211 protein-coding genes (1 of these 211 cut by a window edge) are annotated in these 230,686 nt (G+C 46.6%); 116 read left to right on the plus strand and 95 right to left on the minus strand.

The window, feature by feature from the left end; all coding sequences use genetic code 11:
• The first annotated feature begins 62 nt into the window (after window positions 1–62).
• The 16 genes from hpaH to INR79_RS18220 all read left to right on the plus strand — a co-directional run bounded on the left by hpaH (window position 63) and on the right by INR79_RS18220 (window position 15,377).
• The gene (hpaH, locus tag INR79_RS18145; RefSeq protein ID WP_004406434.1) at window positions 63–866 is read left to right on the plus strand and encodes a 2-oxo-hept-4-ene-1,7-dioate hydratase; all 804 of its coding nucleotides are present in this window, start codon (window positions 63–65) and stop codon (window positions 864–866) included.
• A gap of 9 nt (window positions 867–875) precedes the next feature.
• Window positions 876–1,667: a 4-hydroxy-2-oxoheptanedioate aldolase gene (gene hpaI, locus INR79_RS18150; protein ID WP_223098390.1), complete on the plus strand. Its 792-nt coding sequence runs from the start codon at window positions 876–878 to the stop codon at window positions 1,665–1,667.
• Between the two features lie 12 nt (window positions 1,668–1,679).
• A complete protein-coding gene (locus INR79_RS18155) occupies window positions 1,680–2,339 on the plus strand; it encodes a fumarylacetoacetate hydrolase family protein (RefSeq protein ID WP_022590392.1) in 660 nt (219 codons plus the stop codon).
• Complete coding sequence (locus INR79_RS18160) at window positions 2,336–3,106, plus strand: fumarylacetoacetate hydrolase family protein (RefSeq protein WP_223098393.1); 771 nt, start codon at window positions 2,336–2,338, stop codon at window positions 3,104–3,106. The genes INR79_RS18155 and INR79_RS18160 overlap by 4 nt, the downstream gene beginning before the upstream one ends.
• A 5-nt stretch (window positions 3,107–3,111) precedes the next feature.
• Window positions 3,112–4,635, plus strand: coding sequence for a 5-carboxymethyl-2-hydroxymuconate semialdehyde dehydrogenase (hpaE, locus tag INR79_RS18165; RefSeq protein ID WP_223098396.1), 1,524 nt, complete (start codon window positions 3,112–3,114; stop codon window positions 4,633–4,635).
• Window positions 4,636–5,019 (plus strand): 5-carboxymethyl-2-hydroxymuconate Delta-isomerase, encoded by a 384-nt coding sequence (locus tag INR79_RS18170; RefSeq protein WP_223098398.1) that lies wholly within the window; start codon window positions 4,636–4,638, stop codon window positions 5,017–5,019.
• 81 nt (window positions 5,020–5,100) lie between these two features.
• The gene (gene hpaD / locus INR79_RS18175) at window positions 5,101–5,952 is read left to right on the plus strand and encodes a 3,4-dihydroxyphenylacetate 2,3-dioxygenase (protein ID WP_004406446.1); all 852 of its coding nucleotides are present in this window, start codon (window positions 5,101–5,103) and stop codon (window positions 5,950–5,952) included.
• Between the two features lie 65 nt (window positions 5,953–6,017).
• Window positions 6,018–7,463 (plus strand): NAD-dependent succinate-semialdehyde dehydrogenase, encoded by a 1,446-nt coding sequence (locus INR79_RS18180; protein ID WP_223098400.1) that lies wholly within the window; start codon window positions 6,018–6,020, stop codon window positions 7,461–7,463.
• A gap of 117 nt (window positions 7,464–7,580) precedes the next feature.
• Window positions 7,581–8,879 (plus strand): NAD(P)/FAD-dependent oxidoreductase, encoded by a 1,299-nt coding sequence (locus INR79_RS18185; protein ID WP_022594083.1) that lies wholly within the window; start codon window positions 7,581–7,583, stop codon window positions 8,877–8,879.
• 55 nt (window positions 8,880–8,934) lie between these two features.
• The gene (locus tag INR79_RS18190) at window positions 8,935–9,297 is read left to right on the plus strand and encodes a cupin domain-containing protein (RefSeq protein WP_022562073.1); all 363 of its coding nucleotides are present in this window, start codon (window positions 8,935–8,937) and stop codon (window positions 9,295–9,297) included.
• A gap of 68 nt (window positions 9,298–9,365) precedes the next feature.
• Window positions 9,366–10,280, plus strand: a complete 915-nt coding sequence (gene hpaA, locus INR79_RS18195; RefSeq protein WP_223098402.1) for a 4-hydroxyphenylacetate catabolism regulatory protein HpaA — start codon at window positions 9,366–9,368, stop codon at window positions 10,278–10,280.
• 35 nt (window positions 10,281–10,315) lie between these two features.
• The gene (locus tag INR79_RS18200; RefSeq protein WP_223098405.1) at window positions 10,316–11,728 is read left to right on the plus strand and encodes an aldehyde dehydrogenase family protein; all 1,413 of its coding nucleotides are present in this window, start codon (window positions 10,316–10,318) and stop codon (window positions 11,726–11,728) included.
• A gap of 90 nt (window positions 11,729–11,818) precedes the next feature.
• The gene (locus INR79_RS18205; protein WP_022594079.1) at window positions 11,819–12,316 is read left to right on the plus strand and encodes a universal stress protein; all 498 of its coding nucleotides are present in this window, start codon (window positions 11,819–11,821) and stop codon (window positions 12,314–12,316) included.
• Between the two features lie 10 nt (window positions 12,317–12,326).
• Window positions 12,327–13,274 carry a tripartite tricarboxylate transporter substrate binding protein gene (locus INR79_RS18210; protein WP_004405575.1) on the plus strand — a complete coding sequence of 316 codons (948 nt, stop codon included), beginning with the start codon at window positions 12,327–12,329 and terminating at the stop codon, window positions 13,272–13,274.
• 39 nt (window positions 13,275–13,313) lie between these two features.
• Window positions 13,314–13,892 carry a hypothetical protein gene (locus tag INR79_RS18215; protein ID WP_223098419.1) on the plus strand — a complete coding sequence of 193 codons (579 nt, stop codon included), beginning with the start codon at window positions 13,314–13,316 and terminating at the stop codon, window positions 13,890–13,892.
• 9 nt (window positions 13,893–13,901) lie between these two features.
• Window positions 13,902–15,377 (plus strand): tripartite tricarboxylate transporter permease, encoded by a 1,476-nt coding sequence (locus INR79_RS18220; protein ID WP_223098436.1) that lies wholly within the window; start codon window positions 13,902–13,904, stop codon window positions 15,375–15,377.
• A 55-nt stretch (window positions 15,378–15,432) separates the two neighbouring features.
• Here the strand turns inward: INR79_RS18220 and INR79_RS18225 are convergent, their stop codons facing one another.
• A complete protein-coding gene (locus INR79_RS18225; RefSeq protein WP_038123113.1) occupies window positions 15,433–16,152 on the minus strand; it encodes a helix-turn-helix transcriptional regulator in 720 nt (239 codons plus the stop codon).
• A gap of 334 nt (window positions 16,153–16,486) precedes the next feature.
• Here INR79_RS18225 and INR79_RS18230 point away from each other — a divergent pair, with 334 nt between their 5' ends.
• The 3 genes from INR79_RS18230 to INR79_RS18240 all read left to right on the plus strand — a co-directional run bounded on the left by INR79_RS18230 (window position 16,487) and on the right by INR79_RS18240 (window position 19,930).
• On the plus strand, window positions 16,487–16,981 hold the full coding sequence (locus tag INR79_RS18230) for a hypothetical protein (protein ID WP_004405580.1): 495 nt from the start codon (window positions 16,487–16,489) through the stop codon (window positions 16,979–16,981).
• Between the two features lie 15 nt (window positions 16,982–16,996).
• Window positions 16,997–18,616 (plus strand): ABC transporter ATP-binding protein, encoded by a 1,620-nt coding sequence (locus tag INR79_RS18235; protein ID WP_004405581.1) that lies wholly within the window; start codon window positions 16,997–16,999, stop codon window positions 18,614–18,616.
• A 150-nt stretch (window positions 18,617–18,766) separates the two neighbouring features.
• Window positions 18,767–19,930, plus strand: a complete 1,164-nt coding sequence (locus tag INR79_RS18240) for a GGDEF domain-containing protein (RefSeq protein ID WP_022605879.1) — start codon at window positions 18,767–18,769, stop codon at window positions 19,928–19,930.
• A 16-nt stretch (window positions 19,931–19,946) separates the two neighbouring features.
• Here INR79_RS18240 and INR79_RS18245 read toward each other — a convergent pair whose 3' ends face one another.
• The 3 genes from INR79_RS18245 to INR79_RS18255 form a co-directional block, all read right to left on the minus strand.
• Window positions 19,947–20,846, minus strand: a complete 900-nt coding sequence (locus tag INR79_RS18245; protein WP_004405583.1) for a LysR family transcriptional regulator — start codon at window positions 20,844–20,846, stop codon at window positions 19,947–19,949.
• 237 nt (window positions 20,847–21,083) lie between these two features.
• Window positions 21,084–22,232, minus strand: a complete 1,149-nt coding sequence (locus tag INR79_RS18250) for an iron-containing alcohol dehydrogenase (protein WP_223098438.1) — start codon at window positions 22,230–22,232, stop codon at window positions 21,084–21,086.
• Between the two features lie 105 nt (window positions 22,233–22,337).
• Entirely contained in the window at window positions 22,338–22,703 is a 366-nt protein-coding gene (locus tag INR79_RS18255) for a hypothetical protein (RefSeq protein ID WP_004405585.1), read from the minus strand.
• A 337-nt stretch (window positions 22,704–23,040) separates the two neighbouring features.
• On the opposite strand from INR79_RS18255, the gene INR79_RS18260 reads away from it, so the two are divergent.
• Both INR79_RS18260 and INR79_RS18265 read left to right on the plus strand, forming a co-directional pair.
• Complete coding sequence (locus tag INR79_RS18260; RefSeq protein ID WP_223098440.1) at window positions 23,041–25,038, plus strand: methyl-accepting chemotaxis protein; 1,998 nt, start codon at window positions 23,041–23,043, stop codon at window positions 25,036–25,038.
• A gap of 378 nt (window positions 25,039–25,416) precedes the next feature.
• Entirely contained in the window at window positions 25,417–28,173 is a 2,757-nt protein-coding gene (locus INR79_RS18265) for an immune inhibitor A domain-containing protein (RefSeq protein WP_223098442.1), read from the plus strand.
• Window positions 28,174–28,930: 757 nt separating this feature from the next.
• Here the strand turns inward: INR79_RS18265 and INR79_RS18270 are convergent.
• From INR79_RS18270 to INR79_RS18315, 10 genes are all read right to left on the minus strand, one after another.
• On the minus strand, window positions 28,931–29,275 hold the full coding sequence (locus tag INR79_RS18270; protein ID WP_022591980.1) for a hypothetical protein: 345 nt from the start codon (window positions 29,273–29,275) through the stop codon (window positions 28,931–28,933).
• Between the two features lie 26 nt (window positions 29,276–29,301).
• Window positions 29,302–29,652 (minus strand): hypothetical protein, encoded by a 351-nt coding sequence (locus INR79_RS18275; RefSeq protein WP_022591979.1) that lies wholly within the window; start codon window positions 29,650–29,652, stop codon window positions 29,302–29,304.
• Between the two features lie 24 nt (window positions 29,653–29,676).
• A complete protein-coding gene (locus tag INR79_RS18280) occupies window positions 29,677–29,820 on the minus strand; it encodes a hypothetical protein (RefSeq protein ID WP_022600605.1) in 144 nt (47 codons plus the stop codon).
• 276 nt (window positions 29,821–30,096) lie between these two features.
• Window positions 30,097–30,441: a hypothetical protein gene (locus tag INR79_RS18285; protein WP_022562091.1), complete on the minus strand. Its 345-nt coding sequence runs from the start codon at window positions 30,439–30,441 to the stop codon at window positions 30,097–30,099.
• A gap of 12 nt (window positions 30,442–30,453) precedes the next feature.
• Window positions 30,454–30,810, minus strand: coding sequence for a hypothetical protein (locus INR79_RS18290; RefSeq protein ID WP_022562092.1), 357 nt, complete (start codon window positions 30,808–30,810; stop codon window positions 30,454–30,456).
• Window positions 30,811–30,845: 35 nt separating this feature from the next.
• Window positions 30,846–31,184, minus strand: coding sequence for a hypothetical protein (locus INR79_RS18295; protein ID WP_045963289.1), 339 nt, complete (start codon window positions 31,182–31,184; stop codon window positions 30,846–30,848).
• Window positions 31,185–31,494: 310 nt separating this feature from the next.
• Window positions 31,495–31,863 carry a hypothetical protein gene (locus INR79_RS18300; protein ID WP_223098444.1) on the minus strand — a complete coding sequence of 123 codons (369 nt, stop codon included), beginning with the start codon at window positions 31,861–31,863 and terminating at the stop codon, window positions 31,495–31,497.
• Window positions 31,864–32,558: 695 nt separating this feature from the next.
• Window positions 32,559–32,990, minus strand: a complete 432-nt coding sequence (locus INR79_RS18305) for a hypothetical protein (protein ID WP_223098446.1) — start codon at window positions 32,988–32,990, stop codon at window positions 32,559–32,561.
• On the minus strand, window positions 32,960–40,183 hold the full coding sequence (locus INR79_RS18310; protein WP_223098461.1) for an RHS repeat-associated core domain-containing protein: 7,224 nt from the start codon (window positions 40,181–40,183) through the stop codon (window positions 32,960–32,962). The genes INR79_RS18305 and INR79_RS18310 overlap by 31 nt, the downstream gene beginning before the upstream one ends.
• A 147-nt stretch (window positions 40,184–40,330) precedes the next feature.
• Window positions 40,331–40,708: a hypothetical protein gene (locus INR79_RS18315; RefSeq protein ID WP_223098464.1), complete on the minus strand. Its 378-nt coding sequence runs from the start codon at window positions 40,706–40,708 to the stop codon at window positions 40,331–40,333.
• Between the two features lie 532 nt (window positions 40,709–41,240).
• On the opposite strand from INR79_RS18315, the gene INR79_RS18320 reads away from it, so the two are divergent.
• Entirely contained in the window at window positions 41,241–44,285 is a 3,045-nt protein-coding gene (locus INR79_RS18320) for a M6 family metalloprotease domain-containing protein (RefSeq protein ID WP_223098467.1), read from the plus strand.
• Window positions 44,286–44,399: 114 nt separating this feature from the next.
• On the opposite strand, the gene INR79_RS18325 is transcribed toward INR79_RS18320, so the two are convergent.
• Together INR79_RS18325 and INR79_RS18330 are read right to left on the minus strand one after the other, a co-directional pair.
• Entirely contained in the window at window positions 44,400–46,523 is a 2,124-nt protein-coding gene (locus INR79_RS18325) for a GGDEF domain-containing protein (protein WP_223098470.1), read from the minus strand.
• Window positions 46,524–46,777: 254 nt separating this feature from the next.
• The gene (locus tag INR79_RS18330; protein WP_022591967.1) at window positions 46,778–47,992 is read right to left on the minus strand and encodes a multidrug effflux MFS transporter; all 1,215 of its coding nucleotides are present in this window, start codon (window positions 47,990–47,992) and stop codon (window positions 46,778–46,780) included.
• A gap of 145 nt (window positions 47,993–48,137) precedes the next feature.
• On the opposite strand from INR79_RS18330, the gene INR79_RS18335 reads away from it, so the two are divergent.
• Both INR79_RS18335 and INR79_RS18340 read left to right on the plus strand, forming a co-directional pair.
• Complete coding sequence (locus INR79_RS18335) at window positions 48,138–49,028, plus strand: LysR family transcriptional regulator (protein ID WP_022562110.1); 891 nt, start codon at window positions 48,138–48,140, stop codon at window positions 49,026–49,028.
• Window positions 49,029–49,305: 277 nt separating this feature from the next.
• Window positions 49,306–51,138, plus strand: coding sequence for a putative bifunctional diguanylate cyclase/phosphodiesterase (locus tag INR79_RS18340; RefSeq protein ID WP_223098473.1), 1,833 nt, complete (start codon window positions 49,306–49,308; stop codon window positions 51,136–51,138).
• Window positions 51,139–51,457: 319 nt separating this feature from the next.
• On the opposite strand, the gene INR79_RS18345 is transcribed toward INR79_RS18340, so the two are convergent.
• Entirely contained in the window at window positions 51,458–51,757 is a 300-nt protein-coding gene (locus INR79_RS18345; RefSeq protein ID WP_022562111.1) for an isoamylase early set domain-containing protein, read from the minus strand.
• Between the two features lie 543 nt (window positions 51,758–52,300).
• Here INR79_RS18345 and INR79_RS18350 point away from each other — a divergent pair.
• Together INR79_RS18350 and INR79_RS18355 are read left to right on the plus strand one after the other, a co-directional pair.
• The gene (locus tag INR79_RS18350; protein ID WP_004404294.1) at window positions 52,301–52,786 is read left to right on the plus strand and encodes a MarR family winged helix-turn-helix transcriptional regulator; all 486 of its coding nucleotides are present in this window, start codon (window positions 52,301–52,303) and stop codon (window positions 52,784–52,786) included.
• Between the two features lie 215 nt (window positions 52,787–53,001).
• Window positions 53,002–53,316: a Rieske 2Fe-2S domain-containing protein gene (locus INR79_RS18355; RefSeq protein WP_004404291.1), complete on the plus strand. Its 315-nt coding sequence runs from the start codon at window positions 53,002–53,004 to the stop codon at window positions 53,314–53,316.
• Between the two features lie 26 nt (window positions 53,317–53,342).
• Here the strand turns inward: INR79_RS18355 and INR79_RS18360 are convergent, their stop codons facing one another.
• From INR79_RS18360 to INR79_RS18415, 12 genes are all read right to left on the minus strand, one after another.
• A complete protein-coding gene (locus tag INR79_RS18360) occupies window positions 53,343–54,554 on the minus strand; it encodes an NAD(P)/FAD-dependent oxidoreductase (RefSeq protein WP_223098475.1) in 1,212 nt (403 codons plus the stop codon).
• A gap of 8 nt (window positions 54,555–54,562) precedes the next feature.
• The gene (locus INR79_RS18365) at window positions 54,563–55,597 is read right to left on the minus strand and encodes a sterol desaturase family protein (RefSeq protein ID WP_223098478.1); all 1,035 of its coding nucleotides are present in this window, start codon (window positions 55,595–55,597) and stop codon (window positions 54,563–54,565) included.
• A 57-nt stretch (window positions 55,598–55,654) separates the two neighbouring features.
• The gene (locus tag INR79_RS18370) at window positions 55,655–57,163 is read right to left on the minus strand and encodes a sugar ABC transporter ATP-binding protein (RefSeq protein WP_223098481.1); all 1,509 of its coding nucleotides are present in this window, start codon (window positions 57,161–57,163) and stop codon (window positions 55,655–55,657) included.
• 13 nt (window positions 57,164–57,176) lie between these two features.
• The gene (locus INR79_RS18375; RefSeq protein WP_223098484.1) at window positions 57,177–58,205 is read right to left on the minus strand and encodes an ABC transporter permease; all 1,029 of its coding nucleotides are present in this window, start codon (window positions 58,203–58,205) and stop codon (window positions 57,177–57,179) included.
• 62 nt (window positions 58,206–58,267) lie between these two features.
• Complete coding sequence (locus INR79_RS18380) at window positions 58,268–59,308, minus strand: sugar ABC transporter substrate-binding protein (protein WP_022562118.1); 1,041 nt, start codon at window positions 59,306–59,308, stop codon at window positions 58,268–58,270.
• Window positions 59,309–59,465: 157 nt separating this feature from the next.
• The gene (locus INR79_RS18385) at window positions 59,466–60,422 is read right to left on the minus strand and encodes an ABC transporter permease (RefSeq protein WP_004404272.1); all 957 of its coding nucleotides are present in this window, start codon (window positions 60,420–60,422) and stop codon (window positions 59,466–59,468) included.
• Between the two features lie 106 nt (window positions 60,423–60,528).
• A complete protein-coding gene (locus tag INR79_RS18390) occupies window positions 60,529–61,515 on the minus strand; it encodes a TRAP transporter substrate-binding protein (protein WP_004404269.1) in 987 nt (328 codons plus the stop codon).
• 13 nt (window positions 61,516–61,528) lie between these two features.
• Window positions 61,529–62,800 carry a TRAP transporter large permease gene (locus INR79_RS18395; protein ID WP_004404266.1) on the minus strand — a complete coding sequence of 424 codons (1,272 nt, stop codon included), beginning with the start codon at window positions 62,798–62,800 and terminating at the stop codon, window positions 61,529–61,531.
• Window positions 62,797–63,267 carry a TRAP transporter small permease gene (locus INR79_RS18400; RefSeq protein WP_004404262.1) on the minus strand — a complete coding sequence of 157 codons (471 nt, stop codon included), beginning with the start codon at window positions 63,265–63,267 and terminating at the stop codon, window positions 62,797–62,799. The genes INR79_RS18395 and INR79_RS18400 overlap by 4 nt, the downstream gene beginning before the upstream one ends.
• Before the next feature lie 15 nt (window positions 63,268–63,282).
• Window positions 63,283–64,296 (minus strand): Ldh family oxidoreductase, encoded by a 1,014-nt coding sequence (locus INR79_RS18405; protein ID WP_200768045.1) that lies wholly within the window; start codon window positions 64,294–64,296, stop codon window positions 63,283–63,285.
• A gap of 27 nt (window positions 64,297–64,323) precedes the next feature.
• Window positions 64,324–65,340: a zinc-binding alcohol dehydrogenase family protein gene (locus tag INR79_RS18410; RefSeq protein WP_022591960.1), complete on the minus strand. Its 1,017-nt coding sequence runs from the start codon at window positions 65,338–65,340 to the stop codon at window positions 64,324–64,326.
• Window positions 65,337–66,800 carry a mannitol dehydrogenase family protein gene (locus INR79_RS18415; RefSeq protein ID WP_223098487.1) on the minus strand — a complete coding sequence of 488 codons (1,464 nt, stop codon included), beginning with the start codon at window positions 66,798–66,800 and terminating at the stop codon, window positions 65,337–65,339. Before INR79_RS18415 ends, INR79_RS18410 begins: the two co-directional genes overlap by 4 nt.
• A 333-nt stretch (window positions 66,801–67,133) precedes the next feature.
• Between INR79_RS18415 and INR79_RS18420 the strand changes: the two genes are divergently transcribed.
• The gene (locus INR79_RS18420) at window positions 67,134–68,222 is read left to right on the plus strand and encodes a mandelate racemase/muconate lactonizing enzyme family protein (RefSeq protein ID WP_223098489.1); all 1,089 of its coding nucleotides are present in this window, start codon (window positions 67,134–67,136) and stop codon (window positions 68,220–68,222) included.
• Window positions 68,223–68,258: 36 nt separating this feature from the next.
• Here the strand turns inward: INR79_RS18420 and INR79_RS18425 are convergent, their stop codons facing one another.
• A complete protein-coding gene (locus INR79_RS18425) occupies window positions 68,259–68,774 on the minus strand; it encodes a hypothetical protein (RefSeq protein WP_223098491.1) in 516 nt (171 codons plus the stop codon).
• A gap of 77 nt (window positions 68,775–68,851) precedes the next feature.
• Window positions 68,852–69,532 (minus strand): FCD domain-containing protein, encoded by a 681-nt coding sequence (locus tag INR79_RS18430; RefSeq protein ID WP_022562125.1) that lies wholly within the window; start codon window positions 69,530–69,532, stop codon window positions 68,852–68,854.
• Between the two features lie 369 nt (window positions 69,533–69,901).
• Between INR79_RS18430 and aldA the strand changes: the two genes are divergently transcribed.
• Together aldA and INR79_RS18440 are read left to right on the plus strand one after the other, a co-directional pair.
• On the plus strand, window positions 69,902–71,371 hold the full coding sequence (aldA, locus tag INR79_RS18435) for an aldehyde dehydrogenase (RefSeq protein ID WP_223098493.1): 1,470 nt from the start codon (window positions 69,902–69,904) through the stop codon (window positions 71,369–71,371).
• Window positions 71,372–71,398: 27 nt separating this feature from the next.
• Entirely contained in the window at window positions 71,399–73,024 is a 1,626-nt protein-coding gene (locus tag INR79_RS18440; RefSeq protein WP_223098495.1) for a GMC family oxidoreductase, read from the plus strand.
• 58 nt (window positions 73,025–73,082) lie between these two features.
• Here INR79_RS18440 and INR79_RS18445 read toward each other — a convergent pair whose 3' ends face one another.
• Window positions 73,083–73,712, minus strand: a complete 630-nt coding sequence (locus INR79_RS18445; protein WP_022591954.1) for a bifunctional 4-hydroxy-2-oxoglutarate aldolase/2-dehydro-3-deoxy-phosphogluconate aldolase — start codon at window positions 73,710–73,712, stop codon at window positions 73,083–73,085.
• 9 nt (window positions 73,713–73,721) lie between these two features.
• Entirely contained in the window at window positions 73,722–74,663 is a 942-nt protein-coding gene (locus INR79_RS18450; protein WP_223098497.1) for a sugar kinase, read from the minus strand.
• Window positions 74,664–75,000: 337 nt separating this feature from the next.
• Between INR79_RS18450 and INR79_RS18455 the strand changes: the two genes are divergently transcribed.
• A complete protein-coding gene (locus INR79_RS18455; protein ID WP_223098512.1) occupies window positions 75,001–75,630 on the plus strand; it encodes a thioredoxin domain-containing protein in 630 nt (209 codons plus the stop codon).
• Window positions 75,631–75,650: 20 nt separating this feature from the next.
• Here INR79_RS18455 and aroG read toward each other — a convergent pair whose 3' ends face one another.
• The 5 genes from aroG to INR79_RS18480 form a co-directional block, all read right to left on the minus strand.
• Entirely contained in the window at window positions 75,651–76,700 is a 1,050-nt protein-coding gene (gene aroG / locus INR79_RS18460; protein ID WP_004404229.1) for a 3-deoxy-7-phosphoheptulonate synthase AroG, read from the minus strand.
• Between the two features lie 243 nt (window positions 76,701–76,943).
• Window positions 76,944–77,966, minus strand: coding sequence for a GGDEF domain-containing protein (locus tag INR79_RS18465; protein ID WP_022562130.1), 1,023 nt, complete (start codon window positions 77,964–77,966; stop codon window positions 76,944–76,946).
• 214 nt (window positions 77,967–78,180) lie between these two features.
• The gene (locus INR79_RS18470) at window positions 78,181–78,576 is read right to left on the minus strand and encodes a DUF3224 domain-containing protein (protein ID WP_004404224.1); all 396 of its coding nucleotides are present in this window, start codon (window positions 78,574–78,576) and stop codon (window positions 78,181–78,183) included.
• A gap of 136 nt (window positions 78,577–78,712) precedes the next feature.
• Entirely contained in the window at window positions 78,713–79,156 is a 444-nt protein-coding gene (locus INR79_RS18475) for a hypothetical protein (RefSeq protein ID WP_022608028.1), read from the minus strand.
• A 9-nt stretch (window positions 79,157–79,165) separates the two neighbouring features.
• Window positions 79,166–79,570: a DUF1801 domain-containing protein gene (locus tag INR79_RS18480; protein WP_223098514.1), complete on the minus strand. Its 405-nt coding sequence runs from the start codon at window positions 79,568–79,570 to the stop codon at window positions 79,166–79,168.
• A 266-nt stretch (window positions 79,571–79,836) separates the two neighbouring features.
• Between INR79_RS18480 and INR79_RS18485 the strand changes: the two genes are divergently transcribed.
• The 4 genes from INR79_RS18485 to INR79_RS18500 all read left to right on the plus strand — a co-directional run bounded on the left by INR79_RS18485 (window position 79,837) and on the right by INR79_RS18500 (window position 82,440).
• Window positions 79,837–80,109, plus strand: coding sequence for a hypothetical protein (locus tag INR79_RS18485; protein ID WP_004404218.1), 273 nt, complete (start codon window positions 79,837–79,839; stop codon window positions 80,107–80,109).
• Window positions 80,109–80,420 carry a hypothetical protein gene (locus tag INR79_RS18490; protein WP_022562134.1) on the plus strand — a complete coding sequence of 104 codons (312 nt, stop codon included), beginning with the start codon at window positions 80,109–80,111 and terminating at the stop codon, window positions 80,418–80,420. Before INR79_RS18485 ends, INR79_RS18490 begins: the two co-directional genes overlap by 1 nt.
• A 206-nt stretch (window positions 80,421–80,626) precedes the next feature.
• Window positions 80,627–81,055 carry an MAPEG family protein gene (locus INR79_RS18495; protein WP_223098517.1) on the plus strand — a complete coding sequence of 143 codons (429 nt, stop codon included), beginning with the start codon at window positions 80,627–80,629 and terminating at the stop codon, window positions 81,053–81,055.
• A gap of 89 nt (window positions 81,056–81,144) precedes the next feature.
• Window positions 81,145–82,440 (plus strand): alpha/beta fold hydrolase, encoded by a 1,296-nt coding sequence (locus INR79_RS18500; protein ID WP_223098518.1) that lies wholly within the window; start codon window positions 81,145–81,147, stop codon window positions 82,438–82,440.
• A gap of 53 nt (window positions 82,441–82,493) precedes the next feature.
• Here INR79_RS18500 and uxaC read toward each other — a convergent pair whose 3' ends face one another.
• Both uxaC and INR79_RS18510 read right to left on the minus strand, forming a co-directional pair.
• Window positions 82,494–83,906 carry a glucuronate isomerase gene (gene uxaC, locus INR79_RS18505; protein ID WP_223098520.1) on the minus strand — a complete coding sequence of 471 codons (1,413 nt, stop codon included), beginning with the start codon at window positions 83,904–83,906 and terminating at the stop codon, window positions 82,494–82,496.
• 12 nt (window positions 83,907–83,918) lie between these two features.
• Window positions 83,919–85,388 carry a mannitol dehydrogenase family protein gene (locus tag INR79_RS18510; protein ID WP_223098522.1) on the minus strand — a complete coding sequence of 490 codons (1,470 nt, stop codon included), beginning with the start codon at window positions 85,386–85,388 and terminating at the stop codon, window positions 83,919–83,921.
• 318 nt (window positions 85,389–85,706) lie between these two features.
• Here INR79_RS18510 and INR79_RS18515 point away from each other — a divergent pair, with 318 nt between their 5' ends.
• Window positions 85,707–86,513: an FCD domain-containing protein gene (locus INR79_RS18515; protein WP_223098524.1), complete on the plus strand. Its 807-nt coding sequence runs from the start codon at window positions 85,707–85,709 to the stop codon at window positions 86,511–86,513.
• 104 nt (window positions 86,514–86,617) lie between these two features.
• Complete coding sequence (gene uxuA / locus INR79_RS18520) at window positions 86,618–87,802, plus strand: mannonate dehydratase (protein ID WP_004404190.1); 1,185 nt, start codon at window positions 86,618–86,620, stop codon at window positions 87,800–87,802.
• 86 nt (window positions 87,803–87,888) lie between these two features.
• Here the strand turns inward: uxuA and INR79_RS18525 are convergent, their stop codons facing one another.
• The 3 genes from INR79_RS18525 to INR79_RS18535 all read right to left on the minus strand — a co-directional run bounded on the left by INR79_RS18525 (window position 87,889) and on the right by INR79_RS18535 (window position 90,398).
• A complete protein-coding gene (locus INR79_RS18525) occupies window positions 87,889–88,533 on the minus strand; it encodes a hypothetical protein (protein WP_223098527.1) in 645 nt (214 codons plus the stop codon).
• Window positions 88,534–88,609: 76 nt separating this feature from the next.
• Window positions 88,610–89,386, minus strand: coding sequence for a class II glutamine amidotransferase (locus INR79_RS18530; protein ID WP_022608040.1), 777 nt, complete (start codon window positions 89,384–89,386; stop codon window positions 88,610–88,612).
• 109 nt (window positions 89,387–89,495) lie between these two features.
• Entirely contained in the window at window positions 89,496–90,398 is a 903-nt protein-coding gene (locus INR79_RS18535) for a LysR family transcriptional regulator (RefSeq protein WP_223098530.1), read from the minus strand.
• Window positions 90,399–90,499: 101 nt separating this feature from the next.
• Between INR79_RS18535 and INR79_RS18540 the strand changes: the two genes are divergently transcribed.
• From INR79_RS18540 to INR79_RS18550, 3 genes are read left to right on the plus strand one after another with little or no spacing between them, the layout of a single operon-like run.
• On the plus strand, window positions 90,500–90,790 hold the full coding sequence (locus INR79_RS18540) for a putative quinol monooxygenase (RefSeq protein WP_223098544.1): 291 nt from the start codon (window positions 90,500–90,502) through the stop codon (window positions 90,788–90,790).
• A 9-nt stretch (window positions 90,791–90,799) separates the two neighbouring features.
• On the plus strand, window positions 90,800–91,036 hold the full coding sequence (locus INR79_RS18545) for a DUF2798 domain-containing protein (protein WP_223098546.1): 237 nt from the start codon (window positions 90,800–90,802) through the stop codon (window positions 91,034–91,036).
• Window positions 91,029–91,415 (plus strand): RidA family protein, encoded by a 387-nt coding sequence (locus INR79_RS18550; RefSeq protein WP_223098549.1) that lies wholly within the window; start codon window positions 91,029–91,031, stop codon window positions 91,413–91,415. Before INR79_RS18545 ends, INR79_RS18550 begins: the two co-directional genes overlap by 8 nt.
• A gap of 61 nt (window positions 91,416–91,476) precedes the next feature.
• Here the strand turns inward: INR79_RS18550 and INR79_RS18555 are convergent, their stop codons facing one another.
• Window positions 91,477–93,324 carry a M3 family metallopeptidase gene (locus INR79_RS18555; protein WP_223098551.1) on the minus strand — a complete coding sequence of 616 codons (1,848 nt, stop codon included), beginning with the start codon at window positions 93,322–93,324 and terminating at the stop codon, window positions 91,477–91,479.
• A 350-nt stretch (window positions 93,325–93,674) separates the two neighbouring features.
• Between INR79_RS18555 and INR79_RS18560 the strand changes: the two genes are divergently transcribed.
• From INR79_RS18560 to INR79_RS18575, 4 genes are all read left to right on the plus strand, one after another.
• Window positions 93,675–94,193: an outer membrane beta-barrel protein gene (locus INR79_RS18560; protein ID WP_223098553.1), complete on the plus strand. Its 519-nt coding sequence runs from the start codon at window positions 93,675–93,677 to the stop codon at window positions 94,191–94,193.
• 100 nt (window positions 94,194–94,293) lie between these two features.
• A complete protein-coding gene (locus INR79_RS18565) occupies window positions 94,294–94,776 on the plus strand; it encodes a GNAT family N-acetyltransferase (RefSeq protein WP_022562149.1) in 483 nt (160 codons plus the stop codon).
• A 160-nt stretch (window positions 94,777–94,936) separates the two neighbouring features.
• On the plus strand, window positions 94,937–96,088 hold the full coding sequence (locus INR79_RS18570) for a DUF418 domain-containing protein (RefSeq protein ID WP_223098554.1): 1,152 nt from the start codon (window positions 94,937–94,939) through the stop codon (window positions 96,086–96,088).
• A 15-nt stretch (window positions 96,089–96,103) separates the two neighbouring features.
• Window positions 96,104–96,547 carry a YtoQ family protein gene (locus tag INR79_RS18575; protein WP_223098565.1) on the plus strand — a complete coding sequence of 148 codons (444 nt, stop codon included), beginning with the start codon at window positions 96,104–96,106 and terminating at the stop codon, window positions 96,545–96,547.
• Between the two features lie 70 nt (window positions 96,548–96,617).
• Here INR79_RS18575 and INR79_RS18580 read toward each other — a convergent pair whose 3' ends face one another.
• Window positions 96,618–98,882 (minus strand): PKD domain-containing protein, encoded by a 2,265-nt coding sequence (locus tag INR79_RS18580; protein WP_223098568.1) that lies wholly within the window; start codon window positions 98,880–98,882, stop codon window positions 96,618–96,620.
• 324 nt (window positions 98,883–99,206) lie between these two features.
• Between INR79_RS18580 and INR79_RS18585 the strand changes: the two genes are divergently transcribed.
• The gene (locus INR79_RS18585; protein WP_223098571.1) at window positions 99,207–99,650 is read left to right on the plus strand and encodes a GNAT family N-acetyltransferase; all 444 of its coding nucleotides are present in this window, start codon (window positions 99,207–99,209) and stop codon (window positions 99,648–99,650) included.
• A gap of 35 nt (window positions 99,651–99,685) precedes the next feature.
• Here INR79_RS18585 and INR79_RS18590 read toward each other — a convergent pair whose 3' ends face one another.
• The 4 genes from INR79_RS18590 to INR79_RS18605 form a co-directional block, all read right to left on the minus strand.
• Window positions 99,686–100,837 carry a hypothetical protein gene (locus INR79_RS18590; protein WP_223098574.1) on the minus strand — a complete coding sequence of 384 codons (1,152 nt, stop codon included), beginning with the start codon at window positions 100,835–100,837 and terminating at the stop codon, window positions 99,686–99,688.
• Window positions 100,838–101,159: 322 nt separating this feature from the next.
• Window positions 101,160–101,939 (minus strand): IclR family transcriptional regulator, encoded by a 780-nt coding sequence (locus tag INR79_RS18595; protein WP_223098577.1) that lies wholly within the window; start codon window positions 101,937–101,939, stop codon window positions 101,160–101,162.
• Window positions 101,940–102,067: 128 nt separating this feature from the next.
• Complete coding sequence (locus INR79_RS18600) at window positions 102,068–103,567, minus strand: CoA-acylating methylmalonate-semialdehyde dehydrogenase (protein ID WP_223098578.1); 1,500 nt, start codon at window positions 103,565–103,567, stop codon at window positions 102,068–102,070.
• A 10-nt stretch (window positions 103,568–103,577) separates the two neighbouring features.
• Window positions 103,578–104,738: an iron-containing alcohol dehydrogenase gene (locus tag INR79_RS18605; protein ID WP_223098580.1), complete on the minus strand. Its 1,161-nt coding sequence runs from the start codon at window positions 104,736–104,738 to the stop codon at window positions 103,578–103,580.
• 532 nt (window positions 104,739–105,270) lie between these two features.
• On the opposite strand from INR79_RS18605, the gene INR79_RS18610 reads away from it, so the two are divergent.
• The 12 genes from INR79_RS18610 to INR79_RS18665 all read left to right on the plus strand — a co-directional run bounded on the left by INR79_RS18610 (window position 105,271) and on the right by INR79_RS18665 (window position 122,633).
• Window positions 105,271–106,323 carry a substrate-binding domain-containing protein gene (locus INR79_RS18610; RefSeq protein WP_022592373.1) on the plus strand — a complete coding sequence of 351 codons (1,053 nt, stop codon included), beginning with the start codon at window positions 105,271–105,273 and terminating at the stop codon, window positions 106,321–106,323.
• Between the two features lie 92 nt (window positions 106,324–106,415).
• On the plus strand, window positions 106,416–107,945 hold the full coding sequence (locus tag INR79_RS18615) for a sugar ABC transporter ATP-binding protein (RefSeq protein ID WP_223098583.1): 1,530 nt from the start codon (window positions 106,416–106,418) through the stop codon (window positions 107,943–107,945).
• 31 nt (window positions 107,946–107,976) lie between these two features.
• Window positions 107,977–108,984, plus strand: coding sequence for an ABC transporter permease (locus tag INR79_RS18620; protein WP_004404130.1), 1,008 nt, complete (start codon window positions 107,977–107,979; stop codon window positions 108,982–108,984).
• A 10-nt stretch (window positions 108,985–108,994) separates the two neighbouring features.
• Window positions 108,995–109,978, plus strand: coding sequence for a sugar-binding transcriptional regulator (locus INR79_RS18625; protein ID WP_004404129.1), 984 nt, complete (start codon window positions 108,995–108,997; stop codon window positions 109,976–109,978).
• Window positions 109,979–109,989: 11 nt separating this feature from the next.
• Complete coding sequence (locus INR79_RS18630) at window positions 109,990–110,979, plus strand: aldo/keto reductase (RefSeq protein ID WP_223098586.1); 990 nt, start codon at window positions 109,990–109,992, stop codon at window positions 110,977–110,979.
• Window positions 110,980–110,987: 8 nt separating this feature from the next.
• Window positions 110,988–112,733, plus strand: a complete 1,746-nt coding sequence (locus INR79_RS18635) for a glycerol-3-phosphate dehydrogenase/oxidase (RefSeq protein ID WP_223098589.1) — start codon at window positions 110,988–110,990, stop codon at window positions 112,731–112,733.
• Complete coding sequence (locus tag INR79_RS18640; RefSeq protein WP_004404126.1) at window positions 112,724–113,563, plus strand: class I fructose-bisphosphate aldolase; 840 nt, start codon at window positions 112,724–112,726, stop codon at window positions 113,561–113,563. Before INR79_RS18635 ends, INR79_RS18640 begins: the two co-directional genes overlap by 10 nt.
• Before the next feature lie 12 nt (window positions 113,564–113,575).
• Complete coding sequence (locus INR79_RS18645; protein ID WP_223098592.1) at window positions 113,576–115,093, plus strand: FGGY-family carbohydrate kinase; 1,518 nt, start codon at window positions 113,576–113,578, stop codon at window positions 115,091–115,093.
• Window positions 115,094–115,245: 152 nt separating this feature from the next.
• On the plus strand, window positions 115,246–120,252 hold the full coding sequence (locus INR79_RS18650; protein WP_223098595.1) for an NPCBM/NEW2 domain-containing protein: 5,007 nt from the start codon (window positions 115,246–115,248) through the stop codon (window positions 120,250–120,252).
• Between the two features lie 62 nt (window positions 120,253–120,314).
• On the plus strand, window positions 120,315–121,220 hold the full coding sequence (locus tag INR79_RS18655; RefSeq protein WP_223098598.1) for an SMP-30/gluconolactonase/LRE family protein: 906 nt from the start codon (window positions 120,315–120,317) through the stop codon (window positions 121,218–121,220).
• Between the two features lie 65 nt (window positions 121,221–121,285).
• Window positions 121,286–121,822, plus strand: coding sequence for a GNAT family N-acetyltransferase (locus tag INR79_RS18660; protein WP_223098601.1), 537 nt, complete (start codon window positions 121,286–121,288; stop codon window positions 121,820–121,822).
• 34 nt (window positions 121,823–121,856) lie between these two features.
• On the plus strand, window positions 121,857–122,633 hold the full coding sequence (locus tag INR79_RS18665) for an alpha/beta fold hydrolase (RefSeq protein WP_223098604.1): 777 nt from the start codon (window positions 121,857–121,859) through the stop codon (window positions 122,631–122,633).
• A 53-nt stretch (window positions 122,634–122,686) separates the two neighbouring features.
• Here INR79_RS18665 and msrA read toward each other — a convergent pair whose 3' ends face one another.
• The 10 genes from msrA to INR79_RS18715 all read right to left on the minus strand — a co-directional run bounded on the left by msrA (window position 122,687) and on the right by INR79_RS18715 (window position 130,537).
• Entirely contained in the window at window positions 122,687–123,214 is a 528-nt protein-coding gene (gene msrA / locus INR79_RS18670; protein ID WP_022592363.1) for a peptide-methionine (S)-S-oxide reductase MsrA, read from the minus strand.
• Window positions 123,215–123,223: 9 nt separating this feature from the next.
• Window positions 123,224–123,667, minus strand: coding sequence for a peptide-methionine (R)-S-oxide reductase MsrB (gene msrB / locus INR79_RS18675; RefSeq protein WP_004404117.1), 444 nt, complete (start codon window positions 123,665–123,667; stop codon window positions 123,224–123,226).
• Between the two features lie 170 nt (window positions 123,668–123,837).
• A complete protein-coding gene (sufE, locus tag INR79_RS18680) occupies window positions 123,838–124,242 on the minus strand; it encodes a cysteine desulfuration protein SufE (protein ID WP_004404115.1) in 405 nt (134 codons plus the stop codon).
• Between the two features lie 3 nt (window positions 124,243–124,245).
• On the minus strand, window positions 124,246–125,493 hold the full coding sequence (locus INR79_RS18685) for a cysteine desulfurase (protein WP_200768082.1): 1,248 nt from the start codon (window positions 125,491–125,493) through the stop codon (window positions 124,246–124,248).
• The gene (gene sufD / locus INR79_RS18690) at window positions 125,493–126,749 is read right to left on the minus strand and encodes a Fe-S cluster assembly protein SufD (RefSeq protein WP_223098616.1); all 1,257 of its coding nucleotides are present in this window, start codon (window positions 126,747–126,749) and stop codon (window positions 125,493–125,495) included. Before sufD ends, INR79_RS18685 begins: the two co-directional genes overlap by 1 nt.
• Entirely contained in the window at window positions 126,724–127,470 is a 747-nt protein-coding gene (sufC, locus tag INR79_RS18695) for a Fe-S cluster assembly ATPase SufC (protein WP_004404112.1), read from the minus strand. Before sufC ends, sufD begins: the two co-directional genes overlap by 26 nt.
• 6 nt (window positions 127,471–127,476) lie before the next feature.
• Window positions 127,477–128,943, minus strand: coding sequence for a Fe-S cluster assembly protein SufB (gene sufB, locus INR79_RS18700; protein WP_004404111.1), 1,467 nt, complete (start codon window positions 128,941–128,943; stop codon window positions 127,477–127,479).
• Between the two features lie 3 nt (window positions 128,944–128,946).
• Window positions 128,947–129,315 (minus strand): iron-sulfur cluster assembly accessory protein, encoded by a 369-nt coding sequence (locus INR79_RS18705; RefSeq protein WP_004404109.1) that lies wholly within the window; start codon window positions 129,313–129,315, stop codon window positions 128,947–128,949.
• A gap of 113 nt (window positions 129,316–129,428) precedes the next feature.
• Entirely contained in the window at window positions 129,429–129,725 is a 297-nt protein-coding gene (locus INR79_RS18710) for a DUF3088 family protein (RefSeq protein WP_223098619.1), read from the minus strand.
• A complete protein-coding gene (locus INR79_RS18715; RefSeq protein WP_223098621.1) occupies window positions 129,722–130,537 on the minus strand; it encodes an EAL domain-containing protein in 816 nt (271 codons plus the stop codon). The genes INR79_RS18710 and INR79_RS18715 overlap by 4 nt, the downstream gene beginning before the upstream one ends.
• A 700-nt stretch (window positions 130,538–131,237) precedes the next feature.
• Between INR79_RS18715 and INR79_RS18720 the strand changes: the two genes are divergently transcribed.
• The 5 genes from INR79_RS18720 (at window position 131,238) to INR79_RS18740 (ending at window position 136,498) form a co-directional block, all read left to right on the plus strand.
• The gene (locus INR79_RS18720) at window positions 131,238–131,588 is read left to right on the plus strand and encodes a hypothetical protein (RefSeq protein WP_004404106.1); all 351 of its coding nucleotides are present in this window, start codon (window positions 131,238–131,240) and stop codon (window positions 131,586–131,588) included.
• Between the two features lie 144 nt (window positions 131,589–131,732).
• Window positions 131,733–132,167, plus strand: coding sequence for a hypothetical protein (locus INR79_RS18725; protein ID WP_223098623.1), 435 nt, complete (start codon window positions 131,733–131,735; stop codon window positions 132,165–132,167).
• A 248-nt stretch (window positions 132,168–132,415) separates the two neighbouring features.
• Window positions 132,416–133,933 (plus strand): ethylbenzene dehydrogenase-related protein, encoded by a 1,518-nt coding sequence (locus INR79_RS18730; RefSeq protein WP_223098626.1) that lies wholly within the window; start codon window positions 132,416–132,418, stop codon window positions 133,931–133,933.
• Window positions 133,934–134,611 (plus strand): DUF1566 domain-containing protein, encoded by a 678-nt coding sequence (locus tag INR79_RS18735; protein WP_223098629.1) that lies wholly within the window; start codon window positions 133,934–133,936, stop codon window positions 134,609–134,611.
• Between the two features lie 15 nt (window positions 134,612–134,626).
• A complete protein-coding gene (locus tag INR79_RS18740; RefSeq protein ID WP_223098647.1) occupies window positions 134,627–136,498 on the plus strand; it encodes a cellulose-binding domain-containing protein in 1,872 nt (623 codons plus the stop codon).
• A 51-nt stretch (window positions 136,499–136,549) separates the two neighbouring features.
• Here the strand turns inward: INR79_RS18740 and INR79_RS18745 are convergent, their stop codons facing one another.
• Window positions 136,550–137,092, minus strand: coding sequence for a DUF4274 domain-containing protein (locus INR79_RS18745; protein WP_223098649.1), 543 nt, complete (start codon window positions 137,090–137,092; stop codon window positions 136,550–136,552).
• Between the two features lie 254 nt (window positions 137,093–137,346).
• Here INR79_RS18745 and INR79_RS18750 point away from each other — a divergent pair, with 254 nt between their 5' ends.
• The 4 genes from INR79_RS18750 (at window position 137,347) to INR79_RS18765 (ending at window position 140,461) form a co-directional block, all read left to right on the plus strand.
• Window positions 137,347–137,694 (plus strand): hypothetical protein, encoded by a 348-nt coding sequence (locus tag INR79_RS18750; protein ID WP_022562187.1) that lies wholly within the window; start codon window positions 137,347–137,349, stop codon window positions 137,692–137,694.
• A gap of 21 nt (window positions 137,695–137,715) precedes the next feature.
• Complete coding sequence (locus tag INR79_RS18755; protein ID WP_223098651.1) at window positions 137,716–138,045, plus strand: hypothetical protein; 330 nt, start codon at window positions 137,716–137,718, stop codon at window positions 138,043–138,045.
• A 182-nt stretch (window positions 138,046–138,227) separates the two neighbouring features.
• Window positions 138,228–139,007 carry an EAL domain-containing protein gene (locus INR79_RS18760; protein ID WP_262415439.1) on the plus strand — a complete coding sequence of 260 codons (780 nt, stop codon included), beginning with the start codon at window positions 138,228–138,230 and terminating at the stop codon, window positions 139,005–139,007.
• Between the two features lie 422 nt (window positions 139,008–139,429).
• Complete coding sequence (locus tag INR79_RS18765) at window positions 139,430–140,461, plus strand: IS630 family transposase (protein WP_223100227.1); 1,032 nt, start codon at window positions 139,430–139,432, stop codon at window positions 140,459–140,461.
• A gap of 64 nt (window positions 140,462–140,525) precedes the next feature.
• On the opposite strand, the gene INR79_RS18770 is transcribed toward INR79_RS18765, so the two are convergent.
• Window positions 140,526–141,440 carry a LysR family transcriptional regulator gene (locus INR79_RS18770; RefSeq protein WP_223098653.1) on the minus strand — a complete coding sequence of 305 codons (915 nt, stop codon included), beginning with the start codon at window positions 141,438–141,440 and terminating at the stop codon, window positions 140,526–140,528.
• A gap of 141 nt (window positions 141,441–141,581) precedes the next feature.
• On the opposite strand from INR79_RS18770, the gene INR79_RS18775 reads away from it, so the two are divergent.
• The 5 genes from INR79_RS18775 (at window position 141,582) to INR79_RS18795 (ending at window position 147,229) form a co-directional block, all read left to right on the plus strand.
• Window positions 141,582–142,847, plus strand: coding sequence for an ABC transporter substrate-binding protein (locus INR79_RS18775; protein ID WP_223098655.1), 1,266 nt, complete (start codon window positions 141,582–141,584; stop codon window positions 142,845–142,847).
• 80 nt (window positions 142,848–142,927) lie between these two features.
• Window positions 142,928–143,893 (plus strand): carbohydrate ABC transporter permease, encoded by a 966-nt coding sequence (locus tag INR79_RS18780; RefSeq protein WP_223098657.1) that lies wholly within the window; start codon window positions 142,928–142,930, stop codon window positions 143,891–143,893.
• Window positions 143,890–144,723, plus strand: a complete 834-nt coding sequence (locus INR79_RS18785) for a carbohydrate ABC transporter permease (protein ID WP_223098659.1) — start codon at window positions 143,890–143,892, stop codon at window positions 144,721–144,723. The genes INR79_RS18780 and INR79_RS18785 overlap by 4 nt, the downstream gene beginning before the upstream one ends.
• A 12-nt stretch (window positions 144,724–144,735) precedes the next feature.
• Window positions 144,736–145,854 (plus strand): ABC transporter ATP-binding protein, encoded by a 1,119-nt coding sequence (locus tag INR79_RS18790; protein ID WP_223098661.1) that lies wholly within the window; start codon window positions 144,736–144,738, stop codon window positions 145,852–145,854.
• A gap of 10 nt (window positions 145,855–145,864) precedes the next feature.
• On the plus strand, window positions 145,865–147,229 hold the full coding sequence (locus INR79_RS18795; protein ID WP_223098665.1) for a hypothetical protein: 1,365 nt from the start codon (window positions 145,865–145,867) through the stop codon (window positions 147,227–147,229).
• Between the two features lie 129 nt (window positions 147,230–147,358).
• Here the strand turns inward: INR79_RS18795 and INR79_RS18800 are convergent, their stop codons facing one another.
• From INR79_RS18800 to INR79_RS18820, 5 genes are all read right to left on the minus strand, one after another.
• On the minus strand, window positions 147,359–148,210 hold the full coding sequence (locus tag INR79_RS18800; protein ID WP_223098672.1) for a sugar phosphate isomerase/epimerase family protein: 852 nt from the start codon (window positions 148,208–148,210) through the stop codon (window positions 147,359–147,361).
• Between the two features lie 12 nt (window positions 148,211–148,222).
• Entirely contained in the window at window positions 148,223–149,275 is a 1,053-nt protein-coding gene (locus INR79_RS18805) for an ABC transporter permease (RefSeq protein ID WP_022612323.1), read from the minus strand.
• Window positions 149,268–150,317, minus strand: coding sequence for an ABC transporter permease (locus tag INR79_RS18810; RefSeq protein ID WP_223098676.1), 1,050 nt, complete (start codon window positions 150,315–150,317; stop codon window positions 149,268–149,270). The genes INR79_RS18805 and INR79_RS18810 overlap by 8 nt, the downstream gene beginning before the upstream one ends.
• Complete coding sequence (locus INR79_RS18815) at window positions 150,310–151,863, minus strand: sugar ABC transporter ATP-binding protein (protein WP_223098681.1); 1,554 nt, start codon at window positions 151,861–151,863, stop codon at window positions 150,310–150,312. The genes INR79_RS18810 and INR79_RS18815 overlap by 8 nt, the downstream gene beginning before the upstream one ends.
• A gap of 106 nt (window positions 151,864–151,969) precedes the next feature.
• Window positions 151,970–152,959: a substrate-binding domain-containing protein gene (locus tag INR79_RS18820; RefSeq protein WP_004404085.1), complete on the minus strand. Its 990-nt coding sequence runs from the start codon at window positions 152,957–152,959 to the stop codon at window positions 151,970–151,972.
• A 395-nt stretch (window positions 152,960–153,354) separates the two neighbouring features.
• Between INR79_RS18820 and INR79_RS18825 the strand changes: the two genes are divergently transcribed.
• Window positions 153,355–154,359 (plus strand): LacI family DNA-binding transcriptional regulator, encoded by a 1,005-nt coding sequence (locus INR79_RS18825; protein ID WP_223098684.1) that lies wholly within the window; start codon window positions 153,355–153,357, stop codon window positions 154,357–154,359.
• Window positions 154,360–154,571: 212 nt separating this feature from the next.
• Window positions 154,572–155,945: a nicotinate phosphoribosyltransferase gene (locus INR79_RS18830; RefSeq protein ID WP_223098686.1), complete on the plus strand. Its 1,374-nt coding sequence runs from the start codon at window positions 154,572–154,574 to the stop codon at window positions 155,943–155,945.
• An 84-nt stretch (window positions 155,946–156,029) separates the two neighbouring features.
• On the opposite strand, the gene INR79_RS18835 is transcribed toward INR79_RS18830, so the two are convergent.
• From INR79_RS18835 to INR79_RS18845, 3 genes are all read right to left on the minus strand, one after another.
• Complete coding sequence (locus tag INR79_RS18835) at window positions 156,030–156,809, minus strand: SDR family NAD(P)-dependent oxidoreductase (RefSeq protein ID WP_223098688.1); 780 nt, start codon at window positions 156,807–156,809, stop codon at window positions 156,030–156,032.
• Window positions 156,810–157,038: 229 nt separating this feature from the next.
• Window positions 157,039–157,545 (minus strand): GNAT family N-acetyltransferase, encoded by a 507-nt coding sequence (locus INR79_RS18840; RefSeq protein WP_223098701.1) that lies wholly within the window; start codon window positions 157,543–157,545, stop codon window positions 157,039–157,041.
• 12 nt (window positions 157,546–157,557) lie between these two features.
• Window positions 157,558–158,277 carry a class I SAM-dependent methyltransferase gene (locus INR79_RS18845; RefSeq protein ID WP_223098704.1) on the minus strand — a complete coding sequence of 240 codons (720 nt, stop codon included), beginning with the start codon at window positions 158,275–158,277 and terminating at the stop codon, window positions 157,558–157,560.
• Between the two features lie 153 nt (window positions 158,278–158,430).
• Here INR79_RS18845 and INR79_RS18850 point away from each other — a divergent pair, with 153 nt between their 5' ends.
• Genes INR79_RS18850 through INR79_RS18860 form a run of 3 tightly spaced genes read left to right on the plus strand, consistent with a single transcriptional unit; the run spans window position 158,431 to window position 160,476 of the window.
• The gene (locus tag INR79_RS18850; RefSeq protein ID WP_223098706.1) at window positions 158,431–159,339 is read left to right on the plus strand and encodes a DoxX family protein; all 909 of its coding nucleotides are present in this window, start codon (window positions 158,431–158,433) and stop codon (window positions 159,337–159,339) included.
• A 49-nt stretch (window positions 159,340–159,388) separates the two neighbouring features.
• Window positions 159,389–159,913 (plus strand): RNA polymerase sigma factor, encoded by a 525-nt coding sequence (locus INR79_RS18855; protein WP_223098709.1) that lies wholly within the window; start codon window positions 159,389–159,391, stop codon window positions 159,911–159,913.
• Window positions 159,910–160,476 carry a hypothetical protein gene (locus INR79_RS18860; protein WP_223098711.1) on the plus strand — a complete coding sequence of 189 codons (567 nt, stop codon included), beginning with the start codon at window positions 159,910–159,912 and terminating at the stop codon, window positions 160,474–160,476. Before INR79_RS18855 ends, INR79_RS18860 begins: the two co-directional genes overlap by 4 nt.
• A 4-nt stretch (window positions 160,477–160,480) precedes the next feature.
• Here INR79_RS18860 and INR79_RS18865 read toward each other — a convergent pair whose 3' ends face one another.
• Entirely contained in the window at window positions 160,481–160,948 is a 468-nt protein-coding gene (locus INR79_RS18865; protein WP_223098713.1) for an ASCH domain-containing protein, read from the minus strand.
• Between the two features lie 267 nt (window positions 160,949–161,215).
• On the opposite strand from INR79_RS18865, the gene INR79_RS18870 reads away from it, so the two are divergent.
• From INR79_RS18870 to INR79_RS18885, 4 genes are all read left to right on the plus strand, one after another.
• Window positions 161,216–161,920 carry a GntR family transcriptional regulator gene (locus INR79_RS18870; protein ID WP_223098715.1) on the plus strand — a complete coding sequence of 235 codons (705 nt, stop codon included), beginning with the start codon at window positions 161,216–161,218 and terminating at the stop codon, window positions 161,918–161,920.
• Between the two features lie 454 nt (window positions 161,921–162,374).
• Window positions 162,375–163,355 carry a TRAP transporter substrate-binding protein gene (locus INR79_RS18875; RefSeq protein WP_223098717.1) on the plus strand — a complete coding sequence of 327 codons (981 nt, stop codon included), beginning with the start codon at window positions 162,375–162,377 and terminating at the stop codon, window positions 163,353–163,355.
• A 53-nt stretch (window positions 163,356–163,408) separates the two neighbouring features.
• Window positions 163,409–163,897, plus strand: a complete 489-nt coding sequence (locus INR79_RS18880; RefSeq protein ID WP_223098719.1) for a TRAP transporter small permease — start codon at window positions 163,409–163,411, stop codon at window positions 163,895–163,897.
• Between the two features lie 6 nt (window positions 163,898–163,903).
• On the plus strand, window positions 163,904–165,181 hold the full coding sequence (locus INR79_RS18885; RefSeq protein ID WP_223098722.1) for a TRAP transporter large permease: 1,278 nt from the start codon (window positions 163,904–163,906) through the stop codon (window positions 165,179–165,181).
• A 71-nt stretch (window positions 165,182–165,252) separates the two neighbouring features.
• Here the strand turns inward: INR79_RS18885 and INR79_RS18890 are convergent, their stop codons facing one another.
• The 6 genes from INR79_RS18890 to INR79_RS18915 form a co-directional block, all read right to left on the minus strand.
• Window positions 165,253–165,792, minus strand: a complete 540-nt coding sequence (locus INR79_RS18890) for a GrpB family protein (protein WP_223098725.1) — start codon at window positions 165,790–165,792, stop codon at window positions 165,253–165,255.
• 70 nt (window positions 165,793–165,862) lie between these two features.
• Entirely contained in the window at window positions 165,863–166,435 is a 573-nt protein-coding gene (locus INR79_RS18895; protein ID WP_223098728.1) for an NAD(P)H-dependent oxidoreductase, read from the minus strand.
• Between the two features lie 57 nt (window positions 166,436–166,492).
• Complete coding sequence (locus INR79_RS18900; protein ID WP_223098730.1) at window positions 166,493–166,846, minus strand: MerR family transcriptional regulator; 354 nt, start codon at window positions 166,844–166,846, stop codon at window positions 166,493–166,495.
• A 17-nt stretch (window positions 166,847–166,863) separates the two neighbouring features.
• Window positions 166,864–167,262, minus strand: a complete 399-nt coding sequence (locus tag INR79_RS18905) for an NUDIX hydrolase (protein WP_223098733.1) — start codon at window positions 167,260–167,262, stop codon at window positions 166,864–166,866.
• A 3-nt stretch (window positions 167,263–167,265) separates the two neighbouring features.
• Window positions 167,266–167,730 (minus strand): GNAT family N-acetyltransferase, encoded by a 465-nt coding sequence (locus INR79_RS18910; RefSeq protein WP_223098758.1) that lies wholly within the window; start codon window positions 167,728–167,730, stop codon window positions 167,266–167,268.
• Window positions 167,705–167,926, minus strand: coding sequence for a hypothetical protein (locus tag INR79_RS18915; RefSeq protein WP_223098760.1), 222 nt, complete (start codon window positions 167,924–167,926; stop codon window positions 167,705–167,707). The genes INR79_RS18910 and INR79_RS18915 overlap by 26 nt, the downstream gene beginning before the upstream one ends.
• A 171-nt stretch (window positions 167,927–168,097) precedes the next feature.
• On the opposite strand from INR79_RS18915, the gene INR79_RS18920 reads away from it, so the two are divergent.
• The 7 genes from INR79_RS18920 to INR79_RS18950 all read left to right on the plus strand — a co-directional run bounded on the left by INR79_RS18920 (window position 168,098) and on the right by INR79_RS18950 (window position 173,669).
• Complete coding sequence (locus tag INR79_RS18920) at window positions 168,098–168,976, plus strand: Fe(3+) dicitrate ABC transporter substrate-binding protein (RefSeq protein WP_223098762.1); 879 nt, start codon at window positions 168,098–168,100, stop codon at window positions 168,974–168,976.
• A gap of 15 nt (window positions 168,977–168,991) precedes the next feature.
• Complete coding sequence (locus INR79_RS18925) at window positions 168,992–170,026, plus strand: FecCD family ABC transporter permease (protein WP_223098764.1); 1,035 nt, start codon at window positions 168,992–168,994, stop codon at window positions 170,024–170,026.
• Window positions 170,023–171,000 (plus strand): iron chelate uptake ABC transporter family permease subunit, encoded by a 978-nt coding sequence (locus tag INR79_RS18930; RefSeq protein WP_223098766.1) that lies wholly within the window; start codon window positions 170,023–170,025, stop codon window positions 170,998–171,000. Before INR79_RS18925 ends, INR79_RS18930 begins: the two co-directional genes overlap by 4 nt.
• A 4-nt stretch (window positions 171,001–171,004) precedes the next feature.
• The gene (locus INR79_RS18935) at window positions 171,005–171,802 is read left to right on the plus strand and encodes an ATP-binding cassette domain-containing protein (protein WP_080927995.1); all 798 of its coding nucleotides are present in this window, start codon (window positions 171,005–171,007) and stop codon (window positions 171,800–171,802) included.
• Window positions 171,803–172,052: 250 nt separating this feature from the next.
• Complete coding sequence (locus tag INR79_RS18940) at window positions 172,053–172,886, plus strand: inositol monophosphatase family protein (RefSeq protein WP_223098769.1); 834 nt, start codon at window positions 172,053–172,055, stop codon at window positions 172,884–172,886.
• A 223-nt stretch (window positions 172,887–173,109) separates the two neighbouring features.
• On the plus strand, window positions 173,110–173,394 hold the full coding sequence (locus tag INR79_RS18945; protein WP_004404015.1) for a type II toxin-antitoxin system RelB/DinJ family antitoxin: 285 nt from the start codon (window positions 173,110–173,112) through the stop codon (window positions 173,392–173,394).
• Window positions 173,391–173,669 (plus strand): type II toxin-antitoxin system mRNA interferase toxin, RelE/StbE family, encoded by a 279-nt coding sequence (locus tag INR79_RS18950; RefSeq protein ID WP_004404011.1) that lies wholly within the window; start codon window positions 173,391–173,393, stop codon window positions 173,667–173,669. The genes INR79_RS18945 and INR79_RS18950 overlap by 4 nt, the downstream gene beginning before the upstream one ends.
• 17 nt (window positions 173,670–173,686) lie before the next feature.
• Here the strand turns inward: INR79_RS18950 and INR79_RS18955 are convergent, their stop codons facing one another.
• From INR79_RS18955 to INR79_RS18985, 7 genes are all read right to left on the minus strand, one after another.
• A complete protein-coding gene (locus tag INR79_RS18955) occupies window positions 173,687–173,995 on the minus strand; it encodes a type II toxin-antitoxin system Phd/YefM family antitoxin (RefSeq protein WP_223098773.1) in 309 nt (102 codons plus the stop codon).
• An 80-nt stretch (window positions 173,996–174,075) separates the two neighbouring features.
• Window positions 174,076–174,720 (minus strand): DUF998 domain-containing protein, encoded by a 645-nt coding sequence (locus INR79_RS18960; protein WP_223098776.1) that lies wholly within the window; start codon window positions 174,718–174,720, stop codon window positions 174,076–174,078.
• Between the two features lie 152 nt (window positions 174,721–174,872).
• Entirely contained in the window at window positions 174,873–175,628 is a 756-nt protein-coding gene (gene cobA / locus INR79_RS18965; RefSeq protein ID WP_004404003.1) for a uroporphyrinogen-III C-methyltransferase, read from the minus strand.
• Between the two features lie 52 nt (window positions 175,629–175,680).
• Entirely contained in the window at window positions 175,681–176,490 is an 810-nt protein-coding gene (locus INR79_RS18970) for a formate/nitrite transporter family protein (RefSeq protein ID WP_004403999.1), read from the minus strand.
• Between the two features lie 111 nt (window positions 176,491–176,601).
• On the minus strand, window positions 176,602–176,934 hold the full coding sequence (nirD, locus tag INR79_RS18975; RefSeq protein WP_004403996.1) for a nitrite reductase small subunit NirD: 333 nt from the start codon (window positions 176,932–176,934) through the stop codon (window positions 176,602–176,604).
• A gap of 3 nt (window positions 176,935–176,937) precedes the next feature.
• Complete coding sequence (gene nirB / locus INR79_RS18980) at window positions 176,938–179,496, minus strand: nitrite reductase large subunit NirB (protein ID WP_223098778.1); 2,559 nt, start codon at window positions 179,494–179,496, stop codon at window positions 176,938–176,940.
• A 243-nt stretch (window positions 179,497–179,739) separates the two neighbouring features.
• Window positions 179,740–180,519 (minus strand): GNAT family N-acetyltransferase, encoded by a 780-nt coding sequence (locus INR79_RS18985; protein ID WP_223098781.1) that lies wholly within the window; start codon window positions 180,517–180,519, stop codon window positions 179,740–179,742.
• Window positions 180,520–180,940: 421 nt separating this feature from the next.
• On the opposite strand from INR79_RS18985, the gene INR79_RS18990 reads away from it, so the two are divergent.
• On the plus strand, window positions 180,941–181,489 hold the full coding sequence (locus tag INR79_RS18990; protein ID WP_223098784.1) for a hypothetical protein: 549 nt from the start codon (window positions 180,941–180,943) through the stop codon (window positions 181,487–181,489).
• Window positions 181,490–181,510: 21 nt separating this feature from the next.
• Here INR79_RS18990 and INR79_RS18995 read toward each other — a convergent pair whose 3' ends face one another.
• Window positions 181,511–183,208, minus strand: coding sequence for an ABC transporter substrate-binding protein (locus INR79_RS18995; RefSeq protein ID WP_223098787.1), 1,698 nt, complete (start codon window positions 183,206–183,208; stop codon window positions 181,511–181,513).
• Window positions 183,209–183,331: 123 nt separating this feature from the next.
• On the opposite strand from INR79_RS18995, the gene INR79_RS19000 reads away from it, so the two are divergent.
• Window positions 183,332–183,586, plus strand: a complete 255-nt coding sequence (locus tag INR79_RS19000) for a hypothetical protein (protein WP_223098799.1) — start codon at window positions 183,332–183,334, stop codon at window positions 183,584–183,586.
• 181 nt (window positions 183,587–183,767) lie between these two features.
• Here the strand turns inward: INR79_RS19000 and INR79_RS19005 are convergent, their stop codons facing one another.
• Entirely contained in the window at window positions 183,768–183,965 is a 198-nt protein-coding gene (locus INR79_RS19005) for a PA3496 family putative envelope integrity protein (protein WP_004403984.1), read from the minus strand.
• Between the two features lie 435 nt (window positions 183,966–184,400).
• Between INR79_RS19005 and INR79_RS19010 the strand changes: the two genes are divergently transcribed.
• The 3 genes from INR79_RS19010 to INR79_RS19020 are packed head-to-tail and all read left to right on the plus strand — an operon-like array spanning window position 184,401 to window position 186,627.
• The gene (locus tag INR79_RS19010) at window positions 184,401–185,252 is read left to right on the plus strand and encodes an ABC transporter ATP-binding protein (RefSeq protein WP_022562216.1); all 852 of its coding nucleotides are present in this window, start codon (window positions 184,401–184,403) and stop codon (window positions 185,250–185,252) included.
• Window positions 185,249–186,181 carry an ATP-binding cassette domain-containing protein gene (locus tag INR79_RS19015; RefSeq protein WP_004403975.1) on the plus strand — a complete coding sequence of 311 codons (933 nt, stop codon included), beginning with the start codon at window positions 185,249–185,251 and terminating at the stop codon, window positions 186,179–186,181. The genes INR79_RS19010 and INR79_RS19015 overlap by 4 nt, the downstream gene beginning before the upstream one ends.
• Window positions 186,178–186,627: a transcriptional regulator gene (locus INR79_RS19020; protein ID WP_200768115.1), complete on the plus strand. Its 450-nt coding sequence runs from the start codon at window positions 186,178–186,180 to the stop codon at window positions 186,625–186,627. The genes INR79_RS19015 and INR79_RS19020 overlap by 4 nt, the downstream gene beginning before the upstream one ends.
• Window positions 186,628–187,060: 433 nt before the next feature.
• On the opposite strand, the gene INR79_RS19025 is transcribed toward INR79_RS19020, so the two are convergent.
• The gene (locus INR79_RS19025) at window positions 187,061–189,037 is read right to left on the minus strand and encodes a replication initiator protein RctB domain-containing protein (RefSeq protein WP_004403969.1); all 1,977 of its coding nucleotides are present in this window, start codon (window positions 189,035–189,037) and stop codon (window positions 187,061–187,063) included.
• A 1,444-nt stretch (window positions 189,038–190,481) separates the two neighbouring features.
• Here INR79_RS19025 and INR79_RS19030 point away from each other — a divergent pair.
• The 18 genes from INR79_RS19030 (at window position 190,482) to INR79_RS19115 (ending at window position 211,150) form a co-directional block, all read left to right on the plus strand.
• Window positions 190,482–191,702 (plus strand): ParA family protein, encoded by a 1,221-nt coding sequence (locus INR79_RS19030; protein WP_004403967.1) that lies wholly within the window; start codon window positions 190,482–190,484, stop codon window positions 191,700–191,702.
• 3 nt (window positions 191,703–191,705) lie between these two features.
• Window positions 191,706–192,680 carry a ParB/RepB/Spo0J family partition protein gene (locus INR79_RS19035; protein ID WP_022596283.1) on the plus strand — a complete coding sequence of 325 codons (975 nt, stop codon included), beginning with the start codon at window positions 191,706–191,708 and terminating at the stop codon, window positions 192,678–192,680.
• 128 nt (window positions 192,681–192,808) lie between these two features.
• Window positions 192,809–194,839: a tRNA(Met) cytidine acetyltransferase TmcA gene (locus INR79_RS19040; RefSeq protein ID WP_223098815.1), complete on the plus strand. Its 2,031-nt coding sequence runs from the start codon at window positions 192,809–192,811 to the stop codon at window positions 194,837–194,839.
• 419 nt (window positions 194,840–195,258) lie between these two features.
• Window positions 195,259–195,522 carry a lipid asymmetry maintenance protein MlaB gene (locus INR79_RS19045; protein ID WP_004403962.1) on the plus strand — a complete coding sequence of 88 codons (264 nt, stop codon included), beginning with the start codon at window positions 195,259–195,261 and terminating at the stop codon, window positions 195,520–195,522.
• A gap of 18 nt (window positions 195,523–195,540) precedes the next feature.
• Complete coding sequence (locus INR79_RS19050) at window positions 195,541–195,900, plus strand: response regulator (protein ID WP_004403961.1); 360 nt, start codon at window positions 195,541–195,543, stop codon at window positions 195,898–195,900.
• 47 nt (window positions 195,901–195,947) lie between these two features.
• Window positions 195,948–198,053, plus strand: a complete 2,106-nt coding sequence (locus tag INR79_RS19055) for a chemotaxis protein CheA (protein WP_223098818.1) — start codon at window positions 195,948–195,950, stop codon at window positions 198,051–198,053.
• A gap of 9 nt (window positions 198,054–198,062) precedes the next feature.
• Entirely contained in the window at window positions 198,063–198,566 is a 504-nt protein-coding gene (locus INR79_RS19060) for a chemotaxis protein CheW (RefSeq protein WP_004403959.1), read from the plus strand.
• A 3-nt stretch (window positions 198,567–198,569) separates the two neighbouring features.
• Complete coding sequence (locus INR79_RS19065; protein WP_004403958.1) at window positions 198,570–199,034, plus strand: chemotaxis protein CheW; 465 nt, start codon at window positions 198,570–198,572, stop codon at window positions 199,032–199,034.
• 11 nt (window positions 199,035–199,045) lie between these two features.
• Complete coding sequence (gene aer2 / locus INR79_RS19070; RefSeq protein ID WP_262415440.1) at window positions 199,046–201,850, plus strand: aerotaxis transducer Aer2; 2,805 nt, start codon at window positions 199,046–199,048, stop codon at window positions 201,848–201,850.
• Window positions 201,835–202,695 (plus strand): CheR family methyltransferase, encoded by an 861-nt coding sequence (locus INR79_RS19075; protein WP_022560542.1) that lies wholly within the window; start codon window positions 201,835–201,837, stop codon window positions 202,693–202,695. The genes aer2 and INR79_RS19075 overlap by 16 nt, the downstream gene beginning before the upstream one ends.
• A 7-nt stretch (window positions 202,696–202,702) precedes the next feature.
• Complete coding sequence (locus INR79_RS19080; protein WP_004403955.1) at window positions 202,703–203,347, plus strand: chemotaxis protein CheD; 645 nt, start codon at window positions 202,703–202,705, stop codon at window positions 203,345–203,347.
• The gene (locus INR79_RS19085) at window positions 203,347–204,390 is read left to right on the plus strand and encodes a chemotaxis response regulator protein-glutamate methylesterase (RefSeq protein ID WP_223098824.1); all 1,044 of its coding nucleotides are present in this window, start codon (window positions 203,347–203,349) and stop codon (window positions 204,388–204,390) included. Before INR79_RS19080 ends, INR79_RS19085 begins: the two co-directional genes overlap by 1 nt.
• A gap of 29 nt (window positions 204,391–204,419) precedes the next feature.
• Window positions 204,420–205,589 carry a methyl-accepting chemotaxis protein gene (locus INR79_RS19090; protein ID WP_022560544.1) on the plus strand — a complete coding sequence of 390 codons (1,170 nt, stop codon included), beginning with the start codon at window positions 204,420–204,422 and terminating at the stop codon, window positions 205,587–205,589.
• 11 nt (window positions 205,590–205,600) lie between these two features.
• Window positions 205,601–205,900, plus strand: coding sequence for an STAS domain-containing protein (locus INR79_RS19095; RefSeq protein ID WP_004403952.1), 300 nt, complete (start codon window positions 205,601–205,603; stop codon window positions 205,898–205,900).
• 21 nt (window positions 205,901–205,921) lie between these two features.
• Window positions 205,922–207,592, plus strand: a complete 1,671-nt coding sequence (locus tag INR79_RS19100) for a SpoIIE family protein phosphatase (protein WP_022560545.1) — start codon at window positions 205,922–205,924, stop codon at window positions 207,590–207,592.
• A gap of 278 nt (window positions 207,593–207,870) precedes the next feature.
• Complete coding sequence (locus tag INR79_RS19105) at window positions 207,871–209,535, plus strand: DUF342 domain-containing protein (RefSeq protein WP_022591990.1); 1,665 nt, start codon at window positions 207,871–207,873, stop codon at window positions 209,533–209,535.
• Window positions 209,536–209,588: 53 nt separating this feature from the next.
• Complete coding sequence (locus tag INR79_RS19110; protein ID WP_223098827.1) at window positions 209,589–209,933, plus strand: DUF1294 domain-containing protein; 345 nt, start codon at window positions 209,589–209,591, stop codon at window positions 209,931–209,933.
• Window positions 209,934–210,139: 206 nt separating this feature from the next.
• Window positions 210,140–211,150 carry a porin gene (locus tag INR79_RS19115; RefSeq protein WP_162198409.1) on the plus strand — a complete coding sequence of 337 codons (1,011 nt, stop codon included), beginning with the start codon at window positions 210,140–210,142 and terminating at the stop codon, window positions 211,148–211,150.
• A 59-nt stretch (window positions 211,151–211,209) separates the two neighbouring features.
• On the opposite strand, the gene INR79_RS19120 is transcribed toward INR79_RS19115, so the two are convergent.
• Window positions 211,210–212,103 carry an AraC family transcriptional regulator gene (locus INR79_RS19120; RefSeq protein WP_223098841.1) on the minus strand — a complete coding sequence of 298 codons (894 nt, stop codon included), beginning with the start codon at window positions 212,101–212,103 and terminating at the stop codon, window positions 211,210–211,212.
• 146 nt (window positions 212,104–212,249) lie between these two features.
• Here INR79_RS19120 and INR79_RS19125 point away from each other — a divergent pair, with 146 nt between their 5' ends.
• Window positions 212,250–213,209, plus strand: a complete 960-nt coding sequence (locus INR79_RS19125) for an NAD(P)-dependent alcohol dehydrogenase (protein ID WP_223098844.1) — start codon at window positions 212,250–212,252, stop codon at window positions 213,207–213,209.
• A gap of 60 nt (window positions 213,210–213,269) precedes the next feature.
• Here the strand turns inward: INR79_RS19125 and INR79_RS19130 are convergent, their stop codons facing one another.
• The 4 genes from INR79_RS19130 to INR79_RS19145 form a co-directional block, all read right to left on the minus strand.
• Window positions 213,270–215,381 (minus strand): type I secretion system permease/ATPase, encoded by a 2,112-nt coding sequence (locus INR79_RS19130; protein WP_022560551.1) that lies wholly within the window; start codon window positions 215,379–215,381, stop codon window positions 213,270–213,272.
• Window positions 215,382–215,399: 18 nt separating this feature from the next.
• Window positions 215,400–217,310 (minus strand): EAL domain-containing protein, encoded by a 1,911-nt coding sequence (locus tag INR79_RS19135; protein ID WP_223098847.1) that lies wholly within the window; start codon window positions 217,308–217,310, stop codon window positions 215,400–215,402.
• 5 nt (window positions 217,311–217,315) lie between these two features.
• Window positions 217,316–217,969, minus strand: coding sequence for a transglutaminase-like cysteine peptidase (locus tag INR79_RS19140; RefSeq protein ID WP_375342714.1), 654 nt, complete (start codon window positions 217,967–217,969; stop codon window positions 217,316–217,318).
• Window positions 217,970–218,081: 112 nt separating this feature from the next.
• Window positions 218,082–219,473: an HlyD family type I secretion periplasmic adaptor subunit gene (locus INR79_RS19145; protein WP_004404631.1), complete on the minus strand. Its 1,392-nt coding sequence runs from the start codon at window positions 219,471–219,473 to the stop codon at window positions 218,082–218,084.
• Between the two features lie 346 nt (window positions 219,474–219,819).
• On the opposite strand from INR79_RS19145, the gene pdxH reads away from it, so the two are divergent.
• The gene (gene pdxH, locus INR79_RS19150) at window positions 219,820–220,458 is read left to right on the plus strand and encodes a pyridoxamine 5'-phosphate oxidase (RefSeq protein ID WP_022591996.1); all 639 of its coding nucleotides are present in this window, start codon (window positions 219,820–219,822) and stop codon (window positions 220,456–220,458) included.
• Window positions 220,459–220,533: 75 nt separating this feature from the next.
• Here pdxH and INR79_RS19155 read toward each other — a convergent pair whose 3' ends face one another.
• Both INR79_RS19155 and INR79_RS19160 read right to left on the minus strand, forming a co-directional pair.
• Window positions 220,534–221,295, minus strand: coding sequence for a heparin lyase I family protein (locus tag INR79_RS19155; RefSeq protein WP_004404626.1), 762 nt, complete (start codon window positions 221,293–221,295; stop codon window positions 220,534–220,536).
• 1,074 nt (window positions 221,296–222,369) lie between these two features.
• On the minus strand, window positions 222,370–223,074 hold the full coding sequence (locus INR79_RS19160; RefSeq protein ID WP_022560554.1) for a PAS domain-containing protein: 705 nt from the start codon (window positions 223,072–223,074) through the stop codon (window positions 222,370–222,372).
• 458 nt (window positions 223,075–223,532) lie between these two features.
• Between INR79_RS19160 and INR79_RS19165 the strand changes: the two genes are divergently transcribed.
• From INR79_RS19165 to INR79_RS19180, 4 genes are read left to right on the plus strand one after another with little or no spacing between them, the layout of a single operon-like run.
• Entirely contained in the window at window positions 223,533–224,414 is an 882-nt protein-coding gene (locus INR79_RS19165; protein ID WP_004404621.1) for a metal ABC transporter substrate-binding protein, read from the plus strand.
• Complete coding sequence (locus tag INR79_RS19170) at window positions 224,411–225,295, plus strand: metal ABC transporter ATP-binding protein (protein WP_004404620.1); 885 nt, start codon at window positions 224,411–224,413, stop codon at window positions 225,293–225,295. The genes INR79_RS19165 and INR79_RS19170 overlap by 4 nt, the downstream gene beginning before the upstream one ends.
• A 2-nt stretch (window positions 225,296–225,297) precedes the next feature.
• On the plus strand, window positions 225,298–226,173 hold the full coding sequence (locus tag INR79_RS19175) for a metal ABC transporter permease (RefSeq protein ID WP_269190034.1): 876 nt from the start codon (window positions 225,298–225,300) through the stop codon (window positions 226,171–226,173).
• Window positions 226,173–227,045, plus strand: a complete 873-nt coding sequence (locus tag INR79_RS19180) for a metal ABC transporter permease (RefSeq protein WP_223098850.1) — start codon at window positions 226,173–226,175, stop codon at window positions 227,043–227,045. Before INR79_RS19175 ends, INR79_RS19180 begins: the two co-directional genes overlap by 1 nt.
• Window positions 227,046–227,144: 99 nt before the next feature.
• Here INR79_RS19180 and INR79_RS19185 read toward each other — a convergent pair whose 3' ends face one another.
• Window positions 227,145–228,968: an SUMF1/EgtB/PvdO family nonheme iron enzyme gene (locus INR79_RS19185; protein WP_223098873.1), complete on the minus strand. Its 1,824-nt coding sequence runs from the start codon at window positions 228,966–228,968 to the stop codon at window positions 227,145–227,147.
• 130 nt (window positions 228,969–229,098) lie between these two features.
• The gene (locus INR79_RS19190) at window positions 229,099–230,202 is read right to left on the minus strand and encodes a PEGA domain-containing protein (protein WP_223098876.1); all 1,104 of its coding nucleotides are present in this window, start codon (window positions 230,200–230,202) and stop codon (window positions 229,099–229,101) included.
• Window positions 230,203–230,621: 419 nt separating this feature from the next.
• Here INR79_RS19190 and INR79_RS19195 point away from each other — a divergent pair, with 419 nt between their 5' ends.
• Window positions 230,622–230,686, plus strand: the start of a protein-coding gene (locus INR79_RS19195) for an AraC family transcriptional regulator (protein ID WP_223098879.1). 730 nt of this gene lie beyond the right edge of the window; only the first 65 of its 795 coding nucleotides appear in the window; its start codon is at window positions 230,622–230,624; the stop codon falls past the right edge of the window.

Consider the following 230,686-nt stretch of genomic DNA (forward strand, 5'->3'; position numbering starts at 1 on the left):
GATAAATACAACTTAGCCAAAATTAAAATCACCCAATTGAATAATTAAAATAAGGAAGTCGTATGCTCACTAAGGAAGAAATACAGAGCGCAGCTCAAAAACTGTATCAAGCGGAAATCAATCGGAAACAAATCCCAGCATTAACCTTGTCTCACCCAGAAATGACCATAGATGACGCTTACGCCATACAGAAAAACTGGGTAGACCAAAAGATCGAAAACGGCGCTCAGGTGAAAGGCTACAAGATAGGGCTCACCTCTCGTGCAATGCAGATGGCTGTCAACATTGACCAGCCCGATTTCGGCGTGCTTCTGGATGACATGTTCTTTCCAGATGGCGCACAAATTCCGGCGGGAGATTTCCTCGACCCCCGCATTGAAGTCGAACTTGCCTTTGTGTTGAAAGCCCCTCTCAAAGGCGAAAACGTTACCATCTTTGATGTGCTCAATGCCACCGATTACGTGGTACCGGCCATTGAGTTGATTGCCGCACGATGCCACCGAACCGACCCTGAAACTGGGTACACCCGCAAGGTGTACGACACCATCGCAGACAACGCAGCCAATGGTGGAATCATTATTGGCGGACGCCCGATTCGCCCCGACGAAATGGACATTCGCTGGGCAGGTGCCGCTCTGTACCTCAATGGTCAAATCGAAGAAACCGGATTGGCGTCTGGCGTGCTCGGGCACCCTGCCAACGGCATCTGCTGGGTATGCAAACGCTTTGCGCCACATGGGATTGGCTTAGAGCCTGGGCAGGTGATTTTGTCTGGCTCTTTCACCCGCCCCGTCGCCGTGAAAGCAGGCGACACGGTGCATGCCGATTACGGTCCGTTAGGCGGAATTTCCGTGTCTTTCGTGTAAGGAGCCGTCATGAAGAATACATTTAAGAACAAATTGATTCATCACGAATTGCAATGGGGTTTGTGGCAAGGGTTGCCAGATCCTACCTGCGCAGAAATTTGTGCCGGTGCAGGCTTCGACTGGCTGCTTCTGGACGGGGAGCACGCCCCTTTTGAATTAGGCGATCTTCTTGCCAGCCTACGTGCGATTGCCCCCTACTCCGTTGCCCCGATTGTTCGCCCTGCTGAAGGCAACACCACGGTCATCAAACGGTTACTCGATATCGGCGCACAAACGCTTCTAATACCGATGGTTGATACAGCAGAACAAGCGCAATCGCTAGTGTTGGACTGTCGCTACCCACCAGCAGGTCGCCGCGGCATGGGCAGTTCACTGGCTCGCGCTGCACATTGGAATCAAATTCCGAACTATGTTCATCAGGCCAACGACAACGTGTGCTTGCTGGTTCAGGCAGAAACGCAAACGGCTCTCGACAACCTCGAAGCCATTGTTTCGGTCGACGGTGTGGATGGCGTGTTTATCGGTCCGACGGATTTGTCTGCCTCCATGGGGCATGTGGGCAATCCAGACCACCCTGATGTAGTGGCAGCGATTGAACAAGCGATTCGCACCATCAGAGAAGCAGGAAAAGCCGCAGGGATCTTATGCCTGAACCCTGAAAAAGCGCAGCACTACGCAGATTGTGGCGCCAGCTTTATAGGCATTGGGGTCGACACATTGCTGCTTTCCAACGGTGCGAAAGCCCTCGTTTCTCGCTTTAAAGGACAACAAGATACCGCGCCAACAGGCAGCGGATACTAAATAAGGATTCACATGACGATTCTACCTGACAGCAGCTCAAAACTCGTTTGTGTCGCACTCAATGACGTACGTCACCGCGAAATCTGGAGCGATAAGTTTCAACAGCCCCCTTACAAAGCGCTGCCGACTGAACCCGTTTTGTATTTTAAGCCTCGAAACACCTGGAACAAAGACAACTCACTGATCCCAATGGATGCTCCCAACGCGCCGCTTGTGGTCGGCGCGAGCCTTGCGTTACTGGTTGGAAAGCGTTGCCAGCGTGTCAGCCGAGAGGACGCATTGCAATACATCAGTGGCATCAGTGTGGTGCATGACATTTCGTCTCCAGAAGAAAGCTACTACCGACCAGATATTTTGGGTAAAGGCATCGACAAATCAGCAGCCATGAATGGCAACTGGCAGCCTGTCAGCTTGCTCGACTCGCCAACGAAAGCCGTGGTCTCGACCAAAATCAACGGCAAGTGGCGAGGCGATATCTCTACAGATCAATTTGAGATGAGCATTCCCGAATTGATCGAACGTATTTCTCGCATCATGACGCTAGAGCCAGGGGACATCATCGCCCCTTGTTTCCACGGCGAACGTATTCCGGTTCGCGCCGGAGACAAAATCGAATCCAGCATCAATGGGCATCACCATCTAACCAGCCGTTTAGGGGAGTCACACGCATGAAAACCGCACGCATTTTGAAAAACGGCAAAACGCTCAACGTCACCATTGATGCCGAAGGTCATTTGATTGGTCCCGATGGTCATGTTGTTCCCCAAAACGACATCACATGGCTTTGCCCGATTGAAAACCCGGGCACTATTTTCGCTCTCGGGCTCAACTACGCGGATCATGCCTCAGAACTGGCTTTTTCAGCACCTGAAGTCCCATTGGTATTCATCAAAGGGGCGAATACCTTGACCGGGCACCGTTGCAACACCTACCGACCTGACAATGTGGACTTTATGCATCACGAGTGTGAGCTGGTCGCAGTCATCGGGAAAAAAGGCAAGAACATCGCCAAAGAAGATGCGATGGATTATGTCGTTGGATACACCATCTGCAACGACTTCGCGATACGTGATTACCTGGAAAATTATTATCGCCCGAACCTGAAAGTAAAAAGCCGCGATTCACTCTGCCCGATTGGTCCATGGCTAATCAGTAAAGATCAATTACCCGATATCGATAACCTCGCACTGGAAACGCGAGTGAATGGTGAAGTCGTCCAGACGGGCAACACCAATGACATGATTTTCAGCGTGCCAGAGTTGATTGCCTACCTCAGCCAAACCCTGACATTACAGCCGGGTGACATGATTGCAACGGGAACGCCAAAAGGACTGAAAGACACCCAACCCGGTGATGTTGTGGACTGCTCCATTGAAGGGCTGGGTACGCTCACCACCTACATGGTCAGTGAAACGGAATATTTTAAACGCAAGGATTAAGCAAAATGACAACTTTAGACTCTCAAATCACCAAAGCCCGAGAATATCTGGCGAGATTCAAAACCGATACTCTAGGTCACTTCATCAATGGCGAGTGGACGCTGGGCAGCGGTGAAGACACCTTTGAAAACCAAAGCCCAATTAACAACAAACGCTTGGGTACTGTAGTCAAAGGCAGTGCAGAAGATGTGAATCAAGCCTGCCTTGCTGCTCAGAACGCTTTCGAGGAATGGGCAAACTTCTCCGGAGCCAAACGACGTCAAATCTTGCATAAGCTGGCAGATGAAATTGAACGCCGCGCAGAAGAAATCGCACTGGTTGAATCGGTAGACTGCGGGCAAGCATTTCGCTTCATGAAACAGGCAGCCGTTCGCGGCGCAGCAAACTTCCGTTTCTTTGCAGATAAAGCACCAGAAGCCAAAAACGGCGACTCACTGTTTCAGGAATCCCACACCAACTTCACGGTGAGAACGCCAATAGGTCCCGTAGGTGTCATCACCCCCTGGAATACACCGTTCATGCTCTCCACGTGGAAAATTGCGCCAGCACTTGCCGCCGGTTGTACCGTTGTTCACAAACCCGCAGAATTCAGCCCTCTCAGTGCGGCGATTTTGGCGGAGTGTGCGCAAGCAGCCGGATTGCCAAATGGTGTGTGGAACATGGTGAACGGGTTTGGTGAAGTCGCAGGCAAAGCGCTGACTGAACACCCAGCCATCAAAGCCGTTGCGTTTGTGGGCGAAACCACCACAGGTTCTATGATTCAGGCACAAGGCGCGCCAACGTTAAAACGCGTCCATTTCGAATTAGGCGGCAAAAACCCCGTCTTAGTGTTTGACGATGCCGACATAGACCGCGCATTGGATGCTGTGGTCTTTATGATTTACAGCCTGAACGGTCAACGCTGTACCAGTTCTAGCCGACTGCTGCTTCACTCGTCCATCAAAGACACCTTCATTGCTAAGTTGAAAGAGCGGGTCCGTCTTCTGAAAGTCGGTCACCCGCTGGATGTGAACACCGAAGTCGGTCCACTGATTCACCCAACTCACCTCGATAAAGTGCTGAGCTATCTGGATTCCGCCGAGCAAGAAGGTGCCAGCGTCTTACGTGGCAGTATTTCCTCGGATGCCCCTGAAGATGGCTATTACTTTGCGCCCGCGCTCATCATTGATGTCGACAACAAAATGAAAGTCGCGTGTGAGGAAATCTTTGGCCCTGTGCTTTCTGTCATCACCTTCGATAACGAAGAACAGGCAATCCAGATCGCCAACGATACCCCTTATGGGTTGGCTGCGTATATCTGGACAGGCGACACCGGTCGTTCTTTGCGCTGTGCTCACAAAATCGAGGCAGGCATGGTCTGGGTCAACTCCGAAAACAACCGTAACCTTCCCTCCCCGTTTGGTGGCATGAAGATGTCAGGAGTAGGGCGAGACGGAGGTGACTGGAGTTTCGATTTCTACATGGAAACCAAAAACATCTGTATTGCTCACGACCTGCACACCGTACCGAAACTGGGTAAGGAGGGCTAAATGCCTCATTTCGTGATGGAGTATTCCGCCAATCTCGATTCGGATATCGACTTCCCAGATTTATTCGAAAAATTGGCGGGCGTCGCTCAAACAACCGGCGTTTTTCCTCTCGGTGGAATTCGAATTCGAGCGCATCGCTGTGAACAGTTTCGGGTCGCTGAGGGCGATCCGGAAAACCGCTTTTTGCAGCTTTCCATCAAGGTAGGCAGTGGGCGAACAGAAGACACACTCAAAGACGTTGGTGACACCATACACGCCTTTATGACGGATTATCTCGCCTCTGTTTTTGAACGCCACTATCTGAGTTTTGGGCTGGAGATTACGGAGCTCCACCCAACCCTGAATTACAAGAAGAACAACATTCATCAAAAGCTGGCGAAGTGAGCATCGCGCTGATCCGTTCAGCGCGAACCAAATGATCCAATGAATGGAAAGAATCCAACGTGAAACACAAGGAGAATGATTATGGGTGAACTGGTCATTGCAGCCAAAATCACACACGTTCCAACCATGCTAATGTCGGAACAACCCGGTCGACTGTTCGGTTGTCGCCAGCAGGCTATCGACGGTCACAAGCATCTCGCGGCACTGGCGAAAGAGAACAACGTCGATACCATTGTGGTGCTCGACACACATTGGCTGGTGAACGCGGGTTATCACGTCAACGCTAATAAAAGCTTTGATGGCATCTACACCAGCCACGAGTTTCCGCACTTTATTCAAAACCTCGCTTACCACTACGACGGCAACCCGGACTTGGGCGATGCCATTGCAGAGAAAGCCATGGCAAAAGGCGTGCATACCCTTTCTCATCAGGTTGAAACGCTTGACCTGGAATACGGCACCTTAGTGCCAATGCGCTATATGAACGACGACGCCCACTTCAAAGTCGTGTCCATTGGTGGCTGGTGCGCGGTACACAGCATCGAATCTTCTCGCCAGGTCGGTGAAGCGATCCGAGAAGCCATAGAGGAGAGCGACAGCCGAGTCATGCTTCTGGCTTCAGGGTCTCTGTCTCACCGAATCTGGGATAACGACGACTACGAAGCCAACAACGGCACCTTCACCATTTCTCGTGAGTTTAACCGCCAAATGGATTTGCGTGTGTTGGAGCTTTGGGAGAAAGGGGAGATCAAAACCTTTTTGGAAATGTTACCTGACTACGCTGAGCTGTGTTCTGGCGAAGGTGGCATGCACGATACCGCCATGCTGTTCGGCGCACTGGGCTGGGACAGCTATCAAGGGAAAGGCACCTTAATTGGCGAATATTTTCCCAGCTCTGGAACGGGTCAAGCCAACGTTCTGTTTACGGTATAACCACCAACCTTAATCATTGCGCCCTTCCCCCTTCCTGAGGGCGCTTTTTTGCAAAGGAGCGCACGATGAAATTAAACGATCCAACTTTGTTTCGGCAACGATGCCTGATCAACGGTGAATGGGTGGGCGACGGTGCCCAGTTTGATCAAATTTACAACCCCGCTGATAACAGCGTAGTGGGGTTTGTTCCCCGTTTAGGCAGCGAAGAAACACAGGCAAGCATAAACGCAGCAGAGCGGGCACAAAAAGGCTGGAAAGCTCAAACCGCCAAAACGCGTTCGCAAATCCTGCGTCGCTGGTATGAATTGATGATCGAACATCAGGACGATCTCGCCACCATCCTGACGACAGAACAGGGCAAGCCGTTTGTCGAAGCAAAAGGCGAAATAGCCTATGCCGCCAGCTTTATCGAATGGTTTGCGGAAGAAGCAAAGCGCACTTACGGAGAAACCGTTCCAAGCCACAAAGCCGATGCGCGGATTGTGGTCACCAAAGAACCCATTGGCGTTGTAGGCGCGATCACCCCTTGGAATTTCCCAGCTGCCATGATCACACGAAAATGCGGTCCAGCTCTGGCAGCGGGCTGTGCGGTCGTATTAAAACCCGCCCCCGAAACCCCTTTTACTGCGCTCGCACTGGGTGAACTTGCGATTCGGGCAGGCATACCTGCTGGCGTATTAAACATCATCACCGGAGACGCCGTTCAAATCGGAGAAGCACTCACGCAAAGCCCTATCGTCCGAAAAATCAGTTTCACGGGTTCGACGCACGTGGGCAAGATTCTGATGAATCAATCGTCGGATACGGTGAAAAAGTTGTCTTTGGAACTGGGCGGAAACGCGCCGTTCATTGTGTTCGATGACGCCGATCTGGACTCAGCGGTTCAGGGCTTGATGGTCGCCAAATACCGTAATGCTGGGCAAACCTGCGTGTGTGCCAATCGCATTTTTGTGCACCGCAAGGTTCACGAGGTCTTCATTGCTAAGTTCAAAACGGCGGTGGAAGCCTTACAAGTCGGGGACGGATTTCGTGCCGATGTTCAGATAGGGGCGATGATCAACCAAGCGGCTGTCACCAAAGTATGCGAACACGTCCAAAATGCCCTGGAGCAAGGCGCAACGCTGATTTCTGGTGATCCTAATCCCCCCAAAGACCTTTTCCTTAATCCGTTAATCGTCACCGACATGAACGACGACATGCATGCGGCGAATGAAGAAACCTTTGGTCCACTCGCGGCGATTTTCCCCTTCGATTCAGAGCAGGAAGTGATTGAACGCGCCAACGATTCCGATTCTGGCTTGGCGGCGTATTTCTACACCCAATCCCTTGCCCGAGCATGGCGAGTCGGAGAAGCACTCGAAGCGGGCATGGTTGGCATCAATGAAGGTCTGATTTCGACTGAAGTCGCGCCATTTGGCGGTATCAAATCATCAGGATTAGGGCGCGAAGGCGCTCGTCAGGGCATCGAGGATTATCTGGAAACCAAGTACATGTTAATGGGCGGATTATAAAATTTTCCTTTTAAGTTAATGAGTTAACCAACCTCATCCCGATGGTTGATATAGCCCCAAAGCAAAACTTGGCTAAATGGGAGCCATACCTCAAATGGAAATCAGAAGAATAAGATTATGGAACACTTAAATTCTCTTACCTACTACGCAGCAACGAAGAAATACGATTTATCGTTCCCTTCTTTGGAACAGGATATTGATGTCGATGTGGTGATCATTGGCGGTGGTTTCACAGGCATTAACACTGCGCTTGAACTCGCAGAAAAAGGCATCACAGACATTGCGGTACTGGAAGCCAAGCACCTGGGTTATGGGGGTACTGGTCGTAATGGTGGTCAAATCATGGCTGGGCTTGGGCACGACATTGACACGGTGAAAAAACACGTGGGCAAAGACGGACTGGAAGAGCTCTTCAAGCTTGGCAATATCGGCGCAAGCATCATCCGCGAACGTGTTGAGAAGTACAACATCGACGCCGATTTCTGTCAGGGTTACGCTTACCTGGGTTTTAACCGTCGCCAGGAAAAAACCCTTCGAGCCTGGCAAGAAGAGTTTAAAAAAGCCACGCCGGATGAAGAGATCACCCTGCACACCGGTTCGGAAGTGCAAGAAGTCATTGGATCCCCTGCCTATTCCTGTGCACTAAAACACATGGGTGCGGGTCATATTCACTCACTGAACTTGCTGCTCGGCGAAGCCAAAGCGGCGTCAGAGCTGGGCGTATCCATCTACGAGAATACTCAAGCTCTTGACGTTCAATATGGCGAACGTATCAAAGTGCGCACTGCCCGAGGAACCGTGACGGCGAATAAGTTGCTTTGGGCGTGTAATGGCTTCTTACAGGGGATGGAATCACACCTTCACAAGCACACCATCAATACTTATGCATTTCAAATGGCAACCGAGCCCCTGTCTGATGAAATGATCGAACGCATCAGCCCGATTCGCGGCGCTTATAGCGACATTCGTCCGGTGATCGACTACTACCGTGTCACCAAAGAAAACCGCTTGCTGTTTGGCAGTGCCACTCGTTGGGTGGAATACATGCCACAAGATCTAAAAGCATGGAACCGTAAACACATGCTCACCATTTTCCCATACCTCAAAGACGTAAAAATCGACATGGCTTGGGGCGGTCCTTTGTGCTGCAGCGCCAACCTGTTTCCTCAGGTGGGAACACTTCCTGATCACGACAATGTGTTTTATGTGCAGGGCTATTCCGGTTTTGGCGTCACCCCGAGCCACATTGTCTGCAAGGTACTGGCAGAAGGTATGAGTGAGAAAACCGATCGCTACAACCTTGTCAGCTCTGTTCCTCTGACTCGCGTGATTGGCAAAGACGTCGCACGCCCGTTGCTGGTAACCAGTGGCAAGCTGTTCCACCAAATCTCGGGATACTGGTTGGGCAGACGATAGCTATCCCCCAAGACAATCACTATTCGAAGTAAAGAAATCAACAAAAGGAAATCTCATGAAACCGATCCTATTAAACCAGCCTCTTCCGGAAATGATGTCTGTAGGCAGCATTGAAAACTTAGGCTCTGAAGTTATCTCTGGCGATCCTCAAGCCGAAGTGGCGATGATTTCAGGCGCCCCTGAAGACGCCGTGAGCTGCGGCTTGTTCGGCTGTTCAAAAGGCGAGTTCCGCATGCAATACCCGTTTACTGAGCACGCAACCGTGCTGGAAGGTGAAGTGGAGCTGACGAATGAAGAAACAGGAATCTCTCACACCTACGTGAAGGGTGACTCTTGGTTTGTAGAACAAGGCACCAAAGTTCGCTGGAACATCGTGTCTCCTAAATTCGTGAAGCATTATCTGGCGGTCGCACAGTAATCACGGTTTGACGCTTCTTCGCTGATGACCCCTTAACCGTAAGCGAAGAAGCATTTTTAGGGAGGAGCATGAACATGAAAAACGCTGCCAGCAAGCACATTCCCAATATCGATATTGGTCAGGCTTACGATCGTCGTTACATCGACAGCGAAGTTCACTTCGAACAGATTCAAAACCTCGCACAATTTTTCGGTCACGACATGCCTGTGCATTATCACGACCGTTTTTACCAAATTCATGTGGTGATGTCGGGAGAGATTCGGTTGCAACTGGACAACCGCACCTACCAGTGTGAAGGTCCGGTTCTGTTTTTCACTCCGCCAACCGTGCCTCACGGCTTCTCTATTTCCACCGAAACAGAAGGGTATGTGCTGACCATTCGTCAGCAATTCGTCTGGCAAATACTCAGCCAGTGCATGGCGCTCAACGATAAAGGGCTGTTCGCCACCAAAGGCATATGCATTCCATTTAAAAAACACAGCAACGCATTAAAGCGTACTCTGGCGTACCTCACTCTGCTTGAAGATGAACACGAACAGGAACGCACAGAAAAAGCCAAAGCCATGTATGCCTTGGTGCGCTTGATACTGATTGAGATCATTCGCATGTCTGGCGAGTCGGATTCGCCTTCTTCTATACGCGATATAGATGCCCAGATATTTCATCAGTTCCACCAGCTTATCGAAGCCAATTTTGTTAAACACTGGACCTTATCTCGCTACGCCACCGAGCTGTGTGTGACCGAGTCTCGGCTCAACAGCATATGCCAGCGAGTGAGCAGTAAATCCGCCAAGCGCCTAGTCAATGAGCGCGTACTGCAAGAGTCCAAACGTCTGATTGGGCTAACTCAAAAACCCATTACGCAGATTGGTTACGAACTCGGGTTTCAAGACCCCGCCTACTTCGCTCGCTTTTTCCGCCGCATGTCGGGGGTGACAGCCAGCAACTATCGAGAAAGTCAGCAAAGGCAAGCGGTCAATTGACCCGCCCCTTCGCATTATCATCAGGAGAATTTGTTATGGATAACCGCTTTGGATTGATCATAAACGGGCAAAAACGCGACGGCGACCTGCCGCCCCGACCCGTAATAAATCCTGCCACCGGAGAGGTACTACGTAACGCCCCAGAAGCGTCAGTCAAACTGCTTAACCTCGCGGTGGAATCGGCGCAAGTCGCGTTCAAAAGCTGGAAAAATGTCAGCCATATCACTCGAAAAGCCATGCTGACCGAGATTGCCGATAAAATCGAAGGCGCTACAGAAGAACTGGCAAAACTGATTGTGGAAGAGCAGGGAAAGCCGCTTGATCTGGCGATGATGGAAGTGGGTGGAGCCGTAGCGTGGACTCGCTACGCCGCCGATGCCGACGTGCCTGTTAAAGTCATTCAGGATGACGCCAACAAACGCATTGAACTTCACCACAAGCCCATTGGCGTTGTCGCTTCCATCACGCCTTGGAACTGGCCAATGATGATTGCCGTCTGGCATGTTATGCCAGCGTTGCGTACAGGCAACTGCGTCATCATCAAACCATCTGAATTAACACCATTCAGCACCTTAAAGATGATTGAGATAATGGCTGACGTGTTGCCCGACGGCGTCATCAATGTGCTGTCTGGTGGTGGCGAGCTGGGTCAGGCGATCAGCGAACATAAAGACATTAACAAGATTGTGTTCACAGGCTCCACAGCGACGGGGCAGCGCATCATGAGTGCCGCGTCGACCAACCTGAAACGCTTAACCTTAGAGCTGGGTGGCAATGACGCAGCCATTGTCCTCCCGGGCAGCAGCATCAACGACATTGTTCAGCCACTGTTCCAGACCTCTTTCATCAATATGGGGCAGACCTGCGCTGCTCTGAAGCGCCTGTATGTCCATGAAAGCCAGTACGACGAAGTATGCCAGGCGCTGGCAGACATTGCTTCTGCACAAACCGTCGGTAACGGCCTGGATGAAGGCGTCACCTTTGGTCCTGTCCAGAACCATAACCAATTCCAAAAAGTACAAGAGCTGATTGAAGATGCCGTCGCACAAGGTGCAAAAGTGCTTTCCGGAGGCAAGCCTCTGGATGAATCTGGCTACCTTTTCCCACCGACTATTGTCACCAATGTCTCCAACGGAGTTCGCATTGTGGATGAAGAGCAATTTGGTCCGGTTCTTCCCGTCATTCCTTATCAAACCGTTGAACAAGCCATCCAGTTGGCCAACGACAGCGATTTGGGGCTGGGTGGCTCAGTTTGGGGCAGTGATGTTGATCAGGCTCAATTGGTCGCAGCACAGCTGGAATGCGGCACCGTGTGGGTAAACGGACACGCCGAAGTTCTGCCTCACGCGCCATTTGGCGGCAACAAGATGTCGGGTTTTGGCGTGGAGTTTGGCGAAGAAGGACTCCTAGAAAATACCCAACCGCAACTGATTAATATCAACCGCTAGAAAGGGTTAGCACAGCCTCATCCCAATGGTTGATACCTGAGATCCCTGGGATGAATTTGAATGGTTCAATACACAAAGAATGTGGAGGCAATGGACATGCTTACGGAAGTGAACACCATTATTTATGCGTCGGATATGCAAAAAGGCAGTCGCCCTGCGTTTCGTAACGCGGTTCAGCAAGCCATCAAGCACGATGCCAAAATCGTGTTTCTGCATGCCATTCCTCCCATTGGTGAACTCACTCAACAAGTCATGGTGAGTTATCTGCCAAAGAAAGCGAACCAAAAGCATACCGAACAAATTCTGGCGGAAGCGCACAACCATATTCAGGCACGTATCCAAAACTTTCTGGACAGCGAACTGGATAACCTCAGCGCCTTAAAACAGCCACCAGATATCGAATCGCAAATAGGTGAACCTCACGAGGTGATCCTCTCTGCAGCAAAGCAACACAATGCGCAACTTATTGTGATGGGAGACAGGGAAGCAAACGCCATTTCGCGTCTGTTTCTGGGCTCAACTGCCCTCAAAGTCATCAGTCAGAGTGACATCCCTGTCCTTATCGTCCCTCTCAGTCAAACACAATAAAGGGAAGTTTATGAAACGTGTAACTAAAGCCATGAAGGCTGCTCTTATCGCTGCCGGTCTGATGACCACCTTTGCAGCCACATCCGCCAATTACCCTAACCGTCCGGTGAAATTCGTGGTGCCCTGGCCACCAGGGGATCTGGAAGATATCCTGACTCGCGTTATCGCAGAAGAGATGTCGAAAGAAACGGGCAAACCCGCATCTGTCGTCAACAAACCCGGAGGTGGGGGTGTAGTCGGGGCAACCGACGTCTCTCGCTCTCGCCCAGACGGCTTAGTGATCGGCTCTTTTGTGGCCGACATACTGACAACACAGGTACTGTTTGGCACGGCACCTTTTGACCAAAACAGCTTTGAACCTGTCGGGATTTTCCTCGACTACCCATTCGCTATTGCGGTTAAGTCCGATGCACCCTACAACAACCTCGAAGAACTGGCCGCATACTCTAAAAGTAACAAAGTCACGTTAGGTCACTTCGGTTATCAGGCTCTGCCAACGGCAATTACCTTTAAAGCGGCTGATCAGATTGGGATTAAGTTCTCCTCTGATGCTCCATTCGATGTGCTGGATTGTTCAACCTTGGCAAATGGCGATGCCGATGTCATCAACACCACCACACAGCTGATTTTGGCGTGTCTGAACTCGGGTGATGTAAAGCTTCTGACGTCTATTAGCCGCGACCGTTTATCCATAACACCAGACGTGGCGACGTTAGCGGAACAAACGGGTATCACCCAAACTACGTGGAACGGCTTGTTTGTGAAGAAGGGCACCCCTCAAAACATCAAAGACAAGATTGCAGGTATCGCTGAAAAAGCGTTGCAGGCAGACCGTGTTAAAGAGATCAGCATGAACACCGGTGCTGGCGTGTACTGGTTGGGTGGCAAAGATGCCGAAGCCTTGCTGGCAAAAGATTTTGAACAAGCGAAATCGCTGCTCAACTTCATGAACCAGTAAGACCAGAGGGGGCATTGCCCCCTTTGTAAGGAGTGCCGTATGATCTCTGAATCCCAATCTATAGAACAACCTTCCACCTCGCCTGAGTCCAGCCCTACATGGGCTCGGGCGACCGGTGGTATTTTTGTTTTGTTCGCCATCGCTGGCGTGCTATTGCTTTGGCAGCTTCCAAACGAAGCCGCTTGGGTGAAAACCAAGCGAGGCTGGTATACCCAACCTATGATGGGACCTGCGTTGGGTTTGGGTGTGTTTGTTCTGTTTGCTGTGTTGAAAGTGTTTCAGCACCTTCGGCAATTTCACCTTCATCCACTCAAAGCCCTCGATTCCGGTGCTGACGCTGTCGCCAGCTATCGAGTTGCCATCATCGCCAGCGCATTATTCGCGCTCTATATCCATTCTTTGTCGATCATGGGCTTTGCCCCTGCCACCTGGCTGTTTGTACTGACTCTGTTATGGGTGAGCCGACTTTTGAATGGATTCTGGATACTCACCAGCTTAGTTAGCGTGGCTGCTGTGGTGTTGATTTTCAGAGTCATGCTCAACCTTTGGTTACCGGATGTCTGGCTGTACGGGTTACTGCCAGAGGAATGGTCACTGTTTGCTAACCAGTATCTGTAAGGAGACGACATGGAAGCATTAATGTTAGGGCTTGCGGAAGTCGGCACGGTTAGCGTAATTACCGCCATATTGCTGGGCGCGCTGATCGGCGTAACCATTGGATCGATTCCGGGGTTAGAGCCCGCTGGCGTTATGGCGATTTTACTGCCCATCAGTTTTTCTATGGAGCCTTTAGCGGGCGTCAGCCTTCTGGTCGGGGTATACGGCGGCGCATGGTATGGCGGTGCTATTCCGGCTATTTTGATGAATACCCCGGGTACTCCGGTGGCGGTGCTTACCACGTACGATGGCTACCCAATGACCAAGCGGGGCGAAGGCAAGAAAGCCTTATCCATCGCTTATTCCGCATCTTTTGTAGGCGGTTTGGTCAGCATTATGTCTCTGGTGTTTTTAGCGCCTGTCTTGTCTCAGATCGCCGCCAATTTTGGTTCGGCTGAGTTTGCCATGCTGGCATTACTGGGCATGGTGTTTGTGGTGCTGGCGCACCGTAACCAAGTACTGGACGCCGCCATGATGCTGGGGCTTGGGATCTTCTTTGGCTCTATTGGTGTGGATCGCTCCTACAACACTCTTACCTATACCTTTGGTCAAGAATGGTTGCTCGGCGGTATTCCTCTTGTACCCGCGGTGATCGGCTTGTTTGCTATGTCGCAAGCGTTTGTGCTGCTCTCCCAAAAAGGTGGAGACTCTAAAGCCACCAAACTTGAAGACGAGGGGTACTTTTCGGGGCTGATTACGCTGGCTAAACACAAGGTAACCGTTGCGCGCTCCGCCATTCTTGGGGTCGTAATGGGTCTTCTACCTGGCGTTGGTGAGTTTGGTTCTCAGTTTTTCTCTTATACCCTTGCGCAGAAGTTTTCAAAAACGCCTGAAAAATTCGGAGAAGGCGCAGAAGAGGGGCTGATTGCCTCAGAAACGTCCAACAATGCGGTGACTGCGTCGGTGATGATTCCCCTGCTCGCGTTTGGCATTCCAGCCGATGCACTAATGGCGATGTTGCTGGCAGTATTTATGGTGCACAACTACATTCCCGGTCCTACGCTGTTTGTGGAGCGCCCAGAGTTTATCTCTGGCTTGTACTTGTCTCTATTGCTGATCAATATCGTGGTATTTGTTTACCTCACCTTTGCCACCAAATGGATCGTCAACTTAACCCGAATTCGCGGTCGCTTTATTGGTGCTTTTATCTTGGTGCTGGGTTTTATTGGCAGTTACAGCCAAAACTACCAATTTTCCGATGCCATGATCGCGCTCGGCTTTGCAGGATTGGGTTACGTTTTACGTAAGAAAAACATCCCTGCAGTCCCTATTGTGCTGGGATTGGTGTTGGGTCCTGTCTTTCTGGTACGGATGCGTCAGGCATTAGGGGTAGCAGATGGCGATTTAAGTATTCTGGTCACTCGTCCTATCAGCGCTACGTTACTGGGGCTGACCGTATTGTCGATCGTCGTTTACGCTCTATCACTGAAGAAAAAGGCTTCCTAAACAAAAAAATCCCGCAACCCAATGGCTGCGGGATTGTTACAAATATTGAGGAACACTAAACTTCGCAATTGTTACGGTATACCAAGCTGGTCAGCTCGACTTTACTGTTGATTTCCATCTTAGCGAAAATATGTTGTAAGTGGGTTTTTACCGTTGGCAGGCTACAACAAAGCTCGTTGGCAATGGCTTTATTCGGCATGCCCTGCAAAGCGAATTGTGCCACCAAGCGCTCTTTTTCCGTTAGAGAATACTGGTCGCAGAAGGCTTGGTAACTCATGGATTCCGGCGTGGACATACTCTGGTTGAGAGAAAACTCGATGTAACGATGCATATGATGCAGCTTCATTACATCGTCTGCCCCCATGGTGTTCTGGTTATTGCCAACAAACATGGCAGCACCGGCCACCAGCTTACCGTCTACATGGAAGAACAGCTCAATGATGTCGTTGATTTTCCAAGGGCGAATAAAATCTTTGAAGTAGGTGTGTGACTCCCGGTTATGCGCGGGAACCAAATCGCTCATCTTCACGACCTTTGCTTCTGAGAAACGAAAGTTAGTAGGATGAAGCGGATCGGTTTTGTAGAAATGTTCGAGATACTCCCGATGCATGGTAGGTTGAATCTTGACAGACTTGTAGCACATAGGTTTAGCTTGATCGTCCACCAAATAACTTGCCATTTTGGCGAAACTAAACATGCCAGAAAACAAACCCAGTAGCTCATCCTGAAACTGGTTTAATTTCTCTAACTGAGATCCTTGTGCGTGATAAGTCATGAGTATCCAGCCTCCATAAACACTGCTGTTAAGCCCCATACTATCGGCTTTTCCAGAGATACCACGTTATTACGATCACACAAATTAAACAATTATTTAAACTATCAATAACATTCTTATTTTTAAGAAAAGAGACCTGCATTCAACACTGGATGAGCCATGTAGAAAATATGGTTTTAGAAGTGGAAAATTCATGAAAAAACCAGCTTCTCTCTAACATCAGCAACCTGGGCTGGAACAAAAGGCTAATAATCACGCAAGAAGTAGAATTATTTGCATTTGATAATGGTTTTCATTTAAATTATCCCCCACTTTGTGCAAACAGGATCGAGATATGGATTTAGAGCAGTGTTGGGCGCGCTTCATGAAAGCAGAAGAATTGCTAGAGCAAGGACACTGGCCTGAAGCACGATACCTCTTTGAAGATGTACTGGACCATCTTCCCTCTCATATCTCTGAAGCGGTCGAGAGTGATGACATCAAACCATGCCAAATGTCATGCCTGCTAGCAGGCTTCAAAGACGCGGCGATCAGTCAATCTGAAATCCTCAACCGTATGGGTCAACAACAGGAAGCGTTTGATTTACTGAATCAAGCCTACGCGCACATGCAGTTTCTTGCGTTGGAACAGCAAGACATCGTTCGCGCCGTTGAGCCAAACCTAATCCAGCACAGCGAAACCATTTTCCGACATATTGCCGCCTTCTGCGCCGCTCAGCGCAACTCAGAGTGGCAACTGGAATTGGATGCGCTGCAGAAAGCACACCATCACTTCAACCAATTAAAGCTGTATTCAGAGCGAACCAGCGCCGTTTACACTCTGAATTAATAATAAGGAAGTTCAATGTCACAGTCCCCAATTCTTACAGTTCGCGACCTGTCGGTAACCTTTACCACTAATGACGGTCCTGTTCATGCAGTAAAAAACGTAAACTTTGACCTGAAAAAAGGTGAAACACTGGCCATTGTTGGTGAATCAGGTTCAGGTAAATCGGTTTCTACTAACGCCGTGATGCGTTTGCTGCCAGATAACTCCATCATTCCACCTAGCGCCAATATTCAGTTTGAAGGCAAATCCATTCTGGAATTGTCTGAAAAAGAGATGCAAGCCATTCGTGGTGACCGTATCGGCATGATTTTCCAGGAGCCGATGACCTCTCTGAACCCTTACATGCGCGTTGGTATTCAGGTAGCGGAAGCCTTGATGTGTCACCGCAAAGTGACCCGTTCTCAGGCAAAAGAAAGGGTACTGGAACTGTTCAACCTAGTTCATCTGCCAAACCCAGAAACGGCTTACACCAAGTACCCGCATGAATTCTCGGGTGGTCAGTTGCAACGTATCATGATTGCGATGGCGCTGATGAACGAACCAGACATTCTGATTGCAGATGAACCCACAACTGCACTGGACGTAACCGTTCAGGCTGAAGTACTGAACCTGATTAAAGAAATTCAGGAAAAGATGGGCATGGCTATCCTGTTCATCACCCACGATTTGGGTGTGGTAAAACACTTTGCCGACCGCGTAATCGTAATGTGCAAAGGTGACGTCGTTGAAGAAGGTCAAACAGCAGAGCTGTTCAAGAACCCGACGGAAGACTACACCAAAATGCTGATCAACTCGATTCCGCACGGCAGCAAAGACCCTGTTGCTGATGACGCAGTTAACCTGCTGAAAGCGGATGATATTCGCGTGAAGTTCCTGATCAAGTCTCACTTCATCCAAAGCCGCAACCAGTACTTTGAAGCAGTAAAAGGCATTTCGCTTGAACTGAAACAAGGTGAAACGCTGGGTATCGTAGGTGAGTCTGGTTCAGGTAAATCGACATTAGGTCGCGCTCTGATCGGTCTTCTTCCATCTGAAGGTAAGATTGCCTACCGTGGTCGTGACCTGAGCACGTTGACTGAGAAAGAGAAATTTGAACTGAAGAAAGACGTTCAGATGGTGTTCCAGGACCCATACGGTTCTCTTTCTCCACGTATGACCGTTGGCGATATCATCACCGAAGCACTGACCGTTCACCAACCGCAGCTTTCGCGTGCTGAGCGTATGGAGCGTGCTCGTAAAGCGCTGGAAGAAGTGCGTCTGGATCCACACTCAATCAACCGTTACCCACACGAGTTCTCTGGTGGTCAGCGTCAGCGCATCGCGATTGCACGTGCGTTGATTCTTGAGCCTTCATTCATTCTTCTGGATGAACCAACATCGGCTCTAGACCGTTCTGTTCAGCTGACGGTTATCGACCTTCTGAAAGATCTTCAGAAGAAGCACAACATTGGCTTCCTTTTCATCAGCCACGACTTGAGTGTGGTGAAAGCCCTGTCTGACCGTGTAATGGTGATGCAGAAAGGCGTCGTGATGGAAGAAGGTACGGCAGAAGAGATCTTCAACAATCCGAAGAACGAATACACGCAGAAACTGATTGACGCGTCGTTCGATCTGGATGAAGAGCTGGTTGCATAACCTTTACTTTTCAAACAGTTAGAATTCTGAAATGCCTCTTACTGATAAGAGGCATTTTTTTATGCAAAAAAACCACACATTGAATAAGCAAATATGAATGTATGTACTATGCTTTTAGCCACATAACTAGAAAAAGGCTAGGCTCGACTCATGTACAACATGGCAGGTCGAAAGCTGGAAGAAATGGCTGATGTCCGTTTGCTCCGACGCAAACGAACCATTGTGGTACTGTCGGTTATTGTTTTTATCCTGCTTTCTGTATTTGGATTTCTCAGCATCAGTCACGGAGACCATTTTCAAGGCTCTGTGAACTACATCAGCGCATTAGTCATCTTCTCGAATCTGGCTCTGTTCCTGAGCCGCGGTCATTACACCCACGCAGCTCATGTGCTCACCATTGTGCTTATTACGCATGCCATTGTTCTGATATTAACGGGCGGGCTGTCTAAATCTTCGGTTTACTGGATCTACCCGATTCTTGCCACCATCATTTTCGTCAATTCGGTACGCAGCGCTCTGATTGCCACCGTAAGCTTCTACATATTCTGCATTGTGGCGTTCACCTCTCCCAACTTCCCGTATCTGTCTGCGGATTACTCCGAGTTTTCGGTCGGGCGTTTTCTTACCAGTATGATGGCTTTTTTAGCGATTTGTCATTACTTCGCTTACCAGTACTGCAGAACCAATCATTACGTGCTGTCGCTTTATCAGGAAGGCATAGAAGATCTGGCTTATCGCGATGCATTGACCGGGCTTGCTAACCGCTGGAGCTTTGAAAAATGGGCTGAACCCAAGCTGAAAGAACTCAGAAACAGTAACAAGCTCACTGCATTGGTGTTTGTCGACATCGACAACTTTAAAGAGATTAACGACAACTACGGGCATGCCATTGGCGATAAGGTTTTACAAAGTTTTGGGCAGAGGCTGGCAAACAATCTTCGGACTAAGAATCGTAAAGATCAGAAGGACGAATTTTCTATCGCACGCTACGCTGGCGATGAGTTTGTCATCCTGCTCTATGACGTGCCTGATTCAAGGGCGCTGGACAGTATTCTTCACCGGATTATGTCTCTGTTTAACGACGGTTATCAGGTGAACAATCAGGTGAATTACGTCACCTTAAGCGTGGGCGTTTCGATTTATGGTCAGGATGCCATGGAGTTGCCCGAACTTCTCCGATGCGCAGACAAAGCCATGTATGCCGCCAAATGTGTGGGCAAAAATGGCTACGAGTACTACCACAATGTTCACAATGCGCAGAATACGTCCAGCAATGTGAAACCATTTAAACGTAACCGTTCTAAAGAGTGTTGAAACACCCACTTATGATCTAAAAGTAATGAGAAATCGCAAGATAACGAGCACGGATGTGCTCAATCAGCAGGCTCACTTTTTTCGGCGGCTGACGGGTGAATGGATACACGGCGTAGATGCCCAGTTTCTTGCCAACCAGCTCAGGGAAGATATCCACCAGCTCACCACTTCGAATGTCGTGATATACCAAACACCTTGGTACATAAGCAATGCCGTGGCCGCCTAGTGCCGCTTTTCGAAGTGCCGTTGCGTTGTCGGTAGAGAAAGAGCCTGACACCTTCACAATGTAGTTACCTTTGGAGGATTTAAACTCCCAATCTGATGCGCCGGTGGTTTGGTAAGCGTATTGGAGGCAGTTGTGGTTAATCAGATCTTCCGGTTTGAGGGGTTTGCCGTTTTTTGCGATATAAGAAGGAGAAGCACAGACTAACCACTGAGAATCCAGAATGTGGCGTGCAATCAGGCTAGAGTCTTCCAGGTATCCCGTACGAATTACCAGGTCAAACCCACCTTCAACCAGATCCACAAATCGATTATCCAAAGACATATCAACCGTTAAGCCCGGATGCATATTACAAAACTCGGCAACCGCATCCGCCAGAATCAGATCTCCGGAAATCGTAGGCACCGACATTTTCACGTGACCACTCACCTTTTCCCCGAATCCGACAATCACGTCCATGGCTTCATTGACTGCCTGATTGACGTTTTTCGCCCCTTGATACAGCGCTTTACCTGCCTCGGTAAGAGTCAGTTTTCGGGTGGTTCGATACAACAACTGCACGCCCAGCTCTTCTTCCAAGCGGGCTATTCGCTTACTCACCACTGAATTAGTCAGGTCGTTCTGTTCAGCGACCTTACTGAAGGTGCCTAACGCAACCACCTGATAGAAAAGGATTAAGTCATCACTGCGCATGAATTATGTCACTTTTGGAAAAAATTAAAGACATTATTTCCTGCATTGACTAAAAATGATAGGAGACCAATCACGTTTATGCCCCGATATTCCTTAAAGAAAGGGGGGATCTGACCGCATTCCACGCTTCTATCTGGAGCTCATTTACTTTTCAATAGGTTTGCGGAATTTGACGACGATATCATCGTCAAATTCCTTGAAAATCAGAGGTGAATTTCGACTAGCAAGAATGTGTTTTTATGCAATGGCATCTTCCAGAATGGCTTTCGACTCTGTCAGTGTAATGGAGCCATTCTCACTGAGTTTGACCTGACCATGGGATTCCAGCTTATCCAAAACATCCTGCACCGCTTTTGCCTTGTCGCCACCGTGCTCGGTGAGTTTGGTCTGCATTCCCAAGCTCTGATAAAACGCTTCCATTGCGGCAATGGTCTCAATCGCCAGATCTGGGGAGTCAGCCAACCCAAACACATTACGCCCAAGTTGTTCCAATTTGGCTTGCTTGTATTTCAGTTGGTTACGAAGCAGCGAGGGTTGAATAATGGCAAGAGAATGGGCGTGATCCACACCGTAAAGCGCCGTCAGTTCATGCCCAATGGCGTGCGTCGACCAGTCATGCGGAACGCCTGAACCAATCAAACCGTTAAGCGCCTGATTGGCCGCCCACATCAGATTGGCGCGCCATTCATCGTTGTCGCGTTGCTCAAATCGCTCACCAAGATCTTTTAGGATTTTCAGCAAAGATTCCGCATAACCATCCTGAACCATGGTGCCATTTGGCTTGGTCAGGTACTGTTCACACACATGTACCCACGCATCGACAATCCCATTGATCAACTGACGTTCTGGCAATGTTTTCATCACATCAGGATCCAACACGGCGAATTTTGGCTGTACGGCTGGGTGGTAAAAAGACAGTTTGTCTTGCGTTTCGGCTTTGGTAATCACCGCTGCCGCATTGGATTCAGACCCTGTTGCAGGCAAGGTCAACACAGCACCCAGAGCCACCGCACTTTCTACGCGGTGTTTACCTTCAAGGATATCCCAACCGTCCCCTTCATAATGCGCCGCCGCAGCGATGTATTTCACACCATCAATTACGGAACCGCCGCCAACTCCGAGAATAAATTCCACGTTCTCGCTTTTAACAATGGCAACAGCTTTGTCGAGTGTCTCTTTGGTCGGGTTTGGCTCCACGCCAGAAAACTCCTGCCATTCGTAGCGTTCCAACGCACTGGTAACCTGTTCGTAAACACCGTTTTTCTTGATGGAACCGCCACCATAGACCACCAAAACCTTGGCGTCGGCAGGGACAGATTGAGCGGTTGCTGCGATCTGACCTTGACCGAAATGGATCAGAGTTGGATTAACATAGGAAAACTTCATAGCAAAGCCTCATAGATAGAAAATGCAAAAAACCCTAACTGACGATGTCAATCAGGGCTAATCTTATACTCATTTTACTCGCGAAAGATCGCTGACGCCTATATTTTATGCCGCCGCTATCGGGCGCTGCTTGGCAAAGAATGTTGGGTATTTTTTTCTGATATGGCGTTGTTCTTCAACCATGTTTTTCAGGCTTGGACCTTTAGAGAGCTGAAAAATGACTTCGTTCTTGTCAAATCGCAGCAGTGAACCTTCTACCGGAATGTGTGTATTGGCATTCAGTCGCAAAGTACCCGCCATGCTCAGCCCTCGGTATAACGACGCTACGTTCGCCATTAGCACACGGATACCTTTTTCAGAGACTTCGCAAATGTGGTAGTACTGATCTTTTACGCGCAAAACAGGTCTTTCCTGCTTTGGGTAACGCAATCGATAGTATTTTCGCTTTTGTTCAAAATCTGTCTGGCTCATGATGGTGAATACTCCGTTTTTCACTCAGCACCAGAAAATCAAGTTGGTGCTGTCACGATATACTCCAACTTATCACAGTTAACGCCTTCTTCATCGGCTCAGAGTCTATCAAATGATTCTTGTCTCAATAATAAGCATCGGCTGATCGCAAATTTTCTTTAACAAATTCTTCTCAACATTTTTCGAGCTAATTAGAAAACAATCTGGATTCTTTACTATTCTTTAGTATGTACTAATAAAACGGCTGACTCAGGTTAGCGGTGATGCTTTTGGATTCTTTAGCCACAACAATAACTAAGGCGAATCCCAAGCACAGGAGACAGTGTCAGAGGTAAACATGAAAAGGCTTTTATCGAACATTCCACTTGCGATCACCATCCTGGTTTGCGCAGGTATACCCTTACTCCTTACCCTTGCTTTAAGTGGCACACAAATTGCTCACTTTAATGCTAATCAAGCTGGTTCAAATAAAGATCAGGAATCCGTCAGGCTCATTCTGCTATACGATAATCTTGCTCACAATCTCGCCGTAGAACGGGGTTTGTCTGCAGGGGTACTAGGTAGTAAAGGGAACCCAAAAAACGTCGCTAGCCTGAAGGCACATCGACAAAAAGCAGACACACACGTTAGAGCCTTTCTTGCGTTTAAACCTGAAAACTTAGACTCAAACTTCGTCATGTCACTAAAGCGTGATATTGAAGCGCAGCTAAACAGGCTCTCAAACATTCGTTCACAGGTTGATTCTCTGACACCAAAAGATTCCCCTTTTGCTTATTACTCCAACATAAATCAACTGACCATCGATAATGCGCGCTTAATTATGGCTGAACTGAGCAATCACGATTTGATCGCCAAAGGTGAGTCTTTACTCGGCATAATCGAGATGAAAGAGCGTGCTGGGCAAGTTCGCGGCGCGTTGAATGGTGCGTTTGCCAGAGGAAACTCCTCTGCCGGTCAATACACAGCAGTCTCGAATTACATTGCATCAGGAAAGTATGCTGAACGAGTGGCTTTACTCACGATGCCATCACAATTCGCTAATGAACTCAGTGAAATAAAAACCACACCAATCTGGAAAAATGTTGAAAAGATCCAGAAGCAGTATCTGGATCAAAAAAGCAATCTCAGTGATCTGAAAGGTCCAGCTTCTTCTGACTGGTTTGGAGCTGCTACCGAAAGAATCAAATTGATCAACGGCATCCGAAACAAACTTCAGGCGGCGATGCTAGAAACCGCTTCTATACAAGCGAAAAGATCGGCCAACTATACGATGATGTATCTGATAGGTACTGCAATTACATTTGTATTAATTGCAGCCTTGATACTGTTCACTATCTCCGGAGTGAAGCATCGTGTGAGTCGCTTAATGGCGCAGCTATCGACCATAGCGACAGAACGCAATCTTTCGATACAAGTCGATGAATCGGGTAAAGATGAATTTGCTCAGATTGGAAGCAGTATCAATCACATGACTTCCAGCTTCAAAACAACTCTTTCCCATGTAACGGAAACCAACCAACATAGCTTCAGCCGACTACAGACCATTATCGACTCTGCCAGCTCACTGGATAATGGCAGCAAAGAAACGGTGGCAAAATGTTCCAGCATCGCAAGTGCCACAACTGAGCTTTCCCAATCATCGGTTGAAATCGCAACGACATCTGATAATGCCTTATCCGAAACAAATCAAATGACAGAAAAAGTTTCCAATTGTTTGTCTTTGAGTAAAGGAGCTTTTTCTGCTGTGGAAACACTCATCAACCAAATAGAACAGACCCAACAGTGCATCACAGAACTGGAGAGTGATGCCCAAAGCGTTAGCCAATTCGTTTCAACCATCAATGACATTTCTGAACAGACAAACTTACTGGCACTGAATGCTGCCATTGAAGCTGCACGCGCTGGTGAGCAAGGTCGGGGCTTCGCAGTCGTTGCGGATGAAGTTCGGACATTGGCGCAAAGAAGTAAAGAGTCCACCGAAGAAATCAGCGCTTTACTGGCTAAAATCTCCAGTAACACCAGTAACGCTTCCTCCAGTATGGTAAGCAGTTCAAAAGCAACAGACAGCACTCATAACAGTGTATCTAAGGTCAATGAAAGTGTATTCGAGTTGCAAGATGTTATCGCTCGAATGGGTGACCACATTGCTCAAATAACCAGTGCGACATCTGAACAGTCTCAGGCAAGCAGCGCGATTGATGTAGATATTGATGTTCTCAATGATATCGCCGCGCAAACAGGCAACATGGCAGATAGTTTGATGAAGACTGTTTATGCCTACCAAGATGAAGTTGACCAGGTCAATAAGGAACTTAAGCAATTTAAGTTCGTTTGAACACAGAAAAAGGTTTTAAATATTAGGCGACTTTCAGGGTCGCCTAATATTTAAAATGATGTCCGTTCAATAGTTAACGTGACTTGTGTAATAAGTCCCAACTCCTAAACAAGCAAAATTAAACCTACCTTTGTTTCTAATTTATTTATGAGAATTAGAACCATATCCAAAATTTTCAAAATCCACTTCAACTAACCTTCCAAAGTTATTTTCATTGCAACCTGACTATTTATTCACTCAATTAACAATAAATAGTCAACAACGATAAAACCACCTAATTTTCTTAGCGAAAAACTTAAAGAAACCAGATAAAAAAAGGAGGCAATACATTGAAATAAAAGGGAACTAAAACCAATAACAATCACTAAGGAACATCAAATGGCAAACTTTAAACACACCGTATTGCTAGCTTCATCGCTCGCAATATTCAGTGGAATTTCTTACGCCCATGCTCCGGCAGATATGGGCGTTGTTAATGAGGAAAGAATAGCAAATATGCTCATTCGCTCCGGAAAATTAAGCAAAGATGCAACACAAAGTGAAAAAGAAGCCGCAGTACACGCTTATTTAAAAAATAAGAACAACTACGGTTTAAATGGAAATGCCCAATTCGGTAAAAAGGCAATAGAGAAACGAAATAAGATATTAAAATCCCTCGCGCAGAAAAAAGGACAAAAACTGGATGCGAGTGCATTGGGGTCGCGTTCAGTTATTGTAAAAAGAACTGACAGAGTCATCGCTCTGATGATTGATTTCCCAGATCTTCCCTGGGATGACAATGGTATTACGGCAGAACATACGGACATGCTCTATGACAGCTACCCCACCTCTCATTACGCCGACCTGTTGTTTGCCCCTTCAGGTTACGAAGGTCCAAATGGTGAGAACCTCACTTCAATGAGGCAGTTTTATGAACAGGAGTCTGGCGGAAGCTATTCAGTAGCTGGTGATGGGTTTGGCTGGTATCGAGCGGCAAACAATGCGGCTTATTATGGAGGGAACTCCGCAGATTCGGGGAATGACCTCAACCCTCGAGAACTGGTTCGCGAAGCACTTAACCAGCTTGCCATAGATCCAAGCGTTAACCTTGCCGATTACGATATCGAAGATCGATATGATTACGATAACGATGGAAACTATCGCGAACCTGACGGGCTTATTGACCACCTGATGATCTTTCATTCGTCCGTGGGTGAAGAAGCAGGTGGCGGTGCGATTGGAGAGGATGCTATCTGGTCACACCGTTGGGATCTGGGCAGTGTTCATTTACTGCCAGGTACCACAAGCTCTTTACCCGACCGCTTCAATGGGCAATATGCCGCTTTTGATTACACTATTCAGCCCATTGATGCCGCTGTTGGGGTAGCTGCCCACGAATATGCCCACGACCTCGGTTTACCAGACGAATACGACACACGAGGTACGGGAAACGGCGAGCCAGTGGCTTATTGGTCCATGATGTCCTCTGGGAGTTGGGCGGGCAGCCTTGCGGGTACTCAGCCCACCGCATTTAGCTCCTACGCAAAAGAGTTTTTGCAGGAGTCGTTAGGGGGAAACTGGATAAACTCGACTCAGCTTTCGCTTGCGGATCTGAGTCAGCCTCGATATCTGAGCCTGTTTGAAACCACTGATAACCTTCGACCTAATATGGTGAGAATCGACCTTTCAGCCAAGAAAGTGGACAACACCAGTCCATTTGAAGGGAAATTCGCGTTTTACAGCCAGAAGGGAGACGATCTCAACAACTCTATGAGCCGAAAAATTCGGGTACCTGAAGGAAGCTCCGTCTCGCTCAAATTCAAAGCCTGGTATGAGATAGAAAAAGACTACGACTTTGCTCGTGTGTTGGTTAACGGAACTCAAATTCCCGGAAACATCACAACCATGCAGGACCCGTACAACACTGGGCTTGTACCTGCCATTACAGGCGAATCTGGTGGTTGGGTAGATGCGGTGTTCAACGTATCCGAATGGGCGGGAGCTGATATCACCCTCACATTCGATTATGTCACTGACGGCGGTCTGGCAATGGAAGGGTTGTATATCGATAACATCGTATTCGATGCAGACGGTGTAATTGAGAACGTAGATGACGCGGAAGGGGACGAAAGCAGCTTTAGGTTTAATGGGTTTGAGAGAAATGCGGGATATCATTTCGCCGATCATTACTATTTGCTGCAATGGCGCAGCTACGATGGCGTGGATCAGGGCTTAGCCAATATTCGTCGTAGCGGGCAGTTGATCTCTTATGACCCGGGATTGATTGTGTGGTACGTCGACAATTCGTTCACAGACAATTGGGTCGGCTTACACCCGGGTGAAGGCTGGCTTGGGGTGGTCGATGCGGATCAAACTCCGTTTATCTGGTCGAATGGCGATGTTGCTATTTCACGGTATCAAGTCCGTGATGCTGCATTCTCGTTAGAAAACAACTCACCGCTGGTTCTTGTCGATGACCAGGGTAACTTGCTGCAAGACACCAACTTAACACCAGTCAGTTTGTTCGATGACAGTATAGATTACTCTTCGCCAACTGCTCCTCATTCGGGTCGTAAACTGGCAGAAGTAGGATTATCTATTGAAGTGATTCATCAGGCGCAAGACAACAGCTACGGGGTAGTGCAGATTTCTTATCAGAAACCGAATGAAGCACCTTCCGCTGCATTTACGTTGGAAGTTAATGGTATGTCGGTAACGGCAACCAACTCCAGCAGTGATCCAGATGGCGAAATTGCCAGCTATCTTTGGGACTTTGGTAACGGGCAAACCAGCACCGACGTTAACCCTACATGGCAATACGTTGAAGCGGGTGAATACACCGTAAGTTTAACCGTGACTGATAATGATGGCGCGACTGCGTCCTATTCTGAACAGGTCGAAATTGTTACTGATGTGAATGAAGCACCAGTTGCACAGGGCGATTACTTCCCGCTATTTGGGCGATTTGTCCTGCTGTATTCCACCAGCTACGACCCGGATGGTCACATAGTCAAAACGCGTTGGAAACTGGGTAAAAACCGCGTTCGATTTGGCAGTGTGATATTCACACGCTTACCTGCCAATAAGAAAGCAGTAAGGCTGACAGTAACAGACAACGAAGGCGCAAAGGATTCCACCAAAATAAGGTTGGATTGATCTCGATAAAAATAAAGCCAGCGATTGCTGGCTTTATTTTTGGTTTCGTATTGTGCGTCTACTTCGGATAGTTAACTACATAGATAATTTCATCGCCTTCACTGGTACATTTATTCGTACCAAGTAGCTTAATAGACTTATTAGACGCCCACGCTGTCAGCAACATCGAATACTTATACTTAAACACATCACCTGATATGTCCATCTCTTGAAGTCTCAATAACTGTCGCTTGGCACACGCTGGGACATCTGATTTCACTACTGACACAGGCTTAATATATAAGCTTCCGCCATACCAATAAGGGTGAAATGTCCCTGTGTAATTTCCTGCTACTGCGTTCGTTCCAATTAACGACGCTGCTATGAAAAACAAAGCGCGCACAACATTTCGATTAATCCATCTTTTTGGCATATATTTCTCTTCTTATCTATCTGAAACTACATAAACTACTTTGCATGCACTCGAATCCGAATTTGTGCGAATCCAAATTGGGTGACCCTGTGTATGAGCAGTAAGCAGCAATGAATATACAGCGTTGTAATTTTTACTTGCGGGATCCAAATGGATATAGCCATTCTTACCCGCTTCACACGTCAAGTTTGCTTCATTACCAGAAGTCCCAATAACTGAAGTGCCGTCGGTATTCACATATAGGCGACTCACTTTAACCCCAGTACAACTGTGACCCGAGCAGTCAGCAAATGCCTGAAAAGAGAGAAGACCAAGAGCTAAAGAAACAATGAGTTTTTTCATCTTTTAGCCCACTCGGTGAACTCGTAAACGGTCACCACCAGTACAAGAGTCAGAATGACTCTCTCTGTCATAGCCTATGTTGACTGTTTCCTTGGTTGTATAAGCTGTAAGAATACGTGACATAACCAATTGACGAGATTCAGATGAAATCGCGGGGTCAATTGCCATGTAGTCAAAAAGCGTACATTTCGGATGACTTTTTGGCATATTGGTCACTTGAATTAAAATTAAAGTGCTGCCCGGATATGTCAGAACATTTGTTATCACTCCAGTAAAGTTCGCAGTGTATTTCGCATGCGCAGAGGTAGATGCCATTATCAACATCAATAAAGCCAATATTTTTTTCATTTATCTTTTCCAACTGAGGTTAAAAATTAGTGCATATAGATATCGTAAATGGCGGGTCTGGTTTGACCCCAATATTTCTGTTTAGTACAACCTGATATCCAGAAATTTACCGTCTGTTTCGACGTATAAGCTGCCAGGAGTGCTGAATAAAAGCGGTTGCTCCCTGCAGAGTCATTAAGCTCAGCAACATAGAAGCTCGTCCCTTCGCAGTTGCCTGGGTTTTTAATAGGCTGAGAAAAATCGACTCGAACGAAATTCCCCTCTCTTTGCATATTGATTAGCTTAATCTGCCCCTTCTCTGAGCTAACGCCTGAAGCCAATACCAGATTCGGTAGCAAGAATAGCGTACTAAATAAAATGGTTTTGATTACTTTCATTTGGTCACTTTTACAGTAATGAGGTTATTGGATGTGAAGCCCGGTAGCTGTGCAAAGCTCGCCCGATTTTGTGTAGTCTATTCTGACCACTTTGAAGCCCGCTGACTTTGCCGTTAGCACTTGGGAGAACATTGCTTTTCCAGCTTCTGTAGAGAGATCGATATACATGATTCCCCATTTACATTGAAGCAAACCTTCAGAAGTATAAAACCCAGCCTTAGATGAGCCTTCAGAAAAGGTTCGAACAATAGTTTTGGGTTCGAGAATTTGACTGGCGACCGAATAGAATGGGAACAATATAATTAGCGAAATCAAAAAGTATCTTATATTCAAAGCATACACCGATAAAATAAATCTCTTACGAGGTTTTTACCTAAGAAGAAATATTAACAGACCTATATCTTCACTGATATAGTTCCAACAAAAATTAATTTTCAAACCAGATTAATAATAAATTCTTGCATAGGAAACCTGACAACCTTTAGAACCATTTTTGATTCTTACCATCAAGTTATTTCCAGCCGCCATAGCTGTCAATATTGTAGAATACACTTCATCAAAATATGGATGATTCTTATTCAACGTCATGCTAGTTCCATCTAGCTGACAGTCCAGATTATTTCGCGAGCTTTCTGGTGGAATAATATATACACCACCTTCATGAACCATCATAGAAGAAACAACCTGCGCGCCTTTTCCGTAGCATTCATCCCTATTACAAGCCGCATTAGCAATACTACTGATTAAAGATAAACCAACAATAGAAGCCAGTAATGTTATTTTTTTCATTTTAATACCTATCTAATTAACAAGTTTTGGACCAAAATACCAACCAGTGATCCATTGCCAAGGTTTTGCCGTTGTCTCGCAGGATTTCCCATCGTTAAACCACATAACAACTTCTTTATTTGTTGTTTGAGCAGTCAATAATGTCGAATAGACGGTTTTACATGCATCGGCACTTATACCATGCACTTCGTTGTCAACTTTACACAACCTTGGCCAAATTAAGGGGCCTATTCTCTCGACAATTACGTCACCTGTTTTTGCTTCAATACTTACTCCAGTTACTTTGCCTGAGCAGGTGTAATTGGCAGCAATTGCATTAAACGAAATAGATGAAAGCAATAAAACAGTGGCTGTACATAAATAGTTCACTTTGACATTCCTTCTTGAAGATATCTTCAGGTTATTTACTTAAGTGGTCCACGACAATAAGACACCCAAACTTCAGAGCTGCCGCACCCTGAGTCGACCACACAGTCGATAGGTTTTGATTGAGTACTCATCATCAACAGCCATGAATACGTTTTCTCGAAATGCGGCTTATTCATGTCCATACGAAAGTAGGTAGGACGCTTGTTGGCGCAACTGCCTTGACTAGTTCCATTTAAGAAAAATTGCCCATCGGTACCAATATGGACATAAGAAGGAACACCTAAGCTGATCCATTCCCCATCTGAATTCGCATTGATTGCACTTGCGTTAAAGCTCATCACTATGCTGGCGACAAGTAATATTTTCTTAATCATTTTAATGCCTTGCAGACTTTAGATAATCGGCACAAATGCTAGCGAATTGATAATTCACCATCAATGAAAGGCAATTTTTTTAGGTAAAAAACGAGAGCGACACTACAAATATCAAATCACAAAATATTGATAATATTAATAAAAGTCATCCTACGTATAAATGAATAAAAAGAGAGAAATCCATCAATATTCAATTCTACCTGTCCATTTGATTGGGAGCCAACAGATGAACAAGATGGATAGGAATGGTGGAAGAGATCGCGATTAAATCTTTTCTTAAGATTTCTACTCTTTGAGTTTGTAGCATTATTTAGTTCAATGGTGGAGGATCGCCTGCAGTAATGTATTTTGCGATACAAAAATTAGATGCATTTTTGATTGAATCATCAAAACTTAAAGCAATCTCTTTTCCAGAAGAATACGTAGCTAAAACCATGGAATAGGCAAAATCACTAGTGCCTACAAACAGGACATTTTGATTTCTCCATTTAGGACAATTACCTGCGGATGTTACACCATTTAAGGTAAACCAAAAAACTGGGGGCTTCCATTGATGGCCGGAATAATCATCATGTACCCGGATAAACTCTACTGTACCCTTAACATACCCTTTTTCCGCATACGCATTTGAAGAAATGAGAAAGAAAAGAATGACAAGAAATCGTGAGTATTTTTTCATATTTTCTCCTATGGAAAACAAACCTAGTAGTAATAGCTTACTCCAATTTAAAAACTACCAAAAAACTTGAAATATATAAATCAAAGAGATATTTAAATTAGTATGATTGATTTAGAATGCTAACCCGTGAAGACAGATAAAGACAATTCGATACACATCTTCCAATCTAAACCGATTGGATATCGACCAAGTGACTTAGATGAACACTTGCAATCAACTGAAAAAGGTTCGGTCGTTGGTAGCGAAACCACTATTAAACACGTTATGTCGAAGTTAAACCGAAAGCGAATATCTGGCTTTCGGTTACCGGATAGCTGACATTCCTTATGCTAAACCACACACCTCGAACTTTTAAGCCAACAGCCACATTGGCGTTTTCACATACCCAAAATTTAAAGAGATAGGGATATTTGCCACTTTTAAGGCAAACTCCCAAAATATTGAACTCAATTTCGAAAATACGAGTAGTGTTTGGTATAAGTGGCAAGACGATACTTCAAGGCATTTCTAAAAGTGCCTGCCCCACTTATTATTTACCTAAAATTCAAAGAGATAAGGGACATTCACCCGCTTTCTCAGCAGATACCCCACATATTGTACTCAATTTCATCGATATAAGTAGAGATTGGGATGAGTGACAAGAAGACACTCCAAGATTTTTCTATAAGTGCCTGTATCATTTAATTACCACTAATTCATTCCATATTATATGAGAGGAGGTTAATTCCTGGGATCTCATGCTCAAAATCATTTAAAAATACCTTAGCGGCTTTTATGAAATCAATCTTACCTACTTCTACCGGAAACTTCACAGTCTCAACTCCCCAAGGAGAAGATAGGAGTGCTTTTTTTTCTCCATGTATAACCACTTCAATTATCGGTGACTCCTCGTAGTCCATAGAATCATATTGAAACATCTCTTCACGACATTCTCGATACATCCAAGAGTATAGCTGTGAATAAAATTCAGCTAAGAGTATATCCTCTTCATCAAAAATTATTACCCCGTCAACTGATATAAACAATCTGCCCTCAATCTCAGAAAAAATTTGGCTTATCATTTTTCTGTTTATCGATTGTTTTCTAATCTCAAAACCTATTTTGCATTTACCGGAAAAGCATTCCATATTTTACCATCATTACCTATTATCACTCTAACTGAAGTTTGACCCTTGGAGCCAATTTCTCTCCCAAGATCGGCAACTACTCTAAAGGAGTCATCTGCATTATTTTTCATAAAACGCGCACTTGATGATCGCAATGCCTCTGCAACAACTCGTTGTACATCACTAATACTATTAGAATTGAACTTAGCTGCTCGTTTTGCTGTTGAGCCTAGTAAATGTTTATCTTTTGGTGTCCATCTATGAACATTACTTGCAGCTTTGTAGGCCATATTCGACGCACTGTTAAGCGCACCTAGCCTTCCAGCTCCCCATGCGGCTAAAGATCTAACTCCATGAACAATCCCAACACCAACGCTATACACTCCCAAAACTATATCCGCTGGCCCTATTGAAGAGTATACACAACCATTACAATCACCCTCAGCAGAAAGAGTATCCTGATGAGTAAAAGAAGGGTCATTAAAGTTACTAAGATATTCGTAAACTCCTGGGGCAACTTCGCTGCTAATCCCTTGATTAATAAGTCTATCAAGGATTTCGAGTTGCTCTCTGGCATTAGGTTCCTTCAACGAACCTCTTGCCTCTTCAACATTCTGCCTCTTACTTGGTTCGCTATCCGTATCGGAGTAACTTCTAGACTCACTGCCCGTATTACGCCCATTTCGATCAAAATGTGTCTTCTTACCAGAATCGCTTGTATGAACAGATCGTCCTGTCCCCTCAGAGCCTCCACCAAATTCAACTAACCTAAACCCAGTCGGATCAATATACTTCATCGGGTTGTTCCACACATACGCATAACGGTTAAAGCTGTTCGTTACAAACGGCGCTTGAATGATCGGATCTGCACTCACAAACCGCCCTAGGGTTTGGTCGTACACCCGCCCATTCATATGGATCAGCCCGACTTCTTCTATCTCCTCGTGCCCGGTGTAGCCTCGGTTGGTTAGAACCATTTGCTCGACGTAGCTGTACTTGGTGTTTGCCTCTCCCTGCGGTGTGATATCACGCTGCTTACCGAATGCATCGTAACTGCGGCGCTCGACCACGTAACCGTACAAGTCGGTGATCATATCCACGGAGTTCAGCGCGTCGTAGTGTAAGAAGCGCACTTGCTTGTTGGTAATGGAGCCATCCGCGTTTTCAGATTGGCTGTTTAGAGCAATCAGCTTACCTTCGGCGTACACGAAGTGTTGGTGCTGAACCTCACCTGTGGCGACATCGGTTACCCGCTCGTAGGTTTTGTCGATGTAAACCGTGGTTTGAGAACCAGATACCTTCTTATAGCGGTTGTGGTTGGCATCGTAACTGAACGAAACGGTTTTGCCGTTACGAGTGATTTCGCTTGGCTTGTTGAATGCCGTCCAGCTTAGTGTGCGCTCGGTGGTGCTGTTGCTGCGTTTGGCGCTCACCATGTTACCCACAGCGTCGTATTGGTACGTTAGCCCGTTTGCTTTGGTTACGGCGTGTGCCCCTGCCCCAATGCTGCTGTATTCATAGGTACCCGATACCCCAGTCTTACTTAGGATATTACCAATGGAATCGTAGCTGAAGGCGCTGTTTTTGGTGACGTTTGCTTGGCTGCTGCCGTTATCAAAGACGATGTTGTTGGTTTTAACGCGATCTAACCCATCGTAGGTGTAGAAGTCGCGAATACCTAACGATTGGTCGTAACGCTGAGTTACGTTGTTGTGGTCGTCGTATTGATATTCTAACCATCGGGTTGCATCGGATGAACCCACAAAGGCATTTTGCTTGCCGGTGATCTCCTTATAGCGATGGCTGAGCACCTGACCCGTTTTATGGGTAGTGATCATCATAGGTTTGCCCGTGGATGCGCTGTGGTAGTAAGTGTTGACTAACCCGTTACCCAACGTTTCCGACAGCGTATGACCGTAGGCATCAGTTTCGCGGCGTTGCCAGTAAATTTGGTATGCACCGGACTGGCTGGCTTCCGCCAGTTTTGAATTGGTTTTTAAGGCGTTGAGATAATCTATCTGATTGGGTCTATTTTCAATATTACCCTTGTCGTCTCGACATTGTGAAGCGATGGACACATCATTATGGTTGGCTCCCACCATGCGGTTTGCAGCATCGCAATACACTTCTTTAAGCGCCAGAACTTTTTTAGCTAATGCCAAAAGATCCCGAGCTAAATCGGTGTAGTAAAGATAGTGTCGATTCGATATATCCGCAGCTTGCTGCAGTTCCTCTGCACTGAACACCAGTTCTTGCTGAGTGGAAGAGTCTGCACGAGCACCATAAGCATCATTCGCTGCCATAAGGTTAAGCGTGCCATTTTTGTCATAATCGACCACACGGAAGTCACCAGCAGGGCTTAGCCCCATTTGTTTAAAGGCACTGTCGGTGAGACCGGTATTAATTAGACTCGAATGATAGTTACGGACACCATTGCTTGTATCTCCCAATCTCTGTTGTAGCTCATAAATAGCACCATCAAGAGTAATATCAATTGGAATAGACACATCATCGTGCAGTATTACCCAACTTCCCGGGCGTAGGTAACACTTGCCATTGGCGTCACACCAGCGTTTGAGGCGAAAGATATTTTCTGAACCTAAAATTTGCAGAGAGGCGGAATCTAAGTGGTGTAAGCCTATGGTTTTCGAGTTGTATTCATTGACTTTACCCTGGAAGAAATCTTTCTGTTGTGCGTAGCGCTCTGCTTTGTTCAGATATTGCCTAGCAACGTTGAGCGTTTCCTTAATCAGCAAGTCAATTTCATCACGGAAGCTTTGCTCAACAAATGCGACATCGGCATAGGTATAAGGGCTGCGAATTTGAGCCAAATAGCCTTCTTGATTATACAGGTACTCTAGTGCTAGTCGGTTTTTGGGGTTTGTGCCTTTGGCAAGCTTCACTGCAACGTTTGCTAATGAGGTGTCTGTACCATTTGGACGAACTTCTCGGGCTAAGCGCTCATACTCATCATAGACATAAAGGGTGCTAAATTTTTCATTATCTATAAAGGTGGCTCTTTCTTCTAATAAACCTGAGGCATTGTAGTAATAACTACTACTGCTACCATGCCCAGACATTGACGTCAGCGCACCGAGTGACACTTTGCCTCGCTCATCATATACCCATGTTGAAGCGGCGTTGCTGCCGTCTTTTTGGTATACCTTACGCCCTAGAGAATCGTAGCGATAGGTGGTCGTTACACTGTTCCCATCGGTCTTTTCCAGTAATTCACCAGCGGCGTTGTATTTGTATGCCCAAACGCCTAAATCTGGGTCATCCAGTTTTGAACGGTAGCCTAGGTTATCGTACTCAACATGGGTTGAGTTCCCTTTACTGTCGACCGAAGACTTGAGCTTTCCATCTGGGAAATAGGTGTACGTCTGATAGCTGTAATCGGGTTTCCCGAACGCTTCCTCTTTCTTAAGGATATGCCCAAGCACGTTGGTGGTGGTTTTATGATCGAAGCCACGTGCATCCGTTAACGTTGTGGTAAAAGCGTTGTAGTTCGTTCGCCATAAAGTTTGACCACCTGTCGCGCTTGGTTCTTTTTTGAGAATCTCGCGGTTTAAGGTGTCGTATTCAAACTCAACATGGTAGACCGGATCGTATTTGAAGTATGGGCGCGAAACGCTGGTCTTTCTGCCGTTTCGGTCCCAATGCGTATCCGTATAAGCGATTCTGCCATCAAAGCTCTTGACGCCGCTGCGTACTTCACGCCCCGCGAAGTCCAGCTGTACCCAACTCTCGCCTCCGTGATTTGGTATGGTTTTCACACAGCGAAGAGTTTCTGTATCGGAGTCCCCACATTCTTCTGCGCCTGCACTTAGGTATCCGTAGGCTACGAAGTTATTGGTACCTGGATGCGTTTCTTTGATAAGCCGCCCAAAGCTGTCGTACTGATAGGTCACCTTTCGCCCATTTGGTGCAATTTCTTCAGTTAATCGACCGGATACATCGTAGGTGTAGTCGGTCACGTGACCTTTAGCATTGGTCACTTTGTCGATATATAACTGGTTGCTGTCGTAAGCGGTACTTGTTGTACGGATATCAAGATCAGAACCCGAAACACTTTGAGAGGTGATATTACCGAAGTCATCATAGCCGTAACGGGTGATAAGGTTTCGCCCAGAAACACCACCAGACTGGTAAGCCGTCGGAGTAATGGTTTGTTTGCTTAGCAGACCTTTAGCGGTGTATTCAAAGTCCGATACCGTAGTTTTTACGTCGCCACTGGTGTTGTCTGTGATGCTCTGGGTGGATTTTTTAATGGCTCCGACTTGCCAGAATTCACTACCCGACTTGGTGACTAACTGCGTTACATTTAAGTGGCTGCTGGTGAGTTCTTTACGACCATCTCCATCAAAATCCTGGTACGCCAAAGCGCCACAAGATCTTGGTTTGGCAGCATTAAACGTAGCTTCAGACACGTTAACTAAAGAGCCCTGTTGATCAGACCAATTCTGTGAGTTTGAATTGGTTGACACATCAAAACGATAGAAATACTTCATTCGTTTGAGAATCAACGGCACGTCTATATCACCATGAATCAGAACGAACTGATCATTCGGTTTTACGTATACCTTACCGTCTGTGCCACAATACTTCGTAATTCCATAAATAAACTGATTAAACACGGTATCGATATTGGGAACATTAGTGCTAGTAATAGACAGCACCTGAAATGTTTGAGTTGTGCCATTAGAAACGTAATCGAATATATCTTTTGTTGTGAATGAACCTGAATTGGCCGTAGCACCTACTACATTGGTCGTTTTTTCAACCACATTACCAAAACCGTTTTTGTCCTTTTCCGTGGTAGTAGTAGTGGTTTTAAGGTGAGTACCTTGATTGTCATAGTGTTTAACTTCAACACTGCTGGCATAGACCTCATGATATTTAACGCCGTTAACACCATCTTTGCTTTTTGCACTGTAGCTGTAGGTTGTTTCCTTAGCTATATGAAATGTATCCGATGCTATTTTCTTTTTCTGTATCAGTACTTTTGAAGGCTTACCCGATTGTCTCAAGTCAAAATTAGTAGCATCTTCTCGCCCTGCCTTAAACTCTGAAGTCGTCTTAGTGACCACCTCTCCTGTTTCAGTGACCGTAATCTTATCAAAGCCTAAAAAGCCTAATCCTTTACGATGAGACTTGGCTCCCTCATACAGGTAGTCGTAGGTGGTTGCACTATAGCCGTCTGGCTTTTTATTCACATGTGAGACGAGATATCGAGTTGGTGTTGAATTAACAACAGGGTATTTAAAATAGCGTTTTTGCGTGTGAACGTTTGTGTCTGAGGCAGGTTTATAGCTTATTGAGTAAACCAGCCCTTCTTCGGTAATTTTATGGATTTTATCTTGGGCATAGGGCTTGGAGACATGAACAGACTTTACTTTGTTCGATTCTCCAAGAACCAAATCAGTTCTCCCATCAGAGTTTAAGTCGGTAACACCAGAGAAGTTTTGAATGCCTGTTCGTAGGTGGGAACCCCAACTAATTCGACCAAAATTATTTTTGTGAATGTTCTTATTGGTGTAGAGATCAGGATATCCGTCTGCATTGTAATCAAAAAACTGCACATCAGAAATATCGTGGTGCGCGACTATTTCTGTATCGTAAGAAAAAGTACTGCCATTAAATAGGTAGAATATTATCCATGCACCATTGGACTTATGCCGCTCAACCGTCACTAAGTCCTTGTAACCATCATTGTTTATGTCAGTGACCCGGACAGATTCAGTGTTAGGCATTAATTGGTAATAGCGCTTCCCTTGTGAATTTGAAGATAAGTAATAATTGAAGCGCTTCTCTGTATTCGAATAATAGTAAGTGTCATCTTTGCCATCATTATCGATATCAATAACTTGTCGCGAGCTGTCAGTTAGTGTTTGTTTTCCATTACCATCGAAATCTGCATTAATCTTACCTTCTGGATAACTGCTTAAATTACCACTATCATTTTTGTCGTATGACCCCACAACCTCTCCTCTAGACAACTTAATATAATAGTTCCATTTCTTATCTCTAGAGGATGAATAGGAGCAACGTTCAGAAGACAAACGATTTATTGTAGAGGAAAACCCCAAAGTCGGTGAATCCAGCGAGCCAATCAGTGCAAATCTGTTAGAAACATTAGAATGAACCACACCATTTACATCTTTTACTTTCCATCCGTCGGCATACGAAGAATATCGACTGCAGCTCTTAGTAGAATTATTCATGACACCGTAAATCTCTTGGTGTCCATCACGCTGCAAATCAAAATATCTAGGTCCCAGAATTCCCGTATTTGATACACTCTGGATTTCTTGATTATGTGCATCTTGCCATTCAAATTTTATTGGTGAAGAACATTTAGCTGTACCTCCTCCACTACATAGCTTGATTGACTCTAGTAGACTGCGACCAGTCGCAGCTGAGTTATTTTCACGGTAAGTTAAACTGTAATTTCTGACCGTTTGTGCGGACTGGTTTTTGACATAGATTTTGGATAGTCGCTGAGGTCTTGTTAGCTTTGAACCCATTAATAACTGGGAAGTACTGTCTGATCTAGCCTCATAGCCAAATTCAACCGAACCACCCATGTAGTGAATTGAGCTAATGCGATGGCGTCCTGCACCGTTATATTCATAGTACTTAAACTCAATATGATTACTCTTTGTATGATCCGTGATCTTATTTAGCGCCCACTTATAGATATGAGATTGACCTGGCAGGTTCACCTGCGCCGTATCTTCCATTCCATATTCATATACTGAGCCGTCCTTTTTCCAAACCTTAAAATGGGAAGGTCCATGACCGTTGTAATGGTTTTTAAACGACACAATCTTTGAGTAGCCGTTATTTTCTAAGCGATATTCGGTTAGATGCCCACCATCTTGACCCGTAATCGCCACCAAACGTTGACCATCTAAGCAATAGCGATCGTCATCGTTTAAACGAACGCCACCCCAGCGACCATCTTTGGCTAAGTTTTTTCCACATCGAGTAATGGACGAGAGTCCAGAGAGATTCCACCCCATACCAAGATAACCATTTGGGGAGTCACTGGCGTAGCTGATCGCAAGTGCTGGCTGATGACCATTTCGACCCGGAACTACTTCAATTGGTAGTGAATATGTTGCCTGTCCCCCAGACACATTAAAATCGCCTCGAATAATCGGTGCCGCCGCGTAAGCTAGTACGCTGAACAGCGACAAAAGACTGATCAATGTAAGCCTTAAATAATTGTGTAACTTAGATTGTTTAGCCATCGGATTTTTTAAACAGAATAAGGTAGGCATTTTTGTATTCATTGAGTTCGTTATCCGTTACGAAAGGTGAAAATAAATTGTGTATAGAGAACAAATAAAAGCTGACTAGTTTGTGGAACTTTCCATCAAAGATTCAAGACGCTCAAGCTCTTGATTTAGCTTTTGTAGTTCTTCTGGGGGTGGAATATCATCAGGCATATTCTTTTCCGAAAAATCTCTCAGATCGCCCTGAACAAGCGGCAGTTCAGGAGCATCCAGATTTTGAATACCATGCGCTAATGTTTGTTGGAGTTCGATAACAGGAGAAGGATAAGAAATATCGTCACTGAATAGGTCATCAGTTTCGTTAATTGCAGATTCCGTCAAATCTAATTCGACAGTCTGACTTTGATGTGTTTCAGGATCGGAGTGATCTTGAGAAGTGAAAAAATAAATCGCCAGTCCCCCAAAAATGAGAACTGACAAAAATGCCACTGATTTCATAATTTATTTCTTATATTAATTAGGAGTATTTTCTCAGAGTCGGAAACGTCAAAGCCAAAAATTCATACGCTACCGCCCTTCCCATTTAAGAGACGCTGGTAAAATACCTTTAAATTATTGCAAGTGCATTTACCTAAATTTACAAATGTGAACATCATCAACAAATCTCATAAATAAAACTCCTTGATATCCTTAAATTATTTTCCCCTGAAATAATATTAAAAATCTTTGCAACAAGAGTATTTGGAAAGCCATTCGGTGATATAAAAACCGGTCAAGTCTGAACAGAAAAAAGAAGGTTGGTTATTAAGCACTTCAATCTGTCGCTACTCTCGGTTAGCTCTATAACAGCCTCTCAATATAAAACTAACCACTCCATTTATAAGTCAGCCCTTACATTCTGATACATGTATCAAATATCAGATTGTGATGAAAACGTCTCAAAAACTGACACTTTAATCACCGTGCACTTTCAGATGCTTTTTTATACGAAAATAAGCATCGCTAGGTATATGATTAAATGGAAGTTTTTATGAAAATGTTTACACGTAAAGCTTTGGCAGGCTTACTGGGGCTTTGTTCCTTTGCGTCTTTCGCGACAGTGTTGCCTTCCCCTCACCCTCATCAAATAACATTGTCAGATGGGAGCTCGATCGAAGTTAGATTGAAAGGAACGAAACAATTCCACTGGTATGAAACCTCTGACGGTCACGCTTTAATTAAGCAAAATAATAATTGGCACTTTGCGAAGCTCAGTCAAACCAGTGGAGAACTTATCTCGGCGGGCGAAATATTCTCTTCTACAACGCCACCACCTCCAGCTTCACTCATTGACTCCTCAACCGCATTTAAAATGCAGGTGAAAGCACAAAAATTATCAATGACACAAGATAGCGGGCTTTACACAACTCTATCGAGCCATGTTCCTTCAATACAGCAAGGCGCTTACCGCAATCAGGAAGCAAATGGGGTAGTCGAGCAGCCATTGCTAGTGGTACAAGTCTCTTTCAGCGATGTGACTATGAATCACGACTTTACTGACCTTGTATTTTCCACGACGGAACAAAGCGTAAAAGATTATTTTCGCAAGAATTCCTCGAACAGCTACGAGGTAATCCCCGCTAAAGAAACTGATGGTACCGTCAATGACGGCGTAGTGAGTATTACCCTTGCTCAAAATCATCCAAACTGTATCAATCAATGCTGGGATACATTCGCGCCTGTGTTCGAAGAGATTTACAGTAAGCTTGATCCACTGGTCAATTTTGCAGAGTTTGACAAAAACCTCGATGGCAGTATCACCCCTTCAGAGCTTTCTGTTATGTTCGTATTTGCAGGATATGACCGAGCAGTAGGTTCTGAAAATCCAGCTATCTGGCCACATAAATGGAACCACGCCCCAATCACCGTAGATGGCGTTAAAATTAACTCATATTGCTTGTTTGCAGATTATCAGAGCGACCACCAATCAACATTAGGCGTTATTGTGCATGAACTCGGTCACCTAATGCTTGCTCTACCTGATTTATACCCGGGAACAGACAACCCAGACAGAGGGTCAGTTGGAAAATGGGGTCTTATGAGTGGTGGTTCCTGGTCGATGAAGCCGGGTGACTTGTACGCAGGGCAAACACCTTCGAATATGCTGGCTTGGACTAAAGAAGCTGCTGGGTTTGTTACGCCTCAAGTATTGACATCCTCTGGTCGAAAAGAAATTCAAACAACGAATGACTCTGCCGTCATTTACATCGATCCGTACCTTAAAGAAAAAGGAAGCCGAGTTTACTTAGAAAATCGACAAGCTCAAGATTACGATGCTGGTGTACCTGGTGAAGGTCTGCTTGTTACCTCGGTCAACATTAATAACCAGGCGCGTAATAACGGTCCGATGCAGGTTCAGATTTTACAGGCTGATGGATTAGATGAACTTGGAAGAGGCTGGAGAGCAGACAATGGAGATGTCTTCCCCGGTAGTACAAACCAAAACAGCTTGTCTGATTCCACAAGGCCATCACTGTCTGATTTTGTTGGAATCAATTCCGAAGTCGAATTCAACAATATCGCAAGCGATTTAAATGCGGCAAGTTTTGACTTAAACATGATTGATGAGCCAAATAAATATTCTTGGGCAACCTCTTTCCAACGCTCATATTTGCAACTTTATACAAATGTCAATGTTGCCGCGTTTGCCATCAATACTCGCGATTCCTTGAGTGTGTTAGATGGGCTGCATATCAATACGCACTCTACAGGTATTGAAGACACCCAATACAAACTTTGGTTGTTTCCTTACCAACCTGCCGAGCATGTTCTTTCAGTAACACCAGCAGAAGGTCAACTTCTGGCTCAAGGCTACATTCCGGCAAACAATAGAATACTATTGGACAGCAGCATCTCTCTACCTAATGGCAAAAGTACTCTGATATTGGAACTCACCGATGGAGTAATCGAAATAGAGCAAAAACGTGTTGAGACGTACATTAACTACAGCGAGGTAGAATCTTGGTGGGCAAGTAACACAGACTTCAGCGATCATAATCAGCTTATTGCTATGCACCCTTGGCATCAATATAACTTTGGCGCACTTCTGCGCTCCGACACGAGCTCTGTGATCACAGCGAGAAACGATGCATTCTCTGTAGATGAAGATTCGTTTGCTTCCTACAATCTGCGAGATAACGACATCGTTGATTTTTCCCAACAAATCGAAGGGGTTGAAATCATCACACCGCCGTCTAACGGGCAACTTTCTGGGATGGACTATACGCCGAATGCCAATTTCCATGGTAACGATTCATTTAAGTACCGCTTGAAAACAACGGAGGGATTGACCTCGAATGTCGCGACTGTTGATATCACGGTAAACTCGATAAATGATCTGCCAACCGCTGTTATTTCCGACCGTTCGATAACCATCAGTGCTGGTCAGCATTTCACGGTTTCTGGTCTGGAAAGTACCGATGTAGAATCGTCGAATCTTGCGTATCTGTGGAGCACATCAGAGGATTACGTTTTATTTGGTAAACGCTCGTCCCAGCTAACGGTTAGCCTACCTCATCTAACTGTAAATAAGACCCTAGACGTAACGCTTACCGTAACCGATGAATCGGGAGCGCAATCTTCAGATACAGTCACTTTCAACATTCTTGCGAGTAATAATGTTCCCGTGACTCAAAATGATTCTGTAACGGTGACTTACGGCGATTCAGTCTCAATTAAACCGCTTGAAAATGACACAGATGCCGATGGTGATAACTTGTCTCTGATACTGACGTCACTGCCTTCAAAGGGGAACACCTCAATTCAAGGAAACGAGATCATTTACACCGCAACAGGCGCACACGGGCAAGCCCAATGGGTTGAAACCTTCTCTTATGAAGCTGTGGATGAAAAAGGCGGCAGAGCATCTGGTGAAATAACCGTCACTGTACAACCTAAAACCAAGACGACAACTACTATCACTTCAACTAGCTCATCATCAGGAGGTTCGATGAGTTTGTATGGGATGCTTGTATTGTTAGCATTAGGGGCTTTTAGAGGGGTACGGACACGCCGTAAGAGCTCAACTATTCACTAAAGCCTGATTAGAACTGAATTACCTGACTCTAAATCACTAAAAGCCCCAGTATCTCGCGATACTGGGGCTTTTTTAAACTATATAGGTAAACGCCTTGGAACCACAGGTTCGAATCTAAGCCACGACAGCAATATCCGATGCATTTACAATGCGATTTCTGCCATGATCTTTCGCCTGATACAACGCTTTATCAGCTTTCTGATACATAGAATCAAAGTCGAATTTGGATGGAAGAACGGATTCTGTTAAATAGCCGATGGATACCGTGAGTACTGACGAGCTGTCGTTCAAAGCATGGGGGATGGCGTCGGTTTCAATACACTGACGAATGTTTTCTGCCAGCTTTCTGGTTTTGTCTTCCGTGGTGTCGGAAAGCAGTAATGCAAATTCTTCACCGCCGATACGGCAAAAAGTTTCATCATTGCTGTCGCAGAAGTTGCTCAAAATGTTACCCAACCGAATCAAAGCGATGTCACCTTCTAAATGCCCATACTCCTGATTGAACAATCCAAAATGGTCAATATCCAGCAATATCAATCCAATATTCTGAGGCGCAGACTCCTGACGGTTTCGGATTTCATCCATATGTTTTACTAACTGACGACGATTTCCTAAACGGGTAAGCGGGTCGATACTCGACAGAGCTTCAAGCTGCTGGTTGGCTAATTCTAGCTCCAGAGTGCGGTTGCGCACTTCCTGTTCCAGATTTTCGTTAAGGGTACGGATGGCTTCCTGTGCTTTTGTACGTTGCAAAACTTCTGTTAAGTTGGATGCAAACAGTAGCATCATTTCCTGAAGCTGGCTGGTAAGAGGGCGGCGAGTTAAAAGGTTATCAGCTGCTAAAAATGCAATAGGTCCATCGGTGCTGCTTTTCAGCATGGTCATGGCTGTCCAGCCAAACCCAACAATGCGCTTGTCGTGATAAATGGGTACCGACTCTTCAACTGATAACGTATTCGGATTGTGAATGGCACTGGCGACGAGTGGTCGGTCTATCTGCATTTCGGTTTCATAGTAACTTTCATTCACCACATTCCCTTGAATGTCAGTGCCCCATGTCCCATACAAACGTGTCAGATCCGGATCGGTCAGGAACACCGCCATACGATCTAAGCCCAAATTATTGATGGCAAAATCTACTGCGGACTTACACACGTCATTCACCGTTGTACAACGGGAAAGCGCGACCATGCTGGAATGGAGCCAACGTACGTTTTGCTCCTGTTTCTTGCGGATATAGATTTGAGCAAGGAGTGAACCAAAAGACTTCAGCATCTCACGCTGGTAATCGGTAATCGGTTCCCGATGTATAAAGTTGTCCAGCGCCAGCCACCCGATAGGCTCATTCTCATGGCGTAATATGAGCATGCCGTTCCAGCCCTGCCCCACCACATTACCCGTGGTGTACAAGGGCGCGTTTTCTATAATCACCAACGACTCGTCGTTGGTGTGAAGCGCCTCAATATATTCTTCTTCAAGCTGGTGAAGATCATAAATGGTATGGTGCTCTGCCACTGTTTTTCCGTACTCGTCTGTACCATAGGTTCCGGTAAAACAGCGTTTCTTCATGTCCAGCAGCATAAATACGCTGCGGTCAAAACCCAGACGATCTCGGACCGCTTCCACTGCACCTTTATACAAATCATCCAGTGTTGCAGGGTTCGAAAGCTCCAACGCTACCTGCTGGACTAGCTTCATTTTATCAATAAACGTTTCACGCTGGCGGATCTCATCCAGATACTTCGCTTCCCGTATATCACGGTTTTTAAACTCCAGAGAAGCGTTGCGCTCTGCCCTCAAACATTGCCATCTGGCAGAGGCAATGTTCAGGATATCGATAAAAGATTCCGCCGAATTGACCTGATATTTCTCGAGTTCTACTTTCTCAATAAACAGGTATGTGCGCCATTCTGGGTGGTTGTCGACCATCATGATCAGGCACTCACCACCCAATGCATCGAGATAGTTCCAGGAACAGGTGTTGATTTCTAAAGGGATAAGACCATCGGAGGTATCAAACTGAGCTGCCCATGTCCAGAATGAGCCGGGAAAGCAATGTGGGGAAGTAAAAGAACCTTTTGAATAGCTGGGAGATAACTGCTTACCAAGAGAAGGATCCCGGACAAAATACATAGCCTTGGGAGAAAAGCTCTCAGACAGAAACTGGAACATTCCGTCGGCGATCACTTTGTGATCTCGAGCTGATGACACAACTCGTAGTAATGCATGTCTATCCAAAATTTCACCCAGCTAACGGTATTTTTATGTTTATGGCTCAACGTTAGCGAGAGCGAAATTTGTATGCAACAGAACGGACATTCAGTTGTTACAAATTCCGCATTTTTAAGCGGTCATTTTGACTAATTCGCGATTCAAAGCAAATTTTTGGCACAACATCACACATAGCGTTACATCACATTATTGTCTTTACATCCTCACAATGCGACATAACTTATAAAATAATACAAATTAAAAGCCAGTTATATAAATAACTACATATTGGGCAACGCCTTATCAACTGGCGCTTCTAAATCCAACTGCTTGCCTTTTCGCTGAAATGAATAAAGTGCAATTAAACTTAGTGTTCCAACCAGTAAAAATGCGCCAAGCAGAGCCTTAGTTGTAATAAATGAAGCAATTAGTCCGCCAAACACGCCTGTGACTAACATTTGTAACGATCCTGACAAGGCTGTGACGGTTCCCGCACGTTCTTTGTGTGGCTCAAGAAGCATTCGTCCAATGACAGGGAACATCAACCCCTGAGCAATAGCAATCCCCGTTAGTGCCCCGATTAGGTTGAAAACACTCACCGAACCGATAAGCATCCATACACCCGAAAGGAAAGCGATGCCTAACCCAACACCTAAAATCGACTTGGGCAACAATCGACGATTTAAAAAGTTTTGCAGCACGCTGCCAATCATCAGCCCGAAAGATGGCAGTATCATCACCAAGCCATAATGCGCGGCACTCATTTCTAACTGCTCCTGGACCAGATACGGCATCACCGACAATGAAAGCATGATCATCAAAAAATTTACCCAGCCATAAGTTGTCGTTGCTATCACTTGTGGCGTTTTAATCAGATCTGCATAGGCTCTGAAAGATTCGAATAGCTGCGGTGCTTTAGCTGGATAGGGCAGTGTTTCCGGTAAAATCAGCAATCCGGTCACGTAAATCAGCGCAACGTAAGCAAAGACAAAAACAAACACCGATTCCCATCCAAATTGCCACGTTAGCCAACCACCAAGCACTGGCGCAACCATCGGCATCACCGATGCCATGATCGACACGTAAGACAGGGCTTTAGCAAGTGTGTTGCCATCGTAACTGTCGCGCAAAATACTGTTAGCAATGACCGCGGTACTTCCTGCTCCTAAACCCTGAAGCAAGCGACCAAAAATAATCCAGTTCAGGTCGTGCTGAAGGAACACACAGATGCTGGTTCCAACAAGGTAAAGCCCCTGCCCAAAGATAAAGACGGGTTTTCTGCCCAAGGAATCCGCAACAGGTCCGTAAATAAGCTGCGCCGCTCCCAACCCAACCATATAAATGGTGACCAGCCATTGGATATCCAGAGTCGCATCAGAAAACTGCCTGCTCATTTCTGGCAGGCCGGGTAAGTAAATGCTTACCCCGACCTGTCCGGTAGCGATAACCATCATCGCAAGCATTAAAGGCAATTTACTGAAGTTTTCTCTTTTCATAAATATACAGGCACTCGGTTAGAAAATTAGGCAAGTTCACACATAAGGGTATGCTTACAAATCAGTTTACTTTGTTATCAATGAATGATAATCACGTAATTGGGAAACGGATTACATCCTGACAGGAACTAATAGAGGAGCAGTAATGGACTGGATGCAGAGCGTAAAAAGTTACATCAGAGTGGTTGAAGAAGGGAGTTTTAATGGCGCTGCCAGGCGCTTGAATACCACAAGCTCAGCCATCAGTAAGCGCATACTCTGGTTAGAAGGAGTAGTGGGCGCACAGCTGCTAAAAAGAACCACACGCTCGATCAGCCTGACTGAAGCTGGTGCCTTGTTTTTTGAACGCTCTGTATCTCAAATGGAGCAATGGCAGTCTATTGTAGATGAAACCCGATCTGTTACCCAAGCGCCAGTCGGTCGGTTAAAAATCGGCGCTACCGTCGCAGTAGGCTCTCGATTTATTGTCCGATATCTGGATGATTTTCTTTCTCAGTATCCAGACATCAAAGTCCAGCTAGTGACGACCGTGCCAGGTCAGTTGCCGGAGTTGGATTTGGATGTGTATATCAGTCGGGAGCTGGAACAAATGAACTCCCTCAGTTTTATCGCTACCCCACTGTTCGAGTATCCGTTTGAATTTTTTGCCTCACCTCAATACCTTGAACAGCATGGCATACCCGAACAACTCGATGATCTCTCCAAACACAATATGTTGATTTGGGGCGAGCAGCTTGAACGGGAATTCTTTTTCGAAAACAAAAAGAGAGTCGTTTTTAAAGGCAATTTCGCCACGACCAATCCAGAAGCGCTGTATCACGCGGTAAAAGCAGGAATGGGAATACTAATTTCCAGTAAGATGATGATCCGCGACATGCTTGATTCCGGAGAAGTTGTACAAGTGCTTCCTGGGCTGAAAACTGAGACGACCACCATTTATGCCTATTACCCAAAGCTGGATTATGAGCACACTCGTACCCGCCTTTTCATCGAACATTTGAAAAATCGGCTGGCTCAGGAAATTCCTTCAAAGTGACCCATTCTGCACTCAAAGCGCAACTTGAGCCCGACTGTAAAGCCACTTGGCTGAAAGATGAATTTTTCTAGTGAATGATGGTCATTGCTTATGACTAAGTGCGCACATCATTCTCAATAAAGAGTCAGATCGGGATATTTCTTACTCGCACGTATTTTTAGATCTTATACTTCTGTTCTATAAGAAATTTATATCTATATTTTATAAAATAACATACGGTATGTGTGTTTGTATCTGATGATTGAGAAATCAGGTCGGCGCTGGGTTTTGGTAGGTCATGGAAAGAAAGGACTTCAATGATACAACCATCAGTATAAGTGACATCAACAGGATACTTTTACTGGATGGAAATGAGCTTCTGGAGCAAACCTGTATGTTGCTTCATGAAAAGCTTCATTCGTTCTGTACCTGCATAGTGGAACTGAACGAAACAAATCACGTTGCATCTACGCTGGCGTATGTGCAGGAAAATACCGTAATGGATGACCTGCAATACGACATCAACAACACCCCTTGTGAACAGGCTTCTAACTCAGATACCGAGTTCTGCATATACGCAGAGAAAGCTTACCAACATTTTCCCAAAGACCCGTTTTTGGTCGATCTTCAACTCGAATCGTATTTGGGTTATCCGCTGAAAAACGCTCAAGGGCAAACCTTGGGGATATTAATTTCAACATTTAAAACCCCCATCAGTAATCCAGATCCCATTCTTCACTACCACAAACTCTTTTCAAAAATCATCATCCACCAGCTCCGGGCAAAATGGCTGGTTGAAAAAACCGATACATTGCTAAGCCAGCTCAGTGAACAGACCAAGCGAGACAATCTCACTAATCTGTACAATCGATTTTCCCTTGCCAACCATCTGAAACATTTGATGGAAGTGAAAGGGAAGAAATCGAGTCTGGTTCTGATCGACATTGATGGTTTTAAAGAGTTTAACGACTTGTACGGCACCCATATCGCCGATCGCGTGTTACTGCATTCTGCCAGTGCCATCAGAAGTGCTTTCGACAATGTGGATACTATCTATCGCATTGGTGGAGACGAATTTGCCGCCATATGTGAAGGCGACGTAGTCGAACAACGGGCAGATGCTTTGTTTGAGCAGCTTCATTCTGGCTTTCAGTATGAAGACTTGCAGCTTAACTTCAGTGTCAGCCTGGGGATCGTCAGCTTTTCAGATGCTGAAAGCGGTGACGACTTGTTGCTTAAAGCTAACCTTGCATTAAAACTGTGTAAGCAGAGTCAGAACTGCCATATCCAATACTATGACAGCCGACTAAGTGCGATGCATTTACGCCGCTCGCAAGTCATCGAGGCACTGAAGCTAGATTTAGCTGCCACCGTTGAAAAAAGCGCACTCAGTGTCGCTCTGCAACCTATCGTGCTTCTAAATGGTGACAACTGGAGTCGGTTTGAAGTTTTGGCTAGGTGGAACGACCCTAAACTGGGTGTTGTCACGCCCGACGAATTTATTGAAGCGGCTGAACATACCGGGCTTATCAATCGTTTGGGCGAACGTGTTTTCGAACTGGCCTGCGAAGCCAAACGCTTCCTGGAACAGACATTGGGCTACTCCGTTGAACTGAGTGTGAACTGTTCGGCAAAAGAGCTGGCGCAGCCAAGGCAGTACTTGTCCCAACTGACTCAAAAGCTTGAGCGTTATGGGTTTGCCGCAGATGAGTTCACGATAGAGCTTACCGAAACCGTCCTCATGACTCAGTCTGGTGATATTCGTCAGGCCCTGCGAGGATTGCACGAAAAAGGATTCAAGATCGCGCTTGACGATTTTGGAACTGGTTACTCCAGTCTGAATTACATTCACCGCTACGACATCGACTGCATCAAGATCGATAAAACCTTTGTTCAGAACATGCTGACCAATTTGAAGTCTGAACGAATCGTAAAATTGATTGTTGAACTGGCGAAACAGCTTCAGGTAAGTATCGTGGCCGAGGGAGTAGAAACGGAGCTGGAACTGAACAAGCTGGTTGGAATGGGTTGTACCTCTATTCAGGGCTATCTCTATTCCTGCCCGCTTTCACCGCCTCAGCTCATTCAAAAAATTGAGAATCTACCTCCGCAAAGCAGTTCTTCAAAATAAAATCAGCTTCCAGATAGGAAGCTGATTATTGCCATTGAGTTCTTAGGGTCTGTTGGCCTTTCGAGATGATTTTTGCAGCAATTTGTGGGTTCTTTATACAAGGCAGCGCTTATTCGGTGTAGTCGCTCTACATCAATAAGCGGTAACACAGTAGAAAGGAGCCACAAATGCTGCCCGAAGGGTTCGGTTCTATGCGCTTTACTCTTTGTTGCAAGGTATTTACTTAGAATGACTAAGCGAAAGACCTTGCGCCGCGATTAAACCACATAGAACCCGAACAAAATTTAACCGCGAAAGGTCAACAGACCCTAGAAACCGCTCACACTTCACGAGTCGAAACTAGGCAGTTGTCCTGACCAAACGAGTTCGGTACATATCTGTCGGCATTGGAGTCGTTGACCCAATTCGAATCATTCACCAGATAGCGGAACTCAAATTCCTGATCTTTGGGTAAACGGGTTTTAAACTTAAACGTTTTGTCTTTTTTATTGCGCTTCATTGGCGTTGCTTTCCAATCCAGAAAATCCGCCACAATCGCTACTGAGCTGGCTTCTTTCTCATCCAACTCAAAGGTAACTTCCACTTCGTTCTTAGTCTTAAAAAATTTTTTGTTAATCACAACCAACTCCATCATTTATCGCAGTTTTCGTTTTTAATAATACAACCAGTTTCATACATCAAGACAACATACCATTCGATTTCTTACTTGGTCAAAGAAGCTGGCATTTACTGGTATTCGCTTAAGTATCATGAGACGACTTAAATAGCGCCATATATGAGTGTAGAAGTGCTTATCGAGTTCGGAAATATTCAGGACAAAAAAGAAGCACGTAAATATTCAACTTAGCTCGTAAAGAAAATTAAGCTCGAAGTGGAATCTATTCAATATATGAAGGATAGATAAAAAAAATACAAATCATTTGCATAATTATCCAACGTAAAACCTTGTCTCATACCTTAGTTTACTTTCAAAATTAGGATCATTATCAAATAATTTAATCTTGTAAAATCATAAGGATAATGAGCAATAAATTGCCCAGCTATGAAATAGAAAAGTATTTTACATAGAATCATAAAGTGACTGATCGCAAAAAAATGTATTTACTCATTAAATACCTTTTACTTCGAACCTTGATATGCTTAAGATATGGTTATAGATCATATGAATAAGTCGAGGGCCAATAACGTGGCAGACAAAAAACACCCAAAACCTTACGAAACAACGGCTGGAATCAGTTGGATCGCGACTCGTCAGATGCAGAACAGAATCCAGCTGGAAATCCAAAAACTTTACAAAGAGATCAATGTAGAACAGCTGCTTGTTTTGATGGAGCTGGACTATGAAGACGGTCTTCGTCCAAGTGTGTTAGCTGAGCGTCTGCAACGTAGTAAAGGCACTATGACCAGCCTTATTCGTCACGCAGAAAAGAATGAATACATCGCCTCGACTCCAGATCCAACGCATAAGAACGCGAAAAAGATCTTCCTGACGTTGAAAGGTAAAAAAGTGCACGACGAGCTGTCGCAAATCATCAATAAAGAACTGCAAGATGCCATGGCTCACGTTAACGAAGAGCATCAGGCAATCATTCATGAAGCCATGAAAGGCATGGTGATGCGCTATAACCCAAGCATTTTCGAATACTGATCAACCCCAAATACTCACCATTAACGCCAGCCTACGCTGGCGTTTTTTTATGTTCAATGAATCTATTTAGCGTTCGACATATTCGCTGTTCATATTGCCACATTTCAACCCGTCCTAATCTTGCAACATTGCGCCTTAAAATCTTCAACCTGATGGATCTTTAACCAATTATGGTATTACCATAAATGATATTTTTGGTAGTACAAGGAAGCACTATGGAAAATCAACATTACGTATGTGAAGAGCAGGAAATGGAATTGGAGAGCGTAAAAAGGTTCGATTTAGGCAATCATACTTACGCTATTTATCGCAGCCCAGATGGGGAGTTTTACGCCACCGCAGGGTACTGTACACACGAAGAGGCGCATTTATCTGAAGGATTAGTCGATGAGTACGAAATAGAGTGCCCGCGGCATTTTGGTGCGTTTGATTACAGAAATGGTATGGCAACGGTTGCCCCTGCCTGTATCGACTTAAAAACATACCCAGTCACTCTCAAAGAGGGCAAGGTTTACATAGAATTAGGGTAGCTTAGCTACCCTTTTAATCTTGAGATTTAAACAAGATCCCTTATCAAATGAGAGGGATCTTTTAGTTTATCGGAATCGACCACTTTGCCTTTCGCAATCGCTTTCTGAATGGCTCGAACGTCTCTTGCCAGCGCATTTCCCTCAGACACCGCAGCCACACACATCACTCGCTCGAATTCATCCAACTGAAAATGCATCAGCTTATCGTCGGCGAGCTTTCTGGTAACGTTTTTCGTTCCCAAATTTGGGTAGCCAGCAACTTGCAAGGTCATAGTCATTTGATCAGACCAAAAATAAGGAACATCCGAATACACGCTGTTTTCACCTGCGGCGTTTTTTCCTGCGACTGTGCCTTGTTGCCCTGCCGTTAACCAGGACTCCAACCGCAGCGAACAACCCACAGGTGTTTGATAGCGACAACAATCGCCCGCCGCATAAATATGAGGGTTGGAAGTACGCAGCGTCTCATCCACCAGAATACCGTTTTCAACCAACAACCCTGCTTGTTCGGCAAGTTGGGTATTGGGTACCGACCCGATTCCGACAACCACGCAATCCGCTTCAACCGACTCGCCACTTTCTAACTGCACAACAACACCTTGTTCTGATTGCAGCATAGATTGGCAAACTTCACCCAGTTTGAATTCGACGCCATTTTCAACATGTTTGCCATGCAGAATGTTTGCGATTTCGGTGGGAACAGCCCGACTCAGTATCTGCGAAGCCTGTTCAATAACTGTCACTTCTATGCCCATTGCACGTATTGAGGCAGCAAGCTCTAACCCGATAAACCCAGCACCAATCAGAACCACTTTCTTTGCACCCGTGCAGTTACGTTGGATTTTTTGAGCATCCTGCAACGTCCTAAGGTAATGCACTCGTTCGGATCTTTCGAACCCTGGCAATGTGCGAGCCGAGGCACCAGTTGCCATTATCAGCTTGTCATAAGTCAGGCTTAGCCCTTTGCGGGTAACTGCCTGCTTAGTATCGATATTTATGGATTCAACGCGTTCCCCTGAATGCACCGAGATACCTGAGTCACCATAAAAGCTTTCAGGAAAAACGGGCTTATTCTGAACGCTTTCTCCTTGCCATTTCGACAATGGAGGGCGCTCGTACGCCAGTCCGTCTTCTTCGCCGATGAGATGAATACTCCCTTCAAAGCCCACTTTTCTGGCAGAGATTGCCGCTGATGCCCCTGCGTATCCGCCTCCAACAATCACAATGTGTTTGCTCATCTGCTCCCTCACGTCGCTGATTTTTCATTGGACTCACGCGCTTTTCGCTTGGACTGGCGAAACGCTTCTTCAGCTTCCGGCGAGCCGTTGTGAAAACTGCCAAACCACTTGTCCAGCGGGATAATGCTTTCACCAAAATTCACTGTGTGATAGCGGTGATGCATGTAATGCATGATTTGCGCATTCTTCACACTCATCTCATCACCCAGAACAATTTCATCAAAACCAGAATGCCCTTGCGCTGGGGTGACGCCAGTATGAATACCATTGAACAACATGTGGAATGGGTGACTCGGCACAATAAGGTGGATCAGCATGCAGCTGAAATAGAGAATATGCTCGACGGGGTGCATCGCCATACCCGACCAGGGACCGATATTCACGTTCTTGTGATGCAGATAATGCACGCGCTGGTAAAGCGGCTCCCAATGGATCAGCCGATGAATCCAGTAGAAATGGAACAGTCGCCAGACTGGCATCAATACCAGCCACAACACAAACCAGACCGGGTTTGACTGGAAGTCGATATAAGGCAGCAGGCTGTTGGCGTACATCCACCAGAGCACGACTTCATAAGCGGTCCAAATGGTGCAGCCAGACACAATGCTCCAGAACATGTTGTCGAAAACCTGATCCTTGAACAGAAACAGAGAGTCGTTCTTCGCCATCCATCGACCGTTGTATTTGAATTTTCTGCCCTGCTTTTTGTAGCTATAGAGCCAGAGGTGCAGCGACCCAGCCACAATAAACAGCAAGACAATGTTACGTATCAGGATTTCCACCACCCAATCCGTTGCAAATGTCTCCATTCGGCTGAGTTCTGGGGTGAAATACATCATCACAATCACGGTCATGATGAGGTAACCCAAATTCCACGGAAACAGGTACCCCGGCATTCCAAAAAACCACTTCAGGAAAGCTTTGGGGTTTGGCGGCCAGACAAACACCGGCTCCTCAAACACGGGGTTACCTGAACGCCACTCCCCTCTTCTGTCGCGGACTTGCCCATGCTCGTCCACTACTTCTTTTGTTCGTTTTGTCATCACATCCTCCGAGTTGAGCGACGTTTCGTCTCTCAGTTCGTTATGCGAAAATTTGCATTAGCTGGCAGACTTTACGCCCGCCATATCTGCCAACATCTGCTCTTTATCCATATCCTGCAGACCATAATCGGCAACAATTTTGCCTTCGTACATGGTCAGCACCCGGTCTGCCAGCATGATCACTTCATCAATTTCATAAGACAGCACCAGCACCGCAACACCCCGGCTGGCAAGCTCTTCGATGATTCGGTAGATATCGGCTTTGGCATGTACATCGATGCCCCGAGTGGGTTCTAGCAAAATCAGCAGTTTCAGATCTTTATCCAGCCAGCGGGAGAAACAGATTTTCTGCTTGTTACCGCCACTGAGAAAACGGATTTCCTGTTCGGGAGATTCCGTTTTGGTGCTGGTTTCTCTGATGGCGTTTGCCACCACTTCCTGCACATCGCTTTGCTGAATCAACCCACCTTTGGTTCGTTTGTGAATGAAGGGCAGCACGATATTACTTTCGACCGAAAGCGAAGGAAGAATGCCGTTTTTGTCGCGGTTTTCCGACACAAACCCCATACCCATATTGACTGCAGAATCGGGCCCCTGACCCGGCTTTAAGGTTGTCCCTTCATACACCACGTTTCCGGTGTAATGCTTGTCTAAACCGAATATCGCTTTAGCAATTTCAGGTGCGCCGCAGCCCCTCAGCCCTGTCATCACCACAATTTCACCGCAGCGAATATCGAATGAAATGTTTTCGAAATCACCCGGTTTGGAAAGGCTTCTGAGTGAAAGCAGAACCTCTTCGCTCACCTGCTTTTCAGGTTTCACAAAGTCATCCAGATCGTCACCTGTCATAGCTCGAATCACGTCATTTTCTGAGGTATCCGAGACCTTGTCGCTGAGCACAATTTTGCCATCGCGCATCACTGTTACCCGATCGGCAATACCGAAGATTTCCGGCATATGGTGAGAGATATAGATGATGCTGATGTTCTGCTGCGTCATTTTTTCTACAAACTCAAACAGCTTGAGTTTGTCTTCTTCAGAAAGGGCAGAAGTCGGTTCATCCATCACGATCAACCAACTGTCGGTCATGATGGAACGGATGATTTCCACAATCTGCTTTTCACCCGAATTCAGGGTGTGAACCGGAGCCGCTGGATCGATGCTTAAACCAAAGAGATCCAACTGTTCCTGCACTCGTCGAATCATTTCTTTTTTATTCAGAAAAGGCGTGCCCGAATAGTGTATTTCTCGCCCTAAAAATATGTTGCCAAACACCGTCAGTTCATTAATAAGGGAATATTCTTGGTGAATGGTGCTAATGCCATGGTCGTTAGAATCGGAAGGTTTATCGATCTGAATCGGAGAACCATTGAGTAATATTTCCCCTTCATCGGCAGAATATACGCCCCCTAATACCTTGGTCAGGGTCGATTTACCCGCGCCATTTAACCCCACCAGCGCATGCACCTCGCCAGACTGGCAGGTAAAATCCACCGCATCCAACGCTTTGGTTTCAAAGAAGCGCTTGCAGATGTTGTTCATTTCAAGCCGTTTTTCGCTTTTCATTCTGAGCACTCCTTTATCCGTTAGCGTTATGGCGACGTTGACTCAAGGTGTCGATCAGAACAACGCCTAGCAGAATCGAGCCCTTGATAACGCTCTGTAGATACGGATTGGTGTTGGTCAGAATCAGACCATTCACGATGATGCCGTAAAGCAAAACCCCTAAAATGGTGCCGAATAAACGCCCTCTTCCACCGAACAGACTGGTTCCGCCCAGAACCACCGCCGTGATGGCGTCGAATTCAAGGTATAACCCTGCCCATGGCTGACCAGACGAGACACGCCCGACTGTCACAATCGCTGCCAACCCTGCCATTAACCCCGCCAGCATGTACACCGACATGATTGTGCGCTGAGGTCTGCGTCCGTTGACGTACGCAGTGTCTTCATTGCTGCCAACTGCGTAAACATCACGCCCGTAAGCGGTGCGATAAAGCAGAGTCGCCAGTACCAGATAAACCAACGCAACAAAAACAATCACCACAGGGAACGAGCCGTAGGACGTGCCCCCAAGCCATAGAAAAACTGGGTCGGTCACGTCAATCGAGTCGGCATCATAAATGACCAGTGCCAGCCCCCGTGCCAGTGCCATGGTAGCGAGCGTGATCATAAAGGCGCTGAGTTTGAGTTTTCCAACAAAGAATCCGTTGATAAAACCGATTGCAACCCCTGCCACCAGCGCAGCAGCAAAACCCAGAACCGGAATGCCTGTGGTAGTCAGGACGATGACCCCAACCCCGCCTGAAAAGGCGACATTAGAGCCCACCGACAAGTCGATGCCTGCGGTCAGCATAATGTAGGTCATTGCCATACTGAGCAGGAAAAGCACGGCGATACTTCTGAGGAGAATCCCGATGTTCGCCAGAGAATAAAAGTTTTCGTTCGCAATACTAAAGCCAACTGCTGTAATCACAATCAGCCCAATCAGCAACATATAACGGGTTCGAAACGCGTTCCCATTGCTGTTTGTTGGCTTAGTGCTGTTTGTCGGCTTGGTGTTGGCTGTTGCTGATTCGGTGCCCATTTTCGTTACCGTTCTGTCCATCCTTCATCACCTAATTCAATCGTTTGATCCTGGCTGCCAGCGCATGCTGACAGCCACCCAGCTTATTTCACTGAGTCAGGACCAAACTCCAGATAGCCGTACTGAGCCACTTCCAGCGCCTTGTCTACGTCATACACCACAATGTCTTTGGGGAAGCCGTTTTTCAGTGCTTTGTCGTGGTTCTCCTTGGTCATCACCAAAGGCGTGTAGAAGTCGTATACCTTGTCGACTGTCTCACCCTTATGGATGCGATACGCCATTTGGACGAAGTTCCACCCTTCGCGTGTACCACTCAAAAGAATGTCCGCTTTCACAGGAGAATTGTTCGCCTTCATTTGCTGGAGAATAGGAATGTCGCCGTCGTAACCCCAGAAGGTAATATTGTCGATACCTCGGTTTTGGGCGATGGCAAGAGAGGGATACAGATAGCCGTCCGTCACTACGGAGATCGCATCCAGTTTAGGGAACTTGGTGTACCAGTTTTCGGCAATGCTCTGCGCTTTGATGGTATCCCAGTCGGCAGGCTGCTCGGCAACCACCTTAACATTCGGGTAGTGACTCAATCCTTTGAGAATGCCTTCACGACGCGCTTCGCCTGAAGGGTTACCCGCCTGTCCAAGCATGATCGCAACCGTCACGTCACCTTCCAGCAACGCACCAAGTGCGCGCCCCTGATTGTAGCCATTGGTCACATCACCCAGCGTAAAACTGTAGTCTGCGGATTCCATCGGGCTATGAACCGCAACCCAGGTAATACCGGCATCCTGTGCCTTCTTCACCAAAGGTTCAAAGGCGTCTACGTTGATGGCGTTGACGAACATTACATCCGGTTTTTCGTTGATCGTGGTTTCCACCTGAAGCAGCATTTTTTCCAGGCTGCCTTCTGCGCTTAACCAGCGACCAGAAACGTTTCCGAACTCTTTGTCGTATGCCTTAATGGCGTCTTCAAACCCAGACAGCCACGCTACGTGATACGGTGCGACGTGACCGTCATTGATGAATACAATGTCCAAACCTTCGTCGGCCAGAGTTGGCGAAGCCAATCCTAGTGACACCAGTGCAGCCATTGCCACACGTTTAATCTTCTTCACAGTGTTGAGCATGACAATCTCCTTATTGTCGTTAGCGATCTGCCGGCGAGATTGGCTTAGCCTGTAATAGAGGTCGCCTGACGGATCTGGAAAGGGTCACACTGCGCCCTTTCCGGGTATCAATGATGTTGATATTGATGCAACTTTGGGCTCCTGATGAGTTATACACTCAGTAACTTGTGGATTGACGCGACTGCCAAAGCAGCCAGTTCAGTGCTAAAGCGGCAATGATCACCGAGCCTTTAAACACCAAATGCCAGACGTCTTCCACGTTCAAAAGATTTAAACTGTTGTTGATGACACCGATAAAAAGCACGCCCCAGAAAGCGCCGCCTATGGTGCCTTTGCCCCCCAGAATCAGGGTGCCTCCGATGATGATGGCAGCAATGCCATCCATTAAAATTCCGTTACCGTCCAGTCCCGGTTGCACAAACCCCATTCGGGTCGACAACACCAGTCCAGCGAAGCCGCTGCATAGACCAGCAAAGGTAAACACGCCCACTTTAACCGCATCCACATTGATGCCGGAAAGCTTGGCGTTTTCTTCGTTATTACCAATGGCAATGATGTACGCGCCAATGCGGGTGTGGTTGTAAACCACGTAGGCCAGGGCATACAGCAATACAAGAAACAGGAAAGAGATATAAAAACCGGCGAACTTCTCCGCCCCTACAAAGCGGAAGAAGTCGCCTACCAAAAAGATCATCTGACCTTTGGGAATGATTAATCCCGACAAACCTGTCGCGATAAAGAGGGTAGACAGGGTAACGATGAAAGCTGGCAATTTAAGACGAGACACTAACAACCCATTTGCCAATCCCATCGCCACAGAGCATACGACCACCGCCACAATGCCCCATTCCACGCCACCCGTTAATCCAAAAAGCACTCCTAAGACAATGGAAAACAGGACGGATCCCATACCTAAAGACAAATCGATATTGCCTGAAACAACGACAAAGAATTGCCCTAATGCAATTAGCCCAATCGGCACTATCTGCCGGGAAATTGCAGACATGTTGTCGATGCTCATAAACCGCGGGCTGATCAGATAAAACACAATGCAGCACGCGATAGTGACAAATATGATGTTCTTTTCCATTACAGTTCGTACAACGGCGTTCATTCCATTCTCCTTGCCATTTCGCGGAGCCAGTTCAGGCTCCGCTATCCCAATCCTCGGGGTACAAATTACTTATCTCGGAATACCAGTTTTTCTGAATACAAAAGGTCTATTGAGCGCGGACGCGATTAGTCATGTCTTCAGCCCATGGATGACGCTTAAACATGTTCTGATACAGAGGTTTCATCGCATCCTGATTCCACTTCACCAACTCATCACTTGGGGTGATCACTTCCACACCCTGCTCAACAAAGAAGGCTTTCGTTGCGTCGTTGTCTTTCACCACTGCCTGCCAGGAATTGGTGCTGTACTTAGCTGCCGCTTCCGTCACTACTTTCTGCTGTTCGGCAGTCAGACCTTCGAAAAACGCTTTGTTGATACCAAGGTTAAGCGAGGTAAACATGTGATTGGTTTCAATGATGTACTTCTGCACTTCGTAGAAGCCCTGAGCTTTAATCAGACTCATTGGGTTTTCCTGCGCATCGACCACACCCTGTTCCAGCGCGGTAAATACCTCGGTAAACGCCATTGCCTGACCGTTCACGCCAAGAAGCCCTGCCATTTCAAGGAACATGGCAACGTTAGGCACACGCATACGCAAGCCGCCGTAGTCTTCTGGTTTCTCGATTTTCTTGTTGGAAGAAATCACACGGAAACCTGATACCGAATACGCCAGGTGCTTCACACCAAACTCTTCAAATACACCAGCGATTTCTGTACCCACATCAGAATCCAGCACTTTACGGGCATGGTCGTAGTTACGGATAAGGAAAGGGGTTTCGGTAAACCCAAGGCGCGGATCCAGGCTTTGCATCAGTGAACCAAACAGTGCCACTTCGATGGTGCCATTTCGCATACCGTTGATAAGCTGCTCTTCTGAACCCAGTTGAGCGTTAGGGAAGATCTTCACATCAATGTCGCCATTGGTTTTCTCTTCCACTTCTTTTTCAAATTGTTGGAGGGCTATATGCTGAGGATGAGATTCAGCAAAATAATGACCAATCTTGATGGTTTTGTCGGAGCCAAACAGCCCCGCATGCGACACAGCACTTACCAGCAACAAAGGTGAAATCATTAGTGTTTTCAGTTGTTTCATTATAATTTCCTTATCAACCAATCCATTGGATAGGGAGAGTTATTATTTCTGGGACAAACACCAGCAGGAACAAGATGGCAATGTGAACCGCAAGGAATGGCCATATCCCTCGGGTAAGTTCACCCATTTTGATCTTGGAAATGCTTGAACCCACGTAGAGCACCGTTCCAATCGGTGGGGTAATCAAACCAATACTCAGGTTGATCACCATAAGCACCCCGAAATACACCGGATCAATCCCGAAGGACTTCACCACTGGCAGCAAAACAGGGGCAAAAATTAAGATGGCTGGCACGAGATCCATCACGCAACCCACCACCAGCAAGAACAACATAATGGTCAGAAGCACGACGGTGCCGTTATCTGAAATACTCTTCAGCAGTTGAATCAGTTCCGCTGGAATCTGAGCGACGGTAATCGCGTAACCCGACACCATAGCCGCAGAAGCGACGAACATGACAATGCCGGTGGTTTTCACGGTTGAACGGAAGATATCCAACAGCTTATTGAGCTTTAATTCTCGATAGAAAAGAGAAATCAAAGCGGCATAAATAGCGGCGATTACCCCCGCCTCTGTTGGTGTGAAGATACCGCCACGTAAACCCACAATAATGATTACGGGTAGCAACAATGCCCAGAAAGCATCTTTGAATTTTTTCCAACGTTCGGACCAGGGTTCGCGATCAAACACCAGGCTGTCTGAGCCACGGTAGAGATACGCCCACATGGCAGACAAACCAATGGCCATTAAAATCCCGACAGGCGCGCCGCCAATGAACATCTTGGTAATTGACACACCACCAATCACCCCGAAAATGATCATCGGAATCGAAGGCGGAATCGCCAGCGCGACAATCCCGACTGCACACACAATCCCGGTCGCGGATTTCGCTGAATACCCTTTCGACATCATCATAGGAATCAGAATCGCGCCAAGTGCCGCCGTGTCTGCAACCGCAGAACCCGACAGACCCGCAAAGATGAGACCAGAGATGATCACCACATAGCCAAGACCACCTTTGATGTGTCCGACCAGCGAAATCGCAAAATCCACGATGCGCTGCGATACCCCGCCCTGCTTCATGATTTCCCCGGTTAGGATGAAGAAGGGGATCGCCATCAAGGCAAAGTTGTTGGCACCATTGATGAAGTATTCAGCCATGGTTTGGTGATCATAAAGCCCGACCACAAACAGCAGCGCGGCGGCAGAACCCAAAAGAGCAATCGCAACAGGCACACCACTGAACAACAACCCAAACAGAGAGACAAGAAATAGCCAGATCATGCTTCTTCCTCCCCTTTATTTTGGCGACGGAAGAACAGCAGAATCACGCAGCAGGCTAAGCAGGACAAGACGCCAGCCAGGTAAATAATGCCTGTAGGTAACCCCGTTGACGGCAGCCCCTGCCCCTGAGTCAGCAGCATAAGTTTGTAGCCACCAATGACACAGGCAAGCAATACCAGTACGGAGATAATGGTGCGAATCACGCCCATCACTTTGGCAGTTTTTCCTTTCAGACGAGAAACCACAATATCGACTGCCAGATGCTCGTTTTCCTGATACGCAATCACGATCCCCAGAAACACCACCCAGACAAATGCGATGCGGGATACTTCTTCCGACCAGGCAAGCCCAGAGTCGAAGACATAGCGCAGCACGACATTCGCAAAGACCAGCCCCACCATGGCAACCAGTGTTGCAGCCGACAGTAAGTCGACACTAAAACGGAATAATTTACGGCTCCATTCCATTGTTATGCACCCTGCTTACTTAGACTGACTCAGGAAGTCATAAACGCCGGAGGGCACAGGTATGCCTTCTCGTTCGCACTGCTTCTGATACGCGACTTGGGGTTCGTTAGGAGCGAGTACTTTATCCACTCCGGGTGCGGTCGGGGCTTCGTGAAGCTCCTGCACCATGGCTGCCATCATGCCCGCAAAAGAGTGACCACCAAACTTGGCAGGATCTACCACAATCACCAGACTCGCTAGCTTGCGCATCTTGTCGTAGTCGTCGTACATGCGCACGATATGGTTGCTGTAGTTAGCCCCCATTAACACACCGGTAAGCGCATCAATGGCCAGTGCGATACCGAAACCTTTGTGACCACCGAAGGGCAGCAGTGTTTTGGCTTTGTGCGGATCAGTGGTTTCGTTGCCATCTTCGTCAATCGCCAGACCTAAGCCGATGGCATTTCCCGTTTCTTTAGCATGGAGCAATTTGCCGTAAGCCGTGGCACTGGTCGCCATATCGACAATAACCGGATCGCCATTTTCAACCGGAAAACCAAAAGCAATCGGGTTCGTGCCGAAAAACGGCTTGGCACCACCATAAGGGGCAACACAGGTATCGGTTTGAGTCATACAGATGCAGATCTTGCCTGCGTCAGTGACTTGTTTAGCAAAGTAGGAAAGCGCGCCGCAGTGACTGGTATTTTTAACCGGTACAAAACCAATGCCTGTTTCGCCAGCAAGCGAAATAGCCAGCTCAGTGGCTTCAATCAGCGCGGTATGTCCCATACCATCGTCTGAATCCAGCACCGCAACAGAAGGGGAAACCTCTTCAATTTTGTATTGAGGGCGAACATTCATGCCCCCCTCGGCAATGCGTTTGCAATAGTGTTCAACTCGCATCACGCCATGAGAGTGAACGCCGCGAATATCGGCATGCACTAAAACATCGGCGACCTGGCTGGCTTCTTTTTCTGTCAGACCCGCTTCAGCCAGTCTTTGTTGCGCCAGTTGGTGTAGGGTATCTGGGCTTACTTTTATTGTTGTCATCTTTCGTCCTTGTATTAAACAGACGGCTTAATATTTCACTACGCCTTTAATCAGAGTCTGGTTGCTCGCAACCACCGAGGCGTAATCTTCACCAAAGGTATGGAAATCGAATTCTTGGTTGACCATCATGTCTTCCGAAAGCGCGCCGCTTTCAAAAAATGCCAGTACCGTTTCGAAATCTTCTCTTGTCGCATTACGGCTACTAATCAGTGTGGTCTCTTTTTTGTGGAAAGTCGGATCATCAATCTGCAAATCACCAATGTATAAGCCAATGAAGACCATCTTTCCGCCGTGTCGGATGAAGTTCACCGCGTTGGTCATGGAGGCTTTGTTACCCGTCGCATCCATTAACGTATCGGCTAATTCACCGGAAAATTGGGCTCTCAGATCTGCTTCAAATGAGTCCGAAAGTGGATTGACGGCTTTGACGTTCAATGTTGATTCCACATGAGCCTGTCGAGACGGGTTCACATCTGCGACCACAACATTGGCACCACGCGCTTTAGCGATCGCCGCCGCTCCAATGCCTATAGGACCGGCACCAATCACCAGAACATTCTCGCCATCGGCAACCTGACCACGACGGACAGCATGAGCACCAATGGCAAAGCATTCGGTTAACGCGACCGTTGAATCGGAGAGATTAGAATTCACCTTAACCAGATTGCTTTCCAGAACCGCCAGATATTCACAGAACCCACCGTCCTGATGAACCCCATAAAGAGAGACGTTTTCACAGCAGTTGGTTTTGCCTTCAGCGCACGCTACGCAGTCGCCACAAGCCACACATGGAATCACAGAGACTCGGTCACCTACCTGAATGTCCGAGCAGCTTTCGCCACATTCCACTACCTCTCCACACAATTCATGTCCCAACACTCTTGGGTAGGAAAAGAAGGGTTGATTCCCCGTGTAAGCATGAATATCGGTGCCGCAGATTCCCGCCGCTTTCAGTTTGATGAGTGCCTCATTGGCTTGGTACGTTGGCTTTTCGCGCTCAATGTATTCCATGTCATGAGGGGCATTACAGATTAACGTTTTCATTGCATTCCTTTGGTGTGTAAAGACTTGCTGCTTAAGCTGTTCAGTGCGGTGCTCACGCCGCGTTCTTGTATTTGGTCATACCAATACTCAATTGATGGCAACAAATCTGAAAAAATAGGGTCTTCAAGTTCAAAGAAACCAGATGTCACCAAAACTCTTTGGCAAATGGATTCGTTTGCTTGTAGAGAAGGCACCAGTTCAGACAGGACATCAGACTTTGGATCCGCCAATCCTTCATTGGCATAGCGCTCAACAAACGTCACCCATGCCGCCAGCAGAAACAGCTGCGGTTCGATGCTTTGATTCATTTCGCGCAATTTCTTCATTGGTGCGATCAGTCGCACCGGAATTTTCTGGCTGCTGTCTGTGGCAATTTGCTTAAGCAAATGCTCGATATTGGGATTTTCAAAGCGGGTAATCAGCGCACTGACATAAGAATCAATATCGATATTGAGTTTGGGATTGAGCGAACGCTTCTGGGTATGCATTAAGGTAAGTAATGCAGGTTTTAATTCGGGATGAACCACAGCCTGACTGACCGACTGGAGCCCCATCAATGAGCCAACAATAGCCAGGAAAGTGTGACTGCCATTGAGCAGACGAAGCTTCATCTCTTCATAAGGCACTACATCGGAAACCAGACTTGCGCCAGCCAGTTGCCAGTTTGGTCGCCCGGCAACAAAGTTGTCTTCAATCACCCACTGTTTGAATGACTCACCCACCACACCGCATTTGTCATCAGCACCGACTAACGCTTTTAATTGCTGATGAGAATGCTCTGTCATTGCTGGGACAATGCGATCCACCATGGTAGATGGGAAGCTAACATTGCTTTTTGCCCAGTTGGCCACTTCCGGATTCACTTTCAGTAAGAGTCCCATCACCGCGGCTTTCAGCACGTCACCATTCTCAGGCATGTTGTCACAAGAAAGCACGCTAATTCCGGTAAGAGCAAGGTCGTAGCGTGTGCAGATGGCTTTAGCAATCAGCCCGATTGCCGACTTGGGTTGCTGTGGATTCAACAAGTCGTGAGTTATGTCTGGATGATCCAGATTCAGCTCGCCTGTTGAAGGGTGAACGCAGTAGCCTTTTTCGGTAACGGTAAGAGAAATAATGCTAAGTTCAGGTTGGGCGAACCACTCTTCAACTCTGCCATATCCTTCGTGAGCAATGTCTGTCGCTCCAGTGACGGTTCTGATTAATCGGGTCTCACTACCATGAGCACTGGTCTCCAGCACACAAAACGCCATCTCTTGATCACGCAAGTCCTGTGCAATGCTAGTACTGCCTCTCAGGCTGATTTCTGCAATCCCCCAAAGATCTTCGGGTTCAAGGTCATTACAAATGTCGTTGTAAACCGCCTGATGCCCACGATGGAAAGCACCACATCCGATATGAACAATACGCGTACGCAGCTCATCTCGGGAATACGTGGTTTGGTGATCACAGTCGAACGTCATGTTCTGGTATCTCCGTTGTTATCAATTTGTGTCAACTGGTTACAAAGTACACGTTTGGACTAACCATAAAAAGAGATGAAAATCACAAAAATGCATTTACAACGATCCAAAACCAACCAAAAACAGATCTCAATCACGATTATTGAACCAAATTGTAATTTTTCGGAGCAAAAATAGCTTTAACATGCCTATCATGCGACTAAACAAACAGTTTGGTCTGTCAATTTGCTTAATTTTAGCAACTTTGGTTTTACCAAAAGTAAAAAGTAACTAAGAAGCCTCCCTGCAGAAAGGAATCTGGGTTTTGTCAGGGAAAAACACCGAGGAGCAAAAATGAAAATCGCATCTGTCCATAACCAGCTGTTCAACGTTCCGCTGTCGGAACCACTGGCTGACGCGATGCATGGAGTTCATACACATTTTCAGTTGATCACCTCTACCATCACCTTAGAGGACGGAAGTGAAGGCACGGGTTACACCTATACAGGCGGTGTAGGCGGACATGCTGTTCTTTCTATGTTGGATAAAGACTTAACGCCCTTTCTGGTAGGGCGTGATGCTCGTGAGATCGACTCGCTTTATGACGAAATGCAGTGGCACCTTCATTACGTGGGTCGAGGCGGAATTGCATCTTTTGCGATTTCTGCTGCCGACATCGCCCTGTGGGATTTAAAAGGAAAACGAGAAAATCAGCCCCTCTGGAAACTGGCAGGGGGAAGCAGCGATCGTTGTCAGGCTTATTGTGGTGGCATCGATTTGCTGTTCAGCCAGGAAAAGCTTCTGGACAACATTCGTGGTTATCTCGAAAAAGGGTTTAACGCCGTAAAAATCAAGGTAGGGAAACCGGATTTGTCTGAGGACGTTGCACGAGTCAAAGCGGTTCGGGAGTTAATTGGACCTGATGTCCGATTTATGGTCGACGCCAATTACAGCCTGTCGCTAGACAACGCCATTGCCTTTGCGAAACAAATCAAACCCTACAACATTACCTGGTTTGAAGAGCCGATTATCCCAGATTATTACAGCGGGTATGCGGCTATCTTCGAGCAAACAGGTGTACCCGTTGCTATGGGTGAAAACCTCCACATTATTCATGAATTTGAACATGCTATGGCGCAGTCAAAACTCTCCTATGTTCAGCCTGATGCGTCTAACTGTGGCGGGATCACCGGCTGGCTGAGAGCGGCGAAACTGGCGAAGGAACATGATGTTGTGGTGTGCTCGCACGGCATGCAGGAGTTACATGTAAGCTTGGTATCGTCTCAAAGCCAGTTTGGCTGGCTGGAAGTGCACAGTTTCCCGATTGATCAATACACGACAAGACCACTGGTTGTCGAAGACCACCTCGCCGTTGCGCCCAACACCGCGGGAACTGGGGTGATCTTTGACTGGGAAAAACTCAAGCCTTATTTGCAGGTGTAAGTCTTTCGGAAAAAAGACTCAGGAGCAGAGTCATGTCTAAATGTTCTGCTCTTCTTCAGGCTTTATGCAAAGCATCTTTTTATTACCATACAGATTCATAACCATTGAGGATTTACTGTCTGGCTCTATAGTGATTCGCGCTCTGGAGCCAAAAAAAAGTCTTTGCTTTTCTATCTCTTTTTCATATTTTTCGCGATTAGCAAAGACATCAACTTGGCTTGGGTATTCAGTTAACCGACCTTTTTCTACATTGTATTTCCAATGTCCCGTCTGTTTTATGGTGGCTTCTATAGGAGCATCATGACCCGGAGATTCAACTTTAAAGCTCAATTCCATTGTGTAATTACTGCCAGAATCGTATTCACGATGAATTTTTACATCAGAAATTCGGTCATCAGGATCGTCTATTGAAAACAAGTGCGGTACACATTCCCAGTGCCCAATAAAATAGTTTTGATCAACAGTGACCAAAGTATCTCCATCTTTATACTGAGGAGTAGAACTGCAACCAACCAACAAACTCATCGGAAGCGCCAATAATAGTTTTTTCATCTAATACCCTATCCATAAGAAAATACCGCTACGCAAAACGCAGCGATATCATTTTAATTTCAATATTATTGTTTTTTCTAAGCAGACTCTTGAAGCATCACACTGCGAACATAGTCCCAGGCGATTTGAAGGTGGCGCTCTAGTGCTTTTTCTGCCCCTTCCGGATCTCTGTCCACAATGGCTTCAAATATGGCTTCATGCCCTGCGTACATGACGCGGTTAATGTCGGCTCCACGCTCCTGACGACGCCAGTTTCCGGTGAGCCAAGATACGAACGTATTATGAATCATCGGATAAATTGGGTTGCCCGGGATGCCATATAACACTCGGTGAAAATCTATATCTGTTGCATGGAACTGTTCAGTATGACCAATGGCATTTTTGTTGGCATTCAGCGCTTGACGTAAGTTGTCGATGTCTGCTTTTTTGGCATTAAGGGCAGCATGCCGAACTAGGGCAGATTCAAAGAATACGCGGCTCTCATACAGGCTTTTTAAGCCATCATCGTCGGTAAGCAGGTTATCCAGAGTGTTTCGGAATGACTCGATAGAGTTTCCATAGTTCTGTCGTCGGATGATTGGGCGGTGTCGTGGTTTGGTTTCTAGTAAACCTTTACCAGCAAGTTCGGCAATCGCCTCTCGGATAGCAGTGCGAGAAACGCCAAACTCTTCCATCAATTGTCTTTCAGGTGGTAAACGGTCACCTTCATTGAATGCGTTGCTTAAGACTTTCTCTTCTAATCTTTTCGAAACCGACACTATCTAAACCCCGAGGTCATTTTGGTTATTCCAAACTCCCCTAAGCCTACACCCAGAGCCGATTTTGAGTCAATTTTATACCCTAAATTTGCCGGGCTATTGCAGAGTATTTTGAGCCAGCATTGAAAATTTTCATTTCTCACAAACAAGTAACCTCATGTTTTAAATAAAAATTAATTCCATCTCTTCTATTTAGAACCCTAAGATTGCATCCAAATCTTACCAATAAAACTGTGACACCAAACCAATTATTTTGGTTGTTTTTTGGTCTTTTCTTGGTAGGATCAAACAGATTAAAGGTCATTTTTATAGCAAAAACCGAGAATCAACACCATAAAATTAAGTTTATGGTCATACCAAGGAGAGGTTATGAAGTCGGTCAGTGATACTTTAAATGCCATTGCAACGCCAAAGATGTACGTGAATGGCGAATGGACCACTCAGCATACAACCCAATGGATGGATGTAGAAAACCCAGCCAACGAGCTGATTATCGCGTCTATTCCATCCGGCGATACTGACACCGCAGCCTATGCCATTCAGAGCGCCAAAACAGCGCAGTCAGCCTGGAGCCGCTTGCCTCCGGTCAAGCGAGCAGAATTGATCGACAACTTGGCAAAGCTGGTAATGGAAAACCAGCATCACCTCGCCATGGTAATCACGTTAGAACAAGGTAAGCCACTCAACCAGGCCATGGGCGAAGTCGCCGCTTCTGCTAATTTTCTCAGCTATGCGGCTTCAAGTGCCCGCAGAACCGAAGGACATATTTTCCCGTCCGATATGGAAAATGAAGAAGTCTGGATTCGCCGGGCACCGTTTGGTGTAGTGGTTGCCTTAACGGCGTGGAATTACCCTTTGGCCTTGGCTGCACGCAAGCTTGGTCCTGCACTGGTTGCCGGGAATACCGTCGTCTTAAAACCTCACGAGGTCACACCGTTGGCAACAGTCGAACTGTTTAAGCTTATCGACCAAGCTGGTTTCCCAGCCGGAGTAGCCAATCTGGTATTGGGAGGAGGCAGAGATCTGGGCGAGGCACTAGTCACCAATAAGAATACGCAGCTTGTCACCATGACGGGCAGTGTGCGTGCGGGGAGGGAAATTTATCGCGCGGGAGCAGACGACATCAAAGTCCTGCGGCTGGAACTCGGTGGAAAAGCCCCATTTATCGTCATGGACGATGCAGATATTGATGCCGCCGTCGAAAGTGCCAAGACCGCACGATTCACCAATTGTGGTCAAATCTGTACCTGTAATGAGCGAATGTACGTCCACGCTGCTGTGTATGATCAGGTGGTCGAAAAGATGCTCACCGCAACTCGCCGATTAACACTGGATAACCCCGTTAATAACCCTGATATGGGTCCTAAAGTCAGCAAACCAGAATTGGAGAAGGTGGCTGATCAGCTCGGGAGAGCCAAGCAAGAGGGGGCAGAAGTGTTAATTGGTGGGAATAGACCGGAAACGACTCAGTTTGAAAAAGGACATTGGATCGAACCAACGGTGGTCGCAGGTTTAAAAAACGATTCGGTACTGGTTAAAGAGGAGATCTTTGGACCCGTGCTTCCAATCATCAAGGTCGACAGTTATGAGGAAGCCATAGAGAAAGCTAACGCTTCAGATTATGGGCTTTCTGCCTATCTCTATACCCAGAATTTCAAACGCATCATGAACGCCCATAATGAATTCCAGTTTGGAGAACTTTACATCAACCGAACCTGCGGCGAACTGGTTCAGGGTTTTCATACTGGCTGGGGGCTGTCTGGTCTGGGAGGCGAAGATGGCGTCTTTGGTCTGGACAACTACTATCGTAAGCAGACGTCTTACGTGAACTGGCAATAACGCAGCTGGTGTATTGGAGTACGGCGAATGGATTCAACATACGATTACATCATAGTGGGTGGCGGCGCAGCAGGTTGTGTGGTTGCCGCCAGACTGGCAAAAGAAAGCAACGCTAAAGTGTTGTTGCTTGAAGCAGGGCACTCCCATCATCACCCGTTGCTCGATATGCCACCGGGCATATTCAAGATGATCAACGGCAGTAAGTTTATGTCTTATCACCACACGACACCCCAAGATCATTTGGGCGGTCGGGTACACGACATCCCACAGGGCAATGTGCTGGGAGGTGGATCATCGGTGAATGCTCAGGTGTATATGCGCGGGCGACCTGCCGACTATGACGAGTGGCATGAGATTCTGAAAAACAATCAGAAGAAAGCCAGTTGGAGCTGGGAAGACATACTGCCAATTTTTAAAACCATGGAAGGCAATAACCGCCTTAACGATGACTACCACGGGGCAAAAGGTCCGCTTTTGGTGTCAGACCCAGGCTATATCACGCCTATGTCACGCTGGTTTGTGCAAAGTATGCAGGAAATTGGGGAACCCTATAATCACGATTTCAACGGTGAATCTCAGCGTGGTGCGGGGTTCTATCAGTTCATGAACCGGGATGGACGCCGTAGCAGTTCGGCTTACGCCTATATTGAACCACTACAAAAGCTCGCAAACCTGACAGTGGTTTTGAATGCCAAAGTCGAAAAAGTAGTGATTGAAGAAGGCATCGCCAAATCGGTGCTCTTCAAAAATGCCGCAGGTCAAAGTATAGAGACCTACGCAAACGAAGAAATTATCTTGTCGGCAGGTTCTTTGATTACGCCTAAATTGCTGATGCTATCCGGAGTCGGAGAAAAGGAAGAGCTGGAAACCCAAGGGATTGAGTGCAACGCAGACCTACCCGGCGTAGGCAAAAACTTGATCGACCATCCGGAAGTGCCCGTAGTCGGCATCGCCAATGGACCGTATGGGTACGCAAGACAGGGAAAAGGCTGGCGTATGATGCGTAACGGCATCCAGTTCAAACTGTTTGGTTCCGGTCCAATTTTGTCTGCCGGCGTGGAAGCCGGGGCTTTTGTAAATCCAAATGATCGTACGGAAACCCCTACCATTCAGGCATTTTGTGTTCCGGCGGTTTATCTGGATCGCGATATTCTTGATACCGTCGATATTGATACTTACGGTTTAACCGTCACCACCGTGGTGATCAAACCCAAATCTCGTGGCTGGGTGAAATTAGCCTCGTCCAATCCGGAGGATATGCCGCTGGTATCCCCTAACCTTCTGAGTGAAAAGGAAGACATGGATGAGATGATCGCCGCACAACGTTTTTTTGTGCGCGCATTCCAGGAGGGTCCTCTTTCACAGAGAATCAAACAGGTTGCCGTTCCCGATCCAAATGATTTGACTGATGAAGCCATCGCGCTGCACTGCCAGAAGACCGTAAAAACCAATTATCATCCGAGCGGCACATGCAAAATGGGAGCAGATGACGATCCACTTGCCGTACTGGATGCGAAATTATGTGTTCGAGGCGTTGAAAAATTAAGAGTATGCGATTTATCTGCCATGCCAAATATAAACGCGGGAAATACAAATGCGCCAGCAATGATGATCGGTTATCGATGCGCGGAGTTTATTTTAAATAATGATTAATACTTTATAAAAATAAAGGGAAGACAAATCTTCCCTTTATTTTAGATTATTTTTCGGCTTATTTATTGACTAGCTCAACTGCTTCACGGGTCAGCTTCGCCAGCTCGTCCCATTTGCCTTCTTCTATCAGCTTTTTATCTACCATCCATGTACCACCACAAGCGATGACTCTTGGAATCGCTAGATAGTCGTTCACGTTTTTCGGGCTAACACCGCCTGTTGGCATCAATTCGATATCCGTGTACGGCGCTAACAAAGACTTCACCATGTTGATGCCACCTGATGCTTCTGCAGGGAAAAACTTCAACGTCTTCAGACCCAGCTCCAGCGCGGCTTCAATAGCACTTGGGTTATTCACACCAGGAACAATATCAATACCTTCTGCCTGACACGCTTTTACGGTATTAGGGTTCAGACCCGGCGACACAATAAAGGTAGCACCCGCTTCTTTTGCCGCTTTCACTTGTTCCGCATTAAGCACAGTTCCGGCACCAATCAGCATGTCTGGCTGAGATTCTCTTAATAGTCGAATTGCTTCCACTGCCGCATCTGAGCGAAAAGTAATTTCGGCTACTGGCAAGCCATTTTCTACAAGCACTTTTCCAAGCTCGATGATGTCTTCTGCTTTATCGAGTGCAATCACGGGCACAACTTTCAGTGCTTTTAGCTGCTCGCTTATATTACTCACAGTATCTCCTTAAATGTTTGTAAGATCAGTTGTTCTAGGCACTATCGCCCCTTTGTGTTGGATGACCTTGCCTGCGAGCTGATTGCCCCGTTTGCAGCACTCATCCAATGTCTGATTGTTTAAGTAGGCCGCGAAGAATGCCCCATTAAAGGAATCTCCGGCGGACGTCGTATCTACAACATGTTTAACTGGTTCGGTAGGTACAGGAATAAAACCGTTGCTGGCAGAAAAATCCTGCACCAGACAGCCTTCTTCACCCAGCCTGATCACGACTATTCGCACACCCAGCTCATTTAAGCGAGAGAAGGTGTCCTGTGGTGAAACGTCTCCCCACAATGCCTGTTCATCATCAAAAGTAACCAGTGTGATGTCGGTGTTTTTATAGACGTTTAAATACGCCTCTTTTACGCTGTCTATGTCTTCCCAAAGCGCGGGGCGGAAGTTGCTGTCAAACGCGATTTCAGTTCCTGACTGGCGCAATTCACCCAGCCACTCGTACAACGTCGCTTTGTCTTCATCAGGCAAAATTGCCAGGCTAATGCCACTTAAAAAGGCAACGTCTGAGCCAGAGGTCGATGCTCTTAGCGTTGGAAAATCAGGGTGTTGCAGCAAGTATCTGGCAGCGGATTCGCTTCGCCAGTATAGGAAAGTACGTTCGCCCTGCTGATCCAGCTGTATAAGGTAGGCACCGGGTACACGCTTTTCATCTTTTAGAACAGACTGAGTGTTGATTCCCTCATCCTGCCAGCGAGATTCAATACCCCGACTCAACGCGTCGGTCCCCAGAGCAGTGACATACTGAACATCAGCGGAATTTGGATAATTTTCAAGCTCTCGGCACAGGTAAACGGCAGCGTTTAGCGTATCTCCGCCATAAGTTTGCCACATTGAGCCAAAGGGTTCTCCATTTAGCTCAATCATACATTCACCGATAATTGAAATCCGTTTCATTGAAATACATTTCCTTTTAGAAAAATAATAAAAACGTTTTTAAACCGTTATTTCATTTTATTATTAATCACTATTTCAATAAATGGGAATTCTTGTTTTGTGTGCGCTGGTTTTAACTTTGATACAAGATCTTTCCAGATAATGTGACATAACTCATTAAGAAAAATCGGCGAGAAAAGTCACTCGCTCGTGCCCAGGCAACCTCAGTACGTTTTCACAAGGCTGAAAGCGAGGCATCACGGAAGCATACTAAATAACATCAAACACATAAGATTTGACATAAAACCAAAATAAAAAATATACTCGCTTCATCTGTTTTATGATGTGGATATCGAGTATGAACAATAGAATGAAATCGCTTTTACTTACGTTGCTCATCCTGTGCGGAGCAAACACTGTTGCTGCGTATGAGCTTAAAGAGGGGTTAGATTATGATGTAGTTCCACAGCAAATCATGGTCGATGATACCGTTAAAGTGTATTTCAGTTTTCGCTGCGGTCACTGCGCAGCCTTTGACTCCGTCTATTATCAGGTTTCACAACACCTACCTGACCAGGTGTGTTTAACCAAAATCCCTCTTTTTAACCTTCACGATGAGTTGGATCTGCTTTACGCCAAAAGCTTCGCAGTTGCGCAGCAGAACGGTGTCGAATTTCAATACACACGAGAAATGTTTGAAGCGCTCAAAAATCGACAGGCACCGAAATGTGTAAAAACCATGACAAAGTTTTTCGCCAAATCATTGAACATAAAACCAAGTCTGTTTAAAACACATTTTGAGGCTAGGGAAACGGAAAACAAACTGGCGGGCTATCTTTTGGATGCTGAACGATTAGAGGTAAAAGCAGTTCCAACCGTTATTGTGGGGAACACTTATCACGTTACACCAAAGCGGGTAACGTCGTTTGAGGAATATAAGGTGTTGATTCAAAAAGTTGTAGGTAAGCATATAAGAAGACCAGCTTAACGCTGGTCTCCTTTGAGTTTTTACTTACGGCGGGCTTCTACTGCATCTGCAAGCTGGCGAAGGACTTTCTCTGTATCTTCCCAGCCGATACAGGCATCGGTAATCGACTGACCGTAAGTGGCGGCTTTACCATCCACCAGATCCTGACGACCTTCAACCAAGTGCGATTCAATCATCACACCAAAGATAGCCTGCTCACCACCAGAGATCTGTTCACACACATCATCAGCAACGTTCATTTGGCGCTGGTATTGCTTAGAGCTGTTCGCGTGACTGAAATCGATCATCACTTTTTGTGGAAGACCAGAAGCAGAAAGCTCTTCTTTAATTCGAGCGACATGCTCAGCGCTGTAGTTTGGCTCTTTACCACCACGCAAAATGATGTGGCAATCTGGGTTGCCCGCTGTTTCTACAATTGCCGAGTGACCGTACTTGGTTACGGATAGAAAATGGTGCGAGGAGCTTGCACTGCGAATCGCATCAGAAGCAATCTTGATGTTGCCATCCGTACCATTTTTGAATCCGACCGGACACGACAACCCTGAAGAAAGCTCACGGTGAACCTGTGATTCTGTGGTACGCGCTCCAATAGCACCCCAACTGATTAAGTCGGCAACGTACTGTGGCGTAATCATATCCAGAAATTCGCTCGCAGTTGGCATGCCCATATCTGTCAGATCAAGCAGAAGCTTGCGCCCCATGCGAAGACCATCGTTCAGTTTAAAGGTGTCGTTCAGGTATGGGTCGTTAATCAGACCTTTCCAGCCAACGGTTGTACGCGGTTTTTCGAAGTAAACACGCATCACAATTTCAAGGCGGTCTTTCAGCTCTTCACGCAACCCTTTCAGGCGCTGACCATACTCAATTGCTGCTTCTGTATCGTGGATAGAACAAGGACCAATGATCACCAAAAGTCTGTCATCTTTATCTTCTAAAATGTTGTGAATCGCCTGGCGCGCTTCAAAAGTGGTTGAAGATGCAACTTCTGTGGTCGGATACTTCTCTAACACCGCTACGGGGGGCAGCAGTTCTTTGACTTTATTAATTCGAACGTCGTCGGTTTGGTACATACTACATCTTCCTGTTTTTCTTATTTGCACTGCTGAACGGTGCAGTGGTTAAGCTTTAACTTATCTGTTAAAAATACGAACTTCAACGATTAATTTCACTCAAGCGAGATTTTTTATCACTTTCTTCTTTTCAATATCTGAGTGACATACTTTTGATATGTTTAAGCTTTAGAATGAATAGACTGAACCAAAACAAAAACACCCGCATGTATGCGGGTGTTTACGTGAGTACATTTAATTTTACTATTTTGGAATGGGCATAACTCGGTTTCGACCCAGCCGCTTGGCTTCGTAAAGCTGGGTGTCAGCACGTTCAATTAAACCATCAGGTGACTCACCTGGCTGATATTCTGCCACGCCAAACGAAGACGTAATACTGTCGACTTGCTTGCCGCTGCGCTTGTCTTTTACGCTGATTTTTTCAAAACCAGTGCGTACAGATTCAGCAAAACGGATCGCTAAGCGCAATTGCTTGTCTGGCACTATCATTGCAAATTCTTCACCACCATAGCGATAAGCTGTAATTCCCTCGCGGCAGGCACCACTTAGTCGCTTGGCAATAGAACGGATGACGGCATCCCCGAAAATATGCCCGTACTGGTCGTTAAACGATTTAAAGTGGTCTATGTCCAGAATAATCAAGCTAAATGCGCTTTCATTGCGACAAAACGTCGCTAAATCTTTATCAAATGCTCGACGATTCAAAAGGTTGGTTAAGCCATCGTACAAGGCATCTTTCTGGAATTCCGCCAGTTGAGATTTCAACTCTTCGATTTCCTGGCTGGCCACATTCAGCTGGCTATTCAGGAACTGGGTGGTAGTACGAATATCTTTGGATTCGGTAATCAGGTTTCTCACCAATCCCATCACTTCTTCAAAAGACAAACCTTCATCTTCAACACGCGAAAGGCTGTCGAAGCTTTTGTCCATCTGCTGTTGAAATGTGCTGGTATTCGCCAGAGTGTCGTTCATAGAGTGGGACACTTCCGTTATCAGCTTTTCTAAGCTAGTACGGAGTTGCTGAACGTCAGTTTCCTGTTTGCTGGCCACATAGTTTCTGTACAGCGCTTCTCCAGTCGCTGGCGGGCACAACCCACAGTCAGAAACCACTTTGTCCATTTCTTTATTGAGTTCCGGCAAGCTGTTGTCAACGTACGTATACCAAAGGGCGTAGTTGGTTGGTGTCGTTGGTACCTGGTTTTTGATCATCAGAGGAACCGCTTTTCGCAGGTTTTCTGATGCCTTTTGGATATCATCTTTACTCATGCTTGATCACTATATGTGTCGTTCTTCTTATGGTCGATCATCCTGATCCAGTATAGGATCGATTCATTGATCATCCAATAAGCAACCTCAAACGATTTTGACAATAAACACAAGAAAAAGAAGTGAAAAACATGCGATAAGCAGCGAAGCTTTGTAAAAACGAAGCTTAAATCGACTATCAACTCAGCAGGAAAAAGAAGATATATTCTGTTGCTCAGGTAAACTTTAACGTGAACTGATACAGCGCTCTTCCAGACTCTTCAGCATGAAAATGCCCGCTGCCTTCAACTCCTTGCAGCTCACCAGTACCGGAATCGCGAACCACCACCATCTGGCTGCTCGCCACGCCTTTCTCGAATTTACCATTGTGCTGAACTACCAGGCAGCCAGCTTTGCCATCGATGGTCGCCGTAATGATCTCGTAGCCAACAAAAACGGCATGGTCAGCCGCTTGATGGCACATCAGATACTGGATTTCACCTGCCCCTTCAATGCCACCGCGATAATTTTGCGTGACGGTCGCCAACGATTGTTTAAACCCGCCTTCTCGTTCTACATAGGTGCTCTCATCCCATGCGGTTATGGTAAATTCACCCGAAAATGACTTCATATGACTCTCCGTGTCACATCGATATAACGATTCCAATTTATCCCTGCCTGATTTCACTGGCGAGTGCATCTATAAGAAATACCTAAAAAAGACACACATTCTCAAAAATGGGACAACTCCTTCTTCAAGCTGCCCACTAATTTAGTTTTGACCATACCTGATAAAGCCCGACGGCATGGGTGATGCCTATAACGGTGCAAATCACCGAACTCACCCACATGAACGTTTGTTGTGCTCGAAGCTCAATAAGGTACGGATGGTCGATGAAGTTCACCGCGACAATACCCAGTACTCCACGAGCCAAATACACTAAGGTGATACCCAAAAGCACCCATTTTGTCCATGGAAGTGGGAACACCAGACCCGCGCCAGAAAGCGCGAATACTCCCCAAGTTGCCAGCACTGTCCCTATCGCTGCGGTAACCAGAAGCGGATACCAACGCCCCTCTTCCGCCATTTGCGCCATGGCTTCACCGGCACCAAAAAACCGATACCAGTCAGGACCACCCAACACAATGCAACCATGCAGAAAAGCAGCCGTAAAGCTCATGAAGGCGGCAGAAATGAGTACAGTATTCATAGGGTTGGTTTAAGCTCCCAGTAGTGGTAGGTGTTTGAGTTTATGGTAATTTAGAGCGAGATAGAGGCAATGTCTGAGCTGAGGTTCTGCGAGTGGTTTATCAATACGAAAGACAATCGCACGATTTCCCTGATACTCCATTTCATCTCCGTACAGCTCTCTGAATGTTTCCACTAGTGTTGTCTGGCAATGAAAATAGACGCAATAGGTTTGTGGGTCATTTGCATCAAAACCAAGGCGAACAGTACTGCCAGTTTTGACCATGTAGCTAGGCTGCCCCCACTTTAATGTTTCTTCCACACTGCCAAGCTGATGTTCCTCTGCCACGCTAAAAATCAGAGTTCGAGCCTGAAGCAAATGTTCTTTTACAGATTTTGGAAACTGGTCAAACACACCTTGTATTTGTTCATCCATGAATCAATTCCTCTTGGCTTACATTCTCAAGTTACGCCTAGGCTACGCTAAAAAGTTGCCAATTTTTGTCAGGAGCTGGCAGCACAATTGAGTATCAAATCAGTTTTGCAAACATAACCTTAAGATCGCGTTAAGTGCTTTTACCATTTTCTGCTTACAAACCCTTACACAGCTCACATTTTCTGCGTGCTAGCATTCACCCCGCAAATGACCCAAGCCATCCAATCAGGATGCTGGAATGAACAGACAAGGTAACCATAACCGCAATGCTATCCAACGCTTCAAACGAGACACGTACAGATCTTCAACGTTCTGAAACTCTTCTTCAGGAACTAGTGACTGGTCAGTCTAGCCCTCAGGAGCTGCAAGCACTGTTAGGTATGGCGCAAACCATCATTCATCATAAGGAAGACTTGGTGTCACATGTCTACGAATACCCTGCTCGCAAACTGGTGTTTTCGTTTTCCAAAAACATTCTGGTGCTAAAGGAACGCGGCACAGAAAAAGACAACAAATATTATTTTGAGGATATCGAGTAATGAAAAAGTTCTTTTCCGCAGTGCTTCTTGCAATGACCGCAACTGGCTGTGTTTCAACCGATCCAAATGATTCCATTATTCCTACGATGGACAGCATCGCAGGCATTCCATTCGCAGAAGAAAACAAATGCGAAACTGCACTGGATGAAATGTACCTACACGTTTACGAAAACAGACCATCAACCGTGTTCCGCGTTGGTCAGGCTCAAGGTTTCACCAATGACCAAATTAACGACGCGATTGAAGTAGCAAACAACAACGAAGACAAAGAAATCTACATGCAAGTCATGACAAAGAAACTTTGCAAGTAACACCACTCTCTACTTCTCTCTGGCCGCTCCTGTAGCGGCTTTTTTTTGTCCTTAATACACTGAACCAATGCGCTGCGAAACTCGTAGCTAGGGTCAGCTCAAGTAGCAACACAAAAAACCAATTAAATTGCGCGCAATCTATTTACATTTAAGTTGTGCGCAATTAATATTGCGCACAACTTAAATTCAATACCACAGAGGTTTGTATGTTTGCTGAATTATTCTCTCAATACGCGCTATCCCTTTGGGGATTATGGTTGATCTTGTTCACCGTTCTGGTTCAGGCGATCATTGCCTCTGTTGCTCACCGCAAACAGAGCCACTATGTTCCGGGTATCGTCGACAACAAACTCAGTCACGAATCCTTCGTATTCCGCAGTCACCGTACGCATCAAAATTCACTCGACAATGTAGTGGTGTTTGTTGTCCCAGCCATACTTGGCATTTTTGCAGGCATGTCTCCTACCACATTGGCCGTCTTTGTCTGGATTTATGCCATTGCACGTTTGATTCACATGGCGCTGTACTACGTAATTGCAACAGAACGTAACCCTAGCCCACGCAGCTATTTCTATATCATTGGTTTTATTGCCAATCTTGGATTGTTTATCGCATTAGGAATTAATGGGTTCTAACGCCAAATTCTGATACTTTACGCACCAATAGCCTCAAGATGTTACTCATCTTGGGGTGGAGAGTCGCTTTCATATGGAAGGAGAAGAAAGTGCGATCAGAATTTATTGAAGGACAAGTGCGATTTCGTCCTCACACCTTTGAATTGCCATTGAACTATCAAAACCCGAATGGCGACACCATTTCCGTTTTTGCCAGAGAGCTGGTCGACATCAATGCCGATGAAGCGTCTTTACCATGGCTGGTTTACTTTCAAGGCGGTCCAGGGTTCCCCTCTCCTCGTGTCGATGGTGCTTCTGGCTGGGTGAAACGTGCCCTGAAACAGTTCCGTATTTTACTGCTTGATCAGCGTGGCACAGGCAACAGCAGTGTCATCACTTTCCAAACGCTGCAAGGAAAAAACCCACAGAAGCAAGCCGAATACTTAAGCCACTTTCGTGCAGACAACATCGTTCGTGATGCTGAAGCCATCAGGGAAAAGCTTGGTGTCGGGAAATGGAGTATCCTCGGGCAAAGCTTTGGCGGGTTCTGCTCTTTAACTTACTTATCGATGTTCCCTGAAAAACTGGAACGCTCGCTTATTACAGGTGGCGTTCCGTCTTTGGTTCGCCATGCAGACGACGTGTACCGCGCAACCTACAAGCGAGTAACCGATAAGAACAATGCGTTTTTTGCTCAGTTCCCTTCTGCACAAACGCAATGCCAGAAGATTGCCGATTTTATTTTGGGTAATGAAGTCATCCTGCCGAATGGTCAGCCGTTTACGGTGGAACAATTCCAGTTAATCGGTGCGAATCTAGGGCGAAGTGGTGCTAACGTACCTATGTACTACTTACTGGAAAATGCTTTTGTCACCTTGGATGGCAAGGAAACCCTAAGCTTTGGTTTCTTGAATGCCATGCTTCAGGAGCAAGTCTTTCACACCAATCCGATTTACGCCCTGTTGCATGAATCGATATATAACCAGGCTGAGGCTTCTTCTTGGTCGGCACATCGAGTTCGTGATGAATACCCGGAGTTTCATTACCAACCTGGTCAACCTTTCCTGTTTACCGGAGAAATGGTTTATCCGTGGATGTTCGACCAGTTCAAGGGTTTGCAGCCGCTTAAACAAGCGGCAGATTTGTTGGCAGAGAAAACGGACTGGGGCAGCCTGTATGACGTAGAAAAACTGGCAAGCAATACAGTACCAGTAGCATGCGCTGTGTACGCTGACGACATGTACGTTGAAATGGACTACAGCCGAGAAACTCTGACCGGCATTCCAAACAGCAAAGCGTGGATCACCAACGAATACGAGCACAACGGTATCGGTGTCGACGGCGAACGCATTCTGGACAAACTCCTTGAGATGACAGACGCGATCGCTAATTTACCAAAACGCTAAGATAGCCCCTGCTTTGGAATGCAAAACGTCGGAGTGTTTAGGGTTTGTAGACCCTATTCACGATACTCAAAAAAGCGTTTTGCGTTGCCAAAACAGATATCCTCGACCATAGCACCTAGCAGTGAAGTATCGTTTGGTACTTCACCGTTTTCTGCCCATCGCCCTATCATGTCGCACAGAATGCGTCGGAAATATTCATGACGAGTGTAAGACAGAAAGCTGCGTGAATCGGTCAGCATACCCACAAACTGACTGAGCAACCCGAGTTGAGATAGCTGTTCAAGTTGGCGCTGCATACCGTCTTTCTGGTCGTTGAACCACCAGCCCGATCCAAACTGCACTTTTCCCGCGATGCCTCCCCCTTGAAAGTTGCCAATCATGGTCGCCACCATTTCATTGTCCCTCGGGTTCAAACAATAAAGAATGGTTCGGGGAAGCTGGTCAGATTTATCCATTTCATCCAACAGGCGAGCTAATTCAAATGCGTACGGGCGATCCCCAATGGAGTCAAACCCTGCATCTGCTCCCAGCAATTGAAACATTCGGGTATTGTTGTTTCGCTGAGCCCCAATGTGCATCTGCATTACCCAACCTAACTCGGCATAGCGTTTACCAAGCCAGACCTGAACCGCGGTAGAAAACTGAGCACTCTCTAACTCGGTGGGGACATCGCCATTCAGACGACGAGCCAGCAACGCATCCAAGTCGGACTCCGAAGGAATATGCGCAAACCGAACCACTTCAATGCCATGATCCGCGGCTCGGCAACCGTGCCGGTCAAAGTGTGCCAGACGTATATCAAGTGCTTTCAGCAAGTCATCAAAACGGTGAATTTCAATATCGGATGCTTCTCCCAATGCTTGCAGATAATCAGAAAACCCTTCCTGTTCTAGTTTAAACGCCCTGTCTGGTCGCCAGCTTGGTAACACCTTAATATCGAATGTGTCGTCCTTAGCAATCGCCAAATGGTGCTCCAGAGAATCAACGGGGTCGTCTGTCGTCCCCACCATTTCTACCTTCATTTGCTGCATAATGCCCCGAGCCGAAAATTCTGGCGTGCTTAGCAGCGAATTACCCTGATGCCAGATCTCATCCGCACTTTCTGGGCTAAGCAGCACGTCAGTTATCCCAAATGGGCGGCGCAATTCTAAGTGAGTCCTGTGATACAAGGGGTTACCCAGCGTCTTAGGAACGGTTTTTGCCCACGCCAGAAACTTGTCGTAATCACTGGCTTTACCCGTAATAAAATGCTCTTCAATACCCGCGGTGCGCATGGCACGCCATTTATAATGGTCGCCTTCCAGCCAAATTTGGGAAAGGTTGCCAAACTGCCGGTTTCCGGAAATATCCGCTGGGTTTAGGTGGCAGTGATAATCGTAGATAGGCTGATGAGAAGCGTAATCATGATACAACCGACGCGCCGTTTCATTCGAAAGTAAAAAGTCTTCACACAGAAAATTTTTCATATTGGCTTCCTTTTATCTCACCAATGCCTGAACCGTCATACGAGCACCGTTATCCAGCAAAGATTGATAGGCAGAACTGACTGCATCAATCAGCTTCGGATTTTTCCCAATGTCAGGAGAGAAAATCGTGTCGATGTCGAGCAGTGCAGGCACCACTGACGGATTCAGGCCATGATGATCACAGATCTGCCTGAGGGTATCTGCCATCGGGTCCTTCACATCAATCAAACGTCCCTGCTCATCCACACCAGACACATATCGCATCCAGCCTGCAATTGCGGTTGCCAGCCAGGAAAAGTCCGATCCTTGATTTAGATGAAACTGCAAACTGCCACCCCAACGCTGCGGAATTTTCTGACTTCCATCCATCGCGATTTGCCAGGTCTGGTGTTTGAGATTTGGATTGGAAAAACGGTCAATCAGACGATTAGCGTAACCCTCTATATCTGTGCCTTCCGGCATGTTCAAAGAAGGGGACTGCGAGAGCATCATTAAGTCGAACACCACCTGCCGGAAATTTGAATCTGCTATCGCATCCGAGATGTACTTACAACCGGACAGATACCCCAAATACGCCAGAAACGAATGGCTGCCGTTGAGCATGCGTAGTTTCATTTCTTCGTAAGGCAATACATCTTCAACAAACTCTGCGCCAGCTAGATCCCAGTCTGGTCTTCCAGCCACGAAATCATCTTCAATCACCCACTGCCGGAAAGGTTCACAGGCAATGGCACAGGAGTCATTGCAACCCAACTGTTCGGTTATTTCTGCCAGAGTATCTTCTGTCGCAGCAGGAACTATCCGATCGACCATGGTACAGGGGAACGAGACATTCTCTCGGATCCAGTCACTCAGCTCCGGATCGAGTAACCGGGCAAATTCAAGAATTGCCGCCTTGGCGACCCGACCATTTTCCTGCATGTTGTCGCAAGACAACACAGTAAACGGTCCCTGCCCTTTTTCGCGTCGGATACTCAATGCCTGAACAATGTAGCCAATCGCCGATTTGGGGGTTGATGGGCTGGCGAGATCTTCCAACACCGCACGGTTGTTTCTGTCCAGAGTGCCTGTTGCCGGGTCCACACAATACCCCTTCTCTGTAATGGTCAATGAAACGATCGCCACTTGGGGTTCACACATTTTGTCTATGACCGCCTGAATACCATCCAGCTTGGGATGAAGAGATTCCGTCACAGACTGAATGACTTTCACTTCTGTCGTCTGTGCCCCTTTTTCCTGTACGGTGAATAGGTGGTCCTGCTCGCGCAACGCTTGCGTAAACTCTGCGCCGCTAAAGAGCTTAACGGCACAAATGCCCCAATCCGAACCCGATTTACTGAGCATTTCGTCGGTATAAAGTGCCTGATGCGCTCGATGAAACGCACCGAAACCAATATGAACGATACGGCTTTGGAGAGCAGAGCGGTCATAATCTGGCACCTGAACGTGCTCTTTGAGAGTTGAATTGGAAATCGTCTTCATTGATGTATTCCTTCTCCTTTAAAACATCTATAACAACTTAAAATTGGTTTACCAAAATATATATCCATAAGGTACAGATTTGAACATTGAGAGGAAAGAGTATAAATAGACAGAGCTCATTATCATGAGATCTTCTTCTCAGCTGAGCTGGTCAACCAAAAAAATGAATCAAAGTGTGATTTTGGTCGACCAATTTATTTGACGACTCTGTCAAATATCACCAATAATACTCAAAAGATAGAAATTAAGTGTATTACAAAGTACAAAACAACTTCAGGTCAGCACTATTGGGCGACCAATTTTAAATTTAACGATTGTATGAATAAGTATCAAACGAGAACACAAGACGAAGCTATTGTGATGACCTTCCAACCTAAGCGCCCTTATCAGGAAATAGGTATTTTACTCCGAAGGGAGCTTTCTGAAGGCATTTACAAAGTAGGCGAGAGACTTCCACCTGAACGCGATATTGCAGAACGTCTCGACGTCAGCCGTACAGTTGTACGTGAAGCAATCATCATGCTCGAGCTGGAAAACCTGGTTGAGGTGAAAAAAGGCTCTGGTGTATACGTTATCGATATTCCATCTCAGCCAAGCTCCCGAGAGAATGCGATCAGCGATGACGCTGGTCCATTCGAAATGCTCCAGGCTCGTCAATTGCTGGAAAGTAATATTGCCGAGTTTGCAGCAACACAAGTCACCCCTAATGACATCGTAAAAATGCGAGCCGCTCTCGAACTGGAACGAGAGGAGCTGGCAGCTGGTGCGAAGGAACACAGTGGTGATGAAAAGTTTCATATGTGCATAGCAGAAGCCACTCAAAACTCAGTGTTGGTGGATATGCTGAAACAATCTTGGGAACGACGCGAAAACAGCCCGATGTGGAAGAAACTTCATTCTCACATCGTAGGTCAAGACTACCGACAAGAGTGGTTAGACGATCACGCCAAAATCCTCGCTACATTACAGCGTAAAGATCCTATCGCTGCCAAAAGTGCCATGTGGCAACACCTTGAAAATGTCAAACATCGCCTGTTAGAGCTGTCCGACATTGATGACCCTGATTTTGATGGCTACTTGTTCAGTTCCAATCCGGTTATATCACTGAACACAAAGAAAGATTGAGGGGAAGCCCAAGATCCCAATCAAAACGATAACGCGTTGTAAAACGCATTTTTTCACCAGGTAGAAAAGGATTAAAAGCTACGTGAGCATAAGAGGTTAATTCCATGGAACAAACTTGGCGGTGGTACGGGCCTAACGATCCTGTGTCACTGGACGATATTCGTCAGGCGGGAGCGACGGGGATAGTGAATGCCCTGCACCACATCCCGAATGGAGAAATATGGTCCAAAGAGGAGATATTAAAACGTAAAGCGATCATCGAAGAAAAAGGTCTTACCTGGTCAGTGGTTGAAAGCGTGCCCGTCCACGAAGAAATCAAAACTCAGACCGGAGACTTCCAGCTGTGGATTGATAACTACAAACAAACGTTACGCAATCTTGTGGAGTGTGGCATCGACACCGTCTGCTACAACTTTATGCCAGTACTAGACTGGACTAGGACCGATCTTGAATATGAAATGCCTGATGGTTCAAAAGCTCTGCGCTTCGACCAGATAGCATTTGCCGCTTTCGAGCTTCACATCCTCAAGCGTTCAGGCGCTGCAGAAGAATACACCAGCAATGAACAGGCGCAGGCACTCGATTATTTTAATCAAATGACTGAAGCTGAGATTCAGAAGCTAACCAACAACATCATTGCAGGGTTACCCGGAACAGAAGAAGGGTACACACTTACTGACTTGCAGGCTAAGTTAGACCGTTATGAGGGAATCAGCAAAGACAAGTTGCGCGAGCACTTGGCTTACTTCCTCTCACAGGTGATCCCTGTGTGTGAGACTCACGGCTTGAAGCTGGCGATTCACCCTGATGATCCCCCGCGCCCCATTCTTGGTTTACCAAGAATCGTGTCCACTCTGGAGGACATCGACTGGCTGGTGAATGAAATTCCAAGCAAGATGAACGGGTTGACCATGTGCACCGGATCTTATGGTGTGCGAGGTGATAATGATTTGGTGAAGATGATAAAAAAGCACGGTAGCCGAATCTTCTTTACTCATTTGCGCTCAACGCAGCGAGAGGAAAGTAACCCACAAACGTTTCATGAGTCAGCACATCTCGGTGGTGACGTGGACATGTACAACGTGGTGAAGGCCATTCTGGGAGAAGAACATCGCCGAGCCCAACAAGGTGATCACCGTTTAATTCCGATGCGCCCGGATCACGGTCATCAAATGTTAGACGATCTCAAAAAGAAGGTTAATCCCGGTTATTCTGCCATTGGTCGCTTAAAAGGACTGGCAGAAGTAAGGGGCTTAGAAATGGGCCTGAAACGGGCATTCTTTGAATAGTGAGACAAGCAGAAGTATCGACGCATTGTTAGCCGAATAGAAAAAGAAAAAACCTCCCAACCGGGAGGTTTTTTTCAACTAAAAATCTACTCTTTCACGAAGCTAGTGGGTTTTACTTTTATTTGCTTTTCGACAACTTCGGAATTCGCGTCACCCGCTATGTATTTTGCCAGCACAGCTTCGCTGACATCGAATGGATGATCCACCTCTGCCTTCAGTTCTTTAAGATTATCTCCGATGAACACATAGTCGAGATGTTCTACTTTCTTTTCTTTATGGAGCAATCTAAATAGCCCCAAATAATGCAGACTATTCCCACCTTGCTTATTGATGGCGTAAGGAACTACAAACACCATTTCCGACTCGGGATCAACCAAATTCAGAGGCTGGATACCGATGTAGTCCAGAACCACTTCTCCGCGCTGACCATCAACCGTGTAAAACCCTTTTACCTGCTGATAAGGTGCTTCACCGATGAATTGGCTGAGCTGAGCATTAGAAATACTGTTAGGTACCTGCACTCGCCAAGGCTGCGCATCGTGAAGTGCAAACAACTTAAGCATGACAGGGTCATCACCTGCTACTTGTTCCTTTTTATGAGAGAACCCCTGCTTGGCATGGATTTCTTCATCCGTCATGTTAAATCGATAAACCGCAGCGACAATCACAACAACCAGCAAAAGAATCGGAATCAGTAAAATCAGAGGGATAGGAAGTAACTTTTTTGACATGGTAGAGCTCACTAGAAATTTGGCTGCCAGTGTACCTTAAAATTGTCATGCGTTATTGACCTGCTCCCAAATAACCTCAAGATGCCGGATTCAGATCTTCAATATCAACTTTTTGTGCGCTTACCGTCATCAGACAGGATTGCTCTACGGCGTGCCAGGCTTTTCGTTCACTGTCCAGAGGTTCGGACGCCACCACAATGCCATCATCCATGTGTTTATAAAACAAGGTGGGTGCATGATCGTCGGATGCGTAACGAAATGCCCAGATGGTATCACCGTCCGACCAACTAGCGCTGATTCGAAGCGGTTCATCCACCTCTTCTTCTTTCATTAATGACTCGATCGACGCCAGAGTTTTTCTGATGGCTGATTGTATTTCGCCTTCCATTAGTCCATTGGCAATCAGCAGCAGGAAAAGCAGTTCACTGTCGGTTTGTCCTAAACGGCAACCGTAAAGAGATTTAGGGATCAAGCGTTCTATATGCCAGCGCAGTTCTGCGTACCCGCCGATTTGACCGTTGTGCATAAACAACCAGTTTTTATAGCGAAACGGATGACAATTGGTGCGAGCGGTCTGAGTGCCCGTTGAAGCTCGAACATGCGCAAAAAACAGAGGAGAAACAATGTGCTCAGACAAGCTTTTTAAGTTGCAGTCACTCCAGGCTGGCAGGACTTCCCGATACAGACCGGGATCGTCTTTTACCCCATACCATCCCACTCCGAATCCGTCAGCATTGATGGCAGTCACCGATTTTCTGGCACTCATACTTTGCTGAACCAGCGAATATTCCGGTGCGAAAATTAAGTCAGACAGATACGTTTCTTTTCCCTGATAGGCGAGCCATCGGCACATATTTACTCCTGAAATGAATTCCGTTAATAAATTTATTCTCCTCAGAATCATTATAGTAGTCAGAGACATCTTTCGTCTCTGCGCAATGGAGCAAAAATTAACTTTTGTATTACTTAAAAGACCCTAATCTTTCTAAGGCATTTTCCAGATATTGCTGCGCGTGCTCTTTAAATACCCGGGCTTTAGCACCAAGTAGCCGACCACTTGGCCAAATCAGGTACAGATCCCGTTGCGGACCAAACCAGTCGTCCAGCGGGGTCACCAGCTCTCCCGACTTCAACTGTTCATAAACTTCCGTCGCGGGTAATAAAGCCAGCCCTAAACCGTCTCTTGCAAACTGGCTGGCAATATTGATGTCATCGACTTTCAGAGCACTTCGCTGTCGGATGGTCGCCTTATCGCCCGTTCTCCGGTTCTGAAATTTCCACACAGGCAAATGTGCGACAGTGATGCAGCGATGATGATACAGATCTTCTAAGTCATGAAGAGAAGAGGATTGAGCCAAGTAATCTGGCGATGCCACCAAGAAGGTAGAAACAGAGCCAACCTTGAGTTGATACAAACGGGAGTCTTTTTGAGGTCCGGCTCGAAGCGCAATATCCGCCTGTTCTTCAATGATGTCTTTGTTTTCGTTATTAAGCTTTAAGCTGAGCTGAATGTCAGGATATTGCCTGATGAACTCTGTCCACATTGGCTGGGCAAACCCAATCGATATATTGGTCGGAGCCAGAACCGTCAGCGAACCGTTAAGGGTTTCCATCTCGTGGCTTAGTCCGCGAGTTTTGGCTTCAAATTCTGTCACTAAGTCGGAGAACGACTGGTAATACACTTCCCCTTCTGCCGTCAGGCGGAACTGACGTGCCGAGCGATGAATGAGCTGACACCCCAACTTTTCTTCCAGTTTCTTTAGCCGTCTGGTTACTGTAGCAGGGGGAATGTTCAGTACTTTAGACGCTCTGGCGAGCCCCTGAGCCTGCACAATATGAATAAATAAGGCGATATCATCAAACATGATTTCATAATTGGAATTAGCAATTCATTTTTTAACCATATTCTTCTTTTTTGGAATTATCTACTCTTTTATTCGTGTTCAAAACCAGCAAGGGAAACAGCATGAAAACACTATGCATCAGTGCAGGGTTATCGCTTTCCAGCGATGCACCCAGAGAATACGTTTTAGAGGAAGCGCACAAACTTGTGGCAGAAACCGTGAAAGAACCGGGGTGTCAGCACTTTGAGCTACTGGAACGCCAGGATGACCCGACAAAATTCACATTATGGGAGCGCTGGGACAGTGAAGAAGATTTGAACAATCACTTTGAACAGCCCCACACCAAGGCGTTCCTTGCGCAAAACCTGACTAAAGTGGAATACATCGAGAAGCTGTACTCACTGTCGGATTGAGGAGGCAGTATGAAGCACAGAATTATTTTTGGGTTGCTTATGTCACTGGTGCTTTCGAGCATGATGACGTTATGGGTGACCTGGTTAAACCTAGGGTTTAGCGATGTTTTTTTCTCGTCCTGGATCAAAGCTTTTTTGCTGGCATGGCCTGCTGCCGCTGCCATTTCAATCGCTTTGGGTCCTCGCGTACAAAAGCTGACTGCCCAGTTGGTCGCGCTCAAACTTCATGGAGGGCACCATGCCTGACTCAGAACTGAAAAGACATCACTACCCCAGCTTAGGCGATGCCGTAGGACCTTATGTTCATGCGACTGAACATAACGGAACGCTTTACACTTCCGGGTTTACCGCTTTTGGTACCGATGCTCAACATCTTGGGATAGGGCCGCAGCTCAAAGCCATTTACAGCCAGTTATCTGCAATTGCGGAGCATCACCAGACAACGCTCGACTCAATCATCAAGGTGACTGTCTACATTACCGATGTGGCAGATATCCCCGAGGCTCGGGATGCGTTGTTTGAGGTTTACGGTGAAAAGTACCCAGCCAGTGCCATGGTTCAGGTCGCGGGGCTGTTTCATCCAGATCTGAAAGCCGAAGTGGAAGCCGTCGTTTCACTAACCTGATATCAAAGCAAAAGAAAGAGCCAGCTGTTTAGGCTGGCTCTTAAGTTTATTGGTCGAAGGTTTATCGACCGTAGGTTTCGATAATGAAGCGTTCGAAGTTATCGCACATGTCGGAGTCTGACGCAGAGTTAGTAGCCAGTTCTTTATCGCCATCCACCACTTTGATAGTGGCATTCAGTGACACTATTTCCGCTCTCTGACGTGTCGCTAAGCCCTCAATTTTCTTCACCTCTTCATCCCAAGCCTGCTCGATAGACAGGTTACACATGTCAGCCAGATACTTAGCGTTGAACCCTTCGCCTGTGAGGCTAACGATGGTGTCGTTGTGCGAAGTACTGTTACCACCGAACCAGTAATGCTTCGCCATTAACGGACCAATTTCCGGGTTATCCGTCAGGTAACCAAACTTCTCGGTAAAGTAAGCGCGCGTCTGGTACACCGCCATGTGAGCCAGCAGGTAACCCTGATAAGCACAGGCAGATTCATCCGAAAGCAAATGAGGAATAGCGATCAGCGGACGTGGGCTGCACTCTAGCCCCAGAATTTGCTTTTCAGTATCACGTGCCAGTTTGGTGATGTTCTCAATGGTGAGTTCATCGTCACTCAGTTCATAAAGTGCGCGTTCAAAGTAAGGCACAACCAAAATGCTGCGTTCTTCATAGGCTTTGAAAGGCTGACGGCTATCGATCATCGCTTTGATGATTTCATCCGTAACTGGGTTTCCGTTATCGTCCAACGCGTATTGCTTCAGCCAGTCGGCATCCGTTAGCAGGCTATCGCAGAACATCGACTGAGTTTCAGCATAAGCCATAGAAGTAGGCGCAAATTCCTGTGAGAAACAAGGCGCGTTCAGTTTTACGTTCGCGAAATGAGCCGCATGCCCGCCTTCGTGGAACAGGGTGTTGATGCCATCGTATCCGCTGCCGACCTGATCGGGTTTGGCATTACTGGTGAAGTTAACCTGCGCTGGCACCCATGTACCCTGATCGTAAAACGAAGGAACCGGACCATGGCAGAAACCGTTCGGATACTTACCTTTGCGATCCAGCAAATCTAGTGTCAGCTCGGCACCAGAAAAATCAATGTTCAGTCGACCAAACGATTCCACCCAGCGGCGTAGCGATTTGGAAAACGGCACATATGGGTCTAGCTCACGCATGACATCGCCAGCAAACGAGTAAACAAAGTTGTGACCGCTCAGCGCCTGTTCACCTTTCTCCTTAGCTAATGCCTTCAGGCTGTTGAGATGACTGTCGCGAGTACGCACTTCGAAGTCATCCAGAATGTTGAAAAGTTCCTGAGTGGTCATTTTCTCCATTTTAACGATGGAGTAATCGAAAAACGTCTTGTAACCCAGAGAACGTGCAAACGCGTTGCGGCGTTTAACCAGTTCAATAAAGCCATTTTGCAGCAGCCACTGCTCCAGACCGAGCAAAGCTTCGTGAGCGGATTGTCGTACTTCTTCTTTTTCGTTAGTACGAATGGCAGCGCCAACGACAGGCAGAGATCCCTCAACGGTTTCGCCATTTTCATTCACATACGTCATGGCGTGGTTCTGGTTGCGCTCAAACAGATCAAACTCGAATTTGATCAAGTCGGCTTTCAGCTTCTGGCTGTCTTCGCCTTCAATCGCATGTGCTTTAAACGTCGCCAGCCAGCCGCTCAGCCCCTTAATCGTGCTTTGCTTTTCCTGCTCGTCTGTGATGTTTTCAGCCGATTCAAGCTGCTGATTGATGGCTTCTATTTGAGAAGCCTGGCTTAGAAATTGAGTCCACTCGGTTTGAGCTTTCGACGACCCTTCATGATCATCGCTGGTTCCCATGTAGGTTTCCCAGAAGAAATCTTCTTTGGTGCGGTGAATAGCCAGATAACGTTGGTTCAAATCGTTAAGATATGAGGTTGCAGACATTTCTTATCCTTAAAATTGTCGCCTGAATAGACGTCGATTATCGCATGTATGAGATGCCCAAACTACCTCCAGATACGGTATTCGAAACTCTATACTTTGTTGTTGCAATAGGAAAAAACACCGTGGAATAAGTGCCCAATTCAGTTTATTTGGCAATGTATTGAAGCAAACAAAGAAGCCTTAAACACTCGTTTTACAGTGTAAATCCGGTGTACTGACACCATATGCATTTCAAGTATTCCCCGTTAATACCTCACTTTCACAGGCTTACATACCCTTACAATCACTAATGATAATGGGTGCTACCATCACTGGCATAAATGCTATTTTCGACCTGTCGGATACCTTCAATGACCAAAAAACTTCTGGCTCTCACTCTCTTATTCGCGTCCCAATCAATGGCTGCCCACAACCTGAGTGTTCGAGTCGGGCTCCCCTCTTATTCCGATGCGGTCACATCTGACGAAATGTCTGGTTCATCCATCGGCATTGATTTAGTCGATACGTCAGAAATTTACGGTGCACTGAGCGGCGGCGGACATCTGGGTGCTAACTTTATCGAGCACAAAGGGCAAACCTACGAATTAAAAACCGGTGAATACTATTTGGGTCCGTTGGCTGAAATTAACTTCAATGACAACTTTTCCATGCAAGCACGGTTAACGCTGTCTTACATTGAGGCAAAGTGGAATAAAAGACCAAACCAATACAACTGGGGAGCTGGCTACGGAGTCGGGTTTAAATACGCGTTGTACAACTTCACGCTTGGTGTGGATTATCAGCCCTTCATTTCTTTTGCCAAAATCGACGATATAAACCGTGGAGCAACTTATAATCACTTCTTACTGAGTGCGGGCTACCGATTCTAACTTTAGCTAAGAAAATTCGCTCTCTCCCTTGAAATGGTTAGGCCTGGACACTATTTAAGATATTCAATCCACTGCTTATTTTCTCAAGGAATGAAAAACAATGAGTGAATTATCCATTCGTAAAGCCGTCGAAAGCGATTCCGCTCTGATTCTCAGATTCATTACTGAACTGGCGACCTATGAAAAAGCTGAACATGAGGTCTTAGCCACCGAAAGCAGTATCCGAACAACCATCTTCGGAGAAGACGCGACTGCCTACGCGATCATTTGTGAAAAAGCAGGTGAGCCTGTTGGTTTTGCCGTTTACTTTTTCAACTACTCCACCTGGGTTGGCAAGTACGGGCTTTATCTCGAAGATTTGTACGTGACACCTGATGCAAGAGGCACTGGCGCAGGTAAGTTGTTGTTGAAACACCTGGCACAAATTGCGGTTGCAAAAGATTGTGGTCGCTTCGAGTGGAATGTACTCGACTGGAACCAGCCAGCTATCGACTTTTATCAATCGCTCGGAGCCAAGCCGCTCGATGAGTGGGTCGGTTACCGCTTAACCGGGCAGGAACTGCTCGATCTTGCAGAGTCTTAATACCGCTTAATACCAGTTTTAGGGCACATTAACCTTCCCCTTGCTACGTTGATACCCACATCGATGTAAGAGCAGAATTATGATTATTGTCGCTCTGCGACCGCGGATTCATCTGCTTTTGCATCGCTTGCCTCAGAACAGTTAGCAAGGGGTTATTACAGTGCGTATTCAGTCCATCGATATATTGCGTGGGATCGCCATACTGGGGATCCTGTTCATGAATGTTTATTACCACGGCTTCTTTGCTGTGGGGTATGTCTCTCCTGCTTTAGCCCCTCTCAGTGACACGCTAGTCGATCTCTTTAACGGTGTGTTTGTTGATGGCCGCTTCCGAAGCTTATTTTGCCTTCTTTTTGGTGTCGGGCTGGCTATTCAGTATCAGTCTTACAAGAAAAAAGACATCTCTCCACGAGACGCCATTAAACCTCGTCTAAAATGGCTAATGCTGTTTGGGGTTTTACACGGAGTATTCATCTTTGGTGGCGATGTATTGCTGCTTTACAGTGTGACCGCGTGGTTTGTCCTTAAATCCCTTAACCTTCCACAAGATCAGTTGAGAAAGAAAGCCATTCGCTATCTGGTGATTGGCGCAGTGTTGAACCTGAGCTGGAGCGCATTAATTCTGTATTTTTCAGAGCCTCCATTGGTTCAGGGGTCAGCTGCATTTATGGAACTGTACAACGAGTGGTTCAGCTCTTACGGCATTCAGATGATCATTCAAAGTGCCGTTGCCATGATCATCGTCGTCTCATCCCCTCTCTGGGTATTCTGGCAGGTTGCAGGGTTGATGATGCTAGGGGCGTATCTGTATCGCAATGAGTTCTTCACAAAAGGTTTCGAACAGAATGCTCTGATTAAAGTTATCATTGGAGCAGTGATCTTTACTGGCTTGGATGTGGTGCTCAGGCTTCAATTAGCGGCAGCTTCGACAGAAGTCAGCGCACTTTTTGCCAGTGTGTCTGCGGTCTTCGTAGCGCTCATTTACGCGCATATTGTGGTTAAACTGGTTGCCAATGGCAGTCGCATCATTAATCTGTTTGCAGCCCCCGGGAAACTGGCGTTCAGCCTCTACATCTCCCAATCGATTATTGGTGCCATTGTACTGAGGTGGATGTTCCCGGAATTCCACTTAACCTCAACTCAAATCGATTATGTTTATATCGCCCTTGCCTATTCTGCGATTCAGATTGTGCTGGCTCACGTGTATTTAAGGTTCTTTAAGCAAGGTCCTTTGGAATACATTTGGAGAAAAGCGTACACTCGAACCCAACATAAGAAGCAATTACTGACTCCCGCCTCTCAGGTGGAGTAAACACAGGGGTGAAAAATGAGTTTTAACGTTTATCTTTCAGGTGAAATTCACACCGACTGGCGCGACCAGATTATTGAGCAAAGTAAGGCTGCTGGGTTGGATATCACCTTCACATCTGCGGTGACGAATCACGAAGCCAGTGATGCAGCAGGCGATGTTCTGGGTCAGGAAGAAAACGGGTTCTGGCGAGATCATAAGTCTGCAAAAGTGAATGCCATCCGAACCCAAACGCACATTGAGAACTGCGATTTGGCGGTGATACGTTTTGGCGACAAATATCGCCAGTGGAATGCGGCATTTGATGCCGGTTACTGCGCCGCACATGGCAAGCCGTACATTACCTTGCATGATGAAGCGCTGATTCATCCGCTAAAAGAAGTCGATGCATCGGCGCAAGCTTGGGCGACATCACCCAGTCAGGTGGTCGAGATTCTGACTTATCTGCTCAAGCAGGATTGACGTAATTCAAATAGAAAAGGGAGCGAATCACGCTCCCTTTGTTTTTTAGTTAAGTTCTATAAGCAGAAACTTATACCTTTTTCCAAGCACCATCGACTCCCGGAACATTTTCATGGTTGGCGTACCATTTCGCTTCCCATGTTGCTCCGTTATAAAGCACTCGGTCTCCTTTGCCATAGATGCGTTTCGGATCCCACTCGGTAATTTCAGGACCGTAGGTCTGCAACCACACTTCTGCAACACCCGGCTCTTCGTTCTCTGTATGCCACTGAGCCGTGTATTCTTTATTGCGGTGACGAACCACATCGCCTTTCTGATAAATCTTGTTTGGATCCCAGGTCGAACCTGCATCCACCAATTCAACAAGCACAGGTATCGTCGCTACTGCCGTATTGCTGAAGGAGTCACTTGCAGCCAACTCAATGTTGTAAGTGGTCGCAGCAGGTACTTTAAAGCTGATGGTTGGCGTGGTGGTGTTGACAACCGAACCGTCTGGCAGCCCAGACCAGCGATAGCTGACCACATCGCCATCTGGGTCGAGGGTTTTGCTCGCATCAATCGTCACAGTATCACCGACAAATATATCGGTCACTGGTTTATAGCTGATGACTGGTGCCTGATTCGGACGCAGAGTCACGATAACGTTATCCGTACCCGTTTTGCCATTTGCCGTCACAGCAAGTTGGAATGTGTGAACACTTTCTGCACTCACTAATGGCGCATCAAAACTCGCTTGAGAACCCTGCGTAGTCAGAGCGATTGGCGTTCCGCTAACTTGCTTCCATGCATAGGTGATCGCGTCTCCGTCTGGGTCAAACGAGCGGCTTCCGTCCAGTGTGACCGTTTTAACGTGGCTGACCACCTGGTCTTCCCCTGCTCTCGCTACTGGTGCTCTGTCGCCAACACGCGTACCCAAAATCAGAGGCTTACTGATGTGTTCAGGCTTGCATCGGTAGCTGTGCTCTACGCCTTTGAAGGTTCCGTCACGGTTAAACGCATCGTAAGCACCGCCGTCGGCTTTACATAGCTGAGTCCATGGAGTATCAACGGGTAGCGACAGCAGAATCGCATCGAGAACCGCGCCAAACTGGTTGGCAAAATCTATGCTGCCTTGCTTCGCAATAGCATCAAATGCGGTTTTAGCCGACGCTTTAGCCGCAGTAATTTCTTCCGGTGTGTATAGCGGAGCAAGCGCATCTAAATATGTGCTGACCGTTGGCCAGTCAATCTGGCTGGTGTAGTAACCGGGGTAACCGGGACCATTGTTTTCCGCTACGTCATTCAGCTCAGCTGTTTTGTAAGGCACCTGATAGAGGTAGCTGGTACCAAATCCACCTTGGTTTTCCGGATCGAAACACTCATCAATGACGTCCAGAGAAGCACAGTAGGCTCTTACCTCGGGCTTAAGCGGGTTGAGCGCCATGCTGTTTGGACTTAATCCACGGTTGTAACCCACAGAGATCAGCTTAGTCAGCGCCAGTGGATCTTTAGATTCGACTACAAAATTGCCAAAGTCATCAGAAGATCGCGCCAGAATGTAGTAAGCGAAAATGTTGTAGTAAGACGCACCAATGGCACTCGGAACAAAGCTATTTTTGCCTGGCTCAGGTTTGAACACAGCGTTGTAAATAGGCGATGTCATCTCATAAGGTGCGACCGCTTTGTAGACGGAGTCTGGCTTTATACCTTTGTAGAATCGATTCGGGAACATGCGCATCATTTCGCCATACGCGGAATACATATGCCCCTCTAACTGGAAGAAACCGTCGTGTTTGGTTCTGCCATTGTGCAAGGTACTCCAGATGCCGTAATTCGAGTGGTTTGGATCCTGATCTTTGTATTTAGGTGGTGTTGGGTAAGTGAAGGTTTTCGCATCGTAGTCGGCACCAACTGCGCTTTCCTGAAGCGTTTTGGCGGCGTACAAGTTGGCGCTGTGGAACGGGTCATCAATTCCAGTCACGTTCTTGAACAGTTGGGCTGCGTGTGCCATCGCCATCGCCCAATGGGGTCGTTCATTTGGAATCACAAAGGAATACGGCGCGCGCCATACCTTTCTCTTCAGTATCGCTATCTCAACCCATTTATCCGCTGTTGCTTGATCAGGGGCACTTGCCCGAATTTGATCAAGTTCTGCTTCGGAGATATTGAAGTCCATTTGCCCAAGGCGAATCGGACCCGTTTTAATGAGTTTATCCGCGCTCAGTTGGTAGGTGAGTACGCCTACTTCCTGACCGGGCCACGTCGTTGACGCCGAGTTCGCCGCATGTGCTGTAGAGATCGTCATTGTTGCCAGCAAGGTGGAAACAAACAAAGGTCTTAATTTGAAACTTTGCATAGGTTTTGTACCTCTAAATTGACTGGAATTGATTACTTCTTTCCTCAAGCTATCAACCTGTCAAAGAGGTCACAATCTCGCCGACCCGCATTTTATAAATGACTCGCAAACTTACGTAATTAATTGATGAGTCAGTAATTATTAAAGTGACCCTGATTCGATTTGCCATCCTTTTTGCATTTTTCAGTCATGATACTTAATCATGTTATCCATATTTATGCTCTCGATTCGGCATCCATAAGCTTGAGCCAGAAAGAAAATAATTTAACTACTTGATTCGACGACTGATTTGTAGTTTTCTTGAATGGAGCAAAGGAGGGCTTTATGGATATTTCACCCGTTGAACCAGCGGATTTTCAAGACATCGTAAATTTAGTGGCGGAAGTGACGAGGGTAGACATTCTTCCTCACTTTGATGAACAAGGTAAAACAACCTTCACTGCCAGCGTGATTCCCGATGTTGAAAAGACCATGACTAATGATCAGTACCTTTGTTTAAAGTTGACAATAGATGGGGAAATTGTGGGTTATGGCGCGATGAGAGATAAGAATTACATCACCCATATTTTCGTGAGTAAGAAAAAGCAGTCTAAGGGATTAGGAAAACAATTGCTTGAGGCGCTGCTCTCTTCAACGGATAAGAATGAAGTGCGCTTACGCTCATCAGTTAATGCTGCCCCTTTTTATGAAAAATTCGGCTTTGTCGCCACGGATCCAGAGCAACAGGTCAATGGCATTCGATTTGTACCAATGACCTGTTATCGATAAAACACCATAGATTTGAGAGTCTGTTGATCTAATATCTAATAAGCCCAAAAATCATCAAATGTGACATCAGCAGTTAGAATGACATAATCGGCGTCGTCAGTATGAAGTTCTATTGCTGAAATGTCGGACGCAGAAAACTCCGTCTCTGCTTCAACTTTTGCAAGAATACCAGGGTCGATTTCCCAGTCATCATCATCACCGTCAGTATCTTGATGAGTAAAAGCGTCAAGCCAGACTAGATTCACTTTATGGAAAAGCATTGTGTATACTTTCCCATCTGCGCCTACCCCCCAGCCGCTTTTGTTGGCTTCCAATATATCCTCATCTAGCTTCAGAAAAGTGGCATTTGGTCTGTAATGATGATAGCTAAAATGGTTGGTACCAACGACGACTTCAAAACCTGAAAACTGCGTTTTAGGGAAAGTATCATAGGGGTTACCACTGCCACCTGATATTGGAATAGCTGAGGGACCTCCCGGTAAATGGATAACATCAATACCCTCGCCACCTTCAAATTGCCTTTTCAGTCCGGTTCTTATCGGGTCCACAATACCACTGGCGTCAACAGTATCATTACCCGTCCCCATATCGACCTCCCATTCTGTAAACACAGAGTGAGGTCCCCGGTCCCTCCCGTTATCACCATCTCTAGAGGTAATTTCAAGAAAGTCGTTACCACCATTTAGGTCGACTTTGAACTCGTTGCTCCATTGTGAGCTATTAGACTTAGGGTAAATGAAAACCGTATCATCTCCCTCGCCCGTAGTTATTGTCCCTCGTTTGGCATGTTCAACTTTCACGGAAACACCCTCATCCGACAGCATTTGTACATTCACATCTACAATGTTTTTCACGTTGGCGATGTCTGCTTCGGTAATGAGTAGTGCCTCCTTCACACCAAATGCATTCCATTTGAAGGCACTTACGTCGACAACCGTTTTTTCTATTGGTTGTTGGTTTTCATCGAAAAAATACTCGTTAGAGGTCTTCATAGAGTAAAAACCTTTGTTGATCTCACCAAATCCACTCAATACTTCATAGGTTTCAAGTTCATCTGATGAGTAATCGTCCAGATATTCGGCAAAGGAGTGAATCTCGGTGGTATAAGGATTGATACCCAAATCTTTGATAAGGGTTTCAGCCAGTCCACCTAGGTACAACTGTGAGTTAATGGTTTGGTTGGGCATAATTTCCAGCTCCTGTTAGCAGAGTAACCGAGCATCAGGAAAAGAAGAATAGGAGCCCGGCTACAAGGAATAGTAGGCTGCTACAGCATGCTTGACGAAAGGCGCGATCAGCAAAATATGATCGATTTTCAAGCAAAAGAAAGCCGGAATCATTATATTGCATCGGATGCTATGAAAATGTTACACCTGCACCTTTTGGCACTAAATTAATAAAAGAATCAATTAAAACAACACTTTTCTCATCGGTCAGACTCATCACTCACCTCAAGAAAAACAGCGAAATACCCTATCGATTCTTTTCTATGCCAACTCTTAACTGAATCTACTCTTCTTCCAACGCGGCGAGTACGGATTCGATTTCCTGAGCAGCCTGGCGAAGTTTATCCACCGAAGACACAAGATGGTCGATGGTTTTCCTTGCGATTGGAGCATGGCAGAACAGGCAGGCAATCAGTCGACCATCTGGTCTTTTGATAGGCACGGAAATGGCGTTCATTCCGTCCATAAATTCTTCATTGTCGACGCCAATCTGGGTTTGCCGTATGCCTAAAAGAGACTGTTCTAAAGCCTGAGGTCCAACAATGGAGTTTTTGCCCATAGGCTTCAGATCAAACTGCTTAAACATGGCGCGACGTCGGGAGTCCGGCAAACTACTCAGATACAGCTTGCCGCTAGAAGAACACCAAGCGGGAACGCGAGTGCCTACTGGAATATGTACCCTAAGAGGGTATTCGCATTCCACCCGGTCGAAATAAATCATCTCGGTGCCATCCGGAATGGCAATACCGCAGGTTTCGTCCATCTCTTTGGCCACCCGTTCAAGGATGGCCCGCCAATGGGTTTTATGAATGCTGGTGTGAAGCACATTCAGGGCAATATTATGGAAATGGTCACCGGGAACCAGCTGACCTTTAAGGTCGGTATACAGCCAGCCTTCTTTGAGCAATGTGTTGACAATACGGTGAGAGGTTGGCTTGGGAATGTCTAACCTGACTCCGACTTCCGTGGGTGAGAGCGGTTGCTCGCTGGAAGCCACTTCTTGCAATATTTCTAGCACTCTAAGGATCGTGGAACCTTTTTCACGTTTACTGCTGGCTGTCATAATGTCCTGTTATGTCTTTCGCTTATGTTGGCAGTATATACCCATGGTGCCGATGTACCTACCGACGTGGCCTCATTTCCACATCAGAATGTGCCTCAGGTCCACGACTCCGAGGCACATAAGTCCCGTTATTTCATAGTCGGCATGGAAAACTCGGCTCGCATCCCTTCCGATTCAGGCCATCGGGTGGTGACGGTTTTCATTCGAGTGAAGAAGCGCACGCCATCAGGACCATGCATATTGAGTGGTCCGAATATCGAACGTTTCCAGCCACCAAAACAGTGAAATGCCATTGGAACCGGAATAGGCACATTCACGCCAATCATCCCTACCAACACGTTTTCCTGGAATAAACGTGCTGCTCTTCCACTTTCGGTAAAGATAGATGTGCCGTTTCCGTACTCATGGTCATTGATGAGTTGAATCGCTTCTTCAAGTGTCTCAACATGCACCACGGAAAGCACAGGGCCGAATATCTCCTCCTGATAGATGGTCATCTCTTTAGTGACCTTATCGAACAGAGTCGGTCCTACAAAGAAGCCATTTTCAGCTCCCGGAACCTGATAGTTTCTGCCATCGACCAAGAGCTTCGCGCCTTCCTCGATTCCCTGATTAATGTACCCCAGTACTTTGTCGCGATGAGCGGCACTGATCAGCGGTCCCATATCCGGCTCGTCTTTGTCATTACCAGCGCCCACTTTCAATTTGGATATCGCCAACAACAGAGATTCCACCGTATTTTTTGCAGCTTCTTCACCCACACAAACCGCAACGGAAATCGCCATACAACGCTCCCCAGCCGAGCCATACGCCGCTCCCATTAGCGCGTTGGTAACTTGAGAGGTGTCGGCATCTGGCATCACCACCATGTGGTTTTTAGCGCCGCCCAATGCCTGACAACGTTTGCCGTGGGCAGAAGCCGTGGAGTAAATGTATTCCGCAATGGGGGTCGAACCAACAAAACTAACCGCCTGAACTGCCGGATGCGTCAGCAGCACATCCACCGCCGTTTTATCACCATTCACCACATTAAACACGCCATCTGGCAATCCGGCCTGTTTAAGCAGCTCTGCAAGAAACATTGATGGCGTCGGGTTCTTTTCAGACGGTTTCAGAACAAAAGTATTCCCGCACGCAATGGCGATGGGGAACATCCACATTGGAACCATAACCGGGAAGTTGAATGGTGTGATCCCTGCACAGACGCCTAATGGCTGCATCATAGAATGTGAATCGACCTGTCTTCCCACATTGAGTGAATGCTCACCTTTCTGCGCATGGGGAATACCGCAAGCAAATTCCACCACCTCCAAACCTCGGGTGATCTCGCCCTGAGCGTCGCTCAATACTTTTCCGTGCTGTTCTGTGATGATCTCCGCCAGTTCATCACGGTATTTCTCTACTAGTGCTTTGAACTTAAACAGCACTCGGGCACGCACCACTGAAGGGGTTTTCGACCAGCCAGGAAAGGCAGCCTCAGCGGCTTCAACGGCTTGCTCCGTCGTTTTGGCAGAAGCCAGCGCCACATTGAGAATCTTCTCGCCAGTTGCCGGGTTGTAGACATCGGCAAAATCTGAATCCTGGGTTCCAGTAATAGTGTTATTGATAAAGTGTCCTACACGTTCCATTGGGGTCTCCTTATGCCCATAGTTGGTGGTAAAGCTCAACGATTTCTTGTTTTACTGGCACTCGTGGGTTGTTTCCGGGTGAGCCGGATGCCAACGCCTGTTCTGCCATGGTTTCGCTGAGTGAAAAATATTCGTCTTTGTTGATACCAAATTCCGACATGGTAGGAACAGAAAGCTCTTTGTTGATATCAACTAATTCCTGAACCAATGCATTGCATGCGGCATCATCGCTGCTCTCTTCCGATGCAATACCCATAAATCGCGCGCAGTCGGCGTAACGCTCTTTGGCGGACGGTATGGAGAATTGAGTAAGAGTAGGAAGCAACATGGCGTTAGATAAGCCATGCGGAACATGGAAAAATGCGCCGATTGGGCGGCTCATGCCGTGAACAAGCGCGACTGACGCGGCAGAAAACGCCATTCCGGCCAGTGTGGAACCCAGCATCATGGCTTCTCTCGCCTGAGCATTATCTGGCTGGTGATAAGCCTTACGCAGATTTGGTGCTATCAGCTTCATCGCGGCAGTCGCCTGAGCATCGCTGAACATGTTGGCTTTCTGGCTTACATAGGCTTCGATAGCGTGAGTCAGGGCATCAATTCCGGTGTCTGCGGTAACCCGAGGCGGTACAGACTCCGTGAGTTTATAATCCACCAGCGCCGCATCAGGCATGAAACCCAGCCCCACGCACAGCATTTTTTCATCCACTTCATCGTCCGTAATGATGGTAAAACGCGTGACTTCAGACCCGGTTCCCGCGGTTGTAGGAATAGCGATTAGCGGGACACCCGATTCGGTGACAATCCTCGGAAACTTGTAATCGCGCATTCGGCCGCCATGCGTTCCAAGAATATTGATCGCTTTGGCTGAATCGATGGGGCTGCCGCCGCCCAACGCGATGATCGCATCAAAATCGCCACTTCGAAAAACCTCGACACCCTGTTCGATAGAGGACACCGTTGGCTCAGGCACCGTATCGGCAAAAACGGTGCATGAGATCCCTGCTTCTTTGAGTATCTCTTTTATTTGATTGGGGTATCCCAGCGAAACCATCACTTTGTCGGTAATAAGCAGCGGCGAGCGACATCCAAGATCGTTAAGCAATGTCGCTGTCTGTTGGGTTGCCCCAGCTCCTATTTTCAAAATCCTTGGCAGTTGAACTTCATTAACCATTCCAAAAGTCCTTTTTTCTACTTTAAACATGCCGGAGCCCGATACTAAACGGGTCATACAGTGCAAACAGACCGCAAAACAACCAGCAAACAAAAACGAAACATAATGTATCGTTTTCAATACTAATCTCTACTTGATGTAATTGTAAATATAATAATGAGACTTTTTGTATCGTTATAATAAAATAATAAGTGATAAATGACTTAATAATTAGAAATCGATCACACTTCAGACGATTCGTTAATACCCTGTAAAATTCACTTGATGCTTCCCCTTTCACCATTCAAAAACCTTTAAATTTACAAGGTATTACCCTTTCCAACTTGTTTTATTTTTGTTAAAAAACACCACCAAAAACAACATTAAATGAGATTTTTAGTATCAAAATAGCTTTGACACTCTTCAGGCAGGGTGATTATTCTTGACGCAGTTGAAAGATATTTCACTTTTCTGAAATTTCGTTCAGCCAAAAATTTTATCCCCATGACCTTATCGATGATGGGCATCCATTGCCCAAAACAAGGAGTGTTAAATGAAAAGGTTCAACCCATTCTCTTTAAACATGAAGAAGTTACTTGGTGTAGCGACAGTCTCAATTGTCGCCATGACAGGAATGAGCACTCAGGCTGTTGCTTCTGAACCATTCAGATGTAAGCCCGGAGAAACGTACTACATGAACGTTATGGTTAGCGGTGTTGAGTATTGGTTCCCCGTGTACGAGATGATGAAACAAGCGGCTAAGTCGATGGGATGCAAAACTGTCTATACAGGCACACCGGAATACGATGTGAACAAACAGTTAGCTTCATTTGAGCAGGTTTTAGCTAAAAAGCCCGCGGGAATTTTGTTGCACCCAATGAATCCTGATCCGTTTATTGAACCCATCAATCGCGCAAAAGAGATGGGAATTCCGGTTGTGACGTTCGCCGCTGACTCACCAAACAGTGAACGAGTCTCCTTTATTACGTCCGACAACTATGCAGAAGGTCGCCACGCAGCCGACACCATTGCGGAGTCTATGGGTGGAAAAGGTGAATACGCGGTATTAGAAAACCCGGGGCAGGATAACCACGACCGCCGTATCGCTGCTTTTATCGCCCGTATGGAAGAAAAATGGCCAGACATGAAGCTGGTATCCCGCGCCGCCAGTAACACCGACGTCACCAAGGCATACAACGCCGTAATGACGATGGCACAGGCAAACCCTAACTTGGGTGCGGTATTCATGCCAGAAGCCACCTCTGCATTGGGCGCTGCGCAAGCTGCAAAAGAACTGGGCGGAAAAATCCGAGTTATGAATGCGGATGTGAATGCCAAAATTCTGGACATGATCAAATCGGGTGAAGTCTTCGGGGCGGTCAACCCTAATCAGGGTATGCAGGGTTACATGGGCATGATGCTGCTCTATCTTGCGGCGCACTCGAACCTCATCGACCCGATGAACGACTACCAACGCTCTGGTTACAACCCAATGGGAGTACCGTTTGTCGACAATGGTTTCGCCATTGTGACCAAAGAGAACGCAGACGATTTCTACTGGGATAAGTATCTACAAAAACGCGGTACAAAAGGCATCAACGAATAACAGCATAAGTCGCCCTCCCGAACAGGTCAGCAAAAGGAGTCGTGATCTGTTCGGGCAAAAACAAAAGTACCCAGCCTACACAGGAGATACCTATGTCAGCTACATCAGTTACACCGGTATTGGAAATCAGAAACGTACGTAAGACCTTCGGGAAAACCGTTGCTCTGGAGGACGTCAGTTTTACCCTGATGCCCGGTCAGATCCACGCCCTGGCGGGAGAAAACGGCGCCGGAAAGTCTACCCTGATGAAGATTATTGACGGGATCTATCAGCCAGATTCAGGCGACATTTATCTGAACGGTAAGAAAACACGCATCGCCGATCCACTGGAAGCGCAGCGCAAAGGCATCGGTTTTGTCCATCAGGAGATTGCCCTTTGCCCGGACGTTTCCGTTGCTGAAAACATCTTAATGGCAAAAACCAGCGCATCGAAAAAGTGGTTTATGGACTACAAAGCGCTGAAAGAGCAGGCAAAAGCGGCAATTTCGCAACTGGCAGATATCGACCCAAATGCGTTGCTGAGCGAGCTCAGTATCTCGAATCAGCAACTGGTCGAAATTGCCAAAGCCCTGACGCTCGACTGCCATATCCTCATCCTGGACGAGCCGACAGCAGCACTGACCGAGAACGAATCGAAGATCCTGTTTGAGATCATGCATCAGCTAAAAGAAAAAGGGATCAGCATTATTTACATCAGCCATCGTATGGCGGAGATCTTTGAACACTGCGATCAGGTCACAGTGTTCCGAGACGGCAATCTGGTGGTGAGCTACCCCACCAGCGACACCACCCCAGAACAGGTGGTCAACGATTTGGTGGGACGCGAGCTAACCAATCTCTACCCCGAAAAATACCCAGAGGATGTTGAATATAACCCCACTCTGCTTTCGGTGAAAAACCTGTCGGACAATCGATATTTCAGAGACATCCACTTTCGCGTGCATCAGGGAGAGATCTTTGGCATCTCAGGGCTGATAGGCTCTGGGCGATCTGAAATGGTCAAAGCCATTTGTGGATTGCAGGCGAAGCAGAGTGGTGATGTAGCTTACAAAGGCAAAACACTGGACATCCGTTGTTATCAGGACGGCATCGAAGCGGGCATTGTCTATCTTTCGGAAGATCGCAAAGAAAACGGCGTCTTTCTGGAGCTTTCAATCGCATCCAACGTTTCCGCCCTTAACCCTGATCAAGTCTCACGACGCGGTTTCATTCAGCATCACCTTGAAGACGAACAGGCCACACGGCTGACCAACGAACTGAATCTCAAATCCAGTGGCATGTCAGCGCCGGTTTCCTCGCTCAGTGGTGGCAACCAGCAAAAAGTCGCGATTGCCAAAAGCCTGTCGGTGAAACCCAAGGTCATCATTATGGATGAACCGACCCGTGGCATCGATGTTGGCGCGAAGTCCGAAATCCACAAGATGATTCGAAGGCTCGCCAATGAAGGGGTCGCCATCATCGTCATCTCTTCAGAACTCCCTGAAGTCATTGGTCTTAGCGACCGCATCATGGTGATGTGCGAATCGCGAAACGCAGGCGTGCTTACCGCCAGTCAAATTTCAGAAGAGAACATCATGCGTCTGGCATCGGGCGTTACTCAACAGCACGTTGCTGCTTGCTAATACGAGGCCCGCTCAAGTGCGGAGAAAAAGTATGGACAACAATTTAACAGCCAATAAAGGCATGGAATCTCAATCAAAAAGCGCGGTCAGAAACCTGTTCTCACGAACAAAGAACATGCGCGAATTTACCTTAATTCTGATCATCGTGGCGCTGTTTGTCACCATGAGCTTTGCGTCACCTTATTTTCTAACTTGGGCCAACATGAAAGCCATGCTGCTGTCGTTCTCAGTTGAGGGCATAGTGGTTGTGGGTATGACCATGTTGATCATTGTCGGAGGCATTGACTTGTCGGTAGGTGCGGTTATGTGCCTGGCAATGGTGTTTGCAGCCAAGCTTTTTATTCTCGGCGTAAACCCTTGGTTAGCCAGCCTGACTTCGATAGTGATGTCGGGGGGAATCGGTTATCTGATGGGGCTATGCGTGACCCGAATCGGGTTACACCACTTTATTGTCACCCTCGCATTTATGGGGCTTGCGCGCGGTGCCAGCATGATCATTACACAGGGCACTCCCATTTCGCTGTTTACCCTTCCCCCTGAGTTTAAATTCATTGGTCAGGGCACGCTGTATGGGGTTCCCTTCTCAATCATTATCTTTTTAGTCGTGGTTGCCATATCCGATTACCTACTCCGTAATGCAACGGCATTTCGCAAAGTCTTCTACACCGGAAGCAATGAAAAAGCGGCAGAATATTCGGGTATTCGAACTAACAAGGTCAAGCTTTGGGTCACCGTGCTCTGCTCTGCGCTTTGCGGGCTTGGAGGCATCATCTACATGTCTAAGTTTGGTGCGGCGACCCCTAACTTCGGCGTCGGGCTGGAACTGAACATCATCGCGGCAGCGGTCATTGGTGGAGCCAGCTTTAACGGCGGTCAGGGTTCCGTACTTGGAGCCATTCTAGGCATTGCACTTCTCAGCGTAGTCTCTAGCTCTCTGATTCTGCTGAATGTTTCTGTCTACTGGCAGGACTTCATCAAAGGCTTGATCCTGCTGTTTGCCGTTGCCGTCGACCACATCCTTAACAAGAAACCGAGCTAAGGAGGAACAGATGGCTAGCGTCTCAAACATCAAATCAGTACAGGCTAAACGCGAAGCGGACTGGCTGGTGCGTAAGGTTTTGATACTCCATTACCTTGAAAACAAAAGTCAGGCAGACATCTCGAAATACCTTTCTCTGTCTGCTGCGAAGGTCAACCGCATTATCCGCAGTGCGCGGGAAGATGGCTTGGTGGAAATCAACCTGAACATCGAACACGCCGATGTCGCAGAATACGAGCGCCAGTTGGTGGAAAAAACCAACCTGCTGGACGCCACACTCAGTGCCTCGGTGAGTACCGACCCAAGTGTGAATTTCAAGTTTGTGGCAGAAACGGCTGCCGAACTTCTGCTCAACCGCCTGCGCGATGGCGACGTGATTTGCGTCAGTGGGGGTAAAGCCATATCCACACTGGTGGAAGTCATTAAGCCAACTCGCAGCTACAAAGTCACGGTTGTGCCCGCTACCGGAGGGGTTCAGGGGAAATACTTTACCGATGTAAATCACCTCGCTTACTCGCTGGCAGAAAAGCTGGGAGGAAAATCTTACCAGCTTCACGCCCCTCTTTTTGCTGATACCAGAGAAGATCGGGATGTACTCATGGGAATGCAAACCTGCAAGGAAGTGCTCGATCTGGCCAGAAACGCCGACATTGCATTGGTTGGCGTAGGTGCACTGGCGACCGGTTCGGAAAGCTACTTCGACCTCAGAAGAAATATGTCGGAAGAGGAGTGCGCCCAGATACGGGCAAACCTATGCGAAGGCGAAATGCTGGCTCACCTTATCAATGTAAAGGGCGCGTCATGCATGGACAGGCTGAACGAAAAGCTGGTTGGGCTCACCCTGGAAGAGCTGAGAAACGTCCCGATGAGGATTGGTATTGCAGCCAGTGAAAGCAAGGTTGTGCCGATTCTCGCTGCACTGAATGGCAATTTCATCAATACATTAATCTCCGATGAAAACACCGCCAAACAAGTGCTGGAACACATGATTTAAAGGATTAAAAAATGCAGACAAGAACACTCGGAACAACCGACATCGACGCATCGGTGATCGGGTTGGGCACCTGGGCCATGGGTGGCTGGATGTGGGGAGGCACCGATGAGAAACAGTCGGTTGATGCTATACGCGCGGCACTGGATGCCGGTGTCACTCTGATTGATACCGCTCCTGCTTATGGATTGGGTCGCTCAGAGGAACTGGTTGGTGAAGCCATCGCAGGCAGGCGCGAAGAAGTGGTGCTCGCCACCAAATGCGGCTTAGTCTGGCACACTCAACAGGGCAACCACTTTTTTGAAGAAGAAGGACAGCAGGTTCACCGTTACTTAGGTGCAGAATCGATTCGCTACGAGCTTGAGCAAAGCCTGCGTCGCCTGAAAACCGATTACATCGACCTCTACATAACCCACTGGCAGGACGATACCACCGCCATTGAGGAAACCATGAGTACACTGCTGGCACTCAAAAAAGAGGGGCGTATTGGCGCTATCGGGATCAGCAATGCTTCTCTTGAACAGCTTCAGGAATACCAGAAATACGGTCCGGTCGACGCCATTCAGGAACGCTATAACATGATTGATCGTTCACTGGAGCAGAGCTTACTGCCACATGCTCGAAACTCTCAGGTTTCCTGCCTTAGCTATTCATCTCTGGCATTAGGGCTGCTTTCTGGAAAAGTCTCTGCTCAGACACAGTTCAGTGGCGATGATCAAAGGATATCAGATCCCTGGTTTTCACAGGAAAACCGCCAGCTTGTTCAAAACTTCTGCCAGCAAATCGGTCCCATTGCCGATGACCATGGCGTTTCTGTTGCTCAGTTGGTGATTGCATGGACTTTGTCCCAGCCCGGAATTACCTACGCCCTCTGCGGCGCACGCAACCCGAAACAAGCGCAGGAAAACGCCAGAGCAGGAGAGCTGACACTCTCTGAAGACGTCATATCGCTGATTTCTTCTGCGGTGAATCGTCACCTGTCTGGCATTCATCAGAGCGCGTAGGGGGGAGCATGAAGGTAAACCGTCGCCCATTGGAATCTATTGAGAACAAAGCGCACTTTGATGCCGTAGTCATAGGCGGCGGTATCAACGGCATCGCTACCTATCGGGATCTTGCTTTGCAGGGGCTCAAGGTTCTGCTGGTCGAAAAAGACGATTTTTGCAGTAAAGCCAGCGCCGCGCCTTCAAGAATGATTCACGGTGGGCTTCGCTATCTGGAAAATGCGGAATTCGATTTGGTCAAAGAGTCTTTGTATGAGCGCAATCGGCTGCTGGAGAACGCTCCGCACTGTGTTCATCCGTTAAGAACTCATATTCCCTTAACCTCCATTTCCAAAGGCATTACTTCGGCGGCGCTGCGATTTTTAGGGTTCGAGCGCCCCACCTCAGAACGTGGAGCATTGATTGTGAAGTTAGGGTTGGGGCTTTATGACCTGTTTACTCGCCACGATCAGGTGCTGCCACCTCATCGCATGTTAAGCCATAAAGCGACAGAAACTCGCTGGCCACAGTTTTCCCAAGACGTGAAATACTGCGCCAACTATTACGATGCCTGGATTAGCGCCCCAGAGCGGCTTGCCATAGAACTGGTCAAAGAAGCCAATGCTCTGCAAGGCAACACCCATGCATTGAATTACGTTCATGCTCAACTTTTGCCAGACGGCGAAATTCAGTTAACGGACACCATCAGCAGTCATCAGACTTGCGTGACCACCACCCAACTTATTAATGCCACTGGGGCATGGATAGACAAGGTGAACCAGCAGGGAGGTCACCCTACCTCCTACCTGAGCAATACCAAAGGGTCACACATTATTGTTGATCATCCGGAGCTATTGGCAGCGCTCAAAGGAGACATGGTCTATTACGAGAATCAGGAAAACCGGGTCTGCATCATGTTTCCGTATCTCGGAAAAGTGTTGATCGGGTCAACCGACATTCCGGTTTCGGAGCCAGACAGCATCTACTGCACGCCAGAGGAAGTGGCTTACATTATCGAGTCGGTCTCTTTTATCTTCCCCAGCATCTCAATTGAGCCTTCGGATATCTTGTATCAGTTCAGCGGCATACGCCCTTTGGGGACCGCAAGCAAGGCAACGGCAGGGCAAATCCCCCGAAGCCATCAGATACGAGAAGACAAACTCGCTGATGGCAAACTCACCGGCTACTCACTGGTGGGAGGGAAGTGGACGACCTTTCGGGCATTTGCAGAACAGGTCACAGATAAGGTGCTAGAAAGCTTAGGAAAGCCGCGCCTTCGCTCCACTCAGTCGCTTCGCATCGGAGGCGGAAAAAACTTTCCTGAAAGTGCGCAGGAATACTCTGATTACCTTGACCGATTAAGCGCGCAGCCTTTTACCTCTCGACCGATGGTGGAGCGTCTTCTTGCACGCTATGGCACAGAATGCGAAGCCATGTTAAGCGCTATGACATCGCCGGAAAAGGCGCTATCGACTCTGCCTCAGTTCACAGAACAAGAGCTGATCTACTTAATAGAGAACGAATACGTTCACCACCCGCTCGATTTAATTCAAAGGCGCACTTCCATCGCTATCGAAGGGCTTATTTCAGATGCCTCTCTCTGCGAGATCATCACCTTGATGGCAGACACGCTGGACTGGGATGACCAGACCAAGATGCAGATGCATCAAGCCACAATAGACAGCCTCAACTTTTACAACGGATTACAGCTAACGCCAGCTGAGGCGTTAACTGACACTTATCCTCAACTTGCAAGGAATGCATTATGTATATGAGCAAAAAAGTAAGACTGAAACGATTGATGAACCACGGTCGATGTCTGGACGTGGCCATCGATCACGGAGTCTGCAATGAACCAACCTTTCTGGACGGTCTTGAAGACATGGCTTCGGTCGTAAAACAGCTCGCCGATGCCAGACCAGACGCCATTCAGATGACTTATGGGCAGTCTGACCTGCTTCAGAACATCGAGGGTAAAGACAAGCCAGCGCTGGTGATGAGGATAGATCTTGGTAACCCTTACAACGCCGAACGTCACCGTGTGATGTGGGCGCTGCTGCAAAACCATCAGGATCCTGTATTGCAGGCCGTTCAGATGGACGCGGCATGTGTCGTCGTGAACTTATTCATGTTGCCAGATGAACCAGACCTGTTTCGCCAGTGCATTGAAAACATCAGTAAGGTCAAGCTCGACTGCGAAAAATACGGCATGCCATTGATGATTGAACCTTTGGTGATGCAGCCTAACTCGGGCAATGGCGGATACATGGTGGACGGCGACTGCGAGAAGATTGTGACTCTGGTTCGAGTAGCAAGAGAGCTGGGCGCAGACATCATCAAAGCCGACCCCACCAGCGATGCGAACGACTTCCACAAAGTGGTCGAGGCAGCCCGCTGTCCGGTTCTGGTTCGCGGCGGTGGCAAAGAAGACATTGAAAGCGTCTTCTCCAAAGCCCGTGCGCTGCTGGATCAGGGAGCGCTTGGCATGGTTTACGGACGCAACATATACCAACACCCCAACCCTGCAAAGGTGGTCGAAGCATTAATGGCGATGATCCACGATAACGCTTCGGTTAATGACGCACTGGGCATTTATCAACGCTAGCAGGAACAAAATATGGGTCGCTACATCCTTGGATTAGATTGCGGAAACACCGCGATAAAAGCCGCACTTCTGGATATAGAAGGGGTTGAGCTGGCTTCACATGCCAGCACTATCGAAACACTTTTCCCTCATCCCGGGCATACCGAGCTGGACATGAACAGGCTATGGCAACAGTGCTGTGAGGTTATAAAGCAGGTGCTCAAAGAAACAGGGATCAGTGGCGACCAAATCATCGCAATAGGCGTCAGCGGTCATGGTAATGGCGCTTATTTACTGGATAAACGCCACCAGCCGTTGCTTGGCATTCAATCCCTCGACAGCCGGGCAACGGATCTGGTGGCAGACATTCAGTCGGGCGACAAAATAGCAGAAATCCGAGAGTTAAACCGGCAAGGTGTGTGGGCATCGCAAACCGCAACGTTGCTGAGCTGGCTCAAGCAAAACCAGCCCGAAACCTATCACCAGATTGGTACTGTGTTTTTCTGCAAAGACTACCTCAACTTCTGCCTGACAGGAGAGATGTACACAGATTACAGCGACCTCAGTGCATCTGGACTGTTTGATTTTCCTCGCCATCAGGTGAGCGAAGAGCTCCTGACGCTCTTGGATATCCAGGAAATCACCGAAGCCATCCCTACATCAGTCCACAGTGACGAGATCATCGGAAAGCTGTCTACTCAGGCGGCAGAACAGTCGGGATTGGATGCTGGAACACCAGTTATTGCAGGCATGATTGATGTTATCGCCAGTGCGCTGGGGGCAGGTGTCTGGGATGAAAATGATGCGTCTATCGTCACCGGCACCTGGAGCATCAATCAGGTTGTCACCAACAAACTCCCGGATAAACGGCTCTTTATGACCTGTCTGTTTCCAGACAACCGATATCTGGCGATTGAGAGCAGTGCCACCTCAGCTTCAAACCTGGAGTGGTTTGTGCAGGAGTTTTTCCAGTTTGAGAAGGCGCAGCTGAGCGCTGGTGAAAACATTTTTGAGCTTTGCAATCAGCTTGTGGAAAACGTCGAAATCAGCGAAATCCTTCCCCTGTTTCACCCCTATCTATACGGTTCTGGCGACAACGGAGCAGCCCGAGGCAATTTCTTTGATCTGGCTGGCTGGCATAAAAAAGCCCACCTGCTCTACGCCATCTATGAAGGCATTGTTTTCGGGCATCTGGAACATGTAAATAAACTCCGCACAGCCAACATAGGGTTTACCAAAGCTCTGCTTTCCGGTGGCGGAGCAAGAAGCCAGTTCTGGTGCCAGCTATTTGCTGATGTACTCAATATCGATATTCACATTACTCAATGCAACGAAGCAGGTGCCAAAGGTGTGGCTATGGCTGCGGCGCATGCTACGGGGCAATTTTTAAGTTTTGAAGAGGCAGTTAAAGCGATGCGAAGCCCGGTGCAGGTGTTTACGCCTGAACCTACTCATCAGGCGACGCTAAAAAAACGTTACGACCGCTATCTGCAAGTGTCGGATTGGATCAACCATTTTGGTACCTCTCCACAAGGCAATAAGGAGCCTTAGCATTACTCAGTAACAGAACCTGCAAAACAATAAAAATCAGAACAACAAAGTGGGTCGTTACACCTTTTTACACTGGCGTGGTTTTTCACTTTAGGTTCTCTATCCGAATTGAAAAGCCACAGAATTCAATACAGGAATGAGGAATTCGAGTTATGAAACCTTCGAGTTCTGGTCGTAGGGAAACACAATCCAGACGGCTTATAACGAAATGTGCCAATGCGCTTTTTGCCGCGTTGAGCCCCTTCTTTCTATTTTCAGAAGGGGCTTTGGCCGCACAGGGACCGGGGCTTGGAAACGTCCAGTTTTCTTCTGGTGAAGTTTTCACCCAGGTATCCACCCCCTCTGTTGACGATACCACCAATATCCTCCCACCCGACTATCCCGGAAGAAAGCACTTTGGTGTGAATGTGATGACCATGCTCAACGGCTATATGGTCGGCATTTTCGCCCCTGATAGTGGTCAGGCTCCGGGGGGATGGATAGCCCTCGATGTATCCAATCCACGCAGCATCAGCTTAGTGAAGCAAATTTACGAACCTGATACCTCCAACGCCAACCGCACCGGAGATGGTCTGAGAACACGTGATTTTCGTGAACCTCACTCTTTTGGATTGAGTGAAAACCACCTTATCGCGATACAAACTGGACGAGGCATTGAAATCTGGGACTGGAGTAATGTAAACAACCCGGTTCAGCGAAGTAAACTTGCGATATCCGGCGTTAACTTTGGCGATTACAACAATGTGTCCTGGCAACTTTTCTGGCAGGCACCTTACCTTTACGTCGCGCGAGGGAACGCAGGGCTAACCATTGTAGATACTTCGGATGTTGATAACCCACACGTGGTGAAAACCGTGCCAACCAATCAACTGGGTGGCTTTACTGTGGGGCCGATATTCGCGCTGGGAAATGAACTCTATTTGTCCAGCATGAATAACCGCAGCGGGTTCTCGATTCTGAATATTGATGATCCGGAAAACCCGGTTCTGACCAAAACCCTTTCTAGCCTTCCAGAAACCTACTACGCCTCTTGCTGGGATGGGAAACGAGCCTTTTTTGGTGCGAGAAGCGCGGGCGACAAGCTCCGAATCTATGACACCACCACCAATCCATTCACGCTGTTGAGCGATTCTGAAAGCGGGTTTGTAAACCTTTACTGTAACCTTCAGGACAACCGCTTAATGCTGGGAAATCAGGACGATATCTCGGTGTTAGACGTCTCTGATATCAATAACATTTCAAGTTTAGGTAAGGGGTCTCTAAATGCGACTGGGTCTGACACAGACCACGGACAAGTGTTCGCTTTCGGGAACATGGTCTGGGTGGGTAACGATCATGGTAGCGGTAGCGGACTTATCGCATGGCAATCCGACAAAGACACCACACCGCCCACGTTAACTCGTGCCCTGCCCGCCAGCGAACAGTCTCATGTACCTGTAACCAGCCGAATCGGAATATCGCTGTCTGACAGCGTTTTGATGGAGTCGGTCAACAGCAACTCATTCAAAGTCACTAAGTTCGGTGACAATACTCCTTTGAGCGGTACATACAGTGTCAATCTGGGTTTTGTTCACTTTAGCCCGAGTCAGAACCTCGATACCAACCAGACGTATGTGGTCACCCTTGACGGTATTGAAGACTTTGCAGGTAACGCGATGCCACAACAGCAGTACCTGTTTTCAACGGGAAATGTTCAGTCGCACAACCTGACCATTTCTGCTCCGTCGTCTACGGAGGTCGGGCAAAGCATTACCCTAAGCGCCAGTGCCAACGCCATAGGAAACGGAACACTGGAGTATTCCTGGGATTTTGGCGACGGCAGTTCACCAACGGCATTTTCTACCCAGTCTGCTGTTAGCCATACCTACACCTCTCCAGGTCACTGGCAACCTGTTGTGACTGTGCGGGAATCCAACTTCAGCTCCTCCAACACCAGGCGTGTCACCGCTTATCATCCACCAACGTCTACACCTCCGGTCACCGCTTCCACGATCAGTCAGTCAGGAAATCAGGTGTATGTGGTTAATGAGGATAACGACACCGTCACCGCCATTTCAGCAAACAGCCCGTTTAGCAAAGTATGGGAAGCCCCTGTCGGTGACAGACCAAGGACGCTGGACATCGCACCTAATGGGCACATCTGGGTGACCAACCAGAGTGACGACTCCATCACTGTGCTCACCGCTCAGGGCAGTAAAGTGCGGGACATTGATCTGCCGCGAGCTTCCCAGCCTTATGGTGTCGCATTTGCGCCTGACGGAAGTGCAGCCTTTGTTACGCTTCTCGCCAGCGGCAAATTGCTCAAACTCAACCCATCCACCGGAGCCGTTCAGGATGAAGTGGTGGTGGGTCACTCTGCCAGAGGCATTGCCATCAACAGCGACTCCGATACGGCTTACATCACGCGCTTTATCTCTCCGCAGAGCCACGCTGAAGTGGTAGAAGTTAACCTCAATGGGATGTCGGTTGGGCAAGTGATTCAGTTGGCAAAAGACACCAGCACCATCGACGGACCAGACCGCAGCCGAGGGATACCGAATTACCTGAATGCCATCACCATTTCTCCAGATGGGGGGAAAGCCTGGATACCGTCAAACAAAGCCAACGTCGATCGAGGAGAGTTCAATGAAGGCAGCGAAGACAAAGCATTGACCTTCGAAACCACGATTCGGGCTATCGTTTCTCAGATCGATTTGAACACCAACCAAGAATTAGCCAGCGCTCAGCTCGATATTGATAACCGAGCGCAGCCTAAAGCGATTCAGTTCAGTAATTTGGGTGACTACGCGTACATCGTCATTGAAGGGCAAAACAGCGTTGAAATACGTGACGCGTACAACCTGAGTCGGGTCAATGAACTGGCAGACAGCGGAAAAGCGCCAGTTGGACTGGTTAAATCTGGCAATCACCTGTTTGTTCATGGGTTCTTGTCTCGTTCGGTGGTGGTTTACGATGTCAGCAACTTTGAAAGTCATCTGGGCGATATCACCCGAGTCGCAGAAACCACGACTGTCGCCAACGAATCTCTGCACCCCAGAGTGCTGGCAGGGAAACAGATCTTCCACAACGCCGCCGACGCCAGAATGACTCAGGATGGTTATCTTTCCTGCGCAAGTTGTCACACCGGTGGTGACTCTGATGCACGAGTGTGGGACTTCACAGATCGCGGAGAGGGGCTGCGCAACACCATTCCGTTGGTTGGGCGAACAGGGCTAGGTCACGGACGGGTTCACTGGACGGCCAACTTCGATGAAATTCATGACTTCGAGAATGACATTCGCTCTGCCTTTGGGGGTCGAGGATTTATTGATGACAGCCTGTTTAGCGACGTCGAAGATCCACTCGGTCAGCCTAAAATGGGTCTGAGCGAAGATCTGGATAACCTGTCCTTCTACGTCACCAGCTTAAATCAATTCCCTAAAAGTCCATATCGACCCGAAAGAGGGGGAATGACGAAAGAAGCGCTAGCGGGTAGAGAGCTTTTCAAAGACAAAGGTTGTGCTTCGTGTCATAGCGGAGGCTACCTCACAGACTTTCAACGTCATGATGTGGGCACCATTCAGGCATCTTCGGGGAAAGGGATTTCCCAGCCACTGGCAGGGGTGGGCTTTGAAACGCCAACTTTGATTGGACTCTGGGATTCTGCTCCGTATTACCACAACGGACAAGCCGCAACGCTGGATGAGGCACTCCAGATTGGAAGCCAGCACACGGTATCCGACTCAGCTGAACGAGCGAAAATCGTCGCTTATCTTCAGCAAATTGAATACGGTGGTCCGCCTATTCTGGTGCCTGAACCACCAGCGGCACCGAAGTACGACTATCTGAGCGATCTTACAGAAACCAGCTCTGATAACGGATGGGGACCTATCGAAAAGGATCAGAGTAATGGTGAGTCCGGTTCGGGAGATGGTTCCCCAATCCGTCTTGCCGGGAAAACCTATCAGAAGGGTTTAGGGGTCCATGCTCATTCCGAAATTACCTATGACCTATCTCAGAAGGACTACGACCAGTTCACAGCCGCAATAGGTGTGGACGACGAAGTGGGTAACCGAGGCTCAGTCACCTTTGAAATTTATCTGGATGACGTGCTGAGTTACCAGAGTGGTGTGCTCACCGGAAGCAGCGCAACTCAAGCTGTCATTTTGCCCATCAATGACAGCCATGGAGAACTGAAACTGGTGGTCAAAGATGGCGGAAACGGAGTGGGTCACGACCATGCTGACTGGGCAGACGCTAAGTTGAGAGAAAAAGTGGAGTCACCTTCAATTTTCGGTCTCTACTACGGCACGGTTTCGGGGAATATCAACGTGAGTGATGTTAACCCGAGAACCAGCGTGACTATCGATTTGAGCGAAACTGAAGACAGCATTGCAGGAAACACAACCGAAATATACACCGGATACATCTACGATGCCGACGGCAATCTCTCTTTCAGAGAACATATCGACGATAAAACCCGTCTCTGGATTGATGGTGTTCTGGTGCTGAGAAGTGAGCACTGGAGAGATGTCGTTTCCACCGAAAACCTAAACCTGAACCCCGGGTGGCATAGCTTCGAGCTGCGCATCAGTAACGGTAAAGGGGGCAGCGGACCAACCTCGGGAATCGGTTTTTCGTATGACCCTGATGGCGGAACTAACTGGCAACATCCGGAAGATCCCGGTGACGGCAGCCTGTTCCGAACTCAAATCGCTCTGACCAATCCTTCCCGCTACGTTTACCTGAGTGATCTGCCAGAATCCTCTTCAACTAACGGGTGGGGGCCGATTGAGAAAAACCGCTCCAATGGAGAACAAGGCAGTGCGGATGGCAACACCATCACCATAGATGGTCAAACCTTCGAAAAAGGACTGGGCGTTCACGCTGAATCTGTGGTGACCTATCAGTTCAGTGCGGGCACCTATAACCAATTCAGTGCCGTCATTGGGGTAGACGATGAAGTTGGTAATCGGGGCTCGGTCATCTTCAAAGTAGAAATCGATGGCACTCAAATGTTCCAAAGCTCGACTCTGACGGGCGGAGGCAGTGCAGACCAGGTAACCATAGCCATTCCTTCAACAGCAACGTCACTCACCTTAAAAGTGACAGGTGCTGGCGATGGGATTGGTCACGACCATGCAGACTGGGCAGCAGCCCGACTGCGCCTTTCTAACTGATCCTCCCCTTCCCTATTAGGCACCAGAGCTCTGGTGCCTTTTTTCTAAAGGTATAATTAACCATGAATTATTCTATTCTGGACGATACCCGTTGCATCATTGGTGAGTCACCGGTGTGCATTGGTCAATGTCTTCTTTGGGTTGATGCGGAATCCGATTCTATTTATCGATTCAATCTAAAGAGTGAACAGACCACACAATTCCACGTAGATCTGCCCGTTACCGCATTAGCAAAACTGAAGCCTTCGGGTTGGCTAGTGGTGACCAAAATCGGCATCTACGCAATGGATGAGGATTTTCAATTCCATCAATTTATCGCCAACCCGGTAGAGCACTTTCCAACTTTGCGACCTACCGATGGCGTTGCCAGCCCAGCGGGCGATCTGTGGGTCGGAACCATGAACAGCGAAGAGCTGGAATCCCCCGACGGAGGGTTATTTATCCTCAGCAGACAGACGCTAAACCTTTCCAAAATAGACACAGGGTTTTCGGTCGCCAATGGTATCGCTTTCGATAAAAAGCGACACCTTGCCTACGTCAGTAATATGTTTAAGCGCGAAGTGTATCAGTACCAAATGGATTCAAGCTGGACACAGGTACTGAACAAAAAAATTATCGTGAAATTACCTGATGAAGACGGCATGCCTGATGGTTTAAAAGTGGATGCCAATGGCACGCTCTATATCTGCCACTGGGACGCGGGTCTTATCTCAACCTATAGCCACACAGGTCAGCCTTTCCAGCGAATCCAACTTCCCGTTAAACACGCAACCCGATGTACTTTTATCGGTAATGACAAGCTCGCCGTCACCACGGCAAGCTACGAAATGGGCGAGTCAGATTTTCAGCAACTCCCTCTTTCAGGTGCGACCTTTCAAGTGGATTTGGAAGGCGCGATTGCTGATACCGAATTCGAATTTGATTCCCCTTTGCTCTCAGAAAAACTCAATAAAATTAATACCACTTGAAGTGCATTGTCTTTCCTATAAAGATTCGATACCTTGTCTGAAAAGAAGGATTTTGAGTTGAGTATATGTTTACAAAAGAGATAGATAAGGACATTCAGCTAGCACTGGTGCAACCCTCGTTTGCGACTGATTATCTCAGGCTACGCAATGAAAACTTGGAGTACCTTTCAAAATGGCTGGCGTGGCCACCACATTGTGACTCAGAAGAAGATTTCCTCAACTTCGTTCGCTCTTCATTAAAGAGCTACGCAGAAGGTGACTCACTGAGCTGTGCCATTCTATTTCGAGGTGAACTGGTCGGAAACGCCTCTGTTTTCAACATAGATAACAACTTGAGTAAAGCCAAACTGGGATACTGGATCGCCGAATCGGCGCAGGGAAATGGCATCGTGACACGAGTATGTCAGACCCTTATCGACATCGCCTTCGACGACTATCAATTAGAAAAGGTTCAGCTACATGCGGCTGAAGAAAACAAACCAAGCCGCGCGGTCGCGGAAAGGCTTGGAATGAAGCTGGAAGGCATAATAAGACGCAATGAAAATCTCAACGGCCGAATTGTTGATCACGCCATTTATGGCTTACTGAAAAGCGAGCGTTGATACCAGCGATTTGGCTCAATAAAGGATTAGGACAATGAGTACTTCACTTTATTGCTACGATGGTCGCCACCACATCGAATATGGCGACTATGGAGACAAATCCCACCCTGTAGTCGTTGCTTTTCATGGATTGTTGGGCGGCGCAAAGCTAGACCAACTGGGGGAGTTTTTTAGCTCTCATAATCGAAGGCTGATCAGCGTTACCCGCCCAGGTTACGGAAATGCTTCCCCCGTTGAATTTGAACACTATCGAGACATCGCAAAACTCTATCAGCAGTTACTGGATCACCTTGAAATAACTCAGTGTGAACTGTTTGGTATTTCTGCGGGCGCTCCCCATGCTTATCAGTTGGCGGCACTGGATAGTCGGATTTCCAAAGTATGGATTTTTAGCGGGCTGCCCTTAGTGTGCGACCCGGACATACTGAAACTTTACCCACCGACTTTGGAAGCGTTATACGAGCTTGCAAGAAACAGCGACCGTATTTCTGTTGGAAACCAACTCCACGACATGCTGTTCCCAGAGGTATCACCGGAATTGCTTGAAAGTGAAATGTATCAATTCACCATGGCTCACGGTGGTTTTGCACTTGGTCAGGAAATCCATTTCCAGGCATCAATGACCTGCGAGGAATTTGAAAACATTACAGCCCCTATTGTGCTTCAACACAGCAAAGTGGATACCATGGTGCCCTTCTCTGCCGCTGAAGAAACTGCCAGAAAGCTGGGCGCGGAGTTTATTCCGGAAGAACAGGGCGAGCATGCCGACTTAGACAATATGCAGAAACTTCTTTCGTTAATGGTTTCGTAAGGTCTAACAATCCACTTTTAAACAAAAAAAGCGCCCGAGGTTGGGCGCTTAGTTCAGGACAGTTTATCGCTATGCGTAACACGAAACTTGTCCAGCTTAGGCGAAATCACCATCTGGCAATATCTGCCTTCCGGATTCGCTCGGTAATAGTTTTGGTGCTTCCCTTCTGCTTTATAGAACACCTCAAAGGGCTTTACTTCGGTCACAATGGGATCGGAAAACTCAGGCTTTAACTTCTCTATCACCTCTTTGGCGACGTTCAATTGAGATTCGTCGTGCCCGAGAATAATGCTCCGATACTGAGTACCACGATCCGCGCCCTGCCTGTCGGGTGTTGTCGGGTTGTGCGTCGTCAGATGAATCTCCACTAAGTCAGCAAAACTTATCTCGCTGTCATCAAATTCAATCTGAACCACTTCTGCATGCCCAGTCGTACCGTTACACACTTCCCGATAGGCTGGATTTTTGGTGTGACCACCACTGTAACCACTGGTCACAGACTTTACACCGCGCACCTGTTGAAAAAGCGCTTCAGTGCACCAGAAACAACCGCCACCTATTGTGGCTAATGATAAAGTCATATTGACCTCCTATTCGGATTTCTTCAGCGCGACAGCGTTCATACAGTAACGAAGCCCGCTAGGGGGTGGACCATCGGGGAATACATGCCCTAAATGCGCCTCACAGGTGTTACAGGTGGTTTCAATCCTGCGCATACCATGAGATTCATCCATATGGTATGCAATCGCATTAGCCCGAACAGGCTGCGTAAACGAAGGCCACCCAGATCCAGATTCAAACTTCACATCCGCATCAAACAGCGGCGTATCACAACATACGCAATGGTAGATACCCGGCTCAAACAAGCTGCACGAGTCACTACTGAATGCCCTTTCAGTGCCTTTCTGGCGAGTAATTCGATATTCCTCGTCACTCAGTTGTGCACGCCATTCAGCTTCAGATTTGTGAATGACGCGATCAGGTTTCAGGTTCCCATTGCTGGCGAACTCAATCACACTTTGCCAATTCAACATGATGTTTACCTCGCTGTCGGTTCTCATCTGATTTGTTTATAGACAGAAAACCCGGAACACGATCAGAGCGTGCTCAGAATTTTGAGGATTACTGTCTTAAAACGGTTTGATGAGAAGAGATAAGAAAATACCCGCCCCAGAAGAAGCGGGTATTTATTAGACCGAGGTAGTTAGGAATAAATTTCCGCGGTTTTCTGAATGCTTGCCACCATGGCTGACAAGCCTTGAGAGCGTGTGGGGGTGATGTGTTTATGCAGCTCTAGCTCTTCGAACCATTGGTTAATATCGAAATCCAGAATCTCTTTGGCTGTTTTCCCTTCAAAGGCAATCACTGTTACTGCGATTAGACCTTTTACAATGGCGGCATCACTGTCACCTGAAAAATGGAAAACACCTTGGTCATCCTGAACCTGATCCAACCAAACCTGGCTCTGACAGCCTTTGATTAGGTAATCATCGATTCGCTTATCATCGGAGATTGGTGCTAAACGCTCACCCAATTCGATGATGTATAAATACTTTTCTTCCCAGTCCTGACAGCGGTTGAAGTTTTTGACCAGTTTTTCTGGTGTCATCTTTTATCCTAACAACATATTGATTCGTTTCAGCCCTGCCACCAAAGCGTCAATGTCTTCACGGGTGGTATAGAGGGCAATAGAAGCACGACAAACTGCCGATTGATCCAACGAGCTAATCAGGGGCATCGCGCAGTGGTGCCCTGTGCGAACCGCAATGCCGTATCGGTCCAGAAACGTCCCAACGTCATACGCATGGTGTTCGCCAAGATTGAATGGTATTACGCCAGCTCGATGGCTTGGTTTGCCATAAACCTCAATATTATCAATAGTTGAGAGTTGAGTCAGTGCATAATCCATCAACTGGTTCTCATATTGAGCAATCGCGTCCAGACCGGCTTCTTGTACGTAATCAATCGCAGCACCCAGTCCAAGAATTCCAGCAATGTTTGGTGTGCCGGCTTCGAATTTCCACGGCGCTTGGTTGAATGTAGTGCCGGTCGGCAAGCAGACCTTGTCGATCATAGCGCCGCCACCTTCCCAAGGGCTCATGGCATCCAGAAGAGACTTCTTACCATACAGAACACCAATCCCTGTTGGGCCGTACAGTTTGTGAGCGGAGAACACGTAAAAATCGCAGTTCAGCGATTTCACATCCACCGTTTCGTGCATCACCGCCTGAGCACCATCCAGCAACACAGGAATACCGCGTTCATTCGCCAGTTGAGTCACGGATTCAATCGGAGTGCGAGCACCCAGTACGTTGGAGATGTGAGCCACCGCCACAAGTACCGTGTTTTCAGACAACAGAGGTTCTAGCGCTTGAATGTCCAGTTCGCCATTTTCGTCGGCTTCCCAGACTTTCACGGTCAGGTTGAACTGCTCCGCCAGCATCTGCCAGGGCACGATGTTAGCGTGATGCTCCAGATTAGAGATCACGATTTCGCTTGGCTTGTCGCCTCGTTCTTGAAGCAGCGGACGCAGGTAACCGTTGGCAACCAGGTTTATGGCTTCCGTGGTGCCTTTGGTAAATACGATTTCATCACGAGTGTCTGCACCCAGAAAGGTGCAAACTTTGTCACGTACCTGCTCCATGTTATCGGTTGCCGCAGCACTTAGCTGGTGAACCCCGCGATGCACCGAAGCGTATTCATCGCGGTAGAAGCTTGTCATGCGGTCGATAACGCTGGTCGGAGTCTGAGCACTGGCAGCTGAATCAAGATACACCAATGGTTTACCGTCGATTTCCTGATTTAGTGTCGGGAAGTCTTTGCGCCATGGGTTGGTATCTTGGTTTATTTCAGTGCTCATTACAGGTCCAGTTTTTGTTCAATACGACGAATGATGTGTTTGCGAACTTCTTCATGTTCAATGGCATCAGTCAGCTCACCTGCAAATGCAAAGGTGATCATTTTTTCTGCCTTAGCTTTCGGAATACCACGAGCCTGCAGGTAGAAAACCTGATTCTGGTCTATTTGACCCGTTGTGGCACCGTGGCTGCATTTTACGTCATCGGCGTAAATTTCCAACTGGGGTTTACTGTTAACCTGTGCTTTTTCGCTCAACAGAAGGTTATGGTTGTCCATTTGACCGTCTGTCTTGATGGCACCTTTGTCAACGTAAATCATGCCGTTGAATACGCCCACACCATTGTCTTTGCCGATCACTTTGTGTGTTTGATGGCTATTGCAGTGTGCGGATTTATGACGAAGGAAAGTACGAGTATCAAACACCTGATCCTGTTTCGGCAGGTTCAGACTGTTCATTTCGATCTCGCCACCTTCGGCTTTCAGTACGCTACTGGTGTTGTGTCGGATCAGCTTGCCTTCCAGAAGGAACGTATGGCTGGTCGCGCGGCTGTCACGGTATAGCGTGATGTCGTTGTGACCGAAATGATGCTGAAGAGAACCTTCTTCGATCAATTTGATGTGTTCAAAGCTTGCAGCGTCACTCACGTTCGCAGTCAGACGCGCACAAGTCACACCACCACCTTGGTTGAGAGACACATGGTGCTCGTAGATGTGGCACTCAGCAAGACGACTCAATTCTACATGGTGGCGGTAGCTCACCAGTTCACCGTCCCCACCAGAATTCAGGTGGAAAAGATAAATAGGCTTATCCAATTGCGTGTTGTTCGCGATGTGGATATAAATTCCAGCAGTCGCTGTAGCGTCCGTCAGAGCGGAGAACGCCTCTTGGCTGATAGTATGCGCCAGTTGCTGCTGTTGAACGTCGTCCAGCGCGTTCAGCTCGGTTACCGTGGTGTTTGGAATGTCATCAGACAGCTCTGGATTGAACTTTCCATCAAAAAACACCAGACGATAGCAATCAAAGCTCATGCTGATGCTTTCGAATGAAATGCTGTCGATGTTGTTTTTTCTGGGCTCGCGGTAATCGAGGCTTAGAAATCCATCCAGTGGCGTGTATTTCCAATCTTCGTGCTTAGCCGTTGGGATTCCCCAAAGAGCCAAAGATTGCCAGCTGTTTTCCTGCCAGCTTGAATGGCCAGCCAGAGAGCGCAGACGCGTCAGTGCGACGTCTCTACTCTTCTCCGATAATCCAACCATAACCTTTGTCCTCTAACTCTTTCGCCAACGTGTGATCGCCCGATTTCACGATCTTGCCTTTGTACAGTACGTGTACAAAATCAGGCTTAATGTAATCCAGAATACGCTGGTAGTGCGTAACTACGATGAATGAACGGTTGCCATCACGAAGAGCATTCACACCGTCAGACACCGCTTTCAGAGCATCGATATCCAGACCTGAATCCGTTTCATCTAGAATGCAAAGTTCCGGCTCCAGAACTGCCATTTGCAGAATGTCGTTACGTTTTTTCTCACCACCAGAGAAACCTTCGTTCACAGAACGATTCAGCAGATCAACGGGCATTTTCAAAAGGTCTGCTTTTTCTTCAAGCAGGTCTTCAAAATCGAAGCGATCCAGTTCTGGCTCGCCGCGGTACTCGCGAATGCCATTCAGCGCGGTTTTCAGAAACAGCTTGTTGCTTACGCCCGGAATTTCTACCGGGTACTGGAATGCTAGGAATACACCTTCGCCCGCTCTTTCATCAGGATCTAGTTCAACAAGGTCTTTGCCTTTGAACAGAACTTCACCGTCGGTCACTTCGTAGTCTTCTTTACCCGCAAGCGTGGCAGAAAGCGTACTTTTTCCTGAACCGTTTGGTCCCATAATGGCGTGAACTTCGCCCGGTTTGATGGAAAGGTTAATACCGTTAAGGATTTGGTTGTCCTCAACACTGGCTTTTAAATCTTTAATTTCTAGCATACTGGGTTAGCCCACGCTGTGTTCTAAACTGATGGAAAGGAGTTTTTGCGCTTCAATCGCAAATTCGAGTGGCAGCTCTGAGAATACGTCTTTACAGAATCCGTTAACAATCATTGAGATAGCATCGTCTTCGCTGATGCCTCGCTGCACACAATAGAAGAGCTGATCTTCACCGATTCGGGAAGTGGTCGCTTCGTGCTCTACCTGAGCTGTAGAGTTTTTCACTTCTACGTACGGGAAAGTGTGCGCGCCACAGTCTGCACCAATCAACATGGAGTCACACTGTGTAAAGTTACGGGCACCTTCGGCACTTGGGAGAACTTTCACTAAGCCACGGTAGCTGTTTTCACTCTTACCTGCTGAGATACCTTTGGAGATGATGGTCGACTTGGTGTTTTTACCGATGTGAATCATCTTGGTACCTGTGTCGGCTTTCTGGTCGCCATTCGTCAGAGCAACCGAGAAGAACTCACCGACAGAGTTATCGCCTTTGAGGATTACACTTGGGTATTTCCAGGTAATCGCAGAGCCTGTTTCAGACTGCGTCCAAGACATTTTGCTGTTTGCACCTTCACAAACGGCACGCTTGGTTACAAAATTCAGGATACCGCCTTTAGATCCTTCTACGCCCGAGAACCAGTTCTGTACTGTTGAGTACTTCACTTCAGCATCTTTGTGAACAATCACTTCAACCACAGCAGCGTGAAGCTGGTAGGTGTCACGCACAGGAGCAGAGCACCCTTCAATATAGCTGACAAACGCACCTTCATCAGCAACCAGAATCGTACGCTCAAACTGACCCGTTTTTGCCTGGTTGATTCGGAAGTAAGTCGATAGTTCGCGCGGACAACGTACGCCCGGAGGCACGTAAACAAATGAACCGTCAGACGCCACTGCGGCATTAAGCGCAGCAAAGAAATTGTCTTTTGGTGGAACCACAGTGCCCAGGTACTTACGTACCAAGTCTGGGTATTCATGAATGGCTTCGCTGAATGAGCAGAAGATAATGCCTTGCTCTTTCAGTTCATCACGATAGGTCGTTGTAACAGAAACCGAGTCGAAAATCGCATCAACCGCGACTTCCGCACCTTCACGAACAGGCACACCCAGTTGGTCAAACGCGTCTTCCACTTCTTTGGTCAGGAATTCATTAGAGCCGTCAGACTCCAGGTCATTGCCTTCACATTTACCGCAACTTGGCGCGGAGTAGTAACTGTAGCCTTGGTAATCCAGAGACGGGTATTCCGCTTTGAGCCAGTGTGGCTCTTCCATCTCTTTCCATAACCGATAAGCTTCAAGCCGGAATTCAAGCATCCATTCCGGTTCATTTCTCTTGGCAGAAATCGCACGTACGACGTCTTCGTTAATGCCTTTTTCTAAGGTGTCGTTGTCAAGCTGGGTGTAGAACCCTTCTTTGTATCCTTCCTTATTCATTGCCTCTTGGACTTCAGGCTGAATTTCAATTGCAGTCATTTGCTAAATACCAAAGCTCTCACCGCAGCCACACTCGGCTTTGACGTTAGGATTTTTATAGGTAAAGGTCTGATTAAGCCCTTCGCGGACATAGTCCACTTCGGTGCCATCAAGGAATGGCATCGCAGAAAGGGCGACGTAGATTGTTGCGCCATTGGATTCGAAAGACAGATCGCCTTCCTCTGGAGCTTCGATTTGATCAAGGACGTAAGCATAACCTGTACAACCCGACGCTTTAACAGACAAATGAATTGCCTTTCCGTCCGTCGAAAGTTGCAGGATTCGCTTAGCCGCAGCGGGAGTAAGAGTGATACCTTGCCATTGCGCGTCCTCTAGCGAGAACTCCATGGTTCCTTCGGTATGAGATGCCATAACCACACCTTATAGTAGTAAAGATGGAGCACATGATAATGATTATCAATTGCAGATCAACCATAAGTCCAAAGTGGTTAAACAGGAAGTGTTACAGAATGAAGATTTTTTGGCTAGGGGTGCACTTTAGCACCACCGAACGCATCTGCCAAATAATTTATAATTTCAACATGATGCGTAAGGGTATTGTTACCTTCCAGAATGAGTACAGGTAGCCACTGATTGTTCTCACCTATTAATTCAATTACTTCATTCCTGGGCTTGGGAAATGCTATTCTGCGAACGTCCGTGTGCTGCTCCCAGTGAGGATTTGCCTGAAGTGCCCCCTCAATCATAGCGCAGTGCGAGCAGACCCAGCTTTGCCCTTCATCCATAAATGGCATTTTCAGTACAAACAAAATCGGCTTCATTCATTATTTCCCTGTTGACTCTGAACACCTAGTATATTTTGTGCAGGAATTGGCTTTCCAAGCAAGTAACCTTGAAAATAGTCCACCCCCCACTCTTTCATGATCGCGAGTTGTTCCTGCGTCTCTATTCCCTCAGCGATGGTCGTGATGTTTCTGGATTGACAGTAATCAAGCACTTCCCATATCTGTGACCGAGTAGACACAAAATTCTGAACCATCGCTTTGTCGATTTTCACGATGTTCACATCATGCCGACGTACTCGCGCCATGTCACACCCCATAGAGCCAAAATCGTCCAGCGCGACACGAATATCGACTTCTTTCAAATTAGCGATGCCCTGTGCCATTAACGACATCTCGGTATTGTTGTCTTCCATGATTTCGTAAACGACGTTTTCCTTGGGTACACCAAGAGCCTGTAAGCGTATCAACAGTTGCTCAATCGCACCCGGAGAATTACCCAACGTGTTGAAAACACAGGGTGGAGCGTTAATAAAAATGGACTGTTCGGGCAGATAAAAACGAGAGAAATTCTGAAAATGAATTTTTCCTGTTATCAGAAAAAAAAGCATCAGCTTTTTCAAATCGCCACGTATGGGTTTCAGGTAGTCGTCGGGGGACACCACATCCCCATTTTGATCGGTAATACGAACCAGACCTTCATAGGCATGTATGTTGTTTTGTCTGTCAAAAATGGGTTGATAAACACCTTTGAAGGTAATGCCATCAAACGAAGAGTAAGACCACCCCTGCTCATCGGTGAAAATAATGTCCTGAACCGGATCTTCCTGAGTGTTGTACACCACTTTCATATTAAGCCTTTATTATTTTTGTAGCTCAACTTACGTTGTTCATGTTTTTTCGAATAGCCAACAGCAAAGCAATCGATTTCTCTCCTCCAGCTATACCCTTAATGGCTTTTCAGAACAACCAGTTAGGTTAAACGAACTCATATATACATTTAGAACGTCTTTTCATTCTTTCGTATTCGGTTCATTACATAAAAATTTCGAGTGATACCAGATTTTGATACTCAAGATTTGCAGGCAGTTCCAGAGAGAAAATTAGTGGCATTTTTTACTGATTACACCGACGAGTCTCACTTTCACAGTGAGATTGGCTAAATTACTTTGATTTTTAGAAATTTATACCCAGAAATCTCTCACTCTTAAGCAACCAATATTTGGAACAAAGGTAGCACTGTCATATTTCTGTAATCACTGGCTAAACTTGGAAAAATGGCTGAATTTTTTCGCCATTTTAGCCGCGTTCAGCAAAAAACACGGTGTTCGAACCATTACTCAGTTTATACACATCAAGTCTCATATTTAATAACTTCATTGTTCACAAAACCGAATGCGATTTAATAACCGTAAAAACGTATAGGTATCAAGTAGCGATAACCTCAGAAAAACATTAAATAATCGCACTTAAAAAATACCCTCTCCTCCATCCAGTTGGCATCAAGATTAACTTGCTGTTATTCGGTCATATGTGCCGTAAGAGGATGCGATGAAACTAAAAGATAAAGCCAGATTAGCCAGAACACCCGGACACATCGTTGGTGTGCGTGAAGGCACCTTTGTGTGGTTTTACAATGAATCTTTATTTGCGTGGCAACAATGGGTAAAGCGTTACCCTTCATTACCAACACTTCGCGTTTCTGCCTGCAAAGTGAAAGCACTAAATAATGCCTGGATGTTTACCGGTGTTGTGCCTTTCAAAACACTGGAAAATGCAGGTCTCGAATTCGACAAAAAAGGACGTGTTTTCATTAAGTTCGAAGCGGACTGGCGACACTGGGAAGACTGGAAACACAAAAGTAAACCTAAGAGGGCTTCTACAGTGAAGATTAGTGACTAGTTGGTTGGCACCTTTCGCAGGTGCCTGTTTAACGTAAAAGTCATGTAATTTGCGACCGAGATATTAAAACGCAACAAAAACATACCCTTACAACAAAAAGCAGAGCAATAATGAGCGCTAATCTCATTCCAACCTGATCATTTTATGTACTTCATTCGTCTCGCTATCACTCTTTTATTGATCGCCTTTCCACTTAGCTCTGCCGCGAACAAAGAAACTTCATATTCGTTGCAGCTCGAACTTGATTCCATCTCTCAACCATACATCCAGAAAATCGAGCAGGCTGATGGATACCGTTCAACTTTACTTGCCTACACCACCTACCACGAATTTCTTCAAGGAGAGATTTCTGATACCTATGAAAAGCTGCAAAGCAAATTAACAGATTCACAAAGAATCGAATTGTCATCCTCACAACAATTGTGGGGACAATATTTAAAGAGCAACTACGATTTGATCCAAGATGTCTGGACAAAACAAGATTTTGGAACGACCTCAGCACATGACCTTGGACAATTAAAGTCGACGATATTGTTGCAACGCTTGAAAATCTTAAAGCACTATTTGTATTCCCTTTAAAACACCCACTTTAAAAATCGCAACAACAAACCGTCACATTGCAGCTGTTATTAACGAGAAAAGAGCATAACCATCTTTTCTCGTTAGCTGTGACATACATTCTTTGTAAAACTCAATTCGTTGCATAAAAAAATAGAACCACTTTTGTAAGTCACAGTTTTTTAACATTGCTTAAATAGCAATTGGTTCAATAGCTTCTACCATCTTTCCTTAATAATTTTATTGGTTAGTTGCTTAGAACAAAAAACATGAACCCTCAGCGTTTCAACTTTGTGTTGCTCCATCTTATCGTTTCGATTTCTGCTCTGGTGAACCTGTTCACCGGGCTTCGCATTCATCTTGTCTCGAATCGCTCCCTTTACTGGTTATCGCCACTGCTCCCTGAAGGGCAAATGCACGATCTTCATTACCTGAGTGGAGTGATCTTATTTGCCGCTGTATTTGGGTATGTGGTGTATCTTGCATTGCGGAAAAAACGGGCAACCAAACCCGCTTCTTCCTACCACTTGTGGGTTCAGTATTTTGGTTATGGGGTGACAACCTCGGCGTTAATAACTGGCGGACTTTACTGGTGGCAATCTGATTGGTTGAACCTACAGGCATGGCACTTTTGGTCAGCGATTGGCATGTTGGTTTTTCTGATATTGCATAGCCTGGTTTATATCATTCAGTATGGTGCGTCTGTTTTAAAACTTGTTCTCCCCTTTCGCACTCTCAAGCAGGCAAGGCTCTCTTTTACTCTGTTACTGACACTGACAACCGCCGGAGCTGGCTGGGCATTTATGACCACCAGCAGCCAGATGCCACTGCAAGTCCACCGCCTTAGCTCCGAGACCTTAATTGAAATCAACGGTAAGCCCGACGAGGTGTTCTGGAGCGACATTCCCTACGTTTCGGTAAAAACCACAGGTGGTGCCAATTTCGAAAATGGCGCAACCACTGTGTCCATCAAAGCCGCCGCAAACGAGTATGAAACTTACTTTCTGTTTCGCTGGAAAGACGAAACTAAGAGCCTCGCTCACCTTCCATTATTTAAGCAAGATGGAAAATGGGTTGTTCGCCAGAACGGTTTTCATGAGTTTGACGAAACCGTCTATTACGAAGATAAGTTTGCGGTGATGATTTCCAGCACATGTGGATTCGGGGCAGACGGAACTGCCTACCTTGGAAGAAAGCCCATTAAAGGAAAACCTGAAAACTGGCATGGCAAGGGTTATCACGCGAGCATAGACAATATGATTCGCGACCTGTGGCACTGGAAGGCAGTCAGAACCAACGACATGTTTCAGGCAGACGATAATTTCTTTGGTGCACCCAGCAACACTCAGTTTGGTCAACGTAGATATACCGCCGGATATTTACCTGATGGCAAAGACAGTGGCGGATACAAGATGAACTGGAAGTGGTATTCCCCCAACCAAATCACGCCAAAGCGATTACCCAAAGCTGAGTCAGACATCACCAAGCCTCTGGCCTGGTTTGGCAGCCAGCCTTACAAATCAAGCCTAGACACTTACTCGGAAGGCACAGAGCTTCCTTCCGTCTTATACCGTTCCAACCAGTTTGAAGGCGACAGAGCCAATGTACGAGCTCGCGGGATATGGAAAGACGGTTACTGGACTCTGGAAGTGTCCCGTCAGCACAACACCGGCTCTCAGCATGACGTGGCGCTGGAAAATGGCACCTGCATCTGGGTATCGGCATTTGACCACTCTCAGGTCGCTCACACGCGCCACCATCGACCTTTTCAGCTGGAGTATCTGTAAATGAAGACTCGTCTGTTTTTCACTCTGCTTATGATCTGTGCTGCCGGGTTTTACAGTTACTTCGCTGTTAATGCACTGCCCGTTCAGCTCGATCATCCCCGATACGTGAAGATCACAAAAGCTGGAGACGCCCTCAAACCATGGCAAGGGCCATGGGCATGTGTAGCCGATACCGATCAAGACCTGTTATGGGAAGTCAAAACGGATGATGAATCCATCCACGATGCTGACTGGACCTATTCCTGGTACAACGGCGAACTTGGAGATGCCAACAAAGGGGACTGCTTTTATCAGAATGGACGTTGTGACACGGATGCCTTGATTACTCGCACCAACAAGGCGGGCTTGTGTGGTATTCACCACTGGCGCTTACCGACAGAGCAAGAGCTTATCGCGTTACTCGAATACAACGATCGCCCTCATCAGGCACAAATCGCAACGGACTTTTTCCCTCGTATTAAGAACAGCGACTACTGGACACAAAACGCACAACAATCGCTGGAACGCCATTTCCGACACCTAAAGCATGGAGCGCTAGCGGTGAATTTATTTGAAGGCAAAGCACAGCCTTTGCCTTATCGCAATGCTGCCTTTGTGGTGCTGGTCGCTGACTGGCACCGCGAGGGGCATACCTCGCAGATGACATTATCGTCAATCACTTCAAGAAATAATGAATAATAAAGGACTATCAAAATGAATTACCTCAGAACGAGTATTCTGATTGGTCTTTCTGCCATGGCTTGTCAAAGCTTCGCAGGTAGCCAATATCACCGTTTGGTGTGGGATGCTTCGCCTTCTTCCAAAGCGACGGTTGGGTTCACCCCCACATCCAGTGCAAACCATCATGTGAAATATGGCTTCACAACCGATGAACAGCAGTGGAAAAAAGCCAATGTCACCTTTAGCCACACGTTTGGTGGCTCACTGAAAAACAGTTTTGTGCAGCTTAGCAGTTTGCCGGCCAATTCCCCTGTTTACTATAGTGTGTGTGACGATGCGGGCTGTGGCGACCGTTTGTGGTTTAGAACTGCGCCAACAGACAATTCACCTTTTGTTGCGATTGCTGGCGGCGATACCCGAACAGGTTGGACAAATCGCCGTGCGGGGAACAAGCTGGTTGCGAAAATCCGCCCGCTTTTCATTATGCATGGCGGCGATTACACCAACCAAAACTCAGTCTCAGAAATGTCTGAATACCTGAAAGACTGGCAGCTGACGTTCTCTAATGACCTGATTGACGGCGTTAGCTACAAGCGTATTTATCCATTTGTGCCGACCCACGGCAACCATGAAGACGACAACTACAGCACCGTCTGTCAGGTGTTTGGGGTCGACTTCGATGGCAACAAAACCTGTAACCCTAAAGACACCTACGGAGCGTTTAACGTTTCGCCTCTGATGCGTGTTTATACCCTGAACAGTCAGTTTAAAGACAGCGGCTGGTCGAGCTACGCCACTGCGATGAATAACTGGTTAAGCCAGGATCTTTCGGCAAGTGCGTCTTCGGCAAAATGGCGAGTCGCGCAATACCACAAACCAATGTATCCGCACTATTCAGGCAAACGTGACAATACCATTCTCGTTACCTGGTGGGCGAACTTGTTCTACCAACACAAAATGAATCTGGTGGTGGAATCGGATACGCATATCAACAAAATAACCGAAGCGCTGAAACCGTCTGGTTCAAACTTCACCGCTACGACATCCGGCGGTACTGTCTATGTGGGTGAAGGAAGCTGGGGTGCGCCAGCCAGAAGCGCTAACGACCCGAAAAGCTGGACCATCGATCTGGCCAGCATTCAGCAATTCAAGGTGCTAAGCGTTAGCCCAGATAAACTTGAAGTACGTACTGCCCAGTTTGGCTCTGGCGCAGAGACACTGAGCCGCGATCAACGTAACGCAAACCCATTGGCACTACCAAGCGGGGTTAACTGGTGGTCGGCGTCTCAAATAGGTGATGTGCTTAAGCTGACTCAGGCATCTAACAAGCTGTCTGTGATCGATAAAGGCACCACAACACCCGACCCTGATCCAAACCCACCTACGGGCAGCAAGCTAAAAAATGGAGTTCCGGTCACTGGTATTTCTGGCTCTAAAGACCAGACTATTACCTACACTCTGGACGTACCTGCGGGTGCAACCAATCTGAATATCGCGACCAGCGGCGGTTCAGGCGATGTCGATCTGTACGTGAAATTCGGCTCGAAACCTACCTCAACAAGCCACGACTGCCGCCCGTACAAGAGTGGAAATAGTGAGTCATGCCCATTTGCTTCCCCGAAAGCGGGCACTTACTACATTAATCTCACGGGATACAGTTCGTTCTCTGGAGTAACACTGACTGCGAGCTTCACCACAGGTGGCTCAGGTGGAGGTGGTGGCAGTTGCAATACCGCTGGTATCAACGAATACCCAAACTGGCCACAGAAGGATTGGGCGGGAAACCCTAGTCATGCTGGCACTGGCGACAAGATGGTCTATCAGGGCAAGATTTATCAAGCCAAATACTGGACAGACTCGATTCCAGGCAGCGATGGCAGTTGGGAACTCGTCTGCGGTCAGTAAGTTTACAGTGTAAATATTCTGAACAAATAAAGGGCATCCGTTGATGCCCTTTTAATCTGTATCAACTTTCATCGTGCTGTATTGGCAGAAAAGATAACCTGGAATCTCATACCCCTGTTCAAGACACTCATCAAGAGATGGAACAAAAAGTTCATCGTAAGGATCGAACGCTATTTGGTACGTTGCAAAGCCTCGTTCTTTAAACTTGGAAAGAAGCTTTTCATAAAAATGCTTCTCTTGACTACTAGAAGAAAACTTAGCGGCATGGAACCCTGAACCTTTCCAGTAAAGCATATTTGCAGTGCCAGCATCACATTTGGGATGATCCAAAAATGCGTTTAAAACATCAAAATTACCATCGTCCCAATTGTAGTTTGCGGCTGCGTAATGAATCTCTTCTTTTGAAGCCAAACCCTCTACCGTTATAGCCTCACCCACCTCAATTCCAAATTGGTCGGTCACGTACTTTAAAATTTCTAGTTCTTCACCTTTTTCAATCAGAATCTCTTCAAGTTTCTTTTTCGTCGGTATACAGCCACATTCAAAACAAACAGACGCTCGATATTTTTCTTCTTTAGAAAGACGCTTTGCCATTCGAACTCACTCTCAATCAAATAGGTATATTTCGATTATGCACTTGGTGGAGAGAATTGGTGGGAAATCAAAAATTATTCTTATTAATTAGACACATAATAATGAGAGAAAAACAAAGTAGTATCTTTCAACCAAAAACTAATATCCCTCAACATCACGCGCACTTCTACTGCCTTCAACTTTACTTGCACTCATGTCGTTATAGACTTTTCCCCTCGTAATTTGGCAAATCAGTTAACTTAATGAGAACAATAATGAAAAGATTCATCGCACTCTCAGCAGCACTGCTTTCTACTTCAGTATATGCAGGAGGTTGGACGTCATTCGCAACACCAACCCGAGTCGATATTGAACGTGGAAATGGCTTTATGGTTTACGGTAACTTTGGAAATCCAGGCAACTGCACGATACAAAACCGTTTTTACGTTCAAAAAACGCACCCTCAATATAAAGAAGTCTATTCCATGGTTTTAGCGGCATTCACTTCAGGGAAAAGAGTACAAGTGTATATACATGCTTGTAATCCTGTCGGATGGTACTCTGTATCCAGTACCACCTACAACACCATGACGCCTTCAGGTGCGATAAACATTTCCAATTAATGAAAACAAGAGATTAAACCAATGAAGTTTTTTATCGCTTTGACTATAGCCGTGTGTTCATTTGCCACACATGCATCGCAGCAAACAACACTCGACCCTCAAACATTGATTAGAGTAGCTTCAGGTTGGAGTGGCGAAGGCATGTATCTTTTTACGCATGAAGGCTATAAATACCCAGGCTGTAACCAATCGAAATTTGTGATCAAGAAACATCACCCACTCTTCTCAGAGCTCGTATCAATGTCACTTTCTGCATATCATGCCAAAAGCAAGGTCGCACTTAGAGTTGACGGATGCGATGGAAACCCAGACCACTCAGTCAATATCGTGGCATTAGATCTGGTTGATTAAGCAAAGCAGATCCCTAACTAGATTTTTTGAAAACCGAACGGTCAATGGCGAGACGTTCGGTTTCTTTGTGTTTTTAAAAATGATGTATTGAATATTTGTCACCATATACCACGCATTTCTTGTCTCTCATTCACTTGGCAACTAGGTTTAACATATACAACAAACTTAATAAGTTGGAGTTTATGGACGAACCCAAAAACAGCTTTAAAGCTTATGGATGCCAGCGATGTGCGAATGCAAGTGACCTTGGTTTTGAACTCACGATGGCTTTTCAACCTATTGTCAGTACCCAGTCCCAAACCATATTTGGATACGAAGCATTGGTGAGGGGGACCAAAAACGAGTCCGCAATTTCCGTCATGTCTCAGGTCACTGAAGAGAAAAAATACGCCTTCGATCAACAATGTAGAGTAAAAGCCATTTCAATGGCTGCGAAGCTAGGCATGACATCGATATTAAGCATCAACTTTCTTCCAAATGCCATATACAGCCCAGAGCGCTGCATTAGCACGACTTTACAAGCCGCCAAAGCATTTAATTTTCCTATTCAGAACATCATGTTTGAATTTACTGAAGTGGAAAGAATGGACGATTTTGAGCACACGAAAAACATCATCAGTCACTACAATAAGCTCGGATTTAAAACTGCTGTGGACGACTTTGGCTCAGGATTTTCAGGTTTAAACAGGCTGGCAAACTTCAAAACGAACATCGTAAAAATAGATATGGATTTGATTAGAAACATCCATCAAGACAAAGTCCGTCAAGTAATCATTAGACGCTGCTTGCAAATGTTTGAGGATTTGGGAGTTACTCCCCTTGTAGAAGGCATTGAAACCCTTGGGGAATACCAGTGGCTACGGGCTCAGGGCGTTGATCTAATGCAGGGATACTTATTTGCGAAACCGGGGTTTGAAAGCTTACCGGATGTGAATTTTTCATCTTTATCAGAATTTGAATAACATCATAATTTACATTGTAAATCTGCTAGATAGCTAAACGACCATTTGGCAGATAACCTGCAACAACTAAAGCAAATGATATTGCTTCGTTTTGTTTTTAAAGAAACTTAAGCGTTCGCAGATAAAGATAACTTAGCCCGTGAAATAATAGATTTAACCCCATGAAGTTCCTTTATCTAAGTATTCAAGCCATCCTTTTTGAACTATTGATTCTGTGGTGTTTATTACACCGCTCACTCCAAGTGAATTATCTTTTTTTCGCGTAGGATGACCGCATCAAGTGGCATTGCCGCAATACCAAATCAAAAGAGAGCGTTCTTAGCACTTACAACGAAACTGAGTGGCAATTATTCTTAACGATATATACCCGTGATCATTGAAGGTGCTTGATTTTCTTCGAATAGAGGATCATGCTAGCAGCTATGAAAATTACTCTGACCAATCAACAGAAGCAAGAACTCAAAAAACAACATAGCACGACTCGTGATGGACGAGTTCGTGACCGTATAAAAGCAGTTATCCACGCGAGTAATGGTTGGAGTCCCGAGGAAATTGCTGATGCACTTCTTATTCATGAATCCACTGTTCGACAACATATCAAAGATTACCTGCAATCGAACAAGCTCAAGCCTGAAAATGGTGGAAGCCAAAGTAAGCTTTCTGCTACTCAAACAATGAACCTAATCGAGCATTTGACTGAGAAAACCTATTCTCACACACATCAAATTGTCGCCTACGTTAAAGAGGCATTTGGGCTTGATTACACGGTTTCGGGTATGAACAAATGGCTTCACCACAATGGTTTTAGCTACAAGCAACCGAAAGGCGTTCCACACAAGTTTGATGAAGCAAAGCAGCTTGCATTCATAGAGGCTTATGAAGCGCTAAAGGCAAGATGTGGCAAGAGTGAATCAATAGTCTTTATCGATGCCGTTCACCCAACACTATCCACAAAAATATCTCATGGCTGGATACGAGCTGGTCAGGATAAAGTGATTGAAACAACGGGTAATCGTAGCCGATTGAACATGATTGGTGCACTGAACCTTTCGGATATTGGGGCAACCATTGTCCACGATTATGAGCGCATTAACAGTGAATCGATTGTTCGTTTTTTCTGTCAGTTAAGAGAGAGCTATCCGTTAACCCATAAGCTTCATATCATCTTAGATGGTGCGGGATATCACCGAAGTGACTTAGTCAAAGATGCGGCGTTTGTCTTGAATATTGAACTGCATTATCTTCCGCCTTACAGTCCAAACCTCAACCCAATAGAGCGGCTATGGAAAGTGATGAATGAGAAGTCGAGGAACAACGTTTACTTCAAACGAAAACGGGACTTCAAGGCGGCGATAGACCAATTTTTTGCAGTGACTCTTCCAGAGATCGCAGGCTCTTTGGCATCTCGAATTAATGACAATTTTCAGGTTCTCAAGCCTGCATCTTCAAGTTGATTCGGTATATCATCAAAGTGCCTTATTTATTCTTCAAATAGCCCCACCATCAATAGTATCGCTCCTATTGACCGTGCAGGGTCTGAATACGGCTCTTAATTTCCAATATAATGGTCTGTAAATTATTATCCTCAATTCTTTCTTTAAGAAGGTATATGCCGATCGTCGAAAGTGGATGTTTTTCTTCAATATCCAAAGGTTTAATATTGTACATTGCAAGATAATTTGACATAGAGCTGGGGTAAGCGAACAATGCGTCGGTTCTAGTCAACCAATCAATCGCAACCATAAGCGAATTTGTCCCGTAAGTGGTAGAACTTTGAAAAAAAGGATCTATTTCAATATCAAAAACCTCTAGACCTTTTAAGTAGCTATACGGCCTATCGCTGAGCCCTATATTAACTTTAGGGTAGTCTTCCAAATCATTGCGGCTCACAGTGCCTTTGGAAAGTGGGTGATACTTTCGCGCAAACACAGAATCTGACTGAACAAATAGAGGTAAAAAATGAACCTGACCAGAACGAGTTAACCCTTCAATCTCGTGTCCAAGGAATATATCGACTTCCTCACTGAGCAACTTGTCCATCAGCAGAAGTTGGCTGCCAATTTCAACATGAATATTGGCTGTGGGATAACGGATGGAATAGGATTCAACCAGATCGTTGACAAACAAAATCCACCATGCATCACCTGTTCCCAGCCTTATTTCGTTCCGGTGATGCTGATTCATATTGTCTAACGTCGCAATCATCCTTTCGTGGATTCTCTTCATTGATTGGGCTTTCTCGTAAACCACTTCACCATACTCAGTTAAAGTAACTCCTCTCGATGTCCGATTGAAAATCTTACATCCCAGTTCGAGCTCCAGTTTTTTCATGTTATGCGTCAAAGTCGGTTGACTAATACACAATTTTTTTGCTGCAACCGTCACAGAACCTTGCGTCGCGACTTCAAGAAATTGAGTCATAAACTTATGCATAACTTCTCCACATTACTAGATATAGATTTTATCTATATTTCCTCTGTTAAAAATGAATTTCAAAATAACACAACACACAGATAACATATTTACATCATATTGGTAAGTTTTTGATAAACAGAAAAGTGACAGGGAGTCCATATGATCAAAAGTAAACCAGCTTGGCTAATGGCCACAATCGCATTAGCGTCATTTCATATCTCAGCACAAACCGTTAAGTTTGAGTGTAAATCTTCAGGGACGAGTAAACCCTACTGTAACTACATAAAAGAACGATTCGAGTCCGAAACCAACCATACACTTAAATTTATGGAACTCCCCAGTTCCTCTACTGAAAAATTAGGAATTCTCCAGCAATCCTTCGCTGCTAAAAGCTCTGACTTTGTCGATGTCCTTCGAATTGATGTGATTTGGTCTGGAATATTAGACCCCCATCTAATGGATATAACTGAACATTTTTCCGATAAAAGAAGTAGTTTCTTTACTGGTGCATGGGACAACAACATCGTAAATGGCAAATTGAAAGCTCTGCCATCTTCTCTAGATGCTGGTTTGTTGTTTTATCGTAAGGATTTGCTTGCCAGATACAATCAACCCCTCCCAAAAACCTGGCAAGAGATGGCGAGTATTGCAAAATATATCCAAACCGAAGAGCGAAAAGCTGGGGCAACCGACTTTTGGGGACTGGTCTTCCAGGGTAAAGCCTATGAGGGATTGACCTGTGACGCCATTGAGTGGGTATCTTCAAACGGGGGAGGTGCCATTGTCGATAAAAAAGGCAATATCACCATCAACAACCCAAAAGCGGCGCAAGCGCTCGACATGGCGGCAAGCTGGATTGGCGATATATCTCCAAAAGGTGTTTTGGCTTATCAGGAAGAGGAGTCTCGAGCAGTATTTCAAAATGGTGATGCTCTGTTTATGAGAAACTGGCCATATGCTTACGTATTGGGACAAGCGGATAAAAGCCCTGTTAAAGGTAAAATTGGAATAATGCCCTTACCAAATGGCGACAGTGGTCATGGTGCGGCGGCTCTGGGTGGCTGGCAATGGGCAGTGAACAATTACTCTAAAAATAAAGAGGCGTCTCTTCAGCTTCTGGAGATTCTGATCAGCCCAGAAGCACAAAAAATGCAATTCATGTTCGAAGGATTAAGCCCAAGCCTCACAGCACTATACGACGACCCTGAAATTTTGAATGCAGCTCCTCACATGAAAGAGTTTGGAGCAATTTTTGCTGATGCCGTGGCACGCCCCTCTTCTCAAACCAAATTGCAATACGCAAAAGTTTCAAGAGCCTTCTTCAATGCTGCATTTCGCACACTTAGCGGTGAGGTTGATGGAGCAACAGCGATAGTGGACTTAGAAAAACGTTTGAAGCGAATTAAAGGTCGCAAGTGGAAGTGATCTTCGCGTCACAGTGAGAGGCAACGTTTTGCTCGTTGCCCACTTTCTATTCCTGAACGCTGACAAGAGAGAATTATTGAATGAGAACTTTCACAATCGCTGGGGTATCGTCCACTAACTCCCGCCAAAGAAAAAAAAGCTTGCAGCAACGCCGCGCTCGGGTCGCTTTGTGGCTGGTAGCACCAGCACTAACCCTACTGTTTGCCGTTGCGGGCTGGCCTTTGATAAGAACTATTTTATATAGTTTTACTGACGCCATTCTAAGTACCCCCGAACATTACGACTGGGTGGGTTTTGACAATTATTACCTTGTATTTGAGGGAAATTCTTATGGGGTTTTAACAGATCCGCTCTGGTGGCAAGCCGTTGGTAATACACTTTGGTTTACAGGATGGTCAGTTTCATTAGAGCTGGTTTTCGGGTTGCTATTTGCTCTCCTGATGAACCAAAAATTTCGTGGGAGAGGGTTCCTAAGAGCAGCAATATTAGTGCCCTGGGCCATACCGACTATTGTCAGTGCCAAAATGTGGGGATGGATGTTCCACGATCAATATGGCGTTGTGAATTCCATTCTCAATGGTCTCGGGATCACAGAGGAAAAACTCGCATGGATAGCGGAACCCAGTTTATCAATGTGGGCGGTAGTAATGGCTGATGTCTGGAAAACCGTCCCATTTATGGCGCTAATGATCCTAGCTGCGCTACAGACTGTTCCAGCTGACCTCTACGAAGCCGCAAAAATTGACGGTGCTAATGCGTGGAAGCGATTTTGGCGCATAACATTACCTTTGATCATGCCAGCCATTTTAGTCGCAACAATATTTCGAATGATGGATGCACTAAGAATCTTTGATTTGATTTATGTATTGACTTCTAACAGTGACTCCACAGTTTCCATCTCTGGATACGCTCGCGACCAATTGATTGAATATCAGGAGATGGGGATGGGATCAGCCGCATCGGTTTTAGTATTTGTGCTCATCGCAAGTATTGCTATTTCGTTCCTATATGTCAGCCGAATATATAAACTTGGAGATGACAAATGAAGCTTACAAATCACTATCATCAAATACTGCTCTACAGCGCCGTATTGCTGGTGACACTTTTCTGTGTTTTCCCTTTTTACAACACTATATTAACGTCATTCCGAACTGGCAATGACTTGTTTCAGGTAAATTTTTTACCCACAACATTCCACTGGAGAAACTACTTGGATGCTCTATTGATAGACGGAGTAGCCAGAAGTTTACTTAATTCAACGATTGTAGCCACCCTGTCGGTTGGGATGAGCCTACTAGTGGCAACCCTAGCCTCTTTTGCACTCGCACGCATTCGATTTCGAGGCAAACAAGGCATTCTATTAACCATTTTATGTGTGTCAATGTTTCCTCAGGTTTCGGTTTTGACTGGTATGTTTGAATTGGTTCGCTTTTTTGGTTTATACGACTCCTTAGGGGCACTCGTCATCTCATACATAACCTTTTCTCTGCCTTTCACAATATGGGTGCTAACGACATTTATCCGTACCTTGCCTGCTGAACTAGAAGAAGCCGCCATTGTCGACGGTGCAAACACTTGGATCATCATTACACGAGTTTTCGCGCCCCTGTTAGCCCCAGCTCTTGTGACAACAGGGCTACTTGCATTCATTGGTGCTTGGAACGAGTTTATGTTCGCTCTTACTTTTACAATATCACCAGAAAACCGCACTGTACCTGTTGCAATTGGGCTCATGGAAGGGTCATCAAGGTACGATTTGCCCTGGGGAAAAATCATGGCGGGATCCGTTATCGTTACACTTCCCATTATCGCACTGGTACTTGCATTTCAAAAACGCGTAGTCAGTGGATTAACCAACGGTGCCGTTAAAGGCTAACAAGAGGTACTTATGTCTGAATTACGTTTAGAAGGCATCAACAAAACTTATGGAAACCACAGTGAAGTCATACCAAAAATTGATTTGGATGTTTCCAGTGGTGAGTTCGTCGTCGTCGTTGGTCCATCAGGATGTGGTAAATCAACTCTTCTCCGGATGATTGCCGGATTAGAAGAGATAACCAAAGGCAGCATGTACATAAATAATAAGTTTGTTAACGATGATACGCCTTCAGAGCGTGGGATTGGTATGGTTTTCCAATCTTACGCTTTGTATCCACATATGACCGTAAGGCAAAACATTTCATTTTCGCTCGAGTTAGCCAAACTCAGCAAACCTGAAATAGAGCTCCGAGTCGATAAATCTGCCAAGATTTTACAACTGGAAGAGTTGCTCGAGCGAAAGCCTAGAGATCTATCCGGAGGACAACGCCAGAGAGTTGCGATCGGGCGAGCCATCGCTAAAGAGCCAACTCTATTTCTATTCGATGAACCATTATCCAATTTGGATGCAGGGCTTCGTGTTCAAATGAGAATGGAGATCGCCAGCCTCCACCAACGGCTGAATTCCACTGTTATTTACGTAACCCACGATCAGGTTGAAGCAATGACCCTTGCCGAGCGCATCGTGGTCCTAAACAAGGGCACCATTGAACAAGTAGGCACACCTCTTGAGCTGTATGATTTACCTAAAAACAAGTTTGTTGCTCAGTTTATCGGCTCACCCAAAATGAATATTTGCAATGCTAACGTTATATCGACTTCATCAGAAGGATGCACGATTCGCACGCTGGGTAATGAAAAGTTAACACTCCCGATAAAGGTCAACAAAGAAATAAATGACTTTGTTCAATTAGGAATTCGTCCAGAACATTTAATCGCTACAGCAGCAAATAATGAAGATGGAGCACTAGTGTTATTTGTTGAGCAAATGGGAAATGAAAGCTACCTGTATGTGCAAGTTGGCGAAAAGGAACCATGGATCATACGTCGCAGCAAGCGAAGTAATTTGGTCGCTGGCGACTATATCAGACTCAATTTACCTCCAGAGCATTGTTATCTTTTCGACAAACAAGGGAACACACTTCCACCAATTTTAAAACCCAGCAGTAATTATTCATTCAATATTTGAGGATCAAAGCATGTCACGAAATATCGTATTAATAGGAGCAGGTAGTATCCAATTTGGTTGCGAAGCGTTAGGTGATATTTTTCAAAGTACCATTTTGCATGGCAGCCATATTGTACTGCATGATATTAATGAAAAAGCACTAGCAAGTACGCATGCAAAAGCAGAACAGTTTATACAAAAACACGACCTTAATTTTACAGTAAGCTCTACGCTGAACCGAAGAGAGGCATTAACACAAGCCGATTTCGTCATTTCATCGATAGAGGTCGGCGATAGATTTGCTTTGTGGGATATGGACTGGTCAATACCACAACAGTATGGAATACGCCAAGTCTATGGTGAAAATGGAGGTCCCGGCGGTTTATTCCACTCACTCCGTATCATTCCACCAATTCTTGATATTTGCAGTGATGTTATGGACATCTGTCCGGATGCATGGGTATTTAACTTCAGCAATCCAATGAGCAGAATCTGTACAACAGTTTATAGAAAATTTCCGGCAATTAAGTTTATCGGTCTATGCCATGAAATTGCCTCACTGAAACGCCACCTCCCTGAAATACTTGGAGTCGACTACGATAAACTAAAAGTTAGAGCAGCAGGACTAAACCATTTCAGTGTAATGCTAGAAGCTGTTTACAAAGAGACAGGGAAAGACGCCTACCCAGATGTAAGAGCCAATTCAGAAAAATATTTTAGAAGCTGTCCAGGGTACAGTGATCTATACCAAAACTTCAAAAATACGGGTGAAGTAGTGCAAACGGAGAGTTCTAGCCCCTATGATTATCCCGATGACATGGTGGCATCTCGTCCCTGGAGCGACCACACCCTGTTTAAGGAAGTATTGGATAAATTCGACTATTTTCCTATTACAACAGACAGCCATTTTGGCGAGTATATTCAATGGGCACATCAGGTTTCAGATCATCGCGGAATAAAAGATTTTTACGACTTTTATCGAGCAGCCCTTGGAAAAGGTCCTTGTGAGATAGAATTGATCGAAAAAGAGCGTGTAGTGTCTATTATTGAGGGAATCTTGACTAATAGCGGTTATGAGGAAGCTGCGGTCAATGTTCCAAATACAGGTCAACTTATTCGCAATTTGCCAGAATGGATGTGCGTCGAAGTACCTGCACTAGTCAATAGTGAAGGGCTGCAAGGTATAGCAGTAGATATGCCCCCGGGAATTGGTGGGCTGCTTACAAACCAAATCGCCGTCCACGATCTGACTGCGCAAGCGGTGCTAGAACAATCTCGTGAGCTGGTGATTCAAGCCTTGCTAGTTGATCCTGTAGTGGATCAATGTAGTCGTATTCCTGAGATGGTTGATGCTTTCATTGAACGCCAGTCACCATGGCTGGATTACTTAAAATAGAGGCGAGTCAGTTTCTATCGATCTAAGCCCGCCTTCGTTATGAAGGTGGGTTTTCTGGTATATACTCATAATTTACATTGTAAATCTGCCAGATAACTAAACGACTATCTGGCAGATAAACCGCGAAAATCAGAGTAAATGATACTGCTTCGCTTTGTTTCTTAGGAAGCTTAAACCGTCGGTCATTACTTCTTCTGGGCTGTTGGCAACAGGTCGCCATACAGAAAGGGCAGAAGCAATCTGAGGAGGGAGGTTAATAAAGCTTTCCATCGCCATACCACCTTTGTAATGAATGGCAGACAGCGCTGCGAAAACCTCATCCCAATCACATGTTCCTGCCCCCGGTACACCGCGATCACTTTCAGAAAGGTGAATGTATTTTAGATGTTCCCGACACGCTAAAATACCGTTGGCTGCGCCTTTTTCTTCAATATTCATATGGTAAGTATCCAGATGAATGAAGATGTTGTCAGAACCAATCTTGTTCAGAAGTTCAACCGCTTGCTCTCCCGTATTGAGCAGGTGATTTTCATATCGGTTGATCACCTCAATCCCCAATTCAATGCCTTGTTTTTTGGCATAATCGGCGGTTTTTCTCATGGTGATAGCCACGTTATCCAACTCTTTCTGCGTAGGCGGTTGACCAGTGCGCTCGCCGATACCGCCATAGGTGACACCCGTTAAACACTGACCACCCAGCGCCGCTGTTTTTTCAATCGCCAGCTTAAGGAAATCGAACGCTTTATCAGGCACCTGCGAAGGCAAACGATCCAGTGGCACACCCAGCGAACACACCGCATTTAGTTCCGCTTTTTCCAGCAAATTTCTGGTGTGGGGCGCATCCACCCCCGGAGGATCTAACATGGTGATTTCCAAAAAATCGATCCCTTTGTATTTGGTCGCTTCAGCGATGGCACGTTCAGCGCCTTCTCTTGTCCACTCCAACGCCCACATACTGGTATGTACTCCAAATCCCTTCATCTCATTTCTCCTTTAAGTTTTTTTTCGTTGAAACCTTACCCAGCCCCAGCGAACCACCATCACAGCGATTAAGAACAGCCCCCATGCTGCGGTGGCAAAATGTTGATTGATTCCGATTAAATTCAGCCCTGAAGAGAGCGCCTGAAGAATAACCAAAGCAAGAAGCACCGAGACCACCCGACCAAAACCGCCGAATGGGTCGACACCACCAAGAAAACACGCCAGTACCGTTATCAGCAGATACGACTCCCCGTGCCCGACACGTACCGAGTTGAAGCGCAGCATCATGACAATACCTGCGACGGCGCAAAGCACGCCTGACAAGGTATACACCCAAGTCAGCGCCCGTTTAGTATGTATGCCGGAATAACGCACCGCTTCGATATTGGAGCCCATCAGATAGGTGATCAGCCCCAATCGGCTTTTCGCCAGAAACACATAACACAACAGAAATACCGAAAGCATGATCAAGAGAGGAACGGGGATTCCCAACACGCTGCCATGCCCTAATGGCTGAATGAATTCGGGGAAGCCAGAAATGTCTTTACCGCGCGTCAAAAATTCCCCCAAACCTCGAAGGAAAATCATCATGGCAAGAGAAACCAGTATCGGGTGAGCGTTGGTGTAAGCAATGACGGCTCCCATGATGTAGCCCGATATAGCCCCAACCAGCAACGCCACCAGACAACCACCAATAAATGCCGCGACAGAGGCATCGGTCCCGCCAAATTGCGTCAGTATCCAGGCTAGCGTTAGCCCACAGAAGTTTGCGCTAAAGGTGATTGCCAGATTGAGTCCACCTGTCAGAATGGGCAGCAACATAGCTAGGGTCAAAATCCCGAGCTCCGGCAATTGAAACGCCATAGACTCAAAATTCGCCGCTGATAAAAAACGAGGGGAAGCCAGACTGAACCCGACAAATACGGCAGCTAGCAGCAGGCTTAACCCAAGGTTTTCAATACCCACGGTTTTGATCAGATGCGACCACACACCGTCTGCCGTCTGATTTTCGGTTTTATCTTTGGTGGACTTATTTTGAATAGAGCCAACAGGTGGATTACTCATGCGCTCCTCCCTTCGCCAGATCTTTGCGGTTTCCAAATGAAATGGAAGACCAGTCGATATTCGACACCGAGATCGCTACCAAAATCACTATCCCGACGACCATCTTGAAAGCGTATGGAGACACCCCAAGCAGGTTCAGCCCGTTTTGGGTCACCGCCACCAGCATCACCCCAAGAATACAGCCAAGCACGGTGCCACGACCGCCGCCTAACCTTGCACCACCCAGTACAACTGCGGCGAGTACATCCAGCTCTCGTCCGTACATGGCGTTGGGCACCACTTCTTGCGCGTAATTCACCTGCATAAGCCCTGCGATGCCTGCCATCATGCCCATCCACCCAAACGCGATGTATTGCATTGCACCGATATTGATGCCGATGCGCCGAGCCCCTTCCGGGTTGTTACCAAACGCATAAAGCTGCCTGCCGATATTGGTATGCCGAACCAGAATCCAGGTAGCGAACACGCATATCGCCATCACCACAACCGGAAGCGTCAGTTCCGCCCAAGAGCCGTTCGGCATTTCGTGTTCAAAAATGATGACCCTGTCCGTCCACCAGTCCGGTAAGTTGTAAATGGACACGCCACGGGTAAAGAACATCAACAGACCAAAGAAGGCGTTAAATGTTGCTATGGTGACCACAATAGAAATGATGCGGAAATGGTGAATCAGCGCAGCATTGATGGCACCAAGTGCGATGCCGACCAGAGCCGACAAAGTCACCCCCATTGCCCAGCTCCCGCCGCCTAAATCGATAATGGTAGTGGCTACCAGGTACTGAACAACTGATGCTCCGACGGCAAAGGAGATGTCGATGCCTCCGGCAATCAACACCACCAATAATCCGACAGCAAAAATCAGGTTGATGGAGCTGGCATTCAACAAATCAAACAGGTTGGTTAACGTGAAGAATTGCTCGGTGGAAAACGATAGCCCCACACACGCCAGCAACAACACAAACCCAAGCCAGACTTCTGTTGCCTGATGGCGATAAACTTCTTTCCACCAAGGCAAGGTGGAATGAGCAGAAACATCAGACATACACCACCTCCTCTAAGGCTTTAAGCTCCAGTTGGCGAGGGTCGTATTCGCCGACAATATGCCCGTCTGCCATATGCAAAACTCGGTCGGCGTTGAAATACACTTCCTGAATTTCATCTGAAATGAGCAATATGCCCAGCCCTTGTTTCGCCAGCTTTCTTACAATTTCAAAAATGCCTGCTCGCGCTCCGACATCAACGCCGACAGTGGGGGAATCCAGAATGAGTAATTTGGGTTCGGTCGCCAGCCATTTGGCGATCGCTATGCGTTGCTGATTGCCCCCCGAAAGCGTGGCTATCGCGTCCTCTGGCTGACCGATTTTGACTGCCAGTTCTTTGATCCAGTGGGTGACTAATTCTGATTTTTTATTAGCTGAAATCAGCCCGGTGGACGCCAGTAACTTGCTGAGAACTGGCAGGGCGATGTTGTCGGCAATAGGTTGTTCCTGAATCAGCCCAAGCGAAAGGCGATCTTCAGACAGGTAGGCGATGCCAGCATCAATCGCATCCCGATTAGAGTGAAATGTGGCAGGCTTTCCGTGCATCCGAATAGCGCCTGAATCCGGTTTCGACATGCCAAATAATGTTTTTCCAAGCTCGGTGCGACCAGCACCGATCAACCCGATTAAGCCTACGACTTCTCCTTCTCTCACCGTTAGGGAGACGCGGTGAAACTCTTTTTTGCGAGTCAGGTTTTCGGTTTGAAGAACAACGGGCAAAGAGTGAGTATCCACCGCAGAGACGGAGGATGTGAATGATTTTCCGGTCATCAGCTCGGTTAAGCGAGACTGGGTCATATTGTCGGTATCATACACACCGACCAGTTTGCCATCGCGCAATACGGTAACTCGATCGGAGATGTCCAGCACTTCAACCAGCCGGTGGCTCACAAACACCACCGAAACACCGCTGGCAGATAACTTGCGAACCACTTCGAGCAGGTAGTCGGTTTCTGCCTGAGTGAGAGACGCCGTCGGCTCATCCATAAACACCACTTTGGCATCGGATATTAACGCTCTGGCAATCGCGACTATCTGCCTTTGCGCTATCGGTAAGGCTTTTACAGGCAGGTTTAAATCCAGTTCGACACCCAGTTTCTGCAACGCTTGGGTGGCAACGTCTGCCAGTTTAGAGTGATTAACCCAACGCGGCGACATGCCAAGGCTGCTCTCGATGGCAATGTTTTCTGCCACCGTCAGCTCTGAAAACAACGCCAGATCCTGCCAGATAACAGCGATGCCCTGCGCCCTTGCAATCTGAGGCGTGATTTTGGTGAACCTTTTGCCAGCAAGCTCCATTACAGTATTACTGTCTGGCTGATAGACGCCTGTAATGACTTTGATGATGGTGCTTTTGCCGCACCCATTTTCACCCGCCAGACAATGTACTTCTCCTGCCCCTACTTCAAAGTCCACCTCATCCAGAGCCTGAACTCCGCCAAAGCGAATCGATACGCCTTTAAATCGCAGTGTGGGCTTTGTTTCTGGAGCACTGTGCCGAGCTGCAGAGCCGTTGGGTTCACCCGTTTTTTCGCTTGATCTTTCCACTCAACAATCCTTGTATCCTTGCTTACTTCTAGGGTCTGTTGACCTAAGATTTTGAGCAGGGTGAAGGTTCACCCTGCTCACACGATGTAAACTGCGAGCGAGTTGCTTATAGCCCCATCGCCGCTAAGTCATCGACCGTGTCTTTGTTGAGTTCGACCAGTTGGTCAACGATCAGGTTAGTGGAACCTGCTTCAGGGTTCACCACACCTAGACCTGGGATTTCTGTACCAGCCTGAATGGTTTCGCCTTTGATCAGCTTGTCCGCCATGGTCACAAACACTTTGCCCGCTTCCATTGGGTTCCACATGAAGCCACCCGTTAGCACACCAGAATGAACCAGCTTACGACCCTGACCCGGTGAAAACGGACCAAGTACCAGAACGTCACCCGTTTTACGGCGCTCCTGAACCGCACGAGCCGCACCAATTGGCCCCTGACTACCGAATGCTAAAAAGCCTTTCAGACCCGGATTTGCCGACATCAGATCCAGCGCAGTCGTACGGCTGTCATCCACACTCTCTGCCACGCCATAGCGATCGCCGATAAGCTTCATATCTGGGTGATTGGCTTTGATGTACTCGATTGCCGCGTCTGCCCATGCGTTGTGCAGGGGTACCGTCAGAGAGCCCACAAATACGGCGTATTCGCCTTTACCGCCCATTTTTTCTGCCAGCAACTTACCGTAGGCATCACCAAAACCTTTCACCGAAGCCAGTTCAAAGTTCCAGTCCACGTTTTTCTGAGCGGGTGACTCATGAGTGATAACCTTGATGCCCTGCTGACGCGCTTTCGCCAGCACCGGCTCCAGCACTTCGGCATCGTTGGGTACAACCCCAATCGCATCGACGCCCTGTGCAATTAAATCCTCGATAGCACGAACCTGCAGAGCAGGGTCAGCGCTTGTAGGACCAATCATAAAAGCATCCATTCCCAAGGCTTTACCCTGTTGCTTAATGCCTTCTTCCATCGCATTAAACCAAGGGATACCACCGATTTTCACCACCACACCCATGGTGGGTTTGTCGGCGGCGACGGCAGACATTGCCGTTACAATAGCGAGAGCAAAAATTGAAATCTGTCTAAGCAAAATATTCATAGCTTTAAAATCCTTCTTCGAAACACCCCATTTGGAGTGCAGCTGAGCGACTTGTAGCAAATCGAATCTGGCAGACCACCTGCCAGTCAGGACGGTCGAACTTTGTGTTCGCCCGAATCCAGTGCTCTCAACCTTGAAAGCACCATCGATTGTGCAAAACAACTTTACTTAGGCACCAAACAAAACAATGAGCTTGTCGCACGTTTTTTTGCTCAATGACTCAGATTTAGCACAATCGATAGTGCAAATAGTAATGTATACTTGAGACAAACGAATGCCTCACTATTGATACGGATATAAAATTTAAGTTATTGATTTGCTAACTTACTAAAAAATAAATGATTATTTTTTGTGCAAATCAGACAAATAATTTGAAAGGCATAAAAGGAAGCGCTATGAGCCGTTCAGAGAAAAAAACCACCATTTATGATATTGCCAAAGAGCTGGAGATTTCCCCCTCCACTGTGAGCTCTGCATTAAATGGCACATGGAAAGCTAGGCGAATATCGGAAAAGAAAGCTTTGCACATCCAGCAAGTCGCCCGAGAAAAAGGGTATTACATTAATATGCAGGCACGTGGGCTAAGAGCGGCAAAGTCAGGGATGGTTGGATTATTGATTCCGCAACACGACAGCCGATTCTTCGCTTCTCTGGCTCAGGAATTTGACCATAGCGCCAAAAGCCGCGGGTTGTGCCCTATTGTTATCGCGACCGAACGGGAATCGTCCGACGAGCTCAAAACCGCTGAAACTTTGATCTCCTTTTCGGTTGACGCACTGTTTATAGCAGGTGCATCAAATCCAGATGCCATCAGCGAGCTATGCCGGCAGGCTGCGGTGCCTCATATCAACCTCGACTTACCGGGTTCAAAAGCCCCATCCATCGTGACAGATAACTTCTCAGGGGCAACGGATCTGGTTTCTGCTTTAAGGGGAAGAATTGGGAATGCATGCCCGCATACTATGGTGTTTATTGGCGGTAACTCGGAAGATTACGCCACCAGTGAACGCATTCGGGGCTTTAACCATGCGACTTCGGATTTACCTGGCAGCCAATGCGCCATCTATGCCGAAGGCTATTTACCAAAACAAGTTCAGGAAACCGCCAGCCGAATCTTTCAGCCTTCAAAACCCGCCCCTGCCGGTGTCTTTGTTAACTCCATTACCGCTTTTGAAGGCATCATTCAGTTTATGCAGGAAAACCACAGACACCCGCTCAGGCGCTCGGTGATCGGCTGTTTTGACTATCACCCGTTTCTCGCTTACGTCCCATACAACGCTTTTATGGTGCGCCAAAATGTGGAAGAGATGATCCATCTGGCATTTGAGTGTTGGGAGCGCGGCGACACTGGCAACCATGTTGTAAAAGTCAAACCCAAGCTGGTTATCAACGGGACATAACCCCTTTATCTATAGGGTGTTGGGTTACAAATAAGCGCATCAACTGCCAAGGGGCATTGTGGAATTGCAATAAAACGGTCACAGTTCAGAGTCTTCTCAACATGACTTGCGATTCATAACCGAGATACACATAATCGAGCTCAACCTATTTGTTTAACTTTTGTTTCTAAGCGGTTAGGGTCTGTTGACCTAGACTGGACAGGTATAGTTTCATGAACATCATTTTGAACACCGATTCGTACAAAGCCTCCCATTACCTTCAATATCCGCCAAAAACAGAATTCGTATCCAGTTATATAGAATCCCGCGGTGGTGAATACCCACAAGGTGTTTATTTCGGTTTGCAGATGTTTCTTGACCAGTATTTGTCGAAGCCTCTTTCTCAGGAAGACATTGATGAAGCGAAAGCCGTATTGACCGCACACGGTGAACCCTTCAATGAAGAAGGCTGGCAATACATTCTGGATACGCACAAAGGATACCTGCCCGTTGAAATTCAGGCACTCCCTGAAGGCAGTGTCGTGCCTGCCCGTACACCGTTGGTGCAGGTTCAGAACACGGACCCAAAATGCGCCTGGTTAACCAGCTACCTTGAAACCGCGTTATTAAGGGCAGTCTGGTACCCGACCACCGTCGCCAGTAAATCTTTCGCTATCAAATCCATCATCCGGCGTTATTTGGAAGAGACAGCCGACAGCCTTGACGGTTTGCCATTCAAACTGCACGACTTTGGCGCTCGTGGTGCTGCAAGCAATGAGGCAGCTTCCATTGGTGGGTTGGCACACCTTCTTAACTTTATGGGCACAGATACCGTCTCTGCTTTGGTTTACGCAAGACGTTACTACAACGAAGACATTGCAGGCTATTCTATCCCGGCGGCAGAGCACAGCACCATAACGGCATGGGGGCAGCAAAACGAAAAGCTAGCCTACCAAAATATGCTTGAGCAGTTCGCCAAACCCGGAAGCCTGGTGGCAGTAGTCAGCGACAGTTATGACCTGTTCCATGCGATAGACCACATCTGGGGCAACGAACTAAAGGAGAAGGTAGAACAAAGTGGCGGAACCTTGGTTGTTCGACCAGATTCGGGGAACCCTGTGGAGATCGTCGCGCAAACCATCGAGCGATTGATGGCGAAATTTGGAGAGAGTCGAAATTCGAAAGGCTTCCGTATGCTGCCAGACTGCGTGCGCGTGATTCAGGGCGATGGTATTTCCAAAACCACCATCGAAAGCATTCTAGCGGAGCTGAAATCCAAAGAGATCAGTGCAGACAACTTGGCATTTGGTATGGGTGCAGAGCTGCTGCAGAAGGTAAACCGAGATACCATGAAGTTTGCCATGAAAGCCTCTGCCATTTGTATTGACGGTAAATGGCACGACGTTTACAAAGACCCAGCGACCGACCCAAACAAAGCGTCCCGAAAAGGTCGTCTGGCCGTAATCGAGGCATCAAACTGGGAAACGGTTCGTGAAGATGAGTTGGACGGTCGTGAAAACGCACTTCAGGTTGTGTTCAAAGACGGTCAGGTGCTCAAGCGCCACACGCTTCAGGACATTCGCGAACGAATTCAAACCTACGTCTGATTGTAATAACATGACTTGGTGTTGCCACAACTAAGTGTGGCAACACCTCTTTACTCCCCCGAGCCTGTGAGCAGACACAGATGATCAGTGGAAAGTAAATCCACCATCCACATTCACCGCCTGACCCGTTACGTGCTCTGCCTGAGCAAAATACACCGCAAGCTTGCCCATATCTTCCGGGGTTTGACCTACGCCTTGAGGGATCAGAATGTCTTGGTGGCGCGCCCAGGATTCTTCCATGGTTTCACCTTCCAGTTTCCAACGCTCAGCTAACCCGTCCGGTCCGTACCACATGGCGGTAGGCACAATACCCGGACAAATCGCATTCACTGTAATACCTGTACGTTGCATCTCTTTTGCCAGCGAATTGGTAAACCCGACCACTGCAAATTTCGATGCGCAATAGTGCGCCAAATCGGGGAAACCTTCTTTTCCCGCAATAGAAGCAACATTAATGATCCGTCCGCTTCTCGCTTTTTTCATGGCGGCAATTTCAGCTTTGCAACACAAGAACACCCCTTTGGCATTCACGTTGTTCACAAAGTCCCAGTCTTCTTCGGTTAATTCTTCAACAGACTTGATACTGAGTACCCCTGCATTATTGACCGCTATATCCAGCGTTCCAAAGCGTTCGACGGCTTTCGATACCATGCTTTGCACATCTTCCCATTTTGAAATATCACTTTGCAGAGCCAGTGTCTCAACGTCATAGCCAGTCAACTCTTTTGCCGTCGTTTGGGCGTTGTCGACATTGATATCGGCGATCACTAAGTTGCAACCGAGTTTGGCAAATTCCGTTGCGATGCCTTTGCCAATCCCTCTCCCCGCACCTGTCACAAGCACTGTTTTTCCTTTCAGAGACATAAGATTTCCTTTCTGTTTATTGGTTTATTCAAAACTCAATAATCAAAAAGTGTTCCGGACAAGATGGTCTAACAACCAATTAATAAATAAAGAGTTAGAAGAAAGTTAAAATCTATGTGGTGTTGCAGGGAGAAGTTAGATGCAACAGGTGTGGCATTGGTGGAATCAAAGGTGAGAAATGGAAAGTAGAAAGAAGGTCATAAGACTTATGACCTTCATAATCAGCTAATTAGAGTGAGAGCGTAAATATTCGATCCGCATACATTTTCCCGCCGATTTCATAGGCGTCGGGAACGGTTTCTTTCAGTTCAAAACCACTCTTTTCAAGGACGCGTTCTGAGGCGATGTTTCCTTCAGACACAATGGCTCTGAACTGAGTAAGTTGGTGCTCACTTTCTGCCCATTTCAGCAATGCTTTGAGAGACTCGGTGCCATATTGCTTTCCGTGAAAGTCCGGCAACAGCAAGTACCCGACTTCTGCAATGCCTTTATCCATAAAGAAACCGGTCACGCCAATAGACTTTCCGGATGCTTTTTCACGAAGTACCAAACAAAGCCAAGCTTCTGATTCAGGCGTCCACTCAGGCAATCGGGATTCAAACTGTCGTCGGATATCGTCTTCCTCTGGTGCATCAAAACACAGTGCGATCACCGAAGGGTTAGTGAGAAGCTCTCTAAACAGCTCCCAATCTGATTCGGTAATAGGTGACATAGAAAGACGAGACGTTTGAATCATAGAATTTCCTTTTTATGATTGAACTAAAGATTGCCTGTGTAGGCACTGAATAAACATAAACTGGGGTTTGGTTTTTAATCGGTGGTATCGGTCTGGTGACATCTCTTTCACCTTTTCTGTTACCTGCCCTTCGGTAAATTGGGAAACCACAAGACCGCTTTGAGTGATGGCGGCAAAGCTCTCGGTTAAAGAACGGCGATAGAAAGAAACTTCAACAGGCTGGCTAAGGGTGTGCCATTCCTCTTCGATCAGTTCGCACTGGAAGTAATCGCCACTTGGTGACTCAGAAAAATCCACCATAGGGTGATGGGTAGAAAACACCAGCATACCCGTTGGTTTGAGTACTCGGGCGCACTCTTTGAAAAACGCCGATAAGTCCTTGAGATAATGAACCATAAGCGGGCATACAATCACATCGGCACTTGCCGCTTTTTCCTGAGGCAAACCCAGAGACAGATCCTGAGCGTAAGCGCGAACCTTTTCATCAAACCGCGACTGGACAAGTTGGATCATCTCGGAAGACAGATCCACGCAAGTGACGTTAGCTGCCCCAGCTTTTAAGAAATGGTCGGCGTATTCACCAGAACCACATCCTAAATCCAATACGACTTTACCCGTCACATCGCCGACCAACGCCAGCGTAGATGGACGCTCGAAATTGGCATTGTAGATGTTGTCTTCCACTGCCTTGGCATACTCTTTTGCATGTTTGGTGTACATATCGAATTTCATAAAACTTCCTATGGGATAAGCACTTAAAGCCGGTGACGAGTAAAGAGTTCAACAAGACTATCGCTTTTTTCAAATTCAGTGCAATCAAAACTTTCGCTGATTCGTCATACTAATGAAGTGCAAAATTTTCACTCATTAAAGAAGAGAATCAATATGGAACAAAAACACTCAGTTTTTGCGCAAGCTGCGCTGTTTCTTCGTTTAGGGTTGGGGACCGTCTTTGTGATTGGCGGGCTGTCTAAGCTCAGCCTTCTGCTCTCCTCATCAAAACAGGCGGGTATGGTTGCCAATTATATGGGGACAACCGGATACATTAATGAACTGTTCCAGGATTATTTGTTCAGCAACGGAGTGTTAACACCTTGGTTCTTTCTAACTTCACTTTCAGCGTTTGAGCTGGCTTCGGGCATTGCTTTGATTATTGGCTTCATGGTTCGCCCGCTTGCCCTTTTTTACGGCTTACTTTTATGGACGTTTGTCTTTTCTCTCCCCGTGGACACGGTGCCCGGAGCATCGGTGGGCGTGAAAACCTATACGTCCCCCGCAATATTCGTTCAAATCCGTGATATTAGCCTTTCCGGCATGATGTTCGTGCTGTTTAACCTCGGAGCAGGAGCGAGGAGCTTTGATTACCGACGAAACTTGGGTAATCACACAACACCAGACTGGGAATCCCTCGGGTTGCTATTGCGATTCTCCCTAGGTTTGACGTTTATTGTGGGCGGCTTTTTTGGCACTTACGCCAAAATCCCTACCTTTGCGACACCGCAGATCATTCTGGCTGTCATCGGGGTGGCTTTGATATTCGGCAGAGATCAGCAAATCAAGGCTGCTGGAATAGCGGTAATCGCGGTCATGCTGTGGTTTATGATGACCAAAATCAGTGTCGACAAAGGCATTATCGCCAACTTAAATGGCTTTAAGCGGGAATTTGCACTCGCCGCGGCGGGTCTTGTTTTAGTAAGGCTTGGTGGGGGTAGCCGTTTTACCTACCGTGATGTATTCCATCGGGCTAAACGCACACTGAAACCCAATAATCTACCTGATTCGCCGATTGTGTAAGGAGCTGCCATCGCCTGCGGGTACACGCCAGCAGGCGAATAAGTTAAATATGTTTGGTTTATTTAAACGCTCGACACATCAGACTTTAGACAAAGCGCTTCTTAACCAGCTCTATCGCTATGCGCTTTCGCTTTGCCACGACGAATCGCAGGCTCATGACTTGGTGCAGTACAGTTGTGAAAAAGTACTCACAGCCAAAGTCGAACCAACGCAAATCAAGCCTTATATGATGAAGGTCATCCGGCACGCATTTATCGACCAATATCGGCGAAAACAATTCGAACTGGTTAAAGGCGACAGTGAAATTTTAGAGACCATTGAAAAAGAGAGCGATGTACTCAAATCACTGGAAGACATCGCCATTGATGAACAACATGTTGACTGGATTTTATCCCGGGTCACACCGCATGAGCGAGAACTGCTCTACCTGTGGGCAGTAGAGGGCATGAGCGTTCAGGAAATCGCAGAGATGACCGACACACCAAAAGGGACTCTGCTTTCAAGACTGAACCGACTCAGGAAAAGAATCACGACAGAATTTAACCACCTCCAAGATCAGGAGGCACAGCAATGAACCAGAAACCATCAGACAAAAAGCTCAAACAGGGCGTTAAGCAGTTTTATAAGAGCCAGCATCTTTCTGAAGATCAGCTGGAGGCGATGCTGCATAAAACATCAACGCCCAAAAGCGCCTTACCGTGGCAGCGAGCCGCCATCGCAGCCATGTTGCTGATCGCAGTCTCGTTATTCTTCCTATTTCCGACCAGAAATCACTATTTGGATATTTCCTCAGAAATTGCCTACAACCATAACAGCCAAATGCAAATGGAAGTGATGACAAGCTCCTTATCGGGTATTCGCACGTATCTGAACCGACTAGATTTTTCGCTGACCTCTTCTCAGCATCTTCCCACCAGCCAGTGGCAAGTGATTGGGGGGCGTTATTGCAGTATTGAAGGTAAGCTCGCAGCACAAATCAAAGTAAAACACCTGGAAACCAACGAAATCTATACCCTGTATCAGGCACGTTTGCCTGATTCGTTAGAATCCGGAGTGAAGCGATACACCACCGATATTGATGGTGTAAACGTCACGCTATGGGAAGAAAACGGATTGCTGATGGGGCTGGCGAACTGAAAAGCTAAACTGGAAACACTTTTTCAAAGCGTTCCAGCACCAATTCTGAATCCTCACTAAATTCAGCGCCGACTTCACTGGCATATTGGGTAAAAAACTCGACATGCACTTTGTGCCAGTAGGCATAGGAACGATCGCCTTCCCCTTCGGAGTAAGCAAACTCTTCCGTCACTTGGTTAAATGGGGAGAAAGACACATCGCTCAATTTCACAATGCATACTGGCTCTTCTTTCCAGTTCAATACAATGGTTAGCCTTCCAACCACCGGCAGCGGCTCATTTTCGATGTCATAGCCTTGCTTCAGGCTGCACGATGCGGTTTTGATACGCTCATTAATCAGCCGAGCGCACTCGTTCGCATTGTATTCATCGGCACAAAAATACTCGGCAGTAATTTGAGGGATGGTCTCTCTTTCATGTTGCGGGAGCGTTTCAAGGTATTGGTTTAGAAAGGCTTGTTGTTCTGGTGTCACTGCTGTCTCTTCCTTATTGACTTTTAAAGTATTATTTTCTGAGATTCTATCACTTGCCATCACACTATTTATAAAAATATGGCGGAAAGTCATTTTTAAATGCTAAAAATCGAACCGTCCGATGCTGTTTTCCATCATCTTGTTTTTTATAGAAAGTTAACTCTTTTCGCCCGCAACTATACCTATCCAAAAGCGCTGTTTCCTCTTCTTCAGAGAACTGGAAATTTAGTCTGTATTCTTGTATACAGGTAAAAAAGGAGTCTATTTTTGTCTATTTTCATGGGGAGCTTACAGGATTGGGAGCTCGATAAATATAAGGCGGTAAGCCCGCAACTTCGCTCGATTTTACGAAGTCGTATTATCAGAAATGACCTGAAACCGCGCGAAAAGGTATCGGAACCGGCCCTCGCTAAACTTTATAATGTTAGCCGTCAGCCAGTACGCGAAGCATTTATCACACTGGTTAATGAAGGATTGCTCGAAATTCTGCCTCAGCGAGGGACGATCGTAAAAGCCATCAGTTCAGAAGCGGTACTCAATGGTCGATTTATTCGTGAAGCCGTCGAGTCAGACATCGTTGCTAAACTTGCAGAAAATCCAGATAAAGAATTCATTGCTCATCTTAGAGAGTTGATTGATGAGCAAAGAGAGGCAGCAATTAAAACACCGGATCTCTTCCACAGCCTGGACGAAAAATTTCATCGGACATTGGCTGAGAAAGCAGGGCTTACTGTTGCGTGGGATTTCTTAGACTCCATTAAAGTCCATATGGACAGAGTAAGATTCATCACCGATGGGAAGGAAGGAGAAGTTCCGGTATCACAGCTGATCGAGCACCATGCAAGCATTGTTGATGGCATTGAATCTGGCAATTCCGGAGCAGCACAGAATGCGATGAGAATTCACCTTCAGACACTCCTTGAATCTCTACCCAAAGTTAAAAGCCTTCATCCAGAATACTTCACAGATTAACGGATTACTCGATTTTGACTGGTTTATCCAGATAAAAACATAACTCCCATTCAACACAACAAATCCCGCGTACTTATTAAACTAGACCAATAAGTACGCTGCACCTTGAACCTTCGTTTCTTATTGCTTAGCCACCAACCTAATTAACCCACAAGGTGGCTGATTTTCTGATCAAATTTTGCCATCTGAAAACTACTTTTGGGTGGATTACGTCCTTCTTTTTATACTGAATCACACACATATCTGTTCGTTTTTAGTTCACATTTAAATAACATTCTGTTGACTTGAATGGAAGTAGACAAGTATAAAATTACTTGAAACAAAGACTATGATCCTTTTAACGGAAAACGGGAACTATCAGGGTTAGAGCACTGCTCAGATCCAATAGATTTTTTCTCATGATTGCCTTAGGGATCTTCACATTTAGCCAATTTAACTCACGGAGGATTTAAAAATGGGGCTATTTCCAAAGCTGTCTAAAGTAGGGTTTGCTGCTGGTTTGAGCGCAATATTGATGACTTCAAGTGCACTGAGTGCAGAAGTCACTCTTAAGCTAGGTCATTTAGCGAATGAGAAAAATGCCTGGCACCTGGCGGCAGTTCGATTTTCTGAAGAACTCAAAACCTTAACAAAAGGGAGGATCGAAGTTCAGGTGTTCCCAAATGAATCATTAGGTAAAGAGATTGATCTGATCAACGGAATGCAGTTGGGCACCGTAGACATGACGATTACTGGGGAAAGTTTACAAAACTGGGCTCCCCTGGCTGCGTTACTCGCTGTCCCCTACGCATACAAATCACTTGAGCACATGGACGAAGTCGCAAGCGGTGAAATAGGAGATAAAATTGAATCTCAAATCATCGATAAAGCCCGAATTCGCCCTCTCGCCTATTTTGCACGAGGACCAAGAAACCTGACCTCTAACAGACCAATCACCTCACCTGCCGAACTCAAAGGGCTTAAGATGCGCGTGCCAAATGTGCCTTTATTTGTTGATGTATGGAAATCACTGGGCGCATCCCCTACACCAATGGCATTTTCTGAAGTGTTCACATCTCTACAAAATGGCGTTATCGGTGCGCAGGAAAATCCACTCGCTCTTATCCGATCCGCCAATTTCAATGAAGTACAGACTCACGTAAACAAAACGGAACATGTTCGCTCCTGGATCTATTTGACCATTTCAGAAATTACCTGGTCGAAGCTATCTGACGCAGACAAAAAGGCGGTAAAAACTGCAGCGATCATTGCGCAGGACTACGAACGCCGACTCCTAAACAATAGTCTTGCTGAGGATCAAGCCATTCTGGAGTCGAAGGGAATGACGTTTGTTGAAGTCGATGGCGAGGCATTTCAGGCAGCAGCAAAAGATGCCGTACTGGCAAACGTGAAACCGGAAATTAAAGCAATCGTAGAAGAGCTATTCTCTAACTAGTGTAAAGACGTTAAAGCAATTGTACTGATGCGTAGTCATTAGCAGGAAGTCAAATGAGAAGAATAGAAGAAATATTAGTAAGCTGCTGTAGATGGTTGATTGGTATTGCATTTGCAGCGCTTATTGTTGCAGTACTCATGCAGGTTGTCGGACGCTTGTCTGGCGACTCTCCTATCTGGACTGAAGAAATGACCCGATTCGCTCTACTTTATGTTGCCTCTATAGGGGCAGGATTATCATTTCGTTCAGGGGATTTGGTGAATGTTGATGTGTTTTGCGAAGCGTTTGGTGAGGTATGGTCAAAGCGATTCAGGCTTCTTTCAGCGGTTTTGACTGCTGTCATGTGTGCCGTTCTTTTCGCCCCAACCTGGCAGTACGTTGAAATTGGTCAACTACAAACTTCGCCTGCGATGGAGCTACCTATGCATTTCGCCCACTTTTCTATCATGGCGTTGCTATTGCTGCTTTTCGTGTTCTCTCTGCTACGCGCGGTATCAATTGCTTTACTCGGTCAAGATGGTCGTCCAATGGAGCTGGAGTAACCTGATATGGGTATAGCGATTTTACTTGGAATGTTTTTATTAGGTTTGATCATTGGATTGCCTATTGCTGTCACGTTGGGCATTGCCTCACTGGCGTACCTGACATACATGGGAATTCCAATTGTGGTGATGCCGCAGAAAATGTATGCCGGAATGGATGTCTTTGTTCTTTTGAGCATTCCGGGATTTATCCTTGCGGGTAACCTAATGAATATGGGAGGAATAACTGAGCGCATTATTCGTTTCGCCAACGCATTGGTTGGCTGGGTGAGAGGTGGGCTTGGTCTGACCAACGTTGGGTCGTCGATGTTATTTGGCGGTATTACAGGTACTGCCGTCGCCGATGCAGCATCAATAGGTGGTGTGATGATCCCCGGGATGAAGAAAGCTGGTTACCCTGCCGACTTTTCTGCGGCGGTCACCGCGGCATCTTCAACGGTTGGACCAATTATTCCGCCATCCGTCCCCATGATCATAGTGGGTGCTCTTTCCGGAATTTCTGTCGGTCAGATGTTTCTGGCAGGTGCCATTCCCGGCATTCTAATGGGGTTGGCGATGATGGTCACCACCTACTTGATCGCTCGTCGCAAGAAATTTCCCAAACAACCCTGGCTGGGGTTCAGAGAAATCGCCGCATCTTTTGCTGGTGCATTCTGGGCAATAGCCATGACGGGGATCATCATCTATGGGTTGCTGAGTGGGGTGGCAACACCCACAGAAACCGCGATAGTCGCTAGCGTTTATGCTTTTGTAATAGGGGCATTTGTCTACGGAGATCTGCCCATTAAGGCAGTTCCTAAGATACTGGTCAACAGCGCAATCTCTTCAGCCGCAATCTTGGTGCTGGTGGGCTTTGCCAACGTATTTGGTTGGATATTGGTATCCGAGCAAATTCCTCAGGCTATAGCGAATGGCGTGCTTGCACTCACTGATAATCCTATTTTGGTCATACTGATCATCAACATTCTTTTACTGTTTGTTGGCATGTTTATGGAGACGATAGCCGCGTTGATCATTTTATTCGTGCCATTGCTTTCGCTAGCTCAGGCTGTGGGGATTGAACCCCTGCACTTTGCTACGTTTGCTGTGCTTAATTTGATGATTGGTTTAACCACGCCTCCGCTGGGAGTGTGCTTGTTTGTCTGCTCGAACATTGCTCGCACACCGCTGACACCAGTGGTGAAAGCCATACTTCCATTCCTGCTAACCAATATTTTGGTGTTGTTACTGGTTTCTTACATACCAGCACTTGCGACTTGGCTACCTTCGGTGATGAGCCGCTAGCTACAAAAATCTGGTCCAACCGTATTAACTCTTAATAGATTAAAACGGTTGGACCTGTTGTCGGCATGGGGTTATTTAGATTTTATAGCTTTACGTTTTTGGCAAACACTTGCGACAAACTCGGTTTTCGCGTCCGTGTAATCATCAATGTGACGATTAGTACTTGCTGCTTGAGATTTTAACTTGGAATAAGCGCTTCTTAGTTCAGCGCTGTTTATTAACTGATTTCGAAAATACATTAAGTCGTGCCATAAATCAGATTCAAAAGGCATGACATGTAAATAGTGAGTCTTAATCAGGTAGCTGTCATCGGTAAATTTGGCAAAAACGACTCGATCAGACATCTCAACTTTTAGCCTCAGAAATCCGATCGCTTTTAATTGTAATTCCAGCTCTGGATTCAAATCACTAAATACACTGATCCCCAAAGCGATATCAATAATTGGTTTTGCACGTAACCCTTCAATCGCGGTACTACCAATGTGTTGAATTCGAGATGTATGAACCTTTGTCTGAGCAACCAACTCCTGTTTGACTCGCTCAAACTCTTTCTTCCAATCAGAATCGTAATCAGCGAGCACGACTTCACTGTGAGCTAAACCTAGAGTCACCTTTTCTCCTTCCTGATAAATCTATTTCATGTAGGGGAACTCTATTGAGACTCCCCCTTTTGCAGTGACTTTATAACCCCGTAGCACCAAGTTCGCCAACGAGTTTTAACCACTCATCTCTTTGCGTTTTATCCGCACCGATCACAGAACCAATTAGCGTGAGTTTTGCGGCTTCCATACCACTGAATTGCAGCGTAAAACGATCCAGTTGTTCAATCACGGGCTGAGCTTGCACCTCGACGTAGTCGTGCGGGGCATCCATGGTTAAAATTAAACGAGACGTTTTCCCTGTCAGCAGTTGCTTGGGCTCTACACTGCCTTCCTCGAATTTAAACGCAAATCCGGGCAAGAAAGTTCGGTCGAGTAACCCTTTGAATTTGGCGGGCAAACCGCCCCACCAGATAGGGGAAACAATCACAATATGATCTGCCCATAAAACCGATTCCTGAAAAGATTCCAAACTAGGTTCTAACGGCTGAACATCATCGTATCCGCTGTCCAGGCTGATGTTAAAGTCCAATTCGGCCAGATTGATACGTTTAACCTGATCTTGTTCTCGGGCTTGCAATTCATAGCTGTCTGCCAGTGCATGAGAAAAGCTAGACGATTTTGGGTTGGCGTTGATTACTAAGATGTTTTTCATTGTCTGACCTCGTTCAGTAAAGAGGTAGCTATTACATCTCTGCCCTTAAGGTCAGAGTCAACGACTTTTTGGGCAAGAATCTATGGCTGAGATACAACCATCAATTTTTTCTATATTTCTCATAACCCTAGCAAGTTCCTGTTGCAGATTATTTTTTATCTCTAACAAGAATATATGCACTTTTTGCCAATCGACTTCACCATCTTGGTAAGTGATCACCCCTTTCAATTGTGCCAAGGTTACGCCTAATGATTTGGCTTCTACAATAAGCTGAAGTACTTCAAGATCCGTCTCTGAATAAATACGGTAGCGCCCTCGACGCGCAGGAGGCTGAATCAGTCCCTTTTCTTCATAAAGCCGAATGGCTTTTGCCGATAAACCCGTGTGTTTGGATACTTGTCCTATTAGCATTGATACGCCTTATTTGTTCAGTCCAGGTACTTTGTCAGTGCTCGCTGAATAAACTGAATGTCTGATGGAAAGAAGTCGTTCAAAGGCAAGTTTTTCGGTTCCATCCAAAAAAACGTTTGTTGTCTTTCAGGATCAGTCGCGGTTGGCTCATTGTGAGTGTCTTCGGACAGAACCACATAGAAAATGTCGCCACCAAACTCGTTTTTCCCAATTTCGACAGCCAGTTTCGAAACCGACTCCAGCCCAGTCTCTTCTCTGAGTTCTCGGATAGCCGCTTGCTCACCGGATTCCCCCTCGTCAACAGAGCCGCCAGGAAACTCAAAAACCATGCCTTTGCTGCGTCTGAAACGTTGCTGAACCAAAACCTTTCCATCTCTGACGACTACTGCCATTGCCAGGTGTCTTTCGTTACTCATGTTTCACTCCTGCACTATTTGATAAAGATGCCCGCTTTCACAATCATTTTGATAAGGCTTTTGCTTCACCCACCCCAGCGACTGAGCTACTTTCAGGCTGGCGATGTTGTTCTCTGCAATAAAGATGTGAAAAGTCGACAGGTCATAACGCCGGGATAACTGGCTAAGTGCCAGTTGGCACATCTGTTTTGCTAACCCTTTTCCCCAAAATTTTTTGCGGATGAAATAACCAAAATCGCGTTTCCCTTCGATGATTTTCATGCCACAAAAACCCACCAACTCTCCCGATTTTGAGCATCGGAATGGAAATCGATCCTTCTCGGATTGGGCGGATTCAAACCACTCTTCCGCTTCTGCCAGAGTGAGCGCTCTGCGAGGACCTAAAAAGCGCATCACCTCTGGGTCGGTTAAGAGATCAAATACGTTGTCTTTGTCGGAATCATTAAGCGTGGTGATCACTGTGTCCATCGAAGCCTTTTACATCCATTGTCATTTGCACTTCAGTAGCAGGGTTACCACTGGCTAGAATTAAGATATCAGATTCAATACGTTGCGTAACTTCAAAGCCCATTCTTTCAAAGATAGATACATTTCCCGTCTGCGCCACACACCATAGGGAGAGCCTTGATGCGGAAGCATAATTTTTAATCACTTCCTTGATCATCTTTCCGGCAATACCTTTTCTACTCCTTATGAAAAGTTAGTCTCCTTTTTCACTCTGTCGGGTCACTATTCTGAACAAAACCTACTTCTTTGCCACTTATCGTTAATGATAATAATTATCAATCATGATATAGGTATTGAGTTATATCTTTAAAAAAATAAAGGACACATCATGTTTAAGAAATGGCTGTTTTCCATTTTGCTTGTGCTTAGTACCCCAGTTTTAGCAACCATTGAAGTCAAGGACGAGCTTTCTACTCTCACGTTAGAAAAAGCACCTCAACGCGTCGTTGCACTGGAGTTTAGCTTTGTCGACGCTCTGGCCAACCTCAACATATCCCCGGTTGGTGTGGCGGATGATGGCGATGTGAATCGAGTCATTGAGCCGATTCGCGACAAGATCAGTGACTGGACATCCGTTGGTTCTCGCTCTCAACCAAGCTTGGAAGTCATTGCCTCTCTAAAGCCTGACCTGATCATTGCTGATGTAGAGCGTCATGAAGCCATCTACGAAGACTTAAAATGCATTGCCCCTACTCTTATCCTGAAAAGCCGTGGCGAAACTTATGAAGATAACCTAGCCGCAGGCATCAAAGTCGCAGCCGCTTTTGACAGAGAAGCAGAGATGCAGAAAAAAGTGAACGCACACAACCAACGCATGGATGAAGTTGCGGCGCGAATCAATAAAAAAGCGACTGTGATGTTTGCTGTGTCCACGGCTAAGGGCGTTTGGATGCACGGTCCAAAGGCATACGCTGGCGGCGTAGTTTCTCGCTTGGGTCTTAGCTCCCCAATCACTGAAGATAACGGAAAAGCCTACATCAGCACTACTCTGGAAAACCTTGTCAGGCTAAACCCTGATTACTTCCTGGTAGGCGAATACGGCACTGAAACAACGGTAGACAAGTACAAAGAAAACCCACTTTGGCCAATGATGACCTCCGTGAAAAACGAGCAATACGTCGAAACCGATGCCCGCTTGTGGTCGCTGAATCGCGGTATGATCGCGGCTGAAATCATGGCTTCTGAAATCGAGCACCTGCTTAAATAAGTTTGCTTAGAAACAATGACAGGTTCGTTCTCTTTTTCTGAAAAGAGCGCGATTCGTACCTCTGTGGTATGTTTCGCGCTTTTTTCCCTTTTGCTGTTTGGCGCAGGCTGGTCTTTGATCAACGCACCAAGCTTTCCCATGAACTGGAGTGATGTTTCCGACTTTGTGCTGCAACAAGACGGAAACGCCATTCATCAGCAGATTATTTCCTCGATTCGGCTTCCACGCACACTGACCGCATTTTTGGTTGGTGCAGGTCTGGCAGTGGCAGGGCTACTGATGCAGTCGATTACCCGTAACCCGCTTGCCTCTCCTTCTATCCTTGGCGTCAGTGCCGGAGCGGCATTCGCTTTTGCCTTTGCTTCCACCGGGCTTTTACCCTGGTTAGCTGGCGTTCCGATTCTGGTGGTCACTTTTGTTGGTGCCGCTTTATCCGGCACGTTGGTGTTCTTTCTCGCAGGGTTACACACGGCAAGACCACATCCTCTGCGCATTGTGCTGGCGGGCATTGCGCTAAATTTTCTGTTTATTTCACTGACTCGCGCTGCGGTGATTTATGCCGATGAAAACGCCTATGGGGTTTTACACTGGCTGACCGGTTCAGTGGCAAACACCGACTGGGAAGACACAAACTTGGTGATGCCTTGCGTTCTGATTGGGCTGTTCGTCTCTGTTTATCTCTCTTTTCAGCTGAACTTGCTGAAAATGGGCGAAGAGATGATGCGCTCCGTGGGCGGTAGCGTGTTTAAAGTGCGAGGGCTTGCCTGCTTTGTGATTGTGCTGCTCATCGCTGGCTGTGTGAGCGTGGCGGGTCCCATTGCTTTTATCGGTTTGATTGCTCCGCACATCGCCTTATTTTTGGTGGGCTCTGACGTGCGTTATCAATTGCCTGTCGCAGCCTTACTTGGAGCGAATCTGGTGCTGTTTTCTGATATTGCCAGCCGCTTTATTTCTCCCGGACAGGAGAGCCCTGTCGGCATCATTACCACTTTGTTTGGCGCGCTCTTTTTCCTCGCATTTGTGCGTTTTAAGCTGGGGAGGCAGTCATGATTCGCTGGTATTCCTGGGCTGCCATTCTGGCTTCAGTCTGGTTGCTTTTTGCGGTCTGGCACATCAGTGCAGGCGCGGTTTCTATTTCAATGAACGACATTTGGTCGACGTTGACAAGGGCATCAAACGAACACGAATTTACGCTATTCGGATATCGGATTCCGCGAATGATTGTCGCCTCGTTAGTAGGAGCCGCACTGGCGCTCTCTGGCTTGCTGGTTCAGGGAGTTGTCAGAAACCCATTAGCCTCACCAGATATTCTGGGCGTGACCTCGGGCGCGAGCTTCGCGGTGGTGCTCACCAATATCTTCTTTAACGATCTGCCCGTTCATTGGCTCCCCTTTGTGGCGCTGACTGGCGGAGCCATTTCTACGCTTCTGCTATTAGCGCTTGCCAAAGACATGCTCAATCGCCCTGCGGCTTTTGCGCTTATTGGTATCGCCCTTGCGGCGGTATTCTCTGCGGGTATCGACTTCTTATTGGTGAGTTTTCCTTTAGAAATCAACACGTCTATGGTCTGGCTCACGGGCTCGGTCTGGGGGAGAAACTGGTCCCACATTCCGCCTCTTATCTTATGGCTTATGGTATTGATACCTTTCGCCATCTACCTTGCCTACAAACTCGACATATTAGGGCTGGGGGATGAAGCCGCTCACGGGCTGGGAGTGAAAGTGCCGTTTGTTCGACTGCTCACACTGATCATTTCGATTGCGCTGGCGTGCGTTGCGGTATCGATTTGCGGCAACATTGGATTCATTGGTCTTGTAGCCCCTCATGCTGCAAGGATGATGGTAAGAGGACGCCATTTGGCAATCATCCCTTCGACTTTGTTGATTGGAGCGATTTTGCTGCTGAGCGCCGACCTCTTCGCCCGAATACTTATGCCCCCCATCGAGTTACCTGCCGGGGTGCTCACGGCCTTTATTGGTGCGCCTTACTTTATTTATTTACTCAGCCGCTACAAGAATTGGTAAACACATGAAAGAGATAGCTGCATTTCATGCAATGAATGTGACCTTGGGCTACCAAGACACCACCATCATACAATCGATGACTGCATCGATTAAAAAAGGAAAACTGACGGCTCTGATTGGTCCGAATGGCTGCGGTAAATCAACATTCTTGAAATCGTTAGTACGCCTGCTGAAACCGTCGAACGGGCAGATTCAGCTCTATGATGAGAAGCCCATTCATCAGTACAAAGACAAAGAGTACGCCAAGTACGTATCGCTTCTTCCCCAAACGCCTATTGTGCCGGAAGGTGTCACAGTAAGAGAGCTGGTCGGCTATGGTCGAGCTCCCTACCTCAACACATTGGGCAGGCTTACCAAAGAAGACAAACAACGAGTGGAAGACGCCATGGTAGAAACAGGCACAGAAACACTCGCAGACAGGCGTGTCGATGAGCTTTCAGGTGGTCAGCGGCAGCGCGTATGGATAGCCATGGTATTGGCTCAGAACACCGATATCATTCTGCTGGATGAACCGACCACGTATCTGGATTTATCGCACCAATATGAACTGCTCCACTTACTGGTAAAGCTAGTGAAACAAGGGAAGACCGTCGTAGTTGTGCTCCACGATTTAAGTCAGGCTTGTCGCTATGCCGATGAACTGATGGTAGTAAAATCGGGCGAGCTCTACGCTCAGGGAAGCCCAAAAGAGGTGTTCACAGAAACCATGCTGGCTGAAGTTTTTGATCTGGATGCCCGGATTATTGACGACCCAGAATCCCACACACCGATGGCAATACCCAAGATCCCGTCTTTAAGCTAATCAAACCCACTCTTCAATGGAAAACGCCGCATTTCGACATAGTAAGATTGCGGCGTTTTAATTATCAAATATGATGCTCAATTCTCACCCCGCAATTAACGCTCAAAGGTAGCGTTGTCATCGAATTGAGACATTCCGCGTCGCCTTTCCGAGATACAATAAGTCATCCACCTCACCCAAACTTTCAAGCCCAAACGAACACGATCAGGTTAAAACCAATAGTTGATTGGAAAAATAAATAAGGACATTTATGAATATTACCCTCGATACGGCAAAGGCATTAGTCGGAGCCGCCCGAGAAGTCGCGAAAAAGGAAGTCATGCCCTATTTTCGCAAAACGAGCCAGCTGTCTGTAGAGAGTAAAAGCTCCGCCTCAGATCTGGTCACCACCGCAGATAAGAATTCCGAAAAACTCCTATCCATGAAGATCGCAGAGATCTTGCCAGAAGCAGAAATCATAGGAGAAGAAGCGGTAGAGAATGATCCCAGCTTGCTAAACAAGATAAACACTGCCAGTCAGTGCGTGATCATTGACCCTATCGACGGAACATGGAACTTCGTAAAAGGGGTTCCGGTATTTGGGATTATTATTGCAGTAGTAGAGGGTGGAGAAACCGTCTGTGGCGTTCTCTATGACCCAGTAATGGACAACTGCACTTACGCCGTAAAAGGAAAAGGAGCGTACCACATCGCATCAGACGGAGAAGTCACACCCGTTTATTCCGCAAAACCAACGGACAGCTTTACCGAAATGGAAGGGTTTGTACCCGCATTTTCATTTCAGCCCAGCGAATACAATTTCATGTTTAAAGATTTGTCTCAGTTTGAGCGGATCAACACCCTGCGTTGCTCCTGTCACGAATACAGGACGCTCTCCGAAGGTGGAGTTCACTTTGGAATATCAGGCTCACCAAAGCCTTGGGACAACGCTGCGGGGGAACTCGTCTTCAGAGAGTCTGGAGGCTACGCTGCCATTTTAGAAACAGGCAAAGCCTACAAACCCGGATCTGATAACAAAGGAATCCTGCTTCTCGCACCAAACAAGGAAAATTGGCAGAAACTGCAGCAGCATTTTCTTGAGTAGGGTTAGCTGGGGGAAACTACGATATTAAGTAGGTGACTTTGTAGTTTGATATAGCGTTCGGCTAAGTTGCAGCTAACTGTCACAACAGCCCATAACTTGAAGTTCTGTAGATATTTGACAGCCGGGGAAATCCATGTAGCTACATCCGTTTAAATGACTTGTTGGTTGTTCACGTCAAAAGCTAGTGCTAACATTTGTACACACACTAACAAAGGAATACATCATGGACACTAGAATTCAGTTTCGTGTTGATGAGGAAACAAAACGCTTAGCTCAGCAAATGGCTGAAAGCCAGGGTCGTACATTGAGTGATGCTTGCCGAGAACTTACTGAACAACTCGCTGAACAACAAAGAAAAACACTGTCTCACGATGCATGGCTAACTGAACAAGTAAACCTAGCATTTGAGAAGCTTGACTCAGGAAAATCGGTTTTCGTTGAACATGAATCAGCTAAATCTCGAATGGAAGAACGCAAAGCCAGAATCCGTAACCGAGGTAAGCAATGATTTTATGGGAAGAAGAGTCACTTAATGATCGCGAAAAGATCTTTGAGTTTCTCTATGACTTCAATCCTGATGCAGCAGAGAAAACCGACAGCCTCATTGAAGCAAAAGTAGAAAACTTGCTTGAGCAACCTCTTATGGGCGTGCAAAGAAACGGAATTCGTGGACGTTTACTCATTATTCCTGAGGTATCAATAATCGTACCGTACTGGGTTGAAGGCGAAGTTATCCGCATTCTGCGTGTGCTCCACCAAAAACAAAAATTCCCTACAGATTGATTGCTCCCTCTGAAGCGCTACGAAACGACATGAATTCCCCCCAAACTTACTAGGGTCTGTTGACCTTTCGAGCTGATTTTTGCAGCCATTTTGTCCTTAGCTTTTTCATGATTAACCACTTTGTCATCAACTAACGCTCGCTCACCTCGCGCAATCCCCTCAAGAATTGCCAAACGGTTTTGCATAAACTCGTAATCTTCAACATCAGCCAAATATACCAATGGTTTACCGTGTTCGGTAATTAAGACGGGTTGTTTAGTGTCGTGGAGCTCGGCAAGGATCTTAGTTGCTTGACGTTTTAGTGATGTGACTAATTCTACTTTCATAAGAGCTGCTCCAGACGAATACTAAAGTGATACTATTCTGTCACTTTGAGTATAGTTAGCTCGATGCCAATCAAGAGCTGTTATCTATTGTGACGCGAGGAAGGCTCACATGTGTTATGCAAGTAATTACTTAAACTGTATCCAAGAAAAATAAGCCATGAATATATTGTAAGCTCTAAGATACGTTGGTTTAGTCCCACTGTTTTTGAGCTCGGATCTAAGCTTAAAAATGCTATCAGAGCCACTATCGCTGCGGTATAACCCGTAAACTTAAATACCTTCGAATTTGACCACGACGTAGAACCTGAAGATAGACAAAATATTGCCATAACCCCGCATAGATAACCGGGAAACGCAGAAGCCATATGAATGTTATGAGATATTGATGGTGTATCGGGTCGACACTCAAAGTCGCATGGAAAAAACGCGGCTATACCAAGGGTAATACCGTAGATTGCAATGAATATAAGTCCGATAGTGTTTAACTTTGTACGGGGTATTACGGAGTAGCTAACAAATACAAAACCAAGTATGAACAATTCAGTTGGGATAAAACCCAAATAGTTTACATAAGCCCCATGAGGCGCTCCTGTTGCACCTAACTCACTTATAAACTGAGAAATATGGCTGTAATCAGGATAAAAGTAACCAGCGATGAAAACCGTACTGGTAAACCAAATGAAACTAAATATAGGTAAAGCTAAAAGCAAATATCTACTGTTCAAAATGCCCTTCCTTGTTCATTTGTTTAACAGTCAATATATATTACATGCCCTTATTAAATCAGTGGTTAAAATCTGACTGAATTTCATCGAATATCACCTATAAAAAACGCCGCTTCTTTCGAAAGCGGCGTTGGCATTTTGCAGGGTTGTCATCACCGCCATTTCAGCTTCTGATGCAAACGCGTGACTTCCCCCACCACAATTAAGGCGGGGCTTTGGGCTAACTTTGCTGTGTTGGACAAGTCTTTTAGATCGCATTGCCACACTTTCTGATCTGCTGTGGTGCCTTTCTGAATAATGGCGCAAGAAGTGTCTGCCGATAAGCCGTGGGTGATCAGGTTGTCCATGATATTGCCGCTTTGTTTCAACCCCATGTAGAACACCAGCGTGTTATTTGGTTGGGTCAAAGACGCCCAGTTGATAGGTTGCCCATTCTTTTGCAAGTGCCCGGTTATGAACTGCACGCTTTGGGCGTAATCTCGGTGCGTAAGAGGAATGCCTGCATAAGAGGTCGCACCCGCTGCGGCGGTAATTCCGGGCACCACTTCGAACCCAATCTGGTTTTCTGCCAGCGTTTCAAGCTCCTCGCCACCTCGACCAAAGATAAAGGAGTCTCCCCCTTTTAGTCTTACTACGCGTTTTCCCTCCAGTGCTTTCTCTACCAGAATCTGGTTAATCTGCTCCTGAGGTACGCAGTGATAGTCGAGCTTTTTACCCACGTAAATCTTCTCAGCATTGTCACTCGCCAGCGCCAGAATATCTGCCGACACCAATCGGTCATACACCACCACTTCGGCTTGCTGAATCACGCGATAGCCTTTAACAGTAAGCAAATCAGGATCACCGGGTCCCGCCCCGACCAGCGAAACAAAGCCGGTATTTGATGAAGAATTAGAGAGACACGACATAGAAGACTCCACACATAGACGATCGCCCCGGTGGTCGGGGCGAAAAAGAAGATTAAGCGTTGCGCGCTGGCTGGGTTTTGGCGTGAGTGATATACAGGCTCATACCTGTAATCAGCAATCCCCCCACCAGGTTACCCAACGTGACTGGAATCTGGTTCCAGATAAGCCAGTCTGCAATGGTGAAGTCTGCGCCTAGCATCATACCCAGTGGGAACAGGTACATGTTGACCACGGCGTGCTCGAACACTAAGCCGAAGAAGATAAAGATAGGGAACCACATAGCCAGCACTTTGCCGCTGACCGATTTCGACACCATGGCACCCACGACACCAAGTGATACCATCCAGTTACACAAAATGCCTTTAACAAATACGGTAATCCAGCCGTCTAAGCCATGCTCAGCAAAACCGACAGAGCGCGCGGTAGACGCTTTAATGAAAGCTTGACCGACTGCACCCGGATCCATGCTGAAGTTCATGGTGAAAGTCAGTGCCACCAGAAACGCCACCGAAAGCGCACCAATTAAGTTGCCTAGCCCCACCAGCAGCCAGTTGCGGAGAATGCCCGCTTTGGTGACTCCCGGGCGCTTTTCAAACAGAGAAAGTGGTGCCAACGCAAACACTCCCGTCAGCAAATCAAACCCCATCAGATTCAGAATACAGAAGCCAACCGGGAACACTAACGCGCCCACAATAGGCATACCCGTTTGCACGGCTGTGGTAATGGCGACCGCAACCGCTATCGCCAAGATGGCACCAGCCATAATGCCGCGAATCAGGGTGTCCCGAGTCGACATAAACACTTTGCTTTCGCCAGCGTCGATCATGGTTTGAACAAAGTCAGCAGGTTTCACGTAAGACATACTCGTCCTTATTCCTTAAGAAATTAAAAATTGAATAGACGAAGGCTCCCAGAGCTTGTTTTTTGGCTCGCCTAAGAAGCCTTCTTGCTATGCAATCTTGAAGGGCGTGATTTAACTGGTTGCCACTTCAACAATCCCGCTGTTCACACGCGCCGGATACGCTTTCACGCTAAAGCGTTCATCTTCCATGCAGGCACCGGTTTTCAGGTTGAAGCGCTGCTTTTTCAAGGGGCTTGCCACCCATAATTCCCCCTGATGTTCGGCTATAAGCCCTCGGGAAAGCACGTTGGAATGAGCAAAAGGATCGGTATTGCTGATCGCCAGTACACTCTCTTCTTCGCTAGGGCGGAATATCGCCACTTGCTGCCCCTGTACCAAAGCACATACGCCTGTACCCGGAACAATGTCATTGATATCGCAGATGGTTTCGAATGCTGTTGTCATGGATTAGCCCTCCAATTCCACGTGAAGAATGTCGCCTTTGGCTTCCGGATGTTTTTCTGTGAACGTAGCAGGGCGGTGCTGATCCCTTTCAGGCACAAACACTACGTTATCGTCACGCAAATCCGAGTTAATGAAGTGTGAGAAGCGTTTAAGCTGCTGATCATCTTTGATGGTGTCTGTCCACTCACAGCGGTATTCCGCCACCAGCTTGGTAATGTCTTTTTCAAGCTGTTCGTTGATACCCAGTTTGTCGTCGACAATCACTTCTCTTAAGTAATCAACACCGCCTTCCATGTTTTCCAGCCACACAGAGGTGCGTTGAAGTGGAGCAGAAGTGCGAATGTAGAACATCATGAAACGGTCGATGTAGCGAATCAGGGTTTCTTCGTCTAAATCCATCGCCAGAAGATCGGCATGACGAGGCTTCATACCACCGTTACCACATACGTACATGTTCCAGCCCGCGTCTGTGGCAATAATGCCCAGATCTTTACCTTGCGCTTCAGCACACTCACGGGTACAGCCAGACACACCAAATTTCATTTTGTGCGGGGTGCGAATGCCTTTGTAGCGATTCTCGATGCGAGAGCCTAAGCCAACGGAATCCTGAACCCCGTAACGACACCATGTTGAACCAACACAGGTCTTCGCCATGCGAAGAGCTTTGGCGTAGGCTTGACCTGTTTCAAAGCCAGCCTCAATCAGCTTGCGCCAGATCTCTGGTAAATCGTCTTTCTGAGCACCAAACAAACCGATACGCTGGGCGCCGGTCACTTTGGTGTAGAGGTTGTATTCTTCTCCCACTCTTGCCAGTGCCGCAAGTGCCTGAGGAGTGACTTCTCCCCCCGCCATTCGTGGGATCACCGAATAGGTGCCATCTTTCTGAATGTTGCCTAGGAAGTTGTCATTGGTGTCGTGCAGTTTGACCAGTTGCGGTTTGAGGATGTGTTCCCCCCAGCAAGACGCCAGAATAGAGCCGATAGCAGGCTTACACACCTCACAACCGTAGCCTTTGCCGTGTTTGGCAAGCAGTTCATCAAAGGATGTAATTTCTTCAATTCGAATCAGATGGAACAGTTCCTGACGAGAATAAGCAAAGTGCTCACACAGATCGTTTTTCACTTCGATGCCGGACTTCGCCAGCTCAGCATTCAGAACAGAAGTGACAAGCGGAATACAGCCGCCACACCCAGTGCCTGCCCCTGTTACCGCTTTAATGTCTGCCAGCGTGTGGTGCCCTTCAGCAACTGCTGTGGCGATCTTGCCTTTGGTCACATCAAAACACGAACAGATCACTGCGCTTTCAGGCAGAGCATCGGCTCCCAGAGACGGTTTTTCAGCGCCTGCATGCGCAGGAAGAATTAAAGTGTCTGGGTGTTCAGGTAAGTCAATTTCATTGAGCTTGAGCTGAAGAAGGTCACCGTAATCTGAGGTATCCCCCACCAGCACCGCACCCAGCAGCGTTTTGCCGTCTTCCGATACGATGATGCGCTTGTAGACTTCCTCTTCTTCATTCTGGTAAACGTAGCTTTTGCAGCCCGGTGTGCGCCCATTCGCATCGCCAATGGAACCAACTTTCACGCCCAGCAGTTTCAGCTTGGCACTCATGTCAGCGCCTTCAAATACGCTCTCATTGCCAACCAGGTGATCCACTGCCACCGTCGCCATTTTGTAACCCGGAGCGACCAGACCATAGAAGGTTTGGTTCCACGAAGCGCACTCGCCAATGGCGTAAATACTTTCATCTGACGTCTGGCAATGGTCGTTTATGGCGATACCGCCGCGAGGCGCGATTTCCAACCCCATCTGCTTAGCCAGCTTGTCTTGCGGACGAATGCCTGCCGAGAACACAATGAAGTCGGTTTCCAACTCTGTACCGTCAGCAAAACGCATCACATTGCGCGCATCGCTGCCCTCTGGCGCGATTTCTAAGGTGTTTTTGCTGGTGTGGACTTGAACGCCCATGCGCTCAATTTTGTTTTTCAGCTGTAAGCCACCTTGTTGATCAAGCTGTTCTGCCATCAGAACGGGTGCAAACTCCACCACGTGAGTTTCTACGCCCAAAGCCTTAAGTGCGCCAGCAGCCTCCAGACCAAGCAATCCGCCACCAATAACAACACCGCTTTTGCTGTTCTTGGCACACGCCTCAATGGCTTTCAGATCTTCAATGGTTCGGTATACAAAGCAGTCTTTGCTTTCGTGACCTTTGATGGGAGGAACAAATGGGTAGGATCCGGTGGCGATAATCAGCTTGTCGTAAGCGATCTCGCGACCAGAGCTTGAATACACAATGCGATTTTCTCGATTGACGTTGATGGCACGTTCGCCCAGCAAGATGTTAATGCCGTGCTTTTCATAAAAGCCTTCTTTGACCAGAGAAAGTTCGTCCGCTGTGTGATGAGAGAAATACGAAGAGAGGTGAACACGATCGTAAGCGACCCTCGGCTCTTCACAGAAAACCGTGATGTCCATTTCCGCGACATCGGTTTTCTCTACCAGGTCTTCGATGTAGCGATGACCCACCATCCCGTTGCCGATCACAACCAGCTTCAACTTGCTCATAAGACTTCCTGATAATTATTTTGTTAACTGAGCGCATTGTTGATTGTTAATGGATGTGAACACATGATGTAAATCAATTACAAAATAAAACTACCCTAAAGGGGTAGATGGTGGTGCTTAACAAGCTTTACAAAGGTTAAATGTATGTTTCTGACGTAAATAGTATGGAATAAATTGAGTATACGTGTAATAAAAATCGGTAATAAAAGAACACAATTTCACTTATACCCAATTACCCACCATTCACTCATTTTCATTTTTAGGCGTGTAAGTATAAGGCGTCGTTATCGCCACCAGCTCAAATCCGTGTTTCTGCGCGATGGGTCTACTCATGTCAGACGCATCGATGGTCAGATAGCGAATACCTTTCGATCTGGCTTCATTAATTCTCTGGTGCAACAGCGCGGTGTAACATCCTTTCCCACGGTGGGTTTCGAGTGTGCTGCCACCCCAAATTCCTGCAAACGGACTGTCTCCATTGTAGGTAACCCAACCGGAACTGACGGGCTGCTCACCGCTGTATACTACATAGATTGAAATCTGATCGGGCTGCGTCTGCTTAAAGTTATTCAGATAGTCAAAATGCTCGCTAAGGTCCTCTTTCCATACCTGTTCCTGAACCCAAATGGCATCTCGAATCCCCTTCTCATCAGTCACTTCTATCACTTGATCAGGAACAGGAAGGTGCGCTTCGATGGTCGTCAGATCTAACACCATAAATGACTCAGGATCGTCGGCGACAAACCCTTTCTCCACCAGTCGCTTGGTAATGTCAGTGGGGGAGTCATAATCGTAAACTTTCCATTCGAAGCTTCGGTTCAGCTTTCGGAAATAATCCATTTCCTCTTCAATCGTTGCATCGGCACTCCTTTCGTCTAAATCGAAGTAGGCAATCAGGCTGCCGCCAGATTGTTCTGAGACCAGTCGAACAACCTTCCCTGTATCGAATTTTTGGTAGCCCGTTAAGTTGATATCAATTCGCTCAAACTGATTGTACTGCGCTCTTACTGCTTGCTTATTCATGCTGTTTCCTAGGGTCTGTTGACCTATTAGCCTGGAGCTCATTATAAAAATGGAAGTATTGGCGAAACTTTAACATCCGAATGTTGACCATTGAGTCAATTAGCATCAAACATGGAGTATATACCCAAGTGACCTCAAGATGCAGGATTCAGAGCTTCATATTCTGTTTCAGTTCAAGGAAAAGAACGCAGTGGAATGACCAGTCCTTTCCAAGTTCTTTGACGATGAAATGGAACAGAATATGAGCTCCCAAGGGCGAGTTTAACTGGCTTTTATACTGCGTTACCGATTCTTGATTTAGAACCACTAGATCTTCAAATCGGTGTCTTGCCTAAAAGCCAGTTAATTCTCGCTGAACCTAGCATCTTGAGGTCACTTGGGTATAACCGCCACACATTTCACCGTTGAAAAGGAGCATAACGTGAAAGCTCTAAATACTTTATTACTGCCTGTACTGTTCGGGTTCTGTTTCTCTGCCAGTGCTGCAACTCAGCCATCTTTGAGTACTCTTGTCGGAACCTGGGAGATGGAAACGCAGGTCCTGACCGAAAAAGGGGCTCGAGTACCAACCCAAGCGAAGATTCTGAATGGGAAAAGCCGCTTTACCATCCATCCCACCAGTGAAAGCCCATACTTCTTCACCATATTTAGCTGGTGGAAAATCACCAGTCAGGATCCCAAGGCGACACATACCCCCGAGCACGGTCTGACTTTTTTCGGTTCAAATACGCTCTTGGCGACACAGTGGCACAACGAGCCTCGGTTAAAAGCTGTCACCACCAATGAGACCAAAGTGTTTGATTTCAAGTTGCTGGATAATGGCAAACTGAGCTTTGTGATGTATGAAACACCAAACTGCGTCACCAGCAAGTGCGAGCACCAGAACGTCGTAACCATAACCCGAGGAGTGGCAAGCAAAGTTTCTCAGGAACCCTTAAATCAGGCACCGGATTGGTATCCTCAGCTTTAAAGCTGAGTTTACATTGTAAATTCAGCTCGGTTTGATCACTACCTGAGTAAAATCGATCCAGCCATTGGGAAGAAGTGATGTGGTGGTAAGCTTCTCGGATACATTGGTGTCCTGCCTGATATGCAAAATCGGCTGATACAGCCCTTTGTTAATCAGTGTTGTTTCTATATTTTCAAGCTGCCTTAAACGCTGCGCACTGGTGGGCAATTGCAAGGCCGTAACCACTTTCTGTTTCAGCCACTCCGAATTAGCAGTGGCAAAACACACCTTGCTGGAGTAGGTACAAAGCAGCCAGAACATCCACGAAAGCTCGGTATCTTCATCAAACACTTCCCCACTTACAATGATATCTGCTTCCGACAACGTGGCTGCCGAGTCAAATTCCGGATACTCATAGATGGTAATTTCGCAGTCGATACCCAGGTCAGTTAATCGCTGATGGACTTGTTCCGCAGCGGCAATGTGAACATTAAGTTGATAGGTCACCACACGTATGGGGGCTTTGGGTAGGCTAACAGGTGACAAGATTTCACCATTCGGTACGGCTTTTTCAAAGATAGGTGAAGTGGTCATTCCCTCGGCATACGCCACTTCTTCACCCCAGGTCACTTCTGGCAGTGGCAGAGTCTGGATTACCTTCTGAAGCCATTTCCGATTGGCTCGCTTTTTCATCCACGTGTGACGATTAGGGTTGAGCTGAGCGTAAATACATCCCGGTTCCCACTGCGTTTTCTCTTCAAATCCGGCTTTAGAGCGATGTTGAAGGTGAACGCCATGAACCATGTCGCTGTTGAGTTCAAAATCCTTCGCTTTGTCGCCCACATTCCATATCTCAACGCCATCAATCCAGGGGCGAAAGCCGTGATAATGAGGAGAGGTTTTCAAAAGTGTGCGCCACTCTGTTTGCTCCACCAACATAAACGGACCAGACCCGACAATTTGGTCATTAACCGATTTGGCGATGCCCATCGCACTGGAAGAGACCAGTTTGGGTATCAAATTGGGCAGAGATTCGCTAATGAATTCAATACGCAGATCATCGTGCACCACGATGCGGTCGATAAACTGGTAGAGCGCTTTGGTCTGGTGGGGCGAATTCATCAGGCGTATATAGTGCTGCTTTATGTCTTCTGCCAGCAGCGGGCTGCCATCGTGAAACCGTAACCCTTTTCTGAGGTAGAACAGTACGCCCTGTTCGGTGTACTCCCAGAAGTGAGCCAAGTCACCCCTGAACTGCTGAGTATCACCATCCCAAGTCACCAGATAGGCATAAAGATGATTGGCTATATGGACTTCTGAGCGTCGCGATACGCCAATCGAATCCAGGTCATGAGTCCCGCGATAAAACGGCACTTGAAGAATATGATCATCACCAGTCCCGGTTTGGTATTGCGAAACAAATACCGCGATAAACTGATCACGCTCTTTCGCTGGTATCAGGCTGATGGCTTCTTCAGTCTTGCCTTCCTTCATCAATCTTTTGGCGTAGCGTTCTACTCGCGCTGTGACCGATTTCAGCAATATGGCTTTAGGTAAGTTACCCCGTCCTACTCCCGGCTTCCAACCGATAGCCTCTTCTTCGACCAATCGCTTGATCACTAACTGCGCATTGCGTCGGGTACAGACCAATGCTTGAGTGATGTCATCCAAAGACAGGCTTGTCCACTCTTCTCGGACTAACGTATCGCGAAAGTACGCTAATGCTCTCCAATAACGCATAAAGGTGAAATCCTTTTAATTTATTTCCATTTTTCTTCATCTTTTAATCTCGATAATAAATGAATCAGTTAGAGAGAAAAAGTGCAAAAAAACAAGCCAGAATAGGTAAGAAGGAAGGTGTGTATGAGTCAGTCTATTTACATTCGTTTGGCGTTTTGGCTAGTGAAAGCAGAGCTAAAAAGAGAAGAAAAAACCTGGAAGAGAGAAGTAAGAAAAGAGTACTTCAGTATCCCTTGGCAAAATCCTCATATGCTGAAAGATATAGGCTTTGAATCTGATGGACGAACTGTTGGACACGATGAGCCGCCAAAAGTGATCGCTGAGCGGCGCATCCGAATTCTGAAAAAACTGGCTGAAACAGGGGAAACGCAGAAGTAAGCGTGATTGAGTTTACTGTGTAAATTTTCAATCGGTTAGGTAGGGAGATCCACTTATTTATTGCTGTGAAGAATTAACTTGCCAAAACATACGGAACAAAAACCCATAAAACCCAAGATCAAATCCAAATAAACAAAGGCAGAGGAATTCCCCTGCCCTAACTTGCGGGTGCGTACTGATACTAGTGAAGTAAGCCCAGTTCTTCAGCTTCTTCCAGTGTCAGCCCACTCTCTTTGATTTCGCGAAGCATTTCAATCCGACGACGTGCTTCCGCTGATTTACGCTTGTTAGCCGATTTGGCTTCTGTGACTTCATCCTTAAAGTCCCATTTCTCCGCCATCTTTGACATCTCAGAATGATCGATAGAATTAATGGACATAATTGCCTCCAAAAAACCTCATAAATCCGGGGACACCTAATCTGTAGCAAAGCCATTTGAGCTTGTTAAGATAATTCGATACGGAATGTGACCAGCTCAGAATTTCCTAAAATATATCACTGCGTTTACAATTATTACTTTGATAAATTGGTTGTAGGTGATTAGATTTAGAAGATTACTCTCTAGGAAAAGCGAACAGGTTTTTCCTACATTTCTACTCAAATTATTCCGTATATCGTAAGCATTCTTCTGACGAATTTATCGATAAAGCCTTTTGATAACTGACTCAATCCACAACTTGAACTGAGTCGCATTTTCCTCAAATTCACCCCCGTATATTCATGACATTCATCACCCTTTTTCGACCGACTTATTTTTTAATGAAAAATTATGGGTAATGATAATTCATATCATTTCTATTCTGGAAAAGCTGTTATGAGTGAGTCAAAACATCCTCAGGCGTTTCACCCTGAGCCAATTCTTCAGATACGCGACCTTTGTGTCGATTACATTACCGATAACGGTGACTTTAACGCGGTGAAATCCGTCAGTTTCGATATCGGTAAAGGTGAGATATTCGGTCTGGCAGGCGAATCAGGTTGTGGTAAAAGCACCATTGCATTCGCAATCAACCGTCTGCATAAAGCGCCAGCGTTCATTTCCGGAGGTCAAATCTGGTTTAAAGAACGCGACATTCTGCGCTTGTCTGATGAAGATTTGAGAGTACTTCGCTGGAGCGAAATCGCCATGGTATTCCAAAGTGCGATGAACTCTCTGAACCCTGTTTTGACCATCGAAGAACAGTTTTCTGATGTATTACGCCACCATAAAGGCTGCACAGATGCGGAAGCCAAAGAGCGCGCTGAAAAGCTGCTTGATCTGGTGAACATTCCTCGTCACCGCCTGAGCGAGTATCCTCACCAGTTCAGTGGTGGTATGCGTCAGCGTCTGGTTATTGCGATTGCCCTATCACTAAACCCGGACATGATCATCATGGACGAGCCAACCACCGCTCTTGATGTTGTGGTTCAACGCGAAATTCTGCAGCAGATTTATCAGCTTCGTGAAGAGTTTGGTTTCTCGGTTCTGTTTATCACCCACGATCTTGCTCTGATGAGCCAGCTTTGTGACCGTATTGCGGTTATGCGCCACGGTGAACTGGTTGAAGTCAACACCTCGACTGAAATCCGCAATAACCCGCAACATCCATATACTCAGAAGCTTTGGGCTTCATTCCCGAACATTCACGAAGCACGTCATAAGAAAGAGCAAGGAGAGCCAGTATGAGCGAACCAATCATTACGTTGAACAACGTTACTAAGGAGTTCAACATTGGCGGCGGCTTTGCGAAAGTTGAGACGTTCAAGGCGCTTCAGGGCGTGAGCTTCAACCTGCACAAAGGTAAAACTCTGGCACTCGTTGGCGAATCTGGTTGTGGTAAAAGTACCTGTGCACGTCTGATCACTAAGGTTTACCCTGCAACTGAGGGAGAAATTCTCTACCGTGGCAGAAACATCAACGACATCCAGAGCCGCAAAGATGTACTTGATTACCGCAGTAAAGTGCAGATGGTTTTCCAGGACCCGTTTGGTTCACTTAACCCAACACACACCATTGAGCACCACCTGACGCGCCCAATTAAGATTCACAAGCAAATTGCAGACAAATCTAAGATTCCAGCGAGATTGCAGGAGCTGTTGGATCTGGTTGAGCTACCGGCAGAAACCCTGAAAAAATTCCCGCACGAATTAAGTGGCGGTCAGAGACAGCGTGTTAACCTGGCACGTGCACTGGCGGTAGGTGCTGAAATGATTCTGGCGGATGAACCTACATCGATGCTGGACGTTTCGATTCGCCTTGGCGTACTGAACCTGATGCAGCGCATGAAAGAAGAGCTTGGCATTGGCTTCCTATACATTACTCACGATCTGGCGACGGCACACTACATCGCTGAAGAAACCGCAGTGATGTACAAAGGTCAGATCGTAGAATGGGGTGACACGCATTCGATCCTGACGAATCCGCAGCATCCGTACACCAAACTGCTGATTTCTGCAGTGCCTGATCCGGATCTTCCGTTTGGCAACCTTGTTCACTCCGAACCAAATTACTCTCAGGATGCCGATAAGATCCGCGCAACCAGCGGTATTTTGCAGCCAATGTACGATCAGGTGGGCGATAACCACTTTGTTAGGCAGTGGACTAACGCTGCATGATAACGCTGGAAGCCTGGCAGGAAAAAGTGTCAGATTGGTACCAGTCCGGGAAGCATGATCAAGTGGAGTCGCTGATTCCACTTCTTCATCAGCCGCCAGAAGCCGTTTGGGGTCCTTTAATCACCGATGAGCAAAGTAAGGCGATAGCTTGCTGGCTAGACGGATGTTTGAGGGTCTTTCAATACTACCAAAGGCAGGAACTTCCCCAGAAAGGCTATGAATATCTGAACTTTGCCTATGCCAGACTCCAGGCAGTCTCATGCAATCCAGAAGCAGAAATTGATTTGAAACACTGGTGTCTGAAACGACTCGACCACCTGATTGTGGTGATGCTTGAACAGTGTAACCAGCTTGGCTGGACGGAAGAGTCACAAAAGCAGATTCAGTGTCATGTAGAGTTCATGTCTCAACAGCAGCAAGGCATGAACCTCCCTAACGGCTTGTAATCTAAGCACAAGCCGGCTGCCCTTCTAAATTCTTCCCGCCTCAATCTACGATCATGCTTCCGCGCCTTGATCATCTTTCCGAATTCAGACGCATGATCATCATGACAACCTTGATCATGTTTCCGATTGTTCGACTCTTCACTGACCCAGTGCAAAACCACAAACATGCTGAAGAAGCATTTGTATGAGATGACCCGAACCTCATACAACAGACAAAAAAATAGCAGGTTTTTCAACCTGCTAAAGTAATTCATTGTTTGAATGAACAATTGAGCCATTTATTAATTCATTAGAAATAAACAACATTGTTGCTATCTCAGGGCGCAGAATAAATGGCATGTTGTTCGTTCATGTCAGAGAACTGTCAAAGTTATCAAAAAGTAAATTTTCAAGATTAGCGGCTCTAACTTCCTGAAAAACTTTACTACTCGGGCTATTGCCCGGTGGCGACTTCATCAAGCGTTCGCATCACCAGTTCGTCGATATGCCCTTCGAAAACTTGCTTACACACTTTTTTGCGCACCGCGAGCCCTCTGATCAGTTTTTCGATAGAGAGGTGATTCACTTCCCGTTGCCCGTTAAACAGCTCGATTGTCTTGCTGAGTACTTCGTATGGCACCACGTCTTCTCCGACTCTGAGCCAGTCGAGCTTCTCTACGAGCTCCTGACACTCTTCTCGGATAGATCCCGGAGAATGTCCGGTCATTGCGGAAAGAGCCGTTATACTGCGTTCTAGAGCCTCTGGAGAGGTATATTTGGATAGAGTGATCGTCAATTCGTCCGCATTGATCTCAACAAGGTGCTTTCTCAGCTTCACCCGACGCCCTAATCGCCCTTTCGGAGAAGCGGGTTTTCGCTGGATCGGTTCAAACTCTCCGTCGATGATCTCTGCCAGCTCTTCCAGTTTCTGTTTGGACACCATTTCGTGGCGCAGCGGGTTAGGCAGCGTCGGTGCCATATTGCGTTTGCCAGCATTAGTGGTACGGGCACGAGAGTAACGAAGCACTTCTTCCACATCGCATTTGATATCGAGCTGGTAGTCCACCACTTTGGACTTTTCTTCGATATTGGTGACCGTGATGTGGTAACCCCACAGGTTCACCACAAACATGTCTTCGGTCCCCTTCCCTTCCGACAGGCGTTTCAGCTCGCGCATCAGATCCATCGAGAAACGACGCCATTCGATGTTACGCGCCAGCTTCAGATTCAGCTCGCTGAGCAGCATGGTATCCGTAAATCGGCGGGACATACGGCTTCGGAAGAAAGAATACAGCTGGAAAACCAGCGTATGCTGACGAAGAATTTCCGGTGGAAACAGGAAGAAATAATCGCGCGTGAGCAGCTCTTCGTAGAAGGATGGTTCCCAAACCAGGATGTACAGGTTTGGTTTTATGCGTATTTCGCCCGCAGCGTCCTCTGAAGGTGCTTCTTCCGACGCAGTAATGGTTCTGGCCAGAAAACGGAAACGATCGCTCTTGAAGCCTTCTGGCATGTTCTCGCTCATCCATCGCCCAGTCAGCTCATGCAACTGGAAATCGGTAAATTCGATCCTGTCGATACTTTCGCGGATCGAGTCGCGGGCAGGACCGCTGTCTTTCTTGCCCCGAAGCGCAAGAATGTCCGTGATGTAGAGCGGTGTTTTGTTCGGAACCTGCTTCGCGTTGATCTGGTAATCTTCCTGATGATGCTCGTGATACTGAACGGTCAGCGTGAACAGGGCAAACAGCGTCATGAGATCGTCCACTGTCATGATGTTTTTTGATGATCGTGTTTCGATCACCGCCCGGCTACCCGAGATCGAGACCATGGATTTCTGGTAGTTTTTGCGGGTTCTGGGCGGCGCAAGCGCCTGATCAATAATGCCTGCCCAGTTGGTCGGCGACACAACAAACTGTTCCGATTCGTCTTTCATTGCCGGCGGAGTATTCAACCCGTGTTCATTCAGCAACCGACGGTTAACCTGAGTTTGTGCCAGCGCTTTGGAACGCTTCTGCTTTTCATTTTGCTTGCTGGATTCTGTCATCAGGCTGGTGGCACCGAGCACGGAAATCAGCTGGCTAGGATTGACAAAGGAATGCAGCATGGTTTTTCCAGCCAGTCCTTCTTCAAAACGAACCGGAGTTTGCTTAAACAGACCGATGTTCACCGCCGCCCTCAGCCGCTGCTGTATTGCTGCACGGGTTAATTTTCCGTCAGTGGCTTCAACCAGTTCGGTGGTAGAAACATATCCATCCTTGCTACTAAAACCGCGCAGCGAGATAAGATTCAGTAGTTCAACAATACTCTTAGTGACGCCTTTGAAGTGCTGATATTGTTCGATCCAGTCAACAATTTGTTCGTTAACTAAAAACAGATGTCCATCTTTATGGGTTCTTGGATGCTTGATTAAGATCTTTTCGTCAGACGTCATTTGTTATCCATGGTCGCTTGACCGTAATTTTGCTATTTTTCCGAAAGATTAAAGAAAAAAAAATCATAAATAAAGAAAAAATTATGGCTCTTAAAAAACTGATCTTTATGATTTATTTGATCTAAAGTGATTAAGTGATCTTATGATCTGGCTGTAAAGACGCTTGTAACCCATTGAATAAAATAAAGTTATTTTTTTAGCCTTCAGAAGCATGATCATGTGAATCCCGAAACGATGATCAATAAGTTCTTGAAAGCATGATCAAAAACACTCGAAACAATGATCATCATCAGATCGAATCCATGATCAAGACAACTCCGAAACCATGATCAAAGACACCTCACAAGTTATCCACACTTCCCTTTGTTTACTTCTGCATCAATTGATTTACTATCCGGAAAAATGATCAAGAAAACGGATGCTTTCATGCGTCCATCACGCCAATTTACAATCGGATAGACAGCCATACCGCCCGTCTACGCTTAGTTTTCCACAGCCAGAGCTTATTGAAGCATGATCAAGGAGATGTCGATGGCAATAAATGTCAGTTGGATTACAGTTAATTGACCATTTCTGACTGTTGACCAATCTGTGATGCCTTATTCAATCTACACTTCCCGTAAACTGGACGACAATTCTCATGCTTCCGGCAGAAGAATACAACTTGATCATTGATCCGAATTGGATCTGTGTGAACTGGTTGGCAAAGCGATCGAATTTACACTCATAAACCCCATGATCATTCTTCCGAACTGACCAAATTCGACTGGAAAGATGATCAAGAGCCTCTACCTTGATCATCTTTCCGTAAATCAAACATTGCGTTGAAAGAGTTCGATCTGAATTTGAAATCCTTAGCGCTGTAAATTCGAATGACAGTGACCGTAATTTAGAAGTGTTGAATAATCGTTCCGTTGAAAATAGGAGTGTTGAGGAAGATACATCCCATGTTTAAGGGGAGTATTTTTTCCGCAATGATATTCTGCAGAGCCCCATACCATTTGATCGATTACCCCCTGCCTAGTGAGATTTCACGAATTTGATAGAGGCTTAAGGTCAGCTTGCATAAACATCTGAAGATTTTTGTTTAATCTAAATTGAGACCAAGGCTCATTCTTTGATAGATAGCTTTTCGCTTTTTGAGGTTCATGGAATAGGATTGAGTTTGGGTGAAGAGATCATCGGTTTTTCACTTCGATGAAGGTTACAGATAAATATATCGTTTACACTGTAAATAAGTGATGCTGTAACATTTTAAATCTGTGTGACTTCGTGAAACTTTACAGGAAAGATTTAAGTCACTACTTTGTCAAAATTTCAGGTAATTAGTCAATTTGACTTAATTTAATGTGAGGTTGCTCAGAAGTATCTGTTCACCTTTTTATTGTTAAATCTAGATATTGCTGTACAATGCAAAATAGTTAATTCGTTTGGATGCCTAATAATGAAACGAGAAAAAACAATAGAAAATCTAGTTGAGTTGGCGGATCAGACTCAACAAGTTCAAGCTGACCGTATTGAAATAGTCTTAGAAGAACGCAGCGATGAACATTTTCCTCCTATGTCAAAGGCATTAATGGAGACGCGCTCGGGTTTAACACGTCGTAAACTGGACGATGCAATCGGTAAGCTGGAAGAGCAAGGGCACCAATTTACAAAGAATAATGCCAACCATTACTCCATTTCTCTGCAAGAAGCTCACATGCTAATGGATGCGGCAGGCGTACCGAAATTTCATGAACGTAAGAAAAATGGCGACAACAAGCCATGGATAATCAACGTCCAGAACCAGAAGGGTGGTACGGGCAAATCTATGACGGCTGTGCACTTAGCCGCCTGCCTGGCGCTGAACCTGGATAAGCGTTACCGCATCTGTCTGATTGACCTTGACCCACAAGGCTCTTTGCGTCTGTTTCTGAACCCGCAAATCAGCGTCAGTGAGCACGACAACATCTATTCTGCTGTCGATATCATGTTGGACAATGTGCCGGATGGGGTAGAGGTTGATACGGAATTCCTCAACAAAAACGTCTTGCTATCCACCCAATATCCGAACCTGAAAACCATTTCTGCATTCCCTGAAGATGCGATGTTTAACGCGGAGGCGTGGCAAAGCCTATCTCAGGATGCGTCTCTGGATATCGTTCGTCTGTTGAAAGAAAAGCTGATCGATAAGATTGCCAGCGAATTCGATATCGTGATGATTGATACAGGTCCGCACGTTGATCCCCTGGTGTGGAATGCTATGTATGCATCTAACGCGCTGCTCATCCCTTGTGCAGCGAAACGACTGGACTGGGCGTCAACGGTTAACTTCTTCCAGCATCTTCCCACGGTATACGAAATGTTCCCGGAAGACTGGAAGGGGCTTGAGTTTGTGCGCTTAATGCCTACCATGTTTGAAGATGACAATAAAAAACAAGTCTCTGTATTAACCGAAATGAATTACCTATTGGGTGAACAAGTGATGATGGCGACGATACCTCGAAGCCGTGCATTTGAAACCTGCGCAGATACCTATAGCACGGTCTTTGATCTTACGGTCGGGGATTTCGAAGGGGGTAAAAAGACCCTTCTAACCGCTCAGGATGCCGTTCAGAAGAGCGCATTAGAGCTTGAGCGTGTGTTGCATGGTCACTGGTCGTCACTCAATCAGGAGTCTTAATCTATGGCAATGAAAACTTCAGAATTAAACGCAAAACTGTTTGGCAAAGCCAACAAACGCCGTGCGACCTCACCGCAAGAAGCACAGACAGCCGCAAAAGACAAAGCCCAGTTCATTGAGCTTGCCGTGGCAGGGCAGGAACTGGTTTCTTTTGAGCTGGTTAAAGTCGCAGCTGAGAAAGTGGCTACAGATACGGTTGTATTTGAACAAAACGCCCGTGAGCAGTCTTTCCTGAACCAGCACGCTTTGTCCGATATTCTGACTACGCTGGAAGAACGTGGTCAGCAGTACCCAGCCGTTGGTCGCCGCACTAAAGACGGAAAAATTGAAGTACTGGACGGCAGCCGTCGTCGTATGTCCTGTATCTTGGCGAAGAAAGACTTCCTGATTTACGTGGCTGAGAACATTGAGACAGAGCATGCGAAGTTCCTGTCTGATGTGGCAAACGCACATAAACCGCTTTCTTTGTACGAGCGTGGTCGTGAAATGCAGGCGAAACTGGATAACGGAGAAGCTGAAGACCAAAAAGCTCTGGCAACTATTTTCCAATGCAGCGAAGCGTTGGTCAGTGGAGCGCTGAAAGCGGCTGCTTTGCCACTTGAGCTACTTCGAGCTTATCCCAATGTTGGTGATCTGGGGCGTCCGACCATAGTGAAACTGCACAAGCAGTTCTTCCAGCTCACTGAGGGGCAGCAGAAATCTCTGCTGAAAAAATGCCACAGTAAGAATGGGTATGTTTGGGAAAACACCAGTACTCAAGGCGTGAGCCGGATTACTAAAGAAGTGACCGAGCAGCTCGAAGCCTGGATTGAAGAACTGGCACCAAGTAAAAAAGCCTCTGGTGCAGAGAAAGTCGACTTTATTAAAGGACGTGTCAGTTACGCCCGCAAGGGAAATGCTTTGTCCCTGAATATGAAGAAAGTGGACGACCAAACCATGGAAGACATACTCGCTTTCCTGAAACAAAAGCTTTCTTAAGCAATCAAAGCCGCAGCAATGCGGCTTTTTTATTGTTTTGCTGCCCGCCAATGTGCTCATCCCCTTGAGCTGAATTTACTTTAACTGCTACCATTCTTGCTGGTCGTTTTTTCTGGAGCCTTCCTTCTGTGGCGCACTCTGATTTTCTAGTACAGCTATCTCAAATCGCAAAGCACAACCGCCATCGATTTTTGGTCGAACTGGTGGGGGACGAGAGTTGGTGTCAGGCGCAAGTCCGTGAATTTATCGACGTCGAATCGCCAAGTCGGTCACTGAAGTTGGGCGGGGAAGAATGGCAAAACATCCCAACTAAGAATCATCAGTACGGAACCAAAGTACTGGGCACGGAACTGACTCTACTGATATACGACTGTGCATCTGGTTTTGATGCTAATAGCTTTGCTGCCGCATGCGGAACCGTGGTTGGTGGCGGGATAGTGATATTACTCAACCGAAAACACCTCAATAAAGGCGGTGGAAGTGAGTGGCTGGCATCCCATCTAGATGGTGACATCTGTATCGAGCAAGATAAAGCTTTGCCTGCTTTACCTATCAGAACATCCGAAAAAATCGACGCCTTATTTACTGATCAGCTAGCCGCTATAAAAGCCATAACCAAAGTGGTTTCTGGTCGAAGAAAACGCCCCCTAGTGATGACTGCTGACCGAGGGCGAGGAAAGTCTTCCTCTTTGGGAATGGCGTCTGCCGAATTGATGCGTTCGCGAAAGATGACAATAGTCGTCACTGCACCTGCAACCAAGGCTGTCGTTCCCGTGTTTGAACACGCCAATCAAACGCTTGGGCTTGGTCCAGGTACTTCCGGTTTTCTGATTGAAAGCGAGGTGAGTACTCTGCGATACGTTGCTCCCGATGACTTGCTCTTAACTAAGCCTGAATGCGACTTACTCATTGTGGACGAAGCTTCTGCGATTCCGGTACCGATGTTGATCGCTATGACAGAGCACTACCACCGCATGGTATTTTCAACCACTGTGCATGGCTATGAAGGATGCGGGCGAGGCTTCACCCTTAAATTCACTAAGTGGTTACAGGAAAATCGGTCTGGCTGGCAGTCTCTGCATCTCAATCAACCCATTCGTTGGGCAGAGGATGATCCACTAGAAAGGTGGCTGTTTGACGCCTTCTTACTTGATGCCGAAATAGAAGAAGTAGACTCAACTCTTGAGGAAGTGGTACTTAGGCGCATCGACAAAAAGGCGCTGGTCCAAGATAAAAGCTTGCTAAAGCGATGCTTTGGATTGTTGGTCAATGCACATTATCAAACTTCACCCAATGACCTGTTTCAGTTACTAAGCGATTCATCCACCGACTTGTGGATGGCATGGCAAGGCAAACAATTGGTCGGCTGCTTATCTACAGTGAGGGAAGGGGATTTATCTTCTGACGTTATCGACGGCATTGTGACAGGAAAGCGTCGTCCAAAAGGGCATCTTGTTCCGTCTAGCCTGGCGAATCATTTAGGGGTCGATGATGCAGCCAAAGAATCCAGTGTACGTGTTATGCGTATTGCCGTTCATCCCACTCTGCAAAGAAATGGAGTGGGTAAAGTCCTGTTGGATAAGCTGGAAGAAGCACTAGAAAGTGAGGTGACTTATTTGTCCACCAGCTTCGGTGCGACAAAAGAGTTGCTGCAGTTCTGGTTAGCTTGTGGGTATCTTCCTTTACGAGTAGGGAGCAGTCGAGATCAAGCGAGTGGTGCTCACTCGGTGATCATGGTGCGCACACTAAAAAACAGCGATTGGTACTGCGTTGCGAAACAGTATTGGGAGACCAACTTTTTCTCCCAGCTTTCAGGCGAACTGAAAACTATCGAACCCTGGATTGTCGAACCCTTGGTACAAACATTTTCTTTACCTTCGAACTCATTAAATGCGCATGAACTGCAAATGCTCCAGCGTTACGCTCAAGGGGGAAATGGTGCAGAATCTTCAGCTGTACTGTTGGCAAAGCTCACAATGATGGCTTTGAAGTCTGGCTTTGGGGAGGCAGCTTATCCGCTTGTTTCCAAATTCCTGCAACAGCAAAGCTGGTCCGAAGTGGTTGCTGGTTTCGGTTTTTCTGGGAGAAAGTCGCTAGAGAAATATATCCGCGAACAAGTGGCTGAAATCTTGGTGAATTTACACTGTAAATTTGACTAAAAACGAGTCTCTCTTTCAATTTGAGTAAATGAGTCATTTTCCCCATCTATCAGCACTTAGTCCTTCGAATCCCAATCTGAAATTTACAGTGTAAATTCAATAACATTTGAGATTTATTTCAGACCACTATCTCAAAACAATGTAAAAAATATGCTGCACAATAACAGCCTTTTTGAGCTGAATTGATATAAATGTCGACAATCGAAATGAATTTGTGTAATCGATTTATAAGGTTGTTTTTTAAGAGACTTTAATCTCATCAATGTGAATTTCTTCACCTCATTTTTTTATTTGTAGCTCATCAGGTAGCAGTTCCAACTGAGCTGTTCTGACATTTTTATTGTTGATAATCAAAGAATCCCTCCTACACTCAATTTATACGTCAACTCCGCTAATGGCTAGGTCGCAGGGATGGACATATGGAATGTCAATTAGAAGAATCCTTAGAGATTGGTAACGTCCTGAATATCAAAAACGAGTATCAACAGTGGCTCGACACCAATGAAGAGCTAGTGATTGATGCCTCCTCCGTAGTCAGAGTTGACGCTGCAGGTTTGCAGGCGTTGGCATCTCTTTTCTTTAGCGCCAAGCAGGCAAACACCGAGATAAAACTTATCAATGCTTCTGATGAATTTCAGGAAAGTATTAAGTTACTCGACTTACAAAGTGTGTTTGAAAATTAAGGAATTGAGGGGACTTTTATGACTAAGATTCTCGCTGTCGATGACTCTGTATCGATCCGTCAAATGGTTAGCCACACTTTAAAAGACGCTGGCTATGAGGTCGAAACGGCTAACGACGGAAGTGATGCCCTTAAAAAAGCGAAGATGACCAAGTTCGATGTTGTGATATCGGACGTGAACATGCCCGTGATGGGCGGATTTGAGCTGGTACGTGCCATTCGTGGCAATCCTCAATATAAATTTATCCCTATCCTGATGCTGACAACGGAAACCAGTATGGAGAAGAAACAGGAAGGGAAATCTGCCGGTGCAACAGGGTGGCTGGTTAAACCATTTAACCCTGAAACATTATTAAAAACATTGAAACGCGTGATTTAAGCGTTCGCTCCGGCAGAGCCGCTAGGCAGATTACAGGTAGGTGACCCATGGCTTTAGACATGAACCAACTTCGTAAGATGTTTTACGAAGAGTGTCGTGAAAACTTAGAAGTGCTAGAAACCGTATTGCTGGATTTGGATCCGGATAACGTTGATCTGGAAACCATCAATACGATATTTCGAGCGGCGCATTCAATAAAGGGAGGCGCTGCCACTTTTAATTTGCTGGATATCAGCGAATTCACACACAATGTTGAGGCCTATCTGGACGAAGTCAGAAACGGTCAAATGACGTTAACCCGCCACAGTGTCGACATACTATTGAAAAGTGGCGACTGCATCACTGAGATGCTTGAAGGCTATGAAAATGAAACGGAAGTAGAATCCGCGCTCAAAGATGAAGTCAATAAAGCACTGGCTGCACTACTAGACACACAAGGCGACACCAACGCCGATTCCTCTGCTCCACCTTCAGAACAAGTTGAAGCCACCGATTCCGGCAATGGCTCCGATACCGCCAAATGGCTGGTTTCCTTCATTCCCCATACAGATTTGTTCTTCAGCGGTAATGACCCGCTTCGTATTATCGGGGAAATTAAAGAGCTGGACCCAGATTGCGACATCGTCTGTAACATGGCGAATTTACCGGAACTGAGCGAACTGGAGCCGGAGCTATGCTATCTGAACTGGCGCATGACGATTTCTGGTGAAGTGGCAGAAGAAGACATTCGAGAAATATTTGAGTGGGTGGAAGACCAATGTGATTTAGACGTGCAGCGCGAACAAACCGAAGGAGAGAACGTTGCGCAGCCATCATCTGAAACTGAACAAACAGAAACAGTACCGCAAGAGCCACAACCACAAAGTGCCGCGGTGCCTGTTCCAGAAACAAAACCAAAAGACAACAAAAAGCCCGCAGCAGCAGGAAAGCCCGCGAAGTCAGAGTCGAGTGTAAGTTCCATTCGGGTCGACATCGACAAAGTCGACAGCCTGATCAACTTGGTGGGTGAACTGGTCATCACTCAGTCCATGCTGACGGAGATCGGAAACGACTTTACCGTGGATAAGCTAGAGAAGCTCAAATCCGGTCTCGACCAGTTACTTCAAAACAGCAAAGACCTGCAGGAAAACGTCCTCAATATTCGCATGTTGCCAATGAGTTTTGCTTTCAGCCGTTTCCCTCGTCTAGTTCGGGATCTGTCTGGTCGTCTTGGTAAACAGGTGGATTTGCAAATCAAAGGGGAAAACACAGAGCTCGACAAAACCGTTCTGGAACGGATCGTTGACCCGCTTGTTCACTTAGTCAGAAATGGCATCGACCATGGTCTCGAATTGCCGGATGATCGACGTGAAAATGGCAAGCCAGAAATGGGTGTCATCGAGCTTAATGCGTTCCATCAGGGGGGCTCTATCATCATTGAAGTGAAAGATGATGGTGCTGGCATCAACTGTGACAAGTTATGGAAAAAAGCACAGGACAAAGGTGTGTTGCCACCGGATGCCCGCCGAGAAGAAATGACCGATAAGCAGATCGTTAATTTGATTTTTGCGCCCGGTTTTTCTACCGCAGAAGAAGTCTCGGATATTTCGGGTCGCGGCGTCGGTATGGACGTGGTGAGAAGAAACATCGAAGAGCTGGGCGGACATATCGAAGTGGAATCTCAGCTAGGCACCGGAAGTACATTCACCATCAGCTTACCTCTCACGTTAGCCATTCTGGACGGTCAGCTCGTCAAAGTCGCTGGCGAAGTTTACGTTATTCCGCTGCTTACCATCATTGAATCCATTCAGATAGATACCCAGTGCGTTAAGCACGCTGCCGGTGGGGTCGAGTTGTATCGCCTGCGAGAGGAAAACATTCCCGTACTCCGACTGCACGAAGAATTTGAGATGGGAGAAAGTGGAGAACTCGAAGGGCGCATTCTGTGCTTGGTCGAGGCGGCAGGGAATCGTGTCGGGTTATTGATAGACGAGCTTTTGGATCAGCAACAAGTGGTGATCAAGAGTCTGGAGTCTAACTACAGCAAAGTGGCAGGCATATCAGGAGCGACGATATTAGGTGACGGCTCTGTGTCTCTGATACTGGATATTCAAGGTCTGATTACTTCATTTCTGAATCGGCAGTCAGACAGCAAGGGCGGCATCGCAGCCTAGGGAGCAACCGTGAGCGAAGCACTTCAAGTTGTGGAAGGGGAAACCATCGCAGACAGCGAAATCAGTGAAAACGCCGATTTCTTGAGTTTTTGTCTGGCCGGCGAACTATATGGAATCGACATACGCGATGTTGAAGAAATCCGCGTATGGGAGCGTCCGACTCCGATCCCCCGTTCTCCGGACTTTGTCAAAGGTGTGATTAACCTTAGAGGCATGATCGTTCCCGTCATCGATTTGAGAGTCCGGTTTGGCATTGGTGATTGTGCGTACCTGCCAACAACCGTGGTGCTGGTGCTTCGTTGTGCGAGTGGAGAAAGCGAACGTCTGATGGGGCTTGTGGTAGACGCGGTCTCCGATGTGGTCAGCCAGGGGGATAAAGAGCTGACGCCCGCATTAGGGGATTCGGTGGTGACACCATTCACCGTGGGGCTACTGAATGTGGAAGAGCAGGTGATGTCCTTACTGGATACTGATGAGCTGCTCAACATGGAAACGATTTTAAAGGCAGGGTGAGTCATGGCAGTACAAGAATTCCTGAGTTTTATTTTAAACGAAGAAGAATATGCCGTTCCCATTCTGGATGTGAAAGAAGTGCGTGGCTGGAGCAAGGTGAGAACTGTGCCCAATGCGCCTAGCTACCTTAATGGTGTGCTGGAAATCCGTGGGGAATATGTCCCGATTGTGGATTTGAGAAAACGCTTTCAGCTAGAACCTGCCGTGATTAACGCAACCACCGTTGTGATTGTTTTGAATGATACACATGGACAGCCACTTGGCATCATTGTGGACGCGGTGTCGGAAGTGTACGCACTTGATACCGACGACATAAAACCAGCGCCCAATATGTCGCTAACAGTGGACAAAAACTTCATCGTCGGCATTGTGCCAGCCAATGAAGGGCATGTGATTCTCATTAACCTGGAAGCTCTATTTAATGTCGCAGAGCTCAATAACTTATCAGAAGAAAAAGCGCTCATGTGAGAGGTGAAGCGATGTCATTTTGGAATAGAAAAACAAAAAGCGCGGAGCAGTTTGAAGCTCCCTCCCAAGATAGCCTGATGGGCGAGACTAACTCCGCTGCGGGTGCCGTCAGTACAGAGCAACTGCTGTCTGCTCTGAATACGGCGCAAACCGCGTTAATGATGATAGATCGCGACTTTAATATTACCTACGTAAACAAACGGTCGCTGGAACTGCTCCAATTACATGAACAATTGTTCCAGACGGTTTGGCCAAACTTCCAGGCTAATGAAGACTTTCTGATCGGGAACTGCATTGATGGCTTCCATACCAATCCTTCTCACCAGAGACAGATGCTGGCAGACCCCAACAATATGCCTTACACCACCACCATCGATGTTAAAGGTGTATTGCTGGAACTGAACGTGGGCGCCATTCGAGACAGCAAAGGCAATTACACGGGCAATACCCTTGAGTGGGAAGATGTAACCGAAAAACGTGTACAGGAATCCAACATATCGAGGCTGCAATCAGCGGTCGATCAGGCTCAGACTGCCATGGTCATGATCAACCGGGATTTTGAAATCACCTATGCCAATGGCGAAACCATGGCACTGTTCAAAAAGCACGAAGCCAAGTTCAGAACCGTATGGCCGGACTTTTCCGCACGAGAAGACTGGCTGATGGGGCGCTGTATCGATGGCTTCCATCAGGACCCAAGCCATCAGCGCAAGCTACTGGATAACCCTGCCAACTTGCCGTACAGCACCGACATCGATATTGCAGACCTAAAAATCGAACTGAATGTTGCTGCCATCAGAGACGCTCAGGGTAACTACATTGGCAACACGCTGGAATGGAGTGATGTCACAGAGCAGAGAAAGCAAGCCACTGAGATTGCCAGACTGAGCGCCGCGGTGCATCAGGCGCAAACTGCCATGGTAATGATTGACCGAGACTTCCTGATTACCTATGCCAATCAGGAAACCCTAGACCTGTTTAAAAAGCACGAAGCGACGATGCGAACCGTATGGCACGACTTTACGGCATCGGAAGAGTGGCTGATAGGGCGCTGTATTGACGGTTTCCATAAAGACCCAGCCCATCAGCGCAAGATGCTGGATAACCCAAATAATTTACCTTACCAGACCGATATCACCATCGCCGATCTCAAGATAGAACTGAACGTTGCTGCGATCAGAGATGCCGAGGGTAACTATGTCGGGAACACTCTTGAGTGGAAAGATGTGACAGAAGAGCGAGCCAAAGAAGCCGAGATTGGACGTCTGGCGTCGGCAGTCGAAGGCATGACGACGAACCTAATGATGGCTGACCAAAATGGCATCATTCAATACTTGAATCCGGCTCTTCAAAAGCTTCTGTCTAGCCGAGAAAGCGATCTGAAAAAGGTGCTGCCTGGTTTTGATGCCAGCAAACTGATAGGACAGAACATTGATGTCTTCCATAAGAACCCGGCTCATCAGCGAGGCATTATTTCTAATCCGGACAACTTGCCTTTCTCCTCTGATATTAAAGTCGGAGCGCTGGAGTTTAACCTAACCTGTATTGCGATGCGGGATGCAGAAGGGAATTACATGGGGCCCGCGCTTCAGTGGGAAGATATTACGGAACAGCAAGACGGTCAGCGACAGGTTGAGTCACTGATTCAAAAAGCGATTAATGGTGATTTGAAAGAGCGTATTGATACCAGTGCTTACAGTGGCTTTATGTCTGAACTGGGTGACGGGATTAACAACTTGCTGGATGCCATTGTTGCACCTCTTGGTCAGTGCATCGACGTGATGAGTCAGGTGGCAGATGGCAACTTGAACTCGAATATGTCGGACGATAATGAAGGGGAGTTTGGGCGTCTGGCAGAAGCGGTGAACACCTCGATTGTGAATCTTCGCAATATGGTGGATCAAATCACCACCTCTTCTGCTCGCGTTGCTACGGCTTCGACAGAAATTGCGGAAGGCAATAACGATTTGAGTCAGCGTGTAGAAGCTCAGGCTTCGAATCTGGAACAAACCGCGGCCAGCATGGAAGAGATGACAACTACTGTCCGACAAAACGCTGAAAACGCGAAAGGGGCAAATGACTTATCCGATGATGCCGCGAAGAAAGCAGGCAAAGGCGGAGAAGTGGTCGGCCAGGCTGTTGCAGCAATGGCTGAGATTAACAGTGCAAGTAAGAAGATATCCGACATCATCGGTGTGATTGATGAAATTGCATTCCAGACCAACCTACTGGCACTGAACGCCGCAGTAGAGGCGGCCAGAGCCGGAGAGCAGGGGCGTGGATTCGCCGTTGTGGCGGGTGAAGTCCGTAATCTGGCACAGCGCAGTGCCGCCGCAGCGAAAGAGATCAAAGGGCTGATTAACGATAGCGTTGAGAAAGTCGATGAGGGTTCCCGTTTAGTGGATGAATCGGGCGAAACCTTGAATGAGATTGTGGATGCCGTGGCTAAAGTGTCCGAACTCATCACACAGATAGCGCAATCCAGCCAGGAGCAGGCGACAGGTATTGATGAAATAAGCCGAGCCGTCGCCACCATGGATGAGATGACCCAGCAGAATGCATCACTGGTAGAAGAAACCTCAGCAGCCAGTCAGTCTTTGAAAGACGAAGGGAAAGAGCTGCTTAACCTGATGAATTTCTTTACCACCGACAACAATGTGCAAACCATATCCAAACGAGACAACAGTGGAAGTGCGAAACCAGCAAGCAACATCAGTGAAATTCGTAATGTGCCGGCACCGATCGCACCGCCAAGCCAAGCTGTTAACTCAGGGATACAGTTGAGTGAGGACGGCGACGAATGGGAAGAGTTCTAAGCCAGGCTGAACCACAAAGTCCGCTAGAAGGCAGAGAATTTGAACTAACGGAACAGGACTTTAAATACATTCAATATTTTGTCCATAAGAGTGTGGGGATATACCTGTCGGACAAAAAGAAAGCCATGGTTTATGGGCGAATCAGCCGTTTGCTGCGTGAACATGGCTTTCAACGGTTTAGTCAGTATCGGGAGTTACTGGAAAGCAGCGATTCCGAGCGAGTGAATTTTATCAACAACCTGACCACCAATAAAACGCACTTTTTCAGGGAATACCATCATTTTGAATACCTTGAAAACGTCATGATTCCAAAGTGGTTCAGTGAACGAAAAACACAATTAAAAATTTGGTCAGCGGGGTGCTCTACAGGGGAAGAACCCTACAGTTACCTTGCCATGCTACAAAAAATGCAGGTTTTTGATCGCATTGATACCGTGAGAGTGCTTGCCACGGATCTGGATACCAACGTGTTGGCGCATGCCCGCAAAGGGGTATACAGCGACGAAGCCATAAAAACAATTCCAAGCGAATACCTCAAAGGGGCATTTGTGAAGGGAAAAGGTCGCATGACCGGGAATATAAAAATAAAACGTCAGTTACAGCAACATCTTACTTTCAACCAGCTGAATTTATTGGCTGATTGGCCCATGAATCAACAATTTGATGTCATCTCTTGCCGCAACGTCATGATCTATTTCGACAAGCCCACTCAAGAGACGCTCATCCGACGATTCTACGAACATCTTGCCGACGATGGTGTGTTGTTTATTGGTCACTCCGAGAGTGTTGGAAATTGTACTGATCTCTTCCGGCATCTTGGACACACCATATACGTTAAACAGTGAGGCAGGAATGAAGCAACTTCAGGCAAAAAAGCCCGATCAGACGAACCAGCAGTTTGCACGCTTTTATCACCAACAAAAGAAAGTGCACATGGTGAAAGTACTGCCCGGTGGCGTGTATACCAGCCGTGAGCCTGAAGTGATTTGCACCGGACTGGGTTCGTGCATTGCTGCATGCATGTGGGACCCACATGCCTTCGTTGGAGGAATGAACCACTTTCTGCTGCCCTTTGACAGCAAATACGAAATTGAGCACTGGCACCCGACAGAAATCATTTCAACCGCTTCGCGCTATGGCAATAACGCAATGGAAATGTTGATCAACCAGTTATTGGCAGGAGGAGCAGTAAGAGAGCGAATTCGCCTTAAGCTGTTTGGTGGCGCACAGATGATGGGAAAGACGGCACTGATAGGGGACAAGAACATAGAATTTGCTCTTAATTACGCCAGACAGGAAGGGTTTGAGATCGATGCGCAGGATCTGGGGGGCATGATTCCCAGAAAAGTCATGTTCGATCCTCTGAGCGGTCAGGCGTGGGTGAAGCGCATTCGCTTTACTGAAGTGGACAAAGTGAAACGCCGAGAAGCGGCATACGCCAAAGAACTGGATATTGAGAGCCACCGTCCACACGATGATGATGCGGAGCTATTCTAATGAATAATAAACTAAAAGTAATGATCGTTGATGACTCCCCGGTATTCAGAGCACTGCTGACCGAGATCGTCGAATCAGACCCTCAACTTACGGTGGTGGCAACGGCGGAAAACCCTTACGAAGCAAGAGATCTGATCAAGCAGCACAATCCGGATGTGCTGACGCTGGACATTGAAATGCCCAAAATGAATGGCGTCCAGTTCCTTAAAAATCTTATGCGACTGCGTCCGATGCCTGTCGTCATGATTTCAACACTTACCCAGCACGGAGCAGACATAACACTGGAGGCTCTGGAAATTGGTGCCGTGGACTACTTCCCCAAACCCGCCGTGGAAAACACCGCTGAAATGATTCACTACAAACAGATGGTGAACGCCAAAATCAAAATGGCGGCAGGGGCAAACGTTAAGCAGGGTCACAGTAGTCAGCAGGCGGAAAAGCAGGAGAAAGTGAAGCAAAAGAGCAAACAGTTCGACCTGATTGCCATCGGTGCGTCAACAGGAGGTACCGAAGCGGTCCGCTCCGTGTTGTCAGCATTGCCATCCAACCTTCCTCCTATTGTGATTACTCAGCATATCAGTGCCATGTTTACGCCTTCTTTCGCTCAACGTCTGGACGCGGCGAGTGAAATAACAGTGCGAGATCTGGCGGTGGACTCTGCTCCTCTGGTCAACGGCTGTGCCTACGTGGCACCGGGTGACAAACATATGGTGATTGTGAAACGTGGCAGATGTTTGTATTGCGAGCTGGATGATCGTCCTCCCGTTAACCGGCACAAACCCTCGGTAGACGTCATGTTTGATGCTGTGGCTGAGACGCTTGGTGATCGGGCTATTGGCGTCATCCTTACCGGAATGGGGCAGGATGGAGCTGAAGGCATGCTGAATATGAAAAATGCCGGAGCATTTACGATTGCGCAGGATGAGCAATCTTCTGTGGTTTGGGGAATGCCACGTGTCGCGGTAGAAGTCGGGGCGGTTGAGAAAGTGGTATCGCTCAACAGAGTACCAAGGTTGATTTGTGACACCTTGTTTTCGACCTAAGCGCTTCTGAACTTAAGAGGTTAATAATAATGCAGAAAATAACCAAATTCGTAACGACCTGGTGGCTCATTTTGGGTCTCCAGGTCGTTGGTCTCAGCTTCATTGTGATGGAAGTGACATCAATGTGGGTGGTCGGCTTGGCTGTGCTGGTGGCAGCGTCGCCCTGGGTGTTGATTAAATCCTCACAAAAAGCCCCTGCAGTTGAAACGCCGAAAGTTGAAATGAAGGTAGACGTGTCCGGAGACAATCAGGCTCATCTTCAAGCGGTCCAGTCGTTGATTGACGAAGAGCTTCCGCATATTCAGGAAAGCCTGAATAAGCAGCGAGGGGTAATGGACGAATCCGTTGTGACATTGAATGACAGCTTTTTTGGCTTGCAGGATGTCTCACAGCGTCAGAGTGATGTTTCCTCCCAGTTAGTGAATAACCTTCTGGCGAATCAGGACAGCAAATACAGCCTCACACAAGTGCTTCCAAGAACCGAAAAGATATTTGCTGAGTACATCGAAATTCTGATTACCGTCTCCGAAAAAAGCATCACAGCGGTCCACAGTATTCATGATATGTCGTCCAAATTAGACAATGTATTTCGCCTGCTTGATCAGGTTCAGGGGCTGTCAGAACAAACCAACCTGCTTGCATTGAACGCCGCTATTGAGGCAGCGCGAGCCGGGGATGCGGGTCGAGGCTTTGCGGTGGTTGCGCAGGAGGTACGTAACCTGTCGCTGAAAGCAGAAGATCTCAACGGACAAATTCAGAAAGAGATCACCATCGCTCAGGGCACGATCAAAGAAGCCAACGTCACGGTGGGTGAGATCGCATCGATTGATATGACGGTAGCGATCGACTCAAAAGATCAGGTTGAAGACATGTTGCAGGGCGTGCAACAGGTGAATGTGGAAATCAAAGAGGAGATCGACAAGATCCAGGGTATGGGGCGCGAACTGGCAGATCAGGTGAGCAACGGGATCCGTGCTTTGCAGTTTGCCGACATCGTTGTTCAGCAGGGGGAACACGCCCAGCGAAGTACCAACGCCATAGAAGAAATGGTTGGGCTAATGAACAAATTTAATCAAGGTGAAATAGAGCTTTCAGATTTGGTTCAGGGTATCGAAGAACTGAAATCCAACGCGCAAAACCGTGGTGAAGCGGCGGCGCAGCAATCTGGGATTGATGAAGGTGAAGTTGAATTATTCTAGGGAGAAGAACTATGTCTGTAACTGCTGAAATAGATAACAACCAACGACGTGTTGTGATTTCTGTCGAAGGCGCATTTGGCTTTAATCTGGTACACGAATTTCGTCAAAGTTACTGCGAACAGAAAGGGTATCGCTTTGTGGTTGATTTTCGCAAAGTCGATTACATCGACAGTGCAGGGTTGGGGATGTTGCTCAATATGCACAAGTATCTGAATCAGAAAGACGGAGAAATCGTGATCACCAACAGTATGCCGCAAGTGAAGAAAATTCTGCTGATCTCGAGATTTGATAAGAAGTTTTCAATCGAATAACGAATTCAGGAGGGCTAGGTTATGCGAATACTGATAGTCGATGATCAGAAAACCAACCGAGAAATGTTCCGATATATGCTGACCAGCATTGCAGAGGACATCACTTTGTTTGAGAACGGGGAAGGGGTGGTAGACGCGCTCAAAGAAGCCGAAGCCCTGCCGGACGTCATCCTGATGGACGTCATGATGCCCGTGAAAGATGGCTTTACTACCGCAAAAGAGATCCGTGCCGAGTTCCCGAATGTGCACATGCCGATCATTTTTCTGACGGTGCTGGATGACCGCGACTCCTTTGGTCGGTGCCTTTTCTATGGAGATGATTTCATTCTGAAACCGGTTGGTCGAAGCACCTTACTTGCCAAAGTTCAGGCACACTATCGCATCGCCAAAATGCACAATGAAGTGAGTAAGCAGCGTGATGAGTTGAGCAAGTTCCGCGAACAGGTGAAGTACGACTACGCGATTTCCGAATCTATTTTTACTAACCTTGCTGAAGACATGTACAAAAATATCGATGGTATTGAGTACATTTCTAACCCTTCTACGGTATTTAACGGGGACCTTATTGTTGTGGCTAACCGACCACAAGGTGGGGTTTATGTCATGATTGCCGATGCGACGGGGCACGGCTTACCTGCTGCTATTTCAACCATTCCGGCGACAAGGGCGTTTTTCTCCATGGCTGCGAAGGGCATGTCGCTTGGTGAAATTCTCGAAGAAATCAATACAGCACTCGTACGCTTTCTGCCTCTGGGCATGATGGTCGCAGCCAATGTGTTTGAGATCAGCGCCAATGGTGTTGATGTCACCTGGTGGGGCGGTGGATTGCCAGACAGCTACATACTGGATTCAGAAGGCAAAATCATCAATAACCTGACGTCAGCCCACATGCCTTTAGGGGTTCTCAGTGCTGAAGAGTTCGAAACCAATATGGTGCATTTGCGCATGGAGCAGGGGCAGCAGATTGTGTGTTACACCGATGGTGTGACTGAAGCGGCGAATCCAACAGGGGAGCAGTTTGGCGAAGACCGCCTTAAAGATGTGCTCAACGCTTGTGAACCGAACGCGATTATCCCTTCACTGTATGAGGCAGTGAATGTCTTTTCTCATAAGAGCAAAGACGATGATCTGTCTATCCTGACCATGACGTTCCCTATCCACAATGAAGCTGGGCAAACTCCAGATGCAGAACTGCCGTTTGTAGGCAGAGTACCGCTGAACACGCGCTTAAGCTTCCCGAAAGACGTACTCAGTGGCGTGACTGTAATGGCTGAGGTCAGGCATTACATTTCCGGTATTGTTAGCGGTGGACCGAATCTGGATTTGGTCTGCTCAGTATTGTCTGAGTTGTTTGCCAATGCCATTGAGCATGGGCTTCTTGGGCTGGACTCCAAGCTTAAGAGTGATGAAGAAGGTTTCTTTACTTATTACCAGCTTCGTGAGGAACGCCTACAAGATCTCAGTGATGATGCGGTGTTAACCTTGGATCTGGAATACTTGCCTGAAATCAATCAACTGGCGATGACAATCGAGCATACTGGGGAAGGTTTTAACTACCACGAGTTGAATATGGTATCCGATGAAAACAGCTACGGACGCGGCATTGTTTTGGTCTCTGAGCTTTGTGAGTCCTTAGAGTATTCAAACTGCGGAAAAAGGGTAAAAGCGGTATACCAATTTACTGAAAATTAACATTTTATCTGAGCTGTTAATATAACGTAGATTTACCATAAACCAGCCAGATGCTTTTTCTAAACTCCATTGTATGGCTGATGTGACTTAAAGTTGTGCATTTAACATGAAAAATGTCATTAATGTTATGAGCTTAATAGTAAATATTCTCATTATGGCGATAAATGCGTGCTTGTATTAGTGACCATCGCCGGAATTTGAGCATTTTTTTGTTAAACCTTTGGGCAAATTCGTTACACTCATTCCAGAAATGGAGTCTTATTTTTGAGTAATGGAGTATGTGGAAAGAGTTCATCCGACTTTCAGATGACGATCAGTTTGTCATAGCGCAAATGCCCACCGATGTGACGGTAGAGTCCGATTTTGGTGAGCTTGGGCTTGATCATGCCATCGAAAGCTTAGGAGCTGCCTCTTTCTTCCTCGACGACAGCGCCGTCAAAAGTTTTATTTCCGCTGCCAGAAAAACCAAAAAAGAAGCGTTTCAGGGTGTGAACATTGCATTTCGCAAGAATGCTTCAGTTAGTGTTGTGCTTGAAGATAACGATATGATCGCCCGAATGGTTGTGACTGGTGCTCAGGGTGGTCGGGCACTGCGGGGCAGTGAAATTGTCGAAGCGCTTTCTCTGGCAAAAGTAACCAAAGGAATCAACAAGCTTGCGCTGAAAAAAGTACTGGCGATGAGCCACAAAGTGCCGCCCGGTCAGGAATTTTCACAGGCGGTTGCACAGGGCAAGATGCCCGTAGAAGGAAAAGACGCCGAATTCACCCCACTCTTTCCAGACATCAATGCACGCGTTCTGAGACCTCAGGAAATCAATTCCGTTACTCATAAAGTTGACATGCGTAACCTCGGTGAAACCATTACCGTGGCTGAAAATGAAGAACTTATGCGACGTAAGCCTGCAACCAAGGGTAAACCTGGTTTCACTGTATGCGGCAAAGTGATCCCACCTAAACCGGGTAACGACAAACTTTTACGTGAAGGCAAAGGCACCTACATTTGCAAAGACGATCCTAATTTGCTGCGTGCTGCCGTCTCTGGTATGCCGATGATGAAAAAAGGGTCTACTGTCGAAGTGGATAATGCTTTGTGTTTAAGCAAAGTGGACGTGTCTACGGGTCACATAAAATTCAAAGGCTGTGTGGTGATCACTGGCGACATCGAACCTGGTATGAAAGTTTTGGCGACCGGTTCAATTACAGTTGGCGGCTTTATTGAATCTGCCGACGTTCAGGCACACGGTGACATTACCGCCGCGAAAGGCATTATTGGTCGTCCTATCGCAGAAGGCGAGGAAAACGCCTGTGTTGTTCGTTCTGGTGGGTCTATTACCAGTAAATACGCACAGTACGCGACCATACAGGCGCACGATGACGTGACATTTGCCATCCACAGTTTACAAAATGACGTTCGCTGCGGAGGAGATCTGACAGTTTCTGATGCGAACGGCAAACAAGGCACCCTGAGTGGGGGCGATACACAAGTCGGCGGTAAAATTACCTGCGTCAATCTCGGTGTTGAAGGGGATTCGGTCACCACCGTAGAAGCCTGTGCTCGCTACAAGAAGTACAAAGATGGTATTGAAAGGCTGAAGGAGAGCTATAAGAAGGTTCAGGAAGACACCATGAAGGTGGTTCGAGCTGAGCTGGAGCTCTCTAAAACGCCTAAAGCAGAGCGTACTCAGGAGATGGTCGATAACGTCGCGACGCTTAAACAAAAGAACAACGATCTGCTTAGCCGAACAAAGAAGAAACTGGATGCGGTAGAGCTTGAATTTGAGCAGATGCTGACCGCCAATACCATTACGATAAAAAACAAAGTGTATACTCGTGTTACCGTTAAGTTTGGTGATGATACCGTTGTTACCCGACGTGAACACGGACCTTCCGTTTTGTCTTACAACCATTATGAGATCAGCTTTGCTCCGCTAATGGGCAGCTAACCCATCCTATTTGCCTAAAATTCATTCCATCCAGCTATTTTCAAGGGGGCACTGTGAAGCTGTCGATCCTGTATTGGGTTCTATTATCTGCCTTTCTATTTTATAGCCATCAGTCCTTTTTGTGGTTAGTGGCGTCAGTTGCACCAAGCGTAATAACGTTTCTTTTCTATGGCTGGGACAAATATCAGGCTTCACGTAGCAACTGGAGAGTGAAAGAGAGAACGCTTCACTTTCTTGCCGTTATTGGAGGCTGGCCCGGTGCGCTAGCTGGGAGAAGTCTGCTTCGTCATAAAACGCAGAAGGCGTCTTTTTATCGAGTGCTATTTACTATCGTTTTCTTCCACTGGGTCGCCACATTTTCAGCAATAGGGTACTGGATTTGGTTGTCGATCAGTTAAGTTATATGCGTTAAGTTGCTCTTGGTCGTGTCTTTTTTACACCCAGCTTATGCAACAAAATGTTTCAAGCGTAAGCATTGTAAGCTATTGGTTTTAAAGATGTAAGCTGACGTAAGGGTCTATTGATAACGATCTTTTTAGTGAAGATACTCATTCCGCAAATGAATTATTTTGCAGTTAAAAATAATTAGCAGTGGATGAATGATATGAAAAAGACAATTCTTGCTGTTGCTGTAACACTTGCAGCAACGTCAGTAAACGCAGCAGAAATCTACAACAAGGATGGCGTTAAGCTAGACCTTGGTGGTGCAGCTGAAGTTCAGTACAAAAAAGAGCGTGCTGAAAACTCAGTAAGCAAATTCCGCCTGGATGATGGTGACCTGTTCGCTACAACAACTGTAGACGTAAACGACAGCCTAAAAGGTATCGGTAAAGCGGCATTCAAATTTGAGAAAACTGCGGTTGAAAACGACGAACTATACGTTGGTGTTCAACACAGCAAATTCGGTACGTTCACAGCCGGTCGCCAAACTACGACTTTCGACGGCGCTGGTATCTCAGAAGGCATTGAGTTCGGTCTGAAATTCTTTAAAGACGAAGTGACAACTCTAGCAGTGGGTTCTGGTGACTCTGTTGCTAAGTACAAAGGTACTTTCGGTAACGCTTGGGTTGGCGCATCATACGCTGAATTCGAAAAAGGTGTTAAGGATTCTGAGAAGTTTGCTTACGATCTAGCTGGTGGTTACAAGTTTGGTGACATTGAAACTGCACTTTACCTTCAGCACGTTAAAGCAGACGCCGTTAAAGCGGGTACGATTGCATTTAACAAAGCGAAAGGTACTACTATCCACGGTCAGGTAAAAGCGACATTTGACGCAATTACTGTTGCGGCATCTTACGCCAACACTAAGATCACAGCTGACTCAGTTACAGTGGGCTCTACTACAACTAAGAACCCTGACGCAACAACCCTAAACGTTGCTAAGCTATCTGGTTCTTACAAGCTAACTGAAAAAACTACCCTAGCTGGTGGTTACGACTACGCTGACGTAAAAGATTCCCTAAAAGTACACAACGTATACGCGAACGTTTCTCACAAACTTCACAACAACGTGAAAGTTTACACTGAAATCGGTCACGCAAATGTTAAGCCTACAGGCGCAGACAAGCTTAAAACTGAGTTTGGCTACGTTGCAGGTCTAGAAGTTAAATTCTAAAAGTTACCACTGCCTTTTCTACTTTTAGAGTTTTCACCCCGCCCTTGTGGCGGGGTTTTTCATTTTTGTCTGGGTTTCACCGGAATGACGTATTTCGATGTCATGTCAGGCAATGTGAAGTTCTTAAGCCCCTCAAACAGCTCATAATCCTGACCTTCCGCTCTTTGGTATTCTGAATTGGGTAACCAATAGCCGTAGATGTAATCCATGGTCTTGTTTACAGAATCTTCCGAGACTTCCTCTACCTCAAATATCGCGACCATTTGCTCTGGCAATTCATAGGTAACCATACCATCCGGTATGCGCTCAAATGAGGTCACTTTCATTGCCGACAAGTAAGTTACCTCCTCTTCGGTAAACAGCCCTGAATCGCTAATCGTCAGCCCCAGGTAGGTATCTTCCACCTTGTTTGAAATCTCATGGCGACGATCCAAAAGCTGCATCCAGGGGGCTTCCAAGAGGTCACAGTAGCTTTCCTGAAACATAAATGGTGATGGGATTTGAGTCTGAAATCCTACCAACAAGGTGGCAGGGCGAGAGACAATGGCTGGATTCAGAGCGATTCCCTGACGCAGGTGGGTGACGAGTTCTTGAGTGAGAACAGGCTTTTCCTGAAGCAGGACTTTGGGTTTCTGAACGCGAAATACTTTTGGTGAAAGACCAAAATAGGTTTTGAACGATCGACTAAACGCTTCATGAGAGTTAAAGCCCGTATCCAAAGCTATCTCCAGAATGCCGATATCGGTTTCAAGTAACTGATTGGCAGCGTAAGAAAGACGCCTCCCCCGGACATAGCCACCTAACGTATCACCTACCAGACTTTTGAAAGTGCGTTGGAAGTGCCACGGAGAAAGCTGCATTCGCTTTGCAAGAACAGCGATGTCCATATCATCACCAAGGTGCAATTCGATGTGTTCAACCAGCTCATTTATTTGCTCAACTAAGGACGTCATTTTGAATATCTATTGTTGGTAATTTCACCATGTTTGATTTCAAAAATTACGCACCACCGCACAAATTATCAAGTCCTTCTTTAGACAAATTGTTAGGGTCAATAGCCCCTAGAGCAGAAAAACACTAAAGACTGGGAGAGTGGTCAATGAAAGCCATGATATATCAGGAGTATGGTTCGCCAGATGTGCTTAGCGTTGCCAATGTTGAAGAACCTGAAGTGGGCAATACCCAAATTAAAATTCGGGTTTGGGCAACATCGGTGTCGGCTGCGGATATCCATATGCGACAAGCCGACCCATTTGCAGTGCGGCTTTTCAATGGATTGATAACACCTAAGCGGCAGATACTTGGTACTGAGTTTTCCGGAGAAATTGTGGCGACAGGAAATCAGGTGAAAAACTTTGCTATTGGAGAGCGGGTTTTCGGAGGAACAGGAACCGGTATGGGGGCGAATGCTGAATTTCTTGTGCTGGATGAATCCGCTGCCATCGCCAAGATTCCAAATGAACTGACCTTCGAACAAGCGGCCGCGATTCCTTTTGGGGCGACCGCTTCACTGTATTTTCTGCATCATAAAATTGAGCTTAAAGCGGGGCAAAGAGTTCTGGTTAATGGCGCAGGTGGAGCGCTTGGTTGCTATGGAGTTCAGCTAGCCAGATACAAAGGGGCTGAAGTAGTTGCCATTTGTCGAGACGAAAAACGTGAGCTGCTGTTACAGCTTGGTGCAAAGAAGACCTTGGATTACTCAAAAGCACCAGTCAGTGAAATGAATGAACGATTTGATGTGGTTTATGACACCCATGGGAGTTTGAAATATGCAGAATGTGAGCACTTGCTTACTGAAAAAGGCATATGGATATCTGCTGCTGGTGGCGTGTCCGATTTTGCTCGCATGATGATTTTGAAACTGTTTGGTCAACGTCAGATGGTGGCTGGGCTGGCGATAGAAACTCAGAGTGACATGAACTATCTGAAACGATTGATTGAAACTGGAGATTTGGTTCCGGTGATCGATTCTGTGTATGACTTGGACGATTTGGTTGCAGCACATCGATATGTCGAAAAAGGGCACAAAACAGGGTGCGTTGTGGTTAGGGTATCTTGAGACAGTTTGAGCATAAAAAACGCCCTCTGTATCGAGGGCGTTGTGCGAATCCAAGGAAGTTTATGAAGCGCGTACCCGACCTTGCTTAAGGTTGTTGAGTACCTGCTCCTTCGGTCCGTCTGCAATAACTGCCCCTTTTTCCATCACAATTACCCGATCAACCACGTCCAGCATTGACGTTTTATGGGTAATAAGGATAAGGGTTTCACTCTTCTTCAAGCTCAATAGTTGATGCTTAATGTGCATCTCTGAGCGGTTATCCATCGAGCTGGTTGGTTCATCCATCAGCAAAACAGGAGGACGACCTATGAACGCACGTGCAATCGCCACAGACTGACGCTGACCGCCAGAAAGTAAAATCCCGCCTTCTCCGACCTGACGTTCCAGACCCGCCGGATCCTGCTGAGTAAATACCGTTACACCGCCTCGGTTGGCAGCATCCAGCACCTCTCGGTCGTCTACCAAAGGTTGTCCCAGAGTAATGTTGTCGCGAATAGAACCGTAAAACAGAGTAATGTCTTGTGGTACACAGCCTATATTGCGTCTGACATCAACATGGTGAAGCTGAGCGATATCGGTCTCATCAATACGCACATTGCCTTGTGTCGGCTGGTACAAGCCCATAATCAGACGTTCAATGGTCGTTTTTCCTGAACCAATACGCCCGATGATGGCGACTTTTTCTCCCGGATTAATGGTGATGGATACATCCCGCACGGCAGCAAGTTCTGAGTCCGGGTAATTGAAGGTGACGCGATCCAGTTCTATTTTTCCCTGAACAATAGGGCGGTGGATGTAGCGTTTCCCTTCTTCCTGCTCGTCTGGCATCGACATGACCTGCTCAATAATCGTCATTGACGATTTGGCCTGATTGTAGCGAGTGGACAACAATGAAAGTTGAACCAAAGGACCTACTGCACGCCCGCTCAGCATGGTGGCAGCGATCAATCCACCCATGGTCAGGTCGCCTTCGGCAATCAGATAAACCCCGACAATGATCATACCGACATTCGATGTCTGCTGAATAAACCCAGCGGCATTCTGGATAGAATCGGTGATGCGGCGGCTCTTAATGTTCCAGTTTGCCATGTGCGCAACCGCTTCTTCCCAACGGTATTGGAACTGGCTTTGCGCACCAAAGACTTTTACCGTCTCCAAACCCGCCAGACTCTCAATCAGGTTGGCGTATTTTTGCGAAGCGAGGCGAGAGCCCTCTTCAATGCTTTTTCTTAATGGTCCCTGAATCAGCATCGAATGGATGATCAGAATCAGAATACCCACGATAGGGACGATAACCAGATTCCCCGCCACCAGCCAGATGACGACCAGGAAGAGTAGGGCGAACGGCAGATCAATCAGAGAAGATACAGTTGCCGACGTAAAGAATTCCCTTATTGACTCAAACTCCTGCAAGTGTCTGGCAAAAGCACCAACCGAAGCAGGGCGTGACTCCATTCGGATGCCCATGACCTTGCTGAACAGCTTGGATGAAATCAGGACATCTGATTTTTTACCCGCCACGTCGATAAAGTAACTTCGCAGTAATTTGAGTAAGAAATCGAACAGGAAAACCACAAATATTCCGGATGCCAGCACCCACAAAGATTCAAACGCGAGGTTTGGAACGACTTTGTCGTACACCAGGCGGGTGAACATAGGGGCGGCAATCGCAAACACATTGATCAGAATCGAGGCGATCAACACGTCTCGGTAGATGTGTTTCGATTCCAGAAGCGTGCTCCAGAACCAGTGTCCATCTCTTGGTTTGAGTATTTCAGGTGAGCGTTCGTCGTAACGGAACTGCTTTTTCACCAGAAAATAGCGACCAATGTACTGCTGTTTCAGTTCATCAAGAGGCAGCGAGATAGGCATCAAATGAGAATCTGCGGTGACGACTTCGGCTTCTTGCGTTTCACTATTTACGCTCACCAGTACGCAGGCGTCTCCACCACGAAGAAGCAATACCGCCGGGAGGACCAGCTCTGGAATTGCTTCAAATTCTGTGCGGTTTTCTCTGGCAACCAAGCCCGCCCGCTCAGCAGAACGAGGAAAAAGAAAAGGCGTCAGCTTACCATCGGCTAAGGGTAAACCGCTGACAAGTGCCTCAGGCGAATTCGACATCCCATAGTATCGGCTGATGTACACCAGGGAGTTCAGTAAAGGATCTTGCATCCTGATAGACCTTAAAACTTATTTATCAACAATGAAGCCTTGGAACGCTTCAATAAAGTGCTCAGATAGGAAGTCCAACTGTGCCTGAGTTTCTACCCGCGATGCGATGGTCTTAATGCCAAGGTTGTGCGCCGTACGCGAGATGGAAGTGAGTGTATACTTCTGCTTCTCATCATCTATCTGATGGGTGTACAGATAATCCAATTTAACGTAAGCCGGTCTGAATTCGTTGATGTACTCCAAAGAATGGAAATGTCGCCCGTAGTTATCGACACCAAAATCGGCCCCTGCACTGCGTATCGCGTGACAGATCAGCGCAGTATGGTGCTGGTGGTTGATAAAGCAAGACTCTGGGATTTCAAAGTGCAGTTTGTTCACCAATGCCTGATTCTTCGTCAGGATTTTGGTTAACCAGCGGATGAAACTAGGTTCGCTGACACTGCTCACCGTCAGGTTGATAGCCAAGGTATCCGTCAGCTCACGTGAGCGCAGTTTGTCGAGCATAGAGGTGATTACGTACTGGTCAAAAATATGACCCGCGTTCAGTTGCTCCAGCGCGAACAGATATTGGTTTGCGGTAAAGCGTTCACCATTTTTCTCAATCGCAGAGAAGACTTCTCGGTGATACGTCGCGCCAGTAGTGGTGTTCGCATTCTGAAGTTTGAACTCCACCCATTGATTACCGATGGCTTCTTCCACCAGAGTGCGCCATTGTTGTTTACCCAGAAGTACGTGGTTTTGCTTATCCGTAACCAGACCATATGGCTTATCAGGGTGAGCGTGGGCTTTAGACAGGGCGTTATCCACCAGCGACAGTATTTCGGTAGTGTTCTTGCGATTTTCGTTGTAAACCACACCCAAGAAAGCAGCAGCTGGCGCCGTTCCGGTAGGATCTGGTCGAATGTCCTGGGTGTAATTCATGATGCTTTCAGACACCATGCGCAGTTCACTCTCTTCAAGGTTTGGCAAGATGAAGCCAAACTCTGCGGTGTTGATACGAGCCAGCGTAACGTCAGGAGAAGAAGTCGTTGCCTTGAGCAAGGCTGCCAGTTCTTTCACTAAACTGTCACCCACCTCGTAACCTTCGTCGTCGTAGGCATCTTTGATGAAGGTGGCCTGTAAGATCGCCACACCACCAATTGCGGACTCATTCAGCCAGGTGTTTAGCTGACCGATAAAGAAGGAACGGTTACCCAACTGAGATACTGGGTCCATGTACGCGCGTTCACGCAGTTGTTGCGCTTCACGAGCCTGAGCTTTAAAGCTTTTCTCCACTTGCGCCGACATAGCATTAATGCCGTCAACTACGGCAATCAGGTCTCGAGTACGTGGACGTTCAAGAGGCTCTCCAAAGTGGTTGTTCGCCACTTCTTCCATTTTCTGAATGATGAGTGTCAGAGGTTTCAGTGCTCGCCTTACCACTGCAGAAATCACCACCGCACCAACAATGAAGATCCCGGTAAACAAGGTAACTAGGCTGGTAAGAGCCTGCCAGAGCTGAAAGTACGCATCACCAGGGTGGCTGATGATTTCAACTTCCGCCAATTGAAGCCAGCCACTGGTGACCACCCGCCGATCGTGAATGGTTCGAAATAAATCTAAGTTGGTAAACCAGTCTGGGATATCGTGGTTTTTAATGGGGTAAGTACGGACAATTTCTTTGTCGTTACTTAAAAAGATGAGTCGGACAGCGGAATAGGAACTGCCATCAAACAGGGCGTTAATCACGGACTCCACTGCGACTTCATCCTGATTTTCAAGATAGGGTGCAAGGGCAAGTCCCACCGTGTTGATGGTATTGTTCACTTCGGAGCGCTGTTGTTGCTCTAGGAAGTTACGCATGATATTGAACTCGATGGCGAAGACCGAGCCCATCAACAGCAGAAATACTGCCAACATCCATGCGACTAGCTGTCTATATAAAGTCATGGTGCTTACTCATCATAATTAATAATGGGTTTATTCAACTTCAAAGTTTGTTCGCGAGAGCGCAAATCATTCCATAGGCTCAGGCGAGACGATTTTCCTGCTAACTTACCGCTGGCTTTTTCTTTCATCAGCCATAGGTTTTTACCGTTAAAGCTGTAAATAGGTAATAAGTCGCGGCGTTTAGAAGCGGGTTTGATGTCTGGAATCAAGTTATCCAAAATCAAAGGCTGCGAGCTCGGTGTACGATAGTACGCTAAAACCATGTGAAACTGATTTAATTCAATGGCTTTAACGTACACTAACCGTAATTTCTTGTCTGGGACACCCAACTCAAGCAACGAGAAATATTTTGCAATTGTGAAATCTTCACAGTCACCAGCAGCACTCCCCAAAAACTCAAGAGGAGTCGCCCAGTAGTCTTTTCGACCCCATAGCTTGATGTCGTCAACAAAGTACATCTGGTTGAAGAAATTGTTCACGGCTTCAAGCTGTTGGCTCTCTTTGAGCTTGTGAAAATCTGCAATGCCTTCTCGCCATGCCGAAACACGTTTAGCGGCGCGATCCCCGTAAGTCCCGCGCACAGCTTCCACCCAGCGCTGCTCTTTTTTATTGAGCGCGCCTGAGGTAAAAGAAAGTGACAGCAAGCACGCCAGAAGCATGCCTGCCTTTAATCGGTTGAAGACCATCAGCGATAAAACTCAGTTAAAAACAAACTGAACCAAATGTAGATGGGCGGTTTCTCCGAAGAACACTCATGTGTTTCTCCCCCAATTATTCACGCAAAGCCGTTTGCTGGGCGCGTGAGATAGGTTTCAATAAATAATCCAGAACAGAGCGCTTGCCTGTAATAATATCGACCGAGGTTGTCATCCCCGGAATGATCGGAAGCTGCTCTGAGTGACCAAAACTGTCTTGCAATGTGCGAACACGAACAAGGTAAAAGCTATTGCCTTCCTCGTCCTGAATGGTGTCAGCACTGATGTGTTCCAGAATTCCCTCCAGTCCGCCATAACGAGTAAAATCATAAGCACTGAATTTAACGATAGCAGGCAGACCTGGTCTTAAAAAGGCAATGTCCTGAGGGGCGATTTTCGCTTCTACTAAAAGGGTGTCTTCAGTTGGAACGATTTCAACCAGATCCATGCCCGGCTGAATAACGCCACCAACCGTATTGGTGTGAAGTTTTTTGATGGTTCCCGTCACTGGTGAAACCACAATAGTACGGTTTACACGATCTTCCAGACCCACCGTCGATTCCGTCAGAGAAGACAATTTATCCTGTGCCTGATTGAGTTTTTCCTGTTGCTCGGAACGGAACTTCAAAGCGGCATCGATTCGGCTGAGAATGGCTTCACGGATTGCAGAGGTCAGAACGGGGACTTTAAGTTCGGTCGATGTCAGTTCTCGACCTGTGTCGTTCAGTTGTCTTTCGAGTTTTAGCAGCTCGATACGAGGGACGATACCTTCATTGGCAAGCGGCTTAGTGATGTCGAGTTCTTTTTGCGCAAAATCATAGCTGCGCTTTAGGTTGTCGACACGGGCTTTGATTTCGACTAAGTCTTGTTGCTTCTGCTTTACTTGCTGGTCCAGCAGAGATACCTGGTTTTTCAGATTATTGAGATCTTGCGTGTATTCGGCGTACTGACGCTCAACAAGTTGTGGATCGTTCTCTGTTAGTTGTTCTGGGAAAATCAGTTTGTCTGTTTCGATGACTACGCTGTCTCTCCAGTTATCGGGATCCAGGTCTTCACGGATCTTAATGCTGGCAATGGAAGCCGAAAGCTGCAACACACTCGCCGTCAGGTTAGTGACTTGTTGTTCTCTTTCTCTGAAGTCAGAACGGAAACGTGTGTCATCGATCAGCAGGAGTTGCTGACCTTTTTCAACCAGTTCACCTTCATGAACCAGAATCTTTTTCACCAGCCCGCCTTCCAGGTTCTGAACAACCTGCAATTGAGAAGAAGGGATGACCTTGCCTTGCCCGACCGTGACCTTATCTATGTGTGCCCACGCAGCCCATCCGATGGCGATGGCAAAAAACAGTACCACGACCCACAACAAAATCCTTGCACTACTCGGCGTGTTTAACAGCAATGCTGCCGTTTTGTCGTCCACGTAGTCCAACTCTTTTGAGTCCAGTTTTTTGAGGCTCTTAGTGTCCATGAAGTTTCCTTGCAACGGAATAGACGTAAATTAAAGGGTAAAGAGGTGTGTGACCTCTACAGAACAATGTCTTTATTATCTTGAAGCAATTTTCGTGCTTATGCTTCTGAATCTTATTATCGGATTAATAAATTGTTAAGTTGTTCATTTAATTATAATCAAAATGTGGCGTGCATTAGCTTCACTTCTTTACCTTTTCTAAGAAAAATTGCCAAAATTAGGACCATTAATTGCCGCTGGTGGAAATATTAAGGGGAACATTGCCACTTTTTTGGCGGAAAAACGTAAATGACTTGAGTTCCCATAACCTTAAGCGCAAAATCGTCGAAAACCAGAAGGAGTAGAAATGGAACTTTCAGATATTCGTCGCGAATACACCAAGGGCGGGCTGAGACGCCGAGATCTCAAGGCAGACCCTATCGAGCAGTTTAATTTTTGGTTGCAGCAAGCTGTTGATGCCAAGCTGACTGACCCAACGGCGATGACGGTGGCGACGGTAGACGAGAATGGTATGCCATTTCAACGCATCGTTCTGCTAAAAAGTGTCGATAAAGATGGCTTTGTTTTTTATACCAATTTAGGTAGCCGTAAAGCCCAGCACCTGGAAAATCATAGCAAGATCAGCCTTCACTTCCCGTGGCACCCTCTGGAGAGGCAAGTTCATGTTACAGGCGTTGCTCACAAGTTGAGTGCGATGGAAAACATGAAATACTTTTCTTCTCGCCCAAAAGAAAGCCAGATTGCGGCAATTGCGAGTAAGCAAAGTAGCCGTCTATCAGCGCGAAGCATGCTGCTTAGCAAATACATGGAATTAAAAAAGCAGTTTGAAGAAGGGGAAATTCCTGTTCCGACTTTCTGGGGAGGTTTCAGAGTGAAACCTGAAAGTATGGAATTCTGGCAGGGAGGTGAACACCGACTTCACGATCGTTTCTTGTTTACTAAAGAAGACGAACAGCATTGGGACATTGATCGCCTCGCACCATAGAACCGGCATTTTTAAAAACTCTATACAAAAACGCCACACTGCTTAGAGTGTGGCGTTTTTTTGAAAGAATGTGACTTAGTTTGCTAGCTCGTAGTACTTAACATTCTTGATGTTCAACTCGATTTCTTCGTTATCGGTTTCCCAGCCCGTTGGCTTGTAGATACCAAACTTGATGTAAGGTTTGTTTACGTCGTTGTACGTGTTGGGACCACATACGTCTGACATAACTTCGTCGTTAATTTTAACAGTCAGACAAGCGTCTTTATCGTAAGAAAGCTCACCGCTTAGCTCAATGGTGTACCAAGTGTTTGGCTCGTAGTAGTAATCGCTGAATAGTTTTCTGTATTCAATTGAGTTACCAGTGTTACCACAAGTACCGTTGGTTGTTGTTGAAATACGGTCTTCGTCCCAGCGGTTATACATTCTCAAGGTTCCGTTCACAGACTCCAGAGCCATGATTGGGCAGCGCCATGCTTCACCTTGATCTGGTCTTGAGTGAAGTTGGAAGTAGCTGTGCCAGCGGTTGTAGTGTGCAAAGTTGTCGTTAGTCTTGAAATCAAAAGAAAATTTAAACGGGGTATCACGCTTAACGACATCTTGTATTGCGAACTCACAGCGCTTACGGTTAGGCGCTTTGTTCAGTTTCATTGTGGTTGTTTCGTGGTATCTCATTAAGTTAACTGAAAGTAAATCGAAGCTACATTCAATGTGAACTTTCTCATTCGGGGTTTTAAGACCACCTAAGTCCAACTGATCGTATACGACTCTCCACATGTTTACTGGTTGTGCACTTACCGAAAACGCAAAGCCTGCTAGAAGAAGTGTTAAAGCTCTCATAATTTTCACCTACTAATAAAAAGAAATACGATTGAATTTCAAAGTTTTGCGACATAAGAACCCTTCTTATTTCTCGAAGAAAAATAATTGTTTAATAGAAAAAACAGATTTCTAAATGCTAAAGTCTGTATTTTGTTTTTATAAATTCAATAATATTAAAGAGTTAAAGTTTATTGATTTTAAAAACTATCTATTTACGGTTTTTTATATGTGGCGATAACAATCCAATAATTAATTTGTATCTCTAAAGTTATTACAAAAAGTTCGGAACCATTGTCGCGTTCCACTCTTGCCTACACCGAGAATATTAAAGTTTCTTTTTGAGTAGAAAAATTTCTAAATGGCTCACAATGATATTTGTACAAAATTGAAAACAAAGATTTGATCTTCATTCCATAAAATTATTTACTACCCTAAAATAAAAGTTGAATAGTATGTGATTTTAGTGGCTTTTGTATTTCAATGTGTTGTTTTTAAATTGTTTTTTAATTAAAGAGAAACTGGTTTTATATTAAAAGTTCAAACTTTAAATATCAGCTCAAAATTAAAGGTTTTGCCCATTTTTGCTTAGATTTTAACTTTCAAGAAAGGCTCAATTGTCAAAGTTAACTTTATATGTGGTAAGGGGTTATGTGTAATTACTGAGACTTTAGCTGTGAAGTGTAAATATTTATTACATTTACGCGGTTAAGATTGAAATGAGCTCCAATACGGTATTTTTAAACCATTAAGTGAAGGAAAAACGACGTTTAAATGTTTCGTGTTTGTAAATGAATGTGTAAGAGGAGTTGGAATATGATCGGAGTGAAGAGCCAAATAATAACGTGCATGAGCCTAGTGAGATGGTTTTTCTAAATGTGTATTGATGGTTACATTTTGAATACACAATATCTTAAAAATTTCATATTCAGTTCTAAATATTTAAGTGCCTTTCTGATTTCTGGTTTAATTGGCAATGTAACGTTATGTAATAAAATGATTTATTGGCTCTATCAATGAATTTAGATGATTTGTTTTGTAGCTTATTCGCCAAGTGGAAGGACGGATGTAAAGGAAAAGCGTTTATCTATCGAGTCAAATGTTGTGGCTCAGTACAACCGATATCTGATGTTTAAGTAAACTTTCAGGAATCACTGAACCAAACCCCTCATCTAATGCGAGTTCAATCAGCTCATTTTTTGTACTTGCCCCAAATTTGTTTCGCAATCTGGCAACGTGTCCTTCTACCGTTTTCACAGAAATGTTCATGGCGTTTGCGATGAACTGAGGTTTTTTTCCGTATAGCAAGAAGAAAAGAACCTGTGACTCTCGTTGGTTGATTTTTTTAGGCGTACTGCAAAGAGTGCTCGAGTAGAGATCTCGTTTAAGGCTTTGACCTGTCGCTCTGCAAATCCAGTGTCCAACCTCCAGAATGGCGGTGTCTTCAAGTTCTTGTCCGTGGAAAATAACGCCAACGATTTCATTGTTCTCGTTGAACCAAGGGGTTTTAGTAAAAATGTGGGCGCGCCATTTTCCGTCGGGGTAGGGGTGGATATCGAGGATCTTGAGGGTTTGCTTGGTTTCCATGACATAGACGTCCTGCCTTCGGAAATCCGTAGCACACAAAGTAGAAGGGCTGGAGATATCAAAATCGGACTTACCTATGCAGTCGAGATGATTGTCTAACCCTATCAGATTGCCAAACGCTTTATTGGCGTAAACAAAAACTGAGTTTGTGTCTTTGCAGCCCCAACATCCCGGAATTTGATCGATAATAGATAAGAGAGTTGTGTTGGGCACGATATTCGCTCTGTTGTACTGCGTTACTTGTCAATAATCATATCAGTCTCATAATTAAGAAGACAGCGCATGTTATATGTTCAAGTAAACTCGTTTAAAAAAAAGCCAGCTTGAGGGAGCTGGCTAACACAAGATACATCTTGTCGACGTGTAGAAGAGGTTATGATCAACTTCAGGGTCTAAGTGATCATAACGATACCTTAGCGATATCAAGAGGTAACTGCACTGGACTGCAGCTAACTCTATGACAGTTAAGATAAAACAGGTTTTTTTTCGGAAAAAGGGGGGAATTCCCCCCTTTTGAAGGAAAATCTGATTAGATTCGACAAATTTCGTATTATTATTCATCTGAAGCACGTGATTTGGAGATTTAGGGCAAGTAAATTTCCTAGTTTTTATTGAAATGATAATAATTATCATTTACGATTCTTGCCAACTTATTAACTCAGGACGATATAATGAAACAAGTTTTAGCCCGGTTGGGATTATGTAGCCTTTTATTAGTGCCAGGTTTGGCAGTTGCAAAGTTGAAAGTAGTAACGACGTTCACCATCATTCAAGACATGGCACAGAACGTGGCTGGCGATGCAGCTGAAGTGGTTTCTATTACCAAACCTGGCGCCGAAATTCACGATTACCAACCAACCCCTAAAGACATTGTTAAAGCGCAATCTGCTGATCTGGTCATGTGGAATGGCATGAATCTGGAACGCTGGTTCGAACGCTTCTTCAGTAACATCAGCGGCGTACCTTCTGTAACGCTAACGGAAGGCATTGCACCGCTTTCAATCTATGAAGGCCCTTATCAGGGCAAACCGAATCCTCACGCTTGGATGTCTACCAGCAACGCACTTATTTACATCGAGAACATCCGTTCTGCGTTAGTTAAGCATGATCCTGAGAATGCAGACACTTACAACAAGAACGCAAAAGCTTACGCTGACCAAGTTAAACAACTTGATGCTCCGATTCGTGCGCGTATGGATGCCATCCCAGCAGATAAACGTTGGTTGGTGACTAGTGAAGGTGCATTCAGCTACCTGGCGAAAGACTACGGCTTAAAAGAAGCGTACCTATGGCCGATCAATGCTGATCAGCAAGGAACTCCTAAGCAAGTTAAGTCTCTAATTGACAAAATTCGTGAAAATCAGATTCCAGTTGTGTTCAGTGAGAGTACAATCTCTGATAAACCTGCAAAACAGGTTGTAAGGGAAACTAATGCTAAGTATGGCGGTGTGCTATACGTAGATTCCCTGTCTAAGCAGGATGGACCAGTACCTACCTATCTGGACCTTCTTAAAGTAACCACCCAAACAGTAGCGGATGGCTTTGCGTTATGAGTTCGATGTCGGCCAGCTTAGAAGTATCCAACGTTGGTGTGACATACAACAACGGCTTCACAGCGATAAACCACGTCAACTTTTCTCTTGATGGGGGCACTATATGTGCCCTCGTCGGGATCAATGGCGGCGGTAAATCGACCCTTTTTAAAAGCATTATGGGCTTAGTGAAGCTCTCTTCAGGTGATATTTGTGTATCCGGAATGACGATAAACAAAGCCCTGAAGAGCAACTTAGTGGCGTATGTACCACAAAGTGAAGATATTGACTGGGATTTCCCGGTATTAGTTGAAGATGTAGTGATGCAAGGTCGCTATGGCTTTATGAATTTTCTGCGTCGTCCAAGCAAAACCGACAAACAAAAAGTCGCGGATGCTATGGATCGAATGGGCATTTCTCAACTGGCAAAAAGGCAGATTGGTGAATTGTCTGGCGGGCAGAAAAAACGAGTCTTTCTCGCACGGGCTCTGGCTCAGGAAAGCAAAACCATTCTTCTCGATGAACCGTTTACGGGTGTCGATTTCACCACTGAAAACGCCATCATGCAGCTTTTAAGAGAGCTGAGAGCTGAGGGCCACCTGATTTTAGTGTCTACCCATAACCTCGGGAGCATTCCAGACTATTGTAATGAAGTGGTGTTTATTAATCGTACCGTTATTGCAGCAGGTTCTCTGGATGTGACTTTCACTCAGCAAAACCTGGAAGCCACGTTTGGTGGCGTACTGAAACACGTTGGTATTCCGGGTGAAGAGCTACATAACGATGAAGACCGTCGTGCGGTTACCATTATCTCGGATCACGAAAAACCCGCAGTGTTCTACGGAACGGGTCGACACGACTCTACACTGATCAGTGAAGCACAACATCAGGCGGACAAATAATGCTGGAATACTTGTTAGAGCCACTCAGCTACCAGTACATGCTCAATGCGATTTTCGCTAGCGCAATCGTCGGTGCTGTGTGTGCATTCCTCTCTGCTTTCCTGATGTTAAAAGGCTGGTCACTGATCGGTGATGCTTTGTCGCACTCGGTGGTTCCGGGTGTTGCCGGAGCGTATGCTCTTGGGTTGCCATACGCCGTGGGCGCTTTCTTTTCTGGCTTTCTTGCTTCCATCAGTATTGCGGCTCTGAAATCGCTTTCTCACCTGAAAGAGGACGCGATCATTGGTTTCATTTTCACCACTTTCTTTGCAGCGGGTTTGCTGTTAATTTCACTTAACCCGACTTCAATTAATGTCCAGTCCATCATTTTCGGCAATATTCTGAGTATTGGTCCCGAAGACCTGTACCAGATCGTCATCATTTCTGTTGTGTCTCTGATAGTGCTTGGCGTTCTCTGGAAAGACCTCATGCTGGTGTTCTTTGATGAAACACAAGCTTCTGCAGTGGGTCTTTCGCCAGTAAAACTGAAAATCTTATTCTTCACTCTGTTGAGCGCCTGTACTGTTGCGTCTCTTCAGACGGTTGGTGCCGTTTTGGTGATCGCCATGGTGATTACTCCAGGTGCAACGGCTTACCTGCTTACTGATCGCTTTGGCTGGTTACTGGTTATTGCAACAAGTATTGGTTTGCTAAGTAGCGGTCTGGGGGCGTACATCAGTTACTTCCTGGATGGCACGACAGGTGGCATCATCGTTCTTATCCAAACTGTTTTGTTCCTGCTTGCTTTCTTATTTGCACCGAAATACGGCTTGTTTTCGGATCGTGTTGCCGCGCTGAATCGCTTGGGAAACGCCGGTAAAGTGGCGAGGGACGCATAATGGAAGCCTTAATCAGCTGGGTTATTGAACCCTTCCAGTACCCGTTTATGATGCGCGCCCTTTGGGCTGGTCTCGCCGTTGGTGGCGTGTGTGCAGTTTTATCCTGCTATCTGGTTTTAAAAGGCTGGTCACTAATGGGAGACGCAATCTCTCACGCCGTTTTGCCCGGCATCGTGGTTGCTTATGTCATTGGTATTGCTTTGCCAATCGGAGCCTTTGTGTCCGGTTTGCTGTGTGCTTTGCTAACGGGATACATCAAAGAGAACAGCCGGGTAAAAGAAGACACCGTGATGGGGATTGTGTTCTCTGGCATGTTTGCGCTTGGTTTAGTTATGTTTGCCAAAATCGAAACCGAGCAGCATTTGTTGCACATTCTCTTCGGTAATATGCTTGGTATTAACGACTTTGAATTCTGGCAAACCGTGATCATCTCTGTGGCGGTTTTCTGTGTCATGCTTATCTTTCGTCATGACTTCCTGCTCTACTGCTTTGACAAGAGCCATGCGCGCGTTGTGGGGCTCCCTGTGACCCTTCTTCACTATGCGCTCTTGGTTATGCTTGCATTGACCATTGTCGCCACGATACAAGCTGTAGGCGTGATTATGGTGGTTGCTATGCTAGTCGCACCAGGGATCACCGCTTTCGTCTTAACCCGAAAGTTCAGCACCATGCTCTGGATTGCGTTGTCAGTTTCTATTGGTTCTACCTTGGCAGGCACCTTGATCAGCTTCCATATCGATGGAGCAACCAGTGCTTGTATCGTATTGGTTCAGGCGACGTGTTTTATTGTTGCGCTTACCTACTCAAAGGTGAAAACACACTTGGGAAAGGTTAAACCCACAACCGTGGCACAGACAGAGTGCCGTGAATAGCATTAGTTCCAAGATTTCTAGTATCTAGGTTTCTAATACCTAGATGAATGGTACAAAAAAGGGCTCCCAACTTGGGAGCCCTTTTCAATTCTTTAGAAGCTAGCTTTTGTCTAGCTGCCTTACGATTCGAAAACCAATATAGTTGGTCGTGGCATTTGGAGAAACCTCCAGTGTTTCATGAGCGGCGGCTTTCGCCGGGGCAAAGCTCCAGGCTCCACCTTTCGCACTGCCGAAACGGCTGCCAGTCCATTCCCAGACGTTACCCACCATGTCGTATAAACCCAGTGCATTAGGTCTGAACGTGTTTACTGGAGAGCTACTGGTGTTGGACCATTTGGTTCCACCCCAGCCGGTATTGGCTTTGCCGCTACCGAATTCGTTACCCCACCAGTAAGAAGCAGACGAACCTGCGCGTGCCGCGATTTCCCACTCTTGCTCCGTTGGAAGGCGGTACTGATAGCCCGTTTTCTGACTTAGCCATTTGGTGTAGGCTTGCGCGTCTTTGCGACTCAGGCAAACCACTGGCGACATATCGCTTTGTTTGAAACCAGGCTGACGCCAGAAGTTTCCTTTTACTGAAAGTTCTACGCTGTTTTCCATAGTAGAACAGGTCTGATTTTTTTCAGCAGAGGTTTTGTACCCAGTGTCATTAACGAAGGTTGCAAACTGCTTCACCGTTATCGGTGTCGCTGAAATAGAATAGGCTTTAGCGAGATTAACCTGCTGCTCGCCACCTTTCCCGATGAAATACTTTCCAGCACCGACGACGACCATTTGAGGGGCGGACTGGTTAGCACTCAGTTGGTCAGCAAAGGCTTTACCAGAGCGAGGAACGTTAGCTTTTTCTACCAGAACGGCGCGCAGCGTGCCATCCTGACGTAAAGTCATATCGCGATTGAACGAACGGAAACCATCTTTGACTACGCTGACAGTGTGTGCACCAGTCGGCAGCATGATGTCGACCGGAGTCGTTCCATAGCTCACGCCGTTGATTAGGACACGGTCATCATACTGGTTTGAACGCACGGTCAGTGTTACCCAACGAACCTCTTTCTGAGGGCTCGACATTTCCTGCTTTTCGCTAGGGTCGAAACAGTATGCGGAATCGATGTCCAGAAGCCGGCATGCAGCATTTTGAGAAGGGCGTGATTCAACGGCAACTTCCAGCTTGGCCTGAAACTGCCCGCCATCGATAAACCCGGTTCTGACAGGCTGATGGTTAACAACATGAATGTTCAGCGTTGCCTGCTGAACGTGCTGTTTCACCAGATCATTTTCTGTGGTGTTGTCGATGAGTGCAGACTGGAAAAGGTTCACTGCTTTTTGCAGAGCAAGCCCGGTTGACTGCTCCTTACACTGAGCAAGAGTGGTGTCCTGAGCACAATTATGAACATAAGATACCGTCTGAGACGTCTGGCGAGTCAATTCGCCTTGAAGGCGCTGTGCACGAAGTCGGTAGTGGCTGTCTTCTAAACCTAACAGCTCAGCGTCTAACTTTACGCCTTCAGCTTTGGTGGAAGAAAGCTTAATACGCTGTTCTTGAATGTCGTGCTGAATATCCAGTTGGTTTTGCTGATTCTGTTTCAAGCGAGCCCAAGCATCCTGATACGCTTTCTGGCTTGAAGAAAGATCCAGATCAGGGTCTTCCAGCATTTGAGCGTATTGTCTTTCAAGCGCTTGTTTGGCTTTTACACGCGTGTTTTCCAGCGTAGAAGCTTCCTTCTCTGCCTGGTCTAACTCCGCATTGAGCCGTCGTATTGTTGCCTGAATATCCGTTTGCTGACTCACGGTAGACTGGATTTCAGCCTTCTTCGAACTAATTGCCTCTGAAATGCTTGCGATATCCAAACTTTCAGCTGTTGCTGAAAATGGAATCAGGCTCGGTGAAAGAGCCAACAAAAGCGCTGGTAATCCTTGTCTCATGTTCAGTTCTAATTCGTGTTGTTTGCTGTACTAAAGCGCCATTTTGCCGCGATCAAAGTGCTTTGATGCAAACAAAATGGCGATGAAAAATGCTCGTTATAAATGTCAGTAACCAGTAACAACCTTGGCGTTACCCATGTTTTTCAGGGCGAAGTTTCACCCAAATGGTGTCGTTGCCATTGATTGTGATCTGGCGATTGTAAGTCTCAAAACCTTCTTTTGAAACCGTAATTTGATGGCGACCTGCAGGCAGTACCAATTCCACTGGAGTGCTGCCGTAGCGCACTCCATTTACTGTCACGTCGTCATCGTATTGATCAGAGCGAACGGTAATGTTTGCCCAGCTTTTATCGGTATTCGATTTAGATGCCACTTTGGCTTCGGTGTAACAGTAACGGTTGGCAACACCGAGCAGTTTACACGCCGCTGTTGCTTCTGGTTTTGCTCGAAGCTGAGCTTGCATATTGGTGAAGTAGCTGTCGTCACCAGAGAAACCACTTTTAATAATCTGACTGTCCTGAACATGAATGTTTAACTGGACACCCTGAAGGTTCTGCTTTGCGATGTTGGATTCAGTTAGCTGATCAACTAAGCGGGACTTAAACGTGTTGACGGCTTTTTGCTTGGTCAGATGTTTACCGCGATTAGCACAGTCACGCAGTGTCATGCTCGCAGAACAAGTCGTTTTGTAGCTGGTTTCAAGAACTGCACTCTCGCGAAGTTCGGCTGCCAGTCGTTTGACTCGGGCTTCTACACGCGATTCTTGTAAATTCTGGTTTGCTGCATTGAGATGAGCTTGCTGCTGTTGCAGTTGAGACAGGCGCATTTCGCTCTCGCTCACTAGGTGCTGCTGGCTCAGTTGCTCTTTCTGGTTGTCTTTAACCGCAGTCCAGGATTCTTGATATTGTTTCTGGAACCCTGACAAGTCGATATCAGGTTCTTCAACCAAACGAGTGAATTGTTTATCGAGGGCGCTTTTCGCACGGTTTCGTTTTGCAACCAGTTCGGCGTATTCACGTTTCAGTTGCTCAGATTGTTGCTTGAGTTGGGAAAGCGTTTTGGCTTCGCTGGCGTGTTCGTCATCAACCGAATCAATTTTGGCTTGATTCTGGGCAATTTTCTCATCGATTTCTGCCACCAAATCAACGCTTTGAATCTCTTCAGCCTGTAAAGTGGTTGGTAGCCAAACTGGGGTAAGCGCAAGCAAAAGCGCTGGGATTCGACGTTTGATCATAAGTCCCTGCATGATAATCATTTCGTAAGCCACCCTATTGCTCTGATAGGGGTAGTATTTTGGCGAGGTGAAGCTGTATTTATCGATACGTTTCAAAACCGCCTAGCCATTAAGTTTTTTGAGCTAATGAGTAAAGACTCATGTCGTCCAACTTATTGAACTCTAAAAAGTCTAACCCGTCTTTGAGAATTTCACAATTTTCTTAGTTTTGATATAAAAAAATGCGATTAAAGTGGATTGAGCAAGCACTGACCGTAATTTATGTGCACTTGATCATTGTTCCGTGAAATGTAACCTTTTTTGACTCAAGTTAAAGCCCGCGGGTACACTGCATTCTTATGTTGTGTTGGTTGTTGTGATCTTGCTTCCGCTTTCATTCCCACGCAATCAGCGTAAGACTCTGAATTTCCGGTGTTGCCATGAAGTATAACAACATTCACGGTGGTCCAAAGCCAGCCGAACTGATCACTCTTCCAAGTGAAAT

This window comes from Vibrio sp. SCSIO 43132 (assembly GCF_019904195.1).
Lineage (GTDB): Bacteria > Pseudomonadota > Gammaproteobacteria > Enterobacterales > Vibrionaceae > Vibrio > Vibrio nigripulchritudo.

Excerpts from the sequence above, each read along its gene's own strand:
- hpaH (WP_004406434.1), top strand. The coding sequence starts at position 63 with ATGCTCACTAAGGAAGAAATACAGAGCGCAGCTCAAAAACTGTATCAA.
- hpaI (WP_223098390.1), top strand. The coding sequence starts at position 876 with ATGAAGAATACATTTAAGAACAAATTGATTCATCACGAATTGCAATGG.
- INR79_RS18155 (WP_022590392.1), top strand. The coding sequence starts at position 1,680 with ATGACGATTCTACCTGACAGCAGCTCAAAACTCGTTTGTGTCGCACTC.
- INR79_RS18160 (WP_223098393.1), top strand. The coding sequence starts at position 2,336 with ATGAAAACCGCACGCATTTTGAAAAACGGCAAAACGCTCAACGTCACC.
- hpaE (WP_223098396.1), top strand. The coding sequence starts at position 3,112 with ATGACAACTTTAGACTCTCAAATCACCAAAGCCCGAGAATATCTGGCG.
- INR79_RS18170 (WP_223098398.1), top strand. The coding sequence starts at position 4,636 with ATGCCTCATTTCGTGATGGAGTATTCCGCCAATCTCGATTCGGATATC.
- hpaD (WP_004406446.1), top strand. The coding sequence starts at position 5,101 with ATGGGTGAACTGGTCATTGCAGCCAAAATCACACACGTTCCAACCATG.
- INR79_RS18180 (WP_223098400.1), top strand. The coding sequence starts at position 6,018 with ATGAAATTAAACGATCCAACTTTGTTTCGGCAACGATGCCTGATCAAC.
- INR79_RS18185 (WP_022594083.1), top strand. The coding sequence starts at position 7,581 with ATGGAACACTTAAATTCTCTTACCTACTACGCAGCAACGAAGAAATAC.
- INR79_RS18190 (WP_022562073.1), top strand. The coding sequence starts at position 8,935 with ATGAAACCGATCCTATTAAACCAGCCTCTTCCGGAAATGATGTCTGTA.
- hpaA (WP_223098402.1), top strand. The coding sequence starts at position 9,366 with ATGAACATGAAAAACGCTGCCAGCAAGCACATTCCCAATATCGATATT.
- INR79_RS18200 (WP_223098405.1), top strand. The coding sequence starts at position 10,316 with ATGGATAACCGCTTTGGATTGATCATAAACGGGCAAAAACGCGACGGC.
- INR79_RS18205 (WP_022594079.1), top strand. The coding sequence starts at position 11,819 with ATGGACATGCTTACGGAAGTGAACACCATTATTTATGCGTCGGATATG.
- INR79_RS18210 (WP_004405575.1), top strand. The coding sequence starts at position 12,327 with ATGAAACGTGTAACTAAAGCCATGAAGGCTGCTCTTATCGCTGCCGGT.
- INR79_RS18215 (WP_223098419.1), top strand. The coding sequence starts at position 13,314 with ATGATCTCTGAATCCCAATCTATAGAACAACCTTCCACCTCGCCTGAG.
- INR79_RS18220 (WP_223098436.1), top strand. The coding sequence starts at position 13,902 with ATGGAAGCATTAATGTTAGGGCTTGCGGAAGTCGGCACGGTTAGCGTA.
- INR79_RS18225 (WP_038123113.1), bottom strand. The coding sequence starts at position 16,152 with ATGACTTATCACGCACAAGGATCTCAGTTAGAGAAATTAAACCAGTTT.
- INR79_RS18230 (WP_004405580.1), top strand. The coding sequence starts at position 16,487 with ATGGATTTAGAGCAGTGTTGGGCGCGCTTCATGAAAGCAGAAGAATTG.
- INR79_RS18235 (WP_004405581.1), top strand. The coding sequence starts at position 16,997 with ATGTCACAGTCCCCAATTCTTACAGTTCGCGACCTGTCGGTAACCTTT.
- INR79_RS18240 (WP_022605879.1), top strand. The coding sequence starts at position 18,767 with ATGTACAACATGGCAGGTCGAAAGCTGGAAGAAATGGCTGATGTCCGT.
- INR79_RS18245 (WP_004405583.1), bottom strand. The coding sequence starts at position 20,846 with ATGCGCAGTGATGACTTAATCCTTTTCTATCAGGTGGTTGCGTTAGGC.
- INR79_RS18250 (WP_223098438.1), bottom strand. The coding sequence starts at position 22,232 with ATGAAGTTTTCCTATGTTAATCCAACTCTGATCCATTTCGGTCAAGGT.
- INR79_RS18255 (WP_004405585.1), bottom strand. The coding sequence starts at position 22,703 with ATGAGCCAGACAGATTTTGAACAAAAGCGAAAATACTATCGATTGCGT.
- INR79_RS18260 (WP_223098440.1), top strand. The coding sequence starts at position 23,041 with ATGAAAAGGCTTTTATCGAACATTCCACTTGCGATCACCATCCTGGTT.
- INR79_RS18265 (WP_223098442.1), top strand. The coding sequence starts at position 25,417 with ATGGCAAACTTTAAACACACCGTATTGCTAGCTTCATCGCTCGCAATA.
- INR79_RS18270 (WP_022591980.1), bottom strand. The coding sequence starts at position 29,275 with ATGAAAAAAATATTGGCTTTATTGATGTTGATAATGGCATCTACCTCT.
- INR79_RS18275 (WP_022591979.1), bottom strand. The coding sequence starts at position 29,652 with ATGAAAGTAATCAAAACCATTTTATTTAGTACGCTATTCTTGCTACCG.
- INR79_RS18280 (WP_022600605.1), bottom strand. The coding sequence starts at position 29,820 with ATGTATATCGATCTCTCTACAGAAGCTGGAAAAGCAATGTTCTCCCAA.
- INR79_RS18285 (WP_022562091.1), bottom strand. The coding sequence starts at position 30,441 with ATGAAAAAAATAACATTACTGGCTTCTATTGTTGGTTTATCTTTAATC.
- INR79_RS18295 (WP_045963289.1), bottom strand. The coding sequence starts at position 31,184 with ATGATTAAGAAAATATTACTTGTCGCCAGCATAGTGATGAGCTTTAAC.
- INR79_RS18300 (WP_223098444.1), bottom strand. The coding sequence starts at position 31,863 with ATGAAAAAATACTCACGATTTCTTGTCATTCTTTTCTTTCTCATTTCT.
- INR79_RS18305 (WP_223098446.1), bottom strand. The coding sequence starts at position 32,990 with ATGGAATGCTTTTCCGGTAAATGCAAAATAGGTTTTGAGATTAGAAAA.
- INR79_RS18315 (WP_223098464.1), bottom strand. The coding sequence starts at position 40,708 with ATGAAATCAGTGGCATTTTTGTCAGTTCTCATTTTTGGGGGACTGGCG.
- INR79_RS18320 (WP_223098467.1), top strand. The coding sequence starts at position 41,241 with ATGAAAATGTTTACACGTAAAGCTTTGGCAGGCTTACTGGGGCTTTGT.
- INR79_RS18330 (WP_022591967.1), bottom strand. The coding sequence starts at position 47,992 with ATGAAAAGAGAAAACTTCAGTAAATTGCCTTTAATGCTTGCGATGATG.
- INR79_RS18335 (WP_022562110.1), top strand. The coding sequence starts at position 48,138 with ATGGACTGGATGCAGAGCGTAAAAAGTTACATCAGAGTGGTTGAAGAA.
- INR79_RS18340 (WP_223098473.1), top strand. The coding sequence starts at position 49,306 with ATGGAAAGAAAGGACTTCAATGATACAACCATCAGTATAAGTGACATC.
- INR79_RS18350 (WP_004404294.1), top strand. The coding sequence starts at position 52,301 with ATGAATAAGTCGAGGGCCAATAACGTGGCAGACAAAAAACACCCAAAA.
- INR79_RS18355 (WP_004404291.1), top strand. The coding sequence starts at position 53,002 with ATGGAAAATCAACATTACGTATGTGAAGAGCAGGAAATGGAATTGGAG.
- INR79_RS18360 (WP_223098475.1), bottom strand. The coding sequence starts at position 54,554 with ATGAGCAAACACATTGTGATTGTTGGAGGCGGATACGCAGGGGCATCA.
- INR79_RS18365 (WP_223098478.1), bottom strand. The coding sequence starts at position 55,597 with ATGACAAAACGAACAAAAGAAGTAGTGGACGAGCATGGGCAAGTCCGC.
- INR79_RS18370 (WP_223098481.1), bottom strand. The coding sequence starts at position 57,163 with ATGAAAAGCGAAAAACGGCTTGAAATGAACAACATCTGCAAGCGCTTC.
- INR79_RS18375 (WP_223098484.1), bottom strand. The coding sequence starts at position 58,205 with ATGGACAGAACGGTAACGAAAATGGGCACCGAATCAGCAACAGCCAAC.
- INR79_RS18380 (WP_022562118.1), bottom strand. The coding sequence starts at position 59,308 with ATGCTCAACACTGTGAAGAAGATTAAACGTGTGGCAATGGCTGCACTG.
- INR79_RS18385 (WP_004404272.1), bottom strand. The coding sequence starts at position 60,422 with ATGAACGCCGTTGTACGAACTGTAATGGAAAAGAACATCATATTTGTC.
- INR79_RS18390 (WP_004404269.1), bottom strand. The coding sequence starts at position 61,515 with ATGAAACAACTGAAAACACTAATGATTTCACCTTTGTTGCTGGTAAGT.
- INR79_RS18395 (WP_004404266.1), bottom strand. The coding sequence starts at position 62,800 with ATGATCTGGCTATTTCTTGTCTCTCTGTTTGGGTTGTTGTTCAGTGGT.
- INR79_RS18400 (WP_004404262.1), bottom strand. The coding sequence starts at position 63,267 with ATGGAATGGAGCCGTAAATTATTCCGTTTTAGTGTCGACTTACTGTCG.
- INR79_RS18405 (WP_200768045.1), bottom strand. The coding sequence starts at position 64,296 with ATGACAACAATAAAAGTAAGCCCAGATACCCTACACCAACTGGCGCAA.
- INR79_RS18410 (WP_022591960.1), bottom strand. The coding sequence starts at position 65,340 with ATGAAAACGTTAATCTGTAATGCCCCTCATGACATGGAATACATTGAG.
- INR79_RS18415 (WP_223098487.1), bottom strand. The coding sequence starts at position 66,800 with ATGACGTTCGACTGTGATCACCAAACCACGTATTCCCGAGATGAGCTG.
- INR79_RS18420 (WP_223098489.1), top strand. The coding sequence starts at position 67,134 with ATGAAAATCGCATCTGTCCATAACCAGCTGTTCAACGTTCCGCTGTCG.
- INR79_RS18425 (WP_223098491.1), bottom strand. The coding sequence starts at position 68,774 with ATGAAAAAACTATTATTGGCGCTTCCGATGAGTTTGTTGGTTGGTTGC.
- aldA (WP_223098493.1), top strand. The coding sequence starts at position 69,902 with ATGAAGTCGGTCAGTGATACTTTAAATGCCATTGCAACGCCAAAGATG.
- INR79_RS18440 (WP_223098495.1), top strand. The coding sequence starts at position 71,399 with ATGGATTCAACATACGATTACATCATAGTGGGTGGCGGCGCAGCAGGT.
- INR79_RS18450 (WP_223098497.1), bottom strand. The coding sequence starts at position 74,663 with ATGAAACGGATTTCAATTATCGGTGAATGTATGATTGAGCTAAATGGA.
- INR79_RS18455 (WP_223098512.1), top strand. The coding sequence starts at position 75,001 with ATGAACAATAGAATGAAATCGCTTTTACTTACGTTGCTCATCCTGTGC.
- aroG (WP_004404229.1), bottom strand. The coding sequence starts at position 76,700 with ATGTACCAAACCGACGACGTTCGAATTAATAAAGTCAAAGAACTGCTG.
- INR79_RS18465 (WP_022562130.1), bottom strand. The coding sequence starts at position 77,966 with ATGAGTAAAGATGATATCCAAAAGGCATCAGAAAACCTGCGAAAAGCG.
- INR79_RS18470 (WP_004404224.1), bottom strand. The coding sequence starts at position 78,576 with ATGAAGTCATTTTCGGGTGAATTTACCATAACCGCATGGGATGAGAGC.
- INR79_RS18475 (WP_022608028.1), bottom strand. The coding sequence starts at position 79,156 with ATGAATACTGTACTCATTTCTGCCGCCTTCATGAGCTTTACGGCTGCT.
- INR79_RS18480 (WP_223098514.1), bottom strand. The coding sequence starts at position 79,570 with ATGGATGAACAAATACAAGGTGTGTTTGACCAGTTTCCAAAATCTGTA.
- INR79_RS18485 (WP_004404218.1), top strand. The coding sequence starts at position 79,837 with ATGCTATCCAACGCTTCAAACGAGACACGTACAGATCTTCAACGTTCT.
- INR79_RS18490 (WP_022562134.1), top strand. The coding sequence starts at position 80,109 with ATGAAAAAGTTCTTTTCCGCAGTGCTTCTTGCAATGACCGCAACTGGC.
- INR79_RS18495 (WP_223098517.1), top strand. The coding sequence starts at position 80,627 with ATGTTTGCTGAATTATTCTCTCAATACGCGCTATCCCTTTGGGGATTA.
- uxaC (WP_223098520.1), bottom strand. The coding sequence starts at position 83,906 with ATGAAAAATTTTCTGTGTGAAGACTTTTTACTTTCGAATGAAACGGCG.
- INR79_RS18510 (WP_223098522.1), bottom strand. The coding sequence starts at position 85,388 with ATGAAGACGATTTCCAATTCAACTCTCAAAGAGCACGTTCAGGTGCCA.
- INR79_RS18515 (WP_223098524.1), top strand. The coding sequence starts at position 85,707 with ATGAATAAGTATCAAACGAGAACACAAGACGAAGCTATTGTGATGACC.
- uxuA (WP_004404190.1), top strand. The coding sequence starts at position 86,618 with ATGGAACAAACTTGGCGGTGGTACGGGCCTAACGATCCTGTGTCACTG.
- INR79_RS18525 (WP_223098527.1), bottom strand. The coding sequence starts at position 88,533 with ATGTCAAAAAAGTTACTTCCTATCCCTCTGATTTTACTGATTCCGATT.
- INR79_RS18530 (WP_022608040.1), bottom strand. The coding sequence starts at position 89,386 with ATGTGCCGATGGCTCGCCTATCAGGGAAAAGAAACGTATCTGTCTGAC.
- INR79_RS18535 (WP_223098530.1), bottom strand. The coding sequence starts at position 90,398 with ATGTTTGATGATATCGCCTTATTTATTCATATTGTGCAGGCTCAGGGG.
- INR79_RS18540 (WP_223098544.1), top strand. The coding sequence starts at position 90,500 with ATGAAAACACTATGCATCAGTGCAGGGTTATCGCTTTCCAGCGATGCA.
- INR79_RS18545 (WP_223098546.1), top strand. The coding sequence starts at position 90,800 with ATGAAGCACAGAATTATTTTTGGGTTGCTTATGTCACTGGTGCTTTCG.
- INR79_RS18550 (WP_223098549.1), top strand. The coding sequence starts at position 91,029 with ATGCCTGACTCAGAACTGAAAAGACATCACTACCCCAGCTTAGGCGAT.
- INR79_RS18555 (WP_223098551.1), bottom strand. The coding sequence starts at position 93,324 with ATGTCTGCAACCTCATATCTTAACGATTTGAACCAACGTTATCTGGCT.
- INR79_RS18560 (WP_223098553.1), top strand. The coding sequence starts at position 93,675 with ATGACCAAAAAACTTCTGGCTCTCACTCTCTTATTCGCGTCCCAATCA.
- INR79_RS18565 (WP_022562149.1), top strand. The coding sequence starts at position 94,294 with ATGAGTGAATTATCCATTCGTAAAGCCGTCGAAAGCGATTCCGCTCTG.
- INR79_RS18575 (WP_223098565.1), top strand. The coding sequence starts at position 96,104 with ATGAGTTTTAACGTTTATCTTTCAGGTGAAATTCACACCGACTGGCGC.
- INR79_RS18580 (WP_223098568.1), bottom strand. The coding sequence starts at position 98,882 with ATGCAAAGTTTCAAATTAAGACCTTTGTTTGTTTCCACCTTGCTGGCA.
- INR79_RS18585 (WP_223098571.1), top strand. The coding sequence starts at position 99,207 with ATGGATATTTCACCCGTTGAACCAGCGGATTTTCAAGACATCGTAAAT.
- INR79_RS18590 (WP_223098574.1), bottom strand. The coding sequence starts at position 100,837 with ATGCCCAACCAAACCATTAACTCACAGTTGTACCTAGGTGGACTGGCT.
- INR79_RS18595 (WP_223098577.1), bottom strand. The coding sequence starts at position 101,939 with ATGACAGCCAGCAGTAAACGTGAAAAAGGTTCCACGATCCTTAGAGTG.
- INR79_RS18600 (WP_223098578.1), bottom strand. The coding sequence starts at position 103,567 with ATGGAACGTGTAGGACACTTTATCAATAACACTATTACTGGAACCCAG.
- INR79_RS18605 (WP_223098580.1), bottom strand. The coding sequence starts at position 104,738 with ATGGTTAATGAAGTTCAACTGCCAAGGATTTTGAAAATAGGAGCTGGG.
- INR79_RS18610 (WP_022592373.1), top strand. The coding sequence starts at position 105,271 with ATGAAAAGGTTCAACCCATTCTCTTTAAACATGAAGAAGTTACTTGGT.
- INR79_RS18615 (WP_223098583.1), top strand. The coding sequence starts at position 106,416 with ATGTCAGCTACATCAGTTACACCGGTATTGGAAATCAGAAACGTACGT.
- INR79_RS18620 (WP_004404130.1), top strand. The coding sequence starts at position 107,977 with ATGGACAACAATTTAACAGCCAATAAAGGCATGGAATCTCAATCAAAA.
- INR79_RS18625 (WP_004404129.1), top strand. The coding sequence starts at position 108,995 with ATGGCTAGCGTCTCAAACATCAAATCAGTACAGGCTAAACGCGAAGCG.
- INR79_RS18630 (WP_223098586.1), top strand. The coding sequence starts at position 109,990 with ATGCAGACAAGAACACTCGGAACAACCGACATCGACGCATCGGTGATC.
- INR79_RS18635 (WP_223098589.1), top strand. The coding sequence starts at position 110,988 with ATGAAGGTAAACCGTCGCCCATTGGAATCTATTGAGAACAAAGCGCAC.
- INR79_RS18640 (WP_004404126.1), top strand. The coding sequence starts at position 112,724 with ATGTATATGAGCAAAAAAGTAAGACTGAAACGATTGATGAACCACGGT.
- INR79_RS18645 (WP_223098592.1), top strand. The coding sequence starts at position 113,576 with ATGGGTCGCTACATCCTTGGATTAGATTGCGGAAACACCGCGATAAAA.
- INR79_RS18650 (WP_223098595.1), top strand. The coding sequence starts at position 115,246 with ATGAAACCTTCGAGTTCTGGTCGTAGGGAAACACAATCCAGACGGCTT.
- INR79_RS18655 (WP_223098598.1), top strand. The coding sequence starts at position 120,315 with ATGAATTATTCTATTCTGGACGATACCCGTTGCATCATTGGTGAGTCA.
- INR79_RS18660 (WP_223098601.1), top strand. The coding sequence starts at position 121,286 with ATGTTTACAAAAGAGATAGATAAGGACATTCAGCTAGCACTGGTGCAA.
- INR79_RS18665 (WP_223098604.1), top strand. The coding sequence starts at position 121,857 with ATGAGTACTTCACTTTATTGCTACGATGGTCGCCACCACATCGAATAT.
- msrA (WP_022592363.1), bottom strand. The coding sequence starts at position 123,214 with ATGACTTTATCATTAGCCACAATAGGTGGCGGTTGTTTCTGGTGCACT.
- msrB (WP_004404117.1), bottom strand. The coding sequence starts at position 123,667 with ATGTTGAATTGGCAAAGTGTGATTGAGTTCGCCAGCAATGGGAACCTG.
- sufE (WP_004404115.1), bottom strand. The coding sequence starts at position 124,242 with ATGACACCAGAAAAACTGGTCAAAAACTTCAACCGCTGTCAGGACTGG.
- INR79_RS18685 (WP_200768082.1), bottom strand. The coding sequence starts at position 125,493 with ATGAGCACTGAAATAAACCAAGATACCAACCCATGGCGCAAAGACTTC.
- sufD (WP_223098616.1), bottom strand. The coding sequence starts at position 126,749 with ATGGTTGGATTATCGGAGAAGAGTAGAGACGTCGCACTGACGCGTCTG.
- sufC (WP_004404112.1), bottom strand. The coding sequence starts at position 127,470 with ATGCTAGAAATTAAAGATTTAAAAGCCAGTGTTGAGGACAACCAAATC.
- sufB (WP_004404111.1), bottom strand. The coding sequence starts at position 128,943 with ATGACTGCAATTGAAATTCAGCCTGAAGTCCAAGAGGCAATGAATAAG.
- INR79_RS18705 (WP_004404109.1), bottom strand. The coding sequence starts at position 129,315 with ATGGCATCTCATACCGAAGGAACCATGGAGTTCTCGCTAGAGGACGCG.
- INR79_RS18710 (WP_223098619.1), bottom strand. The coding sequence starts at position 129,725 with ATGAAGCCGATTTTGTTTGTACTGAAAATGCCATTTATGGATGAAGGG.
- INR79_RS18715 (WP_223098621.1), bottom strand. The coding sequence starts at position 130,537 with ATGAAAGTGGTGTACAACACTCAGGAAGATCCGGTTCAGGACATTATT.
- INR79_RS18720 (WP_004404106.1), top strand. The coding sequence starts at position 131,238 with ATGAAACTAAAAGATAAAGCCAGATTAGCCAGAACACCCGGACACATC.
- INR79_RS18725 (WP_223098623.1), top strand. The coding sequence starts at position 131,733 with ATGTACTTCATTCGTCTCGCTATCACTCTTTTATTGATCGCCTTTCCA.
- INR79_RS18730 (WP_223098626.1), top strand. The coding sequence starts at position 132,416 with ATGAACCCTCAGCGTTTCAACTTTGTGTTGCTCCATCTTATCGTTTCG.
- INR79_RS18735 (WP_223098629.1), top strand. The coding sequence starts at position 133,934 with ATGAAGACTCGTCTGTTTTTCACTCTGCTTATGATCTGTGCTGCCGGG.
- INR79_RS18740 (WP_223098647.1), top strand. The coding sequence starts at position 134,627 with ATGAATTACCTCAGAACGAGTATTCTGATTGGTCTTTCTGCCATGGCT.
- INR79_RS18745 (WP_223098649.1), bottom strand. The coding sequence starts at position 137,092 with ATGGCAAAGCGTCTTTCTAAAGAAGAAAAATATCGAGCGTCTGTTTGT.
- INR79_RS18750 (WP_022562187.1), top strand. The coding sequence starts at position 137,347 with ATGAAAAGATTCATCGCACTCTCAGCAGCACTGCTTTCTACTTCAGTA.
- INR79_RS18755 (WP_223098651.1), top strand. The coding sequence starts at position 137,716 with ATGAAGTTTTTTATCGCTTTGACTATAGCCGTGTGTTCATTTGCCACA.
- INR79_RS18760 (WP_262415439.1), top strand. The coding sequence starts at position 138,228 with ATGGACGAACCCAAAAACAGCTTTAAAGCTTATGGATGCCAGCGATGT.
- INR79_RS18765 (WP_223100227.1), top strand. The coding sequence starts at position 139,430 with ATGAAAATTACTCTGACCAATCAACAGAAGCAAGAACTCAAAAAACAA.
- INR79_RS18770 (WP_223098653.1), bottom strand. The coding sequence starts at position 141,440 with ATGCATAAGTTTATGACTCAATTTCTTGAAGTCGCGACGCAAGGTTCT.
- INR79_RS18775 (WP_223098655.1), top strand. The coding sequence starts at position 141,582 with ATGATCAAAAGTAAACCAGCTTGGCTAATGGCCACAATCGCATTAGCG.
- INR79_RS18780 (WP_223098657.1), top strand. The coding sequence starts at position 142,928 with ATGAGAACTTTCACAATCGCTGGGGTATCGTCCACTAACTCCCGCCAA.
- INR79_RS18785 (WP_223098659.1), top strand. The coding sequence starts at position 143,890 with ATGAAGCTTACAAATCACTATCATCAAATACTGCTCTACAGCGCCGTA.
- INR79_RS18790 (WP_223098661.1), top strand. The coding sequence starts at position 144,736 with ATGTCTGAATTACGTTTAGAAGGCATCAACAAAACTTATGGAAACCAC.
- INR79_RS18795 (WP_223098665.1), top strand. The coding sequence starts at position 145,865 with ATGTCACGAAATATCGTATTAATAGGAGCAGGTAGTATCCAATTTGGT.
- INR79_RS18800 (WP_223098672.1), bottom strand. The coding sequence starts at position 148,210 with ATGAAGGGATTTGGAGTACATACCAGTATGTGGGCGTTGGAGTGGACA.
- INR79_RS18805 (WP_022612323.1), bottom strand. The coding sequence starts at position 149,275 with ATGAGTAATCCACCTGTTGGCTCTATTCAAAATAAGTCCACCAAAGAT.
- INR79_RS18810 (WP_223098676.1), bottom strand. The coding sequence starts at position 150,317 with ATGTCTGATGTTTCTGCTCATTCCACCTTGCCTTGGTGGAAAGAAGTT.
- INR79_RS18820 (WP_004404085.1), bottom strand. The coding sequence starts at position 152,959 with ATGAATATTTTGCTTAGACAGATTTCAATTTTTGCTCTCGCTATTGTA.
- INR79_RS18825 (WP_223098684.1), top strand. The coding sequence starts at position 153,355 with ATGAGCCGTTCAGAGAAAAAAACCACCATTTATGATATTGCCAAAGAG.
- INR79_RS18830 (WP_223098686.1), top strand. The coding sequence starts at position 154,572 with ATGAACATCATTTTGAACACCGATTCGTACAAAGCCTCCCATTACCTT.
- INR79_RS18835 (WP_223098688.1), bottom strand. The coding sequence starts at position 156,809 with ATGTCTCTGAAAGGAAAAACAGTGCTTGTGACAGGTGCGGGGAGAGGG.
- INR79_RS18840 (WP_223098701.1), bottom strand. The coding sequence starts at position 157,545 with ATGATTCAAACGTCTCGTCTTTCTATGTCACCTATTACCGAATCAGAT.
- INR79_RS18845 (WP_223098704.1), bottom strand. The coding sequence starts at position 158,277 with ATGAAATTCGATATGTACACCAAACATGCAAAAGAGTATGCCAAGGCA.
- INR79_RS18850 (WP_223098706.1), top strand. The coding sequence starts at position 158,431 with ATGGAACAAAAACACTCAGTTTTTGCGCAAGCTGCGCTGTTTCTTCGT.
- INR79_RS18855 (WP_223098709.1), top strand. The coding sequence starts at position 159,389 with ATGTTTGGTTTATTTAAACGCTCGACACATCAGACTTTAGACAAAGCG.
- INR79_RS18860 (WP_223098711.1), top strand. The coding sequence starts at position 159,910 with ATGAACCAGAAACCATCAGACAAAAAGCTCAAACAGGGCGTTAAGCAG.
- INR79_RS18875 (WP_223098717.1), top strand. The coding sequence starts at position 162,375 with ATGGGGCTATTTCCAAAGCTGTCTAAAGTAGGGTTTGCTGCTGGTTTG.
- INR79_RS18880 (WP_223098719.1), top strand. The coding sequence starts at position 163,409 with ATGAGAAGAATAGAAGAAATATTAGTAAGCTGCTGTAGATGGTTGATT.
- INR79_RS18885 (WP_223098722.1), top strand. The coding sequence starts at position 163,904 with ATGGGTATAGCGATTTTACTTGGAATGTTTTTATTAGGTTTGATCATT.
- INR79_RS18895 (WP_223098728.1), bottom strand. The coding sequence starts at position 166,435 with ATGAAAAACATCTTAGTAATCAACGCCAACCCAAAATCGTCTAGCTTT.
- INR79_RS18900 (WP_223098730.1), bottom strand. The coding sequence starts at position 166,846 with ATGCTAATAGGACAAGTATCCAAACACACGGGTTTATCGGCAAAAGCC.
- INR79_RS18905 (WP_223098733.1), bottom strand. The coding sequence starts at position 167,262 with ATGAGTAACGAAAGACACCTGGCAATGGCAGTAGTCGTCAGAGATGGA.
- INR79_RS18910 (WP_223098758.1), bottom strand. The coding sequence starts at position 167,730 with ATGGACACAGTGATCACCACGCTTAATGATTCCGACAAAGACAACGTA.
- INR79_RS18915 (WP_223098760.1), bottom strand. The coding sequence starts at position 167,926 with ATGATCAAGGAAGTGATTAAAAATTATGCTTCCGCATCAAGGCTCTCC.
- INR79_RS18920 (WP_223098762.1), top strand. The coding sequence starts at position 168,098 with ATGTTTAAGAAATGGCTGTTTTCCATTTTGCTTGTGCTTAGTACCCCA.
- INR79_RS18925 (WP_223098764.1), top strand. The coding sequence starts at position 168,992 with ATGACAGGTTCGTTCTCTTTTTCTGAAAAGAGCGCGATTCGTACCTCT.
- INR79_RS18930 (WP_223098766.1), top strand. The coding sequence starts at position 170,023 with ATGATTCGCTGGTATTCCTGGGCTGCCATTCTGGCTTCAGTCTGGTTG.
- INR79_RS18935 (WP_080927995.1), top strand. The coding sequence starts at position 171,005 with ATGAAAGAGATAGCTGCATTTCATGCAATGAATGTGACCTTGGGCTAC.
- INR79_RS18940 (WP_223098769.1), top strand. The coding sequence starts at position 172,053 with ATGAATATTACCCTCGATACGGCAAAGGCATTAGTCGGAGCCGCCCGA.
- INR79_RS18945 (WP_004404015.1), top strand. The coding sequence starts at position 173,110 with ATGGACACTAGAATTCAGTTTCGTGTTGATGAGGAAACAAAACGCTTA.
- INR79_RS18950 (WP_004404011.1), top strand. The coding sequence starts at position 173,391 with ATGATTTTATGGGAAGAAGAGTCACTTAATGATCGCGAAAAGATCTTT.
- INR79_RS18955 (WP_223098773.1), bottom strand. The coding sequence starts at position 173,995 with ATGAAAGTAGAATTAGTCACATCACTAAAACGTCAAGCAACTAAGATC.
- cobA (WP_004404003.1), bottom strand. The coding sequence starts at position 175,628 with ATGTCGTGTCTCTCTAATTCTTCATCAAATACCGGCTTTGTTTCGCTG.
- INR79_RS18970 (WP_004403999.1), bottom strand. The coding sequence starts at position 176,490 with ATGTCTTACGTGAAACCTGCTGACTTTGTTCAAACCATGATCGACGCT.
- nirD (WP_004403996.1), bottom strand. The coding sequence starts at position 176,934 with ATGACAACAGCATTCGAAACCATCTGCGATATCAATGACATTGTTCCG.
- nirB (WP_223098778.1), bottom strand. The coding sequence starts at position 179,496 with ATGAGCAAGTTGAAGCTGGTTGTGATCGGCAACGGGATGGTGGGTCAT.
- INR79_RS18985 (WP_223098781.1), bottom strand. The coding sequence starts at position 180,519 with ATGAATAAGCAAGCAGTAAGAGCGCAGTACAATCAGTTTGAGCGAATT.
- INR79_RS18995 (WP_223098787.1), bottom strand. The coding sequence starts at position 183,208 with ATGCGTTATTGGAGAGCATTAGCGTACTTTCGCGATACGTTAGTCCGA.
- INR79_RS19000 (WP_223098799.1), top strand. The coding sequence starts at position 183,332 with ATGAGTCAGTCTATTTACATTCGTTTGGCGTTTTGGCTAGTGAAAGCA.
- INR79_RS19005 (WP_004403984.1), bottom strand. The coding sequence starts at position 183,965 with ATGTCCATTAATTCTATCGATCATTCTGAGATGTCAAAGATGGCGGAG.
- INR79_RS19010 (WP_022562216.1), top strand. The coding sequence starts at position 184,401 with ATGAGTGAGTCAAAACATCCTCAGGCGTTTCACCCTGAGCCAATTCTT.
- INR79_RS19015 (WP_004403975.1), top strand. The coding sequence starts at position 185,249 with ATGAGCGAACCAATCATTACGTTGAACAACGTTACTAAGGAGTTCAAC.
- INR79_RS19020 (WP_200768115.1), top strand. The coding sequence starts at position 186,178 with ATGATAACGCTGGAAGCCTGGCAGGAAAAAGTGTCAGATTGGTACCAG.
- INR79_RS19025 (WP_004403969.1), bottom strand. The coding sequence starts at position 189,037 with ATGACGTCTGACGAAAAGATCTTAATCAAGCATCCAAGAACCCATAAA.
- INR79_RS19030 (WP_004403967.1), top strand. The coding sequence starts at position 190,482 with ATGAAACGAGAAAAAACAATAGAAAATCTAGTTGAGTTGGCGGATCAG.
- INR79_RS19035 (WP_022596283.1), top strand. The coding sequence starts at position 191,706 with ATGGCAATGAAAACTTCAGAATTAAACGCAAAACTGTTTGGCAAAGCC.
- INR79_RS19045 (WP_004403962.1), top strand. The coding sequence starts at position 195,259 with ATGGAATGTCAATTAGAAGAATCCTTAGAGATTGGTAACGTCCTGAAT.
- INR79_RS19050 (WP_004403961.1), top strand. The coding sequence starts at position 195,541 with ATGACTAAGATTCTCGCTGTCGATGACTCTGTATCGATCCGTCAAATG.
- INR79_RS19055 (WP_223098818.1), top strand. The coding sequence starts at position 195,948 with ATGGCTTTAGACATGAACCAACTTCGTAAGATGTTTTACGAAGAGTGT.
- INR79_RS19065 (WP_004403958.1), top strand. The coding sequence starts at position 198,570 with ATGGCAGTACAAGAATTCCTGAGTTTTATTTTAAACGAAGAAGAATAT.
- aer2 (WP_262415440.1), top strand. The coding sequence starts at position 199,046 with ATGTCATTTTGGAATAGAAAAACAAAAAGCGCGGAGCAGTTTGAAGCT.
- INR79_RS19075 (WP_022560542.1), top strand. The coding sequence starts at position 201,835 with ATGGGAAGAGTTCTAAGCCAGGCTGAACCACAAAGTCCGCTAGAAGGC.
- INR79_RS19080 (WP_004403955.1), top strand. The coding sequence starts at position 202,703 with ATGAAGCAACTTCAGGCAAAAAAGCCCGATCAGACGAACCAGCAGTTT.
- INR79_RS19085 (WP_223098824.1), top strand. The coding sequence starts at position 203,347 with ATGAATAATAAACTAAAAGTAATGATCGTTGATGACTCCCCGGTATTC.
- INR79_RS19090 (WP_022560544.1), top strand. The coding sequence starts at position 204,420 with ATGCAGAAAATAACCAAATTCGTAACGACCTGGTGGCTCATTTTGGGT.
- INR79_RS19095 (WP_004403952.1), top strand. The coding sequence starts at position 205,601 with ATGTCTGTAACTGCTGAAATAGATAACAACCAACGACGTGTTGTGATT.
- INR79_RS19100 (WP_022560545.1), top strand. The coding sequence starts at position 205,922 with ATGCGAATACTGATAGTCGATGATCAGAAAACCAACCGAGAAATGTTC.
- INR79_RS19105 (WP_022591990.1), top strand. The coding sequence starts at position 207,871 with ATGTGGAAAGAGTTCATCCGACTTTCAGATGACGATCAGTTTGTCATA.
- INR79_RS19115 (WP_162198409.1), top strand. The coding sequence starts at position 210,140 with ATGAAAAAGACAATTCTTGCTGTTGCTGTAACACTTGCAGCAACGTCA.
- INR79_RS19120 (WP_223098841.1), bottom strand. The coding sequence starts at position 212,103 with ATGACGTCCTTAGTTGAGCAAATAAATGAGCTGGTTGAACACATCGAA.
- INR79_RS19125 (WP_223098844.1), top strand. The coding sequence starts at position 212,250 with ATGAAAGCCATGATATATCAGGAGTATGGTTCGCCAGATGTGCTTAGC.
- INR79_RS19130 (WP_022560551.1), bottom strand. The coding sequence starts at position 215,381 with ATGCAAGATCCTTTACTGAACTCCCTGGTGTACATCAGCCGATACTAT.
- INR79_RS19135 (WP_223098847.1), bottom strand. The coding sequence starts at position 217,310 with ATGACTTTATATAGACAGCTAGTCGCATGGATGTTGGCAGTATTTCTG.
- INR79_RS19140 (WP_375342714.1), bottom strand. The coding sequence starts at position 217,969 with ATGCTTCTGGCGTGCTTGCTGTCACTTTCTTTTACCTCAGGCGCGCTC.
- INR79_RS19145 (WP_004404631.1), bottom strand. The coding sequence starts at position 219,473 with ATGGACACTAAGAGCCTCAAAAAACTGGACTCAAAAGAGTTGGACTAC.
- pdxH (WP_022591996.1), top strand. The coding sequence starts at position 219,820 with ATGGAACTTTCAGATATTCGTCGCGAATACACCAAGGGCGGGCTGAGA.
- INR79_RS19155 (WP_004404626.1), bottom strand. The coding sequence starts at position 221,295 with ATGAGAGCTTTAACACTTCTTCTAGCAGGCTTTGCGTTTTCGGTAAGT.
- INR79_RS19165 (WP_004404621.1), top strand. The coding sequence starts at position 223,533 with ATGAAACAAGTTTTAGCCCGGTTGGGATTATGTAGCCTTTTATTAGTG.
- INR79_RS19170 (WP_004404620.1), top strand. The coding sequence starts at position 224,411 with ATGAGTTCGATGTCGGCCAGCTTAGAAGTATCCAACGTTGGTGTGACA.
- INR79_RS19180 (WP_223098850.1), top strand. The coding sequence starts at position 226,173 with ATGGAAGCCTTAATCAGCTGGGTTATTGAACCCTTCCAGTACCCGTTT.
- INR79_RS19185 (WP_223098873.1), bottom strand. The coding sequence starts at position 228,968 with ATGAGACAAGGATTACCAGCGCTTTTGTTGGCTCTTTCACCGAGCCTG.
- INR79_RS19190 (WP_223098876.1), bottom strand. The coding sequence starts at position 230,202 with ATGATCAAACGTCGAATCCCAGCGCTTTTGCTTGCGCTTACCCCAGTT.